The organism is Clostridium sp. AF22-10, assembly GCF_003478725.1.
Classification (GTDB): domain Bacteria; phylum Bacillota; class Clostridia; order Lachnospirales; family Lachnospiraceae; genus Otoolea; species Otoolea fessa.
This window is the reverse complement of record NZ_QUFZ01000003.1, coordinates 1-230,686: the sequence shown is the minus strand read 5'-3', so window position 1 is coordinate 230,686 and position 230,686 is coordinate 1. Positions and strand designations below refer to the sequence as shown.

Annotated in this window: 180 protein-coding genes, 4 tRNA genes, 1 other RNA gene and 14 pseudogenes (1 of these 199 cut by a window edge); 175 read left to right on the top strand and 24 right to left on the bottom strand. The window is 48.9% G+C overall.

From position 1 onward, the window contains the following. From rny to DWX91_RS03625, 7 genes are all read left to right on the top strand, one after another. Positions 1 to 463 carry the 3' end of a ribonuclease Y gene (rny, locus tag DWX91_RS03660; protein ID WP_107000340.1) on the top strand. It extends 1,085 nt beyond the left edge of the window, so the window shows 463 of its 1,548 coding nt (coding positions 1,086–1,548); the start codon falls outside the window, past its left edge; the stop codon is at positions 461 to 463. 596 nt (positions 464 to 1,059) lie between these two features. Then, positions 1,060 to 1,857 (top strand): pyrroline-5-carboxylate reductase, encoded by a 798-nt coding sequence (gene proC / locus DWX91_RS03650; RefSeq protein WP_022359673.1) that lies wholly within the window; start codon positions 1,060 to 1,062, stop codon positions 1,855 to 1,857. A gap of 55 nt (positions 1,858 to 1,912) precedes the next feature. Next, positions 1,913 to 2,485, top strand: a complete 573-nt coding sequence (locus DWX91_RS03645; protein ID WP_118472100.1) for an NUDIX hydrolase — start codon at positions 1,913 to 1,915, stop codon at positions 2,483 to 2,485. 213 nt (positions 2,486 to 2,698) lie between these two features. Beyond that, complete coding sequence (locus DWX91_RS03640) at positions 2,699 to 3,259, top strand: hypothetical protein (protein ID WP_147354380.1); 561 nt, start codon at positions 2,699 to 2,701, stop codon at positions 3,257 to 3,259. 316 nt (positions 3,260 to 3,575) lie between these two features. Continuing rightward, entirely contained in the window at positions 3,576 to 4,469 is an 894-nt protein-coding gene (gene xerA / locus DWX91_RS03635) for a site-specific tyrosine recombinase/integron integrase (protein WP_333549083.1), read from the top strand. A 135-nt stretch (positions 4,470 to 4,604) separates the two neighbouring features. Next, the gene (gene larA / locus DWX91_RS03630) at positions 4,605 to 5,930 is read left to right on the top strand and encodes a nickel-dependent lactate racemase (RefSeq protein ID WP_118472099.1); all 1,326 of its coding nucleotides are present in this window, start codon (positions 4,605 to 4,607) and stop codon (positions 5,928 to 5,930) included. Between the two features lie 32 nt (positions 5,931 to 5,962). Continuing rightward, entirely contained in the window at positions 5,963 to 6,343 is a 381-nt protein-coding gene (locus DWX91_RS03625; RefSeq protein ID WP_243098957.1) for a sodium:solute symporter family transporter, read from the top strand. Positions 6,344 to 6,383: 40 nt separating this feature from the next. Here DWX91_RS03625 and DWX91_RS03620 read toward each other — a convergent pair whose 3' ends face one another. Both DWX91_RS03620 and DWX91_RS03615 read right to left on the bottom strand, forming a co-directional pair. Next, positions 6,384 to 6,869, bottom strand: coding sequence for a hypothetical protein (locus DWX91_RS03620; protein WP_107000334.1), 486 nt, complete (start codon positions 6,867 to 6,869; stop codon positions 6,384 to 6,386). Positions 6,870 to 7,008: 139 nt separating this feature from the next. Beyond that, a pseudogene (locus DWX91_RS03615) lies at positions 7,009 to 11,264 on the bottom strand (acyl-CoA dehydratase activase-related protein). A gap of 351 nt (positions 11,265 to 11,615) precedes the next feature. Between DWX91_RS03615 and DWX91_RS03610 the strand changes: the two are divergent. The 15 genes from DWX91_RS03610 to DWX91_RS03535 all read left to right on the top strand — a co-directional run bounded on the left by DWX91_RS03610 (position 11,616) and on the right by DWX91_RS03535 (position 29,904). Then, positions 11,616 to 12,458, top strand: a complete 843-nt coding sequence (locus tag DWX91_RS03610) for a rhomboid family intramembrane serine protease (protein WP_118467897.1) — start codon at positions 11,616 to 11,618, stop codon at positions 12,456 to 12,458. 112 nt (positions 12,459 to 12,570) lie between these two features. Then, positions 12,571 to 14,025, top strand: a complete 1,455-nt coding sequence (gene pyk / locus DWX91_RS03605) for a pyruvate kinase (RefSeq protein WP_265104138.1) — start codon at positions 12,571 to 12,573, stop codon at positions 14,023 to 14,025. A 411-nt stretch (positions 14,026 to 14,436) separates the two neighbouring features. Then, a complete protein-coding gene (locus DWX91_RS03600; RefSeq protein WP_118467901.1) occupies positions 14,437 to 15,702 on the top strand; it encodes a diaminopimelate decarboxylase in 1,266 nt (421 codons plus the stop codon). A gap of 168 nt (positions 15,703 to 15,870) precedes the next feature. Then, positions 15,871 to 16,311, top strand: coding sequence for an RbsD/FucU domain-containing protein (locus DWX91_RS03595; RefSeq protein ID WP_118472097.1), 441 nt, complete (start codon positions 15,871 to 15,873; stop codon positions 16,309 to 16,311). Between the two features lie 14 nt (positions 16,312 to 16,325). Then, a complete protein-coding gene (locus DWX91_RS03590) occupies positions 16,326 to 17,417 on the top strand; it encodes a sialidase family protein (RefSeq protein ID WP_118472096.1) in 1,092 nt (363 codons plus the stop codon). A gap of 499 nt (positions 17,418 to 17,916) precedes the next feature. Beyond that, positions 17,917 to 18,648 carry an MFS transporter gene (locus DWX91_RS03580; RefSeq protein WP_118481821.1) on the top strand — a complete coding sequence of 244 codons (732 nt, stop codon included), beginning with the start codon at positions 17,917 to 17,919 and terminating at the stop codon, positions 18,646 to 18,648. Positions 18,649 to 19,052: 404 nt separating this feature from the next. Continuing rightward, complete coding sequence (locus DWX91_RS03575; RefSeq protein WP_118467909.1) at positions 19,053 to 19,595, top strand: TRAP transporter small permease; 543 nt, start codon at positions 19,053 to 19,055, stop codon at positions 19,593 to 19,595. Beyond that, complete coding sequence (locus DWX91_RS03570) at positions 19,588 to 20,883, top strand: TRAP transporter large permease (protein ID WP_118467911.1); 1,296 nt, start codon at positions 19,588 to 19,590, stop codon at positions 20,881 to 20,883. The genes DWX91_RS03575 and DWX91_RS03570 overlap by 8 nt, the downstream gene beginning before the upstream one ends. Positions 20,884 to 20,933: 50 nt before the next feature. Then, the gene (gene dctP, locus DWX91_RS03565; RefSeq protein WP_118467912.1) at positions 20,934 to 22,022 is read left to right on the top strand and encodes a TRAP transporter substrate-binding protein DctP; all 1,089 of its coding nucleotides are present in this window, start codon (positions 20,934 to 20,936) and stop codon (positions 22,020 to 22,022) included. Between the two features lie 128 nt (positions 22,023 to 22,150). Next, positions 22,151 to 23,053 (top strand): fructoselysine 6-kinase, encoded by a 903-nt coding sequence (locus DWX91_RS03560; protein ID WP_118467914.1) that lies wholly within the window; start codon positions 22,151 to 22,153, stop codon positions 23,051 to 23,053. A gap of 29 nt (positions 23,054 to 23,082) precedes the next feature. Beyond that, a complete protein-coding gene (locus tag DWX91_RS03555; protein ID WP_118467916.1) occupies positions 23,083 to 23,919 on the top strand; it encodes a sugar phosphate isomerase/epimerase family protein in 837 nt (278 codons plus the stop codon). 168 nt (positions 23,920 to 24,087) lie between these two features. Further along, positions 24,088 to 26,151: a hydantoinase/oxoprolinase family protein gene (locus tag DWX91_RS03550; RefSeq protein WP_118467918.1), complete on the top strand. Its 2,064-nt coding sequence runs from the start codon at positions 24,088 to 24,090 to the stop codon at positions 26,149 to 26,151. A gap of 1 nt (position 26,152) precedes the next feature. After that, complete coding sequence (locus tag DWX91_RS03545; RefSeq protein ID WP_118481819.1) at positions 26,153 to 27,931, top strand: hydantoinase B/oxoprolinase family protein; 1,779 nt, start codon at positions 26,153 to 26,155, stop codon at positions 27,929 to 27,931. Next, positions 27,928 to 28,926 carry an SIS domain-containing protein gene (locus DWX91_RS03540; protein WP_118472095.1) on the top strand — a complete coding sequence of 333 codons (999 nt, stop codon included), beginning with the start codon at positions 27,928 to 27,930 and terminating at the stop codon, positions 28,924 to 28,926. Before DWX91_RS03545 ends, DWX91_RS03540 begins: the two co-directional genes overlap by 4 nt. Positions 28,927 to 29,166: 240 nt before the next feature. Further along, entirely contained in the window at positions 29,167 to 29,904 is a 738-nt protein-coding gene (locus DWX91_RS03535) for a GntR family transcriptional regulator (RefSeq protein WP_118467923.1), read from the top strand. Between the two features lie 245 nt (positions 29,905 to 30,149). Here DWX91_RS03535 and DWX91_RS03530 read toward each other — a convergent pair. Further along, a pseudogene (locus DWX91_RS03530) lies at positions 30,150 to 31,177 on the bottom strand (3-deoxy-7-phosphoheptulonate synthase). A gap of 548 nt (positions 31,178 to 31,725) precedes the next feature. On the opposite strand from DWX91_RS03530, the gene DWX91_RS03525 reads away from it, so the two are divergent. From DWX91_RS03525 to addA, 8 genes are all read left to right on the top strand, one after another. Beyond that, a complete protein-coding gene (locus DWX91_RS03525) occupies positions 31,726 to 32,214 on the top strand; it encodes a TRAP transporter small permease (protein ID WP_117796365.1) in 489 nt (162 codons plus the stop codon). Beyond that, positions 32,215 to 35,577, top strand: a complete 3,363-nt coding sequence (locus DWX91_RS03520; protein ID WP_118472093.1) for a TRAP transporter large permease subunit — start codon at positions 32,215 to 32,217, stop codon at positions 35,575 to 35,577. It begins immediately after the preceding gene. A gap of 221 nt (positions 35,578 to 35,798) precedes the next feature. After that, positions 35,799 to 36,419 carry a cob(I)yrinic acid a,c-diamide adenosyltransferase gene (locus DWX91_RS03515; protein ID WP_333489812.1) on the top strand — a complete coding sequence of 207 codons (621 nt, stop codon included), beginning with the start codon at positions 35,799 to 35,801 and terminating at the stop codon, positions 36,417 to 36,419. Positions 36,420 to 36,433: 14 nt separating this feature from the next. Next, complete coding sequence (locus DWX91_RS03510) at positions 36,434 to 36,967, top strand: hypothetical protein (RefSeq protein ID WP_118467928.1); 534 nt, start codon at positions 36,434 to 36,436, stop codon at positions 36,965 to 36,967. 298 nt (positions 36,968 to 37,265) lie between these two features. Then, entirely contained in the window at positions 37,266 to 37,604 is a 339-nt protein-coding gene (locus DWX91_RS03500; RefSeq protein ID WP_022358993.1) for a DUF1292 domain-containing protein, read from the top strand. A gap of 90 nt (positions 37,605 to 37,694) precedes the next feature. After that, on the top strand, positions 37,695 to 39,197 hold the full coding sequence (gene rpoN / locus DWX91_RS03495; RefSeq protein WP_118472091.1) for an RNA polymerase factor sigma-54: 1,503 nt from the start codon (positions 37,695 to 37,697) through the stop codon (positions 39,195 to 39,197). Between the two features lie 34 nt (positions 39,198 to 39,231). Then, a complete protein-coding gene (locus tag DWX91_RS03490) occupies positions 39,232 to 42,603 on the top strand; it encodes a PD-(D/E)XK nuclease family protein (protein ID WP_412693821.1) in 3,372 nt (1,123 codons plus the stop codon). 162 nt (positions 42,604 to 42,765) lie between these two features. Then, positions 42,766 to 46,593, top strand: a complete 3,828-nt coding sequence (gene addA, locus DWX91_RS03485; protein WP_118472089.1) for a helicase-exonuclease AddAB subunit AddA — start codon at positions 42,766 to 42,768, stop codon at positions 46,591 to 46,593. Positions 46,594 to 46,827: 234 nt separating this feature from the next. Here addA and DWX91_RS03480 read toward each other — a convergent pair whose 3' ends face one another. Further along, positions 46,828 to 47,613: a MerR family transcriptional regulator gene (locus DWX91_RS03480; protein WP_118683898.1), complete on the bottom strand. Its 786-nt coding sequence runs from the start codon at positions 47,611 to 47,613 to the stop codon at positions 46,828 to 46,830. A gap of 525 nt (positions 47,614 to 48,138) precedes the next feature. Here DWX91_RS03480 and rsmH point away from each other — a divergent pair. The 7 genes from rsmH to DWX91_RS03445 all read left to right on the top strand — a co-directional run bounded on the left by rsmH (position 48,139) and on the right by DWX91_RS03445 (position 59,719). Then, the gene (gene rsmH, locus DWX91_RS03475) at positions 48,139 to 49,197 is read left to right on the top strand and encodes a 16S rRNA (cytosine(1402)-N(4))-methyltransferase RsmH (RefSeq protein WP_107000320.1); all 1,059 of its coding nucleotides are present in this window, start codon (positions 48,139 to 48,141) and stop codon (positions 49,195 to 49,197) included. A gap of 309 nt (positions 49,198 to 49,506) precedes the next feature. Further along, positions 49,507 to 50,352 (top strand): tyrosine-type recombinase/integrase, encoded by an 846-nt coding sequence (locus DWX91_RS03470; RefSeq protein ID WP_118472132.1) that lies wholly within the window; start codon positions 49,507 to 49,509, stop codon positions 50,350 to 50,352. A 255-nt stretch (positions 50,353 to 50,607) separates the two neighbouring features. Further along, positions 50,608 to 51,273 (top strand): hypothetical protein, encoded by a 666-nt coding sequence (locus DWX91_RS03465; RefSeq protein ID WP_117796377.1) that lies wholly within the window; start codon positions 50,608 to 50,610, stop codon positions 51,271 to 51,273. Between the two features lie 52 nt (positions 51,274 to 51,325). Next, complete coding sequence (locus DWX91_RS03460; protein ID WP_118472087.1) at positions 51,326 to 55,471, top strand: vWA domain-containing protein; 4,146 nt, start codon at positions 51,326 to 51,328, stop codon at positions 55,469 to 55,471. A gap of 199 nt (positions 55,472 to 55,670) precedes the next feature. Then, positions 55,671 to 56,471, top strand: coding sequence for a class B sortase (gene srtB / locus DWX91_RS03455; RefSeq protein ID WP_182435051.1), 801 nt, complete (start codon positions 55,671 to 55,673; stop codon positions 56,469 to 56,471). Positions 56,472 to 56,762: 291 nt separating this feature from the next. Then, the gene (locus tag DWX91_RS03450; protein ID WP_118538278.1) at positions 56,763 to 57,407 is read left to right on the top strand and encodes a hypothetical protein; all 645 of its coding nucleotides are present in this window, start codon (positions 56,763 to 56,765) and stop codon (positions 57,405 to 57,407) included. Between the two features lie 125 nt (positions 57,408 to 57,532). Next, complete coding sequence (locus tag DWX91_RS03445) at positions 57,533 to 59,719, top strand: hypothetical protein (RefSeq protein ID WP_118538276.1); 2,187 nt, start codon at positions 57,533 to 57,535, stop codon at positions 59,717 to 59,719. Positions 59,720 to 59,863: 144 nt separating this feature from the next. Here DWX91_RS03445 and DWX91_RS03440 read toward each other — a convergent pair whose 3' ends face one another. Next, positions 59,864 to 60,688 (bottom strand): EFR1 family ferrodoxin, encoded by an 825-nt coding sequence (locus tag DWX91_RS03440; RefSeq protein ID WP_118538274.1) that lies wholly within the window; start codon positions 60,686 to 60,688, stop codon positions 59,864 to 59,866. A 517-nt stretch (positions 60,689 to 61,205) separates the two neighbouring features. On the opposite strand from DWX91_RS03440, the gene DWX91_RS03435 reads away from it, so the two are divergent. The 21 genes from DWX91_RS03435 to hgdB all read left to right on the top strand — a co-directional run bounded on the left by DWX91_RS03435 (position 61,206) and on the right by hgdB (position 79,271). After that, on the top strand, positions 61,206 to 62,264 hold the full coding sequence (locus DWX91_RS03435; protein WP_412693820.1) for an FAD-binding protein: 1,059 nt from the start codon (positions 61,206 to 61,208) through the stop codon (positions 62,262 to 62,264). Next, positions 62,230 to 63,081 (top strand): carboxylating nicotinate-nucleotide diphosphorylase, encoded by an 852-nt coding sequence (gene nadC / locus DWX91_RS03430; RefSeq protein WP_118538272.1) that lies wholly within the window; start codon positions 62,230 to 62,232, stop codon positions 63,079 to 63,081. Before DWX91_RS03435 ends, nadC begins: the two co-directional genes overlap by 35 nt. A gap of 47 nt (positions 63,082 to 63,128) precedes the next feature. Continuing rightward, the gene (locus DWX91_RS03425; RefSeq protein ID WP_412693819.1) at positions 63,129 to 63,668 is read left to right on the top strand and encodes a transcription repressor NadR; all 540 of its coding nucleotides are present in this window, start codon (positions 63,129 to 63,131) and stop codon (positions 63,666 to 63,668) included. A 187-nt stretch (positions 63,669 to 63,855) separates the two neighbouring features. Further along, a tRNA-Arg gene (locus DWX91_RS03420) sits at positions 63,856 to 63,929 on the top strand. Positions 63,930 to 63,956: 27 nt separating this feature from the next. Next, positions 63,957 to 64,029, top strand: a tRNA-His gene (locus DWX91_RS03415). 23 nt (positions 64,030 to 64,052) lie between these two features. Continuing rightward, positions 64,053 to 64,121, top strand: a tRNA-Gln gene (locus DWX91_RS03410). 11 nt (positions 64,122 to 64,132) lie between these two features. After that, positions 64,133 to 64,205 (top strand) — tRNA-Lys (locus DWX91_RS03405). Between the two features lie 138 nt (positions 64,206 to 64,343). Then, the gene (locus tag DWX91_RS03400) at positions 64,344 to 65,147 is read left to right on the top strand and encodes a YitT family protein (protein WP_347474998.1); all 804 of its coding nucleotides are present in this window, start codon (positions 64,344 to 64,346) and stop codon (positions 65,145 to 65,147) included. A gap of 265 nt (positions 65,148 to 65,412) precedes the next feature. Next, entirely contained in the window at positions 65,413 to 65,982 is a 570-nt protein-coding gene (locus DWX91_RS03395; protein ID WP_022359958.1) for a DUF3793 family protein, read from the top strand. A 41-nt stretch (positions 65,983 to 66,023) separates the two neighbouring features. Beyond that, the gene (locus DWX91_RS03390; RefSeq protein WP_022359957.1) at positions 66,024 to 66,452 is read left to right on the top strand and encodes a flavodoxin; all 429 of its coding nucleotides are present in this window, start codon (positions 66,024 to 66,026) and stop codon (positions 66,450 to 66,452) included. A gap of 259 nt (positions 66,453 to 66,711) precedes the next feature. Further along, positions 66,712 to 68,412, top strand: coding sequence for a glutamine--tRNA ligase/YqeY domain fusion protein (locus DWX91_RS03385; RefSeq protein WP_118538268.1), 1,701 nt, complete (start codon positions 66,712 to 66,714; stop codon positions 68,410 to 68,412). A 466-nt stretch (positions 68,413 to 68,878) separates the two neighbouring features. After that, on the top strand, positions 68,879 to 69,175 hold the full coding sequence (locus tag DWX91_RS03380) for an OadG family protein (protein ID WP_022359955.1): 297 nt from the start codon (positions 68,879 to 68,881) through the stop codon (positions 69,173 to 69,175). Positions 69,176 to 69,221: 46 nt separating this feature from the next. Then, a complete protein-coding gene (locus DWX91_RS03375) occupies positions 69,222 to 69,647 on the top strand; it encodes a biotin/lipoyl-containing protein (RefSeq protein ID WP_118472081.1) in 426 nt (141 codons plus the stop codon). A gap of 183 nt (positions 69,648 to 69,830) precedes the next feature. After that, the gene (locus DWX91_RS03370) at positions 69,831 to 70,277 is read left to right on the top strand and encodes a biotin/lipoyl-containing protein (protein ID WP_117796387.1); all 447 of its coding nucleotides are present in this window, start codon (positions 69,831 to 69,833) and stop codon (positions 70,275 to 70,277) included. Positions 70,278 to 70,288: 11 nt separating this feature from the next. After that, complete coding sequence (locus DWX91_RS03365) at positions 70,289 to 71,428, top strand: sodium ion-translocating decarboxylase subunit beta (protein WP_117796388.1); 1,140 nt, start codon at positions 70,289 to 70,291, stop codon at positions 71,426 to 71,428. Between the two features lie 141 nt (positions 71,429 to 71,569). Beyond that, positions 71,570 to 72,625 carry a CoA-transferase gene (locus DWX91_RS03360; RefSeq protein WP_412693818.1) on the top strand — a complete coding sequence of 352 codons (1,056 nt, stop codon included), beginning with the start codon at positions 71,570 to 71,572 and terminating at the stop codon, positions 72,623 to 72,625. A 65-nt stretch (positions 72,626 to 72,690) separates the two neighbouring features. Next, on the top strand, positions 72,691 to 73,500 hold the full coding sequence (gctB, locus tag DWX91_RS03355; RefSeq protein ID WP_107000305.1) for a glutaconate CoA-transferase subunit B: 810 nt from the start codon (positions 72,691 to 72,693) through the stop codon (positions 73,498 to 73,500). A gap of 145 nt (positions 73,501 to 73,645) precedes the next feature. Beyond that, positions 73,646 to 75,412: an acyl-CoA carboxylase subunit beta gene (locus DWX91_RS03350; protein WP_107000304.1), complete on the top strand. Its 1,767-nt coding sequence runs from the start codon at positions 73,646 to 73,648 to the stop codon at positions 75,410 to 75,412. Positions 75,413 to 75,848: 436 nt separating this feature from the next. Continuing rightward, a complete protein-coding gene (hgdC, locus tag DWX91_RS03345) occupies positions 75,849 to 76,643 on the top strand; it encodes a (R)-2-hydroxyglutaryl-CoA dehydratase activase HgdC (protein WP_107000303.1) in 795 nt (264 codons plus the stop codon). A 34-nt stretch (positions 76,644 to 76,677) separates the two neighbouring features. Next, positions 76,678 to 78,117, top strand: coding sequence for a (R)-2-hydroxyglutaryl-CoA dehydratase subunit alpha (gene hgdA / locus DWX91_RS03340; RefSeq protein WP_107000302.1), 1,440 nt, complete (start codon positions 76,678 to 76,680; stop codon positions 78,115 to 78,117). Positions 78,118 to 78,119: 2 nt separating this feature from the next. Then, the gene (hgdB, locus tag DWX91_RS03335) at positions 78,120 to 79,271 is read left to right on the top strand and encodes a (R)-2-hydroxyglutaryl-CoA dehydratase subunit beta (protein WP_107000301.1); all 1,152 of its coding nucleotides are present in this window, start codon (positions 78,120 to 78,122) and stop codon (positions 79,269 to 79,271) included. 102 nt (positions 79,272 to 79,373) lie between these two features. On the opposite strand, the gene DWX91_RS03330 is transcribed toward hgdB, so the two are convergent. From DWX91_RS03330 to DWX91_RS03320, 3 genes are read right to left on the bottom strand one after another with little or no spacing between them, the layout of a single operon-like run. After that, positions 79,374 to 80,051: a choline-binding protein gene (locus DWX91_RS03330; RefSeq protein ID WP_118467961.1), complete on the bottom strand. Its 678-nt coding sequence runs from the start codon at positions 80,049 to 80,051 to the stop codon at positions 79,374 to 79,376. 15 nt (positions 80,052 to 80,066) lie between these two features. After that, complete coding sequence (locus DWX91_RS03325) at positions 80,067 to 80,831, bottom strand: IclR family transcriptional regulator (RefSeq protein WP_107000299.1); 765 nt, start codon at positions 80,829 to 80,831, stop codon at positions 80,067 to 80,069. 18 nt (positions 80,832 to 80,849) lie between these two features. Further along, on the bottom strand, positions 80,850 to 81,308 hold the full coding sequence (locus tag DWX91_RS03320; protein ID WP_107000298.1) for a hypothetical protein: 459 nt from the start codon (positions 81,306 to 81,308) through the stop codon (positions 80,850 to 80,852). A 239-nt stretch (positions 81,309 to 81,547) separates the two neighbouring features. On the opposite strand from DWX91_RS03320, the gene DWX91_RS03315 reads away from it, so the two are divergent. The 34 genes and pseudogenes from DWX91_RS03315 to DWX91_RS17095 all read left to right on the top strand — a co-directional run bounded on the left by DWX91_RS03315 (position 81,548) and on the right by DWX91_RS17095 (position 118,322). Next, entirely contained in the window at positions 81,548 to 83,662 is a 2,115-nt protein-coding gene (locus DWX91_RS03315; RefSeq protein WP_333549084.1) for a diguanylate cyclase, read from the top strand. Between the two features lie 12 nt (positions 83,663 to 83,674). Then, positions 83,675 to 84,031, top strand: a complete 357-nt coding sequence (locus DWX91_RS03310; RefSeq protein WP_118472080.1) for an Hpt domain-containing protein — start codon at positions 83,675 to 83,677, stop codon at positions 84,029 to 84,031. A gap of 184 nt (positions 84,032 to 84,215) precedes the next feature. Further along, the gene (locus tag DWX91_RS03305) at positions 84,216 to 84,500 is read left to right on the top strand and encodes a co-chaperone GroES (protein ID WP_022359940.1); all 285 of its coding nucleotides are present in this window, start codon (positions 84,216 to 84,218) and stop codon (positions 84,498 to 84,500) included. A gap of 74 nt (positions 84,501 to 84,574) precedes the next feature. Beyond that, positions 84,575 to 86,200, top strand: coding sequence for a chaperonin GroEL (gene groL, locus DWX91_RS03300; RefSeq protein ID WP_022359939.1), 1,626 nt, complete (start codon positions 84,575 to 84,577; stop codon positions 86,198 to 86,200). 381 nt (positions 86,201 to 86,581) lie between these two features. After that, positions 86,582 to 88,035, top strand: a pseudogene (gene guaB, locus DWX91_RS03295) (IMP dehydrogenase). Positions 88,036 to 88,464: 429 nt separating this feature from the next. After that, positions 88,465 to 88,908 (top strand): transcription antitermination factor NusB, encoded by a 444-nt coding sequence (nusB, locus tag DWX91_RS03290; protein WP_118472079.1) that lies wholly within the window; start codon positions 88,465 to 88,467, stop codon positions 88,906 to 88,908. A gap of 3 nt (positions 88,909 to 88,911) precedes the next feature. Beyond that, entirely contained in the window at positions 88,912 to 90,123 is a 1,212-nt protein-coding gene (gene xseA, locus DWX91_RS03285; protein WP_118472078.1) for an exodeoxyribonuclease VII large subunit, read from the top strand. A 109-nt stretch (positions 90,124 to 90,232) separates the two neighbouring features. Beyond that, positions 90,233 to 90,442: an exodeoxyribonuclease VII small subunit gene (gene xseB / locus DWX91_RS03280; protein WP_022359935.1), complete on the top strand. Its 210-nt coding sequence runs from the start codon at positions 90,233 to 90,235 to the stop codon at positions 90,440 to 90,442. A 5-nt stretch (positions 90,443 to 90,447) separates the two neighbouring features. Next, positions 90,448 to 91,338: a polyprenyl synthetase family protein gene (locus tag DWX91_RS03275; protein ID WP_117796477.1), complete on the top strand. Its 891-nt coding sequence runs from the start codon at positions 90,448 to 90,450 to the stop codon at positions 91,336 to 91,338. A 61-nt stretch (positions 91,339 to 91,399) separates the two neighbouring features. Further along, positions 91,400 to 93,279, top strand: a pseudogene (gene dxs / locus DWX91_RS03270) (1-deoxy-D-xylulose-5-phosphate synthase). Between the two features lie 42 nt (positions 93,280 to 93,321). Then, positions 93,322 to 94,169: pseudogene (locus DWX91_RS03265) on the top strand (TlyA family RNA methyltransferase). Beyond that, the gene (locus DWX91_RS03260; RefSeq protein WP_117796395.1) at positions 94,166 to 95,035 is read left to right on the top strand and encodes an NAD(+)/NADH kinase; all 870 of its coding nucleotides are present in this window, start codon (positions 94,166 to 94,168) and stop codon (positions 95,033 to 95,035) included. The pseudogene DWX91_RS03265 and the gene DWX91_RS03260 overlap by 4 nt, the downstream one beginning before the upstream one ends. 14 nt (positions 95,036 to 95,049) lie before the next feature. Then, the gene (argR, locus tag DWX91_RS03255) at positions 95,050 to 95,499 is read left to right on the top strand and encodes an arginine repressor (protein WP_022359930.1); all 450 of its coding nucleotides are present in this window, start codon (positions 95,050 to 95,052) and stop codon (positions 95,497 to 95,499) included. 59 nt (positions 95,500 to 95,558) lie between these two features. Continuing rightward, positions 95,559 to 97,226, top strand: coding sequence for a DNA repair protein RecN (gene recN / locus DWX91_RS03250; protein WP_118472076.1), 1,668 nt, complete (start codon positions 95,559 to 95,561; stop codon positions 97,224 to 97,226). Between the two features lie 175 nt (positions 97,227 to 97,401). Next, positions 97,402 to 98,304 carry a DUF2156 domain-containing protein gene (locus DWX91_RS03245; protein WP_118472075.1) on the top strand — a complete coding sequence of 301 codons (903 nt, stop codon included), beginning with the start codon at positions 97,402 to 97,404 and terminating at the stop codon, positions 98,302 to 98,304. Between the two features lie 508 nt (positions 98,305 to 98,812). Then, positions 98,813 to 99,784 carry a Fic family protein gene (locus tag DWX91_RS03235; protein ID WP_412693817.1) on the top strand — a complete coding sequence of 324 codons (972 nt, stop codon included), beginning with the start codon at positions 98,813 to 98,815 and terminating at the stop codon, positions 99,782 to 99,784. 48 nt (positions 99,785 to 99,832) lie between these two features. Continuing rightward, positions 99,833 to 100,180: a hypothetical protein gene (locus tag DWX91_RS03230; RefSeq protein ID WP_118472073.1), complete on the top strand. Its 348-nt coding sequence runs from the start codon at positions 99,833 to 99,835 to the stop codon at positions 100,178 to 100,180. Positions 100,181 to 100,286: 106 nt separating this feature from the next. Then, entirely contained in the window at positions 100,287 to 100,616 is a 330-nt protein-coding gene (locus DWX91_RS17845; protein ID WP_347475003.1) for an MATE family efflux transporter, read from the top strand. Continuing rightward, positions 100,598 to 101,647, top strand: coding sequence for an MATE family efflux transporter (locus tag DWX91_RS03225; protein WP_412693816.1), 1,050 nt, complete (start codon positions 100,598 to 100,600; stop codon positions 101,645 to 101,647). The genes DWX91_RS17845 and DWX91_RS03225 overlap by 19 nt, the downstream gene beginning before the upstream one ends. A gap of 8 nt (positions 101,648 to 101,655) precedes the next feature. Continuing rightward, positions 101,656 to 102,672 carry an alpha-hydroxy-acid oxidizing protein gene (locus DWX91_RS03220; protein ID WP_118472071.1) on the top strand — a complete coding sequence of 339 codons (1,017 nt, stop codon included), beginning with the start codon at positions 101,656 to 101,658 and terminating at the stop codon, positions 102,670 to 102,672. A gap of 49 nt (positions 102,673 to 102,721) precedes the next feature. Next, entirely contained in the window at positions 102,722 to 103,909 is a 1,188-nt protein-coding gene (locus DWX91_RS03215) for a phosphopentomutase (RefSeq protein ID WP_118472070.1), read from the top strand. A 43-nt stretch (positions 103,910 to 103,952) separates the two neighbouring features. Further along, a pseudogene (gene udp, locus DWX91_RS03210) lies at positions 103,953 to 104,734 on the top strand (uridine phosphorylase). Beyond that, positions 104,727 to 105,149: a cytidine deaminase gene (gene cdd / locus DWX91_RS03205; RefSeq protein ID WP_118293287.1), complete on the top strand. Its 423-nt coding sequence runs from the start codon at positions 104,727 to 104,729 to the stop codon at positions 105,147 to 105,149. The pseudogene udp and the gene cdd overlap by 8 nt, the downstream one beginning before the upstream one ends. A 231-nt stretch (positions 105,150 to 105,380) precedes the next feature. Next, positions 105,381 to 107,357, top strand: coding sequence for an RsiV family protein (locus DWX91_RS03200; RefSeq protein ID WP_118472068.1), 1,977 nt, complete (start codon positions 105,381 to 105,383; stop codon positions 107,355 to 107,357). A gap of 139 nt (positions 107,358 to 107,496) precedes the next feature. Continuing rightward, entirely contained in the window at positions 107,497 to 107,823 is a 327-nt protein-coding gene (locus DWX91_RS03195) for a cupin domain-containing protein (RefSeq protein WP_107000176.1), read from the top strand. A gap of 186 nt (positions 107,824 to 108,009) precedes the next feature. Continuing rightward, positions 108,010 to 109,194: an exonuclease SbcCD subunit D gene (locus DWX91_RS03190; protein ID WP_118472067.1), complete on the top strand. Its 1,185-nt coding sequence runs from the start codon at positions 108,010 to 108,012 to the stop codon at positions 109,192 to 109,194. Beyond that, entirely contained in the window at positions 109,191 to 111,992 is a 2,802-nt protein-coding gene (locus tag DWX91_RS03185; RefSeq protein ID WP_118472066.1) for an AAA family ATPase, read from the top strand. Before DWX91_RS03190 ends, DWX91_RS03185 begins: the two co-directional genes overlap by 4 nt. A gap of 50 nt (positions 111,993 to 112,042) precedes the next feature. Beyond that, complete coding sequence (locus DWX91_RS03180) at positions 112,043 to 112,900, top strand: glycerophosphodiester phosphodiesterase family protein (protein ID WP_118472065.1); 858 nt, start codon at positions 112,043 to 112,045, stop codon at positions 112,898 to 112,900. A gap of 110 nt (positions 112,901 to 113,010) precedes the next feature. After that, the gene (locus DWX91_RS03175) at positions 113,011 to 114,585 is read left to right on the top strand and encodes an ABC transporter substrate-binding protein (protein WP_118472064.1); all 1,575 of its coding nucleotides are present in this window, start codon (positions 113,011 to 113,013) and stop codon (positions 114,583 to 114,585) included. Positions 114,586 to 114,722: 137 nt separating this feature from the next. Continuing rightward, positions 114,723 to 115,673, top strand: a complete 951-nt coding sequence (locus DWX91_RS03170; protein WP_022359791.1) for an ABC transporter permease — start codon at positions 114,723 to 114,725, stop codon at positions 115,671 to 115,673. A gap of 11 nt (positions 115,674 to 115,684) precedes the next feature. Continuing rightward, on the top strand, positions 115,685 to 116,416 hold the full coding sequence (locus DWX91_RS03165; protein WP_412693815.1) for an ABC transporter permease: 732 nt from the start codon (positions 115,685 to 115,687) through the stop codon (positions 116,414 to 116,416). Beyond that, entirely contained in the window at positions 116,353 to 116,481 is a 129-nt protein-coding gene (locus DWX91_RS17840) for a hypothetical protein (protein ID WP_412693814.1), read from the top strand. Before DWX91_RS03165 ends, DWX91_RS17840 begins: the two co-directional genes overlap by 64 nt. Before the next feature lie 12 nt (positions 116,482 to 116,493). Then, positions 116,494 to 117,945, top strand: a complete 1,452-nt coding sequence (locus DWX91_RS03160; RefSeq protein ID WP_118538266.1) for an ABC transporter ATP-binding protein — start codon at positions 116,494 to 116,496, stop codon at positions 117,943 to 117,945. Next, complete coding sequence (locus tag DWX91_RS17095; protein WP_118538264.1) at positions 117,924 to 118,322, top strand: hypothetical protein; 399 nt, start codon at positions 117,924 to 117,926, stop codon at positions 118,320 to 118,322. The genes DWX91_RS03160 and DWX91_RS17095 overlap by 22 nt, the downstream gene beginning before the upstream one ends. On the opposite strand, the gene DWX91_RS03150 is transcribed toward DWX91_RS17095, so the two are convergent. Beyond that, the gene (locus DWX91_RS03150; protein WP_118538262.1) at positions 118,307 to 118,915 is read right to left on the bottom strand and encodes a hypothetical protein; all 609 of its coding nucleotides are present in this window, start codon (positions 118,913 to 118,915) and stop codon (positions 118,307 to 118,309) included. The two genes, DWX91_RS17095 and DWX91_RS03150, sit on opposite strands and share 16 nt — an antisense overlap. Positions 118,916 to 119,407: 492 nt before the next feature. On the opposite strand from DWX91_RS03150, the gene DWX91_RS03140 reads away from it, so the two are divergent. Next, entirely contained in the window at positions 119,408 to 120,163 is a 756-nt protein-coding gene (locus DWX91_RS03140; protein WP_118472061.1) for a class I SAM-dependent DNA methyltransferase, read from the top strand. Further along, entirely contained in the window at positions 120,164 to 121,084 is a 921-nt protein-coding gene (gene hslO, locus DWX91_RS03135) for an Hsp33 family molecular chaperone HslO (protein ID WP_333489824.1), read from the top strand. Between the two features lie 233 nt (positions 121,085 to 121,317). Here hslO and DWX91_RS03130 read toward each other — a convergent pair whose 3' ends face one another. Beyond that, complete coding sequence (locus tag DWX91_RS03130; RefSeq protein WP_022359797.1) at positions 121,318 to 121,518, bottom strand: cold-shock protein; 201 nt, start codon at positions 121,516 to 121,518, stop codon at positions 121,318 to 121,320. Between the two features lie 289 nt (positions 121,519 to 121,807). Between DWX91_RS03130 and DWX91_RS03125 the strand changes: the two genes are divergently transcribed. Then, the gene (locus DWX91_RS03125; RefSeq protein WP_022359798.1) at positions 121,808 to 122,428 is read left to right on the top strand and encodes a DUF5662 family protein; all 621 of its coding nucleotides are present in this window, start codon (positions 121,808 to 121,810) and stop codon (positions 122,426 to 122,428) included. A gap of 1 nt (position 122,429) precedes the next feature. Here DWX91_RS03125 and DWX91_RS03120 read toward each other — a convergent pair whose 3' ends face one another. Further along, on the bottom strand, positions 122,430 to 123,539 hold the full coding sequence (locus DWX91_RS03120; RefSeq protein ID WP_118472060.1) for a ribonuclease H-like domain-containing protein: 1,110 nt from the start codon (positions 123,537 to 123,539) through the stop codon (positions 122,430 to 122,432). A gap of 807 nt (positions 123,540 to 124,346) precedes the next feature. Between DWX91_RS03120 and DWX91_RS03115 the strand changes: the two genes are divergently transcribed. From DWX91_RS03115 to DWX91_RS03035, 17 genes and pseudogenes are all read left to right on the top strand, one after another. Further along, the gene (locus DWX91_RS03115) at positions 124,347 to 126,314 is read left to right on the top strand and encodes an NAD(+) synthase (RefSeq protein ID WP_182431274.1); all 1,968 of its coding nucleotides are present in this window, start codon (positions 124,347 to 124,349) and stop codon (positions 126,312 to 126,314) included. Continuing rightward, complete coding sequence (locus DWX91_RS03110; protein ID WP_118293277.1) at positions 126,311 to 127,105, top strand: TrmH family RNA methyltransferase; 795 nt, start codon at positions 126,311 to 126,313, stop codon at positions 127,103 to 127,105. Before DWX91_RS03115 ends, DWX91_RS03110 begins: the two co-directional genes overlap by 4 nt. 218 nt (positions 127,106 to 127,323) lie before the next feature. Beyond that, positions 127,324 to 127,761 carry an NfeD family protein gene (locus DWX91_RS03105; protein ID WP_118468002.1) on the top strand — a complete coding sequence of 146 codons (438 nt, stop codon included), beginning with the start codon at positions 127,324 to 127,326 and terminating at the stop codon, positions 127,759 to 127,761. 5 nt (positions 127,762 to 127,766) lie between these two features. Further along, positions 127,767 to 128,704: pseudogene (locus tag DWX91_RS03100) on the top strand (SPFH domain-containing protein). 236 nt (positions 128,705 to 128,940) lie between these two features. Continuing rightward, positions 128,941 to 129,249, top strand: a complete 309-nt coding sequence (locus DWX91_RS03095) for a DUF6637 family protein (RefSeq protein ID WP_022359804.1) — start codon at positions 128,941 to 128,943, stop codon at positions 129,247 to 129,249. Positions 129,250 to 129,254: 5 nt separating this feature from the next. Further along, positions 129,255 to 130,235, top strand: coding sequence for a biotin--[acetyl-CoA-carboxylase] ligase (locus DWX91_RS03090; RefSeq protein WP_118538260.1), 981 nt, complete (start codon positions 129,255 to 129,257; stop codon positions 130,233 to 130,235). Next, positions 130,228 to 131,418, top strand: a complete 1,191-nt coding sequence (locus tag DWX91_RS03085) for an A/G-specific adenine glycosylase (RefSeq protein WP_118538258.1) — start codon at positions 130,228 to 130,230, stop codon at positions 131,416 to 131,418. The genes DWX91_RS03090 and DWX91_RS03085 overlap by 8 nt, the downstream gene beginning before the upstream one ends. A 38-nt stretch (positions 131,419 to 131,456) precedes the next feature. Beyond that, positions 131,457 to 132,377 carry a diacylglycerol/lipid kinase family protein gene (locus tag DWX91_RS03080; protein WP_107000161.1) on the top strand — a complete coding sequence of 307 codons (921 nt, stop codon included), beginning with the start codon at positions 131,457 to 131,459 and terminating at the stop codon, positions 132,375 to 132,377. A 303-nt stretch (positions 132,378 to 132,680) separates the two neighbouring features. Then, complete coding sequence (gene rpoD / locus DWX91_RS03075) at positions 132,681 to 133,808, top strand: RNA polymerase sigma factor RpoD (RefSeq protein WP_022359808.1); 1,128 nt, start codon at positions 132,681 to 132,683, stop codon at positions 133,806 to 133,808. A gap of 262 nt (positions 133,809 to 134,070) precedes the next feature. Continuing rightward, positions 134,071 to 134,763 (top strand): epoxyqueuosine reductase QueH, encoded by a 693-nt coding sequence (locus DWX91_RS03070; RefSeq protein ID WP_022359809.1) that lies wholly within the window; start codon positions 134,071 to 134,073, stop codon positions 134,761 to 134,763. 269 nt (positions 134,764 to 135,032) lie between these two features. After that, entirely contained in the window at positions 135,033 to 135,716 is a 684-nt protein-coding gene (locus DWX91_RS03065) for an HAD family hydrolase (protein ID WP_118472055.1), read from the top strand. Positions 135,717 to 135,845: 129 nt separating this feature from the next. Beyond that, a complete protein-coding gene (locus DWX91_RS03060) occupies positions 135,846 to 137,102 on the top strand; it encodes a metal ABC transporter substrate-binding protein (RefSeq protein ID WP_118472054.1) in 1,257 nt (418 codons plus the stop codon). 89 nt (positions 137,103 to 137,191) lie between these two features. After that, positions 137,192 to 137,893 (top strand): annotated as a pseudogene (locus DWX91_RS03055) (ABC transporter ATP-binding protein); the annotation flags it as partial. A 147-nt stretch (positions 137,894 to 138,040) separates the two neighbouring features. Continuing rightward, positions 138,041 to 138,868: a metal ABC transporter permease gene (locus DWX91_RS03050; protein WP_118472052.1), complete on the top strand. Its 828-nt coding sequence runs from the start codon at positions 138,041 to 138,043 to the stop codon at positions 138,866 to 138,868. Between the two features lie 432 nt (positions 138,869 to 139,300). Next, on the top strand, positions 139,301 to 140,635 hold the full coding sequence (locus DWX91_RS03045; RefSeq protein WP_118538256.1) for an MATE family efflux transporter: 1,335 nt from the start codon (positions 139,301 to 139,303) through the stop codon (positions 140,633 to 140,635). Positions 140,636 to 140,879: 244 nt separating this feature from the next. Beyond that, positions 140,880 to 142,117, top strand: a pseudogene (locus DWX91_RS03040) (CobW family GTP-binding protein). Positions 142,118 to 142,135: 18 nt separating this feature from the next. Further along, positions 142,136 to 143,071 carry a GTP-binding protein gene (locus DWX91_RS03035; protein ID WP_022359817.1) on the top strand — a complete coding sequence of 312 codons (936 nt, stop codon included), beginning with the start codon at positions 142,136 to 142,138 and terminating at the stop codon, positions 143,069 to 143,071. 200 nt (positions 143,072 to 143,271) lie between these two features. On the opposite strand, the gene DWX91_RS03030 is transcribed toward DWX91_RS03035, so the two are convergent. Beyond that, positions 143,272 to 144,732: a polysaccharide deacetylase family protein gene (locus tag DWX91_RS03030; RefSeq protein ID WP_118538254.1), complete on the bottom strand. Its 1,461-nt coding sequence runs from the start codon at positions 144,730 to 144,732 to the stop codon at positions 143,272 to 143,274. Between the two features lie 256 nt (positions 144,733 to 144,988). On the opposite strand from DWX91_RS03030, the gene DWX91_RS03025 reads away from it, so the two are divergent. After that, on the top strand, positions 144,989 to 146,422 hold the full coding sequence (locus tag DWX91_RS03025; protein ID WP_243017778.1) for a D-alanyl-D-alanine carboxypeptidase family protein: 1,434 nt from the start codon (positions 144,989 to 144,991) through the stop codon (positions 146,420 to 146,422). A gap of 190 nt (positions 146,423 to 146,612) precedes the next feature. On the opposite strand, the pseudogene DWX91_RS03020 reads toward DWX91_RS03025, so the two are convergent. Both DWX91_RS03020 and brnQ read right to left on the bottom strand, forming a co-directional pair. Further along, a pseudogene (locus DWX91_RS03020) lies at positions 146,613 to 147,626 on the bottom strand (ABC transporter substrate-binding protein). 28 nt (positions 147,627 to 147,654) lie between these two features. Beyond that, positions 147,655 to 149,040 (bottom strand): branched-chain amino acid transport system II carrier protein, encoded by a 1,386-nt coding sequence (gene brnQ / locus DWX91_RS03015; protein ID WP_118538252.1) that lies wholly within the window; start codon positions 149,038 to 149,040, stop codon positions 147,655 to 147,657. A 275-nt stretch (positions 149,041 to 149,315) separates the two neighbouring features. Between brnQ and DWX91_RS03010 the strand changes: the two genes are divergently transcribed. The 9 genes from DWX91_RS03010 to DWX91_RS02970 all read left to right on the top strand — a co-directional run bounded on the left by DWX91_RS03010 (position 149,316) and on the right by DWX91_RS02970 (position 161,428). Then, positions 149,316 to 150,218, top strand: a complete 903-nt coding sequence (locus tag DWX91_RS03010; protein ID WP_107000149.1) for a LysR family transcriptional regulator — start codon at positions 149,316 to 149,318, stop codon at positions 150,216 to 150,218. Positions 150,219 to 150,410: 192 nt separating this feature from the next. Then, positions 150,411 to 151,826 carry a Wadjet anti-phage system protein JetA family protein gene (locus DWX91_RS03005; protein WP_118472047.1) on the top strand — a complete coding sequence of 472 codons (1,416 nt, stop codon included), beginning with the start codon at positions 150,411 to 150,413 and terminating at the stop codon, positions 151,824 to 151,826. A 3-nt stretch (positions 151,827 to 151,829) separates the two neighbouring features. Continuing rightward, complete coding sequence (locus DWX91_RS03000) at positions 151,830 to 152,516, top strand: DUF4194 domain-containing protein (RefSeq protein ID WP_117796428.1); 687 nt, start codon at positions 151,830 to 151,832, stop codon at positions 152,514 to 152,516. Continuing rightward, positions 152,491 to 155,751, top strand: a complete 3,261-nt coding sequence (locus DWX91_RS02995) for an ATP-binding protein (RefSeq protein WP_118472046.1) — start codon at positions 152,491 to 152,493, stop codon at positions 155,749 to 155,751. Before DWX91_RS03000 ends, DWX91_RS02995 begins: the two co-directional genes overlap by 26 nt. A 16-nt stretch (positions 155,752 to 155,767) precedes the next feature. Next, the gene (locus DWX91_RS02990) at positions 155,768 to 157,045 is read left to right on the top strand and encodes a Wadjet anti-phage system protein JetD domain-containing protein (RefSeq protein WP_118472045.1); all 1,278 of its coding nucleotides are present in this window, start codon (positions 155,768 to 155,770) and stop codon (positions 157,043 to 157,045) included. A 74-nt stretch (positions 157,046 to 157,119) separates the two neighbouring features. Next, positions 157,120 to 157,824 (top strand): FadR/GntR family transcriptional regulator, encoded by a 705-nt coding sequence (locus DWX91_RS02985; RefSeq protein ID WP_118472044.1) that lies wholly within the window; start codon positions 157,120 to 157,122, stop codon positions 157,822 to 157,824. 181 nt (positions 157,825 to 158,005) lie between these two features. Then, entirely contained in the window at positions 158,006 to 158,794 is a 789-nt protein-coding gene (locus DWX91_RS02980; RefSeq protein WP_118293258.1) for an electron transfer flavoprotein subunit beta/FixA family protein, read from the top strand. Positions 158,795 to 158,805: 11 nt separating this feature from the next. Next, entirely contained in the window at positions 158,806 to 159,993 is a 1,188-nt protein-coding gene (locus DWX91_RS02975; RefSeq protein ID WP_118293257.1) for an electron transfer flavoprotein subunit alpha, read from the top strand. 28 nt (positions 159,994 to 160,021) lie between these two features. Next, complete coding sequence (locus DWX91_RS02970) at positions 160,022 to 161,428, top strand: FAD-binding oxidoreductase (protein WP_107000143.1); 1,407 nt, start codon at positions 160,022 to 160,024, stop codon at positions 161,426 to 161,428. A 190-nt stretch (positions 161,429 to 161,618) separates the two neighbouring features. Here the strand turns inward: DWX91_RS02970 and DWX91_RS02965 are convergent, their stop codons facing one another. Further along, the gene (locus DWX91_RS02965; RefSeq protein WP_182431266.1) at positions 161,619 to 162,221 is read right to left on the bottom strand and encodes a YcxB family protein; all 603 of its coding nucleotides are present in this window, start codon (positions 162,219 to 162,221) and stop codon (positions 161,619 to 161,621) included. Between the two features lie 455 nt (positions 162,222 to 162,676). On the opposite strand from DWX91_RS02965, the gene dctP (DWX91_RS02960) reads away from it, so the two are divergent. The 16 genes from dctP (DWX91_RS02960) to nadA all read left to right on the top strand — a co-directional run bounded on the left by dctP (DWX91_RS02960) (position 162,677) and on the right by nadA (position 178,609). Beyond that, entirely contained in the window at positions 162,677 to 163,390 is a 714-nt protein-coding gene (dctP, locus tag DWX91_RS02960; RefSeq protein ID WP_118482026.1) for a TRAP transporter substrate-binding protein DctP, read from the top strand. Then, positions 163,378 to 163,581, top strand: coding sequence for a hypothetical protein (locus tag DWX91_RS02955; protein WP_118491971.1), 204 nt, complete (start codon positions 163,378 to 163,380; stop codon positions 163,579 to 163,581). Before dctP (DWX91_RS02960) ends, DWX91_RS02955 begins: the two co-directional genes overlap by 13 nt. Then, positions 163,578 to 163,751 (top strand): hypothetical protein, encoded by a 174-nt coding sequence (locus DWX91_RS16535; RefSeq protein WP_182435050.1) that lies wholly within the window; start codon positions 163,578 to 163,580, stop codon positions 163,749 to 163,751. Before DWX91_RS02955 ends, DWX91_RS16535 begins: the two co-directional genes overlap by 4 nt. A gap of 398 nt (positions 163,752 to 164,149) precedes the next feature. Then, positions 164,150 to 164,650: a TRAP transporter small permease gene (locus tag DWX91_RS02950; RefSeq protein WP_118472040.1), complete on the top strand. Its 501-nt coding sequence runs from the start codon at positions 164,150 to 164,152 to the stop codon at positions 164,648 to 164,650. Continuing rightward, positions 164,650 to 165,960, top strand: coding sequence for a TRAP transporter large permease (locus tag DWX91_RS02945; protein WP_182431265.1), 1,311 nt, complete (start codon positions 164,650 to 164,652; stop codon positions 165,958 to 165,960). Before DWX91_RS02950 ends, DWX91_RS02945 begins: the two co-directional genes overlap by 1 nt. Positions 165,961 to 166,157: 197 nt before the next feature. Further along, on the top strand, positions 166,158 to 166,859 hold the full coding sequence (locus DWX91_RS02940; protein ID WP_118472039.1) for an MgtC/SapB family protein: 702 nt from the start codon (positions 166,158 to 166,160) through the stop codon (positions 166,857 to 166,859). A 125-nt stretch (positions 166,860 to 166,984) separates the two neighbouring features. Then, positions 166,985 to 168,424, top strand: coding sequence for an NAD(P)/FAD-dependent oxidoreductase (locus DWX91_RS02935; RefSeq protein ID WP_118472038.1), 1,440 nt, complete (start codon positions 166,985 to 166,987; stop codon positions 168,422 to 168,424). A gap of 2 nt (positions 168,425 to 168,426) precedes the next feature. After that, a complete protein-coding gene (locus tag DWX91_RS02930) occupies positions 168,427 to 169,692 on the top strand; it encodes an NAD(P)/FAD-dependent oxidoreductase (RefSeq protein WP_022359839.1) in 1,266 nt (421 codons plus the stop codon). Continuing rightward, a complete protein-coding gene (locus DWX91_RS02925) occupies positions 169,692 to 170,054 on the top strand; it encodes a DUF1667 domain-containing protein (RefSeq protein WP_118472037.1) in 363 nt (120 codons plus the stop codon). Before DWX91_RS02930 ends, DWX91_RS02925 begins: the two co-directional genes overlap by 1 nt. A 212-nt stretch (positions 170,055 to 170,266) precedes the next feature. Beyond that, positions 170,267 to 171,079 carry an HAD-IIA family hydrolase gene (locus DWX91_RS02920; protein ID WP_022359841.1) on the top strand — a complete coding sequence of 271 codons (813 nt, stop codon included), beginning with the start codon at positions 170,267 to 170,269 and terminating at the stop codon, positions 171,077 to 171,079. Between the two features lies 1 nt (position 171,080). Further along, positions 171,081 to 171,641: a glycerol-3-phosphate responsive antiterminator gene (locus DWX91_RS02915; RefSeq protein ID WP_118472036.1), complete on the top strand. Its 561-nt coding sequence runs from the start codon at positions 171,081 to 171,083 to the stop codon at positions 171,639 to 171,641. Positions 171,642 to 172,028: 387 nt separating this feature from the next. Next, entirely contained in the window at positions 172,029 to 173,633 is a 1,605-nt protein-coding gene (pckA, locus tag DWX91_RS02910; RefSeq protein ID WP_022359843.1) for a phosphoenolpyruvate carboxykinase (ATP), read from the top strand. A 428-nt stretch (positions 173,634 to 174,061) separates the two neighbouring features. Continuing rightward, on the top strand, positions 174,062 to 175,606 hold the full coding sequence (locus DWX91_RS02905) for a DNA methylase (protein WP_118472035.1): 1,545 nt from the start codon (positions 174,062 to 174,064) through the stop codon (positions 175,604 to 175,606). Next, the gene (locus DWX91_RS02900; protein WP_117796438.1) at positions 175,607 to 176,155 is read left to right on the top strand and encodes a hypothetical protein; all 549 of its coding nucleotides are present in this window, start codon (positions 175,607 to 175,609) and stop codon (positions 176,153 to 176,155) included. It begins immediately after the preceding gene. Positions 176,156 to 176,582: 427 nt separating this feature from the next. Continuing rightward, positions 176,583 to 177,230: a hypothetical protein gene (locus tag DWX91_RS02890; protein ID WP_118472033.1), complete on the top strand. Its 648-nt coding sequence runs from the start codon at positions 176,583 to 176,585 to the stop codon at positions 177,228 to 177,230. A gap of 467 nt (positions 177,231 to 177,697) precedes the next feature. Beyond that, the gene (gene nadA / locus DWX91_RS02885) at positions 177,698 to 178,609 is read left to right on the top strand and encodes a quinolinate synthase NadA (protein ID WP_117796479.1); all 912 of its coding nucleotides are present in this window, start codon (positions 177,698 to 177,700) and stop codon (positions 178,607 to 178,609) included. A gap of 185 nt (positions 178,610 to 178,794) precedes the next feature. Here nadA and DWX91_RS02880 read toward each other — a convergent pair whose 3' ends face one another. Further along, entirely contained in the window at positions 178,795 to 179,301 is a 507-nt protein-coding gene (locus tag DWX91_RS02880) for a flavin reductase family protein (RefSeq protein ID WP_107000129.1), read from the bottom strand. 431 nt (positions 179,302 to 179,732) lie between these two features. Between DWX91_RS02880 and DWX91_RS02875 the strand changes: the two genes are divergently transcribed. The 16 genes and pseudogenes from DWX91_RS02875 (at position 179,733) to DWX91_RS02805 (ending at position 195,429) form a co-directional block, all read left to right on the top strand. Beyond that, positions 179,733 to 180,008, top strand: coding sequence for a Fur family transcriptional regulator (locus DWX91_RS02875; RefSeq protein ID WP_118472032.1), 276 nt, complete (start codon positions 179,733 to 179,735; stop codon positions 180,006 to 180,008). A gap of 176 nt (positions 180,009 to 180,184) precedes the next feature. Then, a complete protein-coding gene (locus tag DWX91_RS02870) occupies positions 180,185 to 180,499 on the top strand; it encodes a DUF6110 family protein (RefSeq protein ID WP_118472031.1) in 315 nt (104 codons plus the stop codon). A gap of 105 nt (positions 180,500 to 180,604) precedes the next feature. Further along, the gene (locus DWX91_RS02865) at positions 180,605 to 182,704 is read left to right on the top strand and encodes a heavy metal translocating P-type ATPase (protein ID WP_118472030.1); all 2,100 of its coding nucleotides are present in this window, start codon (positions 180,605 to 180,607) and stop codon (positions 182,702 to 182,704) included. Positions 182,705 to 182,905: 201 nt separating this feature from the next. After that, on the top strand, positions 182,906 to 183,673 hold the full coding sequence (locus tag DWX91_RS02860) for a prolipoprotein diacylglyceryl transferase (RefSeq protein ID WP_118472029.1): 768 nt from the start codon (positions 182,906 to 182,908) through the stop codon (positions 183,671 to 183,673). A 502-nt stretch (positions 183,674 to 184,175) separates the two neighbouring features. Further along, complete coding sequence (speD, locus tag DWX91_RS02855; protein WP_118468053.1) at positions 184,176 to 184,943, top strand: adenosylmethionine decarboxylase; 768 nt, start codon at positions 184,176 to 184,178, stop codon at positions 184,941 to 184,943. An 81-nt stretch (positions 184,944 to 185,024) separates the two neighbouring features. Beyond that, entirely contained in the window at positions 185,025 to 186,602 is a 1,578-nt protein-coding gene (locus DWX91_RS02850; protein ID WP_270224102.1) for an aminotransferase class I/II-fold pyridoxal phosphate-dependent enzyme, read from the top strand. Between the two features lie 28 nt (positions 186,603 to 186,630). Next, a pseudogene (gene speE, locus DWX91_RS02845) lies at positions 186,631 to 187,492 on the top strand (polyamine aminopropyltransferase). After that, positions 187,473 to 188,347 (top strand): annotated as a pseudogene (gene speB / locus DWX91_RS02840) (agmatinase). The pseudogenes speE and speB overlap by 20 nt, the downstream one beginning before the upstream one ends. A gap of 206 nt (positions 188,348 to 188,553) precedes the next feature. Next, a pseudogene (locus DWX91_RS02835) lies at positions 188,554 to 189,755 on the top strand (saccharopine dehydrogenase family protein). 102 nt (positions 189,756 to 189,857) lie between these two features. After that, a pseudogene (gene nspC, locus DWX91_RS02830) lies at positions 189,858 to 191,029 on the top strand (carboxynorspermidine decarboxylase). Positions 191,030 to 191,198: 169 nt separating this feature from the next. Next, positions 191,199 to 192,197, top strand: a complete 999-nt coding sequence (gene nudC, locus DWX91_RS02825; protein WP_118472026.1) for an NAD(+) diphosphatase — start codon at positions 191,199 to 191,201, stop codon at positions 192,195 to 192,197. 260 nt (positions 192,198 to 192,457) lie between these two features. Next, positions 192,458 to 192,958, top strand: a complete 501-nt coding sequence (gene ilvN / locus DWX91_RS02820; protein WP_022360536.1) for an acetolactate synthase small subunit — start codon at positions 192,458 to 192,460, stop codon at positions 192,956 to 192,958. A gap of 136 nt (positions 192,959 to 193,094) precedes the next feature. Next, on the top strand, positions 193,095 to 194,117 hold the full coding sequence (gene ilvC / locus DWX91_RS02815) for a ketol-acid reductoisomerase (RefSeq protein WP_118482033.1): 1,023 nt from the start codon (positions 193,095 to 193,097) through the stop codon (positions 194,115 to 194,117). Between the two features lie 143 nt (positions 194,118 to 194,260). Continuing rightward, a complete protein-coding gene (locus DWX91_RS16530) occupies positions 194,261 to 194,422 on the top strand; it encodes a hypothetical protein (protein WP_182435049.1) in 162 nt (53 codons plus the stop codon). A gap of 7 nt (positions 194,423 to 194,429) precedes the next feature. Further along, positions 194,430 to 194,909 carry a hypothetical protein gene (locus DWX91_RS02810; protein ID WP_147354379.1) on the top strand — a complete coding sequence of 160 codons (480 nt, stop codon included), beginning with the start codon at positions 194,430 to 194,432 and terminating at the stop codon, positions 194,907 to 194,909. Then, positions 194,833 to 195,429, top strand: a complete 597-nt coding sequence (locus tag DWX91_RS02805) for a hypothetical protein (protein ID WP_182435048.1) — start codon at positions 194,833 to 194,835, stop codon at positions 195,427 to 195,429. Before DWX91_RS02810 ends, DWX91_RS02805 begins: the two co-directional genes overlap by 77 nt. A 245-nt stretch (positions 195,430 to 195,674) precedes the next feature. Here DWX91_RS02805 and DWX91_RS02800 read toward each other — a convergent pair whose 3' ends face one another. Next, complete coding sequence (locus DWX91_RS02800) at positions 195,675 to 196,559, bottom strand: LysR family transcriptional regulator (protein ID WP_118538246.1); 885 nt, start codon at positions 196,557 to 196,559, stop codon at positions 195,675 to 195,677. A 338-nt stretch (positions 196,560 to 196,897) separates the two neighbouring features. Here DWX91_RS02800 and leuC point away from each other — a divergent pair, with 338 nt between their 5' ends. From leuC to DWX91_RS02760, 8 genes are all read left to right on the top strand, one after another. Continuing rightward, positions 196,898 to 198,163 (top strand): 3-isopropylmalate dehydratase large subunit, encoded by a 1,266-nt coding sequence (leuC, locus tag DWX91_RS02795; RefSeq protein WP_118538244.1) that lies wholly within the window; start codon positions 196,898 to 196,900, stop codon positions 198,161 to 198,163. A 183-nt stretch (positions 198,164 to 198,346) separates the two neighbouring features. Then, positions 198,347 to 198,832 carry a 3-isopropylmalate dehydratase small subunit gene (leuD, locus tag DWX91_RS02790; protein ID WP_022359393.1) on the top strand — a complete coding sequence of 162 codons (486 nt, stop codon included), beginning with the start codon at positions 198,347 to 198,349 and terminating at the stop codon, positions 198,830 to 198,832. A gap of 40 nt (positions 198,833 to 198,872) precedes the next feature. Next, positions 198,873 to 199,340, top strand: coding sequence for a Cys-tRNA(Pro) deacylase (gene ybaK, locus DWX91_RS02785; RefSeq protein ID WP_117796452.1), 468 nt, complete (start codon positions 198,873 to 198,875; stop codon positions 199,338 to 199,340). A gap of 579 nt (positions 199,341 to 199,919) precedes the next feature. Beyond that, positions 199,920 to 200,741, top strand: a complete 822-nt coding sequence (locus DWX91_RS02780) for a cell wall hydrolase (protein ID WP_118293250.1) — start codon at positions 199,920 to 199,922, stop codon at positions 200,739 to 200,741. Between the two features lie 158 nt (positions 200,742 to 200,899). After that, complete coding sequence (locus DWX91_RS02775; protein WP_118472023.1) at positions 200,900 to 201,562, top strand: HAD family hydrolase; 663 nt, start codon at positions 200,900 to 200,902, stop codon at positions 201,560 to 201,562. A gap of 138 nt (positions 201,563 to 201,700) precedes the next feature. Further along, a non-coding RNA gene (gene ssrS, locus DWX91_RS02770) (6S RNA) lies at positions 201,701 to 201,881 on the top strand. A 120-nt stretch (positions 201,882 to 202,001) separates the two neighbouring features. Beyond that, on the top strand, positions 202,002 to 203,258 hold the full coding sequence (locus tag DWX91_RS02765) for an AI-2E family transporter (RefSeq protein WP_107000114.1): 1,257 nt from the start codon (positions 202,002 to 202,004) through the stop codon (positions 203,256 to 203,258). 47 nt (positions 203,259 to 203,305) lie between these two features. Beyond that, positions 203,306 to 205,612, top strand: a complete 2,307-nt coding sequence (locus DWX91_RS02760) for a SpoIID/LytB domain-containing protein (protein ID WP_243017777.1) — start codon at positions 203,306 to 203,308, stop codon at positions 205,610 to 205,612. Between the two features lie 203 nt (positions 205,613 to 205,815). On the opposite strand, the gene DWX91_RS02755 is transcribed toward DWX91_RS02760, so the two are convergent. Both DWX91_RS02755 and DWX91_RS02745 read right to left on the bottom strand, forming a co-directional pair. Then, entirely contained in the window at positions 205,816 to 207,132 is a 1,317-nt protein-coding gene (locus DWX91_RS02755; RefSeq protein ID WP_118472022.1) for a 6-phosphofructokinase, read from the bottom strand. 524 nt (positions 207,133 to 207,656) lie between these two features. Next, complete coding sequence (locus DWX91_RS02745; protein ID WP_022358438.1) at positions 207,657 to 208,109, bottom strand: NUDIX hydrolase; 453 nt, start codon at positions 208,107 to 208,109, stop codon at positions 207,657 to 207,659. 358 nt (positions 208,110 to 208,467) lie between these two features. Here DWX91_RS02745 and DWX91_RS02740 point away from each other — a divergent pair, with 358 nt between their 5' ends. After that, a complete protein-coding gene (locus DWX91_RS02740; protein WP_118472021.1) occupies positions 208,468 to 210,009 on the top strand; it encodes a carboxypeptidase M32 in 1,542 nt (513 codons plus the stop codon). A gap of 393 nt (positions 210,010 to 210,402) precedes the next feature. Here DWX91_RS02740 and DWX91_RS17090 read toward each other — a convergent pair whose 3' ends face one another. Then, complete coding sequence (locus tag DWX91_RS17090) at positions 210,403 to 210,933, bottom strand: N-terminal phage integrase SAM-like domain-containing protein (RefSeq protein WP_118538240.1); 531 nt, start codon at positions 210,931 to 210,933, stop codon at positions 210,403 to 210,405. A 388-nt stretch (positions 210,934 to 211,321) separates the two neighbouring features. On the opposite strand from DWX91_RS17090, the gene glmS reads away from it, so the two are divergent. Further along, entirely contained in the window at positions 211,322 to 213,163 is a 1,842-nt protein-coding gene (gene glmS, locus DWX91_RS02725; RefSeq protein ID WP_118472019.1) for a glutamine--fructose-6-phosphate transaminase (isomerizing), read from the top strand. A 203-nt stretch (positions 213,164 to 213,366) separates the two neighbouring features. Here glmS and DWX91_RS02720 read toward each other — a convergent pair whose 3' ends face one another. Then, complete coding sequence (locus DWX91_RS02720) at positions 213,367 to 213,906, bottom strand: DUF4364 family protein (RefSeq protein WP_107000108.1); 540 nt, start codon at positions 213,904 to 213,906, stop codon at positions 213,367 to 213,369. A gap of 87 nt (positions 213,907 to 213,993) precedes the next feature. Then, positions 213,994 to 215,148 carry an NADP-dependent malic enzyme gene (locus tag DWX91_RS02715; RefSeq protein WP_118472018.1) on the bottom strand — a complete coding sequence of 385 codons (1,155 nt, stop codon included), beginning with the start codon at positions 215,146 to 215,148 and terminating at the stop codon, positions 213,994 to 213,996. A 400-nt stretch (positions 215,149 to 215,548) separates the two neighbouring features. On the opposite strand from DWX91_RS02715, the gene DWX91_RS02710 reads away from it, so the two are divergent. The 8 genes from DWX91_RS02710 to DWX91_RS02675 all read left to right on the top strand — a co-directional run bounded on the left by DWX91_RS02710 (position 215,549) and on the right by DWX91_RS02675 (position 224,629). Further along, positions 215,549 to 216,799: an argininosuccinate synthase gene (locus DWX91_RS02710; RefSeq protein ID WP_117796458.1), complete on the top strand. Its 1,251-nt coding sequence runs from the start codon at positions 215,549 to 215,551 to the stop codon at positions 216,797 to 216,799. Positions 216,800 to 216,928: 129 nt separating this feature from the next. After that, positions 216,929 to 218,317 carry an argininosuccinate lyase gene (gene argH / locus DWX91_RS02705; protein WP_107000435.1) on the top strand — a complete coding sequence of 463 codons (1,389 nt, stop codon included), beginning with the start codon at positions 216,929 to 216,931 and terminating at the stop codon, positions 218,315 to 218,317. A gap of 104 nt (positions 218,318 to 218,421) precedes the next feature. Further along, a complete protein-coding gene (gene argC / locus DWX91_RS02700) occupies positions 218,422 to 219,360 on the top strand; it encodes an N-acetyl-gamma-glutamyl-phosphate reductase (protein WP_118472017.1) in 939 nt (312 codons plus the stop codon). A gap of 249 nt (positions 219,361 to 219,609) precedes the next feature. Next, positions 219,610 to 220,818 (top strand): bifunctional ornithine acetyltransferase/N-acetylglutamate synthase, encoded by a 1,209-nt coding sequence (gene argJ / locus DWX91_RS02695; RefSeq protein ID WP_107000104.1) that lies wholly within the window; start codon positions 219,610 to 219,612, stop codon positions 220,816 to 220,818. Next, the gene (gene argB, locus DWX91_RS02690) at positions 220,818 to 221,684 is read left to right on the top strand and encodes an acetylglutamate kinase (RefSeq protein ID WP_118472016.1); all 867 of its coding nucleotides are present in this window, start codon (positions 220,818 to 220,820) and stop codon (positions 221,682 to 221,684) included. Before argJ ends, argB begins: the two co-directional genes overlap by 1 nt. Positions 221,685 to 221,788: 104 nt before the next feature. Continuing rightward, positions 221,789 to 222,967, top strand: coding sequence for an aspartate aminotransferase family protein (locus DWX91_RS02685; protein WP_118472015.1), 1,179 nt, complete (start codon positions 221,789 to 221,791; stop codon positions 222,965 to 222,967). 2 nt (positions 222,968 to 222,969) lie between these two features. Next, positions 222,970 to 223,872 (top strand): ornithine carbamoyltransferase, encoded by a 903-nt coding sequence (gene argF / locus DWX91_RS02680; protein WP_022358782.1) that lies wholly within the window; start codon positions 222,970 to 222,972, stop codon positions 223,870 to 223,872. A gap of 337 nt (positions 223,873 to 224,209) precedes the next feature. Further along, positions 224,210 to 224,629 (top strand): C-GCAxxG-C-C family protein, encoded by a 420-nt coding sequence (locus DWX91_RS02675; protein ID WP_118472014.1) that lies wholly within the window; start codon positions 224,210 to 224,212, stop codon positions 224,627 to 224,629. A gap of 184 nt (positions 224,630 to 224,813) precedes the next feature. Here DWX91_RS02675 and DWX91_RS02670 read toward each other — a convergent pair whose 3' ends face one another. Both DWX91_RS02670 and nhaC read right to left on the bottom strand, forming a co-directional pair. Then, positions 224,814 to 225,692 (bottom strand): MBL fold metallo-hydrolase, encoded by an 879-nt coding sequence (locus DWX91_RS02670; protein ID WP_022358555.1) that lies wholly within the window; start codon positions 225,690 to 225,692, stop codon positions 224,814 to 224,816. Between the two features lie 154 nt (positions 225,693 to 225,846). Then, on the bottom strand, positions 225,847 to 227,235 hold the full coding sequence (nhaC, locus tag DWX91_RS02665) for a Na+/H+ antiporter NhaC (protein WP_118472013.1): 1,389 nt from the start codon (positions 227,233 to 227,235) through the stop codon (positions 225,847 to 225,849). Between the two features lie 229 nt (positions 227,236 to 227,464). Between nhaC and DWX91_RS02660 the strand changes: the two genes are divergently transcribed. The 3 genes from DWX91_RS02660 to DWX91_RS02650 all read left to right on the top strand — a co-directional run. Beyond that, entirely contained in the window at positions 227,465 to 228,802 is a 1,338-nt protein-coding gene (locus tag DWX91_RS02660; protein ID WP_118468077.1) for an MATE family efflux transporter, read from the top strand. 201 nt (positions 228,803 to 229,003) lie between these two features. Next, the gene (gene tnpA, locus DWX91_RS02655; RefSeq protein ID WP_270807777.1) at positions 229,004 to 229,402 is read left to right on the top strand and encodes an IS200/IS605 family transposase; all 399 of its coding nucleotides are present in this window, start codon (positions 229,004 to 229,006) and stop codon (positions 229,400 to 229,402) included. Between the two features lie 55 nt (positions 229,403 to 229,457). Then, positions 229,458 to 230,686, top strand: a 1,229-nt coding sequence (locus tag DWX91_RS02650; protein ID WP_243098956.1) for a transposase, incomplete at its 3' end; no start/stop codon positions are given.

The window sequence follows — 230,686 nt, the reverse complement described above, 5'->3', positions numbered from 1 at the left end:
ACATGATATTGGAAAGGCAGTCGATCACGAGCAGGAGGGAACCCACGTAGAACTGGGTGTGGCGCTCTGTAAGAAGTACAAAGAGTCCGCAACCGTTATCAATGCAGTGGAAGCCCATCACGGCGATGTAGAGCCACAGAGCTTGATTGCATGTCTGGTACAGGCAGCTGATACGATTTCAGCGGCACGTCCAGGTGCGAGACGAGAGACTCTGGAAACATATACCAACCGTCTGAAACAGCTGGAGGATATCACGAACTCCTATAAGGGTGTTGATAAATCCTACGCAATTCAGGCAGGTCGCGAGGTGCGTATCATGGTTGTACCGGAACAGGTCAGCGACGATGATATGGTTCTGATGGCGAGAGAGATTTCAAAGCGGATTCAGGAAGAGTTACAGTATCCGGGACAGATCAAGGTCAATGTAATCCGTGAATCGAGAGTTACCGAGTACGCCAAATAAAACCCGGCAGCAGGGCTGCATGGAGTAAACTTGAGCATGAAAATAAAAGTCTTATGGATGAAGATACATTACATTCATAAGACTTTTTTGTTTCATGGGAAATTGCGTCCTATGAAACAAAAAAACGCTCCGCGAGGATGCGCGCTCGCGCGAAGCAGAAACATGTCGCAAGCGACCGCGCGAGACGCCAGAATGTGCCAAGGCACATTCTTTACATCTTTTTTGAGAGAGAAAGAAATACAGAAAAATACAGGTTTTTTTCATGAAGCGGAAAACGGAAACTCTGTTTTTTGGACAGACTGAAAATTTGCATGAGCAGGGTAAAATAAAGGGTCGTGAGCGTGAAGGCAGGCGGAGAAATTTTGCTTGCAAACTGTCCAAAAGACGAGTATTATAGCATGATAGAGTTGAAAATAGTGATTATTTAGCAGCTTCATGCATTTATTGTGGCGTAATGGTAAGAAGATTGAACCGTTACCAAGATGCTGAATAGAAAGCCAGATGTGGCTGTTGGAAAGAGCAGCTGCAGTCAGACAACAAATGGAGGATCATCCGGCAGGGAAGTGCCGGATGGCAGATGGAGGGAGACAAAGATTATGGCGAAAATTGGTTTTATCGGAATGGGAAATATCGGCTATGCGATCATGCGAAGCCTGCTGAACAAATATAAAACGGAAGACATCACTTTTACGGATCTGAACCGCCGGAGAGTGGCACAGATAGAGAAAGAGACAGGTGTCAAGGCGGTTGACACAAACCAGGATTGTGCGGAAAATGCAAAATATATCGTATTAGCTATAAAACCGCAGTTTTATGACAATGTACTGGCAGATATCAAGGACCATGTAACGAAAGAAAATATTATTATTTCGATTGCACCGGGTATCACGATTGACAGTGTCAACGAGAAGCTGGGCGGTGACCGCCGTATCGTGCGTGCGATGCCGAACACGCCGGCGCTGATCGGCGAGGGTATGACAGGTGTCTGCTACGACAAGAAGCTGTTTGAAGAGACAGAAAAGCAGATGATCAGCAATTTCTTTGAATCTTTTGGTATGATGGAGATCGTTCCGGAATATATGATGAATGCGGTTGTATGTATCAGTTCCAGTGCACCGGCATACATCTATATGTTCATTGAGGCGCTGGCAGATGCGGGCGTTAAGTACGGCATGCCGCGAGATGTGGCTTACCGGATGGCGGCGCAGGGCGTTGTCGGCAGTGCGAAGATGGTACTCGAGACCGGCAAGCATCCGGGCGCACTCAAAGATGATGTCTGCTCGCCGGGCGGCACGACGATCTATGCGGTCAGCGTCCTGGAGGAGTATGGTTTGCGGAATGCGGTTATCAAGGCATGTGACGCATGCTATGAGAAGTGCATCGACCTGAAATAGTGAAAAAATGTTGAAAAAGAACCCAGAAGGAACCTGGATATAAGGGTGAGGAAATATGGAACAGAAAGTAGAAAATCAGGCATCGCTGGAGTCCGTGCCGGTCAAACGCCTGAAACGAGAGTTAAAATATCAGGGAACCATCTTGAAAATGTACGAAGATACCGTCGAGGTAAACGGACATCAGGCAAAATGGGATTTTATCCATCATGACGGCGCGGCAGCGGTGCTTCCGGTTACGGAGGATGGAAAGATTCTCATGGTGCGTCAGTATCGCAATGCGCTGGACCGCTATACACTGGAGATTCCGGCTGGTAAGCTGGATTCGCCGGATGAGGCGAAGATTGACTGCGCGTACCGCGAGCTGGAGGAGGAGACGGGCTACCGTTGTGACCATCTGGAATATCTGATGAGCGTCAACACAACGATCGCGTTCTGTGATGAGGCGCTGGATATTTTTCTGGCACGCGATCTCAAGAAAACCCATCAGCATCTTGACCCGGACGAGGAGATTGAGGTAGAGGCGTGGGAACTTTCCGACCTTTTGAAACGGATCTACGCAGGAGAACTGACGGATGGAAAGACTGTGTCCGCGATTCTGGCGTATGCCTGCAAAGCAGGACAGAAGTAAAAATAAGGATCAGCGAAGCACTGTAAGCATCTGTGATGAAATAAATATATGGATTAAACGCTGAAAGACGCATGAAGCTAACAGCATATAGAGGCAGATATAAAGGCATATTATAAAAAACACTGAATACAGATAAGGTAACAAAGGAATAGGCAGGGATTGCATGTGAAAAGGAGATTCCGGCTTCCGGCTTTAAGTACCTGGGATGTATCAGTGTTTTTTTGGATCCTTGGGATTGTATTGGGGACGATAGCAGCCGTTTGTTTTCAAATTTCGTCCGGGAGAGGACATGCCGGGCTGGAAAGTGTTCTGGCAGCGAGGCTTGGACAAGAAATTGGAGATCCATCGGGTGCCGGGTGGCATCTAAACGCCGGAATGAAGGCAGCCAGCCGGGGAACTTTGTTTTTTCAGGTCTGGCTGCAGCGGTCAGGGATGGCGCTGATGCTGTGGCTGGCAGGTATGACGCCGGTCGCATGCCTGGCTGCGTGGGGTGCTTGTCTCGTCTTAGGTCTGGAGCAGGCATGGCTGCTGGCAGGATTTACTGGCTGGGGCGGTTTTTGGGGACTGCCTGTATTTGTGGCGACGTTATTTCCACAGGTGGTGTTTTATATTCCTGTGTTCTGGCTGCTTCTTTCTTGGGCGCTTGCAAAGGAGAGGCGGATACGGACGGCTGGATTTTTAATCCTTTTATTGGTGCTGGGGATGGGAACTGCGCTGGAAGTGTGGCTGAATCCTGGTTTTGTATCATTACTGGTCTCACACTGCCCATTTTAATGGGGCTGTCCGAATAAAAATATAATTCAAAATTTACAACATATGGGGGTAAAAAAAGTGGACGCACCATATGTTGTATTTTTATGTAAATCAGTCGAAAAATGTAGGAAAAGTGGGGAAAATTATGTTTGATTTTATGGGAAAATGTAGATATAATGATACCTGCGGACGATAAAAGCCCTGTTTGTGGAGAAGAAGGTAAGTTGCAGATAGGGTGAGAAAACCTCAGGAGAATGGATGGTTTGGATGGAGAAATCGATAGGATTGTCGCGGAACGATATTTGCCCTGTAGGCTGGGGCTTTGGCAGAAAATGCCGTGAATAAAAGAATGGCGGAAATGGTTACGAGAATAGATTGGGGAAGTATGAGAGGGGAAGTAGACAGATTTGAACAGTACCTGCGGGAGGTAAAACAGGCATCGGAAAATACCGTACAGTCATATCGGAGAGATCTGATGCAGATGATTACTTATCTGGAGGAGAAAGAGATCCGGGAGGCGGCGAAGGTGACAAAGACCAGCCTGCATGGATATATTCTTCATATGGAAGAGCAGGGAAAGGCGGCTACCACCATTTCGCGGATGATGGCGGCGATGAAAGCGTTTTTTAATTATGAATGTATGCAGGCATGCATCCGGCGGAACCCGGCGGAAAGTCTGCATGCGCCGAAAGTGGAGAAAAAGGCGCCGGTGGTCCTGAGTGTCGATCAGGTATCAGCGCTTCTGGCACAGCCATCCGGGCAGACACCGAAGGAGATTCGGGACAAGGCGATGCTGGCTCTTTTATATGCGACCGGAATCCGGGTGTCAGAGCTTATAGGGATCCAGATGGAAGATATCAATATGAACATTGGATTTCTGGTCTGTCGCGACGGGGAGAGGGAGCGGACGATCCCATTTGGACGTTCGGCGAAAGCAGCGCTGGAGGAGTATTTGGAACATGCGAGAAACGAGCTGCTGCGTGGAAAGGGATCGGACTATTTCTTTGTCAACTGTACAGGCGGCGCGATGAGCCGGCAGGGATTCTGGAAGATTATCAAATATTACGGTGAGAAAGCCGGGATTGAGGAAGATATCACGCCGCACACGCTGCGCCATTCCTTTGCGGCGCACCTGATTGCGAGAGGTGCAGACATGCGGGCGGTTCAGACGATTCTTGGACATTCGGATATGGCGACGACGCAGATGTATGCGGCGTACCGGGAAGATTGAAAAATATCATATAAATTATAAAAATAAAGCACCTGTTTTGTGAAAGACTTGACAAAACAGGTGCTTTATTATGCGCTTTAGTGGTTTAAAGTGCAAACGTTTAACGCAGATGAGGAAATGTGAAGGAGAAAGACAATGGAGCAAGTACATTTAAAGTACGGAACGTCGGCGGTCGATTTTGAGGTTGACGGAGCGAAGAGTGTAAAATACCTGTATGAAAATAAGATGCGGGTCATTGAAGATATAAAAGCAGAATTTCTGCATTGTGTGACGGATGGTGTGATTGGCACGAAGCCGTTAAAGGAATTGATTGCACCGACCGATCCGGTTACGATCGTGATCAGTGATATGACGCGTTTCTGGATGCGTCAGGACGTGATCTGCGAGCTTCTGGTAAAATATCTGCACGATGAGATGGGCGTGGGATATGACCAGATTGCGGTTGTGGTTGCACTGGGAACACACCGCAAGAATACGGCGGAGGACCGCAGAAAACTTGCAAGCGAGTTTGTCTACGACCATGTAGCGAGCGTGACTGACCATGACTGTGATGCGTCGGATCTGGTATACATCGGTACGACGTCCTTCGGAACGCGTGTATCGGTCAATCCGCTGGCAGTCGGCAGAAAGGTCATCTGCATCGGCGGTACGGTGCACCATCTGATGGCAGGCTACGGCGGCGGAAGAAAGAGCATCGTTCCAGGTATTGCTTCCCGTGAGACGATCCGCATGAACCATGAGCGTGCGTTGGATCCGGAGAAACCGATGACGGATGTGCGTGTCGGCAGCGGTTTGGTGGAGAACAACCCGATCAATCTGGATATGCGCGAGGCAGGTGCCATGGTGCATGTTACGTTCGGTATCAATATCGTGGTAGATACGTCTTCCCGCCACAGCGGTTTATTCTGTGGTGAGTTTGACAAGGCATGGCAGGCAAGCTGCAGTTATGTACAGAAGGGATACGGACTGCCGATCGACTATCAGGCAGATGTCGTAATTGCAAGCTGCGGCGGTTTCCCGAAGGATCTGAATTTTTATCAGTCCACCAAGACGCTGTTTAACGCATCGAGAGCGGTCAAAGAGGGCGGTACACTCATTATGCTGGCGGAATGCCCGGAGGGAAGCGGTTCCAAGGATTTCTTCGACTGGATTAAGCCTTTCTCTAAGGGATGCCTGGATGAGGCACTGCGTGCGTCTTTCACCATCGGTGGCTATATTTTCTACGTAGCCTGCGAGTCCATCCGTCGTTCGAAGACGCTGCTTCTGTCTTCCATGGAGCCGGAGCTGGTTCGGGATATGGGCGTAAGATCGTTTAAAGATATGAAGGATCTGCTGGCAGAGGTAGACTTTAACGGAAAAGATGTATATGTAATTCCGTACGGCGGAAGCGTGCTCCCGCAGACAAAGGAAGCCTACGAGCGTATTTGCCGCGAGGCAGAGGAAAATGGAGGCGCGAAGTAATGAATATTCCGCTGCTAATTGTTATTTTATAGGTGCTTCTGCTGTTTGGCATCAGTATCTATGTGTCTTACAGCCAGAAAAAGGATTCAGAGAACTTCCTTTTATATAAAGGAAAAAATAATGCGTTTGTCGTGGCAGCTAGTATCGCGGGTCTGGCGATCGGCGGCGCTTCGACGATCGGTATCGCGGAGAACGCTTTTACCGTGGGGCTGTCGGCAGGCTGGTATGATACAGCATGGGCGATCGGCGCGGTTGTTTCTTCTATGCTGGCAGTCCGTTACCTGCGTAGAAGCCAGTACACGACCATCAGCGGTCTTGTAAGGGACCTCTATGGCACAAAGACGAAAATAGAAGAGCCAAAAATAGAAGAGTTTAAAGTAAAAAAGAACGTCAAACCCAAGCGAAAAACTTAGAATTTGACGTTCTTTTTGCATATTTATATTCGATTCGATGCTACTCAACCGTCCCGGCGTCTTTGATATAGGAAATGAAACTCTTCTTGATCGAGGTCACGATTTCTTTGCATTGTGTATATTCTTCGCTGTCGCTGGCATACTGCTCGTCGTAGTGCGGATCCAGAATGAAGATCTTGTTGCCGCAGAAGCCTAAGATGGTGCAGCCGTTTAAATCGCGGTAATGCGTGTCCTCAAATGCGAGAATGCGGAAGAGAAGTCCGCCTCCGTTGGCTTCATAGGCTGTTTTTTCATATACCTCGTAGGAATCCCCGCTCGGAACCATGATGAGTCTCGAAAATGCCTGGGATGGAAGTTTGAATGAAAAATCGTCGGTAATTACTTTGGAGCCGGTCAGCTCGATGGAGAGGTTGTCCGGGTCCTCCTGAGAAAAACTCACAACCTGTGCGGAATAATCAGCTGCATAAGACGGCGTCACGTAGAGAGCCGCAGCCAGAGCCGCGCAGAGGAATAATTTTGATTTCATCCTGAGATCTCCTTTTAGTCTGTCTTTTTGTTCCCCTATATAGAAGATAGGCTATGGAATCCATAGCCTATCTTAAACTCCATATAAATTTATTATAGCACAGACGTCTTTAAAAGTCAGCTGGAAATTTTATCCAAAATCATCCAATTCTCGAATCTTTTTTCCCTTCTGACAGGTTCTTCTGTGCGGTGGAAAGCATCAGTTTGATACGATTCAACTGATTGACTTCACTGGCACCCGGATCGTAGTCTACGGCGATGATATTCGCCTCTGGATGGCTGGCGCGCAGTTCCTTGATGACGCCTTTTCCGACGATGTGGTTCGGCAGGCAGCCGAACGGCTGGGTGCAGATGATGTTCGTCGTGCCGCTGTGAATCAGTTCCAGCATCTCGCCGGTCAGGAACCATCCCTCGCCGGTCTGATTGCCGAGGGAAACGTAATGCTTCGCCATCGACGCCAGATCCTGAATCCGTGCAGGCGGAAGGAAATGTGTGCTGCGTTCCAGTTCGCGGCGGCAGGTGCGGCGGAAATACTCCAGCAGGGAGATTCCCATGTTGCACAGGTGTGCGGTGGAACGTTTGCCGCCCAGATTGTCGGCTTTGAAGTTGCTGTTGTAGAAGCAGTAAAGCAGGAAATCAAGCAGATCCGGCATTACAGCCTCGGCACCCTCGGCTTCCAGAAGCTCTACCACGTGGTTGTTTGCTAACGGGGAGAATTTTACCAGGATCTCGCCGACAATGCCAACCCTCGGTTTTTGGACATTGCGTCTTGGAAGTTCGTCGAAGTCATGAACAATACCGCGGATGTTGCGGTTAAACTCTGCCATGGATAAAGAACGTTTCTGCAGTGATTTGATGCAGATTGCTTTCCATTTCTCATGCAGGGCGTTGGCGGAGCCGGCTTTTGCTTCGTATGGGCGGGTCGCATAGAGAACACGCATGAAGAGGTCGCCGTAGACAACCGCCTGCATTGCTTTGGTAAGAAGCGGCAGGGTGATTTTAAAGCCCGGATTCGTCTCCATGCCGTTGGCATTTAACGAGATAACCGGAATCTGCGGCATACCGGCGCGCTCTAAGGCACGGCGGATAAAGCCGATATAGTTGGAAGCACGGCAGCCGCCGCCGGTCTGGCTCATGATAACGGCTGTGTGCTCTAAGTCGTATTTGCCGGAGAGCAGCGCATCCATGATCTGACCAACCACGATCAGGGACGGGTAGCAGGCGTCGTTGTTGACGTACTTAAGTCCTGTGTCGACAGCGGTACGGTCGGAGTTCTGCAGTACCTCCAGGTTGTAACCACAGCTTCGGACTGCCGGTTCGATGAGGTCGAAATGGATCGGCGACATCTGCGGGCAGAGGATTGTGTAGTTTTTCTTCATTTCCTTCGTGAAATAAACACGGCTGTATGCGCTGGAAACGATCGGTTTATGGTAGTGGCGCATCTCGCGCACACGGATTGCGGCGATCAGGGAGCGCACACGGATACGTGCGGCGCCGAGGTTGTTGACCTCGTCGATCTTGAGCAGCGTATAAATTTTGCCGGAGCGGGTCAGAATATCATTGACCTGATCAGTAGTAACTGCGTCCAGACCGCATCCGAAGGAGTTGAGCTGGATCAGATCCAGGTTTGGCTGTGTCTTCACATAGGAAGCTGCCTCGTAGAGGCGGGAGTGGTACATCCACTGGTCGGTGACGATCAGCGGACGGTCAACGCGTCCTAAATGGGAGACGGAGTCCTCGGTCAGCACGGCAAAACCGTAGGAAGTGATGAGTTCCGGAATGCCATGGTTGATCTCCGGATCTACATGGTACGGTCTGCCTGCCAGCACGATGCCGTGGTGTCCGGTTTCTTTTAACCAGGCGATGACTTCCTCGCCCTTCTTTTCCATATCCTGACGGGAGGCGATGAGTTCCTGCCATGCCTTGTGAGCGGCGGCGCGGATCTCTTTCTCCGGGATCGACTGATCCCTGGTAAATTCTTCGACCAGACGTTTTGTCAGGATTTCCTCATTTGTAAATGCCATAAACGGATTCCGGAAATGTACCTTGTGATCCGTCAGGGATTCTACGTTGTTTTTGATGTTTTCCGCGTAGGATGTGACCATCGGGCAGTTGTAGTGATTTCCCGCTTCCGGGGTTTCGTTGCGCTCGTAAGGAACGCACGGATAGAAAATGTAGGTCAGTCCCTGGCGGATCAGCCATTCGATATGACCGTGCGCGAGTTTTGCCGGGTAGCACTCGGATTCGCTCGGGATTGATTCAATACCAAGTTCGTAGATCTGTCTTGTCGATTTCGGGGACAGAACGGTGCGGTACCCCAGTTCCCTGAAGAAGACTGCCCAGAACGGATAGTTTTCATACATATTCAGGACACGTGGGATGCCGACGGTACCGCGCGGCGCCAGATCGGCGGTCAGCGGTTCATAATCGAACATACGGTGGTATTTATAGTCGAATAAGTTCGGAATGTCTTTTTTCTGTTTGTTGCCGCCCAGTCCGCGCTCACAGCGGTTTCCGGTCACGAACTGACGTCCGCCATCGAAACGGTTGATCGTCAGGACGCAGTGGTTTGTACAACCCTGGCAGCGTGCCATCGTCGTCTTGTAGGTCAGGCTTAAGATCTTGTCGATCGGCAGCATCGTGGTCGTCTTGGAAGCATCGTAGCGCTCACGGGCAATCAGAGCCGCGCCGTAGGCACCCATGATACCGGCAATGTCCGGGCGGACTGCCTCACAGCCGGAGATCTTCTCAAAACTGCGGAGAACCGCATCGTTATAGAAGGTACCGCCCTGTACGACCACGTGTTTTCCGAGATCGGAGGCGTTGGTAATCTTGATACCTTAAACAGGGCGTTTTTGATGACGGAGTAAGCCAGCCCGGCAGAAATATCTGCGACGGAAGCGCCCTCTTTCTGCGCCTGTTTGACGTTAGAGTTCATGAAAACAGTACAGCGGGTACCGAGGTCGGTCGGATTTTTGGCAAAGAGTGCCTCCTTGGCAAAATCCTGTACGCTGTAATTTAAGGATTTAGCAAATGTCTCGATAAAGGAGCCGCAGCCGGACGAACAAGCTTCGTTGAGCTGTACGCTGTCTACGGTGCCGTCCTTGATCTTGATGCATTTCATATCTTGACCGCCGATATCAAGGATGCAGTCTACATCCGGCTCAAATGCCGCCGCTGCGTAGTAGTGGGAGATCGTCTCGACCTCGCCCTCATCCAGCATCAGGGCAGATTTTAAGAGCGCTTCACCGTAACCGGTGGAGCAGGAATAAGCGATCTGTGCTTTCTCAGGAAGCTGGTCGTGGATCTCCTGCATCGCGCGGATCGCCGTCGCCAGCGGGCTGCCGTTGTTGTTGCTGTAGAAGCGGTATAGAAGAGAGCCGTCCTCGCCGACAAGCGCCACCTTGGTTGTGGTGGAACCGGCGTCAATGCCGAGGTAGCAGTTGCCTTCGTAGGTCGCTAAATCACCTTTTTTGACGTCATGACTTGCATGGCGGGTTCTGAATTTTTCATAGTCAGCTTCATCAGTAAAGAGGGGTTCCATCCGCTTTACCTCGAAATCCATCTTGATGCCGTGGGAAAGCCGTTCGATTAGATCGTGCAGGCTGGCAGTTGTCTTCGGATCAGAGTTCATCGCCGCGCCGATCGCCGCAAACAGATGCGAGTGATCCGGGGCAATGATCTGGTCCGCCCCCAGATTCAGGGTGCGGATAAATGCCGCGCGCAGCTCCGAGAGGAAATGAAGCGGTCCACCGAGAAACGCAACATTGCCGCGGATCGGCTTGCCGCATGCCAGACCGCTGATGGTCTGGTTGACAACCGCCTGGAAAATGGAGGCGGACAGATCCTCTTTGGTTGCGCCTTCGTTGATGAGAGGCTGGATATCCGTCTTGGCGAAAACGCCGCAGCGCGCCGCGATCGGATAGATTGCCTTGTAATTTTTCGCGTACTCATTAAGACCGGATGCGTCCGTCTGAAGCAGCGAAGCCATCTGATCAATAAAAGAGCCGGTGCCTCCGGCGCAGATTCCGTTCATACGCTGGTCGATGCCGCCGGTAAAATAAATAATTTTCGCATCCTCGCCGCCAAGCTCGATGGCAACGTCGGTCTGCGGGGCATAATCCTTCAGGGATGTGGCAACCGCCACAACCTCCTGGACAAATGGAATGCCCAGATGCTTAGAAAGTGTTAAACCGCCAGAACCAGTGATGACCGGCTCAACGGTCAGTGCGCCAAGTTTCTCTTCACCCTCACGGAGCAGGTCCGCGAGCGTCTCCTGTATGTTTGCAAAATGACGTTTATAATCGGCGAAAAGAAGCTTACCGCCGTCTTCAATAATAGATACTTTAACCGTTGTGGAACCGATGTCGATTCCTAATTTTTTACAGGAATTCATGTACAATCGGGGCAGTGCCCTTCCCTCCTTTGTATTACACATGTATTCGGCTATACTTTAACATAGAATAAGGAAGAAAACAATCGGTAGGGTGCGTTAAAAAGATGCTAAAAATGTGCAAAATTTGTTAATATCGCGCATAATGGGAGGAGGGTGTTCCTGTACAAGGAAAGGCATTTTCTGCGTGGAAAATACCGCTTTTTCTGAGTTGGAATGCAGCCGTTACCGATCGCAGGCAGGCACTTTTGGAACCGAATGTGCCGTAAGATAACGTGGTGGAAGCGAGAATATAATTTGACAAAGAATCCGCCGCTCTCTATAATGAAAGGAAAACGGCAAAGGATGTGAATTATGAATTTTTTTAGAAAATTAGAGCGCAAATTCGGCCGGTTTGCGATCCCGAATCTGATGTACTATATCATCATGATGTATGCGGCTGGATTTGTGATGAGCCTGTTTAATCCGTATTTTTACGTGCAGTATCTGGCGCTTGATGCAGCGGCGATCCTGCGGGGACAGGTATGGAGAATCGTGACCTTTCTCGTATGCCCGCCTCAGTCGGGCGTCCTCTTTGCGCTGCTCGCGATGTATCTCTATTATTCGATTGGATCGACGCTGGAGCGCGTGTGGGGAACCTTCCGATTTAATATGTTTTTCTTTATGGGCGTGCTGGGACACATCATTGCGGCATTCCTGGTGTATGGTGTGACCGGCTTTTCGGTGCCGATGTCCCCGTATTACTTAAATGAATCGCTGTTTCTGGCGTTTGCCTGCACTTTCCCGGAGATGCAGTTCCTTCTGATTTTTATTCCGATCCGGGCGAAATACCTCGGAATGATGTATGGAGCGCTTCTGGTCTACAGTTTCTTAACGGGTGGCATTATCGCGAAAATTGAGATTGTTGTTTCGATGCTCAATTTTATCATTTTCTTCCTGATGACGCGTAACTACCGGAAGATCAGCCCGAAAGAGGCGGTCCGCAAGCAGAAGTTCAAAAACGAGATGCAGAAAGCGCAGATTCAGAAAATTTCGCTGACGCATCATAAATGTGCAGTCTGCGGACGCACCGAGAAGGATGATCCGAACCTGGAATTCCGCTATTGTTCGAAGTGTGCGGGAAATCTGGAATATTGCATGGATCATCTGTATACGCATAAACACGTGACCGAAGAAGAATTGAAAGATTCTAAATAGAACCAAGCGGTGGATTGTTTTTTTAGCAGGGGATTTAAATAGGTTGGATGAAGCATACAAAAGAGGTTATAAATGATTCACTGATGGGAAAAATCTCGATAAATGACAGAATATGAGGAGGAATAACGGCATGAAAAAGACAAAGATTGTCTGCACAATGGGACCAAACACCGATAACCGGGAGATTATGAAGGAGTTGGCGTTAAATGGCATGGATGTCGCACGTTTTAACTTTTCGCATGGCGATCATGCGGAGCATAGACATCGTTTGGAGATTCTGGAAAGTGTGCGCGAGGAGCTGGGGATTCCGATCGCATCGCTTCTGGATACCAAGGGACCGGAAATCCGTACCGGCAAATTAAAAGATGGAAAGAAAGTGACGCTGAAAGAGGGCGATCTGTATACTCTGACGACCGAGGAGATTGTGGGGGATGAGACACGCGGCTACATCAACTATGCGGGGCTGGCGGAGGATGTAAAGCCGGGCGACCGCATTTTGATCGATGATGGCCTGATTGAGCTGCACGTGCGGGAGGTCAATGGAACAGACATCGTCTGCCGGATTGAAAATGGCGGCGAGCTGGGCGAGAAGAAGGGTGTCAATGTACCGGGAGTACGGGTCAAGCTTCCGGCGCTGACCGATAAAGATAAGGAAGACATTCGTTTCGGCGTGGATGCAGGCTTTGATTTTGTGGCGGCTTCGTTCGTCCGCAATGCCGATGCGATCCGCGAGATCCGGGAGATTCTGGATGAAAAAGGTTCTGCTATGCAAATTATCGCGAAAATCGAGAATGAAGAAGGAATTGAAAATATTGATTCCATCATTGAGGCGAGCGACGGCATCATGGTAGCCCGGGGCGATATGGGCGTGGAGATACCGGCAGAGAAGGTTCCGCACATTCAGAAGATGATCATCCGCAAGTGTAACTTAGCGTGCAAGGTCGTTATCACGGCGACCCAGATGCTCGATTCAATGATCCGCAACCCGCGACCAACGCGTGCCGAGGTATCGGATGTGGCGAATGCAGTGTATGAGGGAACCGATGCGGTCATGCTGTCCGGCGAGACGGCGATGGGAAGTTACCCGATCGAGGCAGTCCGCATGATGAGCCAGATCGCCGAGGAGTCGGAGAAATATCTGGATTATATGTTCTACCAGAGAAGAAAGGTATCGGCGGAAAATCTTCGAAATATATCTAATACGGTATGTTATTCGTCCGTAGCGACCGCCTCCGATCTGGAAGCGCCGGTCATTGTGGCGCCGAGTGTCAGCGGATTTACGACGAGAATGCTTTCGAAATGGCGTCCGAAAGCATTGATTGCAGGACTTTCCCCGAGCATGACGGCTGTCCGCCAGATGCAGCTCTACTGGGGTGTTAAGCCATTCCATGCAAAACGCGCCGAATCGACGGATGCGCTCTTATTTGCATCGGTGGAATTGCTGAAAGAGAAAGGTATCGTCAAAGAGGGTGAGATTGTGGTTGCAACCGCGGGTGTGGTGACACGTGCCAACCGCCATGAACCGGTAGCTGATACGAATATTATGCGTGTAATGGTGGTAGAGTAGAAACTGGATTCTGCGCCTGAATCTGTGACCGGTTCATAGATGTATCTGGAAAATGATTCAATTTGTCCGGAGTTTGTGTCCTGGCGGAGAAAAGGAGAAAAATACCAGTTACTGTTCACAGGTAGGCACTTTTGGAACCGAAAGTGCCGTAAGAAAACGTGGTGGCAGCAGGAATTTGCCGTATTTAAATGCGAAGCCACGGCAAATTCCGTTACTGGGCACGTATGCGTGAACAGTAACAAATACCGCCCATTTGTGGGCGTTTTTCGGGAAATCAGTTGATAAAACACGGTTTTTGGTGTATAAATAGTAGCAGGACAAAGGAGTCTGGGCGTGCCGGGAGTAGTGTATGTTCCCGGTAGTCCAGACTTTTTAGTTTTATATGTAGATTTTAGTTCGGAGGATGTAAAAGTGGAGAAGAAACCATTTGTAACACGGGAGCAGCTGGAGGAGATCAAGAAAACATACCCGACACCGTTCCACCTGTATGATGAAAAGGGAATCCGCGAGAATGGCGAGCGCCTGATGCGTGCATTTTCCTGGAACAAGGGATTCAGAGAGTATTTTGCTGTAAAGGCAACACCGAACCCATTTGTAATTGATATTTTAAAGAAACTTGGATGCGGCGTGGACTGCTCTTCGCTGACAGAGCTTATGATGGCAAAGGCGATGAAGTACGATGGCGAGAAGATCATGTTCTCCTCCAACGATACACCGCCGGAGGAATTCAAGATGGCTGCCGAGCTGGGCGCGATCATCAACCTTGATGATTTTACGCACATTGATTTCCTGGAGAAGACGATCGGTTATATTCCGGAGACGATCAGCTGCCGTTACAATCCGGGCGGACTGTTCAAGATCAGCAATGATATCATGGACAACCCAGGCGATGCGAAATACGGTATGACAACCGAGCAGTTATTTGAGGCATTCAAGGTGTTGAAAGCAAAAGGTGCGAAACATTTCGGTATCCATGCTTTCCTTGCAAGCAATACGGTTACAAATGAGTATTATCCGATGCTTGCGAAGGTATTATTTGAGGTGGCGGTCAAGCTGAAAGAAGAGACCGGCGCAGATATTAAATTTATCAACCTGTCTGGTGGCGTTGGCATTCCTTACCGCCCGGATCAGGAGCCGAACGATATCTTTGCAATCGGCGAGGGCGTCCGCAAGGTTTATGAGGAAGTTCTGGTTCCGGCTGGCATGGGCGATGTAGCGCTTTATACAGAGATGGGACGTTTCATGCTGGCGCCGTATGGCTGCCTTGTGACAACGGCAATCCATGAGAAACACACCTACAAAGAGTATATCGGTGTGGACGCGTGTGCAGTCAACCTGATGCGCCCGGCGATGTACGGCGCATACCATCACATCACGGTCATGGGAAAAGAGAACGAGCCGTGCGACCACAAATACGATGTAACCGGTTCCCTGTGCGAGAACAATGATAAATTTGCGATTGACCGGATGCTTCCGAAGATTGATATGGGCGATATCCTTGTCATCCATGATACCGGCGCACATGGTTTTTCGATGGGCTACAACTACAACGGAAAGCTGCGTTCGGCTGAACTGCTCCTGAAAGAGGATGGTTCCGTGGAGATGATCCGCCGGGCAGAGACACCGAAGGATTATTTTGCGACCTTTGATTTCTGTGATCTGTTTAAGAATATTTAGTCCATAAAAAATTGAAAAAGAACGGATTCTGTACAAGATGTGACAGAGTCCGTTCTTTTTATGCCATATTTTATCGAAAGCATTGACTTTTTTGTTCTTTCCTCTATACTTATCATATAACGTAATGACATTATATAACATAATGCTGCAAAAAGGAGGAAGTAGTATATGATTAAGAACACGGTGATTAACGCAGAGCTTGGATATGCATTAGCCACGGCCCGCCATAAGGATGCAATTGTGATTTGTGATGCTAATATGCCGATTCCGGATGGCTGCAATGTAATTGATGTGTCACTGATAAGAGGAGTTCCAACCCTTGAACAGACGATGTGCGCAATCATGAACGACCTGGTGGCAGAGCGTTACGAAGTGTTTGAGTTAATGCCCCAGTATAATGATGCTATGTATCAAAAGATTCAGTCGCTGCTGCCGCAGCTGCCTGGCGGAACCATCAGCCAGGATCGCTTAACGGAAACGATGCAGAAGGCCAAAGTCGTAGTGCGTACCGGTGATTTTGGCAGCTGCTGTACGATGGTATTATATTCAGCCTCCGGAATGGATAAATATGTAAAACAATATGACTGTTCTTTTTCACTGGAGAAGTAAGATAGGAGGACCATATGGCAGAAAAAAAATATACCCGGATTGTGGTAGAAGAAAATAATGAGCATGGTTTTGATTCCTATCGCGTACCGGGAATCGTGACAGCCTCCAATGGGGATTTGCTCCTGACCTATGAAGGAAGAAAAGGTGGAGGAAACAGCCGAACTCTGTTTTTAAGAAGATATCGCATGATAGGTGAAACGATAGAGCCAATCGGCGAGCGGGTTACGATGGTTTCTCCCAAAGACGATGAGCTGATTCATAATCCCTTGTTAATAGCAGCAGCGGAGGGAAAGCTCTATTTTTTCTGGTGTCAGGATTATAAGAGATTATTTTTGAAAGAAAGCGATGATAATGGTGTTTCATTTGGAACGGAAAGGGAGTTGACATCCCTGATTGACGGATTCCGGAAAGAATGGCCGGTTACATTGTGGGCGATTGCACCTGGTCATGGAATAAGCAAAAAAGATGGGACACTGATACTTCCATTGTGGCTGAGCCGTGGGGAAAATGCCCATCTCCCAGCTTGTTTTGCATGTCTATCCAGTCAGGATCAAGGAAAAACATGGAGATGCAGCAGTGTAGTTCCGGCGGGAAACGGGGTTGGCGATCCCACAGAAAGCTCCGTGGCAGAACGGAGTGATGGAACACTGCTTGCAACCATGCGCCATGAAATTCCGGGAGTCAGAAGAAGAGCTTTTTGTGAAAGCAAAAAAGAGATAGATGGGGAAGATACTATACGCTGGGGAGAACCCTGGTTAAATCAAGAACTTCCGGATCCAATCTGTGGAGGCGCTCTTTTGTCACTGTCAGATGGGAAGATGGCTTTTGTTAATTGTGCCTATGGAGATGAACCGGCGCTGGAACGGCAGAAACAGGGAGAGTCTGTTCGCTGGAGTCTTGACGCTCGTCAGAAGCTCACGATTCGGCTTAGTAAAGATGATGGTGTTACATGGAACGATGGACTTATGATAGCAGAAGAAGGGGGAGCATCGGATCTTGCAGGAAAGGATGCGATTGCTTGCTTTTACGAGGAAGGCTGGCAGGATGGAAACTGTATTTTTAATCAGAGATTATCGCTGGCGGTTATTCCTTTGGTTTTGTTATGACTGGGGCGGGAAAAGATACATTAGTGAAAGGGAAAAGGAGCTGTACTGTTCTGTTTTTTTCGGCTTATTTTATTTATTATGCGGTCTATTGTGTCTTTTCGAGTTTCATCGTTTTGTTTTTAACAGAGCAGGGCTATAGCGCCACAGTCTGCGGAATTATTACCAGTTTGACATTTTTGGCCAATCTTTTGATGGAACCGGTGGGAGGCTATATAACAGATACATTTCTGCCCACCAGAAGATACCTTTTAGTTTGTATCGGTATCGTATCAATGGTGTGTGCTTTTTGCACAAAATTCATGAACCAGTCATGGCTGCTTCTGCCGGGGCTGGTTCTGGCAGCCGGATTGGCCTATCCCTTTAGTCAGCTGATGGATGCCTGGGTTAATTTAAGTAAGGAAAGTTATCCGGGATTGATATACAGCCGGATTCGTGCCGGTGGTTCCATTGGATTTGCAGTGATGTCAGTGATTGGAGGATTTTATTTCAAACACTGGGGATGGAATCGTTATTTTCAGATGCAGATTCTTTTATTTCTTATGATGATTCCATTTCTCATCCTGCTTCCGGATACCAGGCTTGGCAATCATCGAAAGAAAGGGGAGGCAGAGAAAAGTCTTTCGTTTGTTCAGGCGTTTCAGCAATTGGTAAAAAGCGTCGTTTTTTGTTTTGTTTAACAATAAGCACTCTTTATTGGTTCAGTCATCGGCCAGTTGGCAGCTTCCTGTCATTGATTATTGCGGAGCGTGGAGGAGATGCGGAATTATTTGGAAATGTTTGTGGAATAGGAGCTGCAGTAGAGTTTTTGAGTCTGCTTTTGTTAGCCTATATTGGAAAAAAGAAAACCTATCCGGCCCTCTGGGGGATGGCAGCAGCTTTGGGCACAAACCTGCTTCGTCCGATTTGCTTTCAGCTTTTTTCGGGTGAGTGGTCTCTTTATCTGGGGCAGATTCTTCAGTCCGTCAGTTTTGCCCTTTATATGAGTGCCAGCGTAGAGTGTTTTGCGGAAACATCGGATGAACGTCTGAAAAGCTTTAGTATTTCCATTGGTCTAACCATCAGCAGTGTGATCGGAACCGTATGTGCAAACATGGCAGGGGGGAAGCTGTGCGATCTGTTTTATCCGGAATTCTTGATTCTCTTTAGCTTTTTGTTGGGAAGCATGAACCTCCTATTTTTTATTCTTGTTTTTTTAAAAGAGAGGCTTGACAATAAAAAGATGCAGTGTTAGAATGAGAGACATCAAAAGATTATATAATGTTATAAGATGAAAGTGGAACTGCTCTCCAACGAAGGAGAGAGTTCCACTTTTTGCGTATAATAACGCAAATGAATCAAAAGTTGGCAAAATTTACAAAAAAGAAAGGAGAAAACCTATGATAATATAAAAAGCGACGATGAAAAATAAATTTATACTTGCAAAATGAATCAAAGTATGGTAAAAATAACATAACGATATATGATGTCTTTGAAGGCATTATAATATAAGGGGATCTGGACGAGTATTTGAATGGATAGGTCGGCCAGAGCAGAGAAAACCAGGAACCCCTTATAGCACATGACATTATATGATAGAAATTAATTTTAAAGGAAGGAGAGTACGTATTCGCAGCAGCGAAGCGCGGCAATTAGAGTATGAAGAAAAGTATCTATTCAATTGGTAAGGCTATGGATAAAGCGAATAGTGTGGTGGAAGTATTTACCGGATACATGATATTCGCTTTTATGGCACTATTGTTCCTTCAGGTATTGATGCGTTTTATATTTAAGCACCCTATATACGGAATTGATGAATGTGTAACAGCGTTGATGATATGGTCCATGTGTCTTGGATGGTGTACCGTTTATTGGGACAATGGTCATGCAGTTCTGGAGTTTATCATGAACCGTATGCCAAAGGCATTTCGCAGAGGAATGTTTACATTTACGAACTTTTTGATTGTTGTGATAAGCTGGGTTTATATTCCGGCATCCTGGCAGCTGTTTCAGATGCAGAAGAAGATGCCTCCCGTTGGAGGACTTCCTATCAGCAAGGGTTATTACTATGCATTGCCGGTTCTGGTGATGGGAGTGATTATGCTGGTAATGTCTGCATATAAGGCAATCGCATTTGTAATTACCGGAGATGAATCCATCTGTGTACCGGTAGAAAAGGAAGGAGGCGGTCTTCTTGACTAATCTGGATCCCTATTTAGCCGTCTATTTTATCACCTTTGTGGTATTAATTCTTCTGGAAGTACCGATTGCATACGCAATGCTGGCTTCAGCGTTTGAATTCATTGTATTTAACCATCAATCATTTGTTATGTTTGCACAGAAAACAGCAAACTCCCTGGCTGATTTCAACATGCTGGCATTACCGGCATTCCTCTTTGTAGGATGCTTTATGAATGAAGTGGGACTAACGGACCGACTATTTGGAATGTTTGAAAAATGGATCGGTCATCTCCCGGGAGGACTTGCACATGCCAATGTATTATCTTCCATGGTATTTGCCGGAATGTCCGGTTCCGCTCTGGCAGATGCCGGAGGACTTGGAACCATTGAGGTAAGTGCGATGTCAAAAGCCGGATACGATCCAGACTTCTCAGTAGCAGTAACGGCAGCATCCGCAGGTATCGGACCGATTATTCCGCCGTCCATCAACTTCGTTGTCTGGGCATTCTTAAGCCAGACCTCCACACTGGCTATGTTCCAGGCTGGTATGGGACCGGGTGTCCTGATGGGCGTGGCCATGATGATCTGGATTCCGATTGCAGTGAAAACCCAGCACATTGCCTGCCCGCGGGCACCGAAGGCATCCTGGGGCGAGCGATTCCACTCTCTGTATACATCACTTCCGGCACTGGGTGGCCCGGCTATCCTGGTACTTGGCATTATGACCGGTATCTTTACTCCTACAGAGTGTTCCGTTGTAGCAGCTATGTATTGCGTCATCCTGGCTATCTGCTTAAAACGTTTCAGCTTTAAGATGCTGACAAAGGCATTAAAGGATACATTAGCCAGCGCGGGTATGTCCATGTGTCTGTGTGCAACCGGTCTTGTATTTAACTGGGTAATTGTAACCAGTGGTCTGATTGGTTTTATGACAACTCTTCTGATGTCCTTAGGAAATAAAATCATCATTCTTTTAGTATTAAATGCAATGTTATTATTCCTGGGCTGCTTTATTGGTTCCATGCAGATTTTGATTATGGTGGCACCGCTTCTTATGAATCTGGCAACGGCTCTTGGTATGAGCTATGTTCAGATGGGTGTTATGGCCGTACTGAATGTAACACTTGGATTAATCACTCCGCCGATGGCACCAGCGTTGTTTGTAACAGCGAAGGCGACCGGTAATAAATTTGAAACTGCACTGAAATATACGGTACAGTTTCTGATCCCGATGTTTATTACACTGATGATTACAACATTCTGGGAGCCGCTGACCATGTTCCTTCCGAGACTGTTAGGATCCATGTAAGAGTAAGAGATTAAGATAGTATAAAGTACACAATTTAAGGAGGAAAGTTTATGAAGAAAAAAATTGCACTTGTCCTGACGGCAGCCATGGCAGTAGGCACATTAGCAGGCTGTGGATCGTCCACTGCACAGACAACCACATCGGAGCAGGCCTCCGCACAGACCACCGATAAGACTGAAGGAGGAGCTGATACAGTAGAAACAAAACCGGCTCCGGCTGGAGCTAAGGTTGTCAAATTCGGTAACTCCGGAGCCATCGGAGAGCCGGCACCGCAGTCCTGTGAAGAGTTCTGTGATCTGGTAAATGATAAGATCGGTGACAGATATTACTTTGAGTTTTATCCCGCAGAGCAGCTTGGCAATGAGACCACGATGCTGGAGAACCTTCAGGTAGGACTGCAGGAGGGCATGATGTGTGCCTTAGATACCCTGGCAACTTATGAATCTGATTTAAACATTCTTTCCATGGCATTTGCATTTAACAATTACGATTCCATGATTAATTACTTAAAGAGTGATGTGGCAGATCCAATCTGGGAGAGCCTGGATAATCAGGGAATTCACGTAGTAAACTTCGAATTCCAGAAGAATCCGCGTATCTTCTTTGCAAACAAAGAGATCAAGAGCCCGAAAGATATGGTTGGCATGAAATATCGTATTCCGAACCTTCCGATCTTTGAGAAAAATGCGAGAGCGATGGGAGCAACACCGGTTGTAGTTGCCTGGTCCGAATATCCATTTGCTTTAATGCAGGGCGTAGTTGACGGTGGTGAGTGTTCGAAAGACTCCTATCGTTCTGCAGGCCTCTATGAGTCTGCAAAATATGTAGCAGATGTGGATTACGCATATCCGGTTGAGCAGATCTGCTTCTCCACTCAGTTCTGGAACAGCTTATCGGAAGAAGATCAGAAAGTAATTTCTGATGCAGCAGCACAGGTAGCTTCTCATCATTCTGAAAGAACTCTCGACAAGTGGGAGGAAGATAAAGAGTGGTTAATTAACGAAGGCGGCGTAACATTCTGTGACATTGATCGCCAGGCATTTATTGATGCAGCAGAACCGTTAGGAAAAGAGCTTCAGGATGAAGGCTTCTTTACAACCAAGGATCTTTATGATCAGACTCGTCAGTTTAATAAATAAGTAAAATTTAAATTAAGAATAATGCTGCCGCTTGGGACAGAACTGCCAGGGAATGGCGGCCTCTTCCAGGCGGCCGCTTTTCGTTTCAAAACAAATTCAATCGATAAAAATACAGGAGGAAACAGAAAATGCTGAAAGTATTAGGTCTTGGAGATAATGTGTGTGATGTATATCTGCATACCGGAACCATGTATCCGGGTGGTCAGGCAGTAAATTTTGCGGTATATGCAAGAATGCTGGGAGCAGAATCGGATTTTATGGGAGTATTTGGAAAGGATGCAGTAGCGGATCACGTGCAGGCATCTTTAGATGCACACGGAGTCGGACACAGTCATTGCCGCATCTATGAAGGAGAAAATGGCTTTGCCAGAGTAACCCTTGTAGATGGAGATCGTGTATTTAAAGGAAGCAATAAAGGTGGTGTTCTGCAGCAGCATCCAATTTATCTGGAAAAAGAGGATTTGGAATATGCGGATGGTTTTAATTTGATTCATACAACCAACAATGGGTTTACCGATGGGCTGCTTCCAGCCCTGCATGGACTTTCTCCCTTGGTAAGCTATGATTTTTCGTATCGCTGGAATGAGGAAGACAGGGTGGAACGTGTATGCCCATATATTGATTTTGCATTTCTATCCTGTAGTGATCTGAATGATGAGGAGACAGAAAAACTGTGCCGGAAGCTGTATGAAAAGGGATGCAGTGTGGTGACAGCTACCCGTGGAAGTAAGGGAGCAACGGTTTTTGATGGGGAGCGGTTTTATTGCCAGCTGCCGGATTATGTCACTCCGGTGGATACCATGGGAGCCGGAGACAGCTTTGCCACTGCTATGCTGATTACCATCTTGAAAAAGCTGGAAACACAACCGGAGGGAAGCTGGAAAAACAGTGAGATAAGGGCAGAGATACTTCCGGAGGCATTGAAAGCGGCAGCTGTATTTTCAGCAGGAACCTGCTTGAAGAATGGTGCCTTTGGAGACGGTGTGCCGGTACCGAAGTCTGAGCATGACCGGATTTACAGAGAATTATAAAAACAAAAATAAAAAAGGAAGTGAGGGTCATGGTGCAGATATCAAAGGAACGATTTGCACTGGGGAGCTATCAGTATCTGCGGTATCCGTTCGAGTACTTTCTGGATACGGCTGTTTTACTGGGAATGCAAAATGTGGAACTCTGGGCAGCAGGTCCGTCCTTCTGTCTGGATACGATGGACGAAGCGCAGCTGAAAGAAAAAGCTGCTCAGATTCGGAGCCGTGAGCTTTCAGTATGCTGTATCACGCCGGAGCAATGCCAGTATCCGGTCAATCTGGCAGCAGAAGATGAAAAAATACGTGAATATAGCATACGCAATTTTGAACGTGCATTTTATGCAGCAGAAATATTGAACTGCCCAAAGGTGTTGGTTTCAGCTGGATGCGGTTATTTCAACAAACCAGTGGAGGATGCGTGGAAGCGGAGCGAAGAGAGCCTGCATCGTTTGTCAGAAAAGGCTCAGAAAATGGGTATTTTACTTGTGCTGGAGACATTGACACCTCTGTCTTCGAACGTGCTGAACACGCCGGAGCAGCAGAAAGAGATGATTTCCCTTATGCCTTCAGGAAGCATGAAGCCTATGCTGGATATAGGACAAATGGTTTATATGGACCAGAAGATAGAACGTTACTTAGCCCATGGAGCAGAATTATCACATATTCATCTCCATGATTCCCACCCGGCGGTTCACATGGCCCTTGGGGATGGGGATCTTCCCATCTGTGAATATCTGGATATTCTTGAATCAGCTGGATATAAGGGAATGTATGCGCTGGAGCAGAATGATCCGAGGTATCGCTCTAATCCAAGGCAGGCAGATATACAGAGCATAAGGTGGCTCAAAAAGCATGGAATTTTTGATTGAAAAAGTATTGACAAATGACGGAAAGAAGAGTATGTTATCAGTAAAGGAGATATGACGTTATATAACAATATAAACTGTATGATGTCAATATCCTGAAAAGTCCGGATGGGTAAACGACCATACCCGGAAGGTGCAGCTTGAAAAATACACTACATAGGAGGAAATACTATGTCATATATGATTGGCGTAGACGTTGGAGGAACGTTTACAGATTTTTCTGTTTTTAATCAGGAAACAGGTGAGTTGTTCAATTACAAGGATAGTTCCACACCGGCGGATCCGTCCAGAGCAATTGTAAAGGGCGTGCAGGATGTATTAGAGATTAAGAAAGCAGCTCCGGAAGAAGTTAGTTATCTGGCACACGGTACAACCGTAGGAACGAACGCATTAATCGAGAAGAAAGGTTGCCGCCTTGGCCTTATTACTACCAAAGGATTTAAGGATCTGATGGAAATCGGAACCCAGAGACGTCCTTCTCTTTACAATCTTCAGGCACAGAAACCGTATCCACTGGTTCCGTCCGGTTTAAACTGTACGGTAACAGAGAGAATCCGTTACGACGGAAGTGTTGAGACTCCGCTGGATGAGAACGAAACAAGAGAGGTCGTTCGATACTTAAAAGCACAGGGTGTGACAGCAATTGCAGTTTGTACTTTGTTCTCATTCATTAATCCGGTTCATGAAGAAAGAATTGAAGAGATCATTCATGAAGAGTTCCCGGAAGCATACGTTACGATTTCCAGTAAACTGGCACCGGAGTTCCGTGAGTTCAGCCGTATGAGTACAACGGTTATGAATAGTTATCTGGGACCGGTTATGGAAAAATATGTAAATAATTTCCGTGATTCCATTGCGAAGCTTGGTATTCAGGTAGAGCCCTATGTAACCCAGTCCAATGGTTCCATCATTTCAATAAAAGAAACCATCGACTGCCCGATTAAGACAGCATTGTCCGGACCGAGTGCCGGTGTTATCGCAGCTGCATATATTGGCAAACAGTGCGAAGCAGACAAGATTATTACCTTTGATATGGGTGGTACCAGCGCAGATATTTCCTTAATTGAAAATTATACACCGCAGGTATCGAATGAGCGTTATGTAGAAGGATATCCGGCCAGAATCCCGATGATTAATATTATTACCATCGGTGCCGGCGGCGGTTCCATTGCAAAGATTGATGAAGGCGGTGCCTTAAAGGTAGGACCTAAGAGTGCGGGTGCAACACCTGGACCGGCCTGCTATATGCGCGGCGGTGAGAATCCTTGCGTAACAGATGCCAATATTGTTCTTGGCAAGCTGAATCAGAAGAAGATTCTTGGCGGCAGAATGTATGTAGATATTGAACTGGCTAAAAACGCTGTCAAGACAAAAATTTGTGATAAATCCAATCTGGATATGAAACGTGCAGCGAACGGTATTATCACAGTCGTAAATTCCAACATGGTTCGTGCAATCCGAAGCGTATCCGTAGAAAAGGGATATGATGTCCGCGAATTTAGCCTGATGGCATTCGGAGGCGCCGGCCCGCTTCATGCATGCGAGGTGGCAAAAGAACTGGGAATGAAGGAAGTATTGATTCCGCCGCATCCAGGTACTCTTTGTAGTCTCGGGCTTCTTCTGGCAGATACAAAATTCGACTTATCCAGAACTAAGATCATGAATGGTGAAGCCGGAAACTTAGATGACATCAATGAGCAGTTTGATAACATGGTAGAGCAGGGAACCGGTCTTCTGGATAAAGAAGGTGTTCCGGCAGACAGACGTTACTTTGAATTTGCCGTTGATATGCGTTATCAGCGTCAGAACTTTGAGATCAGCATTCCGGTTCCGGCAGGAAAGATGACGGAAGAGACTTTGAAGAAAGCACTGGCTGATTTCCATGCAGAGCATAAGAGAAGCTACGGCTATTGCAAAGAAGATGCGATTGTACAGTTTGTAAGTTATCGTGTATCCGCTATCGGCGTTATCGATAAACCGGACCTGAAAGCAGCAGAGCTTCATCCGGAGGCACCGATTCCAGAACCGATCGAAGTTCGTCAGGTTCTGTTCCAGAACAGTGATGAGTATGTTGAAACACCGGTCTATTTAAGAGATAAATTTGTTCCGGGTCAGTCGATTCCTGGTCCGTGCATCTGCGAACAGATGGATACTACGTTAGTGGTTCCGAAAGGATGGGTCATCCACGTAGATGGATATCACAACTTAAAGATTCATGATGAGGAGGCGAAGTAAGATGGCAAAACAGATTGATACCGTAACAGTTGAGGTTGTCCGCAATCTTCTGATGTCCATTGCTGAGGAGACTTATGGAATTATTGTCCGCAGTGCATATTCTACTAATATGAAGGAACGACGCGATGTGTGTACTGCAGTCATTGACCCGGATGGAAATAGTGTTGCCCAGGTGGAAAGTTTAGCAGCACTTTTAGGCTCGATGCTGAGTGTAGTTCCGAATATTTATGAAAAATTCGGAAAGGAAAATGTTCAGCCGGGTGATATGTATATTGCCAATGACCCGTATCATGGCGGCGGCAATCATCTGCCGGATATCGTAATCGCAGCACCGGCCTTCGTGGGAGATAAACTGGTTGGTTGGATTGCCAATATTGCGCATCATTCAGATATCGGCGGTAAGGTACCTGGTTCTACATCCGGAGATGCAGATAGCTTATTCCAGGAAGGTATCCGAATTCCGGTAATCCGTATCCGCCAGAATGGAAAACTGATTCCGAGTGTTATGGATCTTCTTCTTGATAATACCAGAGTTCCACAGGAAAGAGAGGGCGACCTGACCGCACAGATGTCAGCAAACCTGATCGGTGTACAGAGAATTCAGGAAGCTTATGCCCGTTATCAGGATGATTTGATTGAGTGCATGAAAGAGCTGGTAGGCTATTCGGAGCGCCGTGTCCGTGCAGTCGTTGCAGAACTTCCGGATGGAGAATACAGCTATACCGATTATGTGGATGGCTGCGGTGACAAATATCCGGATCCGCTTCCGATTAAAGTGAAAATCACCATTAAGGGTGATGACCTGACAATTGATTTTACAGGAACCGCTGAGCAGATTAAAGCACCGATCAATGTGCCGTACCCTTGTACGAAAGCAGCCGTATTCTTCTCCATTAAGGCATTAATGGGAGATGATATCCCAGCCAATGAGGGAATTAACCGTGCGATTAAGATCATTGCACCGAAGGGCTGTATCGTAAATCCGACAGAGCCAAGTCCGATTGGTGCACAGATTGACTGCCAGCAGCGAATCCCGGATGCAATTTTCGGAGCATTGGCACCAATCTTCCCGGATACCGTAGTAACCGCTGGTAATGGTGCTTGTACAACCACCATTTTAGCAGGCGAAGGCGCAATCGGAACAGACAGTGTGTTTATTTTCCACGAGGTTATTGCCGGAGGCGGCGGTGCTTCGAAGGGATTAGATGGTTTATCTGGTGTTCAGGTAAACATGACCAATACCTCTAATATGCCGATTGAGGCAACCGAGATGGAGTTCACAAAGATTCTTGCCAGAAAATATGAACTGAAGGAAGATACAGGCGGTGCCGGCCAGTTTAGAGGCGGTCTTGGTATCGAGCGTGAGTTAGAGATGATGCAGGATGATGTGGCATATACCGGATTAGGTGATCGTCATAAATTCCATCCATGGGGATTAGATGGCGGTAAAGAAGGCGCTGCCGGTGCATTCTACCGTGTAACTCCGGATGGAACTATCACAAAAATGGGACACAAGACAACCAGTTTTCCGTTAAAGAAGGGCGATATCATCCGGGTTGAAACTCCTGGTGCAGGCGGATATGGTGATCCGATGAAGCGTGAGCCGGAAAAGGTATTAAAGGATGTCATTGAGAAAAAGGTGTCTGTAGAGGCAGCGAAAAAAGATTATGGTGTGGTTGTTGTGTCAGATGGAGTTCATTATCAGGTAGACGAACAGGCAACCAAAGCCTCAGAGGATAAGATACGGCAAAACGTAAGAAAGAGAGGATTAATTCTATGATTAAAGGTATGCAGGAAGTCATCGATGTGATGACAAAAGCCAAAGCAGATCTGGATAAAAATGGCGGATTAAAACAGGTTATTTTCGTGGCTTGCGGAGGATCCTTTGCATCCTCCTATCCGGCACGGTTTCTGTTAAATCAGGAGAGTTCTCTGCGTGTTCAGGGATATAACAGCAGTGAGTTCGTGAATGCAACTCCGAAGAATGTAGATAAGAATACACTTGTGATTGGAACCTCCACTAAGGCAACGGCAGAAACCGTGGAAGCATTAAAGGTGGCAAAAGAAAAAGGCGCCGTTACGGTTGGTTTATCCGGATATGCAGATTCTCTGACAGCGCAGACGGCTGATTATTATATTACCTACTATCATGCAGATGAGTGGTATAAGGATCCAACCTTGGTTCATTACAACAGCCAGGGCACGGCGTTAAAGATTGCGTTCTGGCTCTTAAAAGAATATGACAATTATGAGGCATATGACAAGGCTCTGGAAGGATTCGAGAAGCTGGAAACAATTTACGGAAAAGCATATACAGATGTACGTGCGGAGGCAGCTAAATTTGCCATGACCTACAAAGATGATACTGTATGGAATGTAATGTCAAGTGGTGCAGCCTGGGAGGTATCCTATTCAGATGCATTCTGCTTCTTTCAGGAGATGCAGACCGTACACTGTGTTCCGATTCATTCCGGTGAATATTTCCATGGTGCTTTTGAAACCTGTGACAAGGATCTTGCCATTCTCCTGTTCAAGAGCATTGGACGTACAAGACCGGTGGATGAGAGAGCAGAGCGCTTCTTAAATCAGTTTGGCGGCCATCATTGGGTTATCGATGCAGAGAAGCTTGGCTTAGGCGAACTGGATGAGAGAGTCGCAGAATACTTCAATTCACTTCTGTTCCATCCGATTTCCAAGCAGTTTATTTCAGCAATGGCAGATGTGAGAATGCATCCGATGACATATCGCCGTTATATGTGGAAATTTGATTATTAATAGTTGATGTAAAAACAAAAACATAATATGAAAGCAGGCCTGCAATCGTGTAGTTATTGTGGGTCTGCTTTTTTCTTTTTTTTATACCGAGTAAAAATAATGCAATTTCTTTGTTAAAATAACGAAAAAAGCTTGTAATGGAACAATACAAATAGTATGATAGTGTATATAACATTATATATCATTTTGACTATATAGATGTAGGGCTCAATTATTATAAAGAATGAAAAGGAGAAGGGTATGGAGATAAATACAAATCCAAACAGCATAGTTCCATTATATGCACAGATTGTGGAGAGTTTGAAACGAGATATTGAGAATGGGGTTTATAATGCAACGGAACGAATTCCGGCAGAGGCAGAGTTAGCAAAACAGTACAATGTGAGCCGGATCACAGTTCGGCGTGCAGTGGATGATCTGGTGAGCCAGGGCCTTGTGGAAAAGAAGCAGGGAAAAGGAACCTTCATCTGCCGACAGAAATTCGCGAAGGATATAAAAAATCTCCAGAGCTTTTCAGAAATGTGCCGTCATATGAATATGAAGCCTGGGGGACAGATGCTTGAAAATAAGCTGGTTCTGGCAGATGACAAGATTCAAAAACAGTTAAATCTGGAACCTGGATCCTATGTAGTTTATATTTCGCGTCTGCGTACAGCGGATGGGGAACCGGTAGCCATTGAGAAGAACTATTTCCCGGTAAAATATTCCTTCCTTCTGGAAAAGCAGTTTAATGATAATTCTCTGTTTGAGTGCCTGCAGGAAGAAGCCAAGGTAAGAGTTGCTTCTTCAGAGAAGCGGATTGAATTATGCCGGGCCACAGCTGAAGAAGCAAAACTGATGAAAGTTAAGAAGGGAACTCCGCTTCTTTATATTAAGAGTGTGACATATACATATGATAGAGAGCCTCTGTATGCAGGAGTACAGCTTTTTAATGGCGAAACCTGTTCTTTTTATGTATGTGAATCAATTGAACAATAAACCTAATATTCATTAATGCAGCAAATCGGATTTTTATTGCATCGAAATGGTGAATCTTAAGAATTTCTTCATAATTTATTTAAAGAGAATACAAACATTTTGGAGATAGGCATGATATACTATAACCATAATAAATGCATGATACAAAAGATTTAATCCTTTAACCTTTTTGAAATCCGAATTCCTAACGAAAAAAGTCCGGCGGAGCTTTTCCACCGGACTTTTTTTCTGCATATTTCTATATTTTACAATCCTTCAGCCATTTCATACAGCAGACGCTCGGAATCATCCCATCCCAGACACGGGTCGGTGATGGATTTTCCGTAGATGTGTTCGCCAACTTTCTGGTTGCCTGGTTCGATGTAGCTTTCGATCATGACGCCTTTGACGAAATTACGGATATCGTCGGAGTGACGACGGCTGTGGAGTACTTCCTTGACGATACGGATCTGCTCCATGTATTTTTTGTTGGAGTTGGAGTGGTTTGCATCGATGATGCAGGCCGGATTCTTCAGATCACGCTCGTTGTAGAGGTCTAAGAGCAGCTTCAGGTCTTCGTAGTGGTAGTTCGGCAGGCACTGGTCATGCTTGTTGACAGCACCACGCAGGATGGTGTGGGTCAGCGGGTTGCCCTGTGTCTTTACTTCCCAGCTGCGTAGATGAACTCATGACCGTGCTGTGCTGCGTGTACGGCGTTCAGCATGACGGAGAGTGCGCCGCTGGTCGGATTCTTCATGCCGACCGGTACGTCGATGCCGCTGGCAACGAGGCGGTGCTGCTGGTTCTCAACGGAACGTGCGCCGACTGCAACATAGGACATAACGTCGGAAAGGTAGGTCAGGTTCTCCGGGTATAGCATCTCGTCTGCGGTCGAGAAGCCGGTTTCTTCGATCACACGCATGTGAAGTTTGCGAATCGCGATCAGACCCTGGTATAAGTTTGGCTTACCTTCCGGATTTGGCTGGTGTAAAAGTCCCTTATAGCCGTCACCGGTTGTTCTAGGTTTGTTGGTATAGATTCTAGGAACCAGAATCAGTTTGTCCTTCACTTTCTCCTGTACCTTGGCAAGACGGTTTACATAATCAATAACCGCATCTTCCCGGTCAGCAGAGCACGGACCAATGATGACAAGAAACTTGTCGCTGTCGCCTGTAAAGACGTCACGGATAGCAGCGTCCTTTCGAGCTTTTTCTGCGGCCAGCTCCGGTGCCAGTGGAAACTGTGCACGAATCTCGTCCGGGGTCGGCAGCTTGCTGACATATTCAAATCCCATGAGTTTTATCCTCCTGTATTGTCTAAAAGATTTTCGCACTTTAAAGCGTATGATGTTTATTATAGTATAGAAAAATCAAATCATCAATAGGTTGAGGGAAAAGAATTTTATTTCTTTTATGCTATTTTTATGTGGCTTTTATAAAATAGACCGTAGTCTATAAAAATGGTTGACGTATTTATTAAAAAAGTGTAGAATATATTCCATATCAGCAATATTTAATTTTAGTTTGATATAGTTCCATATGAAAACGGAACCGTTCATGCCTCGATTGACTGAGAGCAAGGGCGCGGCGGTCACTGTTTTTGTACGAATCCCGCACAAGCGGGAGCAGCGTTTGTTTGTTTGGTGCTGCATATGTTTGCGTGTTTTCCGAGAAAAACAGAACATTTAGCAGAAATCTGGCACTTCATTCGTCCCTATTATCTGGGGGCGTTTTTTTATGCCTTAGGAAATTGTGTCCTATGACACAAAAACGTTCAGATGAATGCGTACAGCCGACAGAAATGTGGAAAAATGAGATACTTATTTTAGGAGGAGAGCGCAGTATGAATGGATATAAAAAGCTGATGGATATTGTGGCGATGGTTGAGAAAACCGTGCTGGTAGTCACGATGCTCCTGATCCTTGTACTGACGGTGGGAAATGTATTTTCCCGTAAGGTGATTCACCAGTCCTGGTCCTTTACAGAGGAGCTGGTTGTTGCCATTTTCGTATTAATTACGCTGCTTGGCGCGGCGCTGTCTGCGCGTGAGGGCGGATTGGTAGGCTTAAATCTGGTAACAGAGCGTCTGCCGAAATCAGCAAAGAAGCCGGTTGTGATTCTGATTACGATCTTTTCGGTTCTCTTTATGGGAATCTTATTTTACTATGGCATGGACAAGGTACTGGCGCAGCTTGCGAACCAGAAACGTACCTTTGTGCTGAACTGGCCGGAGTGGATCTTCTGGTCCTTTGTACCGATCGGTTCGGCGTGCATGATTCTTCATTTTATCGAGTTCTGTCTCGATGAGTGTACGAAAAAGGAGGACAAATAAATGGTTAGCGCAGTTCTTTTTATTACCTTTTTCGTATTATTGGTGCTGAATGTGCCGATCTCCGTCTGTCTGGGACTTTCTTCCGCGGCGGCGATCCTGTATTCCGGTACTTCTTTAACGATTGTAGCGACGAATATTTACTCCGGCATCAGTAAATTCCTGCTGCTGGCGATTCCGTTTTTCGTATTATCCGGAAATATCATGGCGAAGGCGGGGATTTCCACGCGCCTGATCCGTTTCGTTGACACCTGTGTCGGTCACAGAAAAGGCGGCATTGCGAATGTGTGTATCATCGTAGCCTGCTTCTTCGGCGCGATCTCCGGTTCCGGTCCGGCGACGGTAGCGGCCCTGGGTGCGGTCCTGATTCCGGCGATGATAGAGCGGGGCGGTTTCTCCGCAGCCTTCTCGACGGCATTGATGGCAACTTCCAGTTCCATCGCGATCGTCATCCCGCCGAGTATCGCGTTTGTCGTATACGCGTCGATCACAGGTGTTTCCATCGGAGATATGTTTATGGCAGGCATCATTCCGGGTATCCTGATGGGTCTGGCTCTGGTAGTTGTCGTTATGCTGGAGGTACGCCGCAATCATGTCGTGCCGTCCAACGTAGAGAAAGCATCCGCAAAAGAGCGCTGGAACGCATTTAAGGATGCATTCTGGGGATTTTTGATGCCGGTCATTATTCTGGGCGGTATCTACGGAGGCATCTTTACACCGACCGAGGCGGCAGCCGTATCCGTTGTGTACGGTCTGTTTGTCGGTATGATTATTTATAAGGAAGTAAAATTTAAAGACCTGTGGGAAATTCTGATTGATTCGGCAAAGACCACCGGCGGCATCATGCTGATCGTAGCGTGTGCGTCGCTGTTCTCCTTTGTCTGCACCCGTTTCGGTATTTCGACGGCTGCTTCCGAACTGTTAGCAAGAGTGGCAGGCAACCAGTTTACTTTCTTGCTGATTTGTAACATTATTTTCCTGATCGCGGGCTGCTTTATTGATGCAAATTCTGCGATGTACATTTTCATCCCGATCATGTTGCCGGTCTGCAAGGCACTGGGCTACAACGTGATCGCATTTGGTATCATGGCAACGGTCAACCTGGCAATTGGTCAGGTAACACCTCCGGTCGGTGTCAACCTGTTTGTCGCGATCGGCATCAAATTAAGAGACGGTATCCGCGTAACGCTGCAGGAGATTTCCAGGGCAGTCGTTCCGATGGTAGCCGCTTCCATTGTTGTTTTACTGATAATTACTTATATTCCGCAGATTTCGACCTGTCTGCCGGCGGCACTGGGAAGTGCGGCAGCCATTGAAAATGGCGAGACAGCCGGAGGCGACAGCGGAACCACCCAGACAGACAATGACGATTTCAACACGATCGGCGATTACAGCGATCTGGATTGGGCGGATATGACCTGGAACTTTACGTGTTCCACAACCGAGACAAGCACCTGGGCACAGGCGGGACGCAAGTTTGGCGAGCTCATGGAGCAGGCGACCGGCGGCAAGGTCAAAGTAGATGTTTACGCAGCCGATCAGCTGACCGGTGGAAACCAGTCTGAGGGCATCCAGGCACTGATGAACGGCGATCCGGTGCAGATTTCGATGCACAGCAACCTGATTTATTCGGCATTTGACCCGCGGTTCAATGTTGTATCACTGCCGTATCTGTTTGATTCTGTTGAGACAGCGGATGCAGTCTTAGATGGTCCGGCGGGCGACAAGCTGGTTGAGCTCCTGGAAAGCTATGGCCTGCATTGTATGGGTATGGCGGAGAATGGTTTCCGTCAGCTGACCAACAGTGAACATCCGGTTCGTTCCGTGGAAGATTTGAAGAACCTGAAGCTGCGTGTGGCTGGTTCGAACCTTCTGATGAAGTGCTATGAGCTGTGGGGCGCAGATGCGACCAATATGAACTGGTCCGAGACGTATACGGCGCTGCAGCAGGGCACGGTAGACGGGCAGGAGAACCCGCTTCCGGCGATTGATGCGGCGAGTGTACAGGAAGTACAGAAATATGTTTCCCTGTGGAACGCAAACTATGACTGCCTGTTCTTCTGCATCAATCAGAAGCTGTATGACAGCCTGACACCGGAGCAGCAGGCGGTTGTTGATGAGGCAGGCCGTAAGGCAGTTGCTTACGAGCGTGAGATCAACCGTGCAGGCGATGAGGAGATTCTGGATCGCTGGCAGACTAAGAACGGTGTGGAGGTGCTGAAATATGAGGATCTCGACATCGAATCCTTTAAGAAAGCAGCTGAGCCGGTAACGGAATGGTTTATCGGAGAACTGAAAACCCAGGGCTTTGATGATGCAGAGGATCTGGTAAACACCTTTACTGAAAATGCGGCTAGTGCAGTTAAGACGGCGGGCATTGAAAATTCTTCGACCTATCAGGTGGAAGATCACAGTGACCTAAACTGGCCGGAAATGACCTGGAACTTTACGTGTTCCACGACAGAAACCAGTACCTGGGCACAGGCAGGACGCAAGTTTGGCGAGCTGATGGATCAGGCAACGGGAGGCAAGGTCAAAGTAGATGTTTACGCAGCGGATCAGCTGACCGGTGGAAACCAGTCCGAGGGCATCCAGGCGCTGATGAACGGAGATCCGGTGCAGATTTCGATGCACAGCAACCTGATTTATTCGGCATTTGACCCGCGTTTCAACGTGGTATCGCTGCCGTATCTGTTTGATTCAGTGGAGGACGCCGACGCGAAGCTGGACGGCGAGGCAGGTCAGAAGATGGATGAGATTCTTTCTTCCTATGACCTGCATTGTATGGGTATGGCGGAAAATGGTTTCCGTCAGCTCACGAACGGCGTGCGCCCGGTTCGTTCCGTGGAAGATATGAAGAACCTGAAAGTGCGTGTGGCTGGTTCAAACCTTCTGATGAAGTGCTACGAGCTGTGGGGCGCAGATGCGACCAACATGAACTGGTCCGAGACTTACACGGCATTGCAGCAGGGGACGGTAGACGGACAGGAGAACCCGCTTCCGGCGATTGATGCGGCAAGCGTACAGGAAGTACAGAAATACGTTTCCATGTGGAATGCAAACTATGACTGCCTGTTCTTCTGCATCAACCAGGATATTTACGACAGCCTGACACCGGAGCAGCAGGAGGTAGTCGATGAGTGCGGCAAACTTGCCGTTCAGTACGAGCGCGAGATCAACCGCGCAGGCGACGATGAGATCCTCTCCAGATGGCAGTCCAAGAATGGTGTCGAGGTCATCCCGTATGAGGATCTGGATATCGATTCCTTCAAGGCGATTGTAGAACCGGTAACCGAGTGGTATATCGGGGAATTGAAAAAACAAGGTTATAAGGATGCGGAAGAGCTGGTTGCTGCATTCAAATAGGAAAATTAGAAGTTTGAAGTTAGAAGTTTGGTAAAATTGAATCATTGAGTTTGGTTTTCTGGCGGTTCTGGTCCTTGGGATCAGACCGCCAGATTGCGTATATGGGGAAATTTACGTTACTGGGCACGTATGCGTGAACAGTAAGATGCCAAATATTTCAATGTAAATTTTCAATCGGGCAAATATTGTGGTTGGCAGTTTGATATGATAAGATAGTTGGTATGAGTGCGATGAAAAGCGAGATAAATAAGGAAGAAAAGGAAAAATATATGGGATGTGTACATCTGTACTGCGGCGATGGAAAAGGAAAGACGACGGCGGCGATCGGTCTGGCGGTCCGGGCGGCAGGAACGGGAAAACAGGTAGTTGCTGCCCGCTTTTTAAAAACGGACCAGTCTGGGGAGGTGGAGATTTTAAAGCGGCTCCCGGAGGTGACGTTGATTCCCTGTGAAAAAACATTTGGATTCACGTGGAAAATGACCGATGAAGTGAAGCAGGAGGCAGCGGATTATTATAAAAGTATGTTTGAGACAGCGTGCCGTGAGGCAGTGAAGCGGTGTGGGAAAACGGAGGATTCAAGAAGCAGGAAAATACAGAATAATGAAACCTGCGATGTTCTGCTGGTGTTGGATGAGGTCTGCGCTTCTCTTTCTTCGGGACTTTTGGAGCTGGTGGATATAGTGGATTTTCTGGATCACAGACCAGCGGGGCTGGAGGTTGTGATGACGGGGCGGAAACCGCCGGAGGAGCTGCTTTTGCGGGCTGATTACGTGACAGAGATGGAAAAAATCAAGCATCCGTTTGACCGGAAAATCCTGGCGCGGCGGGGAATTGAATATTAGAGAGGGGACTCTGAATGGGATTTATAAAGAGAAAGCATCGTCCGGAGTACGCTGCAGTGCAGCGGGAATGGGCAATGTGGGTAAAACAGATGGAAAAAACACTTCCGGGTTACGGGGAGCAGAATGAGGCATTGCACTGGATGGTACGGATTCTGACGGGGGTGCGGGTTCTGTACTGCCTGTTTTATCTGATTATGACATTTGTCTATGGAATGGAGAAAACAAATGCGGTCATGACGCTTTTGGGACCGTTTATTTTTTATGGCTGGTATATGCTGATGCTGCGGGAGAGCCCGGTGCTTACGGTGTTGATGCTGATCGGGCGTGGGGCGAGTATCGTGTGGGGCGGCGTATCGCTGCTTCAGATGAGCTGGTGGCTGCCATTTCCGCTGGTTTTCATGCTGGTGACGGCGGCGGCAATCGAATTTATCGAGGCGGTATTCTGCATCTATATGCTGTTTAACCCGCTGGCACGGCACACAATCCGCTTAAACCGGGCATTTGCACGTGGAATGCGCGTACAGGTGCCGGATGAGGGGCTGGAATAGATGGCGGCGTATCGGAATGAAGCGGCGATACTGTACACGGGTAGGCACTTTTGGAACCGAAAGTGCCGTAAGAAAACGTGGCGGCAGCAGGAATTTTCCGTATTTAAATGCGAAGCCACGGCAAATTCCGTTACTGGGCACGTATGCGTGAACAGTAACGAGGCGGCAGATGAAGAGGACAATGAGGAAGTCAAGTCTTGATTTTTACAGAATACTCTGATACAGTGGAGTCAAGACAGGATTCCGCCAACGGATCTTGTGGGACGTAGAAAAGGCATAGAAAAGAAAGAGGTAAAATATGGCAGATAATAAGAATATGACGCAGGAAGAGATCGACAACGGCGAGGAGATGACCGTGACTCTGACATTGGATGACGGCAGAGAGATTGAGTGTGTTGTTCTGACGATTTTCCCGGCAGGCGGCAAGGATTATATTGCCCTTCTTCCGATGGATGACATCGAGGCAGAGGACGGAGAGGTATATCTGTACCGTTACAGCGAGGATGAGAACGGACAGCCGAACCTGGAAAACATCGAGGACGACGATGAGTATGAGATCGTGGCAGATGCGTTTGACGAGCTTCTGGACGAGCAGGAATATGATGAGCTGGTCGGCGAGGACGAGCTGGATCAGTAATTAGGCAGGCAAAAGACAGGACGCCCAGGTACTTCGCAGGCAGAAACGGCGAGGCATCTGGGCGTTTTACATCTTTTCAGGGGTGGTACGATGGAACTGAAACAGGAGTTAAAGCTCAAACAGACCTTGTCCCAGAAAATGATACAATCCGCAAATATTCTTCAGATGGGGCAGATAGAGCTGAAAGAGTACATAGAAGAGATGGCGCTGGAAAATCCAGTGGTGGATCTGGAAGAGCGGGAGCCGGAGAACGGACGGCTGGAAGAAAATGGAGAGCTGAACGAGAAAATCAGCAGACTTGAAGAACTTGCCAGCCTTGACCGCCAGAACCAGACCTATTATCAGGATGAGGAAGAAGAGGCGGGACGATTAGAGCCGGGACGGAGCCAGGAGGGGCTTTTGGAATCACTTCTGGAACAGGCGTGTATGCTGCATCTGACGAAAAGAGAAGAAAAAATATTCCGCTATATGATCAAAAATCTGGATGCAAGCGGATATCTCAGCGTGAATTTTGGAGAACTCTGCGCTGGGCTGGGAATTGAGGAGACAGAAGGGGAGCGTATCTGGAAAAATTTTGGCAGGCTGGAACCGCGCGGGATCGGGGCGCGGTCGCTGAAGGAGTGCCTGTTGATGCAGTTGTCTTGCTTGGAAGAGGACGGCAGCGCGGTGATTGATATTGTTCAGAATGAAACGATGCGAACCGAAATGCTGGCAGCACGCATCATTTCCAACCATCTGGATCTTCTTGGGAAAAACCAGATGAAGCAGCTTGCCCGTGCATGTTCCTGCAAACTGGAGGAAGTGCTTTTGGCAGCAGCGCGGATCCGGGAGCTGAATCCCAAACCAGGAAGCGGATATGGGGATGAGAACTATGATAAATATATCGTACCAGATATAATTATTACCCAGACGGAACACGGATTTGAAATGCAGCTTTCCGATGAGACACTGCCGCAGATTGCCATCAATCCGTATTATCTGTCATTGATGAAGCAGAAAGATACCGAGACGGAGGCAAAGGACTATATTGAGGGGAAAATCCAACAGGCTGAATGGGTCTGCCAGTGCATTGGGAAGCGCAATCAGACATTGTTGCGGCTGGCAGAAGAGATTTTGTGCGTACAGGGGGAGTTTTTTGCAAAAGGAAGTGGAAAACTGGCTCCGTGGACGCAGAAACAGGCGGCTAAATCGCTGGGGGTCAGCGAGCCGACGCTGAGCCGGACAGTGCGTGAAAAATATCTGCAATGCCGCTGGGGGATCTTTCCGCTGTCATATTTCTTTTCAAGACACATGGCTGCGGGGGGATTTGGGATGACGGATAAGGGAAGACTGGCAGATCGGGAAGAGGCGGCGAATCAGGAAGAAACGGCGGTTCAGGCAGAAGTGGTGAATCGGATAGAAACAGGCGGAGATCCGCGGGAGGCAATCCGCCATCTGATCAAAACGGAAAATCCGAGAAAGCCGTTCAGCGACCGCGTGTTGTCAGAAAAACTGGCGGAAGCGGGGATCACGCTGTCGCGGCGGACCGTGGCGAAATACCGGGAAGAAATGGGAATCCGGGATGCATCCGGGCGGAAATGCTTTGGTATCTGACAGAAAACATAGACAGAAAGACAGAGGGAAAACTATGTCATTGCAATTTATAATCGGTGGTTCCGGTTCGGGAAAGACACGGACATTGTATGAAAATCTGATCCGTCAGTCGATGGAAGAGCCGGACGGACGTTTTTTTGCTCTGGTGCCGGAACAGTTTACGATGCAGACGCAGAAAGAGATCGTGATGCTGCATCCGAACCATGGCGTGATGAATATCGATATTGTCAGTTTTGAGCGTCTGGCATACCGGGTGTTTGAGGAACTAGCGATTGAAAATCTGGCGGTGCTGGATGATATGGGAAAATCGATGGTTCTGCGGCGCGTCTCATCGGGCGTCCGGGGAAATCTGCACCTGTTTGGAGGGCATCTGGACAAGGCGGGCTTTATCAGTGAGATCAAATCGATGCTGTCTGAGTTTTTCCAGTACGGCATCACGGAGGAAAAGCTGGAGACGCTGATCGGGGAGACGAAAAGCCCGCTGCTGCGCCAGAAGCTTCTGGATATGCAGGTTTTATACCGGGCATTCCAGGCGTATACCGAGGAAAAAGTGATCGTAAAAGAAGAAATTTTAAGCCTTCTCTGCCGGGTGCTGCCGCAGTCACAGCTCATCCGCGACAGCGTTGTGACGCTGGATGGCTATACGGGCTTTACGCCGATCCAGTATGAGCTTCTGGAACTCTTATTCCGGTGCTGCCGGAAGGTGATTGTGACGGTCACGATGGATCCGGAGGACAACCCGTACCGCGAGAGCGTGCAGCAGAAGCTCTTTTACATGAGCCGTCATACCGTCTGCCGTCTGATTGACCGTGCTGCAGCTGCCGGATGCAGCCGGGATGAGGATATTTTGTTGAAAGAAAAACCAATGTGGAGATTTAAGGACAGTCCGGAACTGGGATTTATTGAAAATGAATTGTTCCGATATAGGGGAAAGGTGTATCATTCTGGGAGCGGAAACGAAAGCGGGGCTGCGGCTGAACACGGCCGGGAAAGCCTGCGTCTAATTGAAGCAGCAACCCCGCAGGCGGAAATCTCTTTCTTATGCGGAGAAATCCGGCGTCTGGTGGCATCGGAGGGCATCCGTTACCGGGAGATCGCGGTGATTACCGGCGACTTGGAGACATATTCGCCGGAGATTCTGAGGCAGTTTGAGAAGAATCAGATCCCGTGTTTTATTGATTATAAGAAAAATATTTTAAGTAACCCGATGGTGGAACTAATCCGGGCGGCGCTGGAGGTGCTGCAATCGGGCTTTTCCTATGAATCGGTGTTTCGATTCCTGAAAACAGGGCTGGTGATGCCGCTTGCGGGGCTTTCACCGGAAGTGATCTATCAGGCGGAAAATTATGTGATTGCGCTTGGAATCCGCGGGTTTAAGCGGTGGAACAGCACATGGGAGCGCGTGTACCGGGGGGCTGAGCTTATCAATCTGGATGAGTTAAATCAGTTCCGCGAGGCGGTTGTCACACCATTTCTGCCGCTTCGGGAGGTGTTTTCCAACCGCAAAGTAACGGTGCGCGAGCGGACGGAGGCGCTGGTCCATTTTCTCGAAGCATTTGAGATGGAGCAGAAGCTGGCGGCGATGGCGCAGCAGTTTGAAGAAGTAGGCGATATGAGTCTTGCCAAGGAGTATGGGCAGGTGTATGGGCTGGTGATGGATCTGTTTGACCGGATTGTGGCGCTTCTCGGCGAGGAGATCATGGGACAGCGGGAGTATGCAGAGATTCTGGACGCCGGTTTTGCGGAGATCAAGGTAGGACTGATCCCCGCGGTCGTGGACCGGATAGTGGTCGGCGATATCACGCGAACCCGTCTTTCCAATATAAAAGTGTTGTTTTTTGCCGGAGTCAATGACGGGATAGTGCCGTCTGTTTCGGGACGCGGCGGGATCCTTTCGGAGGCGGATCGCCGGGCGCTGCGGGAAATGCAGGTAGAATTGGCGCCGACCGCGCGGGAGGAAAGCTTTTTGCAGCGATTTTATCTCTATCTGGCGCTGACAAAGCCGTCGGACTATCTCTATCTGTCGTGTGCGGCGTCCTCTGCCGAGGGAAAAGCGATGCGTCCTTCGAGTCTGATGCTGCAGCTGCTTAAATTATTTCCGGAGAAACGTCTGGAACAGCCGGAGGAAGAGAAGGAAGCGCTCTGGTCGCCGGAGCTTGGCATGAGCTGGGTGCTTCGGGGACTGCAGGATGAAAAAAGCGGGGAAAATGACCAGTTTATATCGCTGTACCGATACTTTATTCAGGCAGAATCGTACCGGGATGAAATGCAGGCGCTCTCGGATGCTGCATTTTATACCTATCAGGATACGGGCATCGGGAAGGCGGCGGCGCGGGCGCTCTATAGCCCGATTCTGCGGGGCAGTGTGACGCGTATGGAGCTGTATGCGTCGTGTGCGTATGCACATTTTCTTTCGTATGGGCTGGAATTGTCGGAACGGCAGATGTACGAGATTGCCCCGTCGGATATCGGAAATCTGTTCCATGCGGCGATCGACATGTATTTCACGCGGATGAAAGAGGAAAATCGTCTGTTTTCCGGCATTTCGGAGGAAGACCGCCAGAAAATGGTGGCGGAGTGTGTGGCGTCGGTCACGGAGGAATACGGTAATGCGATTCTGGGAAGCTCGTACCGGAACCAGTATCTGGAACGGAAGGTATACCGGATCACGGATCGGACGATCTGGGCACTGACGGAACAGCTAAAAAAAGGTGATTTTGAGCCAGCCGGGTTTGAGGTCAGTTTTTCACCGATGGATCACCTGAAAGCGATGCGGATTCCGCTTTCAAGCGAGGAGGCGATCCATCTGCGCGGGCGGATTGACCGAATCGATCTCTGCGAGGATGGCGACCGGCTGTACCTTAAGATCATTGATTACAAGACGGGAAAAACGAAATTTGATCTGACGGATATTTATTATGGATTGCAGCTGCAGCTGGTTGTCTACATGGATGCGGCGATGGAGAAGATCGGGCGGGAATACCCGGATAAAACGGTGGTTCCAGCGGGACTTTTCTATTATCATATCGAGGATCCGATGGTGGAGCGCAAGCCGGTGGAGTCGGAGGAGGAAACGAATGCCGATATTTTGAAGGCACTGCGGATGAACGGGCTGGTAAACGGCGATCGGGAGGCACTGGCACATCTGGATAACCGGCTGGGCGAGGAGGCGACGGCGGATTCGGATGTTGTGCCGGTTTCGATTAAAAATGAGGCGATCGTTGAGCGGCGTTCGCAGGCGGCAGGGGAAGAAAAATTCCGTGTGCTGGGCGCGTATGTGAACCGGAAAATGAAGCATATGGGGCGGGAGATTCTGGATGGAAACATTGCGGCGTCGCCGTACAAAAACGGCCAGAAAACGGCGTGCGATTATTGCCCGTACACAGTGTGTGCGGATTTGATTTGAAAACGGACGGCTACCAGTTCCGGCGTTTTGATAAGCTGAGCCCGGAGGAGATCTGGGGGAAGATGGAAGAAAAGGATAAGGAAACGGAACGGTAAGTTTGTGTTTGGCTGTGACTGTGGGAATGAAAGAATGAACCAGTCATGAAAAAGGAAAGGGCGAGAAATGGCAGTAAATTGGACCAGGGAACAGAAGCAGGTAATTGAGGGGCGGGAGAAAAGCCTCCTGGTGTCGGCAGCGGCCGGAAGCGGCAAGACCGCGGTGCTGGTTGAGCGGATCATCCAGATGATCACGGAGGGGGAGAACCCGAAGGACATAGACCGCCTGCTTGTCATGACTTTTACCCGGGCGGCAGCGGCGGAGATGCGGGAGCGGATCCAGGCGGCGATTGAGAAAAAACTGGAATCGGAGCCGGAAAATGAACATCTCCAGCAGCAGGCAGTTCTGGTTCAGTTTGCCCAGATCACGACGATCGACAGCTTCTGCCTGCATATCATGCGGGAACATTTTGACCGGCTGGACATCGATCCGGCATTCCGGGTTGGCGATGAGGGCGAAATGCTTCTGATGCGCGCTGATGTGATGGATGGGCTGCTGGAAGATTATTACCGCGACGGCGGGAAACGGTATGAGGAGTTTGTGGACGCGTATGCGACGGGCAAGGCGGACGATGGAATTGCCGAGTATGTGATGCAGGTCTACAATTTCTCCCAGAGTAACCCGTGGCCGGATGCGTGGTATGAAAAATGCCGTGAGGAGCTGCTCTTGACCGAACAGGGAGAGCTGGAGCAGACGGAGTGGATGCAGTTCCTTTTGCGTGATATTGCATTGCAGGCGCAGGAGTGGAAAATACAGCTTCGGGAGGCGTGGGAGATCTGCCAGGAGACGGGGGGACCGATGCCGTACCTGCCGATGATCGAGGAAGATCTGCGCCATGCGGAGGCAGTCTGCGGGGCAGCCGGTTCGTTTGAAACGATCTCGGAGGCATTGGAACAATTTACGTTTTCGCGTCTGGCGGCGATCCGCGGCAAAAACGGGGAGGTCGATCCGGAGAAAAAGGCGCTTGTTTCCGACTGCCGCAGCCGGGTCAAAAAAGCAGTTGAAAAGTTAAAAGGAGAGTATCTGTTTGCCTCCCCGGAGCAGATGCTTGCGGATATGGAAGCTGGAAAAGAGCGGATTTTGGAACTTTTGGAGCTGGCGCAGGAATTTGGACGGCGGTTTAGGGCGAAGAAGAAAGAGAAAAATGTGGTGGATTTTCATGATCTGGAACATTTTGCGCTGGAGATCCTGACAGAACCGGAAGCAGAATGTTCTGAGGCGGAGGAAACTTCAAGTGCAGAAGAAACCGATCAGATGCAAGGGAAAAATGCCTGGACAGTGCGCGTACCAGGCACAGTCGCGGATGAGCTCGCCGTGCAGTACGACGAAATTCTGGTGGACGAGTACCAGGACAGCAACCTGGTTCAGGAGACGCTGATCCAGTGCATCAGCGGTGAACGCTTTGACCGCCCGAATGTGTTTATGGTGGGCGATGTCAAGCAGAGTATCTATAAATTCCGCCTGGCGAGACCGGAATTATTTCTGGAAAAATACAGCACATACACGTCGGAGGAGAGCGCGCACCAGAAGATCGAGCTTCACCAGAACTTTCGAAGCCGGGATCACATACTGGAATCGATCAATGCGATTTTTTACCGTATCATGACGGAAAAGCTGGGAAATATATCCTATACGGAAGATGCGGCACTGCATCCGGGCGCAGCCTTTGAAGAGCGGGATGGCCTGGATGAGTTAAAGACGGAGCTTTTGCTGGTGGATTTGTCGGCGCAGCCGCAGAAAGAGACGGAATCCCCTGAGTTAGATGATGAGGCAGCCGATTACACCTCCAGAGAGCTGGAAGCGCGCATGATTGCCGGAAAGATCCGTGAGATGACGGATAAAGAACGGGGGATCACGATCTGGGATAAGGAGCTTGGCGCTTACCGTCGGGCGCAGTACGGGGATATTGTGATTCTGCTTCGAAGCGTCAGCGGATGGGCGGAAGAATTTATCGAGGTGCTGGCGACGCAGGGGATTCCGGCGGTCGCAGAGTCTCGGACGGGATATTTTAATACGCTGGAAGTCGAGACGGTGCTGAATCTTTTGGCAGTCATTGACAATCCGATGCAGGACATTCCCCTGGCGTCGGTGCTCAAATCGCCGTTTGGCGGCATTTCTGATGAGGAGATGGCGTGGATTGTGGCGGAACATAAGGCGGGCGTTGACCGGTCGCGGGATGCAGGGCTTTACCGGGCGGTTGTGGAGTATATGAACGAGGATGGACCGGTGAAGTCGAATGACGAAAGTGACGAGTCGTCGATCGCGGATGCGTTTCGTTTTCAAAAAAATAAATTAATTCAAAAGAATAACCTGCGCCGAAAACTCCAAAAACTCTTTACTCTCCTGGATACATTCCGCCAGGAAGCTGTTTACCTGCCGATGCACGAGCTCCTCTACCGGATTTACGACAAAACGGGCTATTACCGCTATGTGTCGGCGCTTCCGGGCGGGGCGGGACGGCGCGGCAACCTGGATATGCTGGTGGAGAAAGCGGCTGCTTACGAGGCGACGAGCTACCGGGGCGTGTTCCATTTTATCCGGTATATTGAAAAATTGAAAAAATATAACACAGATTTTGGCGAGGCGCCGGTGGCGGATTCCGAGGGAACGGTGGTGCGGATCATGAGCATCCACAAGAGCAAGGGGCTGGAATTTCCGATCGTGTTTGTGGCTGGAATGGGAAAAAATTTTAACAAGCAGGATACGCGGGGGAAACTTCTGATCGACGCGGATCTGGGAATCGGAACCGACTATCTGGACAGCGAGAAGCGCATCAAGGGACCGACGCTCAAGAAAAATGTGATGAAACGCCGGATGGAACTGGAGGCGCTGGGCGAGGAACTGCGTGTTCTTTACGTGGCGCTGACGCGTGCGAAGGAAAAACTGATTCTGACGGCGTCCTCCCGGAAATTGGAGGATCGGATTGCGAAGTGGAGCGCAGTGGCAGCCGAACACGGGGCGATTCCGTATACGATTCTGACGCTGGCTTCCTCTTATCTGGATTGGATTTTGATGAGTATTCCGGAAAAAAATCCGTGGATTTCATATCAGATGGAAACGCTTTCCGACCAGATCGACCGTGAGATCGGCACGCAGATACGCCAGACGTTATCGAGAGAGTGGCTGCGGTGGCTGGCGGGGGAGGACAGCCATTTGTCGAATGACGAGAATCATCCAAACACGCAAAATCGGCTCGAAAATATCAGGCAAATAGAATCGATCATCAGCAGCAACTACCATTTCCAGTACCCATACCTGGACGATCTGAGTCTCAACACCAAGATGTCCGTTTCTGAACTCAAGAAAAAGGGCATGGAGGAAGAAGAGGAGGAGATGGTATTTCTGCCGACGCTGCCAGTGTTTATGGAGAAGGAGCAGGAAGAAAAAGGCGGCGCGACGCGCGGTACAGCGTACCACCGTGTGTTGCAGTTTTTGCCGTTTGAGCAGGCAATGTCGAGACAGGAGTTAAATGCATTTCCGGCGAAGCTGGCGGCTGAGGGGCGGATGGATGCCGAGGCGGCGGCGTTGGTGCGCGGCTCAGATCTGGCAAAACTGACAGCCAGTTCATTGGGAAAACGCATGCAGAGAGCGGCAGCAGCCGGGAAACTGTACCGGGAAAAACAGTTCGTCATCGGTATTCCGGCGCGCGAAATGGGCGACTGGGATTCGGATGAGCGGATTCTGATACAGGGTATCATCGACGCCTTTTTTGAGGAGGACGGCAAGCTGGTTCTGGTGGATTATAAGACAGATTATGTGGAAAATTCAGACATTCTGATCCGCCGCTATGAGGCACAGGTGCGCTACTATACCCGCGCACTAGAACAGATGACAGGAAAAAGGGTGGCGGAGCGCTACCTGTATTCGTTCCGGTTTGGGGCGATTGAAGTGTAAGGCAGTGATTCTGGATACAGATAGGCACGTTCGGAGCCGATCGTATTTCCAGTCAATACGCCGGGATATGCGGCGCAGGAGGATCTGACGGAGTACCGGAGTTTTACGGATTATACGGATCAGGGCTTTGTTTATGTCCATGCGGGCTGCCGCGGCCGATAATTTTATAGAGTGGGTCAATGCGTGCTGCGCCCAGAGGAATTAAAATAATAAAATTAGAGAAATAAGTTTTGGTTAAAGGGTATCATCCGCCATCAGAACCGCTACCTGCGTCAGAAAATTCTCAGGATTTTTGTGCTGGGGCGGTCCCTCCAGATAGAGGTGGCGGGCGGTGCCCTTTAATGGAATCTGATATTTGTTTGCATACGCACAAAGATGCTTCACAATTACAGGAAGACCTTCATAGGCACCGTGATAAAAGATACAGAGCGCTTTCTGGCGAGGCAGGGTGACGAGATGTTCACCCCGGCTTTCCGGCGGGACGGCGATGCAGCAGGTAAAATCGCCCGGATTCGAAAGGTTGTATTCGGTGAAAAACATATGCTGGGTGGTGTCAGAACCATATTGGCGGATCGCCTTGATGAAGACGCCACGTAATTGCTCTTTCTTGTCTTCAAGTTCTGTCGAATGCAGATCCTGGCAGTAAACGGTCTGGGCGGGAAGTTCTATCTGTCGGATTTCAAAGTCATTGTGCCCTTTTGAATGTTCTTTTAATTTCTCAATATTCCGGCTGATCTCGTCACGCAGATCTTCCAGACGAGTGATCAGCGGCTCCAGATCCGTCGTGCCGTGATAATAGGCATAGATATCATCCAGCGACAGACCGAGATTCTGCAGAATGCGGATGCTCCGGATGCGCGAGACGGTGTCTGCTGTATAGTAACGGTTTCCATTGATACCGTCTCTCTGATCCGGCAGAATAAGACCCTTGTCTTCATAATTTAAAATCATGCGCCGGGTCACTTCCAACGCTTTGGCTGCCTCGCCGATCGAGAGCAGCCGTTTTTTATCGTGCGTCATAAAACCTCCTGTTAGATATCCATAAGATGTGCAATCATGTATATTTGTCATGTAGGATTCTGGTGCAATTTTTTACACTCATAGTTGTGTATAATTACATGAAAAATAAGTAAAAATTATATAAATTAGCTAAAAAGGGATTGTATCGTACATCAATGTACGGTATATAATCATTTTATTGAAAGCGGGATGCCGTGTCAAGTATTCCGCCGATGCAAAACACCACACAATTTGTCATACTATGTACGTTGAAAAGGAGTATCCGGGCAGGCAGGAGCGTCAGACATTGGGGAGAATGAGTATTTTATATACAGAAAGATTTGATGGCTCATCTGCAAACATCTGCCCGGAGAAACATTTCAACCAAAACGCCTTTATTGTATACCTATGATGCTGCGTTTTATCTGGAAAAATCAAGAAAGAATTGACATTTGAACGCCTTCCATATATGCTTGAACCAATATGATTTTCGATTTGACAGATGGGAAAATCAATGGAAAATCTAAGCAGATATGGGAGGCTTTTATGGATCAGGAAAATCAGACACCACACAAACGGCGTGTCAGATATAAAGGAAAATATCCAAAAAAATTTGAAGAAAAATATAAAGAGTTGCAGCCGGAGAAGTATCAGGACACGATCCAGCACGTGATTCAGAAGGGAAATACACCAGCGGGCATGCATATTTCCATTATGGTGCAGGAGATTCTGGACTTTTTGCAGATCCAGCCGGGGCAGGTCGGATTTGATGCGACGCTAGGATACGGCGGACATACGAAGGCGATGCTGGCCTGCCTGAAAGGGCAGGGACATATGTATGCGACCGATGTTGATCCGGAGGAATCTGCCAAGACGCGGAAACGCCTGGAAGAAGCGGGCTATGGCGAGGACATGCTTTCAATCCGTCTCCAGAACTTCTGTACAATCGATGAGATTGCCAAAGAAGCGGGTGGTTTTGATTTTATTTTAGCCGATCTGGGCGTGTCTTCGATGCAGATTGACAATCCGAAGCGAGGCTTTTCGTTCAAGGTAGATGGACCGCTGGACCTGCGCCTGAATCAGGAAAAAGGCATCAGCGCCGCCGAGCGCCTTGACACGATCGAGCGTGAGGAGCTGGCGGGCATGCTGTACGAAAATTCAGACGAACCGTACTGCGAGGAGCTGGCAAAAGCGATCACGGATGAGATCCGCCGTGGAAATCGGATCGATACGACCACGAAACTCCGTGAAATCATTGAAAAAACATTGGATTTCCTTCCGGAAAAGGAGAAAAAGGAGACAGTCAAGAAGACCTGTCAGCGTGTTTTCCAGGCGCTCCGGATCGATGTAAACCAGGAATTTGAAGTACTCTATGAGTTTATGGAGAAGCTTCCAAATGCGCTTCGACCGGGCGGACGGGCAGCGATCCTGACCTTCCATTCCGGAGAGGATAAACTGGTGAAAGCGGCGCTCAAAGAGGGATATCGCGCCGGTATCTATAAAGAATATTCCAAAGATGTGGTGCGCCCGTCCGCGCAGGAGTGCGTACAGAACCCGCGTGCCCGCTCGACGAAGATGCGCTGGGCGATCCGGGCGGACGAGTAAAATGAATATAAAAGAAAATATATGAAAAAACAGGGCAGCTGTTCCGAGCAATATGGGAGCGGCTGTCCTATTTTTATTGTGAAGATCAAAGAGAGTCCATGTGAAAAATTTCGGGCGCAGTGATGTCTGGTTCTGCAAAAATCCGATTAAAAGAGCAAAAATGTTTTTTTTGCGAGATTTCTGTTTCCGGTGCGTATACTATAAGATTACTTTTCAGAAAATAGAAAAGTGGTCACAGTTGTGAAAGAAAAAACAGCTGCGAAAAAAACAAATACGCGAGAAAGTTTCGTGAGAAAGAGAGGAAACGCATTGAAACAGGAAACACAAAATGAATTGGAACGATTTAGGGATTATTTGAGAGAACAGGAAAAAAGCAGCCACACGATCGAAAAATACTGCAGGGACGTGAGAAAGTTTTTGATGTTTGCTGATGAAGACTGGGATAAAAATACAATTATATCTTTTAAGGAATATCTGCAAGCTCATTATAAAACGTCCAGCGCCAATTCGATGCTTGCGTCTCTGAACAGCTACTTTCATTTTATCGGAAGACAGGAATACTGTGTCCGCACGTTCCGGGTGCAGAAGCGGATTTTCTGTGATGAGAGACAGGAAATGACGCGCAGCGATTATCAAAAGTTAGTTAAGGCGGCGCGGGAGCGCGGCGATGAACGCCTCTGTGCGATATTGCAGACGATCGCGAGCACGGGCATACGAATCAGCGAGCTTTCATATATTACAGCGGAATCGCTGGCACAGGGGGAAGTAGTGATCGACTGTAAGGGAAAACAGCGGGTGATCCTGCTGCCGCAGTCGCTGATGCTGTATCTGACGCAGTACTGCCAGAAGCAGCGGATTGTGAGAGGCAGCATCTTTGTCACAAAAAACGGGCAGGCAGTCCGCAGACAGAATGTGTGGGCGGACATGAAATCCGTCTGCACCGAAGCGGGTGTTCTTCCGAGCAAGGTATATCCGCACAATCTGCGCCATCTGTTTGCCAAGATATTTTATGAGCGCGATCACGATCTGGTCCGTCTGGCAGACTATCTGGGTCACAGCAGCGTGGAAACGACAAGACGTTATACGATCATCAGCAGCCGTGAAGCGTGCCGCAGACAGCTGGAATTAGGTTTGTTGATTGATAGGGAAAATTGACGAAAAACATAATGGGAATTATGTCATGAAATGGAAAAAATCTGCATACATATCTAAATATATGATTCTATTATTAAGTTTATCACTTCTGAGAAAGAATTTCAACATACAAAGGCGTTAAAAACAGTACTTGAAATAACACAGATATTCTATCCAAAATCTGGAAAATTCGACAAAAGCTTTGCAAATAAAAGAAAAAATGAAACAGTCGGATATGACATAATTCCCATTATGTCATCCGGGGAGGTGGAGTATGTGAGAGAAGATCTGACGGGGCGCCGGTATGGACGTCTGACTGTCTGCCGGGAAATAAAACAGGCAGCAAAAAGCCGCCGCCATTACTGGCTGTGCCGGTGCGACTGCGGGAAAGAAAAGACCGTGGAGGAGTCCCATCTGAAAACAGGGCATACGAAAAGCTGCGGGTGCTATCGGAAGGAGCTTCCGTCCAGTCGGCGGATCGATCTGACAGGCCGTCAGTTCGGACGTTTGAAAGTGCTTGAAGAGGCGGATAATTCCAACCGGACAGGCGGATATTGGAAATGTGTCTGTAGCTGCGGACGCCTGATTGAGGCATCCAAAGAAAGCCTGTGCGCGGGAAAAACCAAGAGCTGTGGGTGCCTGCAGGCGGAGACACGAAAGAAAAACATGAAAAAAGCGATTCATTTTGTAGGCGGAACCTGCCTGGAACGAATCGCCAACCAGAAAAATACGGCAAACAATACAAGCGGCTACCGAGGCGTCTACCAGCGGGAAAATTCCCGGTGGCGGGCAGCGATCGGCTTTCAGGGAAAAGTGTACAACCTTGGAACCTTCGTAAACCTTGAGGATGCGGTGGCAGCGCGGAAAAAAGCAGAAGAGGAATTGTACGAGCCATTTTTGCGGGAACATGGCGTGAAAGCGGTGCAGAAGGGAGGTATTTAAATCTGCATAAGGGGACCTGCGTTGATGATAGATAAGACAGGAGGCAAAAAGAATGAAAAAAGCGAAGAAAAAGGGGAAAAGTTACAGTCAAGGATGGTTTGAACGTCAGTCAAGGCGTTTCATGTCAGTGCTTTTGTGCAGCAGTATGTTGAGCACAAGCGTGGCAAATACAGCCGCATTTGCAGCTGCCACATCCGAAGGAGGGGATGAAAGACAGGAATTTTCATTGGAAAAAGAAGTCCTCAGGCAGGCAATCCGGGATGCTGCTAAAAAAGGAAAGACAGTAAAAGAGGATGCATTTACGTTTTCCGGCGATGAGGCAGAAACCTACGAGGGACTGTTTGAAGAAGGAAATCTATATGAACTGCATCCAGATTTCGAGAAGAAAAACGACCGGCTTACTTTGAAAATGTATGCCCGCTTAGAGGATGAAGAGGACATGGATCAGTATACGATCAGCGGAAATGAAGAAATTATTTTCCTGATGACCAATTCTTCTTCAAAAGAGCGCACCGGACGGATTCTGGTGGATGGAAGAGCCAGCGCATGGATGACGGTTGCGCCATTTGGTGAAGTAAAAAAGCAGGTTGAGCTGGAGACAGAGGAAGCGGTTCCGACCGAGATAGAAAATGAGGTAAAAGAACCGGAAAGTGCAGTTCCGGCAGGAAGTGAAGATATCACAGAAGAGGATACGGCTCTGGAGGACGATGTAAAGGAGCAGGAAAATGCTTCAGATACAGGTAACAATCAAATAAAAGAAGAATCGGAAGCAGCGGATGACAAGAAAGATTTATCGGAACCGGATTCTGAGAACGAGAATGAAAAAGCAGACATGGATGCGTTCGAAACAGATACATCCGATGCAGATACATCGGATTCAGAAAATGACAGCGCCCAGGACGAAGGTTCAGTTCAGGTATCACGTTCGGCTCATTTTTCGATGTTTTTGACTTCAGCTGCAATGGCATCTCCGTCTGATGCAAAAGAAGAAGAGAACGAGAACGATGAAAACGAAAAAAATAAGGCGATTGTAGGCGACGAAGCAGAAGAAGACAATTTCGAACGCATTCTGGGGGATTCATATGAAACGGTAGGCATTAAGAATGCATCCGCAGCCGCATTTGTAACTTCCGCGATGGAGCTTGGTCTGACAGACGTAGCTGTTTTGTCGGCAGTGGAAGTGGAAGAAATTCCACACTGGCAGATTTCGAAGTCTAAAAAAGCTACCAATCTGGACGAAAATTTTGAATCCCAGGTAACACTTTCCCTTCCGTCAGCGGAGGAAAAACTGGAAAATGACATTGTGTTTGTGCTGGATAAATCTACCAGCGTGCAGCTGGAAAATGAGGCGTTAGAGATGCTTAAGGAGCTGCAGGCGCAGGCAAAGGAAAATGGCGCAAAAGTAAAGGTTGGAGTCGTTATTTTCAATAAAGAAGCGCACAAGTCTGACTTTATGGATTTGGGAACCCAGTATGATGCGATTGCGGCAGCGATCCGTGAGAATATTAGCAGCGGAACGAATCTTTCGGCTGGAATCCTTGCAGGCAAGAAAATGCTGGATGAGGATACGCAGGTGGCAGCAGGAAGAAAGAGTCTGGTGCTTTTAAGCGATGGCATTACCTATATTTTTGGGGAAAAACCGACGGCGGTTGCCTGGGGATTTGAGAATGATGGTTCAGAACATTCCTGGGCGGGACCGGATCACTGGATTCTTAAATATGGGAATAATAAAGCATTATCGGAGGATGAGTGGAACGAGCGCCTGGGTACAATCAAAGCGCAGATGGATGCACAGGGCGATGCATTTGACCATTCATATGAGCCAGGAGATTTAACGCCATGTACCCCACCTGATGAAGGAAAAAAATATGCCAATAGCGTTGATAAAGCGCTCTATCTTTCCTATGAGGCATATCTGGAAGCGGCGAAGGAACAGTATCACTGCTATGCGATGCCGATTGGTTCATCTGCTGGTGAAAGCTATCCATGGGGACCGAGCTTTGTGAAATATCTGGCAGACGGAAAAACGGTAAGTTTTGAAGATATCAAAAATGATATCCTTTATGCCGTCGATCGGGACTCGACTGTGGAAGATTATATGGGTTGGGTCAAGGATGACTACAATTTTGACTTAAAGAGCATCGACCGTCTGACTGTTGGCGGCAGGGAGCTTTCTAAATGGAAAGATGGAAATACCGTTTATTTTGGAAATGAAGACGTGAATGCAGCTCAATATCGTTTTAAGGTGGAATACGATCCGTCGGATAAGGAAGGAGGAGAACATTTCATCTGGACGATGAATGAGGCGGTAAAAAATAATGAACCGGTGCAGCTGACCTATACGGTAAAACTGGTAAATCCGAAGAACAATCCAGGAGAATCGTATGGACGGTACGATGAAGACGGAAGCGAAGAGTATGATGGACTTTATACGAACCAGAAAGCAGTGCTGCATCCGGTTGGAAGCGATCAGGAAAAAGGAAAAACGGAAGTATTTTCGAAACCGACTGTATCATATACGATTCCGGGAGGAGAACTTCCGACGATTCCAGAGGGAGGAACTTCTAAATCGAAGACAGCGGAACAGCTGGATGAAAATTTTAAGTCTCAAGTGGCTTTGTCCTTGCCGTCAGCGGAGGAGCAGCTGGTAAGTGATGTGGTGCTTGTCTTAGATAAATCAACCAGCACGGGACTGAAAGAGCAGGCATTGGAAATGCTTCAGAACCTCAAGAAAGAAGTGCAGGAAAAGGGAGCAAAGGTCAAAGTGGGAGTAGTGCTCTTTAACAAGGAAGCGCATACGGATGGATTTATGGATTTGGAGACCCAATATGAGGCGATTGAAGCAGCCATTTGTCAGGAAATTAAGAGTGGAACCAATCTTCACGCAGGTATTTTAGCGGGTAAATCAATGTTAGACCAGGATACAGGAGTGGAAGATGAACGCAAGACACTGGTAGTTGTCAGTGATGGTATTACCTATATGTTTAATGAGAATCCGACGGCGGTTGCCTGGGGATTTATAGCAGATTCTCCGAAACATTTTGCAGGACCGGATAACTGGAAATCCAAGTATGGAAATAATCAGGCACCGACGGACTGGAATGCATGGCTGACCGGCATAGGAGCCAGACTTTCAGAGCAGAAGGATACACACGACTATCCATATGGAACGGAACCGGATGCATCGCTTATTACACCGGTGGAGGAAGCAGGAAATTATGTGAATTCGATCGATAAGGCATTATATCTTTCATACGAGGCGTACGCACAGGCAGCTTCGGAAGGATATCACTGCTATGCGATGCCGATTACGCCGCCCGGAACGGCAAGTAACTATGAGTGGGGAATGAGTTTCATGCGGTACCTCGCGAATGGAAAGCAGGTTTCATTTGACAGTATAGAAAATGATATTTTGTATGCCGTTGATAAAGGTTCTGTTGTGAAAGATTATATGGGCTATGTGAAAGAGGATTATAACTTTGATTTCGATCACTTAGACCAGCTGACAGTAGGGGGAAAAGCGCTTTCTATGTATCAGGAGGGCAACACCTGGTATTTTGGAGACGGAGAACCGGGACCGCAGAATTATCGTTTTAAAGTGGTATATGACGCGGGAAATAAGGCAGAGACAGAGATGTTTACCTGGTATATAAATGAACCAGTTTCAAACTTTGCACCGGTGCAGCTGACCTATACCGTAAAACTGATAAACCCAAAGACGGCGGATGGAACCTATGGAAAATATGACCGGGACGGCAGCCAGCACTATGAAGGGCTCTATACCAATCAGGAGGCGGTCCTGTATCCGGTAGACAGCCGTGGAAATGAGTATCGGCCAGAAGAATTCCCGAAGCCGACCGTATCATATGTGGTAGAACATGGAAGCCAGGAACCGGGATCTGATCCTACCCCGACCCCGAATCCAGGCAATAACGGAGGCGGAAGCCACGGCGGTCACGGAGGCGGAAGTAGTTCTGGCAGTAAAAAGTCTTCGACTACAACCGCGTCGGGACCGGCAGCCCAGCCGACGGAACCGGTTACGCCGGTTGTACCAGAACCTCAGCCGGTTGTACCGGCAGAAGGACTTCCGAAGACCGGGGATACGGATCGGATGGATGTGCCGATGGCTCTGCTGGCAATTGGAATGATGGCAGCAGCTTATGTATTAATGACGGGCAGAAAAAAGACGGAAGAGTAAGACAAGATATAGAAAAATAAAAATTGCCCGGTTATAAGAGCAGGTTTTTAGGGCGGCGCCAGAAAAAATGGCGCTGTCCTAAAACTATGCTGTTATCTGTTTCGTTTTGTATGCAAATTAATACATCATTTATAAAAATATATAATTTGCTTAATAAATAAAGGCGCAGAACGTTTCACGGGCAAAGATGGAGGGATCGATGCAAAAGTGGACACGGAAAGCAGCGGCTGTGATAGCTGTCATCTGTTTGGCGTTTGGTACAGCGGGGGTGGCAATGCATAAATGGGATGAAATGCGTCAGGAGAAGGCGCAGGAAGAGCTGACCGCTCAGGTTGTGGGAATGTCGGAAGCAGGGACGACAGGAGAAACAATGCCGGAGAAAAAAGTGCCAGAAGTGGAAAATGAGATAGGTGAGACGAATGCAATAAAGGAGACAGAATATGTGTCAGCAATTGATTTCGCAGTGCTGGATTCCCAGAATCCGGACGTCGTTGCCTGGATTCAGATTCCGGGAACACAGATCAATTATCCGGTGGTTCAGGGGAAGGACAATGATTATTACCTGCACCGTGACCTGAACGGGCAGAAGAGCACGGCGGGCACGATTTTTCTGGACTATGCCGATCGGGCAGATTTTTCGTCCCTGCATAACGTGCTGTACGGTCATCACATGAAGAATGGAAGTATGTTTAAGGACATTTCCAGATACAAGGATCAGGGCTATTTCGATCAGCATTCAGAAATCATTCTTTATACGCCGGAGCGGGAGATTCATTTAAAAGCCCTGGCGGCTGTCTGCACATCGCCGGATGCGATCCGCCGGACAACGGAGTTTGCATCGGGAGAAGAATTTGCGTCATATATTCAGCAGATGACAGCGGGCGCGAGCGCGTCCGCGCCGGTCGAGGGGACGATCGTGCGTTTGTATTCATTTGTGACATGCAGCTATGAATTTAACAATGCCCGGACAATTTTATATGCGTATGAATCGGCAGAATAGTAACGATTCACGGGTAGGCACTTTTGGAACCGAAAGTGCCGTAAGAAAACGTGGTGGTAGCAGGAATTTGCCGTATTTAAATGCGAAGCTACGGCAAATTCCGTTACTGGGCACGTATGCGTGAACAGTAACGCAGAATAAGATGGGGAATGTCCCAGATGTGGAAAAACAAAATGCGTTACCATGATGCAGTAACTGGATAGACAGAAAGACATAACATGGAAACGGACCGGAAAGAAATGTTTATACGCTACTGCATCTGGAAATAGATCTATCAAGGGAGGTAAAGGGATGGAAGAGAGAAAAATCAGGGGAAGGAGCCGGAGACGGAAGTATAAAAATCAGATGCGCCGTCCGATAGCAGTATTGCTGGCGCTGATGCTGTCGTTTAGTTCCTTCGGTACGGCGACTGCTTATGCGGATGATGCGGCAGTTGTCAAAGAAAGTGTGGACACAGCGGGAACGCAGGAGAAAGTCGATCTGGATAAGTGGATGGAGAAAGAAGTATTTGGTACTGGAAAACAGGCAGAGAATATTGCTGGGAAAGATACTGTTGGAGTGCAGGATGGTTCTACGGTAGCGGATGTTTCTGGAGATGAGGGCTCAGATGGAGCTGGTGAAGGAAATGAAGCCGGAACTGTGGGTTCTGTGAATGAAAATGGAAACAGCCAGACAGGGAAAGAAAACGGTCAGAATCCGTCGGGTGAACAGACGGATAATCCATACGATTCGATCGAACGCCCATCTCAGTCTGACACGGTAGAAATTATTCCGGGTGCGCCGTCCGACTCGAAAAAGAACGAATCGGATGCCAATTCCGGTACAGGCTCTGCAGGTTCGGCGTCGGGAGCAGCCGGAGATTCTAATTCTCAGAATGGACAGGAAAATGTGGATAATTCCGGAAACCAGACGGGCGGCAGCAGGAGACAGAGGTAAAACCTGTTTTACCGGAAGAGAAGGATTATGAATATTTTTATGATAAAGAAACTGGAAAATTTAAGGTAACCTTTAATATCAAAGAAGATGCCAAGGGTGACCAGACGATTGAGCTGAGCAAGGTGATGGAAGAGATCAATGCGGCTGGAAAGAAGCAGTTTGAACAGTGGTTCCAGACTAAAGAAGGTGCGGACGAGCTGGAAAATGCACAGTATTACGGACAAAATACGATCCGTCAGGTTTTCAATGGAGTTGAATATAGCTATAATATAAAAAATGGAACAGTCTGTCCGTATGAGGAACCGGGATGTACAATGGTATTTGATGTTTATATTACCAACGGTTCCAAACATACATATGTGTATAAAAATAACAGCTTTATCGTATCGACACCGGACATGAGCAATCAGGATCAGACAGGAGTCATTGGATTTGACGGACAGGAACTGCCGGATGATTATACGAAGGGATTTCTTTCTCCCAAGTATGATATAAAGAATTCCAGCACAACAGGAGTTATTGAAAATCTGATTGATGAGGCATTGAAAGACACGCAGTCTCAGCGCCAGTACGGAATTGATAAGGACGGAAATTTAACGACGTCCTATATCAAATTAACGAAAAACGATATTAATGTTGGAGATCCGGTTTATAAGATTGGAAAAAAATATTATCTGTATTCAGAAAAATATGATTGCTATTATTGCGATTTTAATAGTGCACAGGTGGAAGAACAACCAAAAGGTTCTGGAAAGTATGTTGTAAAATCAATTCCGTCCGGCGGAAAAAGCAATTCTGCGATCAAGGCAGATGGAAGTAAATATTATGCTCCGTGGGTGCGTGGCGGTGAGATTGATGCAATCCGGGCATCAAAATATAAAATTCAGGATGCCTTGAATCAATATCTTTCTAAAAATAACACGACACTAGAAAAAGAAGTTCTTAAATACTACAACGAGAAAGGAGGAACTTCCTACACGACGATCGAGGAACTGCTTTCCAAGAATGAAGCAGCGGCAAATGAACTAACACGAGCGGGAGAGACCGGAAATTCTTCCTTGGCTTCTCTGGATCCGATGCTGCTTCATTCCAGCAGTCAGTATGATAATTTTTATCAGAATATTTTCAGCTTCAATGTCGGCAGCCAGGAGGATATGAAAAAATTCCTGGAAAATGAAAATCTGGGTCACGGTCATAGTCATGGAAATTGGGCGACGGATGGGTGTGAGATGACGATCGGCGATTATATGGCGGATAAGTTAAATGAAACGGATGGTGCATGGGATAAGGCAAATGCATATTTTAATGCACTCTTAAAATCGGGCGTCTCATCGGAAGAAGCTACTTGGGTTGCATTTACCATGGCAACCAATATCGATGGCGAACGTGCAGATAACAATTATCAGAATTCCGCCTGGAACTGGTACAGTTCCATGGTTCTCAAACAGCAGGATGGCACCTTCAACCTGACCAAGGTAGATACGGATGGCAACCAGCTCGGAGACGACGAGGGCGAGGGGCAGACTTCGTTCTATCTCTGGTATATAGACAGCAAGACGGAGACAGATGAACAGGGAAATCAGAAGACAACGGATGTGACAAAATACTGTGTTTATGTGGATCCGGTCTACGAAACGGTAGAAAATGAAGATGGGACGAAGAGCCAGAAACTGGTAAAAGATGGATATTATGGCTGGGTTGAGTACGATCCGGACAACAAAGAGTTAAATTATACCGTCTCGACGACCAACGGAACCCTGAATATTGATTATGCACTTTTAGAGGGAGTGGTCTATTACCTTCAGGAAAAGGCGGCGCCAGATGGATATAAGGTGGATTCCAATATTTATGTGATCTGCGATGAAGAATCGTATCAGCAGATGACAGCCGAAAAAGGGGTAAGCAGTGTGATTAACCCGGCCACCGGCGTGGAGAGCGCTGTGGTTTATATGGGCGCAATCAAAGGCGGCGAAACCCTGAAAGTAAACTTTGTCAACGGAAAGACAGCTCCGAAGCCAGATCCAACCCCGGATCATGGGGGTGGCGGAAGCCACGGCGGTCATGGAGGCGGCGGTTCCAGTTCTGGCGGAAAGAAGACAACCTCTGCGGGACCGGGGACAGTCACCGAAGAACCGGTGCTTCCGGAACAGCCGGCGGAAGTGCCGATTGAAAACATTCCTGCACAGGGACTTCCGAAGACAGGAGAGGACGGAGTAAACACATCGGCTCTGATGCTGACACTCGGACTGATCGCATCTGCTTATGTATGGATGAGCGGCAGACGGGAGGAAGGAGAGAACCGTAAAAACTAAAAGAAAACGGTGATGATAAAGACGCAGAAACGTTGTAAACAGGTATAAATCGAACAGATATAAATCAAACGGCAGCTGCTAAACAGGTGGATACAGTAAGTATCTCTTCCTGTTTGGCAGCTGCCGTTTGTCAAAATATATTTTTTAAATAAAATACTCCGCCTCACTCCTGCGCGTATAGTTCTGCTCCAGCATCGCGACGTGGGACAGAAAGGCCTCATTGTCGAAGTATTTGGCGCCAGCCGGGCAGATCTTGATGCACGCCTGACATTTAATGCAGATACCGGTGCAGGTGTCCGGTGCATCTGCCGGGATAGAGCCCATCGGACAGACCGTTGCACAGATGCCGCAGCCAGTACATTTTTCCGGATCGGTGACTGGTTTGGCTTTCAGGAAGATAGCCGGTTTTCCGTCGGTGCCGAGCGGGGTGTAATATGGTCCGACCGGATCATCGCCGCGCACGGCAATCGGAGCCGGGATTTCGGTCAGGGAAGCGATCTTTTCGGCTGCCTTGATGCCGAATGCATGGATCTGTGCGAGATCATCTGCATCTGGACGTCCGGTTGCCAGCTTGTCGCTGAATACGTGCTCGGTCGGGATACCGGCACCTGCGATGGTGTGGAAGCCGTGCGCCTCTAATTCATTGCGAAGCTCGATGAGCCCATTGTCGAAGTTGCGGTTTCCGAAGACAGCCACCGGAATGGCGAGCGCGCCATTTCCCTCAAAATGGGTCTGTACAAATGGGAGCATCTTGTTCGGGATGCGTCCCGCGTAGACCGGGGTGCCGATGACGATCAGATCGTCTGCCCCGTATGTATGAACTTTTTCGCGGCTTTCCGGCAGCGTGAAATCATAGGAATCCATCGGGACGCCGAGTGTGTCAGCGATCGCCTGCGCCAGCGTGGTAACAACCTTTTTCGCGTTGCCGGTCGGGCTGAAATAGACTGCGTGTACGTGATTGATTTTCATGAAAATACCTTCTCTTCGTATGCTTAAATTTAATTCGGTAAAATACCTTATTATAGTAGGTATTTTAATGGATTATGATGGGCTGTCAATGAAACTGGAGTTTTTTGGTTACTGGGTACGTATGCGTGAATAGTAATATGTTTTTTACAGAATCGCCCAAAATATCATTACATATGTCTTGTCACATGAAATAATATGTGCTATACTGATGCGGATGCACAAATAAAGTTTTGGATTGAAAGAGAACTCTGTTTGCGATAGGAGCATAGAGTGGCAGATAGTATTCTGCGATTTGAAGGCTGAACTATCTGCAGGATAAAAAGATAAGTGCAAACGTATGGTATAGAAAGGAAGGCAACAAAATGGTCCGGGAGGAAAATTATGATGTGGTCATCGTCGGGTGTGGCGTAGGCGGTCTGTACACCGCTTTAAATCTGCCGTCGGAAGACCGGATCTTAATGATTTGCAAGGAAGATATAGAGAGCTGTGATTCCAGCTGGCGCAGGGAGGTATCTGCGTGCTGCGGGATGAGACGGATTATGATGCGTATTTTGAGGACACGATGCGCGCGGGACACTACGAGAACCGCAAGGAGAGTGTGGATATCATGATCCGCTCCAGCCGGGATGTGATAAATAATCTGCTGAAATTAGGCGTAGGGTTTGACAAAAATCCAGATGGCAGTTTAAAATATACAAAGGAGGGCGCGCATTCGCAGCCGCGTATCTGTTTCCATGAGGACATCACGGGAAAAGAGATCACGACGACCCTGCAGACGCGTGTAAAAGAACTTCCGAATGTAGAAATCCGGGAATATACTGTTATGACGGATATTTTGGTAGAAAAGGGCATCTGCATCGGTATTCTGGCAAAGAATGCAGACGGCGATATTTTAAAGATTCATGCGAAAGACACGGTTCTGGCGACCGGCGGTATCGGCGGGCTTTACAAGCATTCGACGAACTTCCCGAGCCTGACAGGTGATGGGCTGGATGTAGCAAAGAAACACGGCGTGCGTCTGGAACATCTCGATTATGTCCAGATTCATCCGACCAGCCTGTACAGCAAGAAGCCGGGACGCAGCTTCCTGATTTCAGAATCGACCCGCGGCGAGGGGGCAGTTCTGTTAAATGGAAAGGGCGAGCGCTTTGTCGATGAGCTTCTGCCGCGTGATGTGGTGACGCAGGCGATCGAGAAGGAGATGGAAAAAGAGGGCAGCGATCATGTATGGCTGTCGTTTAAGGCAGTTCCGGAGGAGACGATCCGGAACCATTTTCCGCACATTTATGAGGAGTGCTTAAAAGAGGGCTACGATATCACGAAGGAACCGGCTCCGGTCGTACCGGCGCAGCATTATTTTATGGGCGGTATCTATGTCGATCATTTCTCCGAGACGACGATGGACCACCTGTATGCGGTTGGTGAGACGAGCTGCAACGGCGTACACGGAAAGAACCGGCTTGCCAGCAACAGTCTGCTGGAAAGCCTTGTATTTGCAGAGAGAGCGGCAGGCAAGATCGCCGGACGGGAGGACGAAGAGTATGAATCCAATTACGATGCAGCTTGTTGCGGATGAGTATATCCGCATGGCGTTAAAGGAAGATATCAACAGTGAGGACGTTTCGACGAACGCGGTCATGCCGGAATACCGCAAGGGCGAGGTACAGCTCTTAGCCAAGGCAGACGGTATTATCGCCGGTTTACAGGTGTTTGAGAGCGTGTTTAAACTTCTGGACGAGGCGACCGAGACAAAATTTGAGGTAAAAGACGGGGATACCGTCACAAAAGGGCAGTTTTTAGGTGTGATCACCGGCGACATCCGGGTGCTTCTTTCCGGCGAGCGGACGGCGCTCAACTATTTACAGCGGATGAGCGGCATTGCGACCTATACGAATCAGGTGGCGAAGCTTTTAGAAGGAACGAAGACAACGCTTTTAGATACGCGCAAGACGACCCCGTGTATGCGTGTATTTGAAAAATATGCGGTCAAGGTTGGCGGCGGCAGCAACCACCGTTACAACTTATCGGACGGCGTGATGCTCAAGGATAACCATATCGACGCAGCCGGCGGAGTTAAGGCGGCGGTTGAGGCGGCGAAGAAATATGCCCCATTTGTCCGCAAGATCGAGGTGGAGACGGAAAATCTCGATATGGTGCGCGAGGCAGTGGAAGCGGGCGCTGATATTATCATGCTGGACAATATGACCCCGGACGAGATGGCGGAGGCGATCCGCATCATCGACGGACGCGCCGAGACGGAGTGTTCCGGAAATATGACGAAGGAAAATATCGCAACGATCACGAAATTAGGCGTAGATTATGTGTCCAGCGGCGCGCTGACGCACTCGGCACCAATTCTGGATCTGAGTCTCAAACATCTGCGGGCATTATAAAAATTTAAAAACTAAGAAAGGACAGGGAAAACAGGATGGAAACAACGATGACAGGAGTACAGCGGAGAAAGAAAATACTGGAAATGCTGGGACAGTCATCCACACCGCTTTCCGGCGGGGCGCTGGGGCGGGCAGTCGGCGTGAGCCGTCAGGTGGTGGTGCAGGATATCGCGCTTCTGCGTACCGAGGGACACCCTGTCCTTGCGACTGCCCGCGGTTATGTGCTGGAGATGCCGCACCAGACGGAACGCCTCTTTAAAATGTGCCATACGACCGAGCAGACGCGCGAAGAGCTGAATACGATTGTTGATCTGGGCGGCGAGGTGCTGGATGTCATGGTCAACCACCGCATCTATGGAAAGGTATCGGCGCCGTTAAATATCCGCAGCCGCCGCGATGTTGAGGCATTTGTGGAAAATATCCGGACTGGGCGTTCCACGCCGCTTTTAAACGTGACATCGGGCTATCATTTCCATCACGTGGCTGCCGATCAGGAGGAGATTCTCGACGAGATCGAGGCAGCGCTGCGGGAAAAGGGATTTCTGGCGGACTTCCTGTCATACGAGCAGGAAGAGGTGGAAAAATAGGGGGAAAGTCAAAAGAAATGAATTTTTGAAATTATTTTAAAAAATATGAAATTTCCTGTTGACATTCTTTTTCAAATGTTATATACTATCTTTGCTGTCGATGAGACAGATAAGCAGTTGGCTGAGAGGTCAGGTGCGGGAATGGTTACAGTGCCGGATAAAACGGTCAGAATCGCAAAATGAATATGAGTCTGTAGCTCAGCTGGATAGAGCAACGGCCTTCTAAGCCGTGGGTCGGGGGTTCGAATCCCTTCAGGCTCGTCGAATCTGTTTCGACAGATTCCTATGGTGGATATAGCGCAGTTGGTTAGCGCGCAGATTGTGGCTCTGGAGGCCTAGGGTTCGAATCCCTATATCCACCTTCTTTAAAGGGATCTTTTGCTGATGGCTATCGCCAAGCGGTAAGGCACAGGACTTTGACTCCTGCATTCGTTGGTCCGAATCCAACTAGCCCAGTTAAATATGGGGTATTAGCTCAGTCGGTAGAGCACTTGACTTTTAATCAAGTTGTCCGGGGTTCGAATCCCCGATGCCTCATTACGAAGACACATTGCAGACGCGATGTGTCTTTTTGTGTAATAGGTAATTCCTTGAAATTCTCTATCACACAAAAAGGCACTAACGTGCCAATGATGCGCGCTCGCGCGAAATTGTAATATGAGGAGGTTTTTAGTTATGGCAAAAAAGTCCATGCGCGTAATCGGGGAGTACACAATGATCACAGCGGCGACCTTTGTCGTGGCGGCAGCCGTCTATTTCTTTCTGATTCCGAGCGGTGTATCGGTGGGAAGTATTTCCGGTCTGGCGATGCTTTTGGGAAATGTGATACCGCTGCCGATTTCAGTGCTGACCTTTATTTTAAATGCGGCGCTTCTGGTGGTGGGATTTCTTTTTATCGGACGCGAGTTCGGCGTCAAGACGGTGTATACGTCGCTGATTCTGCCGGTTTTTCTGTGGGTGTTTGAGCAGGTTTTCCCGGATTTTGTGTCGATCAACCAGGATGCGATGATGGATACGGTCTGCTATATCTTTGTTGTCAGCGTTGGTCTGGCTCTTTTGTTCCGGATGAATGCCTCGTCGGGCGGTCTGGACATCGTGGCAAAGCTCTTAAACAAATATTTCCATATGGAGCTGGGAAAAGCGATGGCGCTTCCAGGCATGTGTGTGGCGCTCTCATCCGTGTTTTTCAGCGATAAAAAACTGGTGGTGCTGGGCATTCTGGGCACATACTTAAACGGAATTGTGTTGGATCGTTTTATTTTCGGTCTGAATCTGAAAAAGAGAGTTTGCATTATCTCGGAAAAAGAAGAAGAGATACGCCAGTTTATCCTGCATACGCTTCACAGCGGCGCGACGATCTATCAGGGATTCGGCGCGTTTGACAATGAGCCGAAGACGGAAATTATCACGATCGTAGATAAAAACGAATATGCACAGCTCATGCCGTATATATTAAAAACAGATCCGAGGCATTTGTGACGGTGTATGCGGTGAATGAGATTATTTATCGTCCCAAAAGATAGAAAATGATGTTACTGATAAAAAAACTCAGTAAGCAAAAATGAACAAAATTTGCTTGACGTGGTAAGTGATTCATGATATAGTCTCATTGAAGTTAGATAAGACTAACCTACGAAAAGGAAAATAGAAGGCGGAAAAAGCCTTTTATTTTTAAAAGATAGTTAGCCATATCTAACTAAAGATAGATATAGCTAACTAAGAGAAGCAGTCAGGAGGCAGAAAGATGGAACGGTTGTTTGAAGAAGTATTCGTAGAGGTGTGTGCGCCGACTCTTCGTGGCATCAAACCGTCGAACTTGTTCCGTTATCAGCCGCAGAACCGTGATAAACTCCTGGAAGCGCTTGATTTCTGGAACCGGGAACTGGAACCGTCGGGGCTTCAGGTGCGGGCGCTTAAAGAGTGCAGCCGGACGGGCGCGTTTCTGATTCTGGTGTACCGCGAGGAATGGCTTCGCTTTATTCTGGGTAAAATATCTGTACAGCACTTTTTAAAAAAGTCTGGTTACCAGATGAAGAAGACGGTCGATGGCTTTTTGAGGCAGCTTTCCAACCGGCTTTGTCTGGAACATGATTTTCCACATGAGATTGGCATTTTCCTGGGGTATCCGCTTGAGGATGTTGTTGGATTCATTGAAAATCAGGGAAAAAATTATACCTGCAGCGGTTACTGGAAGACGTATGGCGACCCGCAGGAAGCAAAACGGCGGTTTGATTCATACCGGGAATGCACGGAAGTGTGCCGGGAGAAATACCGTCAGGGGACACCGATTATTCAGCTTGTAAAAGCCGCATAATAAATCTAAGTAAGTAAATTATTCACAAGGAGGAAATAAAAATGAGCAAGGTAGCAATTGTATACTGGAGCGGAACGGGAAACACAGAGGCTATGGCAAATTACGTAGCAGAGGGCGTTAAGAAAGCGGGTGGCGAGGCTGATTTATTTACTTCCGCAGAGTTTGGCGCTGACAAAGCTGGCGAGTATGACAGAATCGCATTTGGCTGCCCGTCTATGGGGGCTGAACAGTTAGAGGAGTCTGAGTTCCAGCCGATGTTCGACGAGGTTAGCCCGGTTCTCTCTGGCAAAAAGATTGCATTATTCGGTTCTTACGGATGGGGCGACGGCGAGTGGATGCGTACCTGGGAGAGCGACTGCATGACTCTGGGCGTAACCATGGCTTGCGAGCCGGTAATCTGCAACGCAACGCCGGACGAGGCAGCAGGTGCTGAGTGCGAGGCACTGGGCGAGGCTCTTGCAAACGCATAAGTAAAATCGCATAAAAACACATATATAATAAGAAGAAGTACAATTACCTGCGAACGCAGGACATCTTAAATTGCCATAATAAAGATGCTTAAAAATTGAAAATCAGAAAAGGAAGTGTCCTCCCGCGGCGCTTCCTTTTTTGTGGGCAAATATCCCCTTTTCGAAAACTCCAAAATGTGATATGATAAAAAATAAAACTGTTTGATTTGACTCAAACAACAGTATCAATTTACGAAAAGAAACAACGGAGGGAATGTATATGGAAGAAAATAAAAAACCATTGGCAGAGGGAGAGGAGAAGGAAGAGTCTGTCTCCAAGAACTTTATCGAGCGCGAGATTGACAAAGATCTGGCAGAGGGCGTTTACGATCATGTCCAGACGAGATTTCCTCCGGAACCGAACGGATATCTTCATATTGGACACGCTAAATCGATTATTCTGAACTCTGGACTGGCAAAAGAATACAACGGAAAATTCAATCTCCGTTTTGATGACACCAACCCGACGAAGGAGAAGACGGAGTTTGTTGAGTCGATCATCGAGGATGTAAAATGGCTGGGCGCTGATTTTGAGGACCGCCTGTTTTTTGCATCCAACTATTTCCAGCAGATGTATGAGTGTGCAGTTCTTCTTATTAAAAAGGGAAAAGCATTCGTCTGCGATCTGACAGCTGATCAGATCCGCGAGTACCGCGGTGATTTTAACAATCCTGGTAAGGAAAGCCCGTACCGCAACCGCAGCATCGAGGAGAACTTACAGCTCTTTGAGGAGATGAAAGAAGGCAAATATGCGGATGGCGAAAAGGTACTGCGTGCGAAAATTGATATGGCATCCCCGAACATCAATATGCGTGATCCGGTTATTTATCGTGTAGCCCATATGCATCATCACAACACCGGGGACAAATGGTGCATTTACCCGATGTACGATTTCGCTCATCCGATTGAGGATGCGATTGAGCACATCACGCATTCGATTTGTACGCTGGAATTTGAGGATCACAGACCGCTCTATGACTGGGTCGTAAGAGAGTGCGAGTTTGAGAACCCGCCGCGCCAGATTGAGTTTGCGAAGATGTATCTGACCAACGTCATTACCGGAAAACGTTATATCAAGAAACTGGTAGAAGATAAGATTGTAGATGGCTGGGATGACCCGCGTCTGGTAACCATCGCAGCGCTGCGCCGCAGAGGTTACACGCCGGAATCCATCCGCCGCTTTGTAGAGCTGGCAGGTGTCTCCAAAGCAGATAATTCCATCGACAGTGCAATGTTAGAGTACTGCCTGCGCGAGGATCTGAAATTAAAGAAGTCCCGTGTGATGGCAATTCTTGACCCGGTCAAGCTTGTTATCGACAACTATCCGGAAGGACAGATCGAGGAGCTGGATGCACCAAACAATATGGAGAACGAGGAACTTGGTTCCAGAAAGATTCCATTTGGCAGAGAACTTTACATCGAACGCGAGGACTTTATGGAAGAACCACCGAAGAAATACTTCCGTCTCTTCCCGGGCAATGAGGTCCGCCTGATGAACGCGTACTTTGTTACCTGCACCGGATTCGAGAAAGATGCAGACGGTAATGTAACGGTTGTTCACTGTACCTACGATCCAGAGACGAAGAGTGGTTCCGGCTTCAATGCAAGAAAGGTAAAAGGTACGATTCACTGGGTAGCAGCACAGACTGCACTGAAAGCAGAAGTACGTCTCTATGAGAACCTGGTAGACGAGGAAAAGGGCAAACTCAATGCAGATGGAACGCTGAACTTAAATCCGAATTCCCTGCGCGTTCTGAAAGAGTGTTACTTAGAGCCGGGTCTGAAAGAGGCAAAAGCATTTGAGAGCTTTCAGTTCGTCCGCAATGGATACTTCTGCGTGGACTGCCGCGACAGCGAGCCGGGCAAACCGGTTTTCAACCGGATTGTTTCGCTGAAGAGCTCTTTCAAGCTTCCGAAATAAATCGAGAACAACTCTTGAAAATGTATAAAAAAATACAGAAAAAAGCGGCTTTGTTCTGATGAAAAAAGGAGAGAACGGGACTTTCAGAATACATTTTAGAATATGAGCAAAATGCTTGAGAGGTCTTGGCGATTCTTCCGGAGGTTATTAAGAAAAATGTAGAAAAATGTAGTAATAACCTATAAAAAGCAGGTTGTTTTTGCTAATAAAACACCCTGCTTTTTGTGCATAATTTATGAAAGGCTTGGTTGACAATCAGGGGGGTTACTGTTATAATTTAAGTAAAGTGAGCTGATCATGTCAATCTGTGGCTTCACTTGTTACAGTTAAGGGGAAAAGCCCCTTATAAATTGCTTTCAAAAATGGAATGCATTCCACAATACGGAATCTTACTGGTGGAATTTTATAAGTATAATTTTTCACAAAGAAAGCAGAACCTAAAATAAATAAGGAGGTGCAATGCACAATGTGGACTGAACCAACTATGCCTTTCGGGCAGTCAGTTATCGTTTCTCTGCTGGGTCTTTCGGTAGTTTTTCTGGCTCTGATCTGTCTGGCTCTGGCAATTATGGTAATTTCCAAGATTCTCCGCTCCGTTGTTTCTGATGGTGCTAAGGCCCCGGCCGCAGCACAGAAAGCAGCACCGGCTGTGTCGGATGAAGCTGATAAGGAATTACTTGCCGTGCTGATGGCAACGATCGGGGATGACCTCGGATTGCCGACAGACAAGTTTAAGATCTTGAGCGTGACAGAAGTTAAGTAATGAGAAACAGGAATGAAAGGAAATCGAAAGGAAGGTTAGAGCAGTTATGAAGTATACGGCTACCCTCAATGGAAAACAGTACGAAGTAGAACTTGAAAGAATCGATGCATACGAGCCAATGCCGCGTTACGGCGAGGCTCCGGCAGCAGCACCGGCTCCAGTAGCAGCACCGGCAGCACCGTCAGCTCCAGCACCGGCGCCTGCACCAGCAGCACCGGCTCCTGCACCAGCAGCTCCGGCGGCAGCACCGGCAGCAGGTGCAACTACCGTAGAGGCTCCGATGCCAGGTAAAATCCTGAACATCAAAGTATCTGCAGGACAGGCAGTTAAGTTTGGTGAGACCGTCATCGTGATGGAAGCTATGAAGATGGAAACTGAAATCGTTGCTCCGGCAGACGGTACAGTAGCACAGATTCTTGTCAAAGCAGGCGACGCCGTTGACACAGGTGCAGCACTGGTTACCCTGAACTAATAGACGATACTATGATAAATAGCAACTGTTTACAAAAAGGAATTTTCGGAACTGAAAATTCTGTATGATACAGTTCAGGCAACAGATTTTGCCGATTTGGAATACAAAGCATCGGCAAAATCCCATTACTGGGCACACATGTGTGAACAGTAATGATAAACATTCGAAAGGACGTAAAGAATTATGAAATATGTTGCTACGATCAATGGAAAGAAATACGAAGTTGAAGTAGAAAAATTAGAAGCTTACAAATCTCTGGATCGTAATGGTGTAGCAGCTCCGGCAGCTCCGGTTCTTCCGGCATCCGCACCGGTACAGAGACCGGCAGCACCGGCTCCGGCTCCAGTTGCAGCAGCACCGGCTCCAGCTCCGGCACCGGCAGCAGCTCCGGCTCCGAAGGCAGCAGCTCCGGCGGGCGCAACTACCGTAGAAGCTCCAATGCCAGGTAAAATCCTGAACATCAAGGTATCTGAAGGACAGGCGGTTAAATTTGGCGAAGTAGTAGTTATTATGGAAGCCATGAAAATGGAGACTGAGATCGTTGCTCCGGCAGACGGTACAGTCAGCAAGATCCTTGTTAAGGCTGGCGATTCTGTTGATACAGGAGCTGCTCTGGTTGCTCTGAACTAGGAGGTTAGGTAATGAACTTTTTTGAAATATTAAAAGAGCTTCTTGCACAGTCGGGTTTCGCAGCATTGACCTGGAGAAGCTGTGTAATGATTCTCATTGCTTTTGTATTATTATACCTGGCAATTAAAAAGCAGTTCGAGCCGCTTCTTCTGCTTCCGATTGCATTTGGTATGTTCCTGGCAAACCTGCCGTTGGCTGACCTGATGAAGGAAAGCGAGCCGTGGTATACCGCAGGTGTTCTGCGTATCATCTACGGCGGTGTTAAGTCCAGTTTGTTCCCGTGTCTGATCTTCATGGCAGTAGGTGCCATGACAGACTTTGGTCCGCTGATTGCAAACCCGGTGAGCCTTCTGCTTGGTGCAGCTGCTCAGTTCGGTATCTACATTGCATTCATGCTGGCTAACGCAACTGGTCTGTTTACAGTAGGTGAGGCAGCTGCTATCGGTATCATCGGTGGTGCAGACGGTCCGACCGCTATCTATGTAGCTAACAACCTGGCACCGGATCTGGTTGCTCCGATCGCCGTTGCCGCTTACTCCTACATGGCGCTGATTCCGCTGATTCAGCCGCCGATCATGAAGCTTCTTACCACTAAGAAAGAGCGTTCCATCGTTATGAAGCAGCTCCGTAAGGTAAGCAAGGTTGAGAAGATCGTATTCCCGGTATTCGTAGTACTGTTCTGCTCCCTGCTTCTTCCGTCCGTAGCTCCGCTGCTTGGTATGCTGATGCTTGGTAACCTGCTTCGTGAATCTGGTGTTACAGAGCGTCTTTCTGATACAGCTCAGAACGCACTGTGCAACATCGTAACTATCATGCTTGGTACTACCGTAGGTGCGACCGCAAACGGCGAGATCTTCCTGCGTGTTCAGACCATCGCTATCGTTTGCATGGGTCTTCTTGCATTCGCATTCGCTACCATCGGAGGTGTTCTCCTTGGTAAGGTGCTGTGCGCTGTAACCGGCGGCAAGATCAACCCGTTAATCGGTTCCGCTGGTGTATCTGCTGTACCGATGGCTGCCCGCGTTTCTCAGACAGTTGGTGCAAAAGAGAATCCGACCAACTTCCTTCTGATGCACGCTATGGGACCAAACGTAGCAGGTGTTATCGGTTCTGCCGTAGCAGCAGGTTTCTTCATGCTGATTTTCGGTTAATCGAATATTGATTTTTGGCTGTTGCAGCCGGGATCTGGCTGCATCTGGCCTGCGAAAGACCGCAGCGCCGGAAGTACCGGATCCCGTTTTTACTTATTTATATAGGTAGTTATAGAAAATTTTTTTAAAGGAGGCTTTATTGTGGCTAATAAAGTAATGTCTTTACACGATGCCGTAGAAAAGTATGTATGTGACAACGATGTACTTTGTCTCGGCGGATTTACAACAAACCGTAAACCGTATGCAGCAGTTTACGAGATCCTTCGTCAGGGTAAAACTGGTTTTGTAGGCTGGTCTGGCCCGGCAGGTGGTGACTGGGATGCGTTAATCGGTGAGGGCCGTGTGAGAGCCTACATTAACTGCTATACTGCAAACTCTGGTTACACCAACGTAGCTCGTCGTTTCCGTGCAGCTATCGAGAAGGGTGAGCTTACATATGAGGATTATTCTCAGGACGTTCTGATGCTTCAGCTTCATGCTGCATCTCTGGGTCTTCCGTACCTGCCGGTACGTATGATGCAGGGCTCCGGACTTGTTAAGTTCTGGGGTATCAGCGAAGAGAAGAGAAGAACCATGGAAGGTGTTGACAACCTGAAATGCGTAGAGATCGAGAACCCGCTTGAGCCAGGCGAGAAGCTGCTGGCTGTTCCGGTTCCGAAGCTTGACTGCGCTATCATCCATGTTCAGCAGGCATCTCCGGATGGAACCTGTATCATCGATGGTGATGAGTTCCATGACGTAGATATCGCTGTAGCTGCAAAACGTTGTATCGTTACCTGCGAGGAGATCGTAAGTGATGAGTATATCCGTCGTGACCCAACCAAGACAAGAATCTTTGGTGAGTGTGTAGACGCCGTTGTTCGTGCACCGTACGGTGCTTGGCCGGCACAGTGCTACGGCTATTATGATGATGATGATAAGGGCTTGAAAGAGTACGACAAGGCTTCCAAGTACCTTGACGCTGAGGATGCTAAGGCACAGCTTCAGAGGCTGCAGACAAAGCTGCTAAGGCTGCTGCTGCTAAGCCGGAAGATGAGAAGCTTGCAAAAGCTGCAGAAGTTGCTGCACAGGCTGCAAAAGATGCTGCTGACGGCACCAAGATTCCGGAGACCTTCAAGGATTACCTTCAGAAGTATGTATATGGATGCAAGGATCAGGATGATCTGCTCAACGTACTGGGCGGCGCTCGCCTCATGAACCTTAAGAATGAGCCGCATCTTGGCTATTCTACCAGACATTAATTGAGGGAGGGAAAATCTAAAATGGCTGATTATACAAAGTATACAAAGCAGGAAATGCAGGCTTACGCCATCGCAAAAAATATTAAAGAAAATCAGATCGTTATCGTTGGTACCGGTCTTCCGTTAATCGGTGCATCCCTGGCAAAACGTGTTGTTTGCCCGAGCTGCCATCCGATCGTAGAGAGTGGTCTTATGGATTGTTCTCCGATTGAGGTTCCGCGTTCTGTAGGTGACAACCGTTTCATGGCTCACTGTGCAGTACAGTGGCCAAACGTTCGTTTCGTAGGTTTCGAGGCTAATGAGTGGTTACATGATGCTGATCGTATGATCGCATTCATCGGTGGCGCTCAGATCGACCCGTACGGAAACGTTAACTCTACCTGTATCTTTGGTAAGGGTGATTATGTTAAACCTACCACACGTTTCACCGGTTCTGGCGGTGCAAACGGAATCGCTACCTTCTGCAACACCATCATCATGATGCAGCATCAGAAGAGAAGATTCATGGAGCATGTTGACTACATCACAAGCTGTGGCTGGATGGACGGCCCTGGCGGACGTGAGAGAGCAGGTCTTCCGGGCAACCGTGGACCGCAGATGGTAGTTACCGATCTTGGTATCATGAAATTCGACGAAGAGACCAAGAGAATGTACCTGGCTTACTACTATCCATTCTCCTCTCCGGAAATGGTTCAGGAGAACACTGGTTTCGAGATCGATACCTCCAGAGCTCAGCTGATGGAAGGTCCGGATCCGGAGATCATCCGCGTTATTCGTGAAGAGATCGACCCAGGTCAGGCATTCATCAAAGTTCCGAAGGAGACTAAGTAATTAGCCTTCCATAGGGAATCAAGACAGATATCATTTCTGTCGATTAATTAGTTACTGATTGCAGGCGGGACAGGAGACGAACTGTCCCGCAAGCAATTCATTTATAACCATTTTTATTTTTTATTTTATAAGGAGAAAAGAAGACATGAATATGTATTCAATGCCAGGATATTTCCAGAATATGCCTACCGTTGGTAAAGCTCTGGTTAATCCGAATCCGGAAAACGAGCAGGAACTGAAGGCTGTTGAGAACGACATCCATGAGTCCATTAAGCAGGCTCTTGATGCTGGTATCACAACCGAAGAGAAGTTAAACGCACGTGGACAGCTTTCTGCTACACAGCGTATCAACGCCCTGATCGATCCAGGTACATGGTGCCCGTTAAACAGCCTTTACAATCCGGAAGACAACCGTTTCCAGACAACTAACGTTCTGAATGGTCTTGGCCGTGTAAATGGCAAATGGGTTTACATCATCGCTTCTGATAACAAGAAGATGGCTGGTGCTTGGGTTCCGGGACAGGCAGATAACCTGCTCCGTGCTGCAGATACCGCTAAGATGCTGCATCTGCCGTTAGTATACCTGTTAAACTGCTCAGGCGTTGAGTTCCCGAATCAGGACAAAGTATACCCGAACCGTCGTGGTGGTGGTACACCGTTCTTCCGCAACGCTGAGTTAAACCAGCTTGGTGTTCCGGTTATCGTAGGTATCTACGGAACCAACCCGGCAGGTGGTGGTTACCACAGCATTTCCCCGACTATCCTGATCGCTCATAAAGATGCGAACATGGCAGTTGGTGGCGCTGGTATCCTTTCCGGTATGAACCCGAAGGGTTACATCGATGAGGAAGCAGCAGAGCAGATCGTTAACGCTCAGATCGAGAACAGCAAACATCACGTTCCGGCTCCGGGTTCCGTGCCGATCCACTATGATGAGACAGGATTCTTCCGTGAAGTTTACGAGGATGATTTAGGCGTTATCGAGGGAATCAAGAAGTACATCAACTACCTTCCGTGCTTCAACCTGGAGTTCTTCCGTGTTGACAGCCCGAAGGCTCCGCAGCTTCCGGCTGAGGATCTGTACAGCATCATCCCGATGAACCAGAAACGTCCGTACGACATCTACGATGTAATCGGCCGTCTGTTCGATAACAGTGAGTTCTTCGAGTACAAGAAAGGCTACGGTCCGGAGATCGTTGCTGGTCTTGCAAAAGTTAACGGCCTTCTGGTTGGTGTTATCGCTAACGTACAGGGCTTACTCATGAACTATCCGGAGTACAAACAGGGTTCTGTAGGTATCGGTGGTAAGCTGTACCGTCAGGGTCTGATTAAGATGAACGAGTTCGTTACTCTGTGTGCTCGTGATAAGACACCGGTTATCTGGCTGCAGGATACCACAGGTATCGATGTAGGCGATGACGCTGAGAAGGCAGAGCTGCTTGGTTTAGGTCAGTCCCTGATCTACTCTATCGAGAATGCTAAGCTTCCGTCTCTGGAGGTTACTCTTCGTAAGGCAAGTGCTGCTGCTCACTACGTTCTGGGTGGTCCGCAGGGCAACAACACCAACGTATTCTCTATCGGTACAGGTGCTTGCGAGTACTACGTAATGCCGGGTGAGACCGCTGCAAACGCTATGTACTCCAGAAAGCTTGTTAAAGCTAAAAAAGCTGGCGAGCCGCTTCAGCCGATCATCGACAAGATGAACGCTATGATCCAGATGTACACAGACAAATCTCGTCCGAAATATTGTACAAAACAGGGTATGGTTGATGAGATCGTAGATCTGACCGATCTTCGTCCGTACATCCAGGCATTTACCGAGGCTTATTATCAGAATGCTCAGGCTATCTGCCCGATGCATCAGATGCTGGCTCCGAGATCTACTCGTGAGTTCATCAACTACGGTAAATAATTATCAAATTAAAACGGCATTGTGATAGGTGCCGCTAAGATAACATTTTAAAAAGAGAAGGCGCGTAAGTACGCGGCTGACAGTGATAGTGTAAATAGTGATAAGTAACAAATTGATAGTGTGAATAGTGTGAGGCTCTGGCGAAGCGGCTTGTCTGTATGACTGTAAATGAACCGTTTTGCCGGATGCTTGCAGATAAATCGGGCAAAGGAACTGGAACCTTTGCTCGATTTATTGGTATACTCAGGCAGATAAGTAATAAGTAATAGTTTTGTTAAGAATTATTTTATAACATTTTCAAGATTTTACAGCGACTTTTAGTTGATTTTGTGGTATTATGATGGGTGGAGACGATGTGATAGCACGGATCTGCCAAAACATCGTTGAAACAAAAATCAGGCATAGAAAGTCAGTATTGAAAGGAAAAAGATACATCATGAGCGAAATTTTCACTTTAGGTATCGACGTAGGCTCTACAGCTTCCAAATGTATCATCCTGAAGGATGGCAAGGAGATCGTAGGTAAGTCTCTGATTGACGTTGGAGCAGGTACCAGCGGTCCAAGCCGTGCCATCGAGGCAGTTCTGGAAGATGCAGGCCTCAAGAAAGAAGATATGGCATTCACACTGGCTACCGGTTATGGACGTACATCTCTGATGGACGGAATTGCCGATAAGCAGATGAGTGAGCTGTCATGTCATGCAAAGGGCGCTTATTTCCTTTTCCCGAAGGTTCATACCGTAATTGACATCGGCGGTCAGGACGTGAAGGTTCTTCGCGTTGAGGACGGTGTCATGACAAACTTCCAGATGAACGATAAGTGTGCAGCCGGAACCGGAAGATTCCTGGATGTTATGGCTCGCGTTCTCGAAGTTGAGGTAAGTGATCTAGGCCGTCTTGGCGCTATGTCCAAGAAGCAGGTAGGAATCAGTTCCACCTGTACGGTTTTTGCAGAGAGTGAGGTTATAAGCCAGTTGTCGATGGGAACGGATAAATGTGATATCATTGCCGGTATTCATCGTTCAGTGGCTCATCGTGTCACGGGTCTTGCCCACCGAATCGGTGTAGTGCCGGATGTCGTTATGACAGGCGGTGTGGCTCAGAACCAGGGCGTAGTAGATGCGCTTGAGGCTGAGCTTGGCGTAAAGATTTGTACATCCCCGCTGACACAGTATAACGGCGCGCTTGGCGCAGCCCTGATGGCATATCAGGTAGCCAGCCGTCAGAAGTAACTAAGTTAATTTTTAAGAATGGAGGATAATTATTATGGCAAAACAAGTTAGTCCTGGTGTTCTTGCGCTTCGTAAAGTCGTAGATGACGTACACAAAGAGGCGCGTGAGGCCAAAGCAAGAGGCGAGTTAGTTGGATGGTCTTCTTCCAAATTCCCGTGTGAGCTTGCAGCAGCATTTGATTTACACGTTATGTATCCGGAGAACCAGGCAGCTGGTATCGCAGCTAACCGTTACGGTGAGCTGATGTGCCAGGCAGCTGAGGATCTTGGATATGACAACGATATCTGCGGTTACGCTCGTATCAGCCTTGCATATGCAGCTGGTGTACGTGTATCCCGTAAGTATGATCCGGAGACTGGTGAATACATCATCGATCCGAGCACAGGTAAACCATTAAAAGATGCTGACGGCAACGTAGTGATGGGTGAAGACGGAAAACCGAAGAAGGATCCGAAGACTCAGACTCCGTATCTGCAGCTGGACAACCTGCTTGAGATTGAAAAACTCCCGGATGGTCCGGAAAAAGAGAAACGTCTTGAGGCTATTTCTCCGATTCGTCAGATGCGTATTCCGCAGCCGGATTTCGTTCTTTGCTGCAACAACATCTGTAACTGTATGACAAAATGGTATGAGAACATCGCTCGTATGTGTAACATTCCGCTGATCATGATCGATATCCCGTACAACAATACAGTAGAAGTTCATGATGAGAATGTTAAATACGTTCGCGCTCAGTTCGACAAAGCGATCAAACAGCTGGAAGAGCTGACAGGCAAGAAGTTCGACGAGAAGAAGTTCGAGCAGGCTTGTGCAAACGCTAACCGTACCGCTAAGGCTTGGCTGAAAGTCTGTGATTTCCTGCAGTACAAACCGGCTCCATACAGTGGATTTGACCTGTTCAACCACATGGCAGACGTTGTAACTGCACGTGCTACTGTAGCTGCTGGTGATGCTTTTGAATTACTTGCAAAAGACCTGGAAGAGACAGTTAAGAAGGGTGAGACCACAACTCCGTTCCCGGAGAAATACCGTGTTATGTTCGAGGGTATTCCGTGCTGGCCGAAACTGCCGGCTCTGTTCAAACCGCTGAAGACCCACGGTGTAAACGTTACTGCCGTTGTATATGCTCCGGCATTTGGTTTCGTTTACAACAACATCGATGAGATGGCTCGTGCTTACTACAAAGCTCCGAACTCTGTCTGCATCGAGCAGGGTGTTGACTGGCGTGAAGGCATCTGCCGTGATAACAAGGTAGATGGCGTTCTGGTTCACTACAACAGAAGCTGTAAACCGTGGAGTGGTTACATGGCTGAGATGCAGCGTCGCTTTACTGCTGACCTGGGTATCCCGTGTGCTGGTTTCGACGGCGATCAGGCTGACCCGCGTAACTTCAATGCTGCTCAGTACGAGACTCGTGTAGAGGGTCTGGTTGAGGCAATGGAAGCAAATAAGCAGGCAAAGGAGGCTAAATAACCATGAGTGTTAACGCATTATTAGAAGAATTTAAGGTAAAAGCTGCAACTCCGAAGCAGCAGCTTGCTGAATATAAAGCTCAGGGCAAAAAAGTAGTTGGTGTTCTTCCTTACTACGCTCCGGAAGAGCTTGTATATGCCGCTGGTATCGTTCCGATGGGTATGTGGGGTTCCAACACTAAGACCATCAGCCGTGCAAAAGAGTACTGCGCTACTTTCTACTGCACCATCGCTCAGTTAGCTCTGGAGATGCTGCTGGATGGAACTATGGATCAGTTAGACGGTATTATCACACCTACTATCTGTGATACTCTTCGTCCGATGAGCCAGAACTTCCGTGTAGCTATGGGCGACAAGATGAAAGTTATCTTCTTAGCTCATCCGCAGAACCGTTTCGAAGAGTTTGGTCTTCAGTTCTGTATCGATCAGTACAACCATGTAAAAGCTGATCTGGAAGAAATCGCTGGAAGAAAGATTACTGATTCTGACATCCAGGATGCTATCGTTGTATACAACAAGAGCCGTGCAGCTCGCCGTGAGTTCGTAAAACTGGCTAACGAGCACTGTGATGTTATCACACCAACCAAACGTTCCGCAGTTCTGAAGGCATTCTACTTCATGGAGAAGCCGGAATACACTGCAAAGCTGAACGAGCTGAACGCAGAGCTGGCTAAACTTCCTGTCTGTGACTGGAAGGGAACCAAGGTTGTTACCTCCGGTATTATCTGTGATAATCCGAAGCTGCTTTCTATCTTCGAAGAGAACAACATCGCTATCGCTGCAGATGATGTAGCACATGAGACACGTTCCTTCCGTGTAGACGCTCCGGAAGACGAGCTGGATCCGGTTAGAGCACTGGCTAAACAGTTCGCTAACATCGATTACGAAGTACTTCTGTACGATCCGGAATCTGACAAGAACCGTCGTGGTGAGTTCGTAGCTAACATGGTTAAAGAGAGCGGCGCTCAGGGTCTGGTACTGTTTATGCAGCAGTTCTGTGATCCGGAGGAGATGGAGTATCCATACCTGAAGAAAGCTCTGAACGATGCAGGCGTTCCGCACATCAAACTGGGTATCGACCAGCAGATGAGAGACTTCGGTCAGGCAAGCACTGCTATTCAGGCATTCGCTGACGTTCTTGCACTTCAGAAATAATAGAAGATTCGTTTGGGAAACTGAATGATGAGATAGAAACGCCCCCGCAGGAGATTTTCTTGCGGGGGCGTTTGTTTGGTGCGCCTTGCGGCATACATTTATTTATTCCTTAGTGGAGTCAGAAGAACTATTATTTGCAATTTGCTCATCCGTCACAGACCCTTGGCGGTAGCCGCTGCCTGGTTCCTGTTTGGAGTTCTTCTTTGGAGCATCCGGCTTTTTGTCTCCGGAAGTAGAAGAGGTTTCTTTGGACGGACCGGAGCTTCCGGAATTGCTGTGGCTGCCGGAGCTTCCGTTGGAATTGCTGCTATCATCGCTGGAAGAATCTTCGGATGAGCCGGTGCTGGAGTCAGAGCTTCCGGAATCTGGCGTCCTGCTGGAGCTGGTGGCTGTTTTTTTCGTCTTTTTGGAGGAGCTGTTCTGGAAATCGTCCCAGCTTTCGTTATCGAATTCATTGGAAGCCGCGGTCTGGCGGCTCTGAGCGATGCCGTTTACCGTCCAGGCGCCGTCTGCGTTTACAGTGTAGCCGTCCGGTGTCGTGGTGGAGGTTAGAAGCCAGCCTTCGGCGTCGAAATAGTAGCATTCGCTGACGCCGTCCTGGTTGCCGTCGATCCAGCGCCAGCCATTTGCCGCCCAGGTGTTGTCACCGTTGTCGTACCACCAGCGGGCAGCATTGTCACCAGCTCCATTTTTCCAGCTTCCTGCCATCGCCGGGAAAGCGACGGAGAGGGAGAGAAGACCGGTTGTTAAGCCTGCTAAAAATAAGCGTTTATTAATCATAAAGTGAAATCTCCTTTATTTCTCCTGCTTAAATGTATGTCCCATATAATAGGATAATTCTGCCGCACTGTGGCGGACCTGATCCTGCAGGTGCAGAAGATGTGTGTCATCTTCAATACGGGAATACGGTGCGATGATTCCGACCGAAGCGGAAATGCGTCCGTCAATACCGTAAATGGGAGCACCGATCCCGACTGCATCCGGGACGTATTCGCCGTGGGAAACGGCAATGCCCTTCTCACGGATGGTGCGGAGTTCTTCTGCCAATTCTGCGGGATCCGCCTTTGGAAATGCCTCAGGACGGGTTAAGCGTGTGTCCAGATAGCGGCGGATGTATTCGTCGCTCTGGAAAGCCAGAAGCGCTTTGCGGATCGCACCGCAGTGCAGATCCATCTCATAGCCAAATTCTTCGACGACCTTGAGGTGGTTCGGACCGTCCGTTTTGTCAAGTACCAGTCCCTTGTCGCCAACCTGGATGATCAGATAGGAATCCTCACGGGTACAGTAGGAGAGGTTCTTGAGAATCGGAAGCGCCGCATCCTGAATCCGCACATTGTCAGCCGCCGCCCGACCGAGAGAGATGAGGGCGGGACCAAGCTGGTAGGTGTGCGCGTGTTCATCGCGGATCACGTATTTTTTTTCACAAAATGTCTGCAAAATCCGGTGGATTGTGCTGGGCGGAAGCCCGGTTGATTCGGAAAGTTCTGCGATGGAATATTTGTGGTTGGCTTCTTTTAAAAGTTCCAGAAGTTCCATCGCGCGGAGAAGACTTTGTATCATGCAAAGAATCCTCCTGTGTTATTCTGTGATTTCCTCAACCGTCACGGTTGTGCTGTCATCCGGGGCTGCGTCGGAATCTTCTTTCTCGGAAGAAGATTCGCCGTCCTCGGAAACCGGAGCATCTGCGCGGACGGTTTCTGTTTTGACTGGTTCTTCGGAAGAGACATCTGCATCAGCCGGAGCTTTTTCGCTTTCCTCAGAATGTTCAGAAGTTTCCTCTGGAGTCTCAGCCGGAGCTTCCTTTTTCTCCGGATTTAAGGAAACATAGCTGCGTTCGGAGGCAGCTGTATCAGAAGCCTTGGAAGCTTCTTTATCGCCGGCATCGTCAAAATCATCGAAATCATCTTCAAAGTCGTGGAAATCCTCATCCAGTTCCTTGTGGAATGATTTATACTGTAAGACGTAAGAAACACCAGCTGCTGCAGCGCCGACGATAGCTGCCAGTGTCAGTAATTTACCAAAATGTTTTTTTGCCATGTTGATACTCCTCTCTATACGATTCGATATCCTTATTGTAATACGAAACGCCTAAAAAATAAAGGGAATCTTTTGTGAACAACGGGAAGTGTGTGAATCACGTGTTACGGGGTACGTATGCGTGAACAGTAACACAGGGGCGGTAATTATGTACAGGAAGCATGAGAAAAATGCTTGTTGTCATACCGGAAATCATGTAGAATAAAATTATATATTTGCTAGGTGGTGATAAAAATAAAATGATGAATTTGAATACAAAGATGACGGCGCAGGAATTGGAACAAATGATTGCACAGATGGAAAGGATATTTACGGTTGTACGTATTTTAGATAAAGATCTACTCCATAAGATGGACGTGAGGAACGGGGAACTCCGATCCGAGGACTGCAAATGCTATTCGTTCTGGGAAAAAGGAAAGAATTGTGAGAATTGTGCGGCACAGCGCGCGCTTGCGATGAAGGGACAGTGCATGAAGCTTGAATTTATCGGTCTGAAGATGTATCAGGTCATCGCGAAGTATCTGGAGGTGGATGGAGTTCCCTGTGTGGTGGAGATGATTTCCTGTCTGGATGATGAGACACTTCTTGACGCAGAGGGAAGAGAAGCACTCGTTAAGAAATTTGCACACTACAGGCGCGAGCTGTATGCGGATGCACTGACGAGGAGCTACAGCCGGAGATATTTTGAAGATCAGTTAAAAGAGCAGCGGATGGATGCCGGTATCGCGATGCTCGATCTGGATGATTTTAAGACCTACAATGATATATATGGGCATGTGGCGGGCGATAAAGTGCTGGTGACGGTGTCGGCGGCGATTATAAGCTGTATCCGTAAGACGGACCGCTTGGTGCGTTATGGCGGGGATGAATTCCTGCTTGTGATGCCGGGCATCAGTCTGGAGGCATTTGTTGAGAAGCTGCATCGGATACAGGATCTGATCTGCAACATGAGTGTTGAAGGATATCCGCAACTGAAATTGTCAGTCAGCATCGGCGGTACGCTGACGAACGGGGAGACAGTCGGGAAGGCGATGTGCCGGGCGGACGAATTTATGTATCAGGCGAAGGCCTCCAAGAACATGATTGTGACTGAGAAAGATGGACAGTGGACACCGGAGGAGATCGTGGTAGCCGGGCGGCGCAATGCGAGTCGTTACCGCATTTTGATCGTGGACGATTCGGAGATGAACCGTATGATTCTCTCAGAAATGCTGAAAGGCGAATTCGAGATTCTGGAGGCAGAAAATGGTTCAGCATGTCTCGACATGCTGAACCGTTATGAGACGAAGATTTCCCTGATTCTTCTCGATATCGTCATGCCGGGGATGAACGGCTTCGGGGTTCTGGAATACATGAACCGCAACAACCTGATCGGGGATATCCCGGTTATCATGATTTCGGGCGAAGATTCGGGCGAGGTCATCAAGCAGGCGTATGAGTGGGGAGTTTCTGATTATATCAAGCGCCCGTTCGATATGGAGGTTGTACACCGGCGTGTCTTAAATACGATCAAATTGTATGCGAAACAGCGCCGCCTGGTGGCAATGGTGACGAACCAGGTTTTTGAGAAAGAGAAGAATAGCCGGATGCTGATCAGTGTTCTGAGCGAGATCGTGGAATTTCGAAATGGCGAGAGCGGTATGCACGTACTCAATATTAATATATTGACGACGATGATTCTGGAACAGCTCGTCAAGAAGACGGACAAATATCCCTTGTCCTGGTCGAACCGGATGCTGATCAGCACGGCATCATCTCTGCATGACATCGGAAAGATCGGAATTGACGAGAAGATTTTGAATAAACCGGGTCGTCTGACGCCGGAGGAGCGTAAGATCATGGAAAAACATACAGTGATCGGTGCGGACATGCTTGCGAATCTTCAGATGTATGAGGATGAGCCGCTGATGAAAGTGGCGTACCAGATCTGCCGTTGGCACCATGAGCGCTATGATGGAAAAGGATATCCAGATGGTCTAAAAGGGGAGGAGATCCCGATCTCAGCGCAGGTGGTGGCGCTGGCGGATGTGTATGATGCGCTGACAAGTGAGCGCGTCTATAAAAAGGCTTATTCTCATGAGGAGGCGGTGCAGATGATCTGCAACGGAGAGTGTGGTACATTTAACCCGCTCCTGCTTGAGTGCCTGTGTGAGATTCAGGATCCTATTAAAAAGGAGCTGCAGGAGGCAGCATACCGGAGTGAGATGAGTGATCCGGAGCGAAAAAATAAGAAATTTGAACATTATGACAATTCACAGAAGAAGTTTTTCGGCGCGGTGACGCAGGCGATTGAAAAAGAGTATGGAACTGCGGGCGAGGAGCTGAGCCGTATGAAAACTGAGGAAGAGAAATAACAGGAGGCTGTCATGACAATTCAGGAATGCTACAAAGAAATGGGCGGGGATTTTGAAGGAGTTCAGAAACGCTTTGGAGGTGTGGCGCTGGTGGAAAAATTTGCCATCAAGTTTCTGAGCGATTCTAGCTTTCAGGATCTGGAGGATGGATTAAAAGAAAAGGATGCGGAGAAAGCATTCCGCGCGGCACATACCCTGAAAGGAATCTGTCTGAACCTGGGCTTTGATGCCTTCTATGAGGTAAGCGCAGCGCTGACCGAAAAACTGAGAGGCAGAGAACTGACCGGATACGAGGCAGATTTTGCAGCGGTAAAAGAGTGTTATGAGAAAACGGTTGCGGCGATTAAGGCATTTGAGGAGAGCAATTAATAGAACGGGGAGAAATGGAATATTTCAGTTCTCCCCGTAAAATTTACTAAAATTTTAGCACTCAACACTTGACGGTGCTAACAGAACGTGTTATAACATACTTCGTAAGAAGAAGATACATATCTGATTACGAAAGAAAAGCAATCAGATGGAATAAATTTGGATGGATAAGGAGGAGCCAATAATGAAGTTAACACCATTATTTGACAGAGTTGTATTAAAGCAGTTAGTTGCAGAGGAGACGACCAAATCAGGTATCGTTCTTCCGGGTCAGGCAAAAGAGAAACCGCAGCAGGCAGAGGTAATCGCGGTTGGTCCTGGCGGAGTGGTAGATGGAAAAGAAATCACGATGCAGGTAAAGGTTGGCGATAAAGTTATCTATTCGAAATACTCAGGCACAGAAGTTGAGCTGGACAATGAGAAATATGTCATTGTAAAACAGAATGATATTCTGGCTGTTATCGGTTAATCGATGGGCAGGATGTCTGGAAGACAGATGCTGATCGAAACGTTTATTCAAGAAAATTATGGAGGTTGATAACCATGGCAAAGGAAATTAAATATGGCGTAGAAGCCAGAAAAGCCCTGGAAGCGGGCGTAAATCAGTTAGCAGATACCGTAAGAGTTACATTAGGACCGAAAGGCAGAAACGTAGTTCTGGATAAATCCTTCGGCGCTCCGCTCATTACCAACGATGGTGTGACCATTGCGAAGGAGATCGAGCTGGCAGACCCGTTTGAGAACATGGGCGCACAGCTGGTGAAGGAAGTAGCAACCAAGACCAACGATGCAGCTGGTGATGGTACTACAACCGCAACCGTTCTGGCCCAGGCGATGATCAACGAAGGTATGAAGAACCTGGCAGCAGGTGCTAACCCGATCATTATGAGAAAGGGTATGAAGAAAGCCACAGATGCAGCCGTAGAGGCAATCAAAGGCATGAAGAAGGACGTTAAGAGCCAGGCAGATATCGCAAGAGTCGCTGCTATCTCTTCCGCTGATGAGGAAGTAGGCCAGATGGTAGCAGACGCGATGGAGAAGGTTTCCAAAGACGGCGTTATTACCATTGAAGAGTCCAAGACTATGAAGACTGAGCTTGATCTGGTAGAAGGCATGCAGTTTGACCGTGGCTATGTATCTGCATACATGGCAACTGATATGGAGAAGATGGAAGCCGTTCTGGACGATCCGTACATCTTAATTACCGATAAGAAGATCTCCAACATTCAGGAGATTCTGCCGCTGCTGGAACAGCTGGTACAGTCTGGTTCCAAGCTGCTCATCATCGCTGAGGACATTGAGGGCGAGGCGCTGACCACCCTGATTGTCAATAAGCTGAGAGGTACTTTCACCGTTGTTGGTGTGAAGGCTCCGGGTTACGGCGATAGAAGAAAAGAAATGTTAAAGGATATCGCAATCCTGACCGGCGGTACTGTTATTTCCGAGGAACTGGGACTTGAATTAAAGGATACCACCATGGATCAGCTTGGTCGTGCGAAATCCGTTAAGGTTCAGAAAGAGAACACCATCATCGTAGATGGCTGCGGCGATAAGAAAGCCATCGCAGACCGTGTGGCTCAGATTAAGGCTCAGATTGAGGAAACCACTTCTGATTTTGATCGTGAGAAACTGCAGGAGAGACTGGCTAAGATGGCTGGCGGCGTAGCTGTTATCCGTGTTGGTGCAGCGACCGAGGCTGAGATGAAGGAAGCTAAGATGCGTATGGAAGATGCCCTGTCCGCAGCAAAGGCAGCTGTTGAGGAAGGCATCATCGCAGGCGGCGGATCTGCATATGTTCACGCAGCAGCAGAAGTTCAGAAGGTAGTAGACGGACTGGAAGGCGACGAGAAGACCGGCGGCCGTATCGTCCTGAAAGCTCTGGAAGCTCCTCTGTTCCACATCGCAGCAAACGCAGGTCTGGAAGGCTCTGTTATCATCAACAAGGTAAAAGAGTCCCCGGTAGGCGTAGGTTACGATGCTTACAATGAGGAATACGTAGATATGGTAGAAGCAGGCATCCTGGATCCGGCAAAGGTAACCAGAAGTGCCCTGCAGAACGCAACCAGCGTTGCATCTACCCTGCTTACAACCGAGTCCGCAGTTGCCAACATCAAAGAAGATGCACCGGCAGGTCCGGCAGCAGGCGCTGGCATGGGCGGCATGATGTAAGTAAGAGAGCCGGAAAATGACGGAAGATGTTACATCAGAGATGCAGTATCGAATGTAGAAAATAAAAATGGTAATTTATAGAAAGAATCTCTGACAGGCAGCTGCCAGGGGAGAGAAGGACTGCTATGCGAAGGTGTGGCAGTCCTTCTTTTTGGGTGAAAAAATTGGCAGGGAAATGAGGCTAAGGATGACTGCATTATTAATACTTATCTGATTGACATTATTTATAAGACACACTAATTAAATAGCGTAAGTAAATTCTATCGTCAACCCCTTTATTCTCCGGTTGACATATTTCAAAAAACTTGCTAAAATCAATTATTAACATCAGACAGTTTTCAATGTCCGGTGTTTAAAATTTACGAAAGTGAGGGTAATATAATGGGTAAGATTATTGGCGATGGCATTACATTTGATGATGTCCTGCTTGTGCCGTCCTATTCTGAGGTTATTCCGAATCAGGTAAACCTGACGACACATCTGACCAAGAAGATTCAGCTGAACATCCCCCTGATGAGTGCCGGCATGGATACGGTTACAGAGCACCGCATGGCGATTGCAATGGCAAGACAGGGTGGAATTGGTATTATTCACAAGAACATGTCGATCGAGGCGCAGGCTGAGGAGGTCGATAAAGTAAAACGTTCTGAGAATGGTGTAATCACTGACCCGTTTTATTTATCCCCAGAGCATACATTAAAGGATGCGGATGAGCTGATGGGCAAGTTCCGGATTTCCGGTGTTCCGATCACAGAGGGAAGAAAACTGGTTGGTATTATCACAAACCGTGACCTCAAGTTCGAGGAAGATTTCTCCAAGAAGATTAAAGAGTGCATGACTTCTGAGCATCTGGTTACCGCTCCGGAGGGCATCACCCTGACGGAGGCAAAGAAGATTCTTGCCAAGGCACGTGTCGAGAAGCTTCCGATCGTGGACAAGGATTTTAACCTCAAGGGTCTTATTACTATCAAGGATATTGAGAAACAGATCAAGTATCCGTTCTCTGCAAAGGATGCACAGGGACGTCTGCTCTGCGGTGCGGCAGTAGGTATCACTGCAAACGTGCTGGATCGTGTGGAAGCCCTGGTGAAAGCAAAAGTAGACGTAGTTGTTCTCGACTCTGCACATGGACATTCTGAGAATGTTCTTCACTGTGTCAGAATGATCAAGGAAGCATATCCGGATCTGCAGGTAATAGCAGGTAACGTAGCGACCGGAGAGGCGACAAAAGCTCTCATCGAGGCAGGCGTTGACGCGGTCAAGGTTGGTATCGGACCGGGTTCCATCTGTACGACCCGTGTCGTAGCAGGTATCGGCGTTCCGCAGATCACCGCTGTTATGGACTGCTACGCAGTTGCCAAAGAGTACGGCATTCCGATCATCGCAGACGGCGGTATCAAGTATTCTGGCGATCTGACGAAGGCGATCGCAGCAGGCGGCAGCGTCTGCATGATGGGTTCCATGTTTGCAGGATGCGATGAGAGCCCGGGAACTTTTGAGCTGTACCAGGGAAGAAAATACAAAGTATACCGCGGCATGGGTTCATCGCAGCGATGGAGAACGGCAGCAAGGATCGTTACTTCCAGAGCGATGCGAAGAAACTCGTTCCGGAGGGTGTAGAAGGACGTGTTGCATACAAGGGAATGGTAGAAGATACCGTATTCCAGATGCTCGGCGGTCTGCGTGCTGGTATGGGTTACTGCGGCGCATCGGATATTCCGACTCTTCAGGAGACCGGACGTTTCATCAAGATTTCCGCAGCATCCTTAAAAGAGAGCCATCCGCATGATATCCACATCACAAAAGAGGCTCCGAACTACAGCGTGGATGAATAAAAATTGGATAGCATAAGCAATCGATAAGATTGTAAACGATATAAAAGCGGCGTTTCTGCTTCAGCAGGGATGCCGCTTTTTTGGCGGGTTACTGTTCACGCATACGTGCCCAGTAACGGAATTTGCCGTGGCTTCGCATTTAAATACGGCAAATTCCTGTTGCCACCACGTTTTCTTACGGCACTTTCGGTTCCAAAAGTGCCTACCCGTGAACAGTAACTTTGGCGGATTCTTTTTCTCAAACTCTTGTGAAAAAACCGGGGATACGGTATAATGATACATTAGAATAGTAGAAATATAACAATTATGCAGGAAAGACTGTGGATATTCAGAAAACGATTGCAGCGGATTACGAAAGGGATATTTGCGATACCGAGGCAGCAAATCGGGCGTATCAGACGGATAGAAACAGGTAACAGGAGGATTAGTATGACCAGAAGAGAACTGAGAGAACATTGCTTTAAGCTGCTTTTCTGTGCGGATTTTTACCCGACGGATGAGATGAAGGAGCAGGTGGATGTATATTTTACAGAGCCGAAAGAGGAGGACGATGTTCCGAGCGGAATCGGCGATATCATCCATAATCCGATGTTAGACACCTTTGACGGCGGATACGTAAAGAGCAAGGTTGAGAAGATTCTGGATGTGCTTCCGGAGCTTGACAAGGCAATCGATGGGGTTGCACAGGGATGGACTACCCGCCGTATGGGCAAGGTGGAACTGACGATCCTGCGTCTGGCATTATACGAGATCAAGCACGATGACGATGTACCGGAGAAGGTAGCGATCAATGAGGCGGTCGAGCTGGCGAAGAAGTTCGGCGGCGATGATTCACCGGCATTTATCAACGGCATTTTAGCGAAGCTGGTATAAGCGATGGCTGGCGTATATTCGGTTTCGCAGGTTAATGCATACATTAAAAATATGTTCGCACAGGACTTTGCCCTGAACCGGATTTCGGTCAAGGGCGAGGTTTCTAACTGCAAATATCATACGTCCGGTCATATTTATTTTACCTTGAAAGACGGTCTGGGATCGATGCAGGCAGTTATGTTTGCCAGTAGGCGGAAGGGACTTACGTTCCGTCTGGAAGAAGGACAGCAGGTGGTCGTGAAGGGCAGCATCGAAGTGTATGAGCGGGATGGAAGATACCAGCTCTATGCCAGCGAGATCACGCTGGACGGCACGGGCGATTTATTCCGGCGCTTTGAAAAACTGAGAAATGAATTAGAAGAAATGGGGATGTTTTCCCCGGAATATAAAACGCCGATCCCAAAGTATGCAAAAACGGTCGGTATCGTGACGGCGAGCACCGGCGCAGCAATCCGGGATATTATCAATATCTCGGGACGGCGGAACCCTTACGTGCAGCTTGTCCTCTGCCCGGCACTGGTGCAGGGAGCAGGGGCAGCGCCGAGTATCGTGCGGGCGATCCAGACCCTGGATGCGATGCATCTGGATGTGCTGATCGTCGGGCGCGGAGGCGGTTCGATTGAGGATCTGTGGGCGTTCAATGAGGAGAGTGTGGCGCGGGCGATTTTTGCGTGCCGGACGCCGGTAATCTCGGCGGTCGGGCATGAGACAGACGTTACGATCGCGGACTATGTGGCGGATCTGCGTGCCCCGACTCCTTCGGCGGCGGCAGAACTGGCGGTTTTTGATTACCACCTGTTTGAGCAGCAGTGCATTGCGGCGGCACAGCAGATGACGAAGCGGATGGAGCAGAAGGCGGAGCAGTATGCCTATCGCCTGGAGCAGTTTCGTCTGCGCCTGCAGCTTCACAGTCCGCAGAGCCAGTTAAATGAGAGACGGCAGTATCTGGAAGATGCGAGAGTTAAGATGGCGCGCCAGATGGAGAAAAAGGTGTCCGATCTGCGCCATCGTCTGGAACTGGTGTGCAGCCGGATGGATGGTCTCTCCCCGTTAAAAAAGATAAGCGGCGGATATGGGTTCGTGACGGATGCAGATGGAAAACGTGTGGAGACAGTGACAGGATTGCAAGCTGGGGATACGCTGACCGTCCGTCTGCCAGATGGACGCGTGGAGGCAGAGATCCGGGAGGTTTATCAGGAAAACTTGCCTGGGTAAAAAAGTGGTTCATTGTGTTGCGTGTGAATCATAACAGAGAGATTTGAGAACACGTTTTCTTTCAGGAAAGATTCCGAGAGTATATTAGATAAAACAGGAGGCAGGATCGATGGCAGAAAATAAGGAAGAACTTTCGATCGAGGAAATGTTTGACCGTCTGGATGGCATTATGCGGACGCTGGAGGACAGCCGCAGCACGCTGGAAGAATCGTTTGCGTCGTATGAGGCGGGAATGCGTCTGGTCCGCGCCTGCAGTGAAAAGATAGATAAGGTTGAAAAACAGATTATGGTCGTAAACGGCGAGGAGACGGAGGCGTGACAGAGATGGAAAATGCAAAGGAACGGCTGGCACAGGCAGTCAAAGAAGCGGAAGAGATTGTATATTCTTATCTTCCGGCAGAGGAAGGGCATCAGAAAACGATCTTTGAAGCGATGAATTACAGCGTGAAGGCAGGCGGCAAACGCCTTCGTCCGATTCTGATGCGTGAGGTATACCGTCTGTTTGGCGGTCAGGGAAAAGAGATTGAGCCGCTGATGGCGGCGATCGAGATGATTCATACATCTTCCCTGATTCATGACGATCTTCCATGTATGGACAATGACGAGTACCGCCGTGGAAAAAAGACGACCTGGGTTGCATATGGGTATGATATGGCAGTTCTGGCGGGAGATGCCCTTCTGATCTACGCGATCGAGACGGCGGCAAAGGCATTTGCGATGACACCGGATGCGGCAAAGGTGGGACGCTGTATCCAGATTTTATCCGAAAAAACGGGTATTTACGGCATGATCGGCGGTCAGACGGTTGATGTGGAACTGACGAATCAGCCGATTCCGAAGGATAAGCTGGATTTTATCTACCGTTTAAAGACGGGAGCACTTTTGGAGGCTTCGATGGTGATCGGAGCCGTGATGGCGGGCGCGAGCGAAGCTGAGTGCGGGACAGTAGAGCGTATGGCGGCGGCGATCGGTCTGGCGTTCCAGATCCAGGATGATATTCTCGACGTTACCAGCAGCCAGGAGGTGCTTGGAAAACCGGTTCTGAGCGATGAGAAAAACAATAAAACCACTTATGTGACATTGGAGGGAATCGAGAAATCGAAGCATGATGTCAAACAGCTTTCGGAGACGGCGGTTGATATCCTCTATTCCCTGCCTGGAAAGAATGAATTCCTCGAAGAGCTGATCGAGATGCTGGTCAGCCGTGAAAAATAAAAAATCCAATCGAAGACCGGGGACGACAGCGGATGTGGAAAACGGTTTGGGGGATGAAAGAATGGTATTAGATACGATAAAAGGACCGGAGGATGTAAAACGGTTGAGCGAGGAAGAACGCAAGGAACTGGCGGCGGAAATCCGCGAGTTTCTGATCGAGACGACAAGCCGGACAGGCGGTCATTTGGCGTCCAATTTAGGCGTGGTGGAACTGACGATTGCAATGTTCTGCGCGCTGAATCTTCCGAAGGATAAGATTATCTGGGATGTAGGGCACCAGTCCTATACGCACAAGATTTTAAGCGGGCGGAAGGATAATTTTGATGGACTGCGCCAGTATGGGGGCTTGAGCGGTTTCCCGAAGCGGAAGGAAAGCCCGTTTGATGCGTTCGACACGGGACACAGCTCGACTTCGATTTCGGCGGGGCTTGGTATGGCACAGGGGCGAGATCTGCTGGGCGAGGATTATTCGATCGTTTCCGTCATCGGGGACGGCGCGCTGACCGGCGGCATGGCATATGAGGCGCTCAACAATGCGGGACGGCTCAAGACGAATTTTATTATTGTTTTAATGATAATAATATGTCCATTTCGGAAAATGTCGGCGGTATGTCGCGGTATCTGAATAATCTTCGTGCAGATGAGGGCTACAATCTGTTGAAGAAGAATGTGGCGGGCACGTTATCGCGGATCCCGATGATCGGTTCGGATCTGGTCGGCACGCTGCTCCGGACAAAGAACAGCATCAAGCAGCTTCTGATTCCGGGCATGTGGTTTGAAAATATGGGAATCACGTATCTGGGACCGGTGGATGGACATGATATTAAGGGGTTGATCCGTATTTTCAGCGAGGCGAAAAAGATCAACCGCGCGGTGCTGATCCATGTGATTACGAAAAAGGGCAAGGGATACCGTCCGGCGGAGAAGAATCCGTCGGCATTTCACGGAGTTGAACCATTTGATATTGAAACGGGAAAACCGCTCCGGAAAAAGGAACATCCGGGCTATACAGATGTATTTTCCAGAGAAATCTGCCGTCTGGCAGCGGAAAATCCGAAGATCGTGGCGGTGACAGCGGCGATGCCGGATGGAACGGGGCTCAAACGGTTCTCGAAAGAATATCCGGACCGCTTTTTCGATGTGGGAATCGCGGAGGAACACGCGGTTACCTCGGCGGCGGGTATGGCGGCAGCCGGTCTGAAACCGGTGGTGGCGGTGTATTCGTCCTTTTTACAGAGGGCATATGATCAGGTCATTCACGATGTCTGTATCCAGAATCTTCCGGTTGTGTTCTGCGTGGATCGCGCGGGACTGGTCGGAAGCGATGGGGAGACACATCAGGGTATTTTTGATCTGACATTCCTCTCCTCTGTGCCGAATATGAGCGTGATGGCGCCGAAGAACCGCTGGGAACTGGAAAAGATGCTGCAGTTTGCTATCTCCTACGATGGACCGATTGCGATCCGTTATCCGAGGGGCGAGGCGTACCGGGGCTTGAAAGAATTTCTGGCACCGGTCGAGTATGGCGTCAGCGAGATGTTGTATGAGGAGAGAGGGACGGCGCTTCTGGCAGTCGGAAGCATGGTCAGCACGGCAGAGCATATCCGGGAGAAATTAAAGAGTGCCGGGCAGCCGTGTACGCTGGTCAACGGGCGGTTTGTGAAACCGATGGATACCGACGTGATCGACCATCTGGCTGGAACGCATCATACGATCGTGACACTGGAGGAAAATGTCCTGCGCGGCGGTTACGGCGAGCGGGTGACGGATTATGTACAGAAGCATTATCCGCAGATCAAGGTAGTTAATATAGCGTTGCCGGATGCCTACGTCGAACACGGAAATGTGTCGGTGCTCCGGAATGAGCTGGGAATTGACAGTGATTCGATTCTGGCGCAGCTGAAACGTGAAGGTGTGCTGCAGACTGACGCGGAAGCATGATGGGAAACAAAAGAGTGGCAGCAGCGGAAGGAAGAACATAGAATGAAAGAACGGTTAGATGTACTTCTCGTCAAGAGAGGTCTGGCAGAATCCCGTGAGAAGGCGAAAGCGATCATCATGTCCGGGATTGTATATGTAGAAGATCAGAAAGAAGACAAGGCGGGTACGACCTCGATGAAAATGCGAAGATCGAGGTACGTGGATCTACCTTAAAATATGTGAGCCGCGGAGGTCTGAAACTGGAGAAGGCGATGACGCATTTCGGAGTGACGCTGGATCGAAAGGTCTGTATGGATGTCGGCGCGTCCACAGGTGGATTTACCGACTGTATGCTGCAGAATGGCGCGGTCAAGGTGTTTTCGGTCGATGTAGGACATGGACAGCTGGCGTGGAAACTTCGCAATGATCCGCGTGTGGTCTGCATGGAGAAGACAAACATCCGTTATGTGACACCGGAGGATATTGGCGAGCCGGTAGATTTCTCTTCGATCGACGTTTCCTTTATTTCCCTGACGAAGGTTTTAGGTCCGGTAAAGGAGATTTTAAGTCCGGGCGGTGAGGTGGTTGCACTGATCAAGCCGCAGTTCGAGGCGGGACGTGAGAAAGTCGGAAAGAAGGGCGTTGTCCGCGAGAAGAGCACGCATCTGGAGGTCATTCAGATGGTGATGGCGTATGCGGCGGAGATCGGTTTTGAGATCCGGAATCTGGAATTTTCCCCGATCAAGGGACCGGAGGGAAATATCGAGTACCTCCTGTATCTGCATAAACCGGAGCAGGCATCGGAGGAAACTGTGACTGGTGAGGAAGCACTTGCAAAAGCGGAAAAAGAGTGTCCGGTTTCATCGGAACAGGTTGTTGAGGAAGCTCACATGGAGTTAGACAAAACATGAGAAATTTCTATCTGATTGTAAACCGCGAAAAGCCGCGCGTAGAGGAGGCCGCCGATCTGATTTGCAGCTTTTTTGCAGAGCAGGGCTGCCGCTGCATTCGCCTGGACCGTCACGACGGGCTTCGACGGGATGTTGGGGTGATACCGGCGTATCGCTATACGGATCGTCGGACCGTGCCGGAGGACACAGACTGTGTGATCTGTCTGGGCGGTGATGGAACGTTGATTCAGGCGGCGCGTGATCTGGCGGGACGGAAGATTCCACTGTTTGGCATCAATATGGGGCATCTGGGGTATCTGACGCAGATTGGGCATGAGGAGGACATTCTGCCTGCCATGCGGGATCTGATGGAAGATCACTACCGTCTGGAAAGTCGGATGATGATCAAGGGGTGCGTGATTTCTGGCGGGAAGGTTGTTATGGAGGATATCGCCCTGAATGATATTGTCCTGAACCGTATGGGAATTGATGCGTTCCGGTTTGAGCTGGCTGTCAATGGACAGCTGTTTAACGAATATTCGGCGGACGGCATGGTGGTTGCGACCCCGACCGGTTCGACGGCATACAACCTGTCAGCGGGCGGTCCGATCGTGGCGCCGGAGGCGGAACTGCTGGTATTGACGCCTCTCTGCCCGCATTCACTCAATTCGCGCAGCATCGTTCTGCCGCCGGATAGCCATTTGAGTCTGCGGATTCAGACGACCGGGCGGACGAAGGTTTCGCTGAGCTTTGACGGCGATACGGTGGTTGATATTGAGCCGGGTGATACAATCGAGATAGCAAAATCAGAGATCGAGACGACATTGATACAGCTCAAACAGGTGCCATTTTTGGAAAATATACGGAACAAAATGAAACAGATATAAAAGGAGTCAGAGCCATGAAAATGGAACGTCACAGCAAGATTGTGGAATTGATTGGAAAATATGAGATTGAAACGCAGGAAGAGCTGGCGGAATATCTGAATAAAGAGGGATACAATGTCACGCAGGCAACGGTTTCCAGGGATATCCGGGAGTTAAAGCTGTCTAAGATCCAGACAGAAAACGGCGGACAGAAATATGCGGTTTTCCATCCTCAGACGGCGTTCAATGATAAATATACCCGTATTCTGCACGATAGCTTCGTTTCCATGGATATGGCGCAGAATATCCTTGTCATCAAGACGGTGTCAGGCATGGCGATGGCAGTCGCGGCAGCGCTCGACGCCATCCATTTTTCAGAGATTGTCGGCTGCATCGCCGGGGACGATACGGTCATGTGTGCAGTCCGTACGGTGGACGATACGATCGTTCTGATGGACAAGATCCGCAAGCTGATTGCGGGATGAGGGAAGGTGGGTTCACGCATTTTTTGCGGGAACCGCTGATAAGGAGGAACGGAAAGCGGATGCTTTATCATTTACGAGTGAAAAATCTGGCTCTGATCGATTCGGCGGAGGTGGAGTTCGGGGACGGACTCAACATTCTGACCGGTGAGACGGGAGCCGGAAAATCGATCATCATCGGTTCGGTCCAGATCGCGCTGGGCGGAAAAGCACCGAAAGAGATGATCCGCCGGGGTTGTGACAGCGCCTACATTGAACTGGTTTTCTCCATCGATGATGAGAGAAAGCGCGAGCAGCTGAAGGAACACGATGTTTACCCTGATGAAGAGGGAATTTTAATCATTTCTAAGAAAATCACACCGACCCGGAGCATCAGCCGCATCAACGACGAGACGGTAACGGCTGCAAGGCTGCGGGAGATCACGGGTCTTCTGATCGATCTGCACGGACAGCATGAACACCAGTCGCTGGTGAATGCGTCAAAACATCTGGAAATCCTCGATGCGTATGGCGGGGAGAAACTTCTCCCATTCAAACAGAATACGGAAGCTGCCTATCGCTTGTATATGCAGTTAAAACAGAAATGTGCCGCATTTGAATCCGATCAGGAGACGAGACTGCGGGAGATGGATTTCTGCCGGTTTGAGATCGAGGAGATTGAGAATGCCGCGTTAAAGGATGGCGAAGAGGAAAAGGTGGCAGCCGATTTTAAGCGGTTTTCCAATGCCAGACGGATCGCTGAGAGTCTTTCACAGGCATATGACGCGGTGTCCGGCGATGCGGTGTCGCGGGCGTTCCGTGAGATCGATGGTGCGATGGCATTTGACGAGGGATTGAAGGGGATCCGTGACGAGCTGTGCGATGTAGATTCCCTTCTTTCGGATCTTTCCAGGGAGATCGCCGGATATATGGACGATATGACCTTTGACGAAGCGGCATTTCGGGAGACACAGGAGCGGCTTGACCTGATCCGGAGCCTGGAAACCAAGTATGGGAAGACGATCCCGGAGGTACTTCAGGCGTTGGAAGAAAAGAAAGCGCGACTGCAGGAACTGGAGAATTACGATGAACTTCGAGAACAGGCGGAAAAAGAACTGGAACAGGCGGAAGCAGTACTGAAAGAACATTCCGAGGCATTGTCAGCAGCGCGTAAGCAGTTTGCCGGGGAGCTGGTGGAGAAGATCGCAGACGGGCTTCGGGAACTGAATTTCCTTGATGTGCAGTTTGAGATGGAGTTTAGGCGGCTGGATCATTTCACGGCGGGCGGTATCGACGAGCCGGAATTCCTGATTTCCACGAATCCGGGCGAACCGGTTCGGCCGCTCGGTATGGTGGCGTCCGGCGGTGAGCTGTCGCGTATCATGCTGGCAATCAAGACGGTGCTGGCGGAGACCGATCAGGTTCCAACGTTGATTTTTGATGAGATTGACACCGGTATCAGCGGGCGGACTGCACAGATGGTATCGGAGAAGCTGCGGATCCTCTCCAAATGCCGTCAGGTCATCTGCATCACGCACCTGCCGCAGATCGCGGCGATGGCGGACCAGCACTTCGAGATCCGCAAATCCGCGTCCGATGGACGGACGGCAACCTCCATCCGCGCCTTAGACCGCGAGGCGATGGTGGACGAGCTTGCGAGACTTCTGGGCGGCGCGGAGATCACCGAGACCGTGCGGCAGAATGCGGAGGAGATGAAGAGGCTGGCAAAGAAGCGGAAGCTGGAGGTGTGATTATAAATTAAATATAAGATTCGGATTCAGAAAAATGTCGCGTAAGGCGGCATTTTTTTGATCCCCAGATACCAATTAGGTCGAAGTTTGACCGTTTGCGTCGAAGTGGTTTTGCCGCAGCTGTACTTTTCTTCTTCTTTGGTGAGAAAGTAGATGCAGGGGAGGAGAGCAACGCATGATAAAATTTGAACCATTGACACCGGAGAAGTTGATTGGTCTGCAGCCGTATTTTTCGCTGCGCCCGACGGACTGTGCAGAATCCCATTTTGCCTATCATCTGCTCTGGAGACCTTATTATGAGACAAAATACTATGCGGACGAAAAGGGGCTTGTGTGGCTTCAGAAGATCGATTATGATGAGCAGGCGACGATGGTCCCGGTCTGCGGCCTGGGGCATATGCGGGAAAACTTTGACCGTCTGCAGGCATATTTCACAGCAATCGGTGTGAAAATGCATATGTATCTGGTGGATGAGGCGGCGCTTGGAGCGATTCGTCCGGATCCGGAGCGCTATGAGGTGCTGGAGGATCGGGACAGCTTTGACTATATTTATTCCGGGGAAGAAATGCGTGTTCTTCCCGGAAGAAAATATTCAAAAATGAAAAACCGGATTTCGCGATTCCGTCGGGATTACGGGGAAACGGCAGAGTTTGTGATCCTGAATCCGGAGGATGAGGGCGAGATACGGACGTTTCTGGAACGCTGGTCTAAGAATAAGGAGAGCGACGATGATCTGAACCGGCTGGACAGCGAAGAGCAGGGGATCTTTGAGACAATCCGTTTTGGACGCGAGGCGGGGATCACGATGGCGGGAGTCCGGATAGGAGGAACTCTGGAAGCATTTTCGATGGGAACGATGAATCAGGAGAGAAATATGACTGTTACCCATGTGGAAAAGGCGAATCTGGAGTTACGCGGGCTTTATAATTACCTGGAAAAAGAATTTTTAACGCACGTTTATCCGGAGGTGGAATTTGTAAACCGGGAAGACGATATGGGACTTGAAAATCTCAGGCGGACGAAAGAGAGTATGCATCCGGTTCGCCTGGAGAAGAAGTATACGATTTTAGAGCGATAATCATAAAGATTAGAGAATCAGGTAATTCAGTGTGGTAAATGTCAAAAAATTCGGTTCGGGTATTATTTTGATATATCATATAAGAAATTTGAATTAGAAGAAATTAGGGGATGTGAAAAAACTCGATTGAGTTTTTTCGCATCCCCTTTGATATAAATTTGTACCTTAAAAATTTAACACGATATATAAAAACATTGGATTTTCTGGTAAAATATAGGTAAGATTTTGTGAGGTGATCCATATGTCTTTTGTTAAAAATGATAATCAACAACTTACTCTTTTAAATAGCACTTTCAATCTTACAGAAGATAGAATTATAAGACTATGAAGCGAGGTAGTGGATATGGAAAAAGACCCGTTTAAGGAATATTTGAGGGAGTCTGAACCGGATAAAGCTTATAAGGGATATGCTTGGAGTACGGCAATTGGACTTCAGGCGGTGGACGGACTCAAACCATCTAAATATTTGATTGATACTGCCATTCAGAATATTGAAGGAAAAATCACGATGAAGGAAGCACAGAGTCTTATCGACAGTTACTATGAAGAAAGACCAGTGCATTTGTCCGATGATGAGCGTACCGAAGAAGCAGATAAGGTTTCGTCCCGTATCGCAGAAATTCTTTCTGAAACAGCGTTTTCATTTTCGCCAAACGAGTATGTATCTATCCACCGTAAACTCTTTCAGGGTATTTATAAACACGCCGGAAAGATTAGAGATTACAACATTACAAAGAAAGAATGGGTGCTTGATGGGGCAACTGTTATGTATGGCAGTGCTTCAGAACTGAGAGCCACACTTGAATATGATTTTTCGCAGGAGAAGGATTTTAGCTATAAAGGGCTTTCAATGGACGAGATTATCCATCATCTTGCGGTATTTGTTTCAAGGTTATGGCAAATCCATATCTTCGGGGAAGGCAATACGAGAACAACAGCAGTGTTCTTCATCAAATATTTAAGGACGCTTGGGTTCTCTGCAACCAATGATATTTTTGCAGAAAATGCCTGGTATTTCAGAAATGCACTTGTGCGTGCAAACTATACGAACCTGCAAAAAGGCATTCACGAAACAACAGAGTATTTGGAAGCGTTTCTCAGAAATTTGCTTTTGAACGAGAAAAATGAGCTTTATAATCGAAATCTTCATATAGGTGGACTTTTGAACGAAGAAAAAGTGGACATTGGGGACACAAAAGTGGATGTTGAGAGTGGAAAAGTGGACATTCGAGACAAAAAAGTGGATATTGAAAGTTTACTTTTCGAAAAAAGTAGTGATTTCTCGGCAAAAACGACGATTCATATCCATAGACTTTTTGAGAAGTTTGGCTTTGATGAGGTGTTTGGAAGAAGTGCAGTTATGGAGCTTCTTGAGCTGAAAGGTTCAGGTGCTTCAAAACTTCTTTCCAATTTGGTAAAGGCAGACATTATTGAATCAGTATCCGGTCATGGAAAAGGAAAATATAAATTCAAGAAGTAGTTTAGGTATTGTAGAATTTCCACTCATCGAGTGGAAATTTTGCTTAATATGATAGAGATATTTTCCAGAAATCCGGATTTCATTATATTGGAAGATGATACAGTTCTCACATCGCTTCTGATAGATGATGAAATATCTAGTTTGTCGGCAATCCTTTTAAATGAAGCGTATTATGAGTTGCTAAAAACCGGACAAAAGATGGTTGATGGCATTCCGGTATTAAGTCCGACTTGCCTGATACCATTTAAGGCGAAAGCGTGGCTGGATTTAAAAGAACGCAAGTTAAATGGAGATCAGGTTGACAGCAAAAATATAAAGAAACATAAAAACGATGTGTTCCGATTAGCACTGTTAATCACAGCCAATGGGCTGCACACTCAGCGCAAGAAGTATTGAGAATTTGCTGGCAGTCGGCTATAATGAGATCGAGAACATGTGCGTGCAGAGGGGCGATGAATAGTCATCGACTGTGTGCATAAATATGATTAATTTTGGGGGTTTTATGGGGGCTGAAAGCAAAACGAGGATGACAGAGGGAAGTATCTCTAAGAAGATTATTTTATTTGCCATACCATTGTTTCTGGGGAATCTGTTTCAGCAGCTGTATAATACAGCGGATTCCCTGATTGTAGGTAACTATCTTGGCAGCAATGCGCTGGCAGCAGTCAGTTCGTCAGGAAACCTGATTTTCCTGATGGTAGGTTTTATTAACGGTATTGCCATGGGAGCAGGTGTGGTAATTGCCAGGTATTATGGGGCGAAAAACAAGGATTATCTCCAGAGAGCGATTCATACAACCACAGCCTCGGTCTGGTGGCCGGAATCACACTGACGGCTGCGGGAATGTATCTGGCACCGAAGATTCTGGTACTGATGGGAACACCGGCAGATGTACTTCCGGAATCGATTGTATATTTTCAAACCTATTTTGCAGGTTCTCTGGGTGTAGTCATGTACAATATTTTCGTGGGAATCCTGCAGTCGGTGGGGGACGGCCGCCATCCGCTGATCTATCTGATTATTTCCTCCTGTGTGAATGTGGTGCTGGATATCTTCTTTATCGCAGGACTTGGCATGGGAGTGGGATCGGCAGCCCTGGCAACGGCTATATCCCAGTTTGTCAGCGCGATTCTCTGTATGGTGCATCTGATGCGGGTGAAGGAAGATTACCGGCTGGAGCTTAGGAAGATTTGTTTTGACAGACATATGCTGAGGCAGATTATTCAGAATGGTGTACCTTCCGGTTTCCAGAACTCAGTCATTGCCATAGCCAACGTGTTTGTACAGTCCAACATCAATGCATTCGGTAAAATGGCCATGGCAGGCTGCGGAGCTTATTCTAAGGTAGAAGGTTTTGCCTTCCTGCCGGTGACCTGCTTTACTATGGCGATAACTACCTTTGTGGGACAGAATCTTGGGGCAAAGCAGTATGACAGAGCAAAGAAAGGTGCGAAGTTCGGTATCCTCTGCTCCATCTCCATTGCAGAACTGATTGGTATCACCATATATACGGCGGCACCGGTGCTGATTGCAGCATTCAACCGTGATCCGGATGTGATACATTATGGGGTGATGCAGGCCAGAACCATTGCGTTGTTTTATTGTTTATTGGCATTTACTCACTGTATCGCGGCTGTACTCCGGGGTTCCGGCAATGCTGCCGTGCCCATGATCGTTCTGCTCTGTGTATGGTGTCTGTTCCGTGTCAGCTACATCACACTGGCAGTGCGTCTGATTCCGGATATCCGGGTCATATTCTGGGCATACCCACTGACCTGGAGCATCAGCTCCGTGATTTTCCTGTTTTTGTTTTTAAGGGGAAATTGGGTGCATGGATTTGAGAAAAAAGTGACAGGGAGGTAACCAGATTAATGAATTATGCAGAATGTTTAGAACTGGCAAGAGGAAAAATGGGTAATTACTGCAAGGCCTGTCCGGAATGCAACGGAAGAGCCTGCAAAAATCAGATGCCGGGTCCGGGAGCCAAAGGAATCGGAGATACGGCGATTCGGAATTATGACAAATGGAAGGAAATCCGTGTCCAGATGGATACACTGGTGGAGAAACGTCCCATCGATACCTCTCTTTCGTTGTTTGGAAAGAATTTTCAGTATCCGTTTTTTGCAGGTCCGGTGGGAGCCGTGAATATGCATTACGGCGATTCACTGAATGATGTTTCTTACAATGATATATTAGTTTCTTCCTGCGCAGAGTTTGGAATTGCTGCTTTTACAGGAGACGGAATGGACAGCAATGTGATGGTGGCAGCCACGGAAGCCATCAAAAAGGTAGGGGGACTGGGAATTCCTACAGTGAAGCCATGGAATGTGGCGATGATTCGTGAAAAGATGGCGCTTGTCAAGGATGCAGGTGCTTTCGCGGCTGCCATGGATATTGATGCGGCAGGTCTTCCATTTTTGAAAAATTTCAATCCGCCGGCCGGAAGTAAATCAGTGGAGGAACTTCGTGAGATCGTGAAGGAAGCAGGAGTACCTTTTATTGTAAAAGGAATTATGACGGTAAAAGGTGCTTTGAAGGCTAAAGAGGCTGGTGCAGCAGCTATCGTGGTATCTAACCATGGAGGAAGAGTCCTGGATCAGTGCCCGGCAACTGCAGAAGTTCTGGAGGAAATAGCAACGGCAGTGGACGGTTCCATGAAAATCTTCGTGGATGGCGGAATCCGTTCCGGTACCGATGTATTTAAGGCATTGGCACTGGGGGCAGATGCGGTTATCATAGCCAGACCTTTCGTTACAGCTGTCTATGGAGGAGGCCGAGAAGGGGTCGAAGCTTATATCCAGAAGATTGGAAGTGAGCTTGCAGATACCATGGCTATGTGCGGCGTATCTTCCCTTTCTGAAATTACCCGCGACTGTGTGAGAGTGTAAAAAAGTAAACTATCAAATATAGCAAAAATTAGTAGAAAGGGTGAGTGATATGCGTTTTAAGCGAGTGTTTGTAATCGTACTGGATTCCCTTGGAATCGGTCCCATGGCGGATTCGGCCAGATTTGACGATGCCGGTGCGGATACGCTGGGGCACATCTCAGAAACAGTGGAACATCTGGATATTCCGAATCTGCAGAGATTGGGGCTTGCCAATCTCAAGCCCCTTAAGCAGGTAAAGCCGGCAGAACATCCGGAAGGATATTTTATGGCGATGAATGAGGCGAGCAATGGTAAGGATACCATGACCGGTCATTGGGAGATGATGGGCATCCGGACGGATAAGCCATTTATCACATTTACAGAGCATGGATTTCCCAAGGAACTGATTGACGAACTGGAAAAGCGCTGCGGCAGAAAGATAATCGGCAATAAGGCAGCCAGCGGAACGGAGATTCTGGAGGAGCTGGGTGAACAGGAAGTGAATGAAGGAAAGCTGATTGTCTATACATCAGCGGATTCTGTGCTTCAGATCTGTGGCAATGAGGAAACCATGGGACTTGAGACCTTGTATCATTACTGCGAGATTGCCAGAGAACTGACTATGCGGGATGAGTGGAGAGTTGGCCGTGTTATCGCAAGACCCTATGTGGGTAAAAAACGCGGCGAATTCAAACGGACAAGTAACCGCCATGATTATGCTTTGAAACCCACCGGACCGACGGCGCTGAATGCACTGAAGGATGCCGGATATGATGTGATTTCCGTTGGAAAGATTAACGATATCTTTGTGGGAGAAGGGATAACAGAAAGCAATCATTCCGACAGCAGTGTACATGGCATGCAGCAGACCATCGATATCGCAAAGCGGGATTTCAAGGGACTTTGCTTTACCAATCTGGTAGATTTTGATGCGTTATGGGGACATCGCAGAAATCCGGTGGGATACGGGGAAGAGATCGAAAAATTTGATAAAAAGCTGGGAGAGCTTCTGCCGCTGCTCCGTGAGGACGATCTGCTGATTCTGACGGCGGATCATGGAAATGATCCGACCTATAAGGGAACGGATCACACAAGAGAGCAGGTTCCGTTTATCGCATATTCACCATCGGATACGGAAAGTGGGAAGCTTGATACAAGTGACACCTTTGCCGTTATCGGCGCGACCATTGCGGATAATTTTGGTGTCAGAATGCCGGAGGGGACCATCGGAACTTCTATTCTGGATCAGATAAAATAAATGACATTGGACTTGAAGTTAAAAACAGAAAGGCGGCGATTATATGGTTGATTATACAGAAGGAACGGGAAAACAGTACCACACAGGAATCGGCCCGGAGGATATCGGCGGATATGTCATCATGCCGGGGGACCCCAAGCGATGCAAGAAGATAGCAGAACATTTTGAGAATCCGGTGTTAGTTGCGGATAATCGTGAATATACCACATATACGGGAACATCGATGGGGTAAAAGTCAGTGTGACGTCAACCGGCATCGGTGGTCCGTCAGCGGCTATCGCTATCGAGGAGTTATCCAAGTGCGGAGCCCATACTTTTCTGCGTGTGGGCACCTGTGGAGGTATGCAGGAGGATGTACTGGGCGGAGATATCGTAGTTGCAAGCGGAGCTATCCGCATGGAAGGAACCAGCAGAGAGTACGCTCCCATTGAGTACCCGGCTGTTCCCCATGTGGATGTTATGAATGCCATGATCCGTGCAGCGAAGAAGCTGAAGTTCCGCTGTCATGCGGGCGTTGTACAGTCGAAGGATTCCTTCTTTGGACAGCATGAGCCGGAGGTGATGCCGGTCAGCTATGAGCTTGAAAATAAGTGGCAGGCATGGCTTCGGATGGGATGCCTGGCATCGGAGATGGAGTCAGCAGCATTGTTTATCGCAGGCAGCTTCCTTCGGGTGCGTGTAGGTGCCTGCTTCCTGGTTCTGGCTAATCAGGAGCGGGCGAAAAAAGGTCTGTCCAATGAACAGGCCCATGATACAGAGGCAGCAATCCGGACAGCGGTGGAAGCCATCCGTATCTTGATTCAGGAGGATGCGAAGAATGAATAATGAGAGGATAGAAACACTCATCGAGGAAGCATTCGCAGCACGGAAAATGGCCTATACACCCTATTCTCATTTTCAGGTGGGGGCGGCTCTGCTGACTGAAAAAGGCGGGATTTACCGTGGCTGCAATATTGAAAATGCGGCCTATACACCGACAAACTGCGCGGAACGCACTGCCTTTTTTAAGGCAGTCAGTGAGGGTGAACGCAGCTTCACAGCGATTGCAGTTGTGGGAGGCCCGGAAGGAGCTTCGGAATTTGACTGGTGTGCGCCCTGTGGCGTGTGTCGTCAGGTGATGAAGGAATTCTGCCATGAGGATGCGTTTCAGATCATTCTGGCACGTTCGGTGAAGGAATATAAGGTCTATACACTGGCGGAGCTTCTACCGATGGGATTCGGACCGGATAATTTGCAGTAGGAATGCCGATTGCCTCATAAAGCTGGTATGCAGGTGTCAAAGACCCGCGCACTGTAATCTTACAGTTTCATTAATATAACTTAATATATTGGAACACCTTTTGACATTGCAAAAAAAACAGGGTACACTGTATGACAGGCGGGGATGGATTCACCATTTCCGCCTGTATTCAGAAGAAAAAGCGGACGCAGGTCCGATGAAAAATAGAAAAAGTGTGGGGAGTTTGGACGGATGGCTCAGAAAGAGTGGAAACGGGAAGAAATGAAACAGAATCAGGGAAGAACAGAGCAGAACCAGAGAAAAAAGGTTCAGAAAAAGACAGGGTATAGGGCAGTGCTGGCGGCTTCGATGTTTTTGATTGCTGCTTCGGCAGCCCTGTCAGCGTGCAAAAAATCACCGGCGGCTGAGACAACAGCGCAGACACAGGCGGCAGAGGAAACGGAGGGCGCGGTCAGCACGGCGCTCGGAGCGGCGGATCGGGTGCTGGAGGAGAATGGCATGCTGTACCTCAAATACCGCACGGAGATCCGTTCCCTTTCGAAGGAGACAGGCGAGATGAAGACGCTCTGCCAGTTTGACACAGGAGATGAAAACAGCACCTTCTGGGTCTACGGAGGCGGGCTGTATTTTGATCGGATACAGGCGGAGAGTGGCAGCACACAGGGCACGGAGCTTTATGGGCTGTACCGGCTGGATTTGGAGAGCGGTGTGGAAGAGCATTTAGCGGATCTGACGGATCAGCCGTCGGTGCTCTATGCGTCAAAGAACCGCCTGTATGTCAAGGGTTACAACATGAATGTCATTTATATGCTCGATGAGAATGGCAAAACAGCGGGAGAGTTGTCACCGTCAGACACGATCTACGGGGAGATTCCGGCAGGCTGCAGCGAGCTGTTTAATGGGATTCTTCCATATTATATGGAACAGTTTGGGTATATGCCGGTGCAGAATGAAACCTGCCTGGTGATTGCGGATGTGGACGGCAGCCATCCGAGGGAGATTTCGGATATTACGAATACATCGTCGGTGCTGTTTGCGAAGGACGCATTCTTTGCCCTGCTTCGGGATGGCAATGGAAATACGCAGTGTTACCGCTATGAGGTCTCTGACCCGGAAAAACGGACGCTTTTATATGAGACGGCGGAAAATATCAGCCTGGTGCAGTATCAGGACGGATATTTGTACCTGATGGAAAATCAGGCGTCCCAGATCAGCACGGGAAAATTTTCGTTTAAGCGGATTGCGGCGGATGCTAAGGCAGATGCAGCGGCAAATGCCGCCGAGGCGCAGAATGCGCTTTTTACGGTCGAGGAAGAGCCGGGCATGACGAATGATTTTTCTATGTATGGTAATTTTTATGTGACGGGAAATCAGGCATACTGCCAGCAGTTTAAGGATTACGGCGTTTATCTGGGAGAAAAAACGCTGGATGATGCGGCAGGCGGGGAAGTGACATTGTTAGAGCCGGTTCTGTTCCAGTCTCCGATCCGGGAGCTGGGGCATGTCGAGGCGCAGTCGGAGACGTTAAAGAGTGCGGATGGAAGCCGGGAGCTGGGAAGTGTGTACGCAGAACGGCTGGTATTTGACGGAGAGGGCGATGCGGTCGAGGCGATGAACCAGACGATGCAGGAGCTGCAGGCGTCGGTTCTGTCGGCGGCGCGGACGGATTCCATGAATCTTGATACGGAGATGAGCATCGATACGGCGGAATCGGACGGATCGGAGGAAGAGACACTTCCGCAGGAGGCGGATGCAGCGCAGCCGGTCTATTCGATGGCGCTTACGATCGACGGAGATGACGCGATTACGTATCTGGATGATCATTATGTCTGTGTCCGTGCGGATGGATACGAATATACGGGCGGCGCACACGGAACGCCGTTCCGCCAGTATTTTGTCTTTGACCGGGAAACGGGGGCACGCCTGTCTTTGAGCGATGTGGTTGAGAATCCGGTGGAGGAGCTGCAGGCGAAGGTTGGTGCGGCATTCCGGGAGCTGGCGGAAAAGACAAATTTTGCCTTTGAATCACCGGAGGATCTGGAACATACGGTGGCAGACGGCATCAGCTACGAATCGCCGTTTTATCTGAGCGAGACGGGCGTGGTTTTCTATTATGCGCCGTATGAGATTGCATCGTATGCGGAAGGATTCCCGGAGGTAACAATTCCGTACAGCGAGTTAGAAATGCGGATTGAACTTAGCAAGTAGGAATTTTCTGAACTGCAACAAATGCGGATTGCCCTTAAGTAGAGAGCTTGAAGTTGAGGAAAAAATCGCTTATAATACTCCATAGAAAAACAGTGTCGAACGAATCTGAAAGAATGGCACAGGATGAGGAGGAAACAGCATGAAGACAGTTGTTAAGGAAAATGCGAACGGCGGTAAAGGACAGGTAGTTGTAAAATACATTCTGGATGACAATGAGTTAAATGCAAAATGTAAGATGTTTGCCGAGGTAACCATCGCACCGGGATGTTCCCTGGGCTATCATGAGCACCACGGCGAGAGCGAGACGTATTATATCATCAAGGGACAGGGCGAGTACGATGATAATGGAACGAAACGTCCGGTTACCGTCGGCGATAAGACCTTCACGCCGGATGGCTGTGGTCATGGCATTGCCAATACCGGAGATGAAGATCTGGTCTTTATGGCATTGATCCAGCTGGATTAAGAGTGAAGAACAAAACAGAAAAAGGTAACGGTTCACAGTAACCAAAAAAGGCGCTGGCACGGGAAGTGGTTCGATGTGTCGGCGCTTTTTGCCATATATGTCCGGAAAATGTCTATATGTTTAAGCGGAAAAAATTGGAAATCAAAAAAACAGTGGATCAAAGAAAGAAAAAGGAGGTGTGCCTGCGTGAAACTATTTCATCTTTCTGATCTGCATATCGGGAAAATGTTAAATGGCTATAGCCTGCGCGAGAGCCAGAAGAATGCGTTTTTGCAGATACTTAAATATGCGGAGGAAGAGAAGCCGGATGCGATTCTGATATGCGGGGATATTTATGATAAATCGGTCCCGGCGGGGGAAGCGTATACGCTTTTTGACTGGTTTCTGACCGAGCTATCCGGGCGCTGTCCGGGAACGGAGATCCTGATCATTGCGGGAAATCACGATTCACCGGAGCGGCTGGCGTATGGCGCATCGTTTCTGGCACGCCACCAGATCCATATCGCGGCGCTGCCGCCGGCAGATCGGACGGAGTATTTAAAGCAGGTCACACTTACAGATGAGTGGGGACCGGTTCATTTTTATCTGGTACCGTTTATCCGTCCGGGTCATGTGCGCCATTTGTTTGACACCAATGGTTATACCGATGCATTCCAGAAACTCCTGGCGCGGGAGACGATCCGGAAGCAGGAGCGCAATGTGGTTCTGGCGCACCAGTTTTTTGTCTGGAACGGTCAGAATCCGGAAACCTGCGATTCGGAGACGGCGGTGCTGACCTCCGGAGGATTGGATGCGATCGATGCGTCGGTGCTGGAACCGTTTGAATATGCGGCGTTAGGGCATATCCACGGGGCACAGAAGGTAGGGCAGGAGCGGTTTTGCTATTGTGGGACGCCGTACAAATATTCGATCAGTGAAGAACACCATCAGAAGGGGATCACGGTGGTGGAACTGGGAGAAAAAGGAAGTGAGCCTCAGATCCGCCGTCTGCCGATTCTCTGCCATCCCGATGTAAAGCGCGTGCGGGGGACACTGGAAGAACTCAAGCTGCTTTCAGATACGATGGAAAAGATGCCGGATGGAAGCGGACGCGCGGACGCGTATGTGAGCGTGGTCCTGACGGACGAAAAAGAAATGTACGATTTCCGGGAGCGCCTGGAGGAGTTATTTGCGCATATTTTGGAGATCCGGGTGGACAATGAGAGGACGCGGAAACGACTGGAGGAAGAACCGGAGGAAACAGGGGCGGTGACGCCGTTTCAGGCATTTGCCTCTTTTTATGAGGCGGTGCGCCACTGCCCGATGACAGAGGAACAGGAGACGATTCTGGCGCGCATGGTGGAAGAGGCAGAGGAGGAGGAACGCGTATGAAACCGAAGCTGCTTACAATGTCGGCGTTTGGCTCTTATGGGGGCGTGACGCAGATTGATTTCGAACGGGCGGGGACGGGATTGTTCCTGATCACGGGCGATACGGGGGCAGGCAAAACGACGATCTTTGACGCGATCTCGTTTGCGCTCTACGGGGCGGCGAGCGGCGTCGGGAGAGAGGGCGCGATGCTTCGCAGCCAGTATGCACCGGAGGACGCGGAGACCTGGGTGGAACTGACGTTTGAGGATAAGGGGCAGGATTATACGATCCGCCGCAGTCCGGCATACACGCGCCTCAGCAAGCGGAAAAATAAGGACGGCGCATACACGGCGACGAGTGTGGCGCCGAAAGCGTCTCTGCTTTTGCCGGATGGAAGTGAGATGTCCGGCCGGATCCGTGAGATCGATGAGAAGATCCGGGCGATCGTGGGCGTGGACCGCGATCAGTTTTCGCAGATCGCGATGATCGCGCAGGGCGAATACATCCGTCTGCTCCATGCATCCTCCAAAGAAAGAAAAGAGATATTTTCGCGCATTTTCCATACCGGGATCTACGGTAGAATCCAGCAGAAGCTGCGGGAGGCAGATCGGACGCTGTATGGAAGGCTGGAGGATAACAAGACCCGGTGCGAGGAAGTCATCCGGCAGGTGACGGTTCCCAGGACGGAGGAGGCGGTAGCTCCGGAGTGGGAAGAAAGATGGCAGTCTTTGAAAGAGCGGTACCGGACAAATGGAGCGGAACTGCTTGCATTTCTGCATCAGTTGTCGGAGGAAAGCCGGAGGATCGAGGAAGAGGCGGGGAGACTGGAAGAGAATGCAATCCAGAAGCTTGCCGCCGGACAGAACCATCTGGAGCTTGTGAAAAAGGAAAAACGGGTACTGGAAGAAAAGAGCCGTTTGGAAGCATTTGGACGGGAGATGGAGGCTAGGCGCCGGGAAGCTGCCGCAGCCTATGAGAGCCGGAAACCGGAGCTGGAGGATCAGATCTGGCGGATGCAGGATGCGCTTCCGCTCTATGCGGAGCAGGAGAAAAAACGGCAGGCATATGAAACTTTGGAACATCAGCGGACGGCTCTGACCCAAAACCTGAAAAAAATGCAGAATCAGCTGGAAACGTGCCGTACACAGGAAGAAATACTTCGAAACCAGGAGCGGGAGGCGGTAGAGGCGCGCGCTGCCCTGGCAGAATGCCGGGGACGGCGGGAGCAGATGGAACGGCGCCAGGCGGTTTTGCAGGAGTTAGGGAAATGCTGTGAAGCGGAGCGGACATGGAGGAAGTCACTGGAAAAACGCCAGGAAAAATTTCAGGCAGCCGCGCGGGCGTACCAGCAGTCAGATCAGTTGTATCAGGACGCGTCCTGCCGCTTTCTGGCGATGCAGGCGGGACTTCTGGCGGCAGAGCTGCAGGAAGGAAAACCGTGCCCGGTCTGCGGCTCGCTGGAACACCCGGCTCCCTGCCGTCTGGAGACAGAGCCGATCCGGGAGGAACAGGTAGAAGCGCTGCGTGCCGGGCGGGATGATGCCGATCAGAAGCAGAGGACAGCCGCTGAGGCGTGCCAGGAGGCGCAGATCTCGCTGGAACATGAGAGCAGACGGCGGATAGAGATCCAGGGAAAACTGTACGGTCAAAATCAGGACAGCCCGGCAGCCCAGCCGGATGTGGATGCTCTGGAGAAGGAGCTACGGCAGATGGCACAGGAAATCCGGCGATGCAGGCAGGCGGAAACCACTTATACTGACCGGATTGCCATGGAAGAAACGATCCGGCAGAAACGGGAGGCGAACGGAGCCGGACAGAAGAAGCTGGAAGCTGCGCTGGAGCTTAAAAGAAGTGAGGTGCAGCAGGTGGCGATCGAGAGCCAGACGAGACGTAATGAGCTGGAGGAACTCTCGAAGCGGCTGGAGTGGAAAGACAGCCGGACACTCCGGGTGGAGCTTGAGAAGCGCAGCCGGGAGCTGGAAACACTTGCAGAGGCGGTGACAGCGGCTGATAAGAAAGCACAGGAGTGCCGGGAAAAATGCCGGGAGCTGGAGGGAAGCTTATCTTCGCTCCGGGAACGTTTTGAAGCAGATTCAGAAACAGAACCGGAAGAAAAAATCCAGCAAAAGATCCGGCACTGGGAAGAGGAAAAAAACCGCTGGTCGCGGCTTCACCGGGAACATGTGTCGGTGCGGACGCGCAACGAGGATGCATATGCGGCACTTCGGGTGTATCTGCAGGAACGGGAGCAGCTTGACCGGGAAAAACAGCAGATCAGCGAACTTTACCAGACGGCGGACGGAAAACTGAGCGGCGCGGCGCGGATCGATTTCCAGACGTATGTACAGCGCCAGTATTTCCGCCAGATGATACAGGCAGCCAACCGCCGCCTGCGCCGGATGACGAAAGGAACCTTTGAACTTCAATGCCGCGGTCTGGCCGATCTGGGAAAACAGGGAGAAGTGGGACTTGACCTGGATGTCTACAGCTTTGTGACCGACCGGGTCCGGGACGTCAAAACATTGTCTGGTGGAGAATCCTTTCTGGCGGCGCTTGCGATGGCGCTCGGCATGGCGGATGTCATCCAGAATGCGGCAGGCAGCGTGAAGGTGGATGCGATGTTCATTGATGAGGGATTTGGTTCCTTGGATGAGGAATCACGGACGCGGGCGGTTCAGGTGCTGCAGGAGCTGTCCGGAGGAAGACGCCTGATCGGCATCATTTCCCACGTGACGGAGCTGAAAGAGGAGATGGGACACAAGCTGGTGGTAAAAAAAGGAAATGGTGGAAGCCAGGTGCATTGGGAGATAGAAGATTAGTAGGACGGCGCAGAGCCGTTGTGTGACGAAAGAAAAGAGGCTATTTACATATGACAATCGTAATTCCAGGGATGGTGACGATATCGCTCTTATCTCTGTTTTACTGCAGTATGCTGCCGGAGACGGGGCGGAAGGCGAGAATGCAGGCATTTGAGCGGCAATACATCGCCCACCGGGGATTTCATGACAACCGGAGCGAATGTCCGGAAAATTCGCTCCCGGCGTTTGAGCGCGCGATCCAGATGGGATATGGGATCGAGCTGGATGTACAGCTGACAAAAGACGGGGTTCCGGTCGTATTTCACGACTGGGATCTGAAGCGGGCGGCGGGCGTTGACCGGAAGATACGCGACTGTACCTTTGAAGAGCTGCAAAGCTATCGTTTGTTTGGTTCATCCCAGACGATACCGGCCTTTGAGGCAGTGCTTGAGCTGGCGGATGGGCGTACCCCGCTTATCATCGAACTGAAAGCAGAGATTGTCCACCGGGAGCTGTGTGAGAAATGCGCGGCGCTTTTAGATTGTTATCCGGGTGAGTACTGCATCGAATCGTTCAGTCCGCTGGCACTCGGCTGGTTTAAGTGCCATCGTCCGAATGTTTTGCGCGGACAGCTTGCGACCAATCACCGCGGCGAGGGATTGAAAACGCCGGTCATTGTGCGGGAGATGCTTACATACTGCATGCTGAACGGATTTTGCAGACCGGATTTCATTGCGTACAACTGCCAGTTCAGCAACACGCTTCCGGTGGAAATGCTGCGTTATTTCTACAAATGTAAGATGGCGGCGTGGACGATTAAAAACCAGGGCGAATTAAACCGGCACCGGAAACAGTTTGATGTTTTTATTTTTGACAGTTTCGAGCCGGATCAATTCGTAAATTTCAACAAAAAACATCCTAAAAGATAGTGAGAAAGTCCTAAATTATGCTGGAAAAGTTGATTTTCTATGAAAATCTGCTATAATGGCTAGGACAATTTAATAATGAGAGATTATTACGAATTCGAGAGGACAAAGATATGAAAAAGAAACAGCTTCTTTCAGGCGTAATGGCACTTTTGTTATCTGCTTCACTCTGTGCATGCGGAGGCAGCAAGACAGCAGAAGGCACCTCAGAAGCAGCTGGCGAGTCCAGCGAAGCAGAGACCAGTAATACTCTTTCAGAAGGAACACCAGTACCAGGCGGCAGCGTTGTGTATGGCATGACGCAGGACCTGGCTAGTCTTGACCCCCATGTAGATACGGACGCAGGAACTAGAGACGTGGTTTTCAATTTGTACGAAGGGCTTGTAAAGCCTACTTCCGATGGCGGATTTATTCCGGCTGTTGCCAGCGATTATACCATTTCCGATGATGCAAAGACTTATACTTTCACATTGAGAGATGGCGTCACATTCCATGACGGCACACCGGTTACCATCGAAGATGTCAAATATTCCATCGATCGTTATGCGGAGATTCAGGGTGAATCCTCCGCTTTTTCTTCGCTTGTAGATAGTGTAGAGGTGCAGGATGACAAGACACTGGTTGTAAACCTGAAAGAAAGTTATTCAGAGTTTCTTCCGATGATGACGATTGCCATCATTCCGAAGTCCAACGAGGACCCGGCAGGCAATCCGATCGGTACCGGTCCATTCAAATATGTTTCCTACACACCGGGACAGAACCTGGAGCTGGAAAAATATGACGGCTACTGGCAGGAGGGCGTTCCGAGCCTGGACAGCGTGGAATTTAAATTTATTGCCGATGTGGACACCGCATTTGTAGAGCTGCAGGCTGGCACCATCGACATTCTGAAATATTTAACCGCCGCACAGGCGGAGACGCTGGGCGATGAAGATTACAACATCGTACAGGGAAGCATGAACCTCGTCCATGCGATGTACTTAAACAGCGCTTACGAGCCGCTTTCCAAGACAGAGGTGCGTCAGGCACTCTGCTATGCGGTAGACCGCGATGCAATCAACAACTTTATTTTCGGCGGAAAGAGCCACATCATCGGCTCCCATATGATTCCGGCAATGTCGAAATACTATGAGCCGGAAGCAGAGACCGTATACAGCTACGATCCGGAGAAGGCAAAAGAGCTTCTGGCAGATGCCGGATACGCAGATGGCTTTGATCTGGAAATCACCGTTCCAAGCTCATACAGCCAGCACGTAGACAGCGCGCAGATCATCGCAGACGAGCTGTCCCAGGTCGGCGTCAACGTGACCTTAAATCAGGTTGAGTGGAGCACTTGGCTGCAGGATGTATACAAGGGAGGCAACTTCCAGGCGACTGTCATCGGTTTTGACGGAACGCTGGCACCAAGCGACTGGCTCAAGAAATATGTGACAGACGATGCGAAGAACTTCATGCATTACTCCAACACTGAGTACGACGATGTATTTAATACAGCATACACAACCGTTGATGACGATGTAAAAGTAGAAAACTACAAGAAGGCGCAGATGATCCTGGCAGAGGATGCGGCAGCCGTTTACATCGAAGATCCGGCGAACCTCGTAGCAGTCAGCAAGAAGTTTGGCGGCTACACCTTCTACCCGACGGCAGCAGAGGATATGTCCCTGTTATATCAGGTAGAGCAGTAAAATATACAGTTACAATCCAGCAAATTCCTGTTGCTACCACGTTTTCTTACGGCACTTACGGTTCCAAAAGTGCCTGCCCGTGAACAGTAACCAGGAAATAACAACAGAATAAGAAGCGGTAAACGCAGGAGGGAATTATGAAATTCTTTATAAAAAAACTGATAACTCTCATTATCACATTGTTGGTCATATCCTTCCTGACGTTTACCGCTTTTTCTGTGATTCCGGGCGATGCGGCACTTTCCAGGCTGGGAAAGGACGCGACGGAAGAGCAGTTAGAGCGGGCGCGGGATGAGATGGGATTAAATGATCCACTTCTGGAGCGGTATGGAAGATGGGTGACCGATGCGATGCAGGGGGATTTCGGGGAGTCCTACCGGTATGAGGGAACCTCAGTCCGCTCCCTTCTGGCACAGCGGCTTCCGGTCACGGTGCTTCTGGCAGTCATTTCCCTGCTCATCATCACGGTGATTTCAGTTCCGCTCGGAATCCTGAGTGCCCGGTTTGCCGGGAAATGGGTCGATACGCTGACGAACTGCCTGACGCAGATTCTGATGGCGGTGCCGTCATTCTTTCTCGGCATGATCCTGACCTACGTGTTTGGACTGATTCTTCATATGTTCCAGCCGGGTAAATTTATCGAACCGTCGGAAAATTTCGGAAAGTCTGCACAGTACCTTTTATTTCCGGCGCTCGCGGTGGCGCTGCCGAAGATTGCGATGGTGGTGAAATTCCTGCGAAGCTCGATTCTGACCGAGATGAACCGGGAATACGTGCGGACTGCCTACAGCCGCGGCAATACGGAAACGGCGGTATTGTACGGGCATGTGCTGAAAAATGCGATGATTCCGGTTGTGACGTTCTTTGCGATGGTAATCGCGGAGATCCTTGCCGGCAGCATCGTGGCGGAGCAGGTGTTCAGCGTGCCGGGAATCGGAAGACTTCTGATCAGCTCGATCTCCAACCGCGATTATCCGGTTGTGCAGGCGATCGTGCTGTACATCACATCGGTGGTCGTACTTATCAATTTTGCGGTTGATATGATTTATCAGGTTTTGGATCCGAGAGTCCGGACGGCGGAAGAATAGAGGGAAGACGAATGAAACGAAAGAATTATAATCTGATGATAGGGGGCGCGATCACGCTGTTCTTTCTGGCAGTTGCCCTGATCGGACAGTTCTGGACGCCGTATGGGACGACGACGATGGACTCCATGGCAGTCAATCTGGCGCCGTGTGCAGCACACCCGCTGGGAACGGATAACTTCGGGCGCGATATTTTGAGCCGTGTGATGGCGGGAAGCGGCAGCACCTTTTTTGTGGCAGTCTGCACGGTTTTGATCGGGTGTGTGTTTGGCACGATCGTCGGTGCGCTGACCGGCTATTTCGGCGGCTTTTTCGATAACCTGATCATGCGTTTCAATGATATCCTTTTATCGTTTCCGAGCATTCTTCTGGCGCTTATCTTCATCAGCCTGACGAAGCCGGGAAGCTACAACATCATTCTGGCGCTGGGAATCCTTTTTATCCCGAGTTTTGCCCGGATCGTCCGCAGTGAGGTGATCCGGTGCCGGGAACTGGATTTTGTCAAGAGTGCGCGGATCCTTGGCGCAGGGCATATCCGGGTTATTTTCGCCCATATTCTGCCGAATGCGGCGGTCAGCCTTTTGACGGCGGCGGCGATCGGATTTAACAATGCGGTGCTGGCGGAGGCGAGTATGAGTTATCTGGGATTGGGAATCCAGCCGCCGGAGCGAGTCTCGGGAGAATGCTTTACGAAGCGCAGTCGTACCTGTTCAATGCGCCGTGGTACGCGATCGGACCGGGCGTGACGATCATCCTGATTATTCTGGGATTCAGTATGGTGAGCGAGGGGCTGCGCTCGATGCAGCAGTAAGGAGGCGAAAAGATGGAACCATTGGTTGAGATAAAAAATCTGTCGATCCGTTTTCCAGAAGGAAATTCGACCTTTGAGGCAGTCAAGGGAATCAGCTTTTCGATCGGAAAAGGCGAGATCGTCGGAGTAGTCGGCGAGTCAGGGTCAGGAAAATCCATGAGTGCGCTGGCGCTGATGGGGCTGCTTCCGAAGGACGCCGAGATTGCCTCCGGATCGCTCTGTTTTCAGGGAGAAGATCTGGTGACCATGAAACCGGAAAAGCGGAGACAGCTATGCGGCAGCAAAATGGCGATGGTCTTTCAGGAGCCGATGACCTCCTTAAATCCGGTATTGAAAATCGAACGGCAGGTCGGGGAAAGCCTGCGGATCCATACGAAACTCGGAAATGCTGAGATCCATGAACGGGTGGTGCAGGCACTCTCAGAAGTCGGTCTGCCGGACCCGGAGGGGCTGTGCGGTAAATACCCGCATGAGCTTTCCGGCGGCATGCGCCAGCGTGTGATGATCGCGCAGGCGATGATCAATTCTCCGAGTCTTCTGATTGCGGATGAACCGACGACAGCGTTAGACTGTGTCGTTCAGGCACAGATCCTGGAGCTTCTGCGGAATATCCACCGGACCAAGGGAACGTCGATTCTCTTTATTTCCCATGATCTGAATGTTGTGCGTGCGCTCTGCAGCCGTGTGATCGTGGTTTATAAGGGAGAGATCGTGGAAGAAGGGCAGACGGAAGACGTCCTTCTGCATCCGAAGCATGAATATACGCGCCATCTGGTGGCGTCGATTCCGGAGGGAGAAAAAGGGGAAAGCTCCGGCGGGGAGATCCTGCGCCTGAAGGATTTGAACGTATTTTACGATGTGCGTGGCGGTCTGTTCCGTAAAAAAGGAAAAAAACACGTAATTCACGATCTGAACCTGTCGGCAAGAGAGGGAGAGATTGTGGGGATCGTGGGCGAGAGCGGCTGCGGCAAATCGACGCTCAGCAAGACGATCCTGGGACTTCACGACAATTATACGGGTGAGGTGAAGGTGCGTGACGGCGTCCGTCCGCAGATGGTATTTCAGGATCCGGCGGGATCGCTCAACCCGGCGCGGACGATCGGATGGATTCTGGAAGAACCGCTGCGCCTGCGCGGCATTAGGGACCGCGCAGAGCGCAGGCAGCTAGTGAAGGAAATGCTTGAAAATGTCGGACTGGATGAGTCCTTTGCGGCGCGCCATCCGAGAGAGCTTTCTGGCGGTCAGAAACAGCGCATCAGCATCGGCGTGGCACTTCTCATGGATCCGCGCCTGGTGATCGCGGATGAGCCTGTTTCGGCGCTTGATGTGACGGTCCAGTCCCAGATTTTGAACCTGCTTTTGAAGCTGCACGCCGAAAAGCAGATGACCATCCTCTTTATTTCCCACGATCTGACGTCGTGCGCGGGCTCTGCAGCCGTGTCATGGTCATTTACAGGGGTGTGATTGTGGAAGAAGGTCTGGCAGAAGAGATCTATGAGCATCCGGCGCACCCGTACACGAAACTTCTGCTGGAAGCGGCGATCGGCGGGGATACAATGGAACTGGATGCGGAGGCAGGAAAGCAGAGTGCGGAGCCGGAGAGAGACAGCCGGATGGAAAAACCGGAGCGGGGACAGACGAAAGAGAACCTTTTGGAAAATCAGGAAAAAGAGCGGTCCGTCCAGAATGCACCAAAGAAGATAGCGGGCAGTGGGGAGAAGTGTATCTTTTATGAGCGATGTCCGAAGAGAAGAGAGGCGTGTGCCCATGTGCCGCTGTCACCGGAGGCAGTACAACTTTCAAGGACACACTGGGCGCGGTGTATTCAGATAGAAGCATAATCTGATAAGCTGAAATAGAGAAAAACGAAATAGCAGCCGAAAAAAGACAGACGGTTCAGCCTATGCCAGGGAAAGCGGCATGGCTCGAATCGTCTGTCAATGTTTTTCCTGCGGTGGGAAATTAAAGTGCGCGGCTGCTCACTGGAAGAATCCTGCTGCCCCTGCTGTGCCTCACCGGAAAGCTGCAGCGGCTCCCGGCGGTGCCGAAGTGAATGGTAAAAAAGCCAGATTAGATCCACCAGGGCGATCAGAAACGCACATCCGGCTAATAGATGAAATACCTCATGCGTCAGAGCGGGATACGGCAGAGCGGATATGATATAAGGCGAAGTCATGTTCCGCAGGGAGCTCACCGTCCAGGAGAGACTGTCCGCCATCGTCTGGAGAAGCGATTCATAGGTATCCTCGTTCAGGCGGATCAAACGCCCGTTTAATGAAAGTGCTTTGCGTTCGGGCGGCTCTGGATAGCCGGAAGACGGATCGAGCAGATAGAAATGGCAGGTTCCATTTTCCAGAGAGTAATAATAATATCCGGTCTCTTTCTTTCCATCGTAGGCAGCGCACCCTGTATAATATAAGGAAGGAGCGTTCACCGAGACATAGGCTGAGCCGGGTTATAAAAATCTTCAAACTTGCACTGGCTGTTTATCGGCCGCGGGGAGTGTGAATTTTCCCCGGCATTCTGCCACAGGAGCAGGATGGACGCGATCAGCACCAGCGCCGGAAGCCACATCTGCCGGCGGTAAAAACGGCGGCTTTTGATGGGGGAATGTTTTTGTTTTTCAGTCAAATTTTTCATACGCTCTAGTATAGTCAGTTCTGCGTGGAACGTCAAGAGTTAGTGTATACGACAAAATCCTGCTGCCACCACGTTTTCTTACGGCACTTTCGGTTCCAAAAGTGCCTACCTGTGAACAATTACTCCATTCCTAGTCATTTGCGTGTGCTTTTTCAATTATTCTTGCAAACAGGGCGAAAAATTGCTATGATGGGAGTGCTGGCATCGGAAGGAGATTGTGCAGTAGGGGAAAGCTTTCGGTGCATGGCAGTCATTTTTGCATCGGCAATATAGAAGGAGAGGCTAAATGGACGCTTACACGAGTTTTGCGGAAGTATATGATATGTTTATGGATAATATTCCCTATGAGGACTGGTGCGGGTACCTGACTTCTCTTTTAAAGGAATATGGGATCAACGATGGTCTGGTGCTGGATCTGGGATGTGGAACCGGCACGCTGACGGAGCTTCTGGCAAAGGAAGGCTATGATATGATCGGCGTGGATGTCTCGGAGGATATGCTGCAGGAAGCAATCGAAAAACGGGCAGAATCCGGGCTGCCAATTTTGTATTTATTGCAGGATATGCGTGAATTTGAATTGTACGGGACGGTCCGGGCGGTCGTGAGTATCTGCGATTCGCTGAATTATATTCTGGATTATGACGATCTGGCGCACGTATTTTCGCTGGTCAACAATTATCTGGATCCGAAGGGAATGTTCATTTTCGACCTGAACACGGAGGCAAAGTTTCAGGCAATGGGAAGTGAGACGATCGCGGAGGTGCGCGACGAGGGGAGCTTCATCTGGGAAAATGAGTATGATGAAGAGGAGAAAATTAACTCCTACGATCTGACGCTCTTTATCCGCGAGGAGGATGACTTATACCGCCGCTATCAGGAGACGCATTTTGAGCGCGCGTGGTCGTTGGACGAGATAAAAAAGGCGCTCACAGAGGCGGGCATGGAATTTGTGGCGGCGTATGACGCATTTACGAAGAATGTGCCGCGAAAAGAGAGCGACCGAATCTATGTGGTTGCGAGAGAACATGGAAAAGAGGTATAAATGATGGAAAAGATAAAAGCAGGTGAAATAACGGGACAGACCGGAGATTATATGCTCCGTGCGACGGCGGCGAATGGTCAGATCCGCGCATTTGCGGCGACTTCCCGTGATCTGGTGGAGAAAGCCAGACAGGCGCACAATACCAGCCCGGTGGCGACCGCAGCGCTGGGACGCCTGATGACGGCAGGGGTCATGATGGGATCGATGATGAAAGCGGACAGTGATCTTTTAACCATCCGGGTCGAGGGCGATGGTCCGATCGGCGGTCTGACGGTGACAGCTGATAAGAACGGCAATGTCAAGGGCTACGCGTTCCACCCGGAGGTAATGCTGCCGCCGAATGCGAAGGGCAAGCTGGATGTGGGCGGTGCGCTGGGAGTCGGCGTCTTGAGCGTAATCCAGGATATCGGTTTGAAAGAGCCGTATGTGGGACAGACGATCCTGGTAACGGGTGAGATTGCGGAAGATCTGACTTATTACTATGCGACCTCCGAGCAGACTCCGTCCTCCGTGGCACTGGGCGTTCTGATGAATAAAGAAAATACGGTGCGCCAGGCAGGCGGATTTATCATCCAGCTTCTTCCGGGAGCAGAGGAGGCGACGATCGCGGCACTTGAAAAGACGATCGGTGAGCTGGAGCCGGTGACGACGATGTTAAATAAGGGAATGACCCCGGAGGACATTCTGGAGCTGATTTTAGGACAATTTGGTCTGGAGATTCTGGATAAGATGCCGATTCAGTTTACCTGCAACTGCACCAAGAGCCGTGTAGAAAAGGCGCTGATCAGCATCGGCGGCAAGGAGCTGCAGGAGATGATCGACGAGGGCAAGAGCATCGAAGTCAACTGCCAGTTCTGCAACAAGCACTATGAATTTAGTGTGGATGAGCTGAAAAAATTGTACGAGAAAGCTAAGAAGTAAAAAGAAATGAGATAATAGATATGGCTGCTGTGCGGAAAAAGGATATTTGGATATGTTCCGCATGGCAGGACAGAAAAAAAGGTCACTGTTCACACATGTGTGAGCAGTGACGAAAAAGGGATACTGCCGAAGCAGTATCCCTTTTTATAATCACTTTACTTAGATCAATATAACGTATTCGCAAAATATATATCAAACATATTTGGAAAACAGGTACACTGGAAAGTTGATGATTAAAGCTTGGTTACGTTAGTAGCCTGCGGTCCCTTAGCACCGTTAACAACTTCGAACTCTACCTGAGCGCCTTCCTCAAGAGACTTGAAGCCTTCCATGTTCAGTCCGGAGTAGTGAACGAATACATCGTTGCCCTGCTCGTCGCAGATAAATCCGTAACCTTTCTGGTTGTTGAACCACTTTACAGTACCTCTGTTCATATGATACCTCCAAAAAAATATAAAAAATAGTGATGGCCGCATGGATTTACGACCTGTTCCAAGAATAGCATAGTTTCATATTGATGTCAAACGTTTTCGCATAAAATTTCTGGAAATTCAGACATTTAAAAATAGTTAAATTTTTGTGGAAAATAAGGGCATTTGTTACTGTACACACATGTGTCCCAGTAACGGGTATTTTCCAGAAAGCCGCGAAAGAAAGTGGGGTTGTCAAACCAGAATACGGGGGGTAAAATAGGAGGAAAGAAAAGGGGAAAGAGGTAGGAAAATGAATTATATTTACAATGCGTATCATCATTTTTTGACGATCACGAAACATAAATGCGAGGTCATGAAAAACTGCTTTGCGGTAGGGCTGTACCGCCAGGGACTTCTGCACGACCTCTCCAAGTATTCCTGGGAGGAATTTGCGACCGGCGTTAAATATTATCAGGGAAACCGCAGCCCAAATGCGGCGGAAAAAGAAGAAAAGGGCTATTCGGCGGCATGGCTGCACCACAAGGGACGCAACAAACATCATTTCGAATACTGGATCGATTTTGCACCGGACAAGTCCTGGGGGCTTGTCGGCAATAAAATGCCCCTTCGCTATCTGATCGAGATGGTAATGGACCGGATTGCCGCGTCGAAGGTTTATAAGGGAAAAGATTACACGGATGCGTGTGCGTGGGAATACTTTGAAAGAGGAAGAGATTTTGTCGTGATGCACCCGAGGACGAAGTACCAGCTGGAATATCTCCTCACGATGCTGAAAGAACAGGGCGAGGAGAGGACCTTTGCGTTCATCCGGGCGCTGCTTGCACGGGAGAGGGCGAAAGAACAGGCAGTCCGGAGAAAACGGATGGGACACGTGATCCGGGAGATAAGAGAGCGTGGACGGGTGCTGTAATTTATAAGGACAATTCTCTCAGATAATTATGTAAGTACAGCACTGCCGTCTCTGGATCTGTGAAAAGCTGTTCTGAATACGGCACAAACAGCTGCTTACTCTTATAGTCTGCTTTCAGGCATTCATGCCACATCGGAGTGCCATCTGCAAGAAGCGGCTGCGGCACAAACAGCCCGGCTGCGCGGGTGTAGCACGTTTTGGCGGTTGCCTTCTTGCGGGCGGAGCGATCCACATACTGACCGACACTTTTGTGGATGGCGCAGTCCTCGTAGATCATATAGTAATAATTCTCATAATCGTTGTAAAATCGTTTCAGCTCCCCGGAATATAATGGAAGGTCGAGCGTCAGGCGGTTTCCTTCCGCCGACAGCTCCAGATCACCGATGGAAAACTGGAATCCGCTTGTCAGAGAGACGGGACTTTCATAGTGAAGCAGCAGGTGCTTTTCTGAGTTTCCGTCCGCATATGGGATATCACGGCTTTCTGAACCTTTGAAAGAAAAATCGCCGGTCAGAAAGTCCGGGTAGGCGAGAATCGGCAGAATCTGCGGCATTCCCTTTAAGTCATCCTCGTTATGGAGAATCAGAAGGTGTTTCAGCAATTCAGAGTGCGTCTGTAAATATTCACCGTAAACCTCGATGAGCTGACCGCCGTTGTACTTATCTTCGCGGGCAATGCCGAGGAACCGCTCGATGCTTTTCTGTTTCAGATTTTCAAGTCCCAGCAATTTTTTTAATGGGCGTATTTTCTTATAAATATCAAAACTTTCAACCGCTTCAAAATTCCAGTCCTTTTTATAAAAAACACAGCGTTTCGTCAGAAATGGAATGTCAAACCCGTCGCCGTTGAAATGGACGAGGATGCGCTTTGTCCGGAGAAGTGCAAAAAAAGCGTCGAGAACCTCTTCCTCTGCATCCCTCGTCTCGGCAAAATACTGGGTCAGAATCCAGGTGTTTCCGTCGTGCCAGACGCAGCCGATCAGATAGACCGAGGCGTAGTCGCCGGAAAAGCCGGTTGTCTCGATATCGAAAAAGAGCAGATCGGAGATAGCTCCTAACCGTTTGGGCGGATAAGAGGAAGTAAAGGTCAGCGGATTTTGAATGGTGATCATTTGGCAGTATCCTCCTGTGTCAGTTTATAATGTCCGCCCCAGATCCGCATTGCGTCGGGGATTGGTTTCAGACTGTAACCTATGGCGTTATTATAAATTCATCGGAAGTGAAAAGCAACCGTTTAAAATGACAAAACAATAACACACCCGGTATCGTGAAATATCCGTTCTGGCAGTTGAGTAAAAAGAAAAACAATTTGTAAACCTTCAGTGGTACAAGTTTGGCAATCTTTTGAAATTCCGATATACTAGAAAATGTCGGAAGTGACAGCGGGAAATGTGGTTGTACCAATATGGCAATTCGGGAATTTTTGGCGGAAAGACTGGCAGATTATGAGATCCCGCGCGAATTTGCCTTGCTAAAGGAGTTTTCAAAGACTGAAAGCGGAAAGATTCGTAAAAAAGAACTGTGAAAATTGCTTTTTCTTGTCGAAAAAAGAAAATGATTTATTGTGCAAAATGACAAAAGCGACGTTGACAAAATTGGAAAAGAGTGGTATATTTACATACAGCAATCAAACTATTTAATGTAACGGTTGTGAACGTGACCGGAGAGCTGCTTTCTGTGGGGGAAAAGCGGCTCTCTTTTTATATATGTTTGACTTTTTGTATAGTGACAGCTACAATAAATTCGTAACTGTTCAGTACCTTCACAGTCACGCGCAAAAATCCATTTAAAATTGCCTACGGCAATGGGATTTTTGCCTGCTGGCCCATGTTTTCGTACGGTCAGCGCAGTAAATGCGCAGACCTACTGAACAGTTGCTATGTTTTTAAAAATTATTTATAAGGGAGACAAACCATATGATAAGAGATGGCTTTATCCGGGTTGCCGCGTCAACGCCGGAAGTGAAGGTGGCAGATGTAGAGTACAACCGGGAACAGGTTTGTGAACAGATAGAGGAGGGGCGCAAAAAGGGCGCTTCGATTATGGTATTTCCAGAGCTGGTGCTGACGGGATATACGTGCGGTGAGCTGTTTATCCAGAAATCGCTGCTGGCGAAGGCAAGGGAAGAGCTTAGGAAGCTGATCGCCTTTACATCTGGCGATACAATGCTTGTATTTGTAGGACTTCCGTGGGAATACAACAATAAATTGTACAATGTAGCAGCGGCGATCCAGGATGGAAAGCTGCTCGGTCTGGTTCCGAAGAGATGGATTCCAAACTATTCTGAATTTTATGAGGGACGTTATTTCAACCCGGGCTGGGAAAAGACAATTGACGTTTCCTGGGACGGTTATCAGGTGCCAATGGGAATGAAGCTTTTATTTTCCTGTGACAATGTGGAAAATCTCGTCGTGGGGGCGGAGATCTGCGAGGACGTCTGGGTTTTAAATCCACCGAGTATTGCACACGCGTCGGCGGGGGCAACGGTGATCGTCAACTGTTCTGCCAGCGATGAGGTGACAGGCAAGAGCGAGTACCGTAGAAGTCTGATCAGCGGTCAGTCGGCGCGGCTGCTCTGTGCGTATATTTACGCCAATGCGGGCGAGGGAGAGTCTTCCCAGGATCTCGTTTTTGGCGGCCAGAATATTATCGCTGAGAATGGCAATATCCTGTCGGAGTCAGCGCGATTTGAGAATCAGACGATCTACGCAGATATCGATTTGGAACGTCTGGAATGTGAGCGCCGCCGGATGACGACCTATCAGACAGAAGGCCGTGAGGATTACCGGTTTGTAAGCTTTACGCTGGATCGGAAACCGCTTGCGCTGGAGCGCGCGATCGATCCGACCCCGTTTGTCCCACACGATGCGGGCAGCCGGAACCGCCGCTGCGAGGAGATCCTTTCGATCCAGGCGATGGGATTGAAAAAACGTCTCAAACATACCGGATGTCGCCATGCTGTCGTTGGTATTTCAGGCGGTCTGGATTCAACGCTGGCACTTTTAGTAACCGTGCGCGCCTTTGATCTGCTGGGGATTCCACGTGAAAATATCCTGTCTGTGACGATGCCGTGCTTTGGTACGACTGACCGGACGTACCAGAATGCCTGCCAGCTCACGAAAAAGCTGGGTGCAACCTTGAAAGAAGTCGATATCCGAGAGGCAGTTACGATCCATTTCCGTGACATTGAGCAGGATCCGTCGGTTCATGATGTAACGTATGAAAATTCACAGGCACGCCAGAGAACGCTGGTTCTGATGAACCTTGCCAATAAGATCGGCGGTCTTGTCATCGGTACCGGCGATATGTCGGAGCTGGCGCTTGGCTGGGCGACCTACAACGGCGATCATATGTCGATGTACGGTGTCAACTGCTCGGTTCCGAAGATGCTGGTGCGCCATCTGGTGCGCTATTATGCAGATACCTGTGGCGAGAAAGAGCTTTCTGATATTCTGCTGGATGTACTGGATACGCCGGTCAGCCCGGAGCTTCTGCCGCCGGAGGAGGATGGAAAGATCGCACAGAAAACGGAGGATTTGGTTGGTCCTTATGAGCTGCATGATTTCTATCTCTACTATATATTAAGATTCGGCTACCGTCCGGGCAAGATTTACCGCTTGGCGCGTCAGGCATTTGACGGTGCTTATGATAAGGAAACGATCCTTAAATGGCTGAAGGTGTTCTACCGCCGTTTCTTCAACCAGCAGTTTAAGCGTTCCTGCCTGCCGGATGGTCCGAAGGTAGGTTCTGCTGCAGTATCGCCGCGCGGCGACCTGCGTATGCCGAGCGATGCGTGCAGCCGCCTGTGGCTGGAGGAGCTGGAAACACTGGATGAGGATTGCGTTTACGGAGTGCCGGAGACGAAAGCGGCAGGAGGCAGCCTGTGATCGCGAGCACGGGCAACGCCCGTGTCAGAGCGGTGACGGCGCTTGCAAAGAAAGCAAAAGCAAGACGGGAACAGGGTGTCTTTTTGGTGGAAGGTCCGAAGATGTTCGGGGAACTGCCGGTGGAGAGACGCCGCGAAGTCTATGTGTCGGAAAATTTTCTGCGCCAGCAGGGGGAAAGAGCAGAAAAACTGCTGGCTGGCTGCCGGTATGAGACGGTGACGGATGAGGTCATGCGCCATATGTCGGACACCCAGACACCGCAGGGGATCCTGGCGGTAGCGGAACAGTTTTCCTATCAGCTCTCAGATGTGCTGAAAAATAGCCCGGACGGAAAGGCACCGGAGCTTGTGATTCTGGAGACGCTGCAGGATCCGGGTAATCTGGGAACAATCCTGCGTGCCGGAGAGGGGGCGGGTGTGACAGGCATCATTCTTGACCGTGGTTCAGCTGATATTTACAGCCCGAAGGTCATCCGTTCCACGATGGGCTCGATCTACCGGGTGCCGTTTATCTACACGGACGACCTGCATCAGACGATCGGGGAAGTAAAAAAGCAGGGAATCCGCCTCTATGCGGCGCATTTAAAGGGGAAACATAACTACGAAGAAGAAAATTATACAGGTCCGTCCGGCTTTCTGATCGGAAATGAGGCAAATGGTCTGACCGAGGAGACGGCGGCGCTTGCTGACGCGTGGGTGAGGATTCCGATGGCTGGAAAGGTTGAATCCCTCAATGCAGCGGTGGCGGCTTCGGTGCTGCTGTTTGAGACGGCACGGCAGAGACGGCAGTAAATTGCTTTTTTGAAACAATGTTTTAAGCCGGATAGTTTGTGCAAATAGAGAGCTGTGAAGAAATAAATTGAACTGTAGATCGATATGTTCCATTAAGAAGTTTGTAATAAAACTGTAAGTTCAAAAACAGAGCTGATTGGTTGATAAATGTCAGAAAATATCGTATACTAGTTTTAAGATATCAGGGTCAAAAGACCTATATGGAAGGAGGGGATGACATGGCAGTATGGTGTGTCTGGCTGGCGGTGTTTGTAGTGTGTATCGGGCTGGAAGCAGCGTCGATGGCGCTGACTTCGATCTGGTTTGCTGGAGGCGCTCTGATTGCGTGTGTTCTGTCGATCGCGGGAGTGAATCTTTACATCCAGATGGCGGTGTTTGTCGTTGTTTCATTCCTTCTTTTGTATTCAACAAGACCATTGGCACTCCGGTATATCAATCAGAAGACGGTGCGGACCAATGTGGACGCGCTGGTGGGTAAAAAAGCGCGGGTAACCGCAGAGATTGATAACGACGAGGCGAGAGGGACGGCGATGGTGTCCGGCCAGGAATGGACGGCACGCTCGGCGGATGGAAGCCGGATTCCGAAGGATACGATGGTACAGATTCAGGCGGTCAGCGGCGTCAAGCTGATTGTCAGCAAATGTAAGGAGGAATAGGAAATATGGGAGCATTTATCAGTTTTCTTGTCATTGCGATTGTGGTACTTCTGATTTTGTCATCCTGTATCCGGATCGTGCCGCAGGCACAGGCATTAGTCGTAGAGCGTCTGGGTGCTTATCTGGAGACATGGTCGGTTGGCGTGCATTTCAAGGTGCCGTTCATTGACCGCGTGGCAAAAAGAGTCATTTTAAAAGAGCAGGTTGTAGATTTTGCACCGCAGCCGGTTATCACGAAAGATAACGTTACGATGAAGATTGATACGGTTGTATTTTTCCAGATCACGGATCCGAAGCTGTTTGCGTATGGTGTTGAGAACCCGATCATGGCGATCGAGAACCTGACGGCGACCACCCTTCGAAATATCATCGGTGATCTCGAACTTGACCAGACCTTAACCTCCCGTGAGACGATCAACACGAAGATGCGCTCTGCACTCGATGTGGCGACAGACCCGTGGGGAATCAAGGTAAACCGTGTTGAGTTGAAAAATATCATTCCTCCGGCAGCCATTCAGGATGCGATGGAGAAACAGATGAAGGCAGAGCGTGAGCGCCGTGAGTCCATTCTCCGTGCCGAAGGCGAGAAGAAATCGACGATCCTGGTAGCTGAAGGTAAGAAAGAGTCCGCGATTCTGGAAGCAGAAGCAGAGAAAGAAGCGGCGATCCTGCGTGCAGAAGCACAGAAGGAAAAGATGATCCGCGAGGCAGAAGGCGAGGCGGAAGCGATCCTCAAAGTCCAGAAAGCGGAAGCAGACGGACTTCGCTTCATCAAGGAAGCAGGCGCGGACAATGCAGTGCTGCAGCTCAAGAGCCTGGAGGCATTTGCCAAAGCAGCGGACGGCAAGGCGACGAAGATCATCATCCCGTCCGAGATCCAGGCATTGCCGGTCTGGTAAAGGGTCTGACGGAAGTTGGCACGGATGTTCAAAAGGCAGAGTAGCCGGGAGTGAGCGGCTCTAAGTTATAAAAAAAGGTATAAGAAAAGGCTGATGGTTATGTAAAGCAGGAACCGCAGCCTTTTTCGAGTTCTTTTTTGACAAGCCTGCGGACATTCGGTATAATATCCCATGGTGATATGTATACCCATATATGTTGATGAAAGGGTATATGCAAGAAGCTATGTGCTATATGAAGAATGAGGCTGTTGTTTGCGAATATAAGTAAGGAGTGGATGCGTTGAACCTGCAGGAAAAAAGAAAGAAAAGCGCGAATATCGCGTTTGCCCTGGATATGCTTCATATCGTAGTGGGTATATTGATCGTGATATTTGCGGTTCTTGCGTTTCTGAACCCGGATGAAAACCGGATTTTGTTTCCGGTAATCTTTCTTCTGGCGGCGGTACTGAATTTTGCCAATGGCTATGACCGCTATCGCCGGGGAAGGGGAAGAAAGCATCTGCGGACCGGCGGAATGATCCTGATGGCAGTGGGAGCCGGATTGTTCCTTTTATGTATTGTCAGTACACTTACAATATGGTGGGGGTAATAAAAGTGAAAACAGAAGTTTTGCGAATGTTAAAAGAAACGGATGATTACCTGTCCGGACAGGAGATCTGTGAGCGTTTAAATGTATCACGGACGGCAGTCTGGAAAGTTATCAAACAGTTGGAGACAGAAGGATATGAGATAGAGGCGGTCCGGAACCGCGGTTACCGGCTGCGTTTCCTGGGCGATGTTCTCAGCCAGGCAGAGCTGGAGAGCAGCATCGACAGCGAGTGGGCTGGAAAAAATATTTTATATTTTGACGAGACGGATTCAACCAATACCGAGATCAAGAAAGCGGCGGAGAAAGATGCCCCGCACGGTACGCTGGCAGTCGCGGATTATCAGTCGATGGGAAAGGGACGCCGCGGAAGAAGCTGGGCGGCGCCGCATGGCGTCGGCATCTGGATGAGCCTGCTTCTGCGCCCGGAGCTTCCTCCGACCTGCGCGTCGATGCTGACGCTGGTGGCGGCTCTGGCAGTTGCCGACGGGATTCGGGAGGTTTGTGATCTGGAGGCAAAGATCAAGTGGCCGAACGATATCGTCGTCAATGGAAAGAAGGTCTGCGGTATCCTGACCGAGATGAGCACGGAATTAGAGTGTATTAATTATATCGTAACCGGTATTGGCATCAACGTGGCAAATCATGAGTTCCCGGAGGAGATTCGGGATGTGGCAACGTCTCTGTATCTGGAGACGGGAAAAGAAGTGCGCCGCAGCCAGCTTATCGCCGCGATCATGCGTGCGTATGAGGGATATTATGATAAATTCATGGAAAACCAGAACCTGAAATCCCTGATGGACGTTTATAACAGCCGTCTGGCAAACTGCGGTACACAGGTGCGTGTCCTGTCTCCGGGCAATGAGTATACTGGAATGGCGCTCGGAATTGATGAGATGGGCGAACTGCTGGTCCGCACAGAAGACGGAAAAGTGTGCAAGGTGATCTCAGGAGAGGTATCTGTCCGGGGCATTTACGGATATGTATAAAGATTTTTATGCGTCGTTGAAGCCTTTAGAGGGGGAAATACCTTATGCGGAAGAAGAGAGGCTGGCGGCATCCGGCGCTCCATTGCTCTCCTGGTACCGGAAAAACCGGCGGCTCCTTCCGTGGCGGGAGAATCCGGAACCGTATTCGGTCTGGATTTCGGAGATCATGCTGCAGCAGACGCGGGTAGAGGCGGTCAAACCGTACTTTGCCCGTTTTATGGAAGCACTCCCGGACATCACCTCGCTCGCACAGGTGGACGAAGAGCGGCTTTTGAAGCTGTGGGAGGGACTTGGGTATTATTCCAGAGCCCGGAACCTAAAAAAGGCAGCGGTCTGCCTGATGGAAGACTACGGCGGTCAGATGCCTGCGTCGCGGGATGAGATATTGAAACTTCCGGGCATCGGAAGTTATACGGCCGGGGCAGTTGCGTCGATCGCGTATGATCTGCCGGCTCCGGCGCTGGATGGAAATGTGGTGCGTGTTCTGACACGCTTGTTTGCTGACCCACAGGACAGCACGAAGCCGGCGCTTCGAAAGGAATATGAGCGGCGCCTGGAGGCGGAACTTGTGCGCCGGACGGAGGAAAGAGATTCCTATTTGTCAGCCGGTGATGATGCCGGTGAGGTTTCCACGGCATCACGGTCAGAAGAGCTATTTCATCCGGGTGAATATAATCAGGCATGGATCGAGCTGGGCGCGCTTGTCTGCATCCCGGGCGGACGTCCGCTCTGTGAGAAGTGCCCGCTGGAATCCCTTTGTCTGGCGCACCGGCGGGGAGAGGAGGAGCAATATCCGGTCAAGCTGCCGAAAAAGCCGCGCCGGATCGAGGAAAAAACGGTCTGCCTGATTGAGTGGGAGGATACGGTGGCGATCCGCAAGCGCAGCAGCAAGGGATTGTTGGCGTCCCTCTACGAATATGTCAATCTGGACGGAAAAAAGAGTGCGGCGGAGGCAGCGAAAGAACTGGGGATCGCGGAGGCGGATATCAGGGAAACCGAGGATCTGCCGGATGCAGTCCACATTTTTTCCCATGTTGAATGGCATATGTGTGGACGCAGAATCCGCCTGAAACGGGCATCCGGCTATCAGGATAAAACAGTTTTGATGGTGCGCCGGGCGGAGCTGCAGGATCGCTATCCGATCCCCAATGCATTTCGCGTGTATACAAATATATTAATATGAAATACTGTTAGTGTGGGGAAACAGGAGAAATGGCGATTATGAAAAAAATGCTTTTTATCATCAATCCGAGATCTGGCAAAGAACAGATTCGAAGTCGTCTTCTTGAAATTTTAGATAGTTTTGTAAAGGCGGGCTATGGACCGTCTGTTTATATTACGCAGGGACCGAAGGACGCGGAGTATCAGGCGGCACGTGCGAAAACGAAGGAACTGGTCGTGTGCAGCGGCGGGGACGGTACGCTCAACGAGGTGGTATCGGGGCTGATGACGATCACCCCGGAAAAGCGCCCGGAGTTAGGATATATCCCGTCGGGTTCCACGAATGATTTCGCATCCAGTCTGGGACTTCCGAAAAATATGCGGAAAGCGGCGCAGACAGCTGCGCTGGGAAAACCATTTCTGGTGGATGTCGGTGTATTCGGTAAAAACCGGTATTTCGTCTATGTGGCGGCGTTCGGAGCATTTACGGAGGTATCCTATTCGACCCCGCAGGAGACGAAAAATATTTTGGGGCATCAGGCATATATGCTGGAAGCTATCAAACGCCTGACAGGGCTTAAATCCTACCGGATGCGCCTTACGTGGGAACATCTGGGGGAGCAGAGAGAATTGGAAGAGGAATTTATTCTGGGAATGGTGACCAATACGACCTCGATCGGAGGTTTTAAAGGACTGGTTGGTATGGACGTGGCGCTGGATGACGGGGAGTTTGAGGTGCTTCTGGTCCGGAAACCGCGCACGCCGCTTGACATTGCAAGTATTGCTGCTTATCTGATTCAGAGAGAGGGCGAAAATGAATGCGTATTCAAGTTCCGCACCTCGAAACTGACGGTACAGTCGGAGGAGCTGGTGGACTGGTCGCTGGACGGTGAGTTTGGTGGAAGTCAGACAGAGGTCGTGATTGAAAATAAACCAAGAGAGATTGCGATCAGGGTGCCTGAAGTTACTGTTCGCGGATAGCACTTTTGGAACCGAAAGTGCCGTAAGAAAACGTGGTGGCAGCAGGAATTTGCCGTATTTAAATGCGAAGCCACGGCAAATTGCGTTGCTGGGCACGTATGCGTGAACAGTAACTGCCTAAATAGAAATAGATCGAAAAATTTCGAAAATTGTTGAAAAATAGAATTTAATCGTATATAATGTACTTTCGGGATATTGCAGGGAAAGGTGCAGGGAAATAAGAGCACACAAACAATCGAGGGACAATATCACGTTAGATATAAAGAAACTTCTAAGCGAAATAAATCGAAAGGACGTTAATTCGTGGAGAAAGAAAATTTTTTAGGTAAGTTAAGGAAACTGGTAGAGTTAGCAAAGTCCAAGCAGAACGCGCTGGACGTGACAGAGATCAATAACTTTTTTATGGGCGATAATCTGCAGACAGAGCAGATGGAGCAGATTTACAATTATCTGGAGCAGAATAATATTGATGTCATTCCGGAGGTGATCGATGATTCGATCCTCAAGGAAAATGATTCGATGCTCGATGATGATGTGGATGATGAATTCCTCAAGAACGAGGAAGAGGATATCGATCTGGATGCGATCGATCTGTTAGAGGGAATCGGCACGGAAGATCCGGTCCGCATGTACCTGAAAGAGATCGGTACTGTTCCGCTTCTGAGCGCGGAGGAGGAGATCCGCCTTGCAAAGCGCAAAGCAGAGGGTGATGTGAATGCAAAAGAGCGCCTGATTGAGGCAAACCTGCGCCTGGTTGTCAGCATTGCAAAGCGCTATACAGGACGCGGCATGAGCTTCCTGGATCTGGTTCAGGAAGGCAATCTGGGTCTTATTAAGGGCGTTGAGAAGTTTGATTATACAAAGGGTTATAAGTTAAGTACATATGCGACCTGGTGGATTCGTCAGTCTGTTACAAGGGCTCTGGCGGATCAGGCGAGAACTATCCGTGTCCCGGTGCATATGGTAGAGACGATCAACAAGATGTCCAAGATGCAGCGTAAGCTGACGCTGGAACTGGGCTATGAGCCGTCGGTGGCAGAGCTTTCCGAGGCGCTTGGCATGTCCGAAGATAAGGTCATGGAGATCATGCAGATCGCACGTGAGCCAGCTTCCCTGGAAACCCCGATCGGTGAGGAAGACGATTCCAATCTGGGTGATTTCGTAGCGGACGGCAACGTGGTAACGCCGGAAGGGAATGTAGAATCTGTTATGCTGCGTGAGCATATCGATGCATTGCTTGGAGACCTGAAGGAGAGAGAGCGTCAGGTTATTATTCTCCGGTTTGGTCTGGAGGACGGACATCCGAGAACCCTGGAAGAGGTCGGAAAAGCATTCAACGTAACGAGAGAGCGTATCCGCCAGATCGAGGCAAAAGCACTTCGTAAATTAAGAAATCCGGTCCGGAGCAAGCGGATTCGCGATTTCCTGTAAGAGTTGTATCACTTTGATAAAAAGGGAAATTTGTTTGGAATTTCCTGAAAGGTTTAATAAAAAGATAAAGCAGTTTGTACCCGTCCGTGGGTACAGGCTGCTTTTTCAAGTTTTGAAGAATATGAATTATTGTGCATATCTTCATATGACGTCTAAGGATGGAAATGATGTTTGTCAGGAAAGAAGCGTTTCGGATAGAAGTATCGTGTGCTGGAAGGAAAATGCACGGACAGATGGGAACTTATAGAAAGAGGAGAGAAAAATGTCGGAACCAATGAAAAATCCGCCAGCCAGAAAGACACAGACGGCGAAACGGAATTATCAGAAAGAAATGGAAAAAGTGCTGGATGCAGCAGTCCGGGACGGCAGAGTTCCGACTTTATTTCTTCACAGCTGTTGTGCGCCGTGCAGCAGCTACGTGCTGGAATATCTGTCGCAGTATTTTTCGATTACGGTGTTCTACTACAATCCGAATATTTCACCGAAAGAGGAATATGAGGCGCGCACGGAGGAGGTACAGCGGCTGATCCGGGAGCTTCCAGCGGTGCATCCGATCCGGTTTGTAGAAGGAAAATACGACCCGGAATGCTACTATGAGGCAGTCCGGGGGCATGAGAAGGATCCGGAGGGCGGCGAGCGCTGCGGTATTTGTTTTGAGATGCGCCTCCGGGAAGCGGCGAAGCTGGCAGCCGAGGGCGGCTATGACTGGTTCACGACGACCCTCACGATCAGTCCGCTCAAAAATGCCGGGCGCCTCAATACGATCGGGCAGGCGATGGGAGAAGAGTATCATGTGGCATTTCTGCCGTCGGATTTCAAGAAAAAAGAGGGATATAAGCGCTCGATCGAGCTGTCGGCGCAGTATCATCTATACCGGCAGAATTACTGCGGATGCGTATTCTCGAAGCGGGAGCGTGAAGAGCAGATGCAGAAGGAGAGGCAGGAAACATCGTGATTTGCGGGGCGATATGTTTGGTCGAAGATGAGTTTGTATGAATGATTGCCTGTAGCTGTGAAAGTATGAAACGGCTGTGAGGGGAAAAAAGTGGTACTGTTCACAGGTAGGCACTTTTGGAACCGAAAGTGCCGTAAGAAAACGTGGTGGCAGCAGGAATTTGCCGTATTTAAATGCGAAGCCATGGCAAATTCCGTTACGGAGCACGTATGCGTGAACAGTAACAAAAAAGTTACAAGAAAAGATGGAAACAGAAAGGAAGAAACGCAATGTACCGCTTATGTATATTTGATTTGGATGGAACTCTTTTAAATACGGTTTATGCGCTGACTTATGTGACAAATTTAACATTGGATGCATTCGGACTGCGCCATGTTACACCGGAGGAAACGAAACGGATCGTGGGAAATGGATACCGGATGCAGATGAAGCGCGCGCTGGTGCTGGCGGGGGATGAGAAGCTGGTTCATTATGAAGCGTCGCTTCCGATTTATATGGAGAATTTCTCTAAATACTGCCTGAAAGACGTAGAGCCATATGATGGTATCCGGGAACTGCTGGCGTCGTTAAAAGAGATGGGTGTACATGTGGCTGTCCTTTCGAACAAGCCGCATGATCAGGCAATTGTGAATATTGAGACATTCTTTGGGAAAGGATATTTTGATGTGGTGCGCGGCGAGCAGGCAGGAACGCCGAAAAAACCGGCTCCAGACGGGGCGTTCGCCATCTGCCGGGAACTGGGTATAAAACAGGAAGAGTGTCTGTATCTGGGCGATACGAATACAGATATGGAAACTGGGCTGAATGCCGGAATGGACACGGTCGGCGTGCTCTGGGGCTTCCGTAACAGGGAAGAGCTGGAAGGCTGCCACCCGCAGTATATTGTGGCACATCCGTCGGAAGTAGCGGAGATTGTGAAGAAAAAGAGTGAGTCACATGGAAGAATGGAGTAGTGTCTGTGTTTGTTCATAGCTGTGAAAAGAGAAACAGTTGTGAAAGAAAATGATATTTGAAATAGTAATTCGAAATGTTTATTGAAAAACATTTACTGAAATAGAAGAAGTTAAGGGTAAAAAAGAAATATGGTAAAACACAAGAATGGATTTAAATGTAAATGGATATCATGGATGCTTGCTTTTTTGATTGCCTTTTCCTGTGTTCTTACAGCGTGTACGCCACGGCGGGGAACTGCATCGTCTGATTCATCGTCGAATCCGTTAAAAGGGGCAGATGCGTCTGGTGATACGCGCTTAAACGTTGTGACGACGCTATTTCCGTATTACGATTTTCTCCGGCAGATTGCCGGGGATTCGATCCGGCTGACGATGGTTGTTCCGGCGGGCATGGACAGCCATTCGTTCGAGCCGACGCCGGCGGACATGATCACGATCCAGAATGCAGATCTGTTAGTCTGCAACGGCGGTACGATGGAACAGTGGCTTTCGCAGGTGCTTGATTCCTTCGGGGAAGGCACCGGACCGAAGCGCGTCGTGACGATGATGGACTGCGTGGATGTAGTGCAGGAGGAGATCGTCGAGGGCATGGAAGATGGAGAGGCGCACGATCATGGACATACGCATGTTCATGCGGATGGAACAGTTCATGCGGGTGATCACGATCATGAGTCGGAAGATCATGCTCACAGTGAAGAAGAACATGAGCCAGAGGACCATGTTTACAGTGAAGAAGAACACGACACAGAAGAGCATATTCACAGCGAGGATGAGCATGATATGGAAGATGTGGCGGTTCATGATGAAGATCACGCTCAAGAGTATCTGGATGAGGACGATGGTCACGGCGTCGAGATTGAATATGACGAGCACATCTGGACGTCCCCGGTCAATGCGAAAAAGCTGGCCGGCGTGCTGGCGGAGGTGCTGGCACAGGAAGATCCGGCGCACGCGGCTTCCTATGCGGAAAACTGCGCGTCCTATCAGGATAAATTGACGGAATTGGATGCAGAATTCAGAGAAGTTGTCTCCCATGCCAAGCGCCGTCTCGTCGTTTTCGGTGATAAATTTCCACTCCGGTACTTTTTCGATGAGTATGGGCTGGAATACAGGGCGGCATTTTCAGGATGCAGTACGGATACGGAGCCGAGTGCCAAGACCATCGCCTACCTGATCGATAAGGTGCGGGAGGAACAGATACCAGCCGTCTATTACCTGGAGCTTTCCAGCCCGCGCGTGGCGGAGATCATCGGGGAAGAGACGGGCGCGGAACCACTGTTGTTCCACTCCTGCCATAATGTGACGAGACACCAGTTTGATTCGGGTGTTACCTATCTGGAATTGATGGAGCAGAACGTAAAGAACTTGAAAAAGGGATTGTCATAAAAAGAATAGATGATTATGGGAAAAAGTCTTTAGCCATGGTGAATGTTTATGACAATAGAAGAGTAGAGCAGTAGTGAAAGGAATTATAGATGGGATTACTCTTAAAATGTGAGCATGTAGGTTTTGGTTATGAAAACCAGGATGCGGTGCTGGATGTGAACCTGGAGGTAAATGAGGGCGATTACATCTGCATTGTCGGCGAAAATGGTTCGGGAAAAAGTACCCTGATGAAGGGCATTCTGGGACTTTTAAAACCGACTTCGGGCAGGATTGAATATTCGGAAGAATTAAAAAAAACCGGTATTGGTTACCTGCCGCAGCAGACCGACGCGCAGAAGGACTTTCCAGCGACTGTGTTTGAGGTGGTTATCTCCGGGTGCCTGGGAAAACGCGGCAGCCGCCCGTTTTATTCGATGAAAGAAAAGAAAGAGGCGCGGGCAAATCTGGATCGTCTGGGAATCCGCGATCTGGAAAAAAGCTGTTTCAGAGAGCTTTCCGGCGGTCAGAAACAGCGTGTTCTGATCGCGCGGGCGCTCTGTGCGACGGATAAGCTGCTGATTCTCGATGAGCCGATCACGGGACTCGATCCGTCGGCGATTCTGGATTTTTACCAGCTGATCCGGAAACTGAATCAGGAAGAAAAGGTTGCAATCCTGATGGTTTCCCATGATATGGCAAATATTGTGCATCAGGGAGGAAAAATTTTGCAGATGCGGCAGAAGCCGCTGTTCTGGGGGACGATGAAAGAATATGTGAAGAGTGAGATTGCTCATTCTTTCCTGGGACGGGAAGAGCTGGCAACTCTGGGGCACAGATGCGGAGTGCCGATGCAGAAGGATGGAATCAGGAAGATGCAGAAGCCGGAAATGGGTTCGGAAACTGATTCTGAAACGAAACAGCATTTGAAAGACAGAAATGCGGAGAAGGAGGTGTAGAAGATGGGAATTATATCTGAAATGTTATCATATCCGTTTATGGTGCGGGCGCTGATCGGCGGTCTTTTAGTCTCTCTCTGCGCCTCTCTGCTGGGTGTCAGCCTGGTGCTGAAACGCTACTCAATGATTGGAGACGGTTTATCCCATGTTTCGTTCGGATCCCTTTCGATTGCACTGGCGGCAGGCTGGTCGCCTTTAAAGGTTTCGATTCCGGTGGTCGTGCTGGCGGCATTTTTCCTGCTGCGGATCACGGAACATGGAAAAGTAAAGAGTGACGCTGCGATTGCGATGATCTCGGCCAGTGCGCTTGCAATCGGTATTATCGTAACTTCCCTGACAACCGGTATGACGACCGATGTCAGCAGCTATATGTTTGGAAGCATTCTCGCGATGAGCCGGGAAGATGTCCAGTTTGCGGCGGTGCTTTCCATGGTGGTGCTTGGATTATATCTTTTTTGCTATAACAAAGTATTTGCGGTTACCTTTGATGAGAGCTTTGCCAAGGCGACCGGCGTCAATGTGTCGCTCTATAACGTGCTGATAGCGGTTCTGACCGCGATCACGATCGTGATTGGAATGAGGATGATGGGCGCGATGCTGATCTCCAGTCTGATTATTTTCCCGGCTCTGACCTCCATGCGGGTGTTCAAGAGCTTCCGGGGGGTGGTTATCGCATCGGGGATTCTGTCGCTGATCTGTTTCTTTGGAGGAATGGTGCTGTCCTACACGTACTCAACACCGGCGGGCGCGAGCGTTGTTGTGGTGGATCTGGCAGCGTTTCTGCTCTTTTCGCTGATACAGAGAGGGGTAGCTGCTACTGCCCGCAAATAGGATGTTTTTTTGTAAAACATACACATTCTGTATGCTCATGTTTCTGTTCACAGATAGGCACTTTTGGAACCGAAAGTGCCGTAAGAAAACGTGGTGGCAGCAGGAATTTGCCGCGATGATTTGCCGGGGAGTGGTTGACAAATAAAATGGCTTGCGGTTATAATAATATTCGGTTGCCGGAATGGGCAGATCGCCAGCAAAAGCTTGCAGAGTTGCTGGTCGGCGATAGAAAACGAAAATCGAATAGCTTGTCTAAGCGTTAAAGAGACTATAGGGTTTGTACTGTTTCTGAGATAAACAGTAAAGTCCGTAGTCTCTTTTTATTTGATAAGAAATGCTTTGCAGAAGAAACCTAAGTGTTTTTTTCTGCGAAGAATGTGTCAGAAACGCTCATGAAAAGTGAAAAATAAAAAAGGGAATGGAGATGGAAAAATGGATCAGACCTACATGAAAGAAAAACCAGTTGTCCCGCTGCTGCTTTCGATGGGAATCCCGGTCATCATATCGATGATCGCCGGGGCACTCTACAATATCGTGGACAGCATTTTCGTGGCAATGATCAGTGAGGACGCGATGACGGCGGTTTCGCTTGTCTATCCGATCCAGAACCTCGCGCATGCAGCCGGGGTTGGGTTTGGCGTTGGTATCAATGCGATGGTGGCGAGACGCCTTGGCGAAGGAAAAACACGGATGGCGAACCAGACAGCATCGCAGGGAGTATTTTTAAGTGCCTTACATGGAATGATTTTAACGATTTTAGGAATGGCGGTGATTCCGTATTTCCTGCGGATGTTTACGAGCGATGAGGTAACGATTTCCTACGGACTGACGTATTTTTGCAATGTGTTTCTGTTTTCAACGATCGACACGATGGGAATGGCATATGAAAAGGTCTACCAGTCGGTTGGAAAGATGAAAATATCGATGGCAGCCGTCTTGATTGGATGCGGCGTCAATATCGTGCTGGACCCGATCTTTATCTTTGGCTTAGGCCCCATGCCGGAACTGGGAATCCGCGGTGCGGCGTGGGCGACAGGAATCGGGCAGACGGCGTCGCTGCTGTTTTATTTGATTTTAAACCATGTGAAACCGTTAAATGTGGAGATTTCGCTGCGGGAAATGCGTCCGTCGAAGGAGATCTGCGGCGGTATGTATTCAGTCGGAATCGCGGCAACACTCAATATGGCGCTGACATCCCTGCTTCTGACGGCGCTCAATGCGATTCTGGCACCATTTTCGCAGGTATATATTCTGGTGCTGGGTGTTTACTACAAGCTGCAGGCACTGCTTTATCAGGGAGCCAGCGGCGTGGTGCAGGGAATGCGCCCGCTGATCGGTTACAATTACGGTGCAGGCGAGCAGGAGAGGGTGAAAAAGATCTTCCGCGCGGCCTTCATGATTGTTGGCATTATCATGACAGCGGGAACCCTGCTTGGCGAGCTGGTGCCGGATTTCCTGATGGGGCTGTTTACGCAGACGCCTTCGACGGTGGAGATCGGCAGAACGGCGCTCCGGCTCATCAGCCCGGGCTTTGTCATGTCAACGGTTTCCGTCATTGCTTCTGGCGCGTTTGAGGGACTTGGAATGGGACTTAAATCTCTGAAAATTTCCCTGATGCGCTATGCTGTGATTATCATTCCGATCGCATTTGTGCTCAGCCGGATCATCGGTCCTATCGGTGTCTGGCACGCGTTCTGGCTGGCAGAGCTTATCACGGCAGTGTATGCTGGGGCGAGCTGGAAGCGGACGATTACTGTGTCTTTATAGGGCGTTTTTGGTCTCAAAAAGGCTGCATATATGTGAGGCTAAAAACGTTACTGTTCACACGCGCCCAGTAACGGGATTTTGCCGATGCTTGACTTTACTAGGTATTTGTGTAAAATAATAAGTGGCTGATCGGAACTTCGGCAGATTCGGGCGATGTAAAGCTATGCATTGCCGGGATGCCAGGTACCGGGCGGACAATGATTTACAGTCAGTACACATTTGTACAGAAAAGAAGGTAAGTAAAATGACAAAGATTGATATTATTTCCGGTTTCCTGGGTGCAGGAAAGACTACGTTTATTAAACAGCTTTTAAAAGAAGCAATTTCAGGCGAGAAAGTCGTTCTGATTGAAAATGAATTTGGACAGATCGGCATTGACGGCGGTTTTTTAAAAGACGCTGGCATCGAGATCCGTGAGATGAACTCCGGCTGTATCTGCTGCTCTCTGGTCGGCGATTTTGGACGTTCCCTCGAGGAAGTTCTGACGAAATATCAGCCGGATCGTGTTATTATCGAGCCGTCAGGCGTCGGCAAGCTGTCTGATGTTATGAATGCAGTAAAAAATGTAGCTTCTGAGATTGAGGTTATGTTAAACAGTGCGGTTACCGTGGTAGATGTCAACAAATGCCGTATGTATATGAAGAACTTCGGTGAGTTTTTCAATAACCAGATCGAAAATGCAGGCACGATCGTGTTAAGCCGTACCGATGTAGCGGATCCGAAGAAGGTACAGGGCGCGGTTGAGATGCTTCGCCAGCACAATGCAAAGGCAACCATCGTGACCACTCCATGCAGCGAGCTGACCGGCGCACAGCTTCTTGAGATGATCGAGCAGGAAGACGATATGGCAGAGGAGCTGATGAAAGAGGCAAGAGAGCATATGCATGAGCATCATCACCATCATGATCATGACGATGACTGCGATTGCGGCTGCCATGACCACGATCATGAGCATCACCACCATGACGATGACTGCGACTGTGGCTGCCATGATCATGATCACGAGCATCATCACCATCATGATCATGACGATGACTGCGATTGTGGCTGTCATGATCACGATCATGAGCACCATCATCATGACCATGATGATGACTGTGGCTGTCACGATCATGACCATGAGCATCATCATCACGACCATGATGACGAGTGTGGCTGTGGCTGCCATGACCACCACCACGATCACGAGGACACCATCATGCAGATGATGTATTTACAAGCTGGGGCTTGGAGAATGTCGGCGTGATGAAGAAAGAAGATCTGCAGAAGATTCTGGATGATCTGGCTTATGGTGATAAATACGGCGAGGTTCTGCGTGCGAAAGGCATGGTTCCGAGTGAAGAAAAGGGCGTATGGCTGCATTTTGATATGGTTCCGGAGCAGGCTGAGATCCGTGAGGGAGCACCGGATTTTACCGGAAAGGTGTGCGTGATCGGTGCCGAGCTGGACGAAGAGGGTCTGAAGGCAGCGTTTAACGCGTAAATACAAGGAGAATGAACTATGAATGAAGATAAGATGCCGTTGTTTCTCATCAATGGTTTTCTGGAAGCTGGAAAAACCCAGTTTATTAAATTTACAATGCAGCAGGATTATTTCCAGACCGAAGGAAAAACACTTCTGATTGTCTGCGAAGAGGGCGAGGAAGAGTATGATGAGGAGCTTTTAAAGCAGACTCATACAGCGGTTGTCTATATAGAGGAAGCGGAAAAGCTGACGCCGGAATACCTACAGGATCTGGAGCTTCTTTACAATCCGGAGCGAGTTCTGATGGAGTGGAACGGTATGTGGAATCTGGATGCCCTGAAACTTCCGAACGATTGGGATCTGTATCAGCAGATTACGATCATCGATGGTTCCACATTTGATTTATACCTGCAGAACATGAAACCATTGATTGGTGCCATGGTCCGCAACACGGAAATGATTATCATGAACCGTTGCGACGAGATCGAGGATCTGGATGTATACCGCCGTACTTTAAAGGGCATGAACCCGCAGGTTCAGATCGTATTTGAGGACGCAGAGGGCGAAATTGAGGAAGTGACTGAAGCGGATCTTCCATTTGATGTCAATGCCGAAGTGATCGAGATTCCGCCGGAGGCATATGGTATCTGGTATATTGATGCGATGGATAAACCGGACCGTTACCGTGGAAAGACTGTTGAATTTACCGGCATGGTACTGAAAACCCCGGATTTCCCGAAGAACAATTTTGTTCCTGGACGTATGGCGATGACTTGCTGCGAGGCAGATATGACGTTCTTAGGTTTCATGTGCAAGGCAAAAAATGCCCGTCTGCTTGAGACGAAAGACTGGGTCAAAGTACGTGCCCGCGTAGAATATGAGTATATGCCGGAGTATGAGGGCGAAGGTCCGATGCTTTATGCAGATTACGTGGAAAAGGCAGAGCCGATTGAGGAGATTGTGCAGTTCTAAGGTTTGCAACGGAAAGCTGTGTTAAAAAGAAACGGCGTTTTGTGTTATAATGTCTGTAGGTAAAAAATGATGTAAGAGTTCCAAGTGGAACAGTGAAAACCCCGGAGTGTGGAAGACTCCGGGGTTTTTAAAAAGAAAGAGAAATCGAACAAATGCTCGATTTCTCTTTCTTTTATTTAAAATTGGATTACAGCTTTATCTTACTCCGTCATCTTCGGCACCGGAGTAGGTCTTGACCGGTCAAATACCTCGTTGACATCAAACAGGTCACTCAAATGGTCGCCGCCGACTCCACTTTCCGGAAGGTCATAATACATCCGGTAGCCGTCAAGGTTCCGGCGCCCCTGTCGCATATAATCGTCGCCGATCTGGACGAAATACTGGGAGGAATCTACGTTACAGAAGTAACGGAATCCCTTGTTGTACAGGTACTGGAAGCGCTCGCTACTTGTATCATACGGATGCCAGTCCCCAATATCGCTTCCAAACGGGAAGAGGATGATATCACACGGACCGGTCAGCGTTTCGACTTCATTTGCCCATTTATCGGTATCTTCACGGAATTTATCCATTGGGATCGTACCCATGTTGCGGTGGCCCCAGCTGTGGGAGGCAATTTCAAAACCGTCGTCGCGCAGGCACTGGACGACTTTTGCTGCGTTGGCGCGTTCTTCCTCAAAGTTGAAATCCGGGTGTTCCGCTTTGTACTCGTCAGTATTGTAGGCGGAATCGGTGCGGTAACCCAGGATGCCATTGTAACCGGTAAAAGCAATGCACGCTTTTGCGCCGCGGTAGGAGAAATCCGGGTGCTCTTTGATGAAATCATCCAGTAACGGCACCAGATCATAGGAACCGACGGAAACAGAACCGTCGTCCATCTTCATCTCGTTCGTTGGCTTGCCATCCTCGCCGATAATCATACGGGAGGCAAAGCCATCGCCATCCATGTATTCGTAGTAGCAGACATCATCCTGTGACATGACGAACGGTTTCTTACCTTCCGGAAGCATGATATCGCCCTCCTGGAAATGCCTGGAACCGTCCTCTGCGGTCACCTCATATGCTACATCGTGCAGACGTACCAGAACGAAACCGCGCTCATACATCGACTGGAGAATCTTCATAAATTCATCCTTGGTCGTCATGACCTGATTATAACCCTTTTCGCGGCTGTCGCCGTCAAATGCTTTCGAGGTATCCATAATCAGTGTATGGAAGAATACATGCGTTACTTTGCGCGGATCAGCGCGCACCAGTGTTTCTTTGGTGGCGTTGTATTCGTCGATCGCTGCCGTCACGGACTCGTCAGATGCGTATGTACTGCTGGACAGGAGATTGATTGCCCTGTCATAGTCATAACCGTCTGCCAGAAGCTTTGCCTGAGCGATGACACCCTCGAGGCTGTCATCAGCAGGTGCAGATGCATTATCAAGGGAAATTACTCCATTTTCAGAATCCGTTTCGGTTGACGCTGGAACCGAAGATACATGTGCTGCCGGAGAGCGGCGCACCCAGAGGAACGCGGCAATTCCAAGCAGTACAATCAGAATGCCGATTAAAATTAAATACGGAAGTTTGGAGGAACCGCCGTGCCGTCGCCTGGAACGTCCGCCACGTGCAGAAAATCCAACGCTTCCAAGGGAGGAATTTCTTCTCATCATAGTTTTCACCTTTTGTTTATTCATATTTATCTGTCGTTTTTTGCGTCAGATAGTAATAACAGGCCGAGAAAGTTTGCCACCGACTCGACACAGCAAGAAAGAGAGCGGAAAACGTTTTTATAAGCCTGTCTGTGTTCTTATAGTATACCATAAAAAGGAAAGGTGGTCTATGACAGTTTCTTACAATTCTCTTTGGCATAGGGACGGGCGGATATGCCATATCTTGAGAAGAGAGTATGTGCAGACGGAGGAAGATATGAATGAAAAATGTATCATGCAGGGAGAGGCGTGGTATTTGAAATGGAAGCGTGTGGAAAAATGGTGTTGGTTTGTGAAAAAGAAGCTGTTTCGGGAAAAAGAATGTATGTGTTGGGACGAAGGGGGCAGAGACAGGAGAAGAGAGTATTTAAACAAAAATGCTTGGAGAGGGCTGGCAGCGATTGGTGTAGCGGTTGTGCTTACGATGGGAGAATGTGTGTCAGGCATACAGCTTGGAATTGGTAAATTGGGGGGAAGTGGTATGCTCACATCTTACGCGGAGGAACTGTGGATTCCCGTTTCAGTAACCGCAGAGACAGCGCAGGCAGCAGAAAATGCCGCTGAGCTTCCCGTCCAGGCACCGGAGGCGATCCTTATGGAGGCCTCCACCGGAACTATTTTGTACGAAAAAAATGCGGACGAGGCGCGAAATCCAGCCAGCGTGACGAAGATTATGACGCTGCTTCTGATTTTTGATGCGTTACATTCGGGAAAAATTCATTTGCAGGATGAGGTCACGACCAGCGCGCATGCGAAATCCATGGGGGGATCCCAGGTGTTTTTGGAAGAAGGGGAGGTACAGACGGTCGAAACGCTGATCAAGTGCATTGTCATTGCATCGGGAAACGATGCCAGTGTGGCGATGGCAGAGTATATCGGCGGCAGCGAGGAGGCATTTGTTGCGATGATGAACGAGCGGGCGAAAGGGCTTGGAATGGAGACAGCAAGGTTTGAGGATTGCTGCGGTCTGACGGCGTCTACGACGCACGCGATGTCGGCGCGCGACATTGCCCTCATGTCGCGGGAATTGATCACGAAGTATCCGGAAATTTTTCAGTATTCAACGATCTGGATGGAAAATATAACGCACCGGACCAAGCAGGGAGAGAAAGAATTTGGACTTTCCAATACGAATAAGCTGCTGAAAATGGTGACAAATTTTGAGGTGACGGGACTGAAAACAGGTTCTACATCGCTGGCAAAATATTGCCTGTCCGCAACCGGGCGGAAAGATGGTGTTGATCTGATTGCCGTCATCCTGGCAGCACCGGATTATAAGGCGCGGTTTGCGGATGCGGTCACATTATTAAATTATGGGTTTGCAAATTGTCATCTTTACAAAGATGAAAATCCGGGAGCTGTGCCGGAAACGACGGTGGCAGGCGGCATCCAGGAACAGGTTGCAGGACGTCTGCGGGGAACCTTTTCTTATCTTTCGATGGGAGGAGAGAATCTGGATGGAATCGAAAAAGAGTGGATGATGGAAGAATCCCGCAAAGCGCCGGTTCGGGAAGGTGATGTGATCGGACATCTGGTCTACCGGTTGGATGGACGGGAATTGGGAAGTGTGGAGATAGAAGCGGCAGAAACGGTGGAGAAAGCGGGACTATGGGACTATTTTAAGAAGGTAATGGGAGTGTTTGCGGCATAGAAATAAAGAGCTGTCATGTTTGAATAGTGATACATGACAGCTTTTTTGTGTAATAGGAAATTCCTTGGAATTCCCTATTACACAAAAAGGCACTAACGTGCCAATGATGCGCACTCGCGCGAAGATGTAGGTTGTCGCAAGCGACCGCGCGAGACGCCCGGATGTGCCAAGGCACATTCTTTTTTGCTAGTTATTCATTCTGCAATCCAGCCGCTTTTTCAGAATACGTGGTCGTTACCAGTTTTTCATAAGGAATCCGTTCCTTGAGTTCACCTGCTTCTTCCAGAATGTTTTCCAGAAGCTCAAAGCTGTCCCTGTGGAAAATGGTATCATTTTTCCAGGTGTCCTGCGCTTTGTAGCGTTCAACAATGCGGGCGATTGCCGAGCGGTCTGTTTCCGGAACTGAGGTTGGATTGTCTCGGCGATTTCGTCCGCACTGTGGGAGTTGACGTAAGCTAAGCCCTTCTGGATGGCATTCGTGAACGACTGGATAATTTCCGGATGCCTATTTAGATAGCTCTGCTTTGCACAGTAGGCGGTGTAGGGGACATAACCGGAATCGACGCCGAGCGAGGCGACAACGGTGCCATTTCCTTCGGTTTCAAGGGTGGTGGCGAAGGGCTCGAACTCGACCGTGTAATCCGCATCATTACTCGTAAACGCCGCCGCTGTCAGCCCGAAATTGATACTCTGATCGATTGTCAGGTCATTTTTTGGATCGATGCCATTTTTCTTTAAAATATACTCAAAGACCATTTCTGGCATTCCACCCGCGCGCCCGCCAAGCACCTTTTTGCCTTTCAGATCCTGCCAGGAAAAGTCTGGTTCGGCACTTCGTCCAACGAGAAAGTTTCCGGCACGCTGGGTCAGCTGGGCAAAATTGACAGCATAATCGGCGGAACCTTCCTGGTAGACATAGATACTTGCCTCTGAGCCCATAAATCCGATATCGCGTCCCCGGAGATGAGTGCGGTCATAACCTTGTCGGCACCGGCACCGTTTACGAGTGTCAGAGCGATGCCTCATCCTTAAAATAGCCCAGCTCGATGGCGGCGTACTGCGGCGCATAAAAAATCGAGTGGGCTACCTCATTGAGTGTGACCGGTTCAAGCGCCCCGTCCGCCTCCTTCGCCTGTCCACACCCGGTCAGGGTGGTAAGCAGAGTGAGCACAGCCAGGGCAGCTGCAAATTTAGTTCGTTTCATGGTTGCCTCCTGCGGTTCGTTCATACTATTAAGATATGGGAAATACAGGAAGGTGTGAGCGGTCTGCTGGTTTTTCTTTCTGTCTCCAGAGAAGTCCAATACAAAGCCCGACAAGCGACGGCAGAATCCATCCGAGGTTCAAATCAAACAGCGGAAGCGTCTGTCTGGCAAATGCGATGACGGGTTCCAGATGTAGGGCAGACTGCATTTCGTCTGGCAGAGCTGCTAAAAAGTCAAAGATGGAAGCTGCCCAGGAACAAATGGTAACGCAGACATAGACTTTTTTGTTATGCTGGAATGCATTTCCAAGCAGCGCGAGGAGAATCAGCGTGATGGCTGGCGGGTAAATCAGCATCAAAACAGGAACCGAGTAAGTGATGATAGCGGACAGTCCTATATTTGACACAATGAGTGAAAAAAGGGTAAAAACGACCGCCCATGCACGGTAGGAAAGGGCATGGGGAAACAGTTTCACAAAGGTTTCCGCACAGCTCGTTACAAGCCCGATGGAGGTTTTGAGGCAGGCGAAGGTGATCGCGATGGCGAGGATCCAGGTGCCCATCCGTCCAAGGTAGTAGTCTGCAATCTGGGAGAGGGCGATGCCGCCGTTTTCTGAAAGTTCGAATTGTCCCAGTGACTGTACTCCAATCAGGATGGTAAGCAGATAGATAAATGCCATCAGAAGCCCAGCCAGCATACCGGAATGCAGAACCTCTTTTGCAATGGTTGAATCTTCCCGCACGCCCATCTGGCGGATAACCGAAATGACCACGATCCCGAATGCGAGTCCGGCAATCGCATCCATGGTTTCATAGCCCTGGGAGAGCGCGGAAAAGAAAGCTCCATTCTGATAAGAGGCATCGGGAACTGCCGCTGAAACCTCGATGCTCGGATGAAGCAGGGCAGTCACAATCAGAACGCCTAGAAACAGAAGAAACAGCGGATTGATAATTTTTCCGATCCAGAGCGTGATGCTGCCTGGACGAATGGAAAATACAAACACCAGCGCAAAGAAGATCAGCGAAAACAAAAACAGCATAGTCTGTTCGGAAAGCTGTGTTCCTAAAAGAGGTCTGACTCCGGCGGTAAAGGAGGTCGTAGCGCACCGCGGAATAGCGAAAAACGGTCCGATTGTCAGGTAGAGCAGACAGGTAAAGAAATAGCTATATCTGTGTCCGACGCGGCGGGACAGATCCTGAAGTCCCTCCGAATGTGTGCTTCCGATCGCGGCAACACCCAGGATCGGAATGCCGACGGCAGTCAGAATAAATCCAATCGCTGCCGGGAGAAACTGGCGTCCGGCAAGCTGACCGAAATGTACCGGAAAAATCAGATTTCCGGCGCCAAAGAACATGCCGAATAATGTTCCGGCAACTAAAAGCCGCTGCTTATGGGAAAGACAGGTCTGCGTCATAGATATTCACTCCTTTTACATGAGAATTGAAAGTTACTGTTCACGCATACGTGTCCAGTAACGGAATTTGCCGTGGCTTCGCATTTAAATACGGCAAATTCCTGCTGCCACCACGTTTTCTTACGGCACTTTCGGTTCCAAAAGTGCCTACCCGTGAACAGTAACAATTGAAAACTCTTTTCTAATCATCATTATAAAGCCTTCCTTGTGGTTTGTGAAAATCTAGTTTATAATAGAAATATGACAAAATGTAATATTCTAAAAGGAGGTGCGGAATGGATGCCAAAAAACTGGAAATATTGATGACGGCGGTAGATCTTGGAAGTTTTTCGAAAGCATCCGAGGTAGTTGGCTACACGCAGTCGGGGCTGACCCATCTGGTGGACAGCCTGGAGCGGGAGATTGGATTTCCGTTGATCCGCCGCAGTTACAGCGGCATCGCGCTGACGGAGGCGGGAGAAAACCTGTTGCCGGATATCCGCCAGTTTTTGCAGGCAAATGCCACCCTGGAAAATAAGATTCAGGCGGTGCGGGAACAGCAGGAGGAGTCGATCCGTGTGGCGGCATATGCGAGCATCGCGATGTACTGGATGCCGGAGATTTTATACCGGTTCCGCCGCCTCTGCCCGAAGGTGGACGTTGATCTCCGCATGGTCGATCATGCGCTGGAACCATTTGAATTATTACAGAGCGGAAAGACGGATGTCATTTTTGCGAGCAGACAGAAAGAACCGAAATGCGAGTGGATTCCGCTGTATCATGAACTTTTGTATGCGATTCTGCCAAAGCAGTATCCCTTAAATGGGCGCAAAGAATTTCCGCTGCGTGAATTTGAAGGAAAAGATTTCCTGATGCCTTACGGGCGGTTTGACATCGATGTACACGCCGCATTTGCAAAAGAGGGAGTCAGGGCAAAGGAGCAGTCTGTCTATGTGGATGATGAGACGGTGATCCGCATGGTGGGAAAAGGGCTGGGCATTTCAATGATGTCTGAACTGATGATCCGCGGAAATACTGAAGATGTCTACTGCGTTCCGGTTTCCCCGACCTGCATCCGGGAAATAGGAATGGGTATGAAGCCGGGGGCGGAGGAAAGTGAAAGCATTGCGAAGCTGACGAAATGTGTGATGCAGTTTGTGAGTACGTTAAATAAAGGAAGAAACGTCTCTTTGAAATAACCGGAATCAAAGTCCAAACAGTCCCAGCCTTGCCATTTTCCCGGTATAGAGTATATAATTATTAAGAAGAAACGACTGAGACTGCCGGCTTTTCGTTTTTTGGAAGAGCTGGTAGTTAGGTGTTTTCAGATATTGAAATATTCAGGAAAATCAGAAACATAAATACAGATAAATATATGGAAGGAATACACCGTGAGTATAAATAAAAACCTTTTTGATGCTCTCCCAATCGGCTTTTTCAACTGCCTGGCAAGCGGCAGCAGCAACCGCATTTATTCGGACTGTCTTCTGCTCATTTATCATGAGTATGACCGGGAGATCACCTACCGCATTGCCCGCAGCCGCATCCGGGATGCGCTTGCCATCTATCTTCTGGAGAATCACATTGATTATTTGGACGATGAGATGACAACCGACCGGAATTACAACCAGCTTGCCAATTCCGTGATCCGCAAATTCTGCTCGAAAGAGGTCGGATGGCTGGAGGAGGACACGGACGATGCGACGTATGAGAAGCATATCATGATGACGGAGCAGGGCGTCTTTCTGGCAGAATTTCTCCAGAAGATGATGAAGCCGGAGTGGGAAGAATTTTCAAGTTATATTTTCAATATTTATAATATTTTGCAGAATCCCGACCAGTGGGAACCGGATATCTATGTCAATGCGCTGCGCTCGGTCTACCGCAACGCGAAACAGCTCTCCGGTGCGCTCAAGCGCCTGGCGACCTTTATCAAAAAAATCATCGAGCGGATGGTGCGCGAGGAAAGCCTGGAAAGTCTGACCGAGAACGTCCTCGAATACTGTGAGGGCGATTTTATCCGCGAGTACGCGCGTCTGACAAAACAGCAGAATATTCATATGTACCGTTCCTTTATCCGGTCAAAGCTGGAAGCGATGCGGAACCGGCAGGAGCTGTTTGAGGGTCTGGTGGCGGGATGCGCGAAGGAAGAAGAACTGGAACACATTGAGGCGGAGAATAAGGTGCTGGATATGATCCAGACGATTCTGCAGTTTTTCTCAGTCGATTACGACCAGATCATGCGGGATATCAAGCATAAAATTAATATCTATTTACAGATTGCGATTGGACGCGCGAGATTTCTTCAAAACCGGGACAGCGATGTGCGCGGGCATGTCGAGCAGACGATCCGCGTGATTGCGGCGGAGATGAACACACTCGGTTGGAAGGAAGAACTGCCGGAGTCGATGAACGGGTTGTTTTTGCTGGAAAATAATGAGTTTATCGATACTGACTCGATCCGCTATCCGCGACGGGAGCAGATGATCCGCGAAGCAACCTATGCAAAGCTGGAAGAAATGACACAGGAGGACATCGATCGTGCGAGGAAGGCACAGGAGAGGGAGGCAGAGAACCCGTATTCGAAGGATAAGATGAAGAATTATCTGGAGGCGCTTTTAGGAGATCGGACGGAGATATCCAGCGAGGAGGTTCCGATGAAGAGCAAGCGGGATCTTTTAAGCGCGCTCTCGGCGGTTGCCTATGGTTCGGAAAATGGGTATGAGATACAGGCGGAGGATGGTTATCTGGAAACGCAGCAGATGCTTCTGCGGCGCTTTAAAATCGAACGCCGGAAGGAGAAATAAAACATGGGATTTGAAGAAATATGGAATGAATATACATCCTCTGAGAAGGACATGTTCCAGAAAAGTGTCAGGCGTCTTCTGAAGCAGACCTTTATCGTGCGCGACCGTGACGAGGACAGCAAAAAAGCGTACTATTTTGTCTCCAAGCGTTCGGAACCATTTTCGGCGTACCTGGGATATATCGGATATGATATTGTAATTGACCGGGAAAATGGCGTGATTATGCTGCAGAACTGCCGGGATCTCGGCGAGAATGGAAAACTGCAGATCAACCATGTGACACTCAAAAAGATGGAGAGTGTGGTTTTATGCTGCCTCTGGACTCTTTATGCGGACCGGGTGCGTTCTGGAAGTCTTTCGAAAAATATTGAGATTTCGGTGACCGATCTGCGCTATGAGATGGAAAAATATGGCATTCGGGATCAGATTGACAAGAGCAGTTTTGCATCGATTCTGACGCTGTTTACCAAATATCAGCTTCTGCAGGTGATTGGAAAGCTCGGCGAGGAGGACTGCCGGATCTGTCTTTATCCGTCGATGCAGTTTGTGCTGGAACCACAGGAGTTTGGCAAATTTGTGGAAAATGTCAACCGGCGGATGCAGGAAAAGTGGAGCCGTGAGGACGAATGGGAAACGGAGCTGACAAAAGAGGAGGAAGACGGCGATGAAGAATCAGACGATCATGAATAGGAAATCGGCGAAAAAACTTTTGATGGTCCAGTGGTCGCGTTTCCAGAATGTCTGTATCGAGCTGGAAGGTTCGACCCTGGTGACCGGTGTCAACGGAAGCGGAAAATCGACGGTGCTTGATGCGATGACCTATCTCCTGACGGGCAACACGCAGTTTAACAAGGCGGCGAAGGACCGAGACCGGACGGTGCTTGGCTATGTGCGCGGCGACACGCGCAGTAATGGTGAGGCGCGTTATTTGAGAAATGGCAGCGTTGTCAGCTATATTGCGATGGAATTTTCCGATCCGACGCTGGGAGTGCCGCTCACGGTTGGAGTATGCATTGAGTCTCCAAGTGAGTCTGGCAAGCCGGTCAGCAGCTGGTTTATCTGTCCTGGGGCGGCGATTGACGATATCGATTTTACACGGATTGAGGGAAATGCACTCCGCATCACGCCGAAAAATGAGCTGACAGTGAATGGCGAGGCGATGAAGCTTTCCTCTTTTATGGGACGGGACCGCGGCACGGAGGCGGTACTCCGGGCACTGGGACTCCGCGTGGACGCAGTCAAATACCGGACAAAGCTTCTGAAAATGATGGCATTTAACCCGGAAAATAATATCGACCAGTTTATTCAGGACTGTGTCCTGGAACCGGGAAAAGTCCAGTCGCTGGAGGAACTGCGCGAGCAGAAGCGCCAGTTTGAGCGCCTGCGGGAACTCTATGAGAGTCTCAGACAGGGCAAAATCCAGCTCGAAGAGGTGCTTCGCCAGAGTGATGAATACGAGAAGAAAAAGCGGGTACTCCGCATCCGGGAGCTGATGCTTTCGTATCAGGCGCTCCGGGAGAAGGAAGAGGAAGAAAAGCAGACGAAAAACCGTTATCAGGCTTTAAAAGACCAGTACGGGCGCCTGACCGAGCGGGCGGGAGAGCTCGCAAGACAGCAGGAAGCCGCACAGGAACGCCTGCGAATTGCAGAAAATAACGATATGGTCAAGGGAATGCAGGAAAGCCTGGATTCCCTGAAACGCCAGATCGAGGAAGCGGATCGTGAGAAAAAGAACTGGGAGGACAAGCTGGCGCAGATTTTGAAATTGAAGAAGAAGATAAGCGCGCTTATCAAGCTTCTGGAAGCAGATCTTCCGTCCTTATCCTCGGAAAACACCTATCTGGAGACATTGGAACAGGCGGATGGGGAGACGGCGAAGAAGCGGGAGGCGTTTGACGCATTCCGCGAGAAGGTGCACCGTCAGGACGGCATCTATGAGGAAAATAAGATCCACCTGCAGGATCAGTGTAAAGAGCGCGAAAAAGAGATAGGGGCGCTGCAGGAGAAGATCCGCCGTCTGGAATCGAATATCCTTGTGTTCCCGGCGGAGGTGGAAAATGCCCGGAATAAGATTCAGAGAGGGTTAGAAAAACAGGGTATCCAGACAGAGGTCCACATTTTTGCCGAATTGGTCCAGGAGGTGACCGCTCCGGAGTGGAGAAAGGCGGTTGAGACATTTCTGGGAAGAAAGCGTTTCTATATCATCGTGGACGGCGCGCACTGCCATAAGGCGATGCAGATTTTACAGAAAGAGCGGATCTATGATGGAAATGTCGTGATCACGGATAAGCTTCCAGAAACAGAGGCGGTGGAAGGTTCCGCGGCGGAGATTCTGCGGATCCCGAACGTCTATGCGAGACGTTACGCCAATTATCTGTTAAACGGCATTCATCTATGTGAAAACCTGGAAGAGCTGCATGAATACCCGAAGGGCGGACTCATGCGGGATGGCATGCTGGCGAAGAGCTATGCGGTTGCGATGATGGATATGAGACGGACCGAGCTGTGTCTCGGCGCAGACGCGATCCGCTGCCAGCTGGAACAGTCCAGAAAAGAACTGGAAGAATTACAGGTGGTTCAGCGGGCCGATAAAGAGGCACTTTCACAGGTTATCAAATACCGTGATGCGATCAAGGAGATCGACTGGGACGGCGGACACTACGATTTTGGCGCGGCATATGGGCTGAGGGACTGCGGAAAGCGCAGGGACAGCCTGGTAAAGGACCGCGAGGAGATCGAGGCAAATCCGGACTTTACCGCAGTCCTGAAAGAACTGGAGACGGCGGGACGGCTGGCACGCGAGGCAAATGAGAGTGTGAACCAGAACCAGAGTGAGCTCGGCGGCTGTAAGAATGATTTAAAGGGCTGCGAAGGAACACTGGGCCGTATCAGCACGGAGATCTATTTATGCCAGAAGGCATATGAGGAAAAATGCCTTGTCAACATGGAACTCAAAGAGGTGATGCTGGAGGAATATAACCGCGAAAGCGAGAAGCGCGGCACGATCCGCGTGACGACACAGCTTTCCATCGACAAGAGCAAAAATATGCTGGCAGAGCGGGAGCGCCAGCTGGAGGACGCACAGCTGGCGTATTGCCGCCTGGCGGGAATCGACGTCGGAAAGCGCGGCATCGGTTACATCCCGTGGTACCGGGAAGAATACCGGAACCTGGCGCACGTCAAGGTGGAGGAAGCCCAGCAGAAGCTGCAGGAGCAGGCAGGACGACTGGAGAGCGCGTTTATGAACGATTTCGTGGCGGAGATTGACGAGAATGTCCGCGAGGCAAAACGTGAGATGGACGCGATCAACCGCGAACTGCGCCATATGCCGTTTGGCAACGATACCTACAAGTTTGTGATGAAAGAAAAGCCAGACCGCGCTCTCTTCTTCCGCATCTGCAGGCGTCTGGAAAAATATATGAGTTCCCCGCAGGTCTATATGAATTCGGCGCGCGACGACGAGGAGATGGAGAATGATATTCAGGAGTTTATGAGTATCATTCTGGCGGAAGAAGATGAGTGGGAATACACGGATTACAGGAGATATTTCTCTTACGATATGGAGATCAGCAGCCGTCAGGGACAGACTGAGATCACGGCAGAGTTATCAAAAAAACAGGGTTCCGCCAGCAACGGCGAGAAGCAGACCCCGTATTTCATCATTCTGGCGGCGAGTCTTTTGCAGTGCTACCCGGCAAACACCTGCTGCGCCCGTCTGGCATTCATCGACGAGGCATTCTCGGCATTGTCGAGAGAGCGGATCGAGCAGATGGTCCGTTATTTCGAAGAAAATCACTTCCAGGTATTCTATGCAGCCCCGCCGGAGAAGATCAACAGTATCGGTCAGTTCATCGATTCAACCGTCAGCCTGATCGTGACAGGACGGTATACGAATGCGGTAGAAGGATTGGTGAAGCAGGCATAGGAAACGAGGAGAAAAAATGGCGGATCGGAAAGAGTGGAAAGAACAGCTTTTAAGTAAATTGCTGGATCAATACGAAAAAAGCGTCACCTACGCCGGTGAAAACAAGGTAAAACAAGTGTTTTCGGTCAAACCATCCGATATTTTCAAGGGCTACAACAAAGATTTTCTCCCGCCGGAACAGTTTTTCCAGGAAAAAGAATTTGAACGACTGATCCGTCAGATGGAATCGGAGGGACTTATTCATGTAGTTCCTCCGAATACTGGTATTCTCCGTCAGATCTGTGCTGTCCCGGAACGCTGGGAAGATTACTATGCCTGCCTGAACCGGACAGAAAAGAATATTCTAAAAAAACGGCTGGAAGAGGTTTATCATCGCTTCTGCCAATGCGATTTATTGGAGGCATATGGAAAAGAAAAGCTTCAGACACTGAAAAACAGCCGTGCGAGAAAGCTGGATGAAAAGAAGGTAGAAAAAGAGATAACCGAGGCAGAAGCTATCTGGAATCTGGTGCAATTTTTAAAAGAAAATCAGGAAAAGCAGAGAACTACGCTGGAGCGGGAAATGTCAGAGGCAGTTCTGCATGACAGTAAACAGTGGGAAAAGATATACCGGAAAAAGGTGTGTGGAATTTTGGAGTACACGGGGCGGTATGATGAACCGCTTGCGGAGCTGGAAGAAGAACGGGAGCGGCAGACGGCGCTTCTGGAGGAATTTTACATTTATTCCAATCCGGCGTATATCTATCTGAAAGGGGATGCGCGGATCTGCCTTGAAGATGGACGCGAACTTCGGATTTATCACGATCTGCCGATGTCGATCCCTTTTGAGACATTCCAGAAGGCAAAAAGCATCCACATCCGGGATGCAGCGCTGATGACGGTGGAAAATCTGACCTCGTTTCATCGGCTGGAGCGGGAACACATATTTTACCTGTTTCTGAGTGGTTACCATACCCGCACGAAACAGGCGCTTTTGCAGCGGATCGCCAGAGAAAATCCGGGACTTTCCTGGTATCATTTTGGAGATCTCGATCCAGACGGTCTGGCGATCGCGGGACATCTGATCCGAAAGACGGGACTGCCGTTTCAGCTGTGCGCTATGGGCGTGCAGGAATTGCAGCGGTTTCAGACATATGCGAAGCCATTGGAAGCACCCGATCGGGCGAAGGCGGAAGCGATGATAAAACAGGGCAGCAGCTATGCGGGAATATTGCGGTATATGTTGGAGCACAACTGTAAATTGGAGCAGGAGATTATAAGCTGGCAGGAGACGAGATTGGAGAGCTTTCTGTAAAAAGAATCTTTTCGGTTCAATCCGGATTTTTATATATGATATGATAAAGACAAAGTGAAAGGAATGCAGCGTCTATGGAAAAACAGGAAAAAGCCTACAAAGGCGTCATCGAATATTTCAAGAACCGCATCATGGCGGGCGAGCTGCGTCCGGGGGAGAAGCTTCCTCCGGAGCGGGAGATTGCGCAGATGCTGGAAGTCAGCCGCAATTCCGTCCGGGAAGCGCTGCGGATCATGGATATGACGGGAGTGATTTCCTCCCAGCAGGGATCGGGGAATTACATCACTTGTGAATTTCAGAAAAGCATTGCGGAGACGATGGGGATGATGTTTGCTATGTCCCAGATTAATTATCAGCAGATCAGCCAGATCCGCTATGCGCTGGAACAGCAGGCGTTTGCCCTGGCGGTTGAACATGCGTCGGAGAGCCAGATGGACGCGCTGGAAGAACTGGTAAAACGTCTTGACCGGAGCATGGACGAGCAGGAAAACGCCCGGATTGACAAACAGATCCATTTTACACTGGCGCTGGCGTCGGGAAATGTGCTGCTGCTCAATATTTTAGAGGCGTGTTCCGGCGTGATCGATACCTTCATCCGGAATATGCGCGCGGAAATTCTGCGGACAAAAGAGGCGAAAGAAGCACTGAATCTCTGTCACCGGCAGATTGCGGAAGCGCTGCGGAACAAAGATAATGCAGCGGGGAAGGGTGCACTGGACCGGCATTTCCGGATGATAGATGAAATTTTGGAAAAACATGAAAAAACACATTCTATGTGAAAAGATAAACAATCGTTGACAACTAGAACGCAGCCCACTATACTAACGAATAAAGAAAATTGGTTCTACCAAAATTCTTTTTCTTTTCAATAAATTGGTAGAACCAATATGCGGATTAAAAATTCTTTACATCCATCATTTAAAGATTTTTACAAAGCATCCATATGAAGGAGGAAACAGAATGAAGATTCTTGTCTGTATCAAACAGGTACCGGAAAGCAATAAAGTAGAAGTCGATCCGGTTACCGGCGTGCTGAAACGAGACGGCGCGGCTTCGAAGATGAACCCATACGATCTGTACGCGCTGGAGACGGCGTTCCGGATCCGGGAAGAAGTGGGCGGAAGTGTTCACGTCATTTCCATGGGACCGCCGCAGGCGCAGCAGGTGATCCGCGAGGCATTTGCGATGGGCGCGGACGGCGGAACGCTTTTATCGGATCGCAAATTTGGCGGTGCGGATGTACTGGCGACCAGCTATACACTTGCGCAGGGCATCAAGAGCTGCGGTGATTTTGATCTGATCCTCTGCGGCAAACAGACAACGGACGGCGACACCGCGCAGGTTGGTCCGGAGATCTCCGAGTGGCTGAATATCCCGAGCGTGGCAGATGTTGTCAGGATCAATCAGATTGATGAGGACGGCATCACCGTCAGCATGGATCTGCCGGAAGAGGTCGAGGTGGCGAAAGTGCAGTTCCCGTGTCTCTTAGCCGTTGACAAGGACATTTTCCAGCCAAGACTTCCTTCGTATGTCCGGAAAATGAACACGAAAGACCGTGAAATCCGGATTCTTTCCCTGGCGGATATGGATGATAAAGACGCGATGCACTATGGACTCAATGGTTCCCCGACGCAGGTTCAGCGCATTTTCCCACCGGCTGTCAATGACAAAAAGGAAATGTGGGACGGAAGCGGCGAAGAGCTGGCGGACCGGCTGTATCAGAAGATCGTGGATATGAAATTCGTGTAGGAGGTGGAATCATGGCTGAGTTAATCATACATCAGGACAAAATCCCGGATAATCAGGAACTTATCAAGCTCTGTCCGTTCGGGGCGATGGAAGAAAAAGACGGAAAGGTGACGATCAGCGCCGCCTGTAAAATGTGCCGTCTCTGCGTGAGAAAAGGTCCGAAGGGCGCGGTTGAATATGTAGAAGACGCGGTAAAACCGAGCATCGATAAGAGTGCATGGAAGGGCATTGCCGTTTACGTAGATCACGTGGATGGAAAGGTGCATCCGGTTACATTGGAGCTTCTTGGAAAAGCAAGAGAACTTTCCAAGGTAACGGGACATCCGGTTTACGCCCTGTTTATGGGAAATGGAATCGAAGCGGCTGCACACGAACTGCTTCATTATAATGTAGATAAAGTATTCGTCTATGATGCACCGGAACTGGCACGTTTCCAGATCGAGCCGTACACGGCTGTTTTTGAAAACTTCATCCAGACAGTAAAACCATCGTCTATTCTCGTCGGTGCGACCACGGTCGGCAGACAGCTGGCGCCGCGTGTGGCTGCCCGTATGAAAACAGGTCTGACCGCGGATTGTACGATCCTGGAAATGGATGAAAATACTGATTTATCCCAGATCCGACCGGCTTTTGGCGGCAATATCATGGCGCACATCAAGACCCCGAACCACCGTCCGCAGATGGCGACCGTGCGCTATAAGATCATGAACGCACCGGAGCGTGCCGAGAAAGAGAGCGGTGAGATTGTGGTCTGTACAATTGAGAAGGAAAAACTGCTTTCCCACGTGAGGGTTCTGGATATCGTAGAAAAGCCGAAGGAAACCTTTATCGAAAATGCTGACGTCCTGGTGGTAGCCGGACGAGGCGTGAAGAAGCCGGAAGATTTGAAAATGCTGGAAAAACTGGCAGATCTGCTGGGAGGTCAGCTTGCCTGCACCCGTCCGATGGTGGAAGCCGGATGGCTGGATGCCAAGTGCCAGATCGGTCTGAGTGGCCGTACGGTCCGCCCAAAACTCATCATCACCTGCGGCGTGTCCGGTGCGGTCCAGTTTACTGCCGGCATGAATCACGCGGAGACGATCGTCGCGATCAATAAAGATCCGAAAGCGCCGATTTTCAAGACGGCACATTACTGCCTGACTGGTGATCTCTATGAGATTCTCCCGAGACTGATTGAGAAGATTGAGATGGGAAGATAAAGATTCACAGGAAGGAGAGCAGGATATCATGGGAAATTACAAGAAAATAGATAAAGATGATATTTTATATATAAAAAACACAATTCAGGATGACGAGCGTGTCCTCGTAGGTGAAAATATCAACGAAGAGTACAGCCACGATGAGCTGAGCGGCACCAGCAGTTATCCGGATGTGGTGGTAAAGGCAAAATCAGCCGAAGAGATCGCGGCGATCATGAAATATGCATACGAAAATACGATTCCGGTGACACCGAGGGGCGCCGGAACGGGTCTGGTTGGTTCTTCGGTTCCGATGGAACATGGCATTATGATCGATACCACCCTGATGAACCAGATTCTCGAATTGGATGAGGAAAACCTGACGGTCACGGTGGAACCGGGCGTCCTTTTGATGGAATTGTCCGCCTATGTAGAAGATCACGATTTCTTCTACCCGCCGGATCCGGGTGAGAAATCAGCGACCATCGGCGGCAACATCAGCACGAATGCGGGCGGTATGCGTGCGGTCAAATACGGTGTGACGAGAGACTATGTCATGGGGCTGGAAGTGGTTCTGCCGGATGGCACGATCACTCAGTTTGGAGGCAAAGTCGTAAAGAATAGTTCAGGCTATGACTTGAAAGATCTGATTATTGGTTCCGAGGGAACGCTTGGCTTTATTACCAAGGCGATCTTAAAGCTTCTGCCGCTTCCGAAGCGTGTCATCAGCCTTCTGATCCCGTTCCCGACCCTGAAACAGGCGATCGACACCGTCCCGGTTATCATCAAATCTAAGACGATCCCGACCGCGATCGAGTTCATGCAGCGGGAAGTGATTGAAGACGCCGAGGAGTATTTAGGAAAAGCGTTCCCGGATAAACAGTCGGATGCGTATCTGCTTTTGAAATTTGATGGTAATTCCACCCAGGAGATCGAAGAAGCGTATGACAAGGTGGCCAAGCTCTGCCTGGAACAGGGCGCACTGGACGTGCTGATTTCCGATACCCAGGAGCGTGAGGAATCCATCTGGAAAGCCAGAGGCGCTTTCCTGGAGGCAATCAAGGGATCCACGACTTACATGGATGAGGTCGATATGGTTGTTCCGAGAAGCCGCGTCAATGAGATGGTGACGTATCTGCACGATCTCCACAATGAAATTGATATCCGCATCAAGAGCTTCGGTCATGCGGGCGACGGAAATCTGCACGCCTACATCCTGAAAGACGATTTGAGTGATGAAGAGTGGGAAAAACGGATGTCTGCTGCAATGGAGAAGATCTATCAGAAGGCCCATGAACTCGAAGGTCAGGTGTCCGGCGAGCACGGCATCGGATATGCGAAAAAGCCGTATTTAAGAGAATCCCTGCCGGAGAAGAACCTGGATCTGATGAACGGAATCAAGAAAGTGTTCGATCCGAAGAATATTCTGAATCCGCATAAGGTGGCGCAGAGATAGAAGAAAATAACTGCATTGATATTTTTTTTGAGCACCACGCGGTAAGGCTGATTCTAGGAACTGCAGAAGATTTTTGGCAGAAAAACAGAATAGAACAGCAGGTTTTTGAGAAAGCCACGATCTGAATCAAAGAGTTCAAATCGTGGCTTTTTATAGTTGTTGAACTATTTTATAGTTTATATCTATCGACCTATCTTTTCTTCTTCAACGCCTGCATCACCCGAACCAGCGGAATCGTCTTCCTATAAATCCGTTTCCCACTCTTATTTTCCAAAAATTCCCGAAACGCGCCAATTGCTTTCAAATTCTGGCTCTCATCCGAATTTGAACGGGACCCCGCGCTTGCGTCAATCCCCTTTTTCGGCACCATATACCCGCCGTAGGAATCGCGGAACAGATAGAAATAATCGCGGTCCTCACCCAGCTTTTCAAATTCATTGTAAGCCAGTGTGCTTTCGCGGGTGTTTTTCGGAAGAGAATAGACTTCCAGATGATTTTCACAGAATTCATAGCGGGATGCCGGGAACGGCATGCCGCTTTTTTGGATCTGTTCGGCGAGCTTGTGGGCGGTGTGGTTGGCGGAGCTGTAGGTGCTGGTCGTCAGATAGCAGCCGTAGGCGGCTAAGAGGATGCCCCACCACTCGCTTAGATTGATGATACCTCCGGCGATGAACAGGATGCTTAAAATTGTCCGCGTGATCCGGTTGGAAACGCAGAAGAGATCGTACTGCATCCGGGACAGGGATTCGAAGGTTTTTTCGTTGTGGTGCATTTCTATCTTATAGTAAATCATGGTAAGCCCTTTCATATAAAAAATCAATCATCACCTATATAAAAACAGTATATAGAAGCATAGAAAATATCTTAAGAAGTAGTATACTGTTTCTTCCCTGTTTCCGCAACTGGATCTGTTAAATCTGTAATGTTGATAAAAAATAAACAAGATTGTTACAAAAATATCACACAAAAATCGACTAAAATCGAGAAAAAATTATATAATTTCGACAAAATAGCTTGCCTAATCGTAAAATAAGTGTTAAAATTAGGTAAAAGATGAATAAAGAACCAAAAGCAGAGACGAAGAGATGCGCCATGGTTAGAAACAGCTGGAAAAGACTGTTTTTTAAAAATGGTGCTATTTTTTTGCCTAAATGCTGAAATGGTAATTTATTTAGAAAGTAGTAGAAACTGTTGATGAACCGGTCAGAAAGATGACTGGGGGAGGTTAAGAAAAAGGAGAGAAAACGTATGAGAAAAGTATTATCAGTAGTACTGGCAGCGACGATGGCGATGAGCCTGGCGGCCTGCGGCGGCAGCGGCGCAAAGACTGACACAAAGGCAGCAGACGCAGGAACGGCAGCAGGTGACGAGGCATCTGCAGATGATTACTACATCACCATCAAGTTTTCCAACGTATTCCAGCCGGCAGAGTGGAACTACAAAGCCAGCGAATATCTGGCAGACCTGGTAAAAGAGAAGACCGATGGTCATATCACTCTGGAGTATTACGGACAGAACCAGCTTGACTGCTACGCGGAGTCTGTAGCACAGGCACACAACGGCGCTGTCTGGATGGGTCTGGAGGAGCCGTCCTACTTTGCTGATTACATCGGCGATTACAACGTATTAGTTGGACCGATGCTTTACAAGAACAATGCAGAGTATAATGCAGTGATGGATTCTGATATTGTAAAAGATCTGAATGCAAAACTGGCAAGCGAGCACAACATCCACGTTCTGGATACACATTATTCGTTCGGATTCAGAAGCGTATGTACGAACAAGGTAGTTGAGAAACCGGCTGACTTAAATGGTCTGATCATGCGTTCGACCGAGTCTCCGCTGTTTGTTAAGACGATTACCTGTCTGGGTGCTACCCCGTCTGCAATGAGCTTTACGGAGTGCTTATCTGCTATGTCCAGTGGTGTTGTTGATGGTTTCGAGGTTCCATCTCCACCCTGAAGGATACAGGTGCTTATGAGTACACCAAGAAAGTTGCAAACACGAACCACTTCATCGCAACCCGTTGGTTATTCATGGCTGAGGACGTATATCAGTCCATCCCGGAAAAATGGAGAAACATCCTGGATGAGTGCTGTGTAGAAGCTGGTAAGTGGGAGCAGGAAAATGCTGAGAACGACGAAGCTCCATGATCGAGTTCCTGAAAGACAAAGGCGTTGAGTGGAATGATGTAGATGTTGATGCATTCACAGAGGCTTGTGCTCCGGTTTACGACTGGATCGTAGACGAGTACGGCGCAGATCCGGAACTTCACCAGAAGCTGGTTGATTTCCTGAATGACTACCGTGCAAACAACGAATAATGTAAATTATTCCGAACAAATACAGTATTTTAAAGCAATTATGAAATAGTAAAAACGTAACGGTTATCAGAACCGCTGCGGAGAAGAAAGTATATCTGCCCGGGCTGTCAGAACGAAGAAGATTGTCTGAGGTCCGGGCAGGCTTCCGACAAACGTATAGTGCCGGAAATATGAAACTGCTGGTAACTGTTCAGTAGGTCTGCGCATTTACTGCGCTGACCGTACGAAAACATGGGCCAGCAGGCAAAAATCCCATTGCCGTAGGCAATTTTTAATGGATTTTTGCGCGTGACTGTGAAGGTACTGAACAGTTACAACTGCTGGAATGATGACTGTATGACAGAACAGTCGTCGGTTATGCAAAACTGACTGCCATTATGAATGCATGAGGATAGACTATGGAAAAGAAAAAAATCACACTGGGGTCGGTGCTGGTAAACCTGGATGCAATTATTACCTGCGTGACACTGACACTCTGTACAATCGTTGTAAACGCAAACGTCCTTATGCGCTATTTCCTGAAAAGACCGTTGTATTGGTCGGAAGAGGTCGCTACGGGGCTCTTCGTCTGGACCGTCTTTATTGGAAGCGCATATGCGTACCGTAAGCACGCACATCTGGGCGTAGACATCCTGATCAACATTCTTCCGGAGAAGATAAGAAAAGTTGTTAAGGTTATTATGGATCTTCTGGAGCTTGCCACTCTGATTATGCTGACCAGAACAAGTATCCAGTATGTGATGAACACGATGGATAAGCTGACGAATACGCTGCGTGTTCCGAGCTGGTATATTTCCGGCGCGGTTCCGATCGGATTTGGGCTTTCACTGATTTTCTGTATTTACTTTTTGGTTAAGGATATTATCAAGGTATTTAAAGGGAAAGGGGGAAATGACTGATGGGACTCGAATTAATTGAACTCGTTCCGATTTTTATGGTATTTATTCTCTATTTCCTGGGAATGCCGATTGTATATGCGCTGTTTGGTTCAACCTTCTTTTATTTTACATTTATTGATACAACCAGTAAAAACTGGCTGATCTTACAGAAGGTTATGACCTCTACACAGTCGTTCTCGATGTTAGCGATTCCATTTTTCGTTATGGCTGGTTCCGTCATGAACTACGGCGGCATCAGTGACAAGATGATGGATTTCGCGGAAGTGCTGACCGGTCATATGAAAGGCGGTCTGGCACAGGTAAACGTAGTACTTAGTATGCTGATGGGCGGATGTTCCGGTTCGGCCAACGCAGATTGTGCGATGCAGTCCAAGATGCTGGTTCCGGAGATGGAGAAGAGAGGTTACTCCAAGGCGTTCTCCGCAGCGATCACAGCGGCTTCCTCGGCTGCTACACCGGTTATTCCGCCGGGAGTAAACCTGATCGTTTTTACCCTGATTGCACAGATTTCCCTGGGTCGTACGTTTGCGGCTGGTTATATTCCGGGTATCCTGATGGCAATCTCGATGATGATCGTTGTTTCGATTATTGCGCATAAGAGAAACTACCCGACCACCCGTGAAAAATTCCCGTCTCTGAAAGAAATCGTGAAACAGGGTATTACCTCTTTCTGGGGTCTGTTCTTCCCGTTTGGTATCATTCTGGGAATGCGTTTTGGCATGTTTACCCCGTCTGAGGGCGGTGCGGTAGCCGTTCTTTACTGTATTATTATCGGACGTTTCGTTTACAAGAAACTGTCCCTGAAAGAGCATCTGGTTCCGATCCTGCTTGACAGTATCGCCGGTACTTCCAGCGTTGTCCTGATCATGGTTGCAGCGAATGTATTCGGTTATTACATGACCTGGATCAACCTGCCGAGAGTCGTGGCAACTGCTATGTTAAGCCTGACAACCAACAAGTGGCTGTTCCTTATGGCATGCAACGTGATTCTTCTGATTATGGGTATGTTCCTGGAAGGCGGTGCGGCGCTGATGATTATCACACCTCTGCTGCTTCCGGTTGCAAGACAGCTTGGAATCAATGATTACCACTTTGGACTGGTAGCGATCGTTAACATCATGATCGGTGGTATTACACCTCCGTTCGGTTCGATGATGTTCACGACCTGTGGTATCACGGGATGTCCGATCAGTGAGTTCCTGAAGGAAGTATGGCCATTTATCGTGTCCCTTCTGGTTGTTCTTCTGCTTCTGACTTTCTGCCCGTTCTTAATTACATGCGTACCGGATCTTCTGTACGGCGCAGCATAGAAACAGATTGACAAAACGTTAATAAATTGGATATAATAAAGCCTGTGAGATTAAGAGCAGAAAGGCAAACGTAGAAATACGGATGCTTTCTGCTCTTTTTTGTTCCATAAAAGATACCGATATCGGTCATGGAAAGTCTTGTGGAGCAAAAAAGAGCTGTGTTTTAGAAGTTTTACGGGCTGGCAGAGGGAGAAAAAATGGCAGTTTGGAAATGGATTGTGGAGACGGCGGCAACCTGGACAGCGGTCGGCATCTGGATTCGCCTGCTGTTTTCACTGGCAGTGGGAATGTTCATTGGAATTGACCGTGGTCTGAAACGGCGCGGTGCGGGCATCAAGACGCATGTGCTGGTCTGCCTGGGTTCAGCGCTTGTCATGTTGACGAGTGAATATATGTTCCGGACATTTCCATCTGCGAAAGCGGACATGGCGCGGATGGGCGCGCAGGTTATCAGCGGCGTCGGATTTTTAGGAGTTGGCACGATCATGGTAACCGGGCGTAATCAGGTGCGTGGACTGACCACAGCGGCGTGTCTCTGGGTCTGCGCCTGTGAAGGACTGGCAGCCGGTATCGGATTTGTGGACGGCGCGTTTTACGGTCTGATTCTGATTGCGGTTACCTTGAAGCTTCTGACACGCGTGGATTCAATGATTCATGAGCATGCGAAGGTGTTCGATTTTTATCTGGAATTTACCAGCAGCCGGTGTGTTGGGGCGTTCATGGATACCATGCGTTCCAAGGATGTGAAAATCGTGTCTTTTGATATTGCCAAGAATAAGTTAAAGGGCGAGGGTCCCTCCGCGACGATGTCGGTGGAGGTGCAGGACAAGTCGCTCCGGAAAACGCTTCTGGGCGACATTCAGGCGATGGAGGAGATCCGGTTTGCAGAGGAGCTGTAGCAGCTAAAGGGTTCAGATGGACTTACGCACGAAATGCAGCAGAAATAGGATGAATTATCTAAACAAACAGGATAGTTGAAACGAGAACAAGAAAACATTTAGTATAAATAATGGAGGATCACAGTATGAACGGAAATACATACGACGTAGTGATTATCGGAGGCGGCGTCATCGGCAGCAGTATCGCCAGAGCGCTTTCGAAATATGAGTGCCGCACCGTGCTTCTGGAAAAAGAAGAGGATGTCTGCTCCGGCACATCGAAGGCAAACAGTGCTATCGTCCATGCGGGCTATGACGCAAAGACAGGTTCTTTAAAAGCAAAGCTCAATGTAAAAGGCAACGCCATGATGGGAGATTTATCCAAAGAACTCGATTTTGATTTCAAGCGGAATTCCTCCCTGGTACTCTGCTTCGCAGAAGAGGACCGCCCGGCGCTGCAGGCACTCTATGAGAGAGGCGTGGCAAACGGTGTGCCGGATATTTCCATTCTGACCGGCGATGAGGTCCGCAAGATGGAGCCGAACGTCAGCGGGGAGGTTGTGGCAGCGCTCTATGCACCGACCGGCGGCATCGTATGTCCATTTGGTCTGACGATCGCGCTGGCAGAGAATGCCTGTGATAACGGCGTTGAATTTGTATTCAACACAAAAGCAGAAAAAGTTGAAAAAACGACAGAAGGATACCGTGTGATAACCAACAACGGTGTCTTCGAGACAAAATATGTCGTGAACGCAGCCGGCGTGTATTCTGACGAGATCCACAACATGGTTTCGGAAAAGAAGCTTCACATTGTGCCGCGCCGCGGCGAGTACTGCCTGCTCGATAAAGAGGCTGGCAACCACGTATCAGCGACCGTATTCCAGCTTCCGGGCAAGTATGGCAAGGGAATCCTCGTCAGCCCGACGATTCACGGAAATCTCTTAGTCGGACCGACCGCGGTGGATCAGGAAGATAAGGACGGAACCTACACGACCGCCGAGGGACTGGCAGAGGCATGTGAGAAGGCAACCAAGAGTGTCAACAACATTCCGTTCCGTCAGGTCATCACTTCCTTCTCCGGCCTGCGTGCCCATGAGGACGGCGATGATTTCATCATCGGTGAGGCGGAGGACGCACCGGGCTTCTTTGATGCAGCCGGAATCGAGTCTCCGGGACTTTCCTGCGCACCGGCGATCGGTGAATATCTGGCTGGGATGATCGAGGAAAAAGCTGGATTTGGCAAGAATCCGAATTTCAATCCGATCCGCAAGGGCATCGTGAAAGCAGCACGTTTAAATACGGAAGAACGCGCAGAACTGATCCGCAAGAACCCGGCATACGGCGCAATCGTCTGCCGCTGCGAGACAATCAGCGAGGGGGAGATCGTGGATGCGATCACCCGTACACTCGGCGCACGCTCGATGGATGGAATCAAACGGCGCGTCCGTCAGGGTATGGGACGGTGTCAGGCAGGCTTCTGCACTCCGAGAGCGATGGAAATTCTCTCCCGTGAGACGGGAATCCCGATCACAGAGATCTGCAAAAACCGCAAAGGTTCCGAAATGATAAAAGGTGAGGAGGCATAACCATGATTCAGCATGACATTGTAATTATCGGCGGCGGTCCGGCTGGACTGGCAGCGGCAGCAGCGGCAAAGAAAAGCGGCGCAGAGGATATTCTGATTCTGGAGCGCGACAGCGTGCTGGGCGGTATCTTAAATCAGTGTATCCACAATGGTTTTGGTCTTCATACCTTTAAAGAAGAGCTGACCGGACCGGAGTATGCGGCACGTTATGAGGAAGAAGTGAAAAAGCTGGAAATTCCGTACCGCTTAAACAGCATGGTACTGGATATCAATAAAGACAAAGAGATCACAGTCGTAAGCCGCAGCGAGGGACTGGAGCTCATCAAGGCAAAAGCGATTATCCTGGCGATGGGATGCCGCGAACGTCCGAGAGGCGCCCTGAACATTCCAGGGTATCGTCCGGCAGGTATCTACACTGCTGGTACGGCACAGCGTCTCATGAACATCGAGGGTCATATGGTCGGTAAAGAAGTTGTCATCCTCGGTTCCGGCGATATCGGACTGATCATGGCGAGACGTATGACACTGGAGGGCGCAAAGGTTAAGGTCGTAGCGGAGCTGATGCCGTATTCGGGCGGTCTGAAGAGAAATATCGTACAGTGCTTAAACGACTTTGATATTCCGTTGAAGTTAAGCCATACGGTTGTGAATATCGAGGGAAAAGAGCGCGTGAAAGGCATCACGCTGGCACAGGTCGGACCGGACCGCAAACCGATTCCGGGTACCGAAGAGCACTATGACTGTGATACGCTTCTGTTATCCTGTGGCCTGATTCCGGAGAATGAGCTGACGAGAAATATGGGCGTGGCGATGAACCCGGTTACCTCCGGCCCAATGGTCAATGACCGTCTGGAAACAGGAATCGAGGGTGTATTTGCCTGCGGCAACGTGCTTCATGTACATGATCTGGTTGACTATGTATCCGAGGAGGCAGCGCTGGCAGGACAGAACGCAGCGAAATATGTGAAATCCGGCGAGACGAAGAAAGGTCACAGCGTGACACTCAAGGCAGAAAATGGCGTCCGCTACACAGTACCGCAGTCGATCGATACCGAGGCGATGGCAGACAAGCTGACCGTTCGTTTCCGTGTGGCAGATGTTTATAAAAACCGCAGCATTTCCGTTTATTTTGACGGAGAGCGTGTGAGCAGCCGCAAAAAACGCGTGCTGGCACCGGGTGAGATGGAGCAGGTGATCCTGACGAAGGAAAGTCTGGAGAAATATCCGGATCTGAAAGAAATAACCATTTGCACGGAGGTGGATGAGTGATGGAAGTAAGAGAACTGACCTGTATCGGATGTCCGCTGGGCTGTCAGCTCACTGTGACGATGGGAAATGGCGAGATCAAGGTAGAAGGAAATACATGCCCGCGCGGCGAGGCGTATGCAAAGAAAGAGGTAACCAATCCGACGAGAATCGTTACCTCAACGGTACGCGTCGAGGGCGGCACGATCGAGAGAGCAGCGGTCAAGACGGCTTCGGATATCCCGAAGGGCAAAATCTTTGATTGCATGAAGGAGATCCGCGCCGTGAAGGTGGCAGCTCCAGTGCATATCGGGGATGTGATTATCGCAGACTGCGCTGGAACCGGGGTTGCGGTTGTGGCGAGCAAGAATGTAGGGCGGGCGTAAAAAAACGTAAAAGTGACGCCGCCAGCCTGTCGCAGAATATAAAGATGAGAGATGGGAGGTTGTACAGACTCATAGAAGAGATTTGTACGGCTTCCCATTTTTGAAATTAAGATTTATGAAAAACCTGCTTGCATATTTGTGCAGGATTGGATAAAGTTGTTTTGGAAAAAATTTTAAATATTTACAAAGATAAAAATTACAAGGAGAGAGGCATGGAAAAACGTGAAATTTTAAAGGAGACAGAACTGTTTGTCCTCGATATGGACGGGACGTTTTATCTGGATACGGATGTGCTCGACGGGGCGTTGGATTTCCTGGAGGAAGTGAAGAAAGCAGGGAAGAGATATGTATTTTTTACGAATAATTCGTCGAAATCTCCGAAAACATATATTGACAAACTGGCAAAAATGGGGTGTTATATTAAAAGGAATCAGATCATTACATCCGGGGATGTGATGATTCAGTATCTGAAAGAGTATTATCCTGAAAAGAAAGTCTATCTGGTGGGAACGCCGGATCTGGAGGAGAATTTCCGTGAAAATGGCATTCTTCTGACAAGGGAGATGCCGGATGTGGTCGTGATTGGCTTTGATATGACATTGACCTATGAGAAGCTGGAGCGCGCCTGCACGTATATCCGCAACGGCGCTGTGTTCCTGGCAACGCATCTGGATATCAACTGCCCGACGAAGGATGGTTTTATCCCGGACTGCGGCGCAATGTGCGCGGCAATCTCCTTATCGACCGGAAAGGAGCCGAAGTATGTTGGAAAACCATTCAAGGAGACCGTGGATATGGTTTTGGAGATGACCGGGGCAAAGCGCGAGGCAATGTCGTTTGTCGGCGACCGGATCTACACGGATGTGAAAACCGGCGTGGTAAATGGGGCACACGGAATCCTGGTGCTGACCGGAGAGACGAAGCTGGAGGATGTACCGAAGGCGGATGTCGTGCCGGATGCGATTTTCACAGGGCTGAAAGAGATGGGAGAAATACTCAAGACTATGAGAGAAGAGGAAGCATAGAATGACAATGCTTGAATTACTGGAGGAATCTCCGATAATCGCAGCGATTAAGAGCTGGGAAGGGCTGGAAAAAAGTCTTAAATCTGAATGTAAGGTAGTATTTGTGCTGTTTGGCACGATCTGTGATATTGATCAGATTGTAGCGCGCATCAAGGACGCCGGGAAGGTGGCGATCGTCCACGTGGATATGATCCAGGGACTGAGCACCAAGAGGGTGGCGGTCGATTTTATCGCCCACAATACGCGGGCGGACGGTATTATCAGCACAAAAAATACACTGGTGGAACACGCGAAGGAGATGGGACTTTATGCGATCCAGAGAACCTTTGTTGTGGATTCGATCGCACTCGATACGTTGAAAAAACAGATCGAAATGTTCCGACCGGATGCAGTCGAGATCATGCCGGGAGTGATGCCGAAAATTCTTAAGATCATGCGCGAGTACACCGATATTCCGCTGATCGCCGGGGGACTGCTGTCTGACAAAAAAGATGTGATGGCGGCCTTTGAGGCGGGTACGGATGCCATTTCAGCGACGAATGAGGCGGTGTGGTACGTGTGATTTTAAAACTTAAACGATTTAGACGCTGTGAGTGACAGATATATTTGAAATAATGAAATTGATAAAAAAATATCAATCATTTCGCGATTTCGCTTGATTTTTTACCATGAATGCATTAGAATGATGAAGTAATCTCTTTTGGTAAAAATAGATAAAGAGAAGAAAAGGCGAGTTTTCGCATTGTACAAAATATAAGAACCGTGAAAAGGTAAAGCGGTTGCAAACTATACACATGTACAGTGGGGGACACTGAAATCCCCGGTTCGGTGAGAAATGTCAGACAAAATTCAAGTCGAACGTCCGTGAGATTGGCGCATGATTCTGGTCAGCGAGGCTGACAATTTCACACAGACGGGAGCCGCCGGATAACAGGAAAGGGGTATTAAGATGGCTAAGATCGATTTAAGCAAGTACGGAATCACAGGAACAACGGAGATTGTTTACAACCCTTCTTATGAGATGCTGTTTGAAGAAGAAACCAAACCGGAGCTGGAGGGCTATGAAAAAGGCCAGGTCAGCGAGCTTGGTGCAGTAAACGTTATGACAGGTATTTATACCGGACGTTCCCCGAAAGACAAATTCATCGTTATGGATGAGAACTCTAAGGACACAGTATGGTGGACTTCAGACGAGTACAAGAACGACAACCATGTAGCATCCAAAGAGACCTGGAACGCAGTAAAGGATATCGCTTTAAATGAGCTCTCCAACAAGAGACTGTTTGTAGTAGATGCTTTCTGTGGCGCAAATAAAGACACCCGTATGGCGATCCGTTTTATTGTGGAGGTTGCTTGGCAGGCTCATTTCGTAAAGAATATGTTCATCGTTCCGACCGACGAAGAACTGGCTGATTTCGAACCGGACTTCGTAGTATACAACGCTTCCAAGGCTAAAGTTGAGAACTACAAAGAGCTTGGATTAAACTCTGAGACAGCTGTTGTCTTCAATATCACAAGCCGCGAGCAGGTTATCATCAACACCTGGTACGGTGGAGAGATGAAGAAAGGTATGTTCTCCATGATGAACTACTACCTTCCGTTAAAGGGCATCGCTGCTATGCACTGCTCCGCTAACACCGACTTAAATGGCGAGAACACCGCTATCTTCTTCGGACTTTCCGGAACCGGCAAGACTACCCTTTCTACCGACCCGAAACGTCTTCTCATCGGTGATGACGAGCACGGCTGGGATGACAACGGTGTATTCAACTTCGAGGGCGGCTGCTACGCGAAGGTTATCAACCTGGATAAAGAGTCTGAGCCAGATATCTACAACGCTATCAGACGTGATGCACTGCTTGAGAACGTTACCCTGGATGAGAACGGCAAGATCGATTTCGCTGATAAGAGCGTAACCGAGAACACCCGTGTATCCTACCCGATCGATCATATTCAGAATATTGTACGTCCGGTATCCTCTGCACCGGCAGCTAAGAACGTTATCTTCCTGTCTGCAGACGCATTCGGAGTACTTCCGCCGGTATCTATCCTGACACCGGAGCAGACACAGTACTACTTCTTATCCGGATTTACAGCAAAACTGGCTGGTACCGAGCGCGGCATTACCGAGCCGACCCCGACCTTCTCCGCTTGCTTCGGACAGGCTTTCCTGGAGCTGCATCCGACCAAATACGCAGAAGAGCTGGTTAAGAGAATGGAGAAGAGTGGAGCAAAAGCTTACCTCGTAAATACAGGCTGGAACGGAACCGGCAAACGTATCTCCATCAAAGATACCCGTGGTATTATCGACGCTATCTTAAATGGTGACATCCAGAAGGCTCCGACCAAGAAGATCCCGTACTTCAACTTCGAAGTACCGACCGAGCTTCCGGGCGTAGATCCGGCTATCCTGGATACCCGCGATACCTATGCAAATGAGGCTGAGTGGGAAGAGAAAGCAAAAGATCTGGCAAGCCGTTTCATCAAGAACTTCGCTAAATACGAAGGAAACGAAGCTGGCAAGGCTCTGGTAAAGGCTGGTCCGCAGTTATAATGCCAGAAATAAATGGTAAATAAATCCAAGAGGTAAACCTGGTGAGATAGAAAACCTCCAGTTTGTTTGGATGAGAAATGTGATTCTCATTCGAATGGACTGGAGGTTTTTTGTTTCATAGGAAATTACATCCTATGAAACAAAAACGCTCCGCGAGGATGCACACTCGCGCGAAGCAGAAACATGTCGCAAGCGACCGCGCGAGACGCCCGGATGTGCCAAGGCGCATTCTTTTTACTGCTGCAAAACACATGTTTGGATTTGAGTATTTCGTGAAGCTGATGGTTATGCTATAATAGAAGCACTTAGTGAGTTTTTAACTGGATTTTCATATGTACGCTCGGAATCTTTCTGTGCTTGATTTTGTGAGATGATTTTTTACCAGTGGTGCTCAAATTTTAAATTCATAGAGAAGGGAGGAGCCTGCCATGCAGAAAACAGTTTCCAGGCGCGCGTACATTGCCATTGATTTAAAATCGTTCTACGCATCGGTCGAGTGCATCGAGCGAGGTCTGGATCCGTTGACGACGAATCTGGTCGTGGCGAATCCATCGCGGACGGAGAAAACGATCTGTCTGGCGGTATCGCCGCCGCTGAAATCCTATGGTGTGCCGGGGCGTCCCAGGTTATTTGAGGTGATTCAGCGGATTAGGGAAGTCAATGAGGAACGCCGCAGACGGGCGCCGGGACGCCAGTTCCGGGATAAATCGTGGAGAAATGAAGAATTAAAGGCGGATCCATCGCTGGCGGTCAGCTATCTGGTTGCGCCGCCGAGAATGGCGCACTATATGAAATGGAGCACGCAGATCTACCAGATTTATCTCCGGTATGTGGCACCGGAGGACATTCATGTGTATTCGATCGACGAGGTATTCATGGATGTTACGGAATATCTGGGAATTTACAAGGTTTCGCCGCGCGAGCTGGCAAAGCGCATCATCCGCACGGTGTTAGAGGAAACGGGCATCACGGCGACGGCGGGGATCGGGACGAATCTGTATCTGTGCAAGGTGGCGATGGATATTGTGGCGAAGCACGTGGAAGCGAACAAGGACGGCGTGCGGATTGCCGAGCTGGATGAGCAAAGCTATCGGGAACTTTTGTGGACGCATGAGCCGCTGACCGATTTCTGGCGGGTTGGACCAGGATACCAGAAGAAACTCTGGCAGGCGGGACTTCGGACGATGGGCGATATTGCGCGTTGTTCACTGGGAAAACCGGGCGAGTTTTACAGCGAGGAACTGCTGTACCAGATGTTCGGCGTCAATGCTGAGCTTCTGATTGACCATGCGTGGGGCTACGAGCCGTGCACGATCGCACAGATACGGGCATACAAGCCGCAGAGCAGCAGCCTGGGCTGCGGGCAGGTGCTTCCCTGTCCGTACACGGCGGATAAGGCGCGGATCGTGGTACAGGAGATGATTGACGGGATATCGCTGGAGCTGGTGGAAAAACGGCTGGTGACCGATCAGCTCGTTCTAACGGTCGGATATGACATCGAAAACCTGACCCGCCCGGAGATACGGAAAGTATACAAGGGACCGGTGACAACCGATCGCTACGGGCGGCGTGTGCCGAAGCACGCACATGGAACGTGGAATCTGCCGCGTGCGACTTCGTCCTCGAGCGAGCTTCTGGAGGCGATGGCGGCTCTGTATGATAAGATTGTCAACCCGGCGCTTCTCATCCGCCGGATGTCGCTCTCGGCATGTCATGTGGTAAATGAGAAAATGGCGAAAGAGCGTGAACAGAAGGAAACATTTGAACAGCTTGATTTGTTTACCGATTACGCAAAAAAGGAAGCAAAAGAGAAGGAAGAACAGAAAAAACGCGAGCGGGAGCGCCGGATGCAGGAAGCGCTTCTGACGATCAAGAAAAAATACGGAAAAAACGCGGTGTTGCGCGGGATGAACTTTGAGGAAGGCGCGACCGCCAAGGAGCGCAACGGGCAGATCGGGGGACATCAGGCGTAGATGGAAGATCAATATAGAGTGAATGAATTTGAAAACTTAAAAGGTGGACGAAGCCAAACCCAAAAAGGGCAGGAAAGTGACGCCCAGCGCCGCTATGGCGATATCCTCGGTCATTCTTACCCATTTCCCTTGCGCCATGCACGGATGCCGGTGGAGGACCGGGCGGCGCAGTTTGCCTCGTTTGCAGCACTGAATGGCTATGAGGAGGCGGTAGAGGAGGAAGCGCGTCTGACCGAGCGGGAGATCGATCTGGATGACAGCGTGCGTGAGATGATCAATCAGACGCTTGTGGAAGCGGAGGAGCAGCTGATGCGTGGCGAGACGGTTCGGCTTTCTGTGACCTGGTTCCAACCGGACGTGCACAAGGATGGCGGCGCTTACCGAACGGCAGCAGGACGATTGAAGAAAATCGACTATTACCGGCAGGTTTTGTGGTTGGCGGAAATAAGGAGTGGAAATCAGCCTGGACTTGAAAATATAGGCGGGGAGATCGCGGTAAATTTTCCACAGATCTGCCGTGTGGAGCTGATAGAAGAGGAAGTGGAGTGAAATGTTACATGGCAGCACAGTTGCTGAAGCTTTGTATAGACGTCCTGACCGGCAAAGGAAAATATCGTTACTGTTTACGGGTAGGCACTTTTGGAACCGAAAGTGCCGTAAGAAAACGTGGCGGCAGCAGGAATTTGCCGTATTTAAATGCGAAGCCACGGCAAATTCCGTTACTGGGCACGTATGCGTGAACAGTAATAAAATATCAGAAATCCGTAAGAAAAAAGCACTTTTACTTTTGAATGAAATAGGGTAGACTGTTAGAACAGAGAAAACCAGATAGAAGAGCTGAATACAGAGTATAAAGAAAAATATTTCACTGGTTTTAGAAACTAAAAAGTGCCTGGGAAGTTTTGAAAAATTTCAGAGAAGTCCCTGGGAACAGGCAGGGAGCAGGCATAAGAACAGTCGGAAGGAGATTCAAATTATGAAAAAATCGTTATATATTGCAGGAATTTGTGCAGCACTGTCGGTAGGTGCGCTTGGGTGCGCTTCCAGTGCAAAAGCGGGCGATGAGGAGACAAAGCCGGTTGTCGAAGATACGGAGGCAGCTGGGGAGGCCACTGCAGCGGAAACTATTTGTGTTTATGGTCCGGTTTCGGAGGTTACCAGCGATTCCGTCACGATCGACAATCAGTCGGGAATCAGCAGTGCCGGCGAGATGGTGATCACATTTTCACCGGAAACGCCGATTTTTGACGCAGAGACAGGCAATCCGGTCGATATGACCGAGGCGGAGACGGGAACCGTTGTATATGCCTACATCGGGGATGCGATGGCGATGAGCGAGCCGCCAATCACGAACGGACAGCTCTTCTTCGTCCATGTAACCGATGTGAGCGCCGTGCCGGTTTACACGGAGATCGAGTCGGTGAAAAAGAGTGCCGAGAATGATGATACCGTCTGTGTGAAAGCAAAGGATGGCGTGACCTATACTGTCAGCGCTGAGACACGTATTCTGCCGTATTTAACCCGGAATATCGTGACCGCAGACGATCTGGAAGCGGGAAAAAAATGCGCGATCTGGGCGGACGCGGAAGGAAAGGTATCAAGACTGGTGCTGTTTCAGCAATAAGGGCGGATGTGCATAAAGCGATAAAATTATAAATATGTCATGTAGATCGGACGGTTTGAACAGTGAAAAACACAGCGAAAAACCGTCCGATTTTTGGTTTGACTTTTTGTTGCACAGTAAAATACATTTGTGAAACAAAAAAATTGCATAAATGCATATTGGCTGCTCTGGTTGAAGCGCCGGCAAAGCAGACGTTCAGTCTGTATGTAGATGAATTGCTATGTGACAAGACAGATGTAATGAAAAGTGTCAAAATTTCATTGACACAGCTTTTCTCTTAGAGGTATAATCACAGAAGTTTACCGTGTGGAAGCTATATGGACAGAGAAATATGGCGTGGCAAAGATGTCGGATACATTGTAAAGAAGAAAATGAACCGCAGCTGTCGGAAAAATGGTATGGTTTCTGTCAATCGATGGGGATTCGGAAGCGTGAACAGAGCGGTGAAAAAAGGAGAGGAAAAAGAGATGGATCAGGAGATAAAGCAGCGGATCGAGACATTAAAAAAAGAGAAGGATGCCGTGATTCTGGCACATTATTACGTAGATGGAGAAGTGCAGGAGATTGCCGATTATGTGGGCGATTCGTATTATCTGGCGGAGCTGGCGACGACGGTGCCGCAGAAGACGATCATTTTCTGTGGCGTGTCATTTATGGGCGAGAGTGCGAAGATTTTAAGCCCGGAGAAGACGGTTATCATGGCAGACCGGAGCGCGGACTGTCCGATGGCTCACATGGTTGAGGTGGAGAAGATCCGCGAAGTACGCAAAGAGTATCCGGATGTAGCCGTTGTCTGTTATGTGAACTCGATGGCGGAGATCAAGGCAGAATCGGATGTCTGTGTTACGTCATCGAATGCACTCAAAATCGTGAAAAAACTGCCGAACAAGGATATTTTCTTTATTCCGGATGAGAATCTGGGACGTTTTATCGCAAAAAAAGTGCCGGAGAAACATTTTATTTTCAATGACGGTTTCTGCCATGTACATAAGAGTATTCATGCGGAAGATGTAAAGAAAGCAAAAGAGCTGCATCCGGAGGCAGTTGTGCTGGCGCATCCGGAGTGTACCGGCGATGTGCTGGAGCTGGCAGATTTTGTCGGAAGTACCTCCCAGATTATTGATTATGCGACGAATTCGGATGAGAAAGTCTTCCTGATCTGTACCGAGATGGGCGTGTTCTATGAACTGCTGCAGAAGAACCCGGAGAAGAAGTTTTTCTCCGTAGGTCACCGTCAGTTTTGCCCGAATATGAAGAAGATTCATCTGGACAGCGTACTGCGGGCGCTGGAAAATCCGGAGGAGGAAGTGGAGATGGATGAGGCGATGCGGCAGAGGGCGGTTGGTCCGCTGGCGCGGATGCTGGAATTGGCAAAATAAAGGAATAAATAAAGACACAATATAAACAAATAGACCCAAAAGGATCATTCAAAGGATTCCCACAGAAAATGCTGCAAATCAGCGTTTCCGGCTGTGATTGCCTGTCATGAAAACATACAATCACAGCTAGAGACCAGACAGCGGCATTTCCTGTGGGATTTAAATTTTAAATGGAGCGGCTCTGCTTATTCAGCCACAACCGCTTTCACAATCTCCGCAATATACATATCATGATAGTCCTTTTCCGGATAGAACTTGCTGTCAGCGTCCTTATCGATAAAATCTGCCGGATTCATGGATGTGCGGTACATTTTGCGGCAGATGAGGATGGTGTCAGCTTCTTCAAATGCCGGTACGCCGTCGATGAAGACCGGGGTCAGGCCGGCTTCCTTGATTTTGTCGTGGTCACGGCCAGATACGGAGCCGCAGAGTTTGAGGGCATCGCGGTGACCGTCTTTTAAAAAGCTGACGGAGAAGAGTTCTTCTTTGTCTATAAATTCTTTGGTGTAGCGCTGGGGACGGATATAGCAGGTAACAGCCGGTTTGCCCCAGAATACGCCTGCGCCGCCCCAGCTGGCAGTCATGGTGTTGAATTTATCCTCGGTGCCAGCGGTTAAAAGCATCCAGTCGGAACCGATGCGGGTAAACGGGTTAAAATTTAATTCTTCTGGCTTTATTTCTTTGAAGCTCATCAAAAAATCCTTCCTTTCCTGTCTGAATTGATCATTCTGTGAGTACCTTACCATTATCAGAGAAGAAAATCAAATATATTTTCGAAAATTCATTGACAGATGAGAAAAAAAGAGGTAGTCTTTAAATTGAGGTTAGAGATATCTAACTTGAGTTGTGGCATTCTAACCTGAGTTTGTTCATGCTAATTATGTTTTGTTTTTGATGAAACACGATATAATATGAGCACTTAGTGCGAGTCGTATCTAAGGACTTAATGAGGCTGAGCCAGAGGCAAAAGCGGAATTTAGTACTTGCAAAAAGAGTGGCAAGCAGAGTATGCCATATATTTTAAACGAACAGTTAGTCTGCGCTAATAAAAAGCCGGATTGTGGACGGAAACGGCAGATGTGCGGCAAAATAATTTAGAAGATATGGAAAGAGAGATGATACGATGCAGCAGAGAGAGCAGATTATCGGCGAACTGAAGAGACGGGGGAAACGGATGACCGATCAGAGAAAGATCATGTTGGATGTGATCCTGGAGGGAAGATGGAGCAGTTGTAAGGAGATCTACTACGAGGCATCCAAGCGCGACCCGGGGATCGGAAAGGCAACGGTGTACCGGATGATTGCAGTGCTGGAAGAAATCGGCGTTTTAAACCGTTGCCGCCAGTATTCTCTGCGGAATGAGGATGAACTGCCAAGTATAACTTCGGATGCTAGCTGATAAAAAATCTCAATAAGGAAAGTTAGGTTTGACTATCATGGGGATAAGCTGTTACCATCTACTTGTACCTCAGAAATGAGTCATTAAATGCAGCAATATTCGCATTTGAAATGGAATAAATAGTTTTCAAAAATCATATGTGAATATAATTAGATAATATCAGAGGAGGAGTAATCATGATGGACATTTTCAAATTAAAAAAATTAGGTTTATTTGCAAGCGGCGTTTTGTTCGGAACAGCAGGTGTTAAGATTCTTGGCAGCGAGGATGCAAAGAAATTTTACGTAAACTGCGTAGCAGCCGGACTTCGTGCACGTGATTGTGTGATGACCACCGCTACCAATATTCAGGAGAACGCTGAGGACATCCTGGCTGAGGCAAAGCAGATCAACGAGGCTCGCGGCTATGAGAGCTTTGGTGAGGATGAGGATTTCAACGAGACTGCTGAGACAACCGAGGCCGCACCGGAGGCTGAGAAGGCAGAGCAGTAATAGCAACTCCAAGAATACATGAATCTAAATAACAGGGGGGCTGCCGCAAGATAGCATGGGATGCTGTCTCGCGGCAGCTCTTCTATAACCGGAGGAAGATGAATCATGAAATTCATTATAAAGCATGAAATCAAAGGAAGAATCCGTATCAGCCTTGCCCGGAAATTCCATACCGTGCGCGAAGCGGACGTTTTGGAACAGTATCTGCTTGGTCTGGACGGCGTGACGGCGGCCAAGGTGTATGAGCGGACAGCAGATGCGGTTATCTATTATAAGGAGGATCGGGAGGCGGTACTCGTACAGGTAGCGGCGTTTGATGGCCAGATTACCGAAAAACAGGAGATGGCAGTTAAAAGCAGCGGACGCGCCCTGAATCAGGAGTACAAAGAAAAGCTGATTCAGAAGGTACTGACCCGCTTTGCGACGAAGACATTTCTCCCGGCGCCGGTCCGTGCGGTATACACGTCCGTGCAGGCGATCCGTTATATCGTGAAAGGTATCCACTGCCTCGTATTTAAGCGCAAGCTGCATGTGGAGGTGCTGGATGCGACGGCGATCAGTGTTTCCCTTCTGCGCCGCGATTTCAATACAGCTGGCTCCGTTATGTTCCTGCTCGGCGTCGGTGAGCTTCTGGAGGAGTGGACACATAAGAAATCCGTTGGTGATCTGGCGCGGAGCATGTCCTTGAACGTGGAAAAGGTCTGGAAGAAAGTGGACGGGACCGAAGTCTTTGTACCGCTTTCGGATGTTACCGCGGGCGACGAGCTGACCGTCCATATGGGTACAGTGATTCCGCTGGATGGTGTCGTAGTGAGCGGCGAGGCGATGATCAACCAGGCTTCGATGACCGGCGAATCCCAGCCGATCAGAAAAGAGCCGGGCAGCTATGTTTACGCAGGAACCGCGCTGGAAGAGGGCGAGATTACCTTCAAGGTAGAAAAATCCGCCGGCTCTACCCGTTATGAGCGTATCGTACAGATGATCGAGGATTCGGAGAAGCTTAAATCCTCTGTTGAAGGCAAGGCATCAAACCTGGCAGATGCACTCGTTCCGTGGAGTCTGGGCGGTACCGCGCTTACCTATCTGCTGACCCGCAATGCGACGAAAGCACTGTCGATCCTGATGGTTGATTTCTCCTGTGCACTGAAACTGGCAATGCCGCTTGCAGTCCTGTCTGCGATGCGTGAGGCAAGCCAGCATCACATTACGGTCAAGGGCGGCAAGTTTCTGGAGGCTGTTGCCGAGGCGGAGACGATCGTATTTGACAAGACCGGAACCCTGACCAAGGCAAAACCGGTTGTATCCGATGTGGTATCTTTCAACGGCATGGAGAAGGAAGAACTGCTTCGTATCGCAGCCTGCCTGGAAGAGCATTTTCCGCACTCGATGGCAAATGCGGTCGTACAGGAAGCGAAAAAACGTCATCTGGTACATGAGGAGATGCACTCGAGAGTGGATTACATCGTAGCGCACGGTATCGCTACCTATGTGGGCGAAGAACGCGTCGTGATTGGAAGCCACCATTTCGTATTTGAGGATGAGAAGTGCACACTGCCGGAGGATGGAAAAGAGAAGTTTGAGAACCTTCCGGAAAATTGTTCCCATCTTTACATGGCAATCGGCGGACAGCTTGCAGCCGTTATCTGCATCGAGGATCCGCTGCGTGAGGAAGCACCGTCTGTCATCCGCCAGTTAAAAGAGGCTGGATTTAAGCGCATTGTCATGATGACCGGCGATAGCGAGCGGACCGCAGCGGCGATCGCGAAGAGGGTCGGCGTGGATGATTATTTCTCCGAGGTACTTCCGGAGGATAAGGCGCGCTTTGTTGAGGAGGAGAAGGCGAAAGGCCACAAAGTTATCATGATCGGTGACGGCATCAACGATTCACCGGCCCTGTCAGCGGCAGACGCGGGCATCGCAGTCAGCGAGGGCGCAGAGATTGCCAGAGAGATCGCGGATATCACGATCAAGAAAGATTCCCTGGATGAAGTCGTGCTTCTGCGTCATCTGAGCATGGATCTGATGAAACGTGTCCATGGAAACTACCGTTTCGTCATCAGCTTCAACCTAGGTCTGATTCTCTTGGGGGTGGCTGGTATCATCACACCATCGATGTCGGCGCTGCTGCACAACAGCTCGACACTGGCGATCAGCTTAAAGAGCATGACGAACCTGCTGCCGGAGGAAGAGCGGGAAGAGGCGTAAGGAATCTGGATACGGGCTTGATTAGCTTGATTGTATCCTCAATTATAAAATAAGTACAGTGAAACAGATGTAGAATGGGAAGAAAAAAGCCTGTTTTACATCTGTTTTTCTGCTATCTATTAACATTTGTTTTTTTATATAAATAATGCTATAATCGAAAAGCATCAGGGAACGTAAACTAAATAGGAGGATAAACCTTTCATGAAAAATGACTTATTCACAATCGGCAGCATCACGATCCACGGCTACGGTCTGATGATCGGCATCGGCATTATCGCTGCGTATTACCTGGCAGAGTACCGGGCAAACAAGCGGGGGATGGATGTCGATATGATCCTCTCGATCGCGATCTGCGGTGTTGTATGTGGAATTTTAGGTGCAAAACTTCTGTACTATGTCACAATCTTTGACGAGATTCTGGCAAACCCGAAGAAATTGCTAGATATCAACGACGGATTTGTCGTGTACGGCGGCATCATCGGCGGTGTGCTGGGCGGCTATGTGCTGAGCCGGATCAAGCATATTTCTTTTTTCCAGTATGCGGATCTGGTCATGCCGTCGGTTGCGCTCGCGCAGGGCTTTGGACGGATCGGCTGTTTCCTGGCTGGCTGCTGCTACGGTATGCCGACCCACAGCCATTTTGCGATCGTGTTCCACGATTCGGACTTTGCCCCGAACAACATTCCCCTGGTTCCGACCCAGCTCATCTCAAGCGGTCTGGATTTCCTGCACTGCCTTCTGCTTCTCTATGCGGCGAAAAAGTGCAAAAAACAGGGGCAGGTGGTATCACTGTATCTGATCTGCTACAGTCTGGGACGCTTCGTGCTGGAATTTTTCCGCGGTGATTTGAACCGGGGAGCAGTCGGATCCCTCTCGACTTCACAGTTTATCTCGTTGTTTATCTTTGCGGCGGGCGTGGCGATGTTTGCGTTCTGCGGGAAGAGGACGGAAGTACCGTTAGAAAAGTAAAAATTTTTAAATGTCAACCCAAATAAAAATCATTCTTGACATTTTGCCAAAATTGCTGTATGATACCTCTGATATGGAAAATCTTAACATTTTAAGAGTCATCCATGCAAATATATCTGACCACCTGTGAAACAGGGAATGGCCATACGGACAGCCGGGTCAAATGCCGATTGGCAGTGCGAGCTGCCCTATTGATTGAGTTAAAAGCTCAATTTTATAAGTTGGTTACTTTACAACCAGTGCTCATGCACATCAACTTGTAAAACGGTCAATAAGAGTGGTAAAAGTAGATATTTGCTATATAGACTCTGAATGTGAGATTTCTGTGGATAAAAAGGTTTTGCAGTATATGCGGTAAATAGAGACAAGGGAAGATTTCGCAGATATACGGCAGATTTGTAAAAATAGAGCGAAGCAGGAAAAGAACGTTTTTGCGGATGATGTGGAGACACATCATCCGCTTTTTTGATCAACACCATTTATATTTCAGGAGAAGGAAGATATGGATCACAGCGAAAAATTAAAATTATACGGCTTTAATAACCTGACAAAGGCGCTTAGCTTTAATATCTATGATGTCTGTTATGCCAAGACACCGAGGGAGCAGAAGGATTATATTGCCTACATCGATCAGCAGTACAATTCGGAACGCCTGACCCGGATCCTAACATCGCTGACGGATATGATCGGGGCACGGGTATTGAGTATTTCCCAGCAGGACTACGATCCGCAGGGGGCTTCGGTCACACTTCTGATTGCGGAAGGCTCTATGGTGCCGGTGCAGGGGGAGACGCAGGTGGCGCATCTGGATAAGAGCCATGTGACCGTCCATACCTATCCGGAATACCATCCGGAGACCTGTCTGGCGACCTTCCGGGTGGATATCGATGTGGCGACCTGCGGGGAGATCACGCCGCTTTCGACTCTCGATTACCTGATCGGTTCGTTTGATTCGGACATCATCACGATGGACTACCGGGTGCGCGGGTTCACGCGAGATGTGGACGGAAAAAAGCTGTTTATGGATCGTGAGATCCGCTCGATTCAGGATTATATCTCCAAGGAAACGCTGCGGCGCTACGATGTGGTCGATATCAATGTGTACGAGGCGAATCTGTTCCATACCAAGATGATGCTGAAAGAGATCGATCTGCAGAATTATCTGTTTAAGACAGATGTCTATGAACTTCCGCCGACCACCAGACTCAGTATTATGGAGAGCCTGCGGCGGGAGATGATTGAAATTTTCAGCGGAAGAAATGTGTTTTAAAAGAAATGCTTTTTGAGAGGAAAGAGAAGAGTTTGACTGGAAAATACCGCGAAAACCAGGGAAATTCGATAGAAGAAACGAATGAGTGATTTTCAGGAGGGACGGCAGATGGAAGAAGAGAGAAGAAATCTGGAGCCGGGCGTCGGACGGAGTGCACGGCGCAGAAAGGAAGCTTCAGGACCGAAAGAAACGGGGGGAGGCAGTCGAAGAGATGACGCGCTGACCCAGGAGCGCGCGCCGATCTATGAGGCGCTGGAAGCATTTCAGAAGATGCGCGTGGTGCCGTTTGATGTGCCGGGGCACAAGAGGGGGCGCGGCAACCCGGAGCTGACGAAACTTTTAGGAGAGACCTGCATGCGGCTGGACGTCAATTCCATGAAGCCGCTCGATAACCTCTGCCATCCGGTGTCCGTCATCGCGGATGCGGAGCAGCTGGCGGCTGAGGCATTCGGGGCGGCACACGCATTCCTGATGGTCGGCGGTACGACATCGGCAGTTCAGAGCATGGTGCTGACGGCAGTCAAGCGGGGCGAGAAGATTATATTGCCGCGAAATGTCCACCGCAGCGTCATGGGCGCCATGGTGCTTGGAGGCGCGGTTCCGGTCTATGTGAATCCGGCGGGTGATAAGAGACTGGGGATTCCTCTTGGAATGCGTGTGGAAGATGTGCGCCGGGCGATCAAGGAAAATCCAGATGCTAAGGCGGTGTTTGTGAATAATCCGACGTATTACGGCATTTGTTCGGATCTGCGCTCGATCGTAAAGCTGGCACATGAGCATGGGATGTTGTGTTTAGCTGATGAGGCACATGGAACCCATTTTTATTTCGGGGAAAATATGCCGGTTTCCGCGATGGCAGCTGGGGCGGATATGGCGGCGGTTTCGATGCACAAATCGGGCGGAAGCCTGACGCAGAGCTCGATTCTTCTGACGGGTCCGGGTATGTCCGCCGGGTATGTCCGCCAGATTATCAATCTGACGCAGACGACGAGCGGTTCCTACCTGCTCCTTTCCAGCCTCGATATCTCCAGACGGAACCTGGCGCTTCGCGGGCGTGAGGCATTTAAGCAGGTGGTGGAGCTGGCGGAGTATGCGAGAACAGAAATCAACCGGATTGGCGGTTATTATGCCTATTCGAAGGAGCTGGTGAACGGCGACAGCATTTATGATTTCGATGTGACCAAACTTTCAATTCACACGCGCGATATCGGGCTGGCGGGGATCGAGGTTTATGATCTTCTCCGGGACGAGTACGATATCCAGGCGGAATTTGGTGATCTGGGAAATATTCTGGCATATCTGTCCATCGGTGACCGGCAGCGGGAGGTAGAGCGCCTGGTCAGCGCACTGGCGGAGATCAAGCGCCGGTTCAGCCGGGATAAATCGACGCTGATGGATTTTGACTATATTGACCCGATCGTGGCGATGTCGCCGCAGGAGGCATTTTATGGAGAAAAAGAATCCCTTCCGATCCGCGAGACAGCCGGGCGTGTGTGCAGTGAGTTTGTCATGTGCTACCCGCCTGGCATCCCGATTCTGACGCCGGGCGAGCAGATCACGGAAGAGATCATTGACTACATTGCGTATGCGCTGGAAAAAGGATGTTCAATGACCGGACCGGAGGATCCGGGGATTGAGCGCCTGAATGTGCTGAAATAAATAAGCAGTAGATAGAAAGGGGAAAATTATGAATTTCTGGTTTTCAGAGAATCATACGCCAAATGTAAAAATTTCCATCCGGGTGGATCGCCAGCTTTACAGCGGAAAGAGCGAGTTTCAGCGGATCGATGTCTTTGATTCGCCGGAATTTGGGCGGTTTCTGACTTTGGATGGATATATGATGCTGACGGAAAAGGATGAATTTATCTATCACGAAATGATCACGCATGTGCCGATGGCAGTGCATCCGTTGGTCAAAAAGGTACTGGTAATTGGAGCCGGAGATGGAGGCGTGATCCGGGAGCTGACCCGCTATCCGGAGATCGAGCACATCGACATGGTGGAGATCGACCCGCTGGTGGTGGAGGTCTGCCGGAAATATCTGCCGAAGACAGCGTGCCGTCTCGATGATCCGAGACTCTCGATCCACTATGAGGATGGGCTGAAATATGTCCGCTTTAAGGAAAATGAATACGATCTGATCATCGTGGATTCGACCGATCCGTTTGGACCGGGCGAGGGACTTTTTACCCGGGAATTTTACGGGAACTGCTATAAGGCGTTAAAAGAGGACGGCATCATGGTCAATCAGCATGAAAGCCCGTTTTATGCCGAGGACGCGGAGGCGTGCAAGCGGGCACATAAGCGGATCGTAGAGTCGTTTCCGATCAGCCGCGTCTATCAGGCGCATATCCCGACCTACCCGTCCGGGCACTGGCTGTTTGGATTTGCGTCGAAGAAATACCATCCGTTAAAGAATTTGGATGAGACAAGATGGAACCTGCGGGGGCTGGACTGCCGGTATTATACGACGGACCCTGCATAAAGGGGCATTTTACCTGCCGGCATATGTGGAGGAGATGTTAGAAGATGTTGAAGGCAAATATTGAGACGTTTCTGGCGTGTGACGCCAGCTATGAGGAGGCGGGGATCGTGCTCTACGGCGCGCCGTTTGACTCAACCACTTCGTACCGCCCGGGCACCCGGTTCGGCTCACGGGCGATCCGCTCGGAATCCTATGGGCTGGAATCGTATTCGCCGTACCAGGACCGTGATCTGACCGATTACGCTGTGTTTGACGCGGGCGATCAGGAGCTCTGCTTTGGTGACGCATCGTTGGCGTTAAAGGATCTGCGGGAGCGGGCGGCGGAGGTTGCCGGGGATGGCAAGATACCATTTATGCTGGGCGGCGAGCACCTGGTGACGCTGGCACCGGTGCAGGCGCTGGCAGAGAAATATCCGGATCTGCATATCATCCATTTTGATGCACATGCTGATCTGCGGGACGATTATCTGGGTGCGAAACTTTCGCACGCCTGTGTGCTGCGCCGCTGCTGGGAAGTCCTGGGAGATGGCAGGATCACGCAGTTTGGTATCCGCTCCGGCGACCGGGAGGATGGCGCTGGGGAAAAGAACACGTGACGACGCATCCATTTATTGTGGATATGGAAGTCCTTCAGGAAACGCTTCGGAAACTGGAAGGAAAACCGGTGTATTTTACCCTGGATCTGGATGTGCTGGATCCGAGTGTGTTTCCGGGAACAGGAACGCCGGAACCGGGCGGAATCAGTTTTGAGGAACTTCGACGGGCAGTCACGCAGATCTGCAGCGCAGCTCGGATTGTTGGATGTGATGTGAATGAATTATCCCCGGCGCTGGATGCGTCCGGTGCATCGACGGCGGTGGCGTGCAAGATTGTAAGGGAGATGCTGCTGGCGCTGCTGGGAAATCCAAAGATTAGGTAAGAAATGTTTTTGGCGGGTCCCAAGGTCAAAAATTCTCCTGCAAGCAAGCTTGCGTCGAACTTCTGACCTTTTGACCCTGGTATCATCAAATAAAAGTGTGTGTTTGAGACATGAACTGAAAAGTGTTTGAACAAAAGCAAATGTGAAATTTGGATTATAAAATGGAACAAAAACAGAGTACATTTCAGAATACAGGAGGAAAAAAGATGGGAAAAGCGTTAATTATCGGATGTGGAGGCGTAGCTTCCGTAGCAATTCACAAGTGCTGCCAGAACAGCGAGGCATTTGAGGAGATCTGCATTGCAAGCCGGACAAAGTCCAAATGTGATGCGCTGAAAGAAAAATTAGAGGGAACCACCAAGACGAAGATCCAGACCGCACAGGTGGATGCAAACAACGTGGACGAGCTGATTGCCCTGATTGAGAAATTTAACCCGGATGTGGTGCTGAACCTGGCGCTTCCGTACCAGGATCTGACAATCATGGATGCCTGCCTGGCGACGAAGACCCATTATATCGATACTGCGAACTATGAGCCGGAGGACACGGCAAAATTTGAGTACAAATGGCAGTGGGCATATCGTGAGAAATTTAAAGAGGCGGGCATTACCGCACTGCTGGGAAGCGGCTTTGATCCGGGTGTAACCGGCGTATTTTCAGCGTATGCGCTGAAACATGAGTTTGACGAAATCAACTACATCGACATTCTGGATTGCAACGGCGGCGACCACGGCTATCCGTTTGCAACCAATTTTAACCCGGAGATCAATATCCGGGAGGTGTCGGCAAACGGTTCTTACTGGGAAGATGGACACTGGTAGAGACGAAACCGATGGAGATCAAGAGAGAGTATGATTTTGACGGCGTCGGCATGAAGGATATGTACCTGCTTCACCATGAGGAGATCGAATCGTTGGCGCTCAATATGCCGGGAATCAAGCGGATCCGCTTCTTCATGACCTTCGGTCAGAGCTACCTGACCCATTTAAAGTGCCTGGAGAATGTCGGCATGACCTCGATCGAGCCGATTATGTACGAAGGAAAAGAGATCGTACCGCTGCAGTTCTTAAAGGCAGTTCTTCCGGATCCGGCATCCCTTGGTCCGCGTACCGTTGGAAAAACAAATATCGGATGCATTTTCCAGGGTAAGAAGGATGGAAAAGAGAAGAAGTATTACTTATATAATATCTGCGATCATCAGGAGTGCTACAAAGAGGTTGGTTCCCAGGCGATCTCCTACACAACCGGTGTACCGGCGATGATCGGCGCGATGCTGGTGATGAATGGAACCTGGCAGAAACCGGGCGTTTATAATATTGAAGAATTTGATCCGGATCCATTTATGGATGCGTTAAATAAATGGGGACTTCCGTGGAAGGAATCCTGGGATCCGGCACTGGTGGATTAAGGTAAAAATGCTTCCATTAAGAAAATGGTTTTATTTTGCGTTTTTTTAGGCGCAGGAAGAGAACGGACACGGAAGATGGAAGAAAGAAAGGAAGGAAAACAGATGCAGGAACGGGAGGCGGCTGGGGTTCTCCGGGACACGGCGGCGATCCGCACACCATTTTATGTGGTGGATGAGACGCTTTTAAAGAAAAATCTGGAAATTTTGAAGGATACGGCAGAGCGGGCTGGATGCCGGATTCTGCTGGCACAGAAAGCATTTTCCATGTATTCGGTCTACCCGCTGATTCGTCAGTATCTGTCGGGAACCGCGGCGAGCGGGCTTTATGAGGCGCGACTTGGAAAAACGGAGTTTGGCGGGGAGACCCATGTGTTTTCTGCCGCCTACCGCCCGGATGAGTTTGATGAGATTTTAAATTATGCCGACCACATCGTTTTTAATACGCCGGGGCAGGTGCTGAAATATGGTGAAAAAGTAAAAAAAGCCGGAAAACAGGCGGGACTCCGGCTGAACCCGGAGTGTTCCACGCAGGAGGGTCACGCGATCTATGATCCGTGTGCGCCGGGATCCCGCATGGGGACGACTCTTTCGATGCTTTCGGAGGCGGGAAACTTTGAAGAAACTATCCTCCGTATCTGAATGGATTTCATATGCATACGCTCTGCGAGCAGAATTCAGATGACCTGGAGACGACGCTGCGGGCAGCGGAGGAGAAGTTTGGAGCCTGGTTTTCAAAGGTAAAATGGCTGAACCTGGGCGGCGGACACCACATTACGAGAGAAGATTATGATCGGGAACGCCTGATCCGTCTGGTGTGCGGGCTGCGCGAAAAATATGGGGTAGAAGTATACCTGGAACCGGGCGAGGCAGTTGTCTTAAACGCGGGATTTCTTGTGACTTCCGTGCTGGAGACGATGGAAAACGGCATGCAGATTGCAATTCTGGATACCTCGGCGGCCTGTCATATGCCGGATGTGTTGGAAATGCCGTACCGTCCGCCGCTTATCGGAGCGGGAGAAGCGGGCGAAAAGCCGTATACGTTCCGCCTGGGCGGACCAACCTGTCTTTCGGGAGACTGCATCGGGGATTATTCGTTTGATGCACCGCTAAAAGAGGGCGGGCGGCTGGTGTTTGGCGATATGGCACTCTATACGATGGTCAAAAATAATACCTTTAATGGAATGCCGCTTCCGTCGATCGTATACCGGCATGAAGATGGGACAGCGGAAGTGGTGCGGGCGTTTGGATATGAGAATTTTGTGGGACGGTTGTAAGCTTGGGGCGAATCGGGGATTGTATTTTTTTATTAAAAAGAGTAAAATGAAATGACTTGCAGAAAGATTACAAAGAATGTCTGCGAGGACAGCCGTTATACATTGTTACACAGTATGGGAATAACGGTTACACAAGTTTTAGAGAATAAAAGGATAGAGAGATAAAGTTATGATACAGGATATCGCACCACATCGCTATGACAATACATACCACATTCAGAAACCTGGAGCACAGGACTACGTCTTCTGCATCCAGAAAAGCCGGATTCTTCTGCGTGAGACCGTGGAGGAACATGTGCTTACTATCCCGCGCCGGGAGGAGATTGAGGCGGCAGTTCCGGAACTGATGGATCGGGCGGTTTATCTCTTTTCGGTTGATGAGAAGCCGTATTTTCTGGTCAGTGTGCCGGAGAAAGAAGCGGAAGAGATTCTGGCAAAGCTAAAAGAAGGTGCTGGTCAGATGCCTGTTTCAGACAAAAATCATATGGAAGCTGGGAAGATGGCTTCTGGTGCACTGGAAGGGGCAGAAAAAGAGCCGGAGCAGCTTTGCTATGCATGGAAAACGTCAACCGACATCCGTGCGATGGAGCCGATGCACCAGGCATTTGCAGCGATCACGGCGGTGCAGCTGTGGCGCTGGAGACAGAGCCGTCAGTTTTGCGGACGCTGTGGGGCAAAGACGCAGGACAGCCGGACCGAGCGGGCACTCGTCTGCCCGGTCTGCGGTCAGACGGAATATCCAAAGATCTCCCCGGCAGTCATCGTGGCGATCACGAACGGGAACAAACTTCTTATGTCGCGCTACCGCGTCAACCACAGTACCTACCGTGGGTATGCGCTGATCGCTGGATTTGTCGAGATCGGAGAGACATTTGAAGAGACCGTCCGCCGCGAAGTGATGGAGGAAGTCGGGCTGAAAGTTAAAAATATCCGCTATTTCAAGAGTCAGCCGTGGGCATTTACTGATACGGAGATGATCGGATTTTTTGCAGAACTGGATGGGGACGATAAGATCCGGCTGCAGGAGGACGAGCTTTCTGAGGCAGGCTGGTATACGCGTGAGGAGATCCCGGACGATGCACGCCTCATCAGTGTCGGAACCGAGATGAAGATGTATTTTAAATACGGTCCGGACTGGGAGAAAAAGTGGCAGGAACACCAGAAATGATGTGTTGATATATCGTTAATGTACACAGGTAGGCACTTTTGGAACCGAAAGTGCCGTAAGAAAACATGGTGGCAGCAGGAATTTGCCGTATTTAAATGCAAAGCCGCGGCAAATTCCGTTACTGGGCACGTATGCGTGAACAGTAATGATATATCTCTGAGGAATACAAAGCATTCCTTTTAATTAGTTGACAAACTGAGAATTGGTTGCTATCATTAAGGCTATACGAACAAGACAGAAGATCAAGGTGGGAAGATTGCATGAGCAGAATTGTGTTATCATTGCTGGTAGATAATACTGCCGGCGTTTTAAGCCGTGTGGCTGGACTTTTCAGCCGCCGCGGATATAATATCGAAAGTCTTACAGTTGGCGTGACCGCGGATCCGAGATACTCCCGTATGACGGTTGTATCGCTGGGCGATCATCAGGTTCTGGAGCAGATTCAGAAGCAGCTTGGAAAACTGGAAGATGTACACGACATCAAGGAACTGCGGGAAGGTCATTCCGTATATCGTGAGCTGATGCTCGTCAAGGTGAGGGCAAATGCGAACCAGCGGATGGCGATCAATGCGATTTCCGAGATTTTCCGTGCGTCGATTGTCGATGTGGGAAAAGATTCTGTCACTGTTATGCTGACAGGCGACCAGTCCAAACAGGACGCGCTGATTAATCTTCTGGAAGATTATGAGATTCTGGAATTAGCCAGAACAGGTCTTACCGGTCTTTCCAGAGGTGCGGATGATATCCGCTATCTGCCATAGTACATCAGTCGATAGACTGGATACAAGGCATTCAACAGGTTTACAAAGTCTGGTCCAAAGACGCACAGAGAGGCGCCGGTCTATGCTTTATAATAAATTTATTTTATTTTTGTTAGATCCAAGGAGGAAATGAAAAATGGCAGCAAAGATTTACTATCAGGAAGATTGTAATTTATCCTTATTAGAAGGACAGAAGATTGCTATTATCGGTTACGGCAGCCAGGGTCATGCACATGCCCTGAACTTAAAAGAGTCCGGATGCGATGTTATCATCGGTCTTTACAAGGGCAGCAAGTCTTGGGCAAAAGCAGAGGCACAGGGATTTAAAGTATACACCGCAGCAGAGGCTGCAAAACAGGCTGATATCATCATGATCCTGATCAACGATGAGCTTCAGGCAGATATGTACAAGAAAGACATCGAGCCAAACCTGGAAGAGGGCAACATGCTTATGTTCGCTCATGGCTTTAACATCCACTTCGGATGCATCAAACCGCCGAAGAATGTCGATGTAACCATGATCGCTCCGAAGGCACCGGGTCACACTGTAAGAAGTGAGTATCAGGCTGGTAAGGGTACACCGTGTCTGGTAGCAGTAGAGCAGGATTACACAGGCAAAGCACTTGACCGTGCACTGGCTTATGGTCTTGGCATCGGCGGCGCTAGAGCAGGTCTTCTGGAGACTACATTCCGTACCGAGACTGAGACAGACCTCTTCGGTGAGCAGGCAGTTCTTTGTGGCGGTGTTTGTGCTCTGATGCAGGCTGGTTTCGAGACTCTGTGTGAGGCTGGTTATGACCCGAGAAATGCTTACTTCGAGTGTATCCACGAGATGAAGCTGATCGTAGACCTGATTTATCAGTCTGGTTTCGCTGGTATGAGATACTCCATCTCCAACACAGCTGAGTACGGCGATTATGTAACCGGACCGAAGATCGTTACCGCTGAGACAAAGAAAGCTATGAAGAAAATTCTGTCCGATATCCAGGACGGTACCTTTGCAAAAGAGTTCTTACTGGATATGTCCCCGGCAGGTCGTCAGGTACACTTCCAGGCTATGAGAAAGCTTGCTTCCGAGCATCCGTCTGAGAAAGTCGGCGCAGAGATCCGTAAGCTTTACAGCTGGAACAACGAGAACGATAAGCTGATCAACAACTAATCGTTTTTCGAATATAGGAAATCTTATACAGGGCTGCTGCAGGTTTGCAGCGGTCCTGTTTTTTGTGTAATAGGAAATTCTTTGGAATGTTCTATTACACAAAAAAGGCACATTTTTTTACATGAATGAGAAAGGAAACGCGGATGAAACGCTATGATGACGTAAATATAATCAAGGCATACGCCTGTCTGGCGGTTTTTGGAAGTCACTGGTTCGGTACATTCGGGAGCTGGGGCAGCAATAAGGTAAATGCGCTGATGGAAATAGGACCGCTTCCCCTGTTCCGCTATGGACCTCGGGGTTAGTCTTTTTTTGATGATCAGCGGAATGCTGATAGCCGATAAGGTATATTCCGGGCGGTTTACTTCGTGGAGCTCGGAGATCCTGCGCCGCTATCTGAAACTGACCTGCCCGCTGACGGTCACCTTTCTGCTGGCATATCTATTTTACCGGGGCGGTCTCTTCTACACGGTGCGGGTTGCGCCGCGCCTGGAAAATGAGTGGCTGAGCAACTTTTACAGCTATCTGCCAGGCGGTCTGAAGGCGATCCGCTATGCCTGGTTTGATACAATCTTCAAGGCGGATTCAACGTACTATGGTCCATCCTGGATGCTGACCTACACTTTCATGGGAAGTATTCTGACTCTTGTACTTTCATCCGCTCCGGGAAGTAGGAACCCGCCAGAAAATCCTGATTCTGGCAGGTGTCGCGGCAGTGCTGATCGGAATGAACAGCTTTTATATATGCCTGCTTCTGGGAAATGGGATCTGTCTGCTGATGCGGGCAGTTGAGAAGTCCATGAAAGAAAGAGAGCGAAAAGAGAATCTGCTTAAAGATGGAGAAGGAAAATATGGCATCTTTGGTGCTGCCCTCTGGATTTTCAGCATCTGGTTCGTCCGAAAATCTTTCTGGATCGGAACCACATTGGGAGCGCATGGATTTCCAGGTGGACTCGGAACCATGGAATTCTATGGTCATGTTGCTGCATTCCTGATGATTTTAGGCTTCCGTCTCTTCTGGCTCGGCGGTCTGGAGACCTGGCTCCCGGGGACCCTCAAAAAAATTATTCTGTGGATCGGCGAGTATAGCATGGGAATCTTCCTGACACACTGGCTTGTGATTGCCAGCTTTTCCTGTTGGTTTTACAGCATTTATTCTGAGGCGGGAGAGAAGCTGGCGATCGGGGTGAATCTGGTTCTGAGCTGCATTTTAATAGGAATTTGTTCGAAAGTGTATGTCTGGCTAGTAGATGGGAAAATATTTCCATGTGTGTGGAAATGTGCGAAGAGTATTTTAAAAGAAAATCGGTAACTGCTCAGTAGGTCTGCGCATTTACTGCGCTGACCGTACGAAAACATGGGCTAGCAGGCAAAAATTCCATTGCCGCAGGCAATTTTTAATGAATTTTTGCGCGTGACTGTGAAGGTACTGAACAGTTACGAAAATTGATAAAAATAGGAACTAAACAGAAAAAGTCCGGCATATGGCAGCTTGACCGCCATGCGCCGGACTTTTTCGTTTCATAGGAAATGGCGGTCGTGTTGCCAATTATTTCATCATTCCGAACAAAACTGCACAAAATCATTCATCGTCCGCGTCATTGCCGCCGGATGATAAGCAAATCCAATCGTTCGGTTTCGGATTGGCACTTCCAGCGGGAGTTCGATCAGCGAACCATCCTTTAATTCTTCCTGCACAAACTCGCGGATCACACATCCGATTCCAAGTCCCGTTTTGGCAAATTCAATCAGAAGATCCATCGTCGTCGCCTCTAAAATCTGCTTCGGTTCAATTCCGTGCTCTGCAAAGTACGCGTCAATGTGCGTGCGCGTCATATTGCTGCGGTCGAGCAACAGGATTGTCCCGGATTCGAACGGATCGACGTCGGCACCTTCGCGGATCCGCAGATTTTCCAGATAAGACCGGGTGCAGACGAAGGTGTCCTCGATTCGCATGACGGGAAGAAACGAAAGGCTGCGGCGGTTTTTCGGCTCGGCGATCAGACCGATGTCGAGCTTCTGCTGTTCCAGCATCGAGATTGTGCGTGCAGTGTCCTGACTTTCAATCAAAATGCGGACGTGCGGGTACTGTGCAATAAATCCTTTTAAATAAGGAAGAAGAATATATTTGCACAGAGTGTTGCTAACGCCGATCTTGAGCTGTCCGATGTGGAGGTTCTGGATCTGTTTTAGCTCATTTTCACCGCGCTCCAGAGCTTCAAAGGCGGCTTCCACATGCTGAAATAAGACCTGTCCCTCTGCGGTCAGGGAGACACCGCGGGAATTGCGGATAAAAAGTGCCATGCCGAGGCTTTCTTCCAGCTTGCTGATTGATTTGCTGATCGCGGGCTGACTGATAAAAAGTTCCTTGGCGGCGCGGGAAATATTACCGGCGCGTGCAACGGCGTAGAAAATACGGTACTGGGTTAAATGCTGTTCCATAATACTCCTTTATATCTATAAAGTTACTGTTCACGCATACGTGCCCAGTAACGGAATTTGCCGCGGCTTCGCATTTAAATACGGCAAATTCCTGCTGCCACCACGTTTTTTTATGGCACTTTCGGTTCCAAAAGTGCCTACTCGTGAACAGTAACACTATAACTTCGACTCATAGTATCTATTAATAATATATATTTGTATTATAACAGAACCGGTGCTATAATACAAACATAAAAAAGCAAAAGATGGCAGCGGCACCGTTGGAACAGAGTTTTTTCCTACAACAGTAAGGGCATCGGAGCCGTTACCAAGTATGTATATGCAGGAGGAAATAAATCATGGGAATGACAATGACACAGAAGATCCTGGCAGCGCACGCGGGTCTTGCAGAGGTAAAAGCAGGACAGTTGATCGAAGCAGATCTGGATCTGGTTCTTGGAAATGATATCACAACGCCGGTAGCGGTCAATGAGATGAAGAAGATGGACAACCAGACGGTATTCAATCATGACAAAATTGCGCTGGTTATGGATCATTTTATCCCGAATAAGGATATCAAGTCGGCGGAAAACTGCAAATGCTGTCGTGAATTTGCCTGTCGTCATGATATCACCAACTATTTTGACGTAGGAGAGATGGGAATCGAGCATGCACTCCTTCCGGAAAAAGGTCTGGTTGTAGCAGGTGACGCAGTCATCGGTGCGGATTCCCATACCTGTACATACGGCGCACTTGGCGCATTCTCTACAGGTGTCGGCAGTACCGATATGGCAGCTGGCATGGTAACCGGTAAGGCTTGGTTCAAGGTACCGTCCGCGATCAAGTTCAACCTGATCGGCAAACCGGCAAAATGGGTCAGTGGTAAAGATGTCATTCTTCACATTATCGGTATGATCGGTGTAGATGGCGCGCTGTACCGTTCCATGGAGTTTGTCGGCGAGGGCATCAAGAACCTTTCCATGGATGACCGTTTCACGATCTGCAACATGGCGATCGAGGCAGGCGGCAAGAACGGTATCTTTCCGGTTGATGAGAAGACCATCGAGTACTTAAAAGAGCATTCTAAACGTGATTTCAAGGTATATGAGGCAGATCCGGATGCAGAGTATGACGAAGAGTACACCATAGACTTATCCGAGTTAAAGCCGACCGTATCCTTCCCGCACCTTCCGGAGAATACGAGAACGATCGATGAGGTGGGTGACATTGCGATCGATCAGGTTGTCATTGGCTCCTGTACGAACGGACGTATCGAGGATATGCGTATCGCAGCTGAGATCTTAAAGGGCAGAAAAGTGAAAAAAGGTCTGCGCTGCATCGTGATTCCGGCGACACAGTCGATCTATTTACAGTCCATGAAAGAGGGACTTTTAGAGACCTTCATCGAGGCTGGTGCCGTTGTCAGCACTCCGACCTGCGGTCCGTGCCTGGGCGGTTATATGGGCATCCTGGCAGAAGGCGAGAGATGTGTATCCACGACCAACCGTAACTTCGTTGGACGTATGGGACACGTGGATTCTGAGATTTATCTGGCAAGCCCGGCAGTGGCAGCAGCCAGCGCCATTACCGGAAAAGTGAGCGGACCGGCGGAACTGGGACTGTAATAGGCATAAAAGTTTAGGAATAAGTAAAACGGATGTAACTGTTCAGTAGATCTGCGGGTGACTGTGAAGGTACTGAACAGTTACAAACGGATATTACGGTTTGGGGAAGGGGTTCCTGCAATCGCAGGTGCCGTCTCGTGAATTGGAATAAAATAACAGGATAAATCGCAGGAGGATATAGAAATGAAAGCAAATGGACATGTATTTAAATATGGAGACAATGTAGATACAGACGTTATCATCCCGGCAAGATACTTAAACTCTCCGGATGGCAACGAGCTGGCAAAACATTGTATGGAAGATATTGATAAAGAGTTTGTAAATAAAGTACAGAAGGGTGATATCATCGTAGCAAATAAGAACTTTGGCTGCGGTTCTTCCCGCGAGCATGCGCCGCTGGCAATCAAATGTGCAGGAGTAAGCTGTGTTATTGCTGAGACGTTTGCACGTATTTTCTACCGCAACTCTATTAATATCGGTCTGCCGATCATCGAGTGCCCGGAGGCTGCAAAAGCAATCGCGGCTGGTGATGAGGTAGAGGTTGATTTTGACAGCGGTGTGATTACCGATAAAACCACCGGCCAGAGCTTCCAGGGGCAGGCGTTCCCGGAGTTCATGCAGAAGATCATCACAGCCGGTGGACTGGTAAACTATATCAACCAGAAATAAGAGGAGTGCACTAAATCTGTCTCCAGAAAGGGTTTAGCTTATGACAAAAACAAACGTAATGCGTCTTTTAGACGCGGCTGGAATCGATTATGAAGCAGGCGAGTATGAAGTAGATGAGGACGACTTATCCGGCAGCCATGCGGCGGATATGATGGGGATGGACCATGACACGATGTTCAAAACGCTCGTTTTAAAGGGCGATAAGAACGGCTATCTGGTCTGCTGTATCCCGGTCGATGAGGAGCTGGACCTGAAAAAGGTGGCAAAGGCTTCCAAGGACAAGAAAGTGGAGATGATCCATATGAAGGAACTTCTTCCGCTGACTGGCTATATGCGAGGTGGTTGTTCCCCGATCGGCATGAAAAAGAAGTTCCCTACTTATATAGAAGAAACAGCGCAGATTTTCGACAAAATCAGCATCAGCGCGGGTCAGAGAGGTGTTCAGGTCATTCTGAATCCGGAGGAACTTGCAAAATATGTGGATGCACAGTTTGTAGCGCTGATCTAGAGTGGTAAGGAGTCTGTCTGACACCTTTACAGATACCATAATTGTTCTATTACAGTTGACATAAAAAACAGGCGACTTGATTCGCCTGTTTTTTTGACGGGCAGAATTTAACAGAATTGTAAAAAATTGAAAATTTTATACCAGCCAAAGTTTATAAAAATTGGGAAGAAAAAGCAAAAAAGTTTATAAAATGCTCACATAAATATTAAGGAAAAGTTAAATGAGAATGTGATTTGTCACAAAAATGTAAAAAAGACGTTGACTTTGAAGCCGGAAACCACATATAATGTCTCCCGTCACTTGAAGGAAGCGGCACAGGCAGAGAGGATCTGTCGTAACTGTTCACAGGTAGGAATTTTCTGAACTGAAAATTCCGTACGATACAGTTCTGGCAGCAGATTTTGCCGATTTGGAATGCGCAGCATCGGCAAAATCCCGTTGCTGGGCACACGTGTGTGAACAGTAACGATCTGTCCTTAGCTGTCAGAAAAAATCAGACAGCCAAAGAAGATGCCGCAGATGTTAAATGGCAGTCAGACCGGTTTTGGGAGGACTGCACTGATAGAAAGAGGAGAGTGTATGCCAAGCATTGACACATTTCTTCAGACTGCTTATCAGTTTATAAAGGCATTATTTGTCCGTGTGACAAAAAGGATGTACCGGACCGCAGCCGTATTGATGACGGGGGCAGCGGTTGTGACGGTGATAGCATTTAATTCGGTCAGTTTTGGCGGCGTTGGCAAAAATGCAGCCTCGGCACACCGGGAATATCCGGATGATGTGGAACTGACAGAAATGCTGCAGTCAGAAGAAACGACAGAGACAGAGAGCTTATCAGAATTTACGATTCTCGCCTCCAACGAGGAAAGTCAGCATCTACTCGGACAGAGGATGGAGCAGGGGATTCAGGATGAACTTGCGAAGGAAGCTCTGGAAGTAGAGGTAATCGAACGAGAAGTACGAATGCAGACCCAGCAGGCGGCGCAGGAAGCAGAAGAACGGGAGCGCCGGGAACGCGCAGTCATCTCTTACAGCGATGAAGATTACAGTGTTCTGCAGAAAATTGTGCAGGCGGAGGCGGGTGTGTGTGACGACAGGGGAAAGATACTGGTTGCAAATGTAATCATCAACCGGGTGAAAAACAAGAAATTCCCGAACAGCGTTAAAGCCGTTGTGTACGAACCATCCCAGTTCTCACCGGTACTGGATGGAACGATCAACAGCTGTAAGGTAACGCAGCAGACAATTGACTGCGTCAACCGTGCACTGGAAGGCGAGGATTACTCGGGCGGCGCCCTGTACTTCATGAACCGCGGAATCTCTGCTTCCTCCAATGTACGCTGGTTCGATGGCAAGCTGACCTATGTCATGCAGCATGGTGGACATGAATTTTACAAATAAAGAGTGAAAAGCAGAAAAGAAAGATGGCTGGAGAAAAGTTGTCTTTCTTTTTTGCGTAAAATGTATTAGAATGGTCGTAAGCAATGAAAACGTAGTTTTTTCAAGCTGGTGTGCTGCGGAGTAATGCACCGCGGACTACAATAAGGAGAACGAACCATATGAACCATATCATACTATTTGACCTCGACGGAACCCTTACAGATCCGAAGGAAGGCATCACAAAGTCTGTCCAGCATGCGCTGCAGGCATACGGGATCGATGAGCCGGATCTGGATAAACTGTGTCCGTTCATCGGACCGCCGCTGTCGGACAGTTTTAAAGAATATTACGGATTCAGCGAAGCGCAGGCGCGCGAAGCGATTGACCATTTCCACGAATATTTTACGAAACAGGGAATGTTTGAAAACAAAGTCTATCCGGGAATCCGGGAGATGCTGGCACGTTTAAAGGATGCCGGTCTTACGCTGGCGGTGGCAACCTCGAAGCCGGAACCGTTTGCTATTCAGATTCTGGAGCATTTTGATCTGCTTTCCTACTTTACCCTGGTTGGCGGGGCGGATATGGAGGAGATCCGGGTCCGCAAAGGCGATGTGATTGCCTACACGCTGGACCGTCTGGGAACAACACCGGAGAAATCGAAGGTTATCATGGTGGGCGACCGGAAACACGATATTATCGGGGCGCATGAAAATCAGCTCCCATGTGCGGCAGTGCTGTATGGATATGGTTCCCGGGAAGAGTTTACGGAAAATGGGGCAGACTACCAGATTGAGACGGTGGAAGAGCTGGGAGATTTCCTGATGAAGTGGGGAGAAGTATAAAAGACAAAAAAGAGCTTCTTAAAAGAGATAGAGAGATGGATAACCTGAACAGTAACAACCTGACCGCATTATCAGAAAATGGAACTTGAAAAAACATCCGACTTGCGGTATAATAGCCGTATCAAAAGAGAATATTTGTAATTCCTGGGATGCTCGACAACTCTTGCTTTTTTTGAACCTACATTTTGACTAACGGGATTCCGATATTTTTAGATGGATGTCAGGCCTCCTCTCGAGTGGAAGACAGAAATCTAAGTGAGGTTGCCCACCTAGCAGCGCTAGGCGTCAATATGGTAAGAGCCGGCATTTTGGGGTTACAAAGGATAAAAGCAGCGAGCAATCGCTGCTTTCTCTGTAAAAGAAAGTGTGTAAAGAAAATGTAACATTTTCCAGAAGCACATTGTAAAATCAGAAAAGAGGAACGGATAAGAACATAAGTATGGAAAAAAGAGATTTCAAAGAATACATTTATATGGGGATGACGGCAGTTTCGGTGATTGCGGTCTGCATACTGCTCTGGTTCAGCATCCAACACTGGGATGTGGTGTCGGCGGGCACCCGCAAGGTTGTGAAAATCCTCGCGCCGATTCTCTGCGGTGCGGTGCTGACGTATCTGACCGCCCCGGCATATAACTGGGTAGCAGGGATCGTGGAAAAGACCCTTGGCTCTGTCACTAAGAATTCCAAATACGTTCGTGGTGCAGCCCGGATGCTTGCGACGGCAGCCTGTCTGGGGCTGGTTATTGTGCTTGTGGTAGGGATGTTCCAGCTTATGATCCCGCAGCTGATCGAGAGTTTGATCGGCATTCAGGATTCATTTCCGCTGTATGTGCAGAATGTGTATGAATGGATTCAGCGTATTTTGAAAAATAATCCGGAGATCGAAAATATGGTTCTGAGCAGTTTTGAAAATAATCTGGCAGTTTTTCAGAACTGGGCGGAGAAATCGTTTACCAACATTGATATGCACCGGATTGGACAGATCGTGACAGGCCTTTCCAGCAGCGTGCTGGGTGTCCTGGAATTTATCAAAAACTGGCTGATCGGTCTGATCGTCATGGTGTATCTGCTAAATATCAAAGATACACTGGCAGCACAGGGAAAGAAGATTGTCTATGGCTGCCTGAATCTAAGACAGGCGAATCTGGTAATCGAGGAGCTCCGGTTTATCAATCAGATGTTCGGCGGCTTCATCATCGGCAAGCTGGTGGATTCCCTCATTATCGGTATTATCTGTTTCATCGGTGTGACGATCTTAAATATGCCGTTCCCGATGCTTTTGAGCGTCATTATCGGTGTGACGAATGTGATACCTTTTTTTGGACCGTTCATCGGTGCGATACCTGCAGCGTTCCTGGTATTCTTAGTCAGTCCGCTCCAGTGTGTGTATTTCCTCATCTGGATTCTGCTTCTGCAGCAGTTTGACGGCAATATTCTGGGACCGAAGATCCTGGGCAATTCGACAGGACTTTCGAGTTTCTGGGTACTGTTTTCGATTCTCTTCTTTGGCGGACTCTTTGGTTTCGTCGGCATGATTATCGCAGTACCGGCATTTGCGGTTATCTATGACTTGATCTCCCGCGCGGTGCACCGGTCGCTGCGGCTTCGGAAATTGCCGATGGAGACAGACGAATACCGGAAGTTAGACCACATTGATGAGAAAACAGGAACGTTTATGGAGTTAAATAAAAAGTGACTGTGAATGAGAAAGGACAGTTAAAAAATAAAGGCGGCTGGAGAAATATGGAAAAGAAAACAGGCAGATCGCGAAAGGCAGTACAGTCTCTGAAACCTAAAAAGCTGGTTTACTGGGCAGTGGCGATTCCGGCTTTTCTGGCACTCCTGCTCTTTGCAATTGTATTTTTGGATCACTCGGATAATGATATTTCACGCGCCATGGCATCGAAAGCTATGGCGTTATCATTTGCAGACCGGGACGACATCGTTGCGTCGCAGGGAGAACACGGAAGCCATTTTGGAACGCCGGATCAGGATGAATGGTATGCCAAATATATTGACTATATGATTGAGGAAGGCTATCTGGAGCCGGGAGACGAGAAGATAAGTAAAAGCTACGCGATGGGCGCACTGACCTATGGCGAAGCGGCATATGCGGCAGATCGCGTTTCAAAAGGGCTTTCGAGCGCCCTGAATGTATCTAAAAATAAATATAAAAAGGCAATGCCGAAGGAAGAATGGTGGCTGTTTTATGAGTCATTCTTAAAAAAGGCAGATTCGGAAAACGCGGTCAAAAAACAGAAGCTGGTGCTTTATGGAACACCGAAAAATGTGAAGGAAGCAGCGGCATGGACGGCATATACGGATCAGGGAACGATGAATTTTGAGGGCGTGTCGCTGGATGCCTGCATCGATCGGAAGATCGAGGTCTATGAGCGTGATGGTTCGATCATCACGCTGTGCGGCGTACAGTCTGAAAAAGTTACATATAAGAATGTCTGGATCGTTCCGGGAGAATCGGGTGGGATGGATGTGTATATTGGCACGATCGTCCGGACATTTCCAGAGGAAGAAAAGCTCAAGGATCGTACCGATGGCGTGCTGGCGGATGTCGAGCTGGATAAGGGCAAGATCCGCAAGCTGTCGCTCAAGGAAGATATGATCGAAGGAAAGGTACTTTCGGTCAAGGATGATACGATCGAGATTGACGGGTACGGAACGCTGAAACTGGACGATGATTTTAAAGTATATAAAACATATGGAGTCGTCAAGGAGCAGAAAAAGCGGGATGTGCTGGTCGGCTATGATCTGGGAAAATTTGTCGTGGCTGGCAAAAAGGTTTGCGCAGCACTCTTAAATCATGATTTTTCAGCGACGAACATCCGCGTGCTGATCATGAATGATGATTATTCCTCCTTGTTTCACACGAAGGTGGTACTCCAGTCGGACAGCACGATGCATGTGACCTGGGGCGAATCAGAGGAGACTTTGAGCCCGGGAACGAAATTGTCCGTGAGTCCTGGCGATGACCGTCTGAAAGAAGGGCGCATGACGATCACGCTGGAAGACCCGCAGAAGGAGATCCGCATCCTGAGTACCAAGCGGGCGCAGGGAACGCCGTCGTATTTCGGCAGCTTCGAGTTGAGCGAGGAGTCGGATGGGCTGCTTCTGATCAATGAGCTGGACGTCGAAGATTACCTGACACGCGTAGTGCCGAGCGAGATGCCATCTAATTATGAGCTGGAGGCGCTCAAGGCGCAGGCAGTTTGCGCACGGACGTATGCCTACCGGCAGATCAAGGCGAATGCATACAGCCGTTACGGCGCACACGTTGATGACAGCACGAACTATCAGGTGTACAATAATACAGAGAGCAGTGAGCGGACGAATCTGGCAGTCAAGGAGACGGACGGGAAGATTGTATATTACAACGATACCCCGGCGGAAACGTATTATTTTTCAACTTCCTGCGGATATTCTACCGATGGAACGATCTGGGGCGCCAGCAAAGACGAGGTTCCGTATCTGAAAGGGATCGGTTTGACGGAAAAGAAGAAGATTCCGGATTTGACGGACAACGACACATTTCTCAAGTTTATCCAGGGACAGGGTGAGCAGAATTATGATTCCTCGTTCCCGATGTACCGCTGGAAAACAACGATCACGAATAAGAAGCTGCAGCAGAAGGTAGATACCGTCGGCGAGATTCAGGGTATTTTTGTGACTTCCCGCGGTAAGGGTGGTATCGCCCAGACGGTGCAGATCGTCGGAAGCGAGGGAACCAAGACACTGAAAGGTCAGAGTCAGATTCGGAGTGTCCTCGGCTCGGAATCACTCGTTTATAAGAAAAATGACGGAACCGAACTGACAGGATGGAGTACGCTTCCGAGTGCCTTTTTCTCGGTGGATGAAACTGCCAGGGATGAGGAAAAAGACATCCGCACATTTACCATCTGGGGCGGCGGCTACGGTCACGGAGTCGGCATGAGCCAGAACGGCGCACAGGAGATGGCGCGCGAAGGCAAGAATTATGAAGAGATTCTGATGTTCTTTTATGATGGGGTTGAAATTCGGGATTGTGAGGAAGATTAGATTTAGAAGATGGCTGCGCTGAAAGGGCACGGTCAGGATTCCTCCCCAAATGATAAGAGTGTGTGATTGGGGTAAATTAGAAAAAATTCAGGTATTATGTATTATTAAGTAGAAAAGAGACGCATTCGTAAAATGAAAGAAGCGTCTCTTTTTCTGTTGCTTGTATGGATTTCAAGGATGAAGCAGTTATACTGTGTGACGGACTATTTGCGGTACAAATATTTTGGAAGTCCGTTTTCCATAATATGGGAAACGTCCCCTTGGATCAGCGGCTGCGAGTAAGCCAGGAAATCATCGCTGACATCGGTACCGTTTTTCGTGATCCACTCGGCAGGTACTTTCTTTTCCTGATTGCAGATCAGATTGACATCCTTGAGAACTGGATGAATTTTATATACAGTGTTACGATGTTTTACGCATGAAGCGGATGCTGCGCCTAAGTCTGCAGCGTTTGAAACGGCAGCAGCTGCATGAACAGGTTCAGAAGCAGCTGTATCAGTCTCACGCTCAAATGCCACCATCTGCCCAGTATGGCCGTCCAGAGCTGCCTGGACACCGAAACGGCCTGCCATCTCGGCCTCATTCAGATCAGTAGCGGAAACGGTGAGACCGGAGCAGCGCTGGTTGACGTTGAGCTCGACCGAGCGCACCTTGACGCCGAACTGGTTGCGGACATAATTTTCCAGAATTTTTCCGCATCCGGCTAACATTTTGTGACCGAAGGTGTCGACCTGGGCTTCGGTTGAATATTCGCAGATAAAACGACCGCCGTGGTCGCGGATGCCCTCGGAGACGCAGACGATGACATTCGCTGTCTTTTCAAACGCTTTCTTTAAGTCGTCATTAAATTGTGCCAGCTCAAATGGAGCTTCCGGCAGATAGATTAAGAGCGGATTGTCACCGGCTTCCTTGCGTGCTAAGGCAGAGGCAGCCGTCAGCCATCCGGCATGGCGTCCCATGATCTCAACGATGGTGACCGATTTCTGCTGATAGACAGAGGCGTCCAGCGCAATTTCACGGATGGATGCAGCGACATAGCGGGCAGCGCTGCCGTATCCCGGCGTGTGATCGGTCAGGACGAGATCGTTGTCGATCGTCTTGGGAATGCCGATAAAGCGGATCGGGCTTTTGATCTGCGCCGCATAGCGGGAAAGCTTGCTGACGGTGTCCATCGAGTCGTTGCCGCCGATGTAAAAGAAATAGCCGATGTCCAGCCGCTCCAGTTTTTCAAAGAGGACGCGGTAGAAGCTGTCGGAGAGGTTCTCAGGGAGTTTAAAACGGCAGGAACCCAGATACGCCGCCGGAGTCAGGCGAAGAAGTTCCAGATCGTCATCGGAGAGTGTTTCTGAAAGGTTCATATAAGAATCCGCGAGAAAGCCCTCGATTCCATTGATCATACCGTAGACGCAGCCAACCGCATCGCTGTGGCGCGCACCTTCGCAGATAACGCCGTAAAGGCTCCCGTTGATAACTGCGGTCGGTCCGCCGGACTGTCCGACTAAGATGTTTTTCTTGTTCATAAGGTAAATCTCCTTTTTGTGAGGTAAGTACAAGGTTTATGATATAAAAAGTTTCAAATCAATATAAAAATGTACATAAAATGATTTGCTGGAGTTGTATTTTTCATAGAGGTAAAAATAAATTAAAAAGTACAACTCAAAACGTATCTATTGTAACGGAAAGAGAGGAAGAAAGCAAGGGAAAAAGGTATGTATGATAAATAATATGAAAACCGGATACTCGGAAGCAGATAAAAGGCGTATAAAAATTTGGAGATTGATGTATAGAATAACAGAAACGGGTCATACTGTTAGTATCACAAAAGAGAAATTTTTGAATACTTATCCTCCCCTTTTTAATACCCTGTTCGTTGGCTTTGTGCAGCGGACGGGGTGTTTTTTTGTTTCATAGGAAATTACCGAAAAGCCTTTTTTAACAGGAAAACCGCGAATTTTAACCCAGATTAGCTTGCAGAGAAATGGAAGCTGCCGCTCAATCATCTATTTTTGATAATGATTTTGCAACAGCCTCTTTGTTCTTGTGATTAAAAGTATTTCCGATTCCCCCACAAATTTGCCTTTTTCAGATCCAGATACTCATTGTAGGCTTTTTCCAGGATCTGTTTTTCGTTGGAAAATTTCAGAAGGTGGTAGGCTTCGTAAAATTTGTAGTAGCCGGAATCGACGAAGTATTCTTCGCGCTGCGGCTTACTGTAGTAGCTGTCCGCCATCATCAGATACCAGTGCACGGTCTTTTCGATGGTATCCTGAGGGGTGTTGAAGGTGTACTGGCTTTTACCAATGTACTTGATGATGGAGGCGGCGACGCCAGTCTCCTCATGAACCTCCCGGAGGGCGGTCTGCTTGAAGTCTTCGCCCGGTTCTACGGTTCCTTTGGGAAGAACCCAGCCTTCGTATTTGTTCCGGTAGTTTTTGTAAAGAACGAGTAATTTTCCCCGAAATATAACCACACCGCCGCAGCTCGTTGCTTCGATCATCTGCAATCCCTCCTGTCCTGGTGTGTGCATGGAAGTTGATTCGTGGCGTATATCCGTGAGCCGGGAACCAGCTTTATGCATATGATTTAAACTGGTTTTAGTATACCGCGTTTTGCATGATTATGCAAGATTGGAAAGTCACATAAGGCATCATGAGAAAATCCTGTTACAGTTTGCACAATGTGTGAACTGTAAAAAATCATAAGAAAGATATAAGAAACAGAAGAAAGAAAATCTGGTATGATGAAGATGGAAATGGCTCATATTACAAAAGAATGCAGGCATATGTGCAGCGAAACCTAAAAAATACACAGAATTTGGATGATAGAATTACGAAAAAAAGACAGGAGGCAGGAAAATGGCACAGACAGAACAAAAGAATCAGAATGTAAAAAAACAGTTTGAGGAGCTGCAGTCTCTTTTGGAGCGGGCGATGGCGCTTCAGACGTCGATGGTTTTGTTTGAGTGGGATGATGAGACGCTGGCGCCGAAGGGTGCAGCAGAGCATACCGCGCGGGTGATAGGTTCACTTTCGGAGCAGTATCAGGAGATTCTGGCGTCAATGCGTTTTAAGGAGCTGCTGGATGCCTGCCAGAAGGCAGAAAAAGAGAATGCGGGCGTATTTGATGAGGTGCAGTCGGCAATTCTCCGGGAAGCAGCCGAGGAGCAGGAGCGGCTTTCCTGCATTCCGCCGGAGGAATACCGTGCGTATGCAGAACTTACGGCGCGTGCGACGGGAATCTGGACGCGTGCGCGAGAGAAAAATGATTTTGCTTCATTTGCCCCTGTTTTGAAGGAGATTATTTCCTATCAGAAGAAATTTGCGGCGTACCGGGCAAAGCCGGGACAGAAGCTTTACGATGTGATGCTGGATACCTACGAAAAAGGTTTTAATATGGAGATGTTAGATCCATTTTTTGAGCTGATGAAAGGGAAAATCGTGCCGCTTTTGAAAGAATCGGCAGAGCGCTCGAAGACGGTTCCGGACGCCTTTTTATCCGCAGATTATCCGGAGGCGGCGCAGGCAGAGGCGGCGCGTTTCCTAGCAGAGTATGAGGGCTTTGATTTTGACCGGGGAGTACTGGCACTCAGCGCCCATCCGTTTACGACGAATCTGCACAATCATGATGTACGGATCACGACGCATTATCAGAAACGGATTGATTCTTCGATTTTTTCCGTGCTGCATGAGACGGGACATGCTATCTATGAATTTGGCATCCGGGATGACCTGACACAGACGCTGGTGGGGCAGGGAACTTCGATGGGAATGCATGAATGCCAGTCCCGTTTCTTTGAAAATATCGTGGGGCGCAGCCATGCATTCTGGAAACCGATTTATGGAAAAGTGGCGCAGATGTTTGGAAGCCCGCTGACGGAGACGAGTCTGGAGGATTTTCTGGCGGCGGTTAATAGAACCGTTCCGGGGCTGATCCGGACGGAAGCGGATGAGCTTTCTTATCCGCTGCATGTGCTGGTGCGCTATGAAATTGAGAAAATGCTGATTGAGGAGGATCTGGAGGTGGAGAAGCTGCCGCAGATCTGGAATGATAAGTATGAAGAATACCTGGGAGTACGCCCGTCCACGGATCGGGAGGGCGTACTGCAGGATATTCACTGGTCACAGGGATCGATCGGCTATTTTCCGTCCTATGCATTAGGAAATGCCTTTGGCGCGCAGATTTATCACCAGATGAAGAAGGAATTGCCGGTAGAAAAACTACTGGAGGCAGGAAACCTGGGAGAAATCCGTGAATATCTGCGGAAAAATATTCACCAGTATGGCAAATTGAAGGACAGCCGTCAGATCCTGCGCGATATGACGGGGGAAGATTTTAATCCGTCATATTATGTGGCATATCTGGAAGAGAAGTATGGACGGCCGGAGAAAGTGCAGTAAGGCGGTCGATCTGTTCTTTCTTGAATTCCAGAGAGGAATGAAAATAGTATTCAAGCGTGACTTTCAAATCGGAGTGTCCCAGAATTTCGCTGAGCGTTTTGGGATCCATGCCATTTGTGATACAGCGGGTGGCAAACGTGTGCCGGATTGCATGAAAATTCAGATAGCGCAGTCCGGCTTGTGATAGAATGCGCTGGTAGTGATTCTGGAAGGTTCGCGGATCCATCGGGGAGCTGGCAGATTGTGACAGCAGAAAATAATCCGGGTGTTCCGGATGAGAATAGGGCTGTAGGATCGACAGAAGGAAAGCGGGCAGGGGAACCAAACGGTTGGAGGAGATGCTTTTGGGAGCGGATAAAATGAGTTCTGATTTATGGGTTGTGTCAAGGCGCGTCAGGCGCTGCACCGTGTGTCGGACATGGAGATAGCGATCGGAAAAATGAATATTTTCCCAACGCAGGGCGCAGAGTTCTCCAACTCGCAGCCTGTATAGAGTCCCAGATAGATGACGGCTTCGGAGACTCCTGTACGGGCAGTTAGATAGTGTTCGAGCTGTTCCTGTTCCTGAAGGGTAAAAACAGGTACTTCAGGGCGCTTTTTTGGAAGACGGGGCGGGAGATAGAGAATGCCGTTTGTCTGCCCGGTTTCATAGGAAAGACGCAGAATGGAGTTGACGAGCAGAAGAATACAGCGGATAGTTCCGTTCCCAAGCGGATGCAGGGAATCCGGGGATAAAAGGGAATTGCGGAATGTCTGAAGCATAGGCAGATCGACATCTGAAAGCTGGATGGATCTAAAATAAGGGGAGATATAACGGTCTGCCAGATGCCGGTATTTCACATAGGTAGACAGGGCTCGCGCCTGTTTCTGCTTTTCCAGCCAGATGGAAAGAAGATCGTTAAAGTACATTGTTTCGTTTTTCATGATGAAACCTCCTGTATAAAAAATAGTTGTCGTGGACAATCGTTATTTTACAGGCAGATATGCAGAAGAAATATGTGACTGCTTATGGCGGAGGGTTTTAAAATGAGATGTGTCTATATGATGACTGACGAAAATATTACAGCAAATGCTGACAAGAAGATTCTTTTTTGGTATAATGAGACAGAATATGTACATGACTGAGAAGAAAGTCTATATCGAAGGTGCCGGTCAGGCGCTATTTAGGGATAAACGACATATTTTATAGAAGATTCTATTTTGAAGAATCAATAGATTTATCATATTCTTGAGATAGAGATACGAAGGCGGGAGTGTCTGAGGCGATATGATGGCAGCGGCTCGCTTGGTTGAAAAAAGGAGGAATAATTATATGTGTGGTATCGTAGGATATACAGGAGACCAGCAGGCGGCTCCGATCTTATTAGCGGGTCTGGAGAAGCTTGAATATCGTGGATACGATTCAGCAGGTCTGGCAGTCAGAGACGGAGAAGGTGTACCGGAGGTTGTAAAGGCGAAGGGACGTCTGCGCGCGCTGGCAGAGAAAACAGACAATGGACGCGCAATGCGGGGCAACTGCGGTATCGGTCATACCCGCTGGGCGACACACGGGGAGCCGTCTGAGAACAATGCACATCCGCACTGCACGGATGACCGCAGCGTGGTAGCGGTTCACAATGGTATTATCGAAAACTATCAGGAAATTCGCGAAAAACTGATTAAAAATGGATATACGTTTTATTCAGATACTGATACAGAGGTGGCTGTAAAGCTGATCGATCATTATTATAAGAAATACAACGAGGGACCGCTCGATGCGATGGCGCGTGCGATGATGCGTATCCGTGGCACGTATGCACTGGCGGTTATGTTTAAGGATTATCCGGAGGAGATCTTTGTAGCCCGTCAGGATAACCCGATGATCATCGGAGTAGGCGAGGGTGAATCCTTTATCGCGTCGGATGTTCCGCCCCTGCTTCCATATACCCGCAAGGTATACTATATCGGCAATCAGGAATTGGGACGCTTACATAAGGGAGAGGTTACTTTCTATAATATTGATCAGGAAGAGATTCAGAAAGAACTTGTGACGATTGAGTGGGATGCAGAAGCTGCTGAAAAGGGAGGTTATGAGCATTTCATGATTAAGGAGATCCATGAACAGCCGCGTGCGGTTCGGGATACATTAAATTCAGTCATTCGCGATGGTCATATTGACCTGACCGAGGCGGGACTTTCCGATGATGTCATTCGTTCGTTAAAGCGTATTTATATCGTAGCGTGTGGTTCTGCTTACCATGCAGGCGTGGCAGCGCAGTATGTGATCGAAGATCTGGCGCGTATTCCGGTCCGCGTCGAGCTGGCTTCCGAGTTCCGTTACCGGAACCCGATTCTGGAAGAGAACAGTCTGGTTATCATCATCAGCCAGTCGGGCGAGACAGCCGACAGCCTGGCAGCCCTGCGTCTGGCAAAGAGCCAGGGCGTTCCTACGATGGCGATTGTCAATGTAGTAGGTTCCACGATTGCGCGTGAGGCAGATCATATTTTCTACACATTGGCAGGTCCGGAGATTGCGGTGGCGACCACCAAGGCATATAGCACACAGCTGGTTGCCGGATATCTTCTGGGCGTGCAGTTTGCCCATGTGCGCGGTACGATCACAGAAGAAAAATATGAAGAACTCCTTGCAGCCCTGCAGGAACTGCCGGATCAGATCGCGAAGCTGCTCGAAGATGACAAAGAACGCATCCAGTGGTTCGCAGCGAAATATGCCAATGCAAAAGACGTGTTCTTCATCGGCCGCGGCATCGACTACGCAGTCAGCATGGAAGGCAGCCTGAAATTAAAAGAGATCAGCTACATCCATTCCGAAGCGTATGCAGCCGGAGAATTAAAACACGGAACCATCAGCCTGATTGAGGATGGTATCCTCGTAGTCAGCATCCTGACCCAGGAAGCCCTGTATGAGAAGATGATCAGCAACATGGTAGAAGTAAAATGCCGCGGCGCCTACCTCATGGGACTCACAACTGCAGGCAACTACAATATTGAAGACACCGTCGATTTCGCAGTCTATATACCGAAGACTGACGAGCACTTCACACCGAGCTTAGCGGTTGTGCCGCTGCAGCTGCTGGGATATTATGTAAGTGTATCGAAGGGACTGGATGTAGATAAGCCTAGAAACCTGGCGAAGAGTGTTACGGTAGAGTAATAGAGCTTTTTATGGTGTTGTTATAGATCTAGAAAAAGTAATATAAATGGAAAGAAAAGACAAGGTTTGCAAAAAGGCATAAAATGTCAGACGCAGACCTTGTTTTTTGCTTGAAACTAAACAGAAAAAGAGAGTTCTCCGTGTGATTTTGCAATCACGCGGAGGACTCTCTTTTTCGTCTCGTATGCGATTTTTTATCGTCTTTATTTTTTCTCCACCCCATGCTCACTCATCAAAGATTTCATCACATAAGCATAAATCTCTTGGCTTCGATCCTTCCAGTGATTGCACATGATTTCCGCCTGCTCCTTATCCGGAACGGAGATATCGAGATTGACAAGAACGGCTTTTCCTTCCCGCACCTCGCAGTGAACGATGTAGTCCTGATTGGTCGATTTATAGAAATCGGAGATCAGTCCTACCTCGTTTCGCATGCGGAAGCGGTTCTGTTTCAGGTATTCATCCATGTCGCTGACGATGGCAGGAGAGATGTTTTTGCCGAAAAATTCCAGCGTTTCCTCGCCCTCCTTAGTGATCTCATAGCGGGAGCTGTTCCGCATCGTCTCCTTTTTTACCAGACCTGCATCCAGAAGCTCGTTCAAAGCCTGCTGGAGTGTGAAATACGTGGTGTACTCACGATCCAGGAAAAAATTGGAGAGCTGCGCGTTGGTCAGCGGAAAATTGACCTGGTGCAGCATATAGAGATTCATCAGTTTGTAAAGTGTCATCGGTTCAGCCAGCATGGAAAAACTCCTTTATTATTATTTCGTAACGGTGCAAATTTTGTGCGGTTCTTACGGTAAATGCGAGAATCGCTTGAATTGTTACGTTTATTTCTTAATGTGTTCCTTCACAGCCTTGGAAACAGCGTCAGCTACACGCGGATCAAATGCTGCCGGAAGAATGTTCTCGTCGCTCAATTCGCTGTCATCAACCAGAGCAGCAATTGCGTTGGCAGCAGCCAGTTTCATTTCTTCGGTGATAGCGGTTGCGCGTCCTTCCAGAGCGCCGCGGAAGATGCCTGGGAAGATGAGAACGTTGTTGACCTGGTTCGGGAAATCGGAACGTCCGGTTCCTACGACTCTTGCACCAGCAGCTTTTGCCAGATCCGGCATGATCTCCGGTACCGGGTTTGCCATTGCGAAGAGAATGGAATCCTTATTCATGGAAGCAACCATCTCCTGGGAAACGATGCCCGGAGCAGACACGCCTACGAAGATGTCAGCGCCTTTTAATGCATCGGCAAGTGTGCCCGTCTTGTGCTCTAAGTTGGTAACTTCGACCATCTTTTCCTGCATCCAGTTAAGCCCTTCCATGCCCTTGCAGAGCATACCGGTCTTATCACACATGGTAATATGCGGGAATCCGTAGTTTGAGAGCAGTTTGGTGATGGCAACGCCTGCGCTTCCGGCGCCGTTGACAACGACGCGGCAGTCTTCCTTCTTCTTGCCGGTTACTTTCAGGGCGTTGATGATACCTGCCAGTACGACGATGGCGGTTCCGTGCTGATCATCGTGGAAGACCGGAATGTTTAACAGTTTCTTTAAACGTTCCTCGATCTCAAAGCAGCGCGGTGCGGAGATGTCCTCCAGGTTGATACCGCCGAATGCCGGAGCAATGCGGACAACTGTCTCGATGATCTCCTCGGTGTCCTGTGTGTCGAGGCAGATCGGGAATGCATTGATGCCGCCGAACTCTTTAAACAGAACGGCTTTTCCTTCCATAACCGGCATAGCTGCTAACGGTCCGATATTGCCAAGTCCCAGAACGGCGCTTCCGTCGGAGACAACGGCTACAGTGTTGGACTTGATGGTGTAGCGGTATGCAGCTTCCGGATCTTTTGCAATTACCTTACATGGTTCTGCAACGCCCGGTGTGTATGCCAGAGCCAGATCCTCTCTGGTTTTTACCTGTACTTTGGAGACGGTATCGAGCTTGCCGTTCCATTTTTCATGAAGTTCGAGTGCTTTTTCATTGATCGTCATGGTTTTTATCCTTTCGAATGCTTTCATTTTATTCTTACATTATAATAGCAATTTTGACATTTTAAATCAAGATGCATATTTTAGAATGCAGGAAGGGCAGTACCATGTTACTGTACACACACAGTACCACTTATTTATAATACTTATACCTATCATGTAGCATAGCATATAAATGAAGTTCGTAAATGTTATTTTTATGCATAAAACACATGAAAAATGCATAAAACACGTTTTTATACAAAAATTATTCATAAAAATGCAAAAAAAGTATTGCATAATTAGGATCAAGGAGGTATAATCTGGGTAATTTCACGTGAGGCATATAAATCTGCCGGTCTTAGTTGACTGGACGGACAAAGAAAAAAGCATCACGCAGGCAAATGATTGGAGGAAATGAAAAATGGCTAAGAAATATAATAAAATTGTTCTTGCATATTCAGGCGGTCTGGACACATCGGTTTTAATCCCGTGGCTGAAAGAAAACTATGGCTGTGAGGTTATCGCAGTTTCCGCTGACGTAGGTCAGGGTGCGGAGCTGGATGGTCTGGAAGAGAAGGCATTAAAGACAGGTGCTTCCAAGCTGTACATCGAGGATCTGAAGAAAGAGTTCGTAGATGAGTACATCATCCCGACCATGAAGGCTGGCGCTACTTATGAGCATTACCTGTTAGGTACTTCCTTCGCTCGTCCGATTATCGCTAAGAGAATCGTTGAAATTGCGAAGAAAGAGGGCGCAGACGCTATCTGCCACGGCTGTACCGGTAAAGGAAACGATCAGGTTCGTTTCGAACTGGCTATCAAGGCATTTGCTCCGCAGATGGATGTTATCGCTCCGTGGCGTTTCTGGGAACTGAATTCCCGTGAAAAAGAGATCGAGTACGCAGAGGCTCACAACATTCCGTTAAAGATTACGAAAGAGACCAACTACTCCAAGGATAAGAACCTGTGGCATCTGTCCCATGAGGGTCTGGATCTGGAGGATCCGGCAAACGAGGCTCCGATCAACAAACCTGGATTCCTTGAGTTAGGCGTATCTCCGGAGAATGCACCGGATAAAGCTGCTTATGTAACCATCCACTTCGAGAAAGGTGTTCCGACCAGTGTAAACGGCGAGGAGATGGATGCAGAGAAGGTAATCGAGGTTCTGAACAAGGTAGGCGGTGAGAACGGCTGCGGACTTCTGGATATTGTAGAGAACCGTCTGGTTGGCATGAAGAGCCGTGGTGTATATGAGACTCCTGGCGGAGCTATCCTTTACAAGGCTCATGAGAAACTGGAAGAAATCACTCTGGACAAAGAGACACAGCACTACAAACAGCAGCTGGCTCTCAAGTTCGCTGAGTTAGTATACAATGGTCAGTGGTACACACCGCTGCGCAAAGCAATGAGCGCGTTTGTTGATTCCACACAGGAGACCGTAACCGGTGATGTAAAACTGAAACTTTACAAGGGCAACATCATTCCGGCATCTGTTACATCTCCATACACCCTGTATTCTGCAGGCATGGCTACATTTGATGAGGATGACTGCTACAACCAGGCAGATTCCGCTGGATTCATCAACCTGTTCGGACTTCCGATCAAGGTTCGCGCCCTGAACGACGAAGTTCTGGCAGCAAAGACCGGCGAGCATTTTCCGAGCGTAGAATAATTTAGGAAAATAATAAATAATCTGCAGGCGACAAGCCCGCAGCCGATGGTGACCATTGGTTTTCCGGTATCTGCCGGTTCCAATGGTCGCATTGGTTCTAAATCAGAGAATAAAAAGGAGTTTACACTTATGGCAAAGTTATGGGCAGGACGATTCGGAAAAGAGACAGATCTGGAGGTAAATGATTTTAACTCATCGATTTCCTTTGACTGTCGTCTTTATAAGGAAGATATCACAGGCTCCATGGCCCATGCGGCTATGCTGGGCAAGCAGGGCATCATTGCGAAGGAAGAATCAGACAAGATTATCGAAGGACTGAAAGGTATCTTAGCGGATATTGAGGCAGGTAAGATTCATTTCTCACAGGATTATGAGGATATTCATATGAATGTAGAGCAGATTCTGACCGAGCGCATCGGCGATGCCGGAAAACGTCTTCACACGGCGAGATCCAGAAATGATCAGGTTGCACTGGATATGCGTCTTTACGTGAAGAAAGAGATCGTGGCAATCAAGAAAGAAATCATCGATTTCATGGAAGCACTCTGTGAGAGCGCGAAAAATAATCTGGAGACCGTTATGCCGGGTTATACACATCTGCAGCGTGCACAGCCGGTTACATTTGGACATTATATGATGGCATATGCCAATATGATGCGCCGTGATGTAATTCGTCTGGAAAACTGCTTAGAGGGCATGGATGATATGCCGCTCGGATCCGGCGCGCTGGCTTCCACGACTTATCCGATCGACCGTGATTTTGTACGCCAGCAGCTTGGATTTGCCAGAGTGACCAACAACTCCCTGGATGGTGTTTCTGACCGCGATTACTGCGTGGAGCTGACAGCCGCTTTATCCATCCTGATGATGCATCTGTCCCGTTTCTCTGAGGAAATTATTTCCTGGTGCTCCTGGGAGTTCAAGTTTGTAGAGCTGGATGATGCATTCTCCACCGGTTCTTCCATTATGCCGCAGAAGAAAAACCCGGATGTATGCGAGCTGGTCCGCGGCAAGACAGGGCGTGTCTACGGCGATTTATTTACTCTTCTTACAATGTTAAAGGGCATTCCGCTGGCATACAACAAAGATATGCAGGAAGACAAAGAGGCTGTCTTTGATGCGATTGACACCGTAAAACAGTGTCTGCGTGTGCTGACACCGATGTTCTCCACGATGCAGATCCTGAAAGACAATATGAAGAAAGCGGCTCTGAAAGGCTTCATCAACGCAACGGACTGTGCAGATTACCTGACCAAGAAGGGAATGCCGTTCCGTGACGCATACAAGACCGTCGGACAGCTGGTAGCCCAGTGTGTACGTGAGGACAAGTCCTTAGCCGATTTGACTCTGGAAGAGTACAAGACGCATTCGGATGCCTTTGAGAATGACGTATATGAAGCGATAGACTTAAAGACCTGTGTACGTGGACGTAAGGTGATTGGTGGACCGGCTCCGGAGGAAGTAACCCGTCAGATTTTGGTGATTGAGAAGTTTGTGAGCGAGCACGAAACGGTTTAGTGCATTCTGGTCAGCGCCGGATGCGGATGGTGATGGCTGCGTAAGCAATGACGGGCGTTGGAAATGTGACATAAGAAAGACGGATAGGAAACGGGGGACGAACAATGGCGAAACCGAAGATTTATATAGACGGAAAAGAAGGAACAACCGGACTGCAGATTTATGATCGTCTGGCCGGGAGAGAGGATATCGAACTGCTTCTGATTGATGAAGAAAAGCGGAAAGACAGTGAAGAACGGCGGAAACTGATTCACGCAGCAGATATTGTATTCTTGTGTCTGCCGGATATGGCGGCGATCGATGCGGTTGCGCTGGCAGAAGGTTCCAAGGCACGTATCATCGATGCCTCTACCGCACACCGGACGGCAGCCGGATGGACGTATGGTATGGCAGAGCTTTCGAATGCACATCGCGAGGCAATTCAGAAATCGAACCGCGTAGCGAATCCAGGCTGTCATGCGACCGGATTTATCACTTCAACGTATCCGCTGGTTGCACAGGGCGTGATTCCGAAGGATTATCCGATGACGGTATTTTCGCTGACTGGCTATTCGGGCGGCGGCAAAAAGATGATTGCCGAGTATGAATCCCCAGAGAAGCCGCAGAGTTATTTTGCACCCCGTATCTATGGCCTGACTCTGAAACATAAACATCTGCCGGAAATGCAGAAAATCTGCGGACTGGACTTCCCGCCGGTATTCAGTCCGATCGTGGATGACTACTATAAAGGAATGGCAGTCACGATTCAGCTTCAGAACCGCCTGCTTCCGGGGAAGCCGACCGCGGAAGATATCTACGAGAAGCTGGCTGGCTGGTATGACGGACAGAAGCTCATTAAGGTACATCCGTTTGGATATGACGGTATGATCGCGGCGGCAGATATGGCAGGCCGAGACAGTCTGGAGCTGATTGTCAATGGTCACGGGGAACAGACCATGGTGACGGCGCTCTTTGATAATCTTGGAAAGGGTGCTTCAGGCGCAGCCGTTCAGAACATGAACCTGATGCTCGGATTTGAGGAGACAACTGGACTGGCACTATAGAGGGGTTGAGAGATAAAATCATAAAATAGCTGCGGGGGACTATAGAGACGAAGTTATATAAAAATGTACTCTCGGAGTCTTTCTGCACTTGCTTTTGTGGCTGATTTTCCGCCAGCCGCACCCGAATTTCATCAACGTACGCACCGCGTACGCCTCAGAAATTTGGGCACAACTGACAAAAAAACATCTCACAAAATCAAGCACAGAAAGATTCCGAGAGTACATTAAAAATGACAGGAGGAATGTCATATGAAGATAATCGAAGGCGGCGTTTGTGCTGCAAAAGGATTTAAAGCGGGTGCGATGCGCTGCGGAATCCGCAAATCTCATACAAAAAAGGATCTGGCGATGATCCTTTCGGACTGTGTCTGCAACGCATCGGCGGTTTATACGACCAACCGCGTCAAGGCATCGCCGATTTTACTGACAAAGGAACATCTGGCCGACGGAAAGGCACAGGCGGTTATTGTCAATTCCGGTAATGCGAATGCGTGCGCTCCGTTTGGCATGGAGAATGCAAGAAGACAGGCAAAGGCAGGCGCGCGAGCGCTGGGCGTTTCGGAGGAAAATGTAATCGTAGCATCGACCGGCGTCATCGGTCAGACGCTTCCGGTTGAGGCGATCGAGGCTCATGCAGGCGAGATGGAGATGAAATATGACAACTCCCTGGTAGCTGCAGAAGCGATCATGACGACCGATACAAAAGTGAAGACGATCGCTGTTGAATTTGATGTAGATGGAACAACCTGCCACATCGGCGGTATCTGCAAAGGTTCCGGCATGATTCACCCGAATATGGGAACGATGCTGTGCTTCATCACAACCGATTGTGCAGTCAGCAGCGAGATGATCCGCAAGGCGCTGTTATTCAATGTAAAACGTACCTTCAACCGTGTGACTGTTGACGGCGATACTTCCACCAACGATATGTGTACCGTTCTGGCAAATGGTATGGCTGGCAATGCGGAGATTACTGCAGAAGATCCGGCATACGAGGCATTCCGCGAGGCATTGCAGACGGTTATGCAGGATCTGGCTCGTAAGATTGCGGCAGACGGCGAGGGCGCAAGCAAGCTGATGACCTGTACCGTGAAGGGAGCGAAGGACGAGGAGACAGCCGAGGTACTGGCAAAATCCATCGCCGGTTCTTCCCTGACCAAAGCAGCAATGTTCGGTTCCGATGCGAACTGGGGACGCGTTCTCTGCGCGATGGGCTATTCCGGAGCTGAGTTTAACACGGAGAAAGTGTTAGTCGAGTTTGCTTCCAAAGAGGGCAGCATTGCGGTCTGTGAGGACGGCAGAGGACTTGATTTTGATGAAGATTTGGCAAAGAAAATCTTAAGCCAGGATGAAGTGGAGATCAATGTAACGCTTCAGGAAGGCAGCGGAAGCGCTACCTGCTGGGGATGCGATTTGACCTATGATTATGTGAAGATTAATGGAGATTATCGGACGTGATGAAAACAGGATCAAAAATGAGCGCAGAAGTCCTGGTAGAGGCACTGCCTTATATTCAGGAATATGCAGGTAAAATTATCGTTGTAAAATACGGCGGAAACGCCATGATTAATGAAGATTTAAAGCAGGCGGTGATCGAGGATATCGTCCTTTTAAATCTGGTAGGAATCAAGGTCGTGCTGGTACACGGCGGCGGTCCGGAGATTTCGGAGATGCTCAAAAAAACCGGAAAAGAGTCTAAATTTGTCAAAGGTCTGCGCTACACAGACCGCGAGACGATGGATATTGTCCAGATGATTCTCTGCGGCAAGGTTAACAAAAACCTTGTTTCCCTGTTTGAGAAAGCAGGCGGACATGCCGTTGGTCTGGGCGGCATGGACGGCGGACTCTTCAAGGCGATCCAGTTAGTCGATCCGGATGGAACGGAATACGGCTATGTGGGAGATATTAAAGAAGTCAATGAGAAAGTCGTTCTCGATGTTTTAAATGAGGGCTTTATCCCGGTTGTTTCCTCCGTGGCAGCAGGCATGGACGAGGAGACGAACTATAACATCAATGCAGATACGGCAGCGGAGAAGCTGGCGGTGGCACTGAAAGCGAAAAAACTGATTCTTCTGACGGATGTATGCGGTCTGATGCGCGATCCGAAAGACGATTCGACATTGATTCCGAGACTGAAAGTTTCCGAGGTTCCGGCACTCATCAAAGAGGGCGTGATCTCCGGCGGCATGATTCCGAAGGTAGATTGCTGCGTTGAGGCAGTGCGCCAGGGCGTAGAACGTGCCAATATCCAGGATGGTCGTGTGCCGCACTCGATTCTGGTCGAGCTTTTGAGCAATGACGGTGTAGGAACCATGTTCTCGTAAACAGCAGATGAACTAGATTCTGCACGAATCCGGGCTGTTTTAGCTGAAATGCAGGACGGATGCTGGAAGCTTTGCGGGCAGATGTGGGCGTTAGGAGGTTTTTTATGACATTTGAAGAAATCAAGCAGGGCGAAGAAACATATATCATGCATACATACGGCCGCTTTCCGATTGCGCTGGATCACGGAAAAGGCGCGACGCTGTGGGATACGGAGGGAAAGAAATACATTGATCTGACCTCCGGCATCGGTGTCAACAGTCTTGGCCATGACAACGAGGCGCTGACGACTGCGGTATCGGAGCAGGCACATAAGCTGATGCATGCCTGCAACCTGTATTACACCGAGCCGATGGTGCAGGTAGCAAAGAAGTTGGTCGATGCAGCCGGAATGGGAAAAATCTTTTTTGCAAACTCCGGTGCGGAAGCCAACGAGGGCATGATCAAGCTGGCAAGAAAGTATTCCTTTGACAAATACGGCGAGGGAAGAAATAAGATTATCACGCTGAAACAGTCCTTCCACGGACGTACCGTGACGACATTAAAGGCAACCGGACAGGACAAGTTTCATCAGTATTTCTTCCCATTCACGGAAGGATTTGATTATGCGGCAGCCAATGATATCGAAGACATGAAGCGCAAGATTGATAATACGACCTGCGCTGTCATGATGGAGATGATTCAGGGCGAGGGCGGTGTCCTTCCGCTTGATAAGGAATTTGTACAGGCAACTGCCGAGTTCTGCAAGGAGAAGGACATCCTGCTTCTGATTGACGAGGTTCAGACGGGCATCGGACGTACCGGAAGCCTGTTCTGCTATGAGCAGTACGGCGTTCAGCCGAACATCATCAGTATGGCCAAGGGACTCGGCGGCGGTGTTCCGATCGGTGCTGTCATGGCGGATAAGAAATGCCAGGATGTACTGGGCGCCGGTACGCACGGTACAACCTTCGGCGGCAATCCGCTCTGCTGTGCGGCTGCCAATACCGTATTAGATATCGTAAATAAGCCGGAATTCCTGAAATCGGTTCAGGAAAAGGGCGAGTACCTGAAAAAGGAGATTTTAGCGATCGGTTCTCCGAAGGTAAAAACTGTTCGCGGCATGGGACTGATGTTAGGCATCGTAGTGGACAAAGACGAGAGAGCTGCGATGGTCAGTCAGCTGATGGAGAAAGGCGTCCTGGTCCTGACAGCCGGTACAGAGGCGATCCGTCTGCTTCCGCCGCTTGTTATCACGAAAGAGGAGATGGACGAGGCAATCGCTGCTATGAGGGAGGTATTTTAGACATGAAGCATTTATTAAAGCTGTTGGACTGCACACCGGAGGAGATTACCTCGATTCTGGATCTGGCAGATCAGTTAAAATATGAGCGGAAACATCACATTTCACATCGTCTTCTGGAGGGCAAATCCATCGGTCTGATTTTCCAAAAGTCATCCACCCGTACCAGAGTTTCGTTTGAGACCGGTATGTTCCAGCTCGGCGGACAGGCACTGTTCCTTTCCTCCCGCGACTTACAGATCGGACGCGGTGAGCCGGTACAGGATACCGCACGCGTACTCTCCCGTTATTTGGACGGCATCATGATCCGTACCTACGAGCAGAAAGAAGTGGAGGATCTGGCAAAATACGGTTCTATCCCGATCATCAACGGTCTGACTGATTTCTGCCATCCGTGCCAGGTACTGGCTGACCTGATGACGATCCGTGAGAAATACGGCGTACTGAAAGGGCTCAAGATGTGTTACATCGGCGACGGCAACAACATGGCGAACTCCCTGATCGTAGGCGGTCTGAAATCGGATATGCAGGTATCTATCGCAACTCCGGATAATTACCGTCCGGCGAAAGAAGTGCTGGATTTCGCAGCTGGCAATGACGCATTTACACTGGTAAATGATCCGATCAAGGCAGTGGAAAATGCAGACGTTGTCATCACAGATACATGGACTTCCATGGGTCAGGAAGAAGAGAAGAAGATCCGCCAGCAGGCATTCCAGGGATATCAGATCAATGATGAACTGATGGCTGCGGCAAAACCGGGGGCGATGGTAATGCACTGTCTGCCGGCTTACCGTGGACAGGAGATTACCGAGAAGATCTTTGAAGAACATGCGTCTGAGATCTTTGAAGAGGCGGAAAACCGGTTGCATGCCCAGAAGGCGGTTATGGTTACGCTGATGAAATAGAAATGCATAAAAATGGCAAGGTGACGCGCCAGAAGCCAAATGCCCTCCGTTGCGGTTTCGGAGCCGGTAACACTAGGCTTGCATAGATTTGTTAAAAGCAGAGTCCAAAATACAAACTCGCTTCGCTCAGACAGGTGTATTTTGAACTCTAACACAAATCTCTGCGAGCCAAGAGTTACCAAGACTCCTGCAAATGCAACGGAGGGCATTTGGCTTCTGGCGCTGTATGTTGTATGCTTTTTGGGGTGTTTAAAAAGTGGAAATGTATGTTATAATTGGCATAAATAGTATAATATAAAAAATTTAGCAGATTAAGAAAATTTTAGGAGGTATCAGTATGACGAAAGAAGAGATTTCAGCGCGTCAGCAGCAGGCGGCTCAGTTTCATGGAATGGGGTATAATTGTGCCCAGTCGGTGGCGTGTGCGTTTGCGGATAAGGTGGATTTGGACAAGGTGGCGCTGTTTAAGGTGACGGAGGGGCTTGGTCTTGGCATGGGCGGCATGAATGGTACCTGTGGGGCCATTTCGGCGGCGGCTGTGCTGGCGGGGCTGAAGGATAGTACCGGGGATCTGGAGCTGGCGAATTCGAAGGCGGTTTCTTATAAGGATGCCAGAGAGTGCATCGCGCGTTTCCTTGAGAAGAACCAGAGCGTGGTCTGTAGGGATTTGAAGGGTGTGGAAACGGGAAAGGTGCTGCGTGCCTGTCCGGACTGCATCAGCGATGCGGTGGAGATTATCGGAGAAGTATTGTTCTAATACATCCTCACAAATTGGCACGCTTGAAACTTCAGGTCTATGTTTTCCGTACCGTAGAATGAGTCAGACTGGATGGCAGATATTCTCCATTGTGTGAGAATATCTGCTTTTTATATATAAGGCTTGAAGATCTGAGAACAGGGGTGGCAGCGACTGACTTAATGCGCATCCCCTTAAATTTTTCTTAGAATACATCTAAATCCTGTCCATTTACAACGGCACCTTCATATCCGGCATCACGGATTTCCTGCAAAATGGCGGTGTTTCTGCGCGCCATCTCAGCCTCGACATCGCGGGTGTTGTCCTGGATTTCCATGTGATAGATACGGTGGTAGGTAACCAGAAGCCGCGGGTGCGCTTTGGCGGCAATCTTTGCCAGATCAACGCTGAGAGTGTGAACTTCCTGGTGGTATTTCTGCCATTTTGGCTCTCTGGCGGAGAGTCCGGCGGTGTACTCGACCTCATGGAGGAGAATATCGCAGCCTTCCGCTTTCTGCGCCACGATCTCAAGCGGAGCCGTGTCACCGCTGATCACGATCACCTTATCCGGTGTTGTAAACTTAAATCCGTAGCTTTCAAGCGTACCGTGGCTGACTGGAAATGCCTCAACCGTCACGCGGTCATCCTGATAAATGATACCAGGCTGGATATCGGTAGTTTCGACTTTGTAGCCATTTTCGTTGGCTTTTTCAAAGCCGTGGATACGGAAGTCGATGTCCGTCTCATATGCTTTTAAAATATGTTCGGTCATGTTCTGGATGCCTTTTGGACCGAATACTTTCAGCGGCTTCGGGCGTTCCAGTACCCACGGGGTAAAAATGAGATCCGGATAGCCGGCCGTGTGGTCGGTGTGCAGATGTGTGCAGAATGCGATCATCAGCCGGTCCGGGCGCAGGGCATCAATTCCCTGTTGGTATGCTTTCGCCGCCTGACGGACAACGCCAGGACCAAAATCTACAAGATAAGCGCGGTCGCCTACGACAACTGCAGAAGAAGGACCGCTGGCATTCGGGCAGGCGTTCGGGGTACCGGTTCCGAGAAGTACAAGCTTTGTTTCCATCATAAATATTCATCTCCTAAATTCATATGTAATATATTTTGCGCGAAATCATGAAAAAAGTTCGGGCAAATTAGATGTGTTCAGCTTTGCACAGGTAAACACTGTGTCAAAGGCTGAATATATGTTTCGATCCTTTTGTTTTCATCAAGAGAAAGGTTTAATTTTGAGCGCCGTCTGTATGCCGGATGGAGATTCCCGTAAATCCATAGAAAATACTGAACAAAGGTGTTAAGTACAGTAAGAACAGGTATGGGAAGAATACTGACCAGGCAACGCCGAGGGTTCCAGACATGTATACACAGTAACCGTGCCACGGAATCATCGGACCGGATAAAGTACCTGCGTCCTCAAGGGTACGAGAAAGGATTTCTGGTGCGATTTTTCTGGATTTGAACAGCGGTTTCATCATATTTCCAGTCAGGACGTGGGACATCGGCTGGGAACAGCTGATTAAGCTGGTTACATAGCCGACTAAAAGGCTTGCTGCAATCAGGCTGCCATCGCTGTTGATGTGATTTACGATGGCGTTTAAGAGATTGCCGAGAACGCCGAGGCGATCCAGCATACCGCCCATACCAACTGCAAAGCAGATGATTGCCACATACTGAAGCATGCTGCTCATACCGCCGCGGTTTAAGATGGTCTGTAAAATACCTTCCTCAATGCTGGTACTGTATCCGTTGTAAGCAACACGGATGATACTCTGCAGAGTTGCGCCCTGATAGAAGAAAGAGACAGCTCCGGCGCAGATGGCGGAAAGACCAAGGGAGACAACCGAGTTTACTTTGCATAAAAGCAGAATAATGATTGCGATGGCTGGCAGCAGAGTGATGAAGCCAAGTTTAAACTCACCTTGCAGGGCATCGATGTATGTCAGAAGATTTCCAGTTTCATAGTTCCCTGAAGTCTGGCTGATGCCAAGAATTACAAAGAGAACCAGGCTGATGACAAAGGTCGGAAGCGTGGTCCAGAGCATGGAACGCACGTGGTCGTTTAATTTAGAGCCAGCAACCGCTGGAGCCAGGTTGGTTGTGTCGGAAAGCGGGCTTAATTTGTCACCGAACATCGCGCCGCAGATGACAGCACCTGCCACCATGCCAGGATGGATGCCCATCGCGTTGCCGATTGCCATCATGGCAACACCGGCACTGCCGACGGAACCGTAGGAGGTTCCGGTCACAAGGCTTAATACGGCACAGAAAATCAGGGTCAGAGGCAGCAGCCAGGTCGGGTTGATCAGTTTTAAACCGCCGACAATGATGGTTGCAATCGTGCCGCTTTGCAGCCAGGTACCGATCATGACGCCGATTGCCATGAGCAGGCACAGGGTAGGAACGACAACCCGGATCGCGTCGTAAGCGCCGTTTACAACATGCTCATAATTTATGCGTAATACCTTACAAAACAGATAGATGATGATCCAGCTCATAAATAGTCCAATCATCGGTCCGCCCGTTTTCAGCCGGATGCAGACTGCAACCGCTCCGATGATCAGGAGCAGAAGCAGAAGCGACTGAGGCATGTTTAATTTTTTGTCTTCGCTCATAACATAGTTCCTCCCTAATGTGAAAGTCGTGCTTTTTTGAATTTAATGCGTTGAGGTTTAACGCGTTAAATTGTAAATTTATTTTCATTATATAGAATAATTCCGAAAAAATCAACCGTAGGAATAATATTTATTTGGCTCAAGGGAGAAGAGGTGCAGGTGATGTTCCGTGATGTGAAGAATTATGATATAATGGCAGAATTACTTAAAAATTTGACAGGAGAATGTTATGGAACAGAGGATTCAGTTATCGGATCATTTCGGTTTTGGGAGATTGATCCGGTTTACAATTCCATCTATTTTAATGATGATTTTTACCTCCATTTACGGAGTGGTAGATGGATATTTTGTATCGAATTTTGTAGGAAAAACGCCGTTTGCGGCGGTCAATTTCATTATGCCGTTTCTGATGGTCGTAGGTGCCATGGGATTTATGTTCGGCACGGGTGGAAGTGCCCTGATCGCCCGGATTATGGGCGAGGGCAGGCGTGAGAAGGCGCAGGAGATTTTTTCCCTTCTGATCGCTGCGACCTTTGTTTCTGGTCTGGTAATTGCGGTTATCAGTATTCTGTTTTTACCGCAGATCGCTGCCTTTCTTGGCGCGAAGGGAGAGATGCTGGCGGACTGCATCCGGTATGGACGGATCATTCTGGTGGCGCTTCCGTTTTTAATGTTGCAGTATGCGTTTGGCAGCCTTTCCGTGACGGCGGAGAAGCCGAAGCTGGGGCTGATTGTAACGATCATTTCGGGTGTGCTCAATATGACGGGAGATGTTCTGTTCATGGGAGTGTTCCATTGGGGAATTGCCGGAGCGGCGATGGCGACTGCGATGGGACAGATCATAGGCGGAACGATACCGCTGGTTTATTTCCTGCGGAAGAACAGCAGCAGCCTGCGCCTTCGCAGACCAAAGTGGGATGGAGGAGCGCTCAGACGTGCCTGCACCAACGGTGTATCGGAATTGATGAGCAGTATTTCCATGTCCATTGTCGGCATGCTGTATAACGCGCAGCTGATGCGCTACGCGGGAGAAAACGGAGTCGCAGCTTACGGAACCATCATGTATGTGGATTTTATTTTCCTTGCGATTTTCATCGGTTATGCGACCGGCGTAGCTCCAGTTATCAGCTATCACTACGGCGCAGGAAATAAAAAGGAGTTAAATAACCTGCTAAAGCGCAGTGTGCTTCTGATCGCGGCGGCGTCTCTGAGCATGCTGCTGCTGTCCGAGGTGATGGCGGCACCGTTGGCAGCTATTTTCGTAGGATATGATGCCGGGCTTCTGGACATGACGGTACATGCGTATTCCATTTATGCGGTTTCGTTCTTATTCTGCGGTTTCTCCATTTTCAGTTCCGCCTTTTTTACGGCGCTGGGAGATGGACTGACCTCGGCGCTGATAGCATTTTTGCGTACTCTTGTGTTTGAAAGTGCATCGGTTATCATTCTGCCGCTGCTCCTGGGCTTGAACGGAATCTGGGGTGCAATTATCGTGGCGGAGTGTATGTCCGTGACGGTGTCAGTTATCTTTTTGGTGGCGAAGAGAAGGAGGTATCAATATTTTTAGGACAATAAGCGGGAATCCTCGGCAATTCAATTACCGAGATGAAAGCGCAGGAGTGTGCATATCTGCACAATGCAAATAGTATAATAATTCTCATCCTTTGATAGTAATGCCGTAACCGGCATACAATAAAAGCGAAAATATGTTCGAATAATAATTGCGTATTACACTTCAATATGATATACTATATGTATGAAATGAAATCTGATACATTATAGAACTTGCGTGTGTAATATTAACTACCATATGGTTTGGTCGGTGAAATACAGACGGAAGATATTAACCCCAGAAGTTGAGAAATACCTGCAGGAACTCGTGCAGCAGATAGCTGACGATAAAGGTTTTACCGTTCATTTATTTGAATGTGGTGAAGGAGATCATGTTCACTGTTTTGTATCAGCTCCACCAAAACTGTCAATAACAGCCATTATCAAGTATCTGAAGGGGATCACAGGCAGGAAATTATTCGAACGTTTTCCGGAAATAAGAAACCAGTTGTGGAAGGGAGAACTGTGGAACCATTCCTATTATGTGGAAACGATCGGATCCGTATCTGAGGAAAATATTCGCTGTTATATTGAACATCAGAGCAAGTCGTATTAATTCAATGTGAATTGTAAATATTCATATGCATGGCTGTCTGAAGGGGGGAAGGGGAATGCTGCTGTCGCACAGAACATCGGTCAATATCCGGCCGGAATATTCTAATATTATAGGGCATATGTGTTATGTTGCTTCCAAACTCTGGAATGTCTGCAACTATGAACGCCGTCGATATAAAGAATTGGGGTTGGAGAAGTATCCTGACTGGTATTATCAGAAGAAAGCGCATAAAGGAGAGTTGTGGTATAGACAGCTTCCGTCCCAGACGGCGCAGGAGACCTGCAAGCAGCTGGATAAAGCCTGGAAATCATTTTATGCCCTTAAAAAGACCGGCGGGATCAAAGCGCCAAATCCTCCGCGATTTAAACAGGACAATATACCGATCACTTACATGCAGATGGGAATCCGGCACGAGAAGGGTTCCGGCCAATTACGGCTGTCTCTGTCAAAGGATCTGAAAAGCTATATGGAAGGAACTTACGGGATTCATGAAAAATTTCTATATCTTGAAAATAAGATTTTCAGGAACATGGATCACATAAAACAGCTGCGGATCTATCCACCGGAAGATGGAAAATGTGACCTTATCGTTATCTATGAGGTCAAAGAGCCGGAACCGCTTTCCCTGAATGGCCATTATTTATCAATGGATCTTGGAATTCATAATCTGATGACCTGTTATGATTCCGGAAATGGAAGGAGTTTTATTCTGGGAAGAAAATATCTTTCGCTGGAAAGATACTTTCACAAAGAAATCAGCAGGGTTCAATCAATATGGTATGCACAGCAGGTGGAAAATGGCATAAAATATCCCCGATCATCGAAACACATCAAGAGGCTTTATCGGAAAAAACAGAACGCAGTAAAGGATTACCTTCATAAGGTGACCAGATGGCTTGCAGAATACTGTAAAAAAGAAAGGATAAGCTGTGTAATCATAGGAGATATCCGAAATATCCGTAAAGGAAAAGATATAGGGCACAAGACAAACCAGAAGTTTCACGGACTGCCGTATAATAAACTTTATATCATGTTGGAATATAAACTAAAACTGTATGGAATATCACTGACAAAACAGGAAGAAAGCTATACCAGCCAGTGCAGCCCGTTTTCACCAGAAATATCAAAAAGATATGCAGAAGCATCAAACAGAAAAGAGCGGGGCATGTATATAGCGGATGGAGTAAGATATAATGCGGATGCAGTAGGAGCATTTAATATCCTGCGTAAACATCTTTCCGTATCCGGAAAACAGAAAGAACTGTCCGTAACCGGACTAAAGAA

Bases quoted from the DNA above. Each gene is read 5' to 3' on its own strand.
- DWX91_RS03070 (WP_022359809.1), top strand. From the start codon at position 134,071: ATGTCGGAACCAATGAAAAATCCGCCAGCCAGAAAGACACAGACGGCG.
- DWX91_RS02975 (WP_118293257.1), top strand. From the start codon at position 158,806: ATGGCTGAGTTAATCATACATCAGGACAAAATCCCGGATAATCAGGAA.
- DWX91_RS02760 (WP_243017777.1), top strand. From the start codon at position 203,306: ATGGAAAAGAAAACAGGCAGATCGCGAAAGGCAGTACAGTCTCTGAAA.
- DWX91_RS03320 (WP_107000298.1), bottom strand. From the start codon at position 81,308: ATGGCAAAAAAACATTTTGGTAAATTACTGACACTGGCAGCTATCGTC.
- DWX91_RS03460 (WP_118472087.1), top strand. From the start codon at position 51,326: ATGAAAAAAGCGAAGAAAAAGGGGAAAAGTTACAGTCAAGGATGGTTT.
- DWX91_RS03085 (WP_118538258.1), top strand. From the start codon at position 130,228: ATGTATAAAGATTTTTATGCGTCGTTGAAGCCTTTAGAGGGGGAAATA.
- DWX91_RS03035 (WP_022359817.1), top strand. From the start codon at position 142,136: ATGAATGAAGATAAGATGCCGTTGTTTCTCATCAATGGTTTTCTGGAA.
- nudC (WP_118472026.1), top strand. From the start codon at position 191,199: ATGATACAGGATATCGCACCACATCGCTATGACAATACATACCACATT.
- DWX91_RS02940 (WP_118472039.1), top strand. From the start codon at position 166,158: ATGGCAGTTTGGAAATGGATTGTGGAGACGGCGGCAACCTGGACAGCG.
- argR (WP_022359930.1), top strand. From the start codon at position 95,050: ATGAAAATGGAACGTCACAGCAAGATTGTGGAATTGATTGGAAAATAT.
- argC (WP_118472017.1), top strand. From the start codon at position 218,422: ATGGCGAAACCGAAGATTTATATAGACGGAAAAGAAGGAACAACCGGA.
- DWX91_RS02935 (WP_118472038.1), top strand. From the start codon at position 166,985: ATGAACGGAAATACATACGACGTAGTGATTATCGGAGGCGGCGTCATC.
- DWX91_RS02745 (WP_022358438.1), bottom strand. From the start codon at position 208,109: ATGATCGAAGCAACGAGCTGCGGCGGTGTGGTTATATTTCGGGGAAAA.
- DWX91_RS02970 (WP_107000143.1), top strand. From the start codon at position 160,022: ATGGGAAATTACAAGAAAATAGATAAAGATGATATTTTATATATAAAA.
- DWX91_RS03390 (WP_022359957.1), top strand. From the start codon at position 66,024: ATGAGCAAGGTAGCAATTGTATACTGGAGCGGAACGGGAAACACAGAG.
- DWX91_RS03535 (WP_118467923.1), top strand. From the start codon at position 29,167: ATGGAGATAAATACAAATCCAAACAGCATAGTTCCATTATATGCACAG.
- DWX91_RS03230 (WP_118472073.1), top strand. From the start codon at position 99,833: ATGATAGAGATATTTTCCAGAAATCCGGATTTCATTATATTGGAAGAT.
- DWX91_RS03215 (WP_118472070.1), top strand. From the start codon at position 102,722: ATGCGTTTTAAGCGAGTGTTTGTAATCGTACTGGATTCCCTTGGAATC.
- DWX91_RS02920 (WP_022359841.1), top strand. From the start codon at position 170,267: ATGGAAAAACGTGAAATTTTAAAGGAGACAGAACTGTTTGTCCTCGAT.
- DWX91_RS03260 (WP_117796395.1), top strand. From the start codon at position 94,166: ATGAGAAATTTCTATCTGATTGTAAACCGCGAAAAGCCGCGCGTAGAG.
- DWX91_RS03180 (WP_118472065.1), top strand. From the start codon at position 112,043: ATGACAATCGTAATTCCAGGGATGGTGACGATATCGCTCTTATCTCTG.
- DWX91_RS03160 (WP_118538266.1), top strand. From the start codon at position 116,494: ATGGAACCATTGGTTGAGATAAAAAATCTGTCGATCCGTTTTCCAGAA.
- DWX91_RS02775 (WP_118472023.1), top strand. From the start codon at position 200,900: ATGAACCATATCATACTATTTGACCTCGACGGAACCCTTACAGATCCG.
- DWX91_RS03575 (WP_118467909.1), top strand. From the start codon at position 19,053: ATGAAGAAAAGTATCTATTCAATTGGTAAGGCTATGGATAAAGCGAAT.
- DWX91_RS02915 (WP_118472036.1), top strand. From the start codon at position 171,081: ATGACAATGCTTGAATTACTGGAGGAATCTCCGATAATCGCAGCGATT.
- DWX91_RS03385 (WP_118538268.1), top strand. From the start codon at position 66,712: ATGGAAGAAAATAAAAAACCATTGGCAGAGGGAGAGGAGAAGGAAGAG.
- DWX91_RS03395 (WP_022359958.1), top strand. From the start codon at position 65,413: ATGGAACGGTTGTTTGAAGAAGTATTCGTAGAGGTGTGTGCGCCGACT.
- nadC (WP_118538272.1), top strand. From the start codon at position 62,230: ATGAATCCAATTACGATGCAGCTTGTTGCGGATGAGTATATCCGCATG.
- DWX91_RS03610 (WP_118467897.1), top strand. From the start codon at position 11,616: ATGAATTTTTTTAGAAAATTAGAGCGCAAATTCGGCCGGTTTGCGATC.
- DWX91_RS03620 (WP_107000334.1), bottom strand. From the start codon at position 6,869: ATGAAATCAAAATTATTCCTCTGCGCGGCTCTGGCTGCGGCTCTCTAC.
- DWX91_RS03125 (WP_022359798.1), top strand. From the start codon at position 121,808: ATGAATTATATTTACAATGCGTATCATCATTTTTTGACGATCACGAAA.
- DWX91_RS03540 (WP_118472095.1), top strand. From the start codon at position 27,928: ATGATTAAAGGTATGCAGGAAGTCATCGATGTGATGACAAAAGCCAAA.
- DWX91_RS17845 (WP_347475003.1), top strand. From the start codon at position 100,287: ATGGGGGCTGAAAGCAAAACGAGGATGACAGAGGGAAGTATCTCTAAG.
- DWX91_RS03220 (WP_118472071.1), top strand. From the start codon at position 101,656: ATGAATTATGCAGAATGTTTAGAACTGGCAAGAGGAAAAATGGGTAAT.
- groL (WP_022359939.1), top strand. From the start codon at position 84,575: ATGGCAAAGGAAATTAAATATGGCGTAGAAGCCAGAAAAGCCCTGGAA.
- hgdB (WP_107000301.1), top strand. From the start codon at position 78,120: ATGAGTGTTAACGCATTATTAGAAGAATTTAAGGTAAAAGCTGCAACT.
- DWX91_RS03200 (WP_118472068.1), top strand. From the start codon at position 105,381: ATGGCTCAGAAAGAGTGGAAACGGGAAGAAATGAAACAGAATCAGGGA.
- DWX91_RS02880 (WP_107000129.1), bottom strand. From the start codon at position 179,301: ATGAGCTTCAAAGAAATAAAGCCAGAAGAATTAAATTTTAACCCGTTT.
- brnQ (WP_118538252.1), bottom strand. From the start codon at position 149,040: ATGACGCAGACCTGTCTTTCCCATAAGCAGCGGCTTTTAGTTGCCGGA.
- DWX91_RS03510 (WP_118467928.1), top strand. From the start codon at position 36,434: ATGGGATTTATAAAGAGAAAGCATCGTCCGGAGTACGCTGCAGTGCAG.
- rpoN (WP_118472091.1), top strand. From the start codon at position 37,695: ATGGAACTGAAACAGGAGTTAAAGCTCAAACAGACCTTGTCCCAGAAA.
- argB (WP_118472016.1), top strand. From the start codon at position 220,818: ATGAAAACAGGATCAAAAATGAGCGCAGAAGTCCTGGTAGAGGCACTG.
- nhaC (WP_118472013.1), bottom strand. From the start codon at position 227,235: ATGAGCGAAGACAAAAAATTAAACATGCCTCAGTCGCTTCTGCTTCTG.
- glmS (WP_118472019.1), top strand. From the start codon at position 211,322: ATGTGTGGTATCGTAGGATATACAGGAGACCAGCAGGCGGCTCCGATC.
- DWX91_RS03025 (WP_243017778.1), top strand. From the start codon at position 144,989: ATGAATGAAAAATGTATCATGCAGGGAGAGGCGTGGTATTTGAAATGG.
- argF (WP_022358782.1), top strand. From the start codon at position 222,970: ATGAAGCATTTATTAAAGCTGTTGGACTGCACACCGGAGGAGATTACC.
- DWX91_RS02965 (WP_182431266.1), bottom strand. From the start codon at position 162,221: ATGATTTACTATAAGATAGAAATGCACCACAACGAAAAAACCTTCGAA.
- DWX91_RS02950 (WP_118472040.1), top strand. From the start codon at position 164,150: ATGGAAAAGAAAAAAATCACACTGGGGTCGGTGCTGGTAAACCTGGAT.
- DWX91_RS02715 (WP_118472018.1), bottom strand. From the start codon at position 215,148: ATGACGATCAATGAAAAAGCACTCGAACTTCATGAAAAATGGAACGGC.
- DWX91_RS03175 (WP_118472064.1), top strand. From the start codon at position 113,011: ATGAAAAAGAAACAGCTTCTTTCAGGCGTAATGGCACTTTTGTTATCT.
- DWX91_RS03195 (WP_107000176.1), top strand. From the start codon at position 107,497: ATGAAGACAGTTGTTAAGGAAAATGCGAACGGCGGTAAAGGACAGGTA.
- DWX91_RS03010 (WP_107000149.1), top strand. From the start codon at position 149,316: ATGGATGCCAAAAAACTGGAAATATTGATGACGGCGGTAGATCTTGGA.
- ilvN (WP_022360536.1), top strand. From the start codon at position 192,458: ATGAGCAGAATTGTGTTATCATTGCTGGTAGATAATACTGCCGGCGTT.
- ilvC (WP_118482033.1), top strand. From the start codon at position 193,095: ATGGCAGCAAAGATTTACTATCAGGAAGATTGTAATTTATCCTTATTA.
- DWX91_RS03120 (WP_118472060.1), bottom strand. From the start codon at position 123,539: ATGATCACCATTCAAAATCCGCTGACCTTTACTTCCTCTTATCCGCCC.
- DWX91_RS03060 (WP_118472054.1), top strand. From the start codon at position 135,846: ATGGTAAAACACAAGAATGGATTTAAATGTAAATGGATATCATGGATG.
- DWX91_RS02860 (WP_118472029.1), top strand. From the start codon at position 182,906: ATGAAAAATGACTTATTCACAATCGGCAGCATCACGATCCACGGCTAC.
- DWX91_RS03235 (WP_412693817.1), top strand. From the start codon at position 98,813: ATGAAGGAAGCACAGAGTCTTATCGACAGTTACTATGAAGAAAGACCA.
- DWX91_RS03450 (WP_118538278.1), top strand. From the start codon at position 56,763: ATGGAAGAGAGAAAAATCAGGGGAAGGAGCCGGAGACGGAAGTATAAA.
- DWX91_RS02675 (WP_118472014.1), top strand. From the start codon at position 224,210: ATGACGAAAGAAGAGATTTCAGCGCGTCAGCAGCAGGCGGCTCAGTTT.
- DWX91_RS03580 (WP_118481821.1), top strand. From the start codon at position 17,917: ATGGAATCGTTATTTTCAGATGCAGATTCTTTTATTTCTTATGATGAT.
- DWX91_RS03560 (WP_118467914.1), top strand. From the start codon at position 22,151: ATGCTGAAAGTATTAGGTCTTGGAGATAATGTGTGTGATGTATATCTG.
- DWX91_RS03275 (WP_117796477.1), top strand. From the start codon at position 90,448: ATGGAAAATGCAAAGGAACGGCTGGCACAGGCAGTCAAAGAAGCGGAA.
- DWX91_RS03480 (WP_118683898.1), bottom strand. From the start codon at position 47,613: ATGACGCACGATAAAAAACGGCTGCTCTCGATCGGCGAGGCAGCCAAA.
- DWX91_RS03440 (WP_118538274.1), bottom strand. From the start codon at position 60,688: ATGAAAATCAATCACGTACACGCAGTCTATTTCAGCCCGACCGGCAAC.
- DWX91_RS02850 (WP_270224102.1), top strand. From the start codon at position 185,025: ATGAGTGATTTTCAGGAGGGACGGCAGATGGAAGAAGAGAGAAGAAAT.
- DWX91_RS17090 (WP_118538240.1), bottom strand. From the start codon at position 210,933: ATGAAAAACGAAACAATGTACTTTAACGATCTTCTTTCCATCTGGCTG.
- nusB (WP_118472079.1), top strand. From the start codon at position 88,465: ATGACCAGAAGAGAACTGAGAGAACATTGCTTTAAGCTGCTTTTCTGT.
- ybaK (WP_117796452.1), top strand. From the start codon at position 198,873: ATGACAAAAACAAACGTAATGCGTCTTTTAGACGCGGCTGGAATCGAT.
- DWX91_RS03325 (WP_107000299.1), bottom strand. From the start codon at position 80,831: ATGATACAAAGTCTTCTCCGCGCGATGGAACTTCTGGAACTTTTAAAA.
- srtB (WP_182435051.1), top strand. From the start codon at position 55,671: ATGCAAAAGTGGACACGGAAAGCAGCGGCTGTGATAGCTGTCATCTGT.
- DWX91_RS03130 (WP_022359797.1), bottom strand. From the start codon at position 121,518: ATGAACAGAGGTACTGTAAAGTGGTTCAACAACCAGAAAGGTTACGGA.
- DWX91_RS02905 (WP_118472035.1), top strand. From the start codon at position 174,062: ATGCAGAAAACAGTTTCCAGGCGCGCGTACATTGCCATTGATTTAAAA.
- DWX91_RS03185 (WP_118472066.1), top strand. From the start codon at position 109,191: ATGAAACCGAAGCTGCTTACAATGTCGGCGTTTGGCTCTTATGGGGGC.
- DWX91_RS03550 (WP_118467918.1), top strand. From the start codon at position 24,088: ATGTCATATATGATTGGCGTAGACGTTGGAGGAACGTTTACAGATTTT.
- DWX91_RS03170 (WP_022359791.1), top strand. From the start codon at position 114,723: ATGAAATTCTTTATAAAAAAACTGATAACTCTCATTATCACATTGTTG.
- argJ (WP_107000104.1), top strand. From the start codon at position 219,610: ATGAAGATAATCGAAGGCGGCGTTTGTGCTGCAAAAGGATTTAAAGCG.
- DWX91_RS02660 (WP_118468077.1), top strand. From the start codon at position 227,465: ATGGAACAGAGGATTCAGTTATCGGATCATTTCGGTTTTGGGAGATTG.
- DWX91_RS03140 (WP_118472061.1), top strand. From the start codon at position 119,408: ATGGACGCTTACACGAGTTTTGCGGAAGTATATGATATGTTTATGGAT.
- DWX91_RS03315 (WP_333549084.1), top strand. From the start codon at position 81,548: ATGATGAATTTGAATACAAAGATGACGGCGCAGGAATTGGAACAAATG.
- DWX91_RS03515 (WP_333489812.1), top strand. From the start codon at position 35,799: ATGAGTGCGATGAAAAGCGAGATAAATAAGGAAGAAAAGGAAAAATAT.
- DWX91_RS03310 (WP_118472080.1), top strand. From the start codon at position 83,675: ATGACAATTCAGGAATGCTACAAAGAAATGGGCGGGGATTTTGAAGGA.
- xseA (WP_118472078.1), top strand. From the start codon at position 88,912: ATGGCTGGCGTATATTCGGTTTCGCAGGTTAATGCATACATTAAAAAT.
- DWX91_RS03590 (WP_118472096.1), top strand. From the start codon at position 16,326: ATGGCAGAAAAAAAATATACCCGGATTGTGGTAGAAGAAAATAATGAG.
- DWX91_RS02670 (WP_022358555.1), bottom strand. From the start codon at position 225,692: ATGATGGAAACAAAGCTTGTACTTCTCGGAACCGGTACCCCGAACGCC.
- DWX91_RS03245 (WP_118472075.1), top strand. From the start codon at position 97,402: ATGATAAAATTTGAACCATTGACACCGGAGAAGTTGATTGGTCTGCAG.
- DWX91_RS02985 (WP_118472044.1), top strand. From the start codon at position 157,120: ATGGAAAAACAGGAAAAAGCCTACAAAGGCGTCATCGAATATTTCAAG.
- recN (WP_118472076.1), top strand. From the start codon at position 95,559: ATGCTTTATCATTTACGAGTGAAAAATCTGGCTCTGATCGATTCGGCG.
- DWX91_RS16535 (WP_182435050.1), top strand. From the start codon at position 163,578: ATGATCGAGTTCCTGAAAGACAAAGGCGTTGAGTGGAATGATGTAGAT.
- hgdA (WP_107000302.1), top strand. From the start codon at position 76,678: ATGGCAAAACAAGTTAGTCCTGGTGTTCTTGCGCTTCGTAAAGTCGTA.
- DWX91_RS03080 (WP_107000161.1), top strand. From the start codon at position 131,457: ATGAAAAAAATGCTTTTTATCATCAATCCGAGATCTGGCAAAGAACAG.
- DWX91_RS03545 (WP_118481819.1), top strand. From the start codon at position 26,153: ATGGCAAAACAGATTGATACCGTAACAGTTGAGGTTGTCCGCAATCTT.
- DWX91_RS02800 (WP_118538246.1), bottom strand. From the start codon at position 196,559: ATGGAACAGCATTTAACCCAGTACCGTATTTTCTACGCCGTTGCACGC.
- DWX91_RS02995 (WP_118472046.1), top strand. From the start codon at position 152,491: ATGAAGAATCAGACGATCATGAATAGGAAATCGGCGAAAAAACTTTTG.
- hslO (WP_333489824.1), top strand. From the start codon at position 120,164: ATGATGGAAAAGATAAAAGCAGGTGAAATAACGGGACAGACCGGAGAT.
- DWX91_RS03645 (WP_118472100.1), top strand. From the start codon at position 1,913: ATGGAACAGAAAGTAGAAAATCAGGCATCGCTGGAGTCCGTGCCGGTC.
- DWX91_RS02765 (WP_107000114.1), top strand. From the start codon at position 202,002: ATGGAAAAAAGAGATTTCAAAGAATACATTTATATGGGGATGACGGCA.
- DWX91_RS17840 (WP_412693814.1), top strand. From the start codon at position 116,353: ATGCTTTACGAAGCGCAGTCGTACCTGTTCAATGCGCCGTGGTACGCG.
- pyk (WP_265104138.1), top strand. From the start codon at position 12,571: ATGAGGAGGAATAACGGCATGAAAAAGACAAAGATTGTCTGCACAATG.
- DWX91_RS02980 (WP_118293258.1), top strand. From the start codon at position 158,006: ATGAAGATTCTTGTCTGTATCAAACAGGTACCGGAAAGCAATAAAGTA.
- nadA (WP_117796479.1), top strand. From the start codon at position 177,698: ATGGATCAGGAGATAAAGCAGCGGATCGAGACATTAAAAAAAGAGAAG.
- DWX91_RS03370 (WP_117796387.1), top strand. From the start codon at position 69,831: ATGAAATATGTTGCTACGATCAATGGAAAGAAATACGAAGTTGAAGTA.
- DWX91_RS03555 (WP_118467916.1), top strand. From the start codon at position 23,083: ATGGTGCAGATATCAAAGGAACGATTTGCACTGGGGAGCTATCAGTAT.
- hgdC (WP_107000303.1), top strand. From the start codon at position 75,849: ATGAGCGAAATTTTCACTTTAGGTATCGACGTAGGCTCTACAGCTTCC.
- DWX91_RS03490 (WP_412693821.1), top strand. From the start codon at position 39,232: ATGTCATTGCAATTTATAATCGGTGGTTCCGGTTCGGGAAAGACACGG.
- DWX91_RS03050 (WP_118472052.1), top strand. From the start codon at position 138,041: ATGGGAATTATATCTGAAATGTTATCATATCCGTTTATGGTGCGGGCG.
- DWX91_RS03045 (WP_118538256.1), top strand. From the start codon at position 139,301: ATGGATCAGACCTACATGAAAGAAAAACCAGTTGTCCCGCTGCTGCTT.
- DWX91_RS02990 (WP_118472045.1), top strand. From the start codon at position 155,768: ATGGCGGATCGGAAAGAGTGGAAAGAACAGCTTTTAAGTAAATTGCTG.
- DWX91_RS02685 (WP_118472015.1), top strand. From the start codon at position 221,789: ATGACATTTGAAGAAATCAAGCAGGGCGAAGAAACATATATCATGCAT.
- DWX91_RS02870 (WP_118472031.1), top strand. From the start codon at position 180,185: ATGATGGACATTTTCAAATTAAAAAAATTAGGTTTATTTGCAAGCGGC.
- dctP (WP_118467912.1), top strand. From the start codon at position 20,934: ATGAAGAAAAAAATTGCACTTGTCCTGACGGCAGCCATGGCAGTAGGC.
- DWX91_RS02720 (WP_107000108.1), bottom strand. From the start codon at position 213,906: ATGCTGGCTGAACCGATGACACTTTACAAACTGATGAATCTCTATATG.
- xseB (WP_022359935.1), top strand. From the start codon at position 90,233: ATGGCAGAAAATAAGGAAGAACTTTCGATCGAGGAAATGTTTGACCGT.
- DWX91_RS02890 (WP_118472033.1), top strand. From the start codon at position 176,583: ATGAAAAAATCGTTATATATTGCAGGAATTTGTGCAGCACTGTCGGTA.
- DWX91_RS02925 (WP_118472037.1), top strand. From the start codon at position 169,692: ATGGAAGTAAGAGAACTGACCTGTATCGGATGTCCGCTGGGCTGTCAG.
- larA (WP_118472099.1), top strand. From the start codon at position 4,605: ATGGAGCAAGTACATTTAAAGTACGGAACGTCGGCGGTCGATTTTGAG.
- rsmH (WP_107000320.1), top strand. From the start codon at position 48,139: ATGGATCAGGAAAATCAGACACCACACAAACGGCGTGTCAGATATAAA.
- DWX91_RS03000 (WP_117796428.1), top strand. From the start codon at position 151,830: ATGGGATTTGAAGAAATATGGAATGAATATACATCCTCTGAGAAGGAC.
- DWX91_RS03500 (WP_022358993.1), top strand. From the start codon at position 37,266: ATGGCAGATAATAAGAATATGACGCAGGAAGAGATCGACAACGGCGAG.
- pckA (WP_022359843.1), top strand. From the start codon at position 172,029: ATGGCTAAGATCGATTTAAGCAAGTACGGAATCACAGGAACAACGGAG.
- DWX91_RS02780 (WP_118293250.1), top strand. From the start codon at position 199,920: ATGCCAAGCATTGACACATTTCTTCAGACTGCTTATCAGTTTATAAAG.
- DWX91_RS02930 (WP_022359839.1), top strand. From the start codon at position 168,427: ATGATTCAGCATGACATTGTAATTATCGGCGGCGGTCCGGCTGGACTG.
- speD (WP_118468053.1), top strand. From the start codon at position 184,176: ATGGATCACAGCGAAAAATTAAAATTATACGGCTTTAATAACCTGACA.
- DWX91_RS03425 (WP_412693819.1), top strand. From the start codon at position 63,129: ATGACAGGAGTACAGCGGAGAAAGAAAATACTGGAAATGCTGGGACAG.
- DWX91_RS03350 (WP_107000304.1), top strand. From the start codon at position 73,646: ATGAATATGTATTCAATGCCAGGATATTTCCAGAATATGCCTACCGTT.
- DWX91_RS02875 (WP_118472032.1), top strand. From the start codon at position 179,733: ATGCAGCAGAGAGAGCAGATTATCGGCGAACTGAAGAGACGGGGGAAA.
- DWX91_RS03030 (WP_118538254.1), bottom strand. From the start codon at position 144,732: ATGATGAGAAGAAATTCCTCCCTTGGAAGCGTTGGATTTTCTGCACGT.
- DWX91_RS02945 (WP_182431265.1), top strand. From the start codon at position 164,650: ATGGGACTCGAATTAATTGAACTCGTTCCGATTTTTATGGTATTTATT.
- DWX91_RS03375 (WP_118472081.1), top strand. From the start codon at position 69,222: ATGAAGTATACGGCTACCCTCAATGGAAAACAGTACGAAGTAGAACTT.
- DWX91_RS03365 (WP_117796388.1), top strand. From the start codon at position 70,289: ATGAACTTTTTTGAAATATTAAAAGAGCTTCTTGCACAGTCGGGTTTC.
- DWX91_RS03330 (WP_118467961.1), bottom strand. From the start codon at position 80,051: ATGATTAATAAACGCTTATTTTTAGCAGGCTTAACAACCGGTCTTCTC.
- DWX91_RS02710 (WP_117796458.1), top strand. From the start codon at position 215,549: ATGGCTAAGAAATATAATAAAATTGTTCTTGCATATTCAGGCGGTCTG.
- DWX91_RS03380 (WP_022359955.1), top strand. From the start codon at position 68,879: ATGTGGACTGAACCAACTATGCCTTTCGGGCAGTCAGTTATCGTTTCT.
- DWX91_RS03595 (WP_118472097.1), top strand. From the start codon at position 15,871: ATGATTAAGAACACGGTGATTAACGCAGAGCTTGGATATGCATTAGCC.
- DWX91_RS02740 (WP_118472021.1), top strand. From the start codon at position 208,468: ATGGCACAGACAGAACAAAAGAATCAGAATGTAAAAAAACAGTTTGAG.
- DWX91_RS03400 (WP_347474998.1), top strand. From the start codon at position 64,344: ATGGCAAAAAAGTCCATGCGCGTAATCGGGGAGTACACAATGATCACA.
- DWX91_RS03520 (WP_118472093.1), top strand. From the start codon at position 32,215: ATGGTTAGCGCAGTTCTTTTTATTACCTTTTTCGTATTATTGGTGCTG.
- DWX91_RS17095 (WP_118538264.1), top strand. From the start codon at position 117,924: ATGGTCATTTACAGGGGTGTGATTGTGGAAGAAGGTCTGGCAGAAGAG.
- DWX91_RS03445 (WP_118538276.1), top strand. From the start codon at position 57,533: ATGGAAGAGATCAATGCGGCTGGAAAGAAGCAGTTTGAACAGTGGTTC.
- DWX91_RS03105 (WP_118468002.1), top strand. From the start codon at position 127,324: ATGGCAGTATGGTGTGTCTGGCTGGCGGTGTTTGTAGTGTGTATCGGG.
- proC (WP_022359673.1), top strand. From the start codon at position 1,060: ATGGCGAAAATTGGTTTTATCGGAATGGGAAATATCGGCTATGCGATC.
- cdd (WP_118293287.1), top strand. From the start codon at position 104,727: ATGAATAATGAGAGGATAGAAACACTCATCGAGGAAGCATTCGCAGCA.
- gctB (WP_107000305.1), top strand. From the start codon at position 72,691: ATGGCTGATTATACAAAGTATACAAAGCAGGAAATGCAGGCTTACGCC.
- DWX91_RS03065 (WP_118472055.1), top strand. From the start codon at position 135,033: ATGTACCGCTTATGTATATTTGATTTGGATGGAACTCTTTTAAATACG.
- argH (WP_107000435.1), top strand. From the start codon at position 216,929: ATGGCAAAGTTATGGGCAGGACGATTCGGAAAAGAGACAGATCTGGAG.
- DWX91_RS02865 (WP_118472030.1), top strand. From the start codon at position 180,605: ATGAAATTCATTATAAAGCATGAAATCAAAGGAAGAATCCGTATCAGC.
- DWX91_RS03305 (WP_022359940.1), top strand. From the start codon at position 84,216: ATGAAGTTAACACCATTATTTGACAGAGTTGTATTAAAGCAGTTAGTT.
- leuD (WP_022359393.1), top strand. From the start codon at position 198,347: ATGAAAGCAAATGGACATGTATTTAAATATGGAGACAATGTAGATACA.
- dctP (WP_118482026.1), top strand. From the start codon at position 162,677: ATGAGAAAAGTATTATCAGTAGTACTGGCAGCGACGATGGCGATGAGC.
- DWX91_RS02900 (WP_117796438.1), top strand. From the start codon at position 175,607: ATGGAAGATCAATATAGAGTGAATGAATTTGAAAACTTAAAAGGTGGA.
- DWX91_RS16530 (WP_182435049.1), top strand. From the start codon at position 194,261: ATGAAACGCTATGATGACGTAAATATAATCAAGGCATACGCCTGTCTG.
- DWX91_RS03525 (WP_117796365.1), top strand. From the start codon at position 31,726: ATGAATGGATATAAAAAGCTGATGGATATTGTGGCGATGGTTGAGAAA.
- DWX91_RS03165 (WP_412693815.1), top strand. From the start codon at position 115,685: ATGAAACGAAAGAATTATAATCTGATGATAGGGGGCGCGATCACGCTG.
- addA (WP_118472089.1), top strand. From the start codon at position 42,766: ATGGCAGTAAATTGGACCAGGGAACAGAAGCAGGTAATTGAGGGGCGG.
- DWX91_RS02755 (WP_118472022.1), bottom strand. From the start codon at position 207,132: ATGAACAAGAAAAACATCTTAGTCGGACAGTCCGGCGGACCGACCGCA.
- leuC (WP_118538244.1), top strand. From the start codon at position 196,898: ATGGGAATGACAATGACACAGAAGATCCTGGCAGCGCACGCGGGTCTT.